Consider the following 222,493-nt stretch of genomic DNA (forward strand, 5'->3'; position numbering starts at 1 on the left):
GTCGTGTCGAGCGCGGCGTCATCAAGGTCGGCGAAGAGATCGAAATCGTCGGTATCGTCGACACCGTGAAGACCACCTGCACCGGCGTGGAAATGTTCCGCAAGCTGCTGGACCAGGGTCAAGCTGGCGACAACGTCGGCCTGCTGCTGCGCGGTACCAAGCGTGAAGACGTCCAGCGTGGCCAAGTGCTGGCCAAGCCGGGCTCGATCAAGCCGCACAACCACTTCACCGGCGAGATCTACGTGCTGTCGAAAGACGAAGGCGGTCGTCACACCCCGTTCTTCAACAACTACCGTCCGCAGTTCTACTTCCGTACCACCGACGTGACTGGCTCGATCGAGCTGCCGGCCGACAAAGAAATGGTGATGCCGGGCGATAACGTGTCGATCACCGTCAAGCTGATCGCTCCGATCGCGATGGAAGAAGGTCTGCGCTTCGCAATCCGCGAAGGCGGCCGTACCGTCGGCGCCGGCGTGGTTGCCAAGATCATCGCCTAATTTCGATGAGTCGATTCGCCGGCGGTGCGTACCGCCGGCACAACGGATGGGGACAGACTTCTCTGGCTGTCCCCATCCGTTTGAGCGGGAACGGTGATATACTCCCGCCTCTTGAGCAGTACCGAAGTACCCGAAGCACCTTTTACACATTGCCGGCGCAAGCCGGAACGTTCTTTTAAAGGAAATAGCATGTCCAATCAGAAAATCCGCATCCGCCTGAAAGCGTTTGACTACAAACTGATCGACCAGTCCGCCCTGGAAATCGTCGACACCGCCAAGCGCACCGGCGCCGTCGTCAAGGGCCCGGTCCCGCTGCCGACCCGCATCCAGCGTTTCGACGTGCTGCGTTCCCCGCACGTGAACAAGACCTCGCGCGACCAGTTCGAAATCCGTACGCACCAGCGTCTGATGGACATCGTGGACCCGACCGACAAGACCGTTGACGCACTGATGAAGCTGGACCTGCCGGCTGGCGTCGACGTCGAAATCAAGCTGCAGTAATTCGGTTTTAGCCTGGCGGACTCCGATCCGCCGGCGAACACGGGGCTGGCACCGCTTTGCGGGCCGGCCCCGTTTCTTTTTGTACCGGCAATGACGTGCGCGCTGCTCCTCTTGATAAGCCGAATCCCGTCCTGATCTCAAGACAAACAGCCGGGTGCGTCTGATCCACTTCGGCGTCGAGCGTGTTCCCGCTCGCCCCGCGCTGCTCGGTAAATATGTGTTGTAACTTTTGAAACATATCGGCGATAATCGCGCTTCAAGGGGAACGCGATGGCGACAATGAAGCAGGTGGCGGAACGGGCCGGAGTTTCGATCTCGACCGTCTCGCACGTGATCAACAATACGCGCACCGTCAGCGATGACGTGCGCCGCCGGGTGCTGGGCATCATCGACGAGATGCGCTACGTGCCCAGCGCCGTCGCCCGCAGCCTCAAGAACGACAAGACCAACACCATCGGCGTGCTGGTGCCGAACAATTCGAATCCTTATTTTGCCGAGCTGATCCGCTGGATCGAGGATGCGGCCTTCGAGTCGGGCTACCATATCATCCTCTGCAATGCCCACGGCGACGCCCATAAGCAGAACGTCTACCTGCGCCTGCTGATGGAAAGGCGCATCGATGGCCTGGTCCTGGTCGCCAGCGGCGCCGACGACGAGCACCACCTGCTGCTGAGCAACGATTCCGTGCCCATCATCCAGATCGAGCGCGCCCTGCCGGGCCTGGATGCGGACCTGGTCCTGACCGGGCAGGAGGAGGGCGCCTACCAGGCCACGCGCCACCTGATCGACCTTGGCCACCGCGCCATCGCCTGCGTGTCCGGACCTGCCGACCTGCCGCGCAGCCGCGAGCGGGTCGGCGGCTTCCTGCGCGCCATGCACGACGCCGGGATCGCCGTGCAGGATGGCGATATCGTCCACGTGGAATTCACCAGCGCCGGCGGCCACGCCGCCTTCGCCGGCCTGCTGGCGCGGCCGCGCCGCCCGACCGCCGTGTTCGTCACCAGCGACCTGATGGCGATCGGCGGCCTGTGCGCCGCCAGCGGCGCCGGCGTGCGCATCCCCGGCGAACTGTCGGTGGTCGGCTATGACGATATCTGCGCGGCCAGCTATGCGGCGCCGCCGCTGACCACGATCGCCCCGCCCAAGCGCGAGATGGCGCGGCAGGCGATCGGCCGGCTGATCGAGCGCATCCGTGGCGTGCACGAGCCGCTGCGCAAGATTGCGCTGGCCAGCTCGCTGGTGGTGCGCGCCTCCACCGCGCGCGTGGCCTGAGCGCTCAGCCGGCCGCCGGCGGCAGCGGCACCGGGCCGCGTTCCACCGGCACCACGCCCGCGCGTTCCTGCGCCGCAAGGTCGCGCGCATCGTGCACGTGCAGGGTCTGGGTCGGGAACGCCAGCTCGATGCCTTGCTCGGCGAAGCGGTCCAGCAGCTGCAGGTAGATCTCCTGCTGGATGTCCATGAAGCGCAGGTAATCCGGCGTCTCGACCCAGTACACGACCTCGAAGTTGTACGACGACGGCCCGATCCCGCTGAAATGCGCGCGGTCGAAGCTGACCGGTTCGCGCGCCTTGACGAGTTCGGTCAGCAGCGGCGGAATCGCACGCAGCTTGTCGGTCGGCGTGTCGTAGGTGACGCTGACGCCGAATACGACCCGGCGCCGGCTCATCCGCGTCATGTTCTGCAGCCGGCTCTTGAGCAGGTCGGCGTTCGAGAACACCAGCTGCTCGCCGCCCAGGCTGCGGATGCGGGTGGTCTTCAGGCCGACGTATTCGATCGTGCCCAGGTATTTGTCGACGATGACGAAGTCGCCGTTCACGAAGGGCTTGTCGAGTACGATGGAGAGCGAGGCGAACAGGTCGCCGAGGATGTTCTGCACCGCCAGCGCCACCGCGATACCGCCGATCCCCAGCGAAGCCACCAGCGTCGTGATGTTCACGCCGAGGTTATCCAGGATCATCAGCAGAATCACGATCCACAGCACCATGCGCGCGATAAAGCCGACCGCCGCGGCCGAGGTCGCGCGCGCCGGATCGGTGGTGGTGTTGCCGTAGTACTCGGCCAGCCAGGCGCGCAGCGCGGTATTGCCCCAGATCGCGGCCTGGATCAGGCCGGTCACGATGGCGAAGCGCGTGGCGAACAGTTTGACCGATACCGGCAGCGCCAGCACCGTGCTGCCCGCGTACAGGCCCATGACCGCGATCGCCAGCGTCCTGGTGCCCTGCAGCGCGGCCACGGCAATGTCGTCGAGCTTGGTGTCGGTGCGCGCCGCGATGATGCCCAGCCGGTGCACCACCACGGTTTTCACCAGATGCAGCGCGAGCGCCACGCCGGCCGCGATGCCCAGCGCGGTCAGCCAGGTCAGTACCGTGTTATTCAGGAAGATCACATCCATGCAGCATTCCTTTCCAGATCGATGAGCAGCATTGTCAAGCCGCCTGTGCGAAGCGAGCACAGTCGTGGAGGGCGCGCTCGACCGCGGCCAGGAAGTCCGCGCCCCAGCGTGTCACGTCGTGCTCGGCGACGATGGCCGCCGGGCGCTCCGTGCGATAGGCGGCCTCGTCCTGCCGCATTGTAATGGCGTGGTACAGCGTGCTCGTCATCGAATGCGTATAACCCATGTCACGATAGCATCATGTCGTCCGCATAAAAGATTTCACGGATGGGTATTGCGCTTTCCTAAAAGACGCCCTTATAATGCGGCTCCCCGGGCGGTTAGTTCAGCTGGTTAGAATACTTGGTCGACATCCAAGGGGTCGCAGGTTCGAATCCTGCACCGCCCACCAGACTTCCAGATCGCAGGATTGCTTTTATGGCAGGCTCCTGTAGAGAAAAGGCGCAGCGGTGTGCCTTTTCTGTGCTGACCGCCAAGGTCAGATTCCTCTCTACTCCATGACCACTGCGTAAATCGCAACGGGCTGCGTCATCTCCGCATTCTCCTGTTGCGCCTACTCGAGGCGCGCGCTATACTAGCCGGCTTCGGTATGGGCTAGTCTTTTTTTGCCCATGCGTTTTTGTAGTTCAATTAGCCCCGCCCAATCGTAGGTGGGAATGGAGAAAAAATGAGCCTGGGCCTCCTCGGTCGCAAGGTTGGCATGATGCGCATCTTCACGGATGATGGGGATTCGATTCCTGTCACCGTGCTGGACGTGTCGAACAACCGTGTTGCGCAAGTAAAAACTCCTGAAACTGACGGTTACTCCGCTGTTCAGGTCGTATTTGGTCAACGTCGCGCCTCGCGCGTGAACAAGGCCAGTGCGGGTCACTACGCCAAAGCTGGCGTCGAAGCCGGTACGCTGCTGAAGGAATTCCGCATCGAAGCCGCACAAGCCGCTGAATTCAAAGCAGGCGACGCAGTCAATGTGTCGCTGTTCGAAGTCGGCCAGAAGATCGACGTGCAAGGCACCTCGATCGGTAAAGGCTACGCCGGTACCATCAAGCGTCACAACTTTGCTTCGGGTCGTCAAACCCACGGTAACTCGCGTTCGCACAACGTTCCTGGCTCCATCGGTATGGCGCAGGATCCGGGCCGCGTGTTCCCTGGTAAGCGCATGACCGGTCACATGGGTGATGTCACTGTCACCACCCAGAACCTGGAAATCGCCCGTATCGACGCCGATCGTCAACTGCTGCTGGTCAAGGGTGCCGTTCCTGGCGCCAAGAACGGCCAAGTGGTTGTCAAGCCGGCCGTCAAGGTCAAAGCAAAGAAAGGAGCGTAAACGATGGAACTGAAGCTCCTGAACGAGCAAGGCCAAGCCGGCTCGAACGTTAACGCTACCGATGAAGTCTTCGGTCGCGATTACAACGAAGCACTGATCCACCAGATCGTGGTCGCCTATGCCGCCAACGCGCGCAGCGGTAACCGCAAGCAGAAGGATCGTGAAGAAGTCAGCCACACCACCAAGAAGCCTTGGCGCCAGAAAGGCACCGGCCGCGCCCGTGCCGGTATGTCGTCGTCGCCGCTGTGGCGTGGTGGTGGTCGCATCTTCCCGAACTCGCCTGACGAGAACTTCTCGCACAAGGTCAACAAGAAGATGTATCGCGCCGGTATGTGCTCGATCCTGTCGCAGCTGGCCCGCGAAGAGCGTCTGAGCGTCGTCGAGAACCTGACCATCGAAGCTCCGAAGACCAAGCTGCTGTCGCAAAAGCTGCAGAGCATGGGCCTGGAATCGGTCCTGGTGATCACCGACACCATCGACGAAAACCTGCTGCTGGCATCGCGCAACCTGCCGAACGTGCTGGTTGTCGAGCCGAAGCATGCTGACCCGATGTCGCTGGTGTTCTACAAGAAAGTCCTGGTCACCAAAGCTGCGCTGGCCAAGATCGAGGAGATGTACGCATGAGCGCCGCAATCAAATTCAGCGAAGAGCGCCTGATGAAGGTGCTGCTGGCTCCGGTCATTTCCGAAAAGGCGACCTTCGTCGCTGAAAAGAACGAACAGATCGTGTTCAAGGTTCTGCCGGATGCGACCAAGCCGGAAATCAAGGCCGCCGTCGAACTGCTGTTCAAGGTGGAAGTCGAGTCGGTCCAGACCGTCAACCGCGAAGGCAAGCAAAAGCGTTCGGGTCGTTTCGTCGGTCGCCGCAACCACACCAAGCGTGCTTTCGTGTGCCTGAAGCCGGGCCAGGAAATCAATTTTGTCGAGGAGGCTAAATAATGGCACTCGTTAAGATGAAGCCAACCTCCCCAGGCCGCCGCGGCATGGTGAAGGTTGTGAACGCCGACCTGTACAAAGGTCGCCCGTTCGCAGCCCTGGTTGAGAAGAAATCGAAGACCGCTGGCCGTAACAACAACGGCCACATCACGACCCGTCACATCGGCGGCGGTCACAAGCAACACTACCGTATCGTTGACTTCAAGCGTAACGACAAGGACGGCATCCCGGCAAAGGTCGAGCGTATCGAATACGACCCGAACCGTACCGCCCACATCGCGCTGCTGTGCTACGCCGACGGCGCCCGTGCCTACATCATCGCTCCGAAGGGCGTTGCTGTCGGTGACACCGTCATGAACGGCGCGGAAGCCCCGATCAAGGCCGGTAACTGCCTGCCGATCCGCAACATCCCGGTTGGTACCGTGATGCACTGCGTCGAAATGCTGCCGGGTAAGGGTGCTCAGATGGCCCGTACCGCCGGCGCCGGCGTCGTGCTGATGGCACGTGAAGGCACCTACGCCCAGGTTCGCCTGCGTTCGGGTGAAGTCCGCCGCGTGCACATCGAGTGCCGTGCCACCGTGGGTGAAGTCGGCAATGCCGAGCACAGCCTGCGCAAGATCGGTAAAGCCGGTGCGATGCGTTGGCGCGGTGTCCGCCCGACCGTCCGCGGTGTCGTCATGAACCCGATCGACCACCCGCACGGTGGTGGTGAAGGTCGTACGGCAGCCGGTCGTCATCCGGTGTCGCCATGGGGCCAGCAGACCAAGGGCAAGAAGACGCGTTCGAACAAGCGCACTTCGTCGATGATCGTCTCGCGCCGCGGCAAGAAATAAGGGATAAAACATGACTCGTTCATTGAAAAAAGGGCCGTTCATCGATGCCCACCTGGTGAAGAAAGTCGAAGCCGCGCAAGCGACCAAAGACAAGAAGCCAGTCAAAACCTGGTCGCGCCGCTCGACGATCACTCCGGACTTCATCGGTCTGACCATCGCCGTCCACAACGGCAAGGTGCACGTGCCGGTGTATGTGTCTGAGAACATGGTGGGTCACAAGCTGGGCGAATTCGCCCTGACCCGTACGTTCAAGGGCCATGCCGCTGACAAGAAGGCGAAGAAATAATGGAAACTAAAGCTATCCTCAAAGGCGTGCGCCTGTCGGAGCAGAAGGGCCGCCTGGTTGCGGACCTGATCCGCGGCAAGAAGGTCGACGCCGCGCTGAACATCCTGCAGTTCAGCCCGAAGAAAGGCGCCACCATCATCAAGAAAGTGCTGGAGTCCGCAATCGCGAACGCCGAGCACAACGATGGTGCCGACATCGACGAACTGAAGGTCGTTCAGATCTACGTCGAAAAGGGTCCGATCCTGAAGCGCTTTACGGCACGTGCCAAAGGCCGCGGTGATCGCATTTCGAAACAATCCTGTCACATCTACGTGACTGTCGGTAACTAAGGAGTCACACGATGGGACAGAAAATCCACCCGACCGGCTTCCGCCTGTCCGTGACCCGTAACTGGGCCTCGCGCTGGTACGCTGGCAACGGCAACTTCGCCGACATGCTGAAGGAAGACCTGGAAGCCCGCGCTTTCCTGAAGAAGAAGCTGAAGAACGCTTCCGTCGGCCGCATCGTCATCGAGCGTCCGGCCAAGAACGCGCGCTTCACGATCTATTCGTCGCGTCCGGGCGTCGTCATCGGCAAGAAGGGCGAAGACATCGAAGTCCTGAAGACTTCGCTGGCGAAGATCATGGGCGTGCCGGTGCACGTCAATATCGAAGAGATCCGCAAGCCGGAAATCGACTCGCAGCTGATCGCCGACTCGATCGCCCAGCAGCTCGAAAAGCGCATCATGTTCCGTCGCGCAATGAAGCGCGCGATGCAGAACGCCATGCGCCTGGGCGCTGTCGGCATCAAAATCATGTCGTCGGGCCGTCTGAACGGCATCGAGATCGCACGTACCGAATGGTACCGCGAAGGTCGTGTGCCTCTGCACACCCTGCGCGCCGATATCGACTACGGCACCAGCGAAGCCTCGACCACCTACGGCATCATCGGTGTCAAGGTCTGGGTCTACAAGGGCGACCGCTCGCCGACGGGCGAAGCTCCGGTGATCGACGTGCCGGCCGACGAGAAGAAGCCGCGCGGTCCGCGTCGTGACGATGGCAAACCGGCTGGCCGTGGCCGCCCGGGCGCCAAGCCAGGTACCGCACCAGCAGGCCGCCGCGCTGCCAAGCCGGCTGCTGAGAAAGCAGGAGAATAAGCATGCTGCAGCCATCCCGCAGAAAGTATCGTAAAGAGCAGAAAGGCCGTAACACCGGCATTTCGCACACCCGCGGCACCGCTGTGTCGTTCGGTGAGTTCGGCCTGAAGGCCGTTGCCCGTGGCCGTATCACGGCCCGCCAGATCGAAGCGGCACGTCGTGCCATGACCCGTCACATCAAGCGTGGCGGTCGTATCTGGATCCGTATCTTCCCGGACAAGCCGATCTCGAACAAGCCGGCTGAAGTCCGTATGGGTAACGGTAAGGGTAACCCGGAGTACTACGTCGCTGAAATCCAGCCGGGCAAGGTCCTGTATGAGATGGACGGCGTCGCAGAAGAACTGGCGCGCGAAGCATTCCGCCTGGCCGCTGCCAAACTGCCGCTGGCAACCACTTTCGTGGTGCGCCAAGTCGGCCAATAACAGGAGTTAAGAATGAAAGCAACGGAACTCCGCGGCAAAGACCAGGCAGCTCTGCAGCAAGAGCTGAATGAGCTGCTGAAGGCACAGTTCGGCCTGCGCATGCAAATCGCAACGCAGCAGCTGACCAATACTGCTCAGCTCAAGAAGGTGCGCCGCGATATCGCCCGCGTCAAAACCGTGATGACCCAGAAGGAAGCCAAATGAACGACACCACTAAAACGGCGCTGAAGCGTACGCTGGTCGGCAAGGTCGTGTCCGACAAAATGGACAAGACGGTAACCGTGCTGGTCGAGCGTCACGTCAAGCACCCGCTGTACGGCAAGATCATCGTGCGCTCGAACAAGTATCACGCGCACGACGAGACCAACCAGGCCAAGACCGGCGACACGGTCGAGATCTCGGAAGGTCGTCCGATCTCGAAGACGAAGGCGTGGACGCTGACCCGTGTTGTGCAGGTAGCACAGGTTCTCTAAGCCTTAAAATTTGTCTTGCGAGGCCCGCTGGTATCTGAGATACTAGCGGGCTTCGTTCATGTGTTGCCGCAGTGTGTCCCCGCGATTGACTGCGGCCTGCAATGAAGTAATTGGAAAGTCCAATCACCCAAACGTACATGTCCCAGCAGGGGCGGTGCGGCGGGACCAAGACTGACCGCAGGCCTACGGATTTCCGTGGGGTTTCTTCGGCTTAAGTTGGGAAAGAAAATATCATGATTCAAACCGAAAGCCGGCTCGAAGTGGCCGACAATACCGGTGCAAAAGAAGTTCTGTGCATCAAGGTATTGGGCGGCTCCAAGCGCCGTTACGCCAGCATTGGCGACGTGATCAAGGTCACCGTGAAGCAAGCTGCTCCGCGCGGCCGCGTCAAGAAAGGTGAAATCTACAACGCCGTGGTTGTGCGTACCGCCAAGGGCGTGCGCCGTCAGGACGGCTCCCTGGTGAAGTTCGACGGCAACGCCGCCGTCCTGCTGAACGCCAAGCTGGAGCCGATCGGCACCCGTATCTTCGGACCGGTGACGCGCGAACTGCGCACCGAAAAGTTCATGAAGATCGTGTCCCTGGCACCTGAAGTTCTGTAAGGGAGTCGTAATGGATAAGATTCGTAAAAACGACGAAGTCATCGTTCTGGCCGGTAAAGACAAGGGCAAGCGCGGTGTCGTTCAGCAGCGTGTAGATGCTGAGCACGTCATCGTTGAGGGCGTGAACGTGGCCAAGAAGGCCGTCAAGCCGAACCCGATGACCGGCGTAACTGGTGGTATCGTCGACAAGACCATGCCGATTCACGTGTCGAATGTCGCGCTGTTCAACGCAGCGACCGGCAAGGCTGATCGCGTAGGCTTCAAAGATGTGGATGGCAAAAAAGTCCGCGTCTTCAAGTCGAACGGCGAAGCAGTGAAAGGGTAATAAGAAATGGCCCGTCTCCAACAACTGTATAAAGACAAAGTCGTCGCCGAGCTGACCGAGAAATTCGGTTACAAGTCGGTGATGGAAGTGCCGCGCCTGACCAAGATCACCCTGAACATGGGTCTGTCGGAAGCTGTCGCCGACAAGAAGATCATCGAGCACGCCACTGGCGACCTGACCAAGATCGCCGGCCAGAAGCCGGTCGTCACCAAGGCTCGCAAGGCAATCGCAGGTTTCAAGATCCGCGAAGGCTACCCGATCGGCACGATGGTGACCCTGCGCGGTAACCGCATGTACGAATTCCTGGACCGTTTCATCACCGTGGCCCTGCCGCGCGTGCGTGACTTCCGCGGTGTCAATGGTAAATCGTTCGATGGCCGTGGTAACTACAACATCGGCGTCAAAGAGCAGATCATCTTCCCGGAAATCGATTACGACAAGATCGATGCGCTGCGTGGCATGAACATCTCGATCACCACGACCGCTAAGACCGACGAAGAAGCCAAAGCGCTGCTCGCGGCCTTCAAATTCCCGTTCAGGAACTAAGAGCATGGCAAAACTTGCACTGATTAACCGCGAAAAGAAGCGTGCAGACCTGGTGGAGAAATTCGCCCCAAAGCGTGCCGCTCTGAAAGCAATCATCAACGACCAGTCGAAGTCGGAAGAAGAGCAATACGAAGCGCGCCTGAAACTGCAGGCCCTGCCGCGTAACTCGGCGCCGAGCCGCCAGCGTAACCGCTGCGCCATCACCGGCCGTCCGCGTGGCACTTTCCGTAAATTCGGTCTGGCCCGTACCAAACTCCGCGAATTCGCCATGAAAGGCGAAATCCCGGGTATGACCAAAGCTAGCTGGTAATAGGAGAATAAGCAATGAGTATGAGCGATCCTATCGCCGATATGCTGACCCGCATCCGCAACGCACAAGGCGTGCAAAAGACCAACGTGTCGATGCCGTCCTCGAAAGTGAAAGTTGCGATCGCCAACGTCCTGAAGGACGAGGGTTACATCGAAGATTTCGCCGTGTCCACCGAAGGTGGCAAGTCGGAACTGAACATCGGTTTGAAGTATTACGTTGGCCGTCCGGTTATCGAGCGCATCGAGCGCGTTTCCCGTCCTGGCCTGCGCATCTACAAGGGCAAGGATGAAATCCCACAGGTCATGAATGGCCTGGGTGTGGCAATCGTCTCGACCCCGAAGGGTGTGATGACTGACCGCAAAGCACGCGCAACCGGTGTCGGTGGCGAAGTGCTGTGCTACGTGGCTTAAGGAGTAGACGATGTCTCGAGTAGCTAAGATGCCGATCGCCGTTCCGGCCGGCACTGACGTCCAGATCTCCGCTTCGGCGATCACGGTCAAGGGCCCGCTGGGCACCCTGACCCAGCCGCTGAACGGTCTGGTCAAAGTAGAAAACAACAACGGCTCGCTGACCTTCGACGTCGTGAACGATTCCCGCGAATCGAACGCCATGTCGGGTACCCTGCGCGCCCTGGTCAACAACATGGTGACCGGCGTGACCAAGGGCTTCGAGCGCAAGCTCACCCTGGTCGGCGTGGGCTACAAGGCAGCTGTGCAGGGCAACGCCCTGAACCTGTCGCTGGGCTTCTCGCACCCGGTTCTGCACGCGATGCCGGAAGGCGTCACCGCAGCAACCCCGACCCCGACCGAAATCCTGATCAAGGGTATCGATCGTCAACAGGTCGGCCAAGTTGCCGCTGAAGTGCGCGCTTACCGCTCGCCTGAGCCTTATAAGGGCAAGGGTGTCCGTTATGCGGACGAAGTGGTTAAGCTTAAAGAAACCAAGAAGAAATAATCGGAGCTGACGATGGACAAGAAAGAATCGCGTCTGCGTCGCGGACGCCAAACCCGCATCAAGATCGCGCAGCTGGGCGTGAACCGCCTGTCGGTGCATCGCACCAACCTGCACATCTATGCGAACCTGATCAGCCCGGATGCGAAAGTCCTGGTTTCGGCTTCGACGCTGGAAGCAGAAGTGCGCGCCGAGCTGGGCGGCAAGTCGGGTGCTGGCGGCAACGCTGCTGCAGCCGCACTGGTCGGCAAGCGCGTCGCAGAAAAAGCACTGCAAGCAGGGATCACCGAAGTCGCATTCGACCGTTCGGGTTTCCGTTACCACGGCCGTGTGAAGGCGCTGGCAGATGCCGCGCGTGAAGCCGGTCTGAAGTTCTAAGGAAGAATCGTCATGGCAAAAATGCAAGCGAAAATGGCAAGCGACAAGCCGGATGATGGCATGCGCGAGAAAATGATCGCGATCAACCGCGTGACCAAAGTGGTCAAGGGTGGTCGTATCATGGGTTTTGCAGCGCTGACCGTTGTCGGTGACGGCGATGGCCGCATCGGCATGGGCAAAGGCAAGTCGAAGGAAGTTCCGGTCGGCGTGCAAAAAGCGATGGAAGAAGCCCGCCGCAACCTGATCAAGGTGCCCCTCAAGAACGGTACCCTGCAGCACACCGTTACCGGCCGCCATGGCGCCTCGCGCGTCCTGATGGCACCGGCCAAGCCGGGTACCGGCGTGATCGCCGGTGGCGCAATGCGCGCTATCTTCGAGGTGATGGGCGTGACCGACGTGGTCGCCAAGTCGACCGGTTCGTCGAACCCGTACAACCTGGTTCGCGCTACCCTCGACGGTCTGGCGAAGATGAGCACTCCGGCTGACATTGCTGCCAAGCGCGGCAAGTCGGTCGAAGAGATCCTGGGTTAAGGGGAATTACCATGGCAAACACCATTAAAGTCAAGCTGGTCAAAGGCCTGATCGGTACCCGTCAGGATCACCGCGCCACCGTGCGCGGTCTGGGTCTGCGTCGTGTCAACTCGGTTTCCGAGCTGCAGGACACCCCGTCGGTCCGCGGCATGATCAACAAGGTCAACTACCTCGTGAAAATTGTCGACTAAGCCGCGGCTTGGTTAACGGAGAAAACAATGCAACTCAATACCATTCAACCTGCTGACGGCGCCAAGCACGCGAAGCGTCGCGTCGGTCGCGGTATCGGCTCGGGCCTGGGCAAGACTGCCGGCCGCGGTCACAAAGGTCAGAAATCGCGTTCGGGCGGCTTCCACAAAGTCGGTTTCGAAGGTGGTCAGATGCCTCTGCAGCGCCGTCTGCCGAAGCGCGGCTTCAAGTCCCTGAACGCTACGTTCAAGGCTGAAGTTCGTCTGTCGGACCTGAACAACCTGGCCGTCGGCGACGTCGACATCCTGGTGCTCAAGCAAGCCGGCGTGCTGTCGGTCGTCGCTCGCGACGTGCGCGTGATCCTGTCGGGTGAAATCACCAAAGCGGTGAACCTGAAAGGCATCAAAGCCACCGCTGGCGCGAAAGCAGCGATCGAAGCAGCTGGCGGTTCGGTCGCCTAAACGCGGCCGCTGCCTGATCGGAGCAAAAATTGGCGACTAATTCACAACTTGGTAAAAGTGCCGCATCCGGTTTCCCCTGGGGCCGGTTGTGGTTCCTGCTTGGGGCATTGGTCGTGTACCGTATCGGAGCTCACATCCCGGTCCCCGGGATTGACCCGGTCGCCATGGCCCAGCTGTTCAAGCAGAATGAAGGCGGCATCCTTGGCATGTTCAACATGTTCTCGGGCGGCGCCTTGTCCCGCTTTGCCGTGTTCGCGCTCGGTATCACGCCTTATATTTCGGCTTCGATCATCATGCAGCTGGTGTCGATCGTCTCGCCGCAGATGGAGGCACTGAAGAAGGAAGGCGAAGCCGGCCGTCGTAAGATCACCCAGTACACCCGTTACTTCACGGTGGTGCTGGCTCTGTTCCAGGCGTTCGGCATCGCGGTCGCGCTGGAAGCTCAGCAAGGCCTCGTGCTCGATCCGGGCATGGCGTTCCGCCTTGTGACTGTCGTGACCCTGCTGACCGGCACCATGTTCCTCATGTGGCTGGGTGAGCAGATCACGGAACGCGGTCTTGGCAACGGTATCTCGATCATCATTTTTGCCGGTATCGCAGCCGGTCTGCCGAGCGCACTGGGTAATCTGTTCACCCTGGTGTCGCAAGGTTCGATCAGCAGCATTTCCGCAATCTTCATCGTGATCCTGGTGGCCCTGGTGACCTACGCGGTCGTGTTCGTAGAACGCGGCCAGCGCAAGATCCTGGTGAATTACGCGAAACGCCAGGTCGGTAACAAGATCTACGGTGGCCAAACCAGCCACCTGCCGCTGAAGCTGAACATGGCTGGTGTGATCCCGCCGATCTTCGCTTCGTCGATCATCCTGTTCCCGGCCACGATCGTTGACTGGTTCACGCGCGGCAAGGACTCCGCCAGCCCCTTCATCGGGTTCCTGAAGGACCTGGCAGCGTCGCTGGGCGCCGGTCAGCCGATCCATGCGTTGCTGTATGCGGTGGCGATCGTGTTCTTCTGCTTCTTCTATACGGCGCTGGTATTCAACAGCAAGGAGACGGCGGACAACTTGAAGAAGAGCGGCGCTTTCGTTCCGGGCATCCGTCCGGGCGAGCAGACTGCGCGCTACATCGACAAGATCCTGATGCGCCTGACCCTCGCCGGTGCGGTCTACATCACCCTGGTGTGCCTGCTTCCGGAGTTCATGACGTCGTACTGGAAAGTTCCAGTGTATTTCGGCGGCACCTCACTACTGATCGTAGTGGTGGTGACCATGGACTTCATGGCACAGGTACAGAACTACGTCATGTCGCAGCAATACGAGTCGCTGCTGCGCAAGGCGAATTTCAAGGGCGGTATCCCGTCGCGTTGAGCGACGGAGGATACCCAGGAGTGGAATAGACCGAATGGCAAAAGACGACGTCATCCAAATGCAGGGGGAGATTCTCGAGAACCTCCCGAACGCGACCTTTCGCGTAAAGCTGGAAAACGGGCACGTGGTGTTGGGACATATCTCGGGCAAGATGCGCATGAACTACATTCGCATTTTACCTGGCGACAAGGTAACGGTAGAATTGACCCCTTACGACTTGTCCCGGGCCCGCATTGTGTTCCGCACCAAGTAAAAACTGATTTCGAATTGATAAGAGAGTGCAAAAATGAAAGTTAACGCTTCAGTCAAGCGGATCTGCCGCAACTGCAAGATCATCAAGCGCAAGGGCGTGGTCCGTGTGATCTGCGTCGAACCGCGTCACAAGCAGCGTCAAGGTTAATACGAGGAATAACGAATGGCACGTATTGCAGGGGTCAACGTCCCCAATCATCAGCACACCGTCATCGGCCTGACGGCGATCTACGGCATTGGCCGTACCCGTTCGCAGCAGATCTGCGCTGCGACCGGCGTTGCTACCAACAAGAAGGTCAAGGACCTGGACGACAACGAACTGGAAAAGCTGCGCGAGCAGGTTGGCAAGTTCGTGGTCGAAGGCGATCTGCGCCGCGAACTGTCCATGAACATCAAGCGTTTGATGGATCTGGGCTGCTACCGCGGCATGCGTCACCGCAAGGGCCTGCCGGTCCGCGGTCAGCGCACCCGTACCAATGCACGTACCCGCAAGGGCCCGCGCAAGGCCGCTCAATCGCTGAAGAAATAATCTAGGAACCGACCATGGCTAAGCAACAAAGCTCTGCGGCTGCAGCTCGCATCCGTAAGAAAGTCAAAAAGAACGTCGCCGAAGGCATCGCACACGTCCACGCATCGTTCAACAACACCATCATCACGATCACCGATCGCCAGGGCAACGCCCTGTCGTGGGCAACTTCCGGCGGTGCTGGCTTCAAGGGTTCGCGTAAATCGACCCCGTTTGCAGCGCAGGTCGCAGCTGAAGCAGCTGGCAAGGTCGCTCAGGAATACGGCGTGAAGAATCTGGAAGTGCGCATCAAGGGCCCGGGCCCTGGCCGTGAATCGGCTGTGCGCGCGCTGAACAACCTGGGCATCAAGATCACCGAGATCCAGGACGTGACGCCGGTGCCGCACAACGGTTGCCGTCCGCCGAAGCGCCGTCGTATCTAATCGATGGGCGGGCTTGCCCGCCTGTTGTAGGTACACGACGTAATCGTCGTAAAAGAATCGCCGGCGCAGTGAACCCAGAAATGGGTTATACTGCCCGGCTATTGTCGCCCTGGATCGTCATAACACCAGGGTTTTGTAAGCCACGTCCGGTCTCATGCAGAATCGGACTAGCGCCTGTTGCGGACTTGTTATCAAGCGAAACCGCATCCGGGGCGTGATCATTCAAATAAAGGAAGTTTAACGTGGCACGTTATATCGGACCAAAAGCAAAACTGTCGCGCCGTGAAGGCACCGACCTGTTCCTGAAGAGCGCACGTCGCTCGCTCGACTCCAAGTGCAAACTGGACGTCAAGCCTGGCCAACACGGCGTCAAGTCGGGCCAGCGTACCTCGGACTACGGCAACCAGCTGCGTGAAAAGCAGAAGGTCAAGCGCATGTACGGCATCCTCGAGCGCCAGTTCCGCCGCTACTTCGCAGAAGCGTCGCGCCGCAAGGGCAACACCGGCGAAACCCTGCTGAAGCTGCTGGAAGCCCGTCTCGACAACGTCGCTTACCGCATGGGCTTCGGCTCGACCCGCGCCGAAGCGCGCCAGCTGGTCAGCCACAAAGCCTTCACCGTGAACGGCCAGGTCGTGAACATCGCTTCCTACCAGGTCAAGACCGGCGACGTCGTCGCTGTCCGCGAAAAGGCCAAGAAGCAGACCCGTATCGTCGAAGCGCTGTCGCTGGCCGAGCAAGTCGGCATGCCGACCTGGGTCTCGGTCGACTCGAAGAAAATGGAAGGCACCTTCCGCGCCTTCCCGGAGCGTAACGAGATCGCTGCCGACGTCAACGAAGCACTGATCGTCGAGCTGTACTCGCGTTAATTGACAAATCGGGCGGCGCGCCGCCCGATTTGTCATCCCCGCGAAGGCGGGGACCCAAGTTCTGCATGCGTTCACGTAACGCAAGCAAACTTGGGTTCCCGCCTCCGCGGGAACGACGGTGCAAGCGTACCTGTCGAAAACACCGAATTCGTAGCACCGCCTGCCTGTCACCACAGGCGGGCGTTTTCACTGATGCCATCAGCCTTATCGGTGTAACGAGCCGAGGGTATTGATAAAGGACCTTTCATGCAAAACAGTCTGTTGAAACCACGTATTATCGATGTCGAGGCGCTCGGCGCCGGTCACGCCAAAGTCGTGATGGAGCCGTTCGAACGTGGTTATGGCCATACGCTGGGCAACGCGCTGCGTCGCGTGCTGCTGTCGTCGATGATCGGCTACGCGCCGACCGAAGTGACGATCGCCGGCGTCGTGCACGAATACTCGTCGCTGGACGGTGTGCAGGAAGACGTGGTCGACCTGCTGCTGAACCTGAAGGGTGTCGTGTTCAAGGTGCACAACCGTGACTCCGTGACGCTGACCCTGAAGAAGGAAGGCGAAGGCCCCGTCCTGGCATCGGACATCGACCTGCCGCATGATGTCGAACTGATTAACCCGGACCACGTGATCGCTCACCTGACCGCCGGTGGCAAGCTGGACATGCAGATCAAGGTCGAGAAGGGCCGCGGCTATGTGCCGGGCAACGTGCGCCGCCTGTCGGAAGACACCAACAAGACCATCGGCCGCATCATCCTGGACGCTTCGTTCTCGCCGGTGCGCCGCGTGTCGTACGCCGTGGAATCGGCCCGTGTCGAGCAGCGTACCGACCTGGACAAGCTGATCATCAACATCGAGACCAACGGCGTCATCACGCCGGAAGAAGCGATCCGCCAGTCGGCACGCGTGCTGGTTGACCAGCTGAACGTGTTCGCCGCCCTGGAAGGCACCGAAGCCGCCGCCGAAGCGCCGTCGCGCGCTCCGCTGGTCGATCCGATCCTGCTGCGTCCGGTGGACGATCTGGAACTGACCGTCCGTTCGGCAAACTGCCTGAAGGCCGAGAACATCTACTACATCGGCGACCTGATCCAGCGTTCGGAAAACGAACTGCTGAAGACCCCGAACCTGGGTCGCAAGTCGCTGAACGAGATCAAGGAAGTCCTGGCTTCCCGCGGTCTGACCCTTGGCATGAAACTCGAGAACTGGCCGCCGGCTGGTCTGGAAAAGTAATTTGCAGTACCCGCCCGCGCAATTCGGCGCGGGCGTTTATTTAACTTCGAACCGGTCCGCGTTCATGCAATCCGCATGAGCGATCGAAGAACTGGAATATAAAACTCGAAAGGATTTACCATGCGTCACCGTCACGGCCTCCGTAAGCTGAACCGTACTTCGTCCCACCGCCTGGCCATGCTGCGCAACATGACTGTTTCGCTGCTGCGTCACGAAGCGATCAAGACCACCGTCCCGAAAGCCAAGGAACTGCGTAAAGTCGTCGAGCCGATCATCACCCTGGGCAAGAAAGACACCCTGGCCAACAAGCGTCTGGCATTCGCCCGCCTGCGCGACCGTGAAATCGTCCAGAAGCTGTTCGCCGACATCGGCCCGCGCTTCGCGAACCGCAACGGCGGCTACACCCGTATCCTGAAGATGGGCTTCCGCGTTGGCGACAACGCACCGATGGCCTACGTCGAGCTGACCGACCGTCCGGAAGTCGGCGTCGACGAAAACGCACCGACCGCCGAGTAATCGTCAGTCCGCGCCATCAAAGAACCAGGCCTCGTGCCTGGTTTTTTTTCGCCGTGCATCGCTTCGGCACCGGGTGTACCATGCTGCTGGCCTAACCGACACCTGCCCATCACGTGCTATCCATGCTTCGACTCCTGCTTTCCCTGATCGCCTGCACCGTCCTGCTGGCGCCCGCGCGCGCGGACGACGGCTTCCTGCCGCCCGAACAGGCCTTCAAGTTCTCCGCCCGCATGCTCGATCCGCACACGGCCGAAGTCAGCTATGCGATCGCCGACGGCTATTACATGTACCGTGAGCGCTTCAAATTCGCCGCCGCCGGCGCGAAGCTTGGCGAGCCGCAGATCCCGCCCGGCAAGATCAAATTCGACGATACTTTCCAGAAGGAGGTCGAGACTTATCACCACGGTGTCGCGATCCGGATCCCGGTGCAGGGAGAGGGGCCGTTCACGCTCACCGCCAGCGGGCAGGGCTGCGCCGACAAAGGCCTGTGCTACCCGCCGCAGGACGCGACCATTCGCCTGGTCGCCGGCAACGGCGGCGGGGCAGGGCAGTCGCAGCCACAGATGATCCTGCCGTCCGGCCAGTCCGGCACCGGCGCGCTCGGTTCGACCGCGGCCGCCGAGGGCGCGTCCTCATTCACGCTGCCGGGCCAGCCGCTGCCGTCCGCCGCCTCCCAGCCTGCCGTGCCCGCCGCGGAATCCGCTGCCAAGCCAGCGCCGGCGTCCCCGCCCGCCGCCGTGTCCGGCCCCGCAAGCGCGGCCGCGCCCTCCGAACTGTCCGGCATCGCCGCCTTGCTGCAGGGCGGCCGCCTGCTCGCCATCGTTCCCGCCTTCATCCTGCTCGGCCTCGGCCTGGCGTTCACGCCCTGCGTGCTGCCGATGGTGCCGATCCTGTCCTCGATCATCGTCGGCGAAGGCCGGCACGCCGGGCGCACGCGCGGCTTCGTGCTGTCGCTGGCGTATTCGCTCGGCATGGCGATCGTCTACACCCTGCTGGGCGTGGCCGCCGGCCTGCTCGGCGAGGGCCTTGCCGCGGCACTGCAGAACCCATGGGTACTGGGCGCGTTCGCGCTGCTGATCGCGGCGATGTCCTTGTCGATGTTCGGCGTGTTCCAGTTGCAGGTGCCGGCCGCGCTCCAGACCCGCCTGGCCGACGCTTCCGGCCGCCAGGCTTCGGGCAAGCTGGCCGGGGTGTTCGCCATGGGCGCGATCTCGGCCCTGATCGTCGGTCCGTGCGTGGCCGCGCCGCTGGCCGGCGCCCTGGTCTACATCAGCCAGACCCGCGACGTGCTGGTCGGCGGCGCCGCCCTGTTCGCGATGGCGCTAGGGATGAGCATCCCGCTGCTGCTGGTGGGCCTGTCGGCCGGTTCGCTGCTGCCGCGCGCCGGCCTGTGGATGGAGTCGGTAAAACGTTTCTTCGGCGTGCTGATGCTGGCGATGGCGCTGTGGATGGTGGCGCCGGTGCTGCCGGGCCTGGTCCAGATGCTGCTGTGGGCGGCGCTGCTGCTCGGCTATGGTTTCTACCTGCTGCGCGCCACCGGCAAGCCGCGCCACTGGGCCGCCATGGCCCTCGGCACCGGCCTGGCGGTGCTGGGCGCAACCCAGCTCGTGGGCGTCGCCAGCGGCGCGCGCGACCCGCTGGCGCCGCTGGCGCGCTTCACCGGCGGCGCGCCCGCCCAGCCGCTGGCCTTCACGCGCATCAAGACCGTCGAGCAGCTCGACGCCGCGCTGGCCGCCACGAACGGCAAGACCGCCATGCTCGACTTTTATGCCGACTGGTGCGTGTCCTGCAAGGAGATGGAAAAGCTGACCTTCGTCGACCCGGCGGTTAAAGCGCGGCTGGCGAATACGGTGCTGCTGCAGGTGGACGTGACCGCCAACGATGCCGCCGACCGCGCCATGCTGAAGCGCTTCGGGCTGTTCGGGCCGCCGGGGATCATCCTGTTCGACCGGGCAGGGAAGGAGATTCCGGATGGGCGGGTGATTGGCTATCAGGACAGCGGGAAGTTCCTGGCTTCGCTGGCCCGTCTGCAGTAAAGAAAAAAAGGGATGCCGCGGCATCCCTTTTCTACATCAGCGGACCGGTCAGCCGCGCGCGGTATCGCCGCGCTGCTGTCCGCCATTCTGCTGTCCGCCATGCTCGCCATGGCGCCCGAAGCGCGATTGCATCTGCGCCGCCTTTTCGTCGAAGACCTTCTTCTGCTCCGGCGTCAGCACCGAATAAAAGGTGTTCAGGGCGGCCAGGCGCTGCTCCATGAACGCCGTGCGCTGCTTCTGCATCTCGATCATCTTCGCGGCGCGCTGCGGAGCGCTCAGGCCGGCCCAGGCGGCGCGGTCGCCGTGTTCGCCGGCCATGCGCTGCGCCGGCTTCATCGAGGCCACGAAGGCGTTCCAGGCGCTTTCCTGGGCCGGCGTGATCTTCAGTTCGTCGTGCAGTCTGGCGACGCGCTGGGCATGCATCTGCTCGCGCTTGGCCATGAACTCGGCGCGCTTGGCCTGGCGCTCTTCCTTGCTCAGCTGCGCCTTCGGGTGGGTGTCGGGAGCCTGGGCTTGCGCCTGGGCGCCGATCATTGCGCCGCCCAGAGACAGCGCGGCCAGTCCGGTGAGGAGGGTTTTGCGTAAAGTGTTCATCTCTTTTTTTCCTAGTCAGGTTGATGTGGCGGCTGCCACAGTGAGACCATCATCGGTGAAAGATGTAAGCCCAGCGTGTCCGCTGTCTCGCCCTTTGTATCAATTTGTTTCCTTGCACTATCCATATACAAGCCGATACAAAGTCGCTGTTCAGGGGCACGCTAAGTCGGGATAATGATGCCATGGATACTCCATCTACCATCTTGATTGTCGACGACGACCGCGACATCCGCTCGCTCCTGGCCGATTACCTGGAAGCGAACGGCTACCGCGCGCTGGCTGCCGCTGACGGCAATGCGATGTGGAAGGCGCTGGACGAGGCGCGCCCGGACCTGATCGTGCTCGACCTGAACCTGCCCGGCGACGACGGCCTGACCCTGTGCCGCAAGCTGCGCGCGAATTCGACCCTCCCGGTGATCATGCTCACCGCCCGCAACGAGCCGCTCGACCGCATCCTCGGCCTCGAGATGGGCGCCGACGACTACCTGCCGAAGCCGTTCGAGCCGCGCGAACTGCTGGCGCGCATCCGCAGCGTGCTGCGCCGCAGCCACGCGATGCCGCCGAACTCCCAGACCGAGAACGTGCAGCAGATGAAGTTCTCGGGCTGGACCCTGGACCTGACGGCGCGCCACCTGGTCAACCCGCAGGGCGTGGTCATCATGCTGTCGGGCGCCGAGTTCCGCCTGCTGCGGGTGTTCCTCGAGCATCCGAACCGCGTGCTGAACCGCGACCAGCTGCTGAACCTGACCCAGGGCCGCGATGCGGATCCCTTCGACCGCTCGATCGACATCCAGATCAGCCGCCTGCGCCAGAAACTGGGCGAGGACGCGCGCATGCCCCAGATTATCAAGACAGTCCGTAACGGCGGCTACGTGCTGGCCGGCCAGGTGAGCGTGGAGCCCGGCGCGTGAAGGCATTCTTCGGCTCGATGACGGGCCGTGTGTTCATCACCTTGCTGCTGGGCGTACTGCTGACCGCCGCGCTGACCCAGCTGGTGGCGGACGCCGAGCGCGCGCGCGTGATCGACGAGTACCGCGACCAGCATTCGCTGGACCGCGCCGAACAGCTGATCATGGCCACCGAGATCGTCCCCGAATCCGCACGCAGCGCCTACCTGGAGGTGGCGAACCGCCCCGGCATGCGCCTCGAGGCGGCGGGACCGGTTTTGCCGTCCCTGGCGCCGGCGCCGACCGAATTCACCCAGCTGCTGGCGGCGCGCATGAACAAGGCCGCCGACAGCCGGCCCTATCGCATGCAGTCGCTGGCCGCGCGTCCCGCGTCGTGCGCGCTGGCGCGCGAGCAGTCGGTGATGTTCGGCCTGTTGCGCATGAAGTGGCGCGGCACCTGCGAAAGCATCCTGGTCGGCCTGCGCGACGGCACCCCGCTGATCCTGTCGGTCCTGCCCCCGCGCTTTGCCACCTCGCCGGAGCACACCGACTACAGCGGCACGATTTCGCTGTTCCTGCTCAGCATTGGCTTCCTTGCCTACCTGGTGGCGCGCATGACCACCCGTCCGCTCAAGCAGCTGGCCCAGGCCGCGAAGGACCTCGGCAACGACATCAATCATCCGCCGCTGGACCTGACCGGCGCCGACGAGATCCGCCAGGCCAGCGCCGCCTTCAATGCGATGCAGGCGCGGATCCGCCAGTACATCTTCCAGCGCACCCAGATGCTGGCCGCGATCACCCACGACCTGCAGACCCCGCTCACGCGGATGCGCCTGCGCCTGGAGAAGGTCGGTGACGAAGAGCTGCAGCAGCGCCTGATCGGCGACCTCTCGGCGATGCAGGCGATGGTGCGCGAAGGGCTGGACCTGGCGCGCAGCATGGACACCACCGAGACCATGCAGATGCTGGACCTCGATTCGCTGCTGGACTCCGTCTGCGCCGATGCCGCCGACGCCAGCCAGCGCGTCACCCTGGCCGGCACCGCCAACCTGGCGCTGCTGGGTCGCCCGATGGACCTGCGCCGCTGCCTGGTCAACCTGATCGACAACGCGGTCAAGTACGGCCAGTCGGCCCGGGTCACGGTCGACCGCATCAACGGCGCGGCGCGGATCCGCATCCGCGACGCCGGCCCCGGCATCCCGAAAGCCGAGCTGGCGCGCGTGTTCGATCCGTTCTACCGCGTCGAGGGCTCGCGCTCGCGCGAATCGGGCGGCACCGGCCTGGGCCTGACGATCGCCCGCAACATCGCCGAACAGCATGGCGGCAGCATTTCTCTGACCAACCACCCGGAGGGCGGGCTCGAAGTCACGCTCATGTTGCCGGAGTATTACCCAGGGAAGTGATCTCACCGGCATGCCGATGTGCGAAAATCGCCGCGGGAGACCTTCAAGTCGCTTACCAGTACGTCATCCTCATCACATTATAAAAACGAAGCCGCCGGCACTGGCGGCATAGGGAGTGGAATGAAAAAGCATCATCTCGGAGCCATCGCCGCCGCCGTCATCGTCCTCGCCGGCGCCAGTGGCTGCAGCCAGGAAAAGGACGGCGCTGGCGCGGGCGCGGGCGGCCCAGGCGGCGCCAAGGGCAAGGGCGGCCAGCCGCCGGCGGTCGTCAATGTGGTGGCGCCGCAACGCCGCGACGTGCCGGTGGTCCAGCAGGCCAACGGCACCGTGACCCCGATCCGCACCGTCGACCTGCACCCGCAGACCACCGCCACCATCCGCCAGGTCCACATCAAGGAAGGCCAGTTCGTGAAGGCCGGCGAGCTGCTGTTCTCGCTCGACGACCGCGCCGACCGCGCCAACCAGGACAAGGCCCAGGCCCAGGTCGAGCGCGACCGCGCCCAGCTGGCCGACCTCGAACGCCAGTACAAGCGCAGCCAGGACCTGTTCGCGCAGAAGTTCATCGCCCAGAGCGCGGTCGACACCCTGCATGCCCAGGTCGACCAGGCCAGGGCGACCCTGCAGTCGGACAATGCGGCGGCGCGCGCCGCCGGCGTGAGCACCAGCTACACCGCGATCCGCGCGCCGATGTCCGGCCGCGTCGGCGGCATCGCCGTCTACCCGGGCAGCCTGGTGCAGCCGGCCACCTCGCTCACCACCATCACCCAGCTCGATCCGATCACGATCGCGTTCACGTTGCCGGAATCGAGCCTGCCGGCCCTGCTGGCGGCGCAAAAGCGCGGCAAGATCGACGTCGAGGCGACCCCGGGCGCCGGCATGGCGCCGGTCACCGGCACCCTGAGCTTCATCGACAACACCGTCGACCCGACCGCCGGCACCATCAAGGTCAAGGCCGAATTCGCCAACCGCGACACCACGCTGTGGCCGGGCCAGTACGTGAACACCAAGGTCACCGTGCAGACCATCAAGGATGCCGTCGTGGTGCCGCAGAGCGCGATCATCACCAACGCCCAGGGCACCTACGTGTACGTGCTGGAGAAAGACCACTCGGCGCGCCAGGTGCCGGTGCAGCGCCTGTACGGGGCCGGCACGGACGCCGCCGTCAGCGGCCTGAGCGGCAACGAGCAGATCATTACCGAGGGCAAGCAGAACGTGCGTCCGGGCGGCAAGGTGCGCCTGGCCTCCGACATGTCCAAAGACGGCGGCGAAGGCAGCCAGAAAGCCGGCGCCGGCAAGAAGGGCGGGACCGCATGAGCATCTCCGAACTATGTATCCGCCGGCCGATCATGGTCGTGCTGCTGTCGGTCAGCCTGATCCTGGTCGGCGTGCTGGCCTACATGCACATCCCGGTCGCGGCGCTGCCCAGCTATAACACCCCGGTCATCAACGTCAACGCCAACCTGTCGGGCGCCAGTCCGGAGATCATGGCGTCGTCGGTCGCGCTGCCGCTCGAGAAGCAGTTCTCGACGATCGCCGGCATCAACCTGATCACCTCCACCAGCACCCAGGGCAATACCTCGCTGACGCTGGAATTCGACAACTCGATCGACGTCAACCGCGCCGCGGTCGACGTCCAGGCCGCGCTGCTGGCGGCCCAGCGCCAGCTGCCGCAGGAGATGACGGACCTGCCGTCCTACCGCAAGGTCAACCCGGCCGACGCGCCGGTGCTGTTCATGACCATGACCTCGCCGTCGATGAACCTGTCGGAGCTGAACGACTACGCCGAGAACCTGGTGTCGCCGGCGATCTCGACCCTGCCGGGCGTGGCCCAGGTATCGGTCAACGGCGGCAAGAAGTTCGCGGTGCGCGTGCGCGCCAAGACCGACCTGATGAACGCGCGTAACCTGACGATGGACGAGCTGGCCGCCTCGCTGCGCACCGCCAACTCGAACGCGGCGCTCGGTGTGCTGGACGGCCCGCAGCAAACCCTCACCATCCAGGGCCCGCCTCAAATGATGAAGGCGGCCGATTTCGCCGACCTGATCGTCGCCGTCCGCGACGGCCAGCCGGTGCGCCTGAAGGATGTCGCCACCGTCGAGGACAGCTACCAGTCGACCAAGGCCTACGGCGCTTACAACGGCGAGCGTGCGATCGTGCTGCTGGTGCAGCGCCAGCCCGACGCCAACACCGTCGACGTGGTCGACCACGTGCGTAAACTCCTGCCGCGCTTCCAGTCGCAGCTGCCGGCGTCCATCAAGATCAACCTGGTCAACGACCGCTCGAAGTCGATCCGCGAGGCGATCCACGACGTGAATTTCACGCTGGGGCTGACCGTCGGCCTGGTGGTACTGGTGATCTTCCTATTCCTGCACCGCGTCTCGGCGACCTTCATCCCGGCCATCACGATGCCGATCTCGCTGCTGGGCGCCCTCAGCCTGCTGTACGCCTTCGGCTACAGTCTCGACAACATCTCGCTGCTCGGCATCACGCTGGCGGTAGGCCTGGTGGTCGACGACGCGATCGTGGTGCTGGAGAACATCGTGCGCCACATCGAGATGGGCAAGAAGCCGCTGCGCGCCTCGCTGGAGGGGTCGCGCGAGATGGGCTTCACCATCATCTCGATCTCGATCTCGCTGGTGGCGGTGTTCATCCCGATCTTCTTCATGCCGGGCGTGATCGGCCTGCTGTTCCACGAATTCGCCGTGATCGTCGGCCTGGCCATCATGGTGTCGGCGGTGGTGTCGCTGACCCTGGTGCCGATGCTGGCCTCGCGCCTGCTGCCGGAGCACAAGCAGGGGCAGGGCCATGGCCACGCCGAAGAAAAGAGCTTCATCGGCCGCCACTTCGAGGCCGGCTTCACCAGGGTGCGCAACGCCTACGAAAAGACGCTCGACCTGGCGCTGCGCTTCCGCTTCGTGGTGCTGCTGATCGCGTTCGGCACCTTCGCGCTGACGGTGCTGCTGTACACGACCATCCCGAAGGGCTTCTTCCCCGAAGAAGACATCGGCCAGCTGCGGGTATCCACCGAAGCCTCGGAAGACATCTCGTCCTCCGCCATGCAGACGCTGCATGCCCAGGTCGCGGCCGCGATCCAGGCCGATCCGGCGGTGCAGGACACGACCGCGTTCTCGGGCGGCGGCAACAATGGCCGCATGTTCGTGGTGCTGAAACCCCGTGACCAGCGCGACAAGATGCCGCAGGTGATGGAGCGCCTGCGCAAGGCCACCCGCAAGATCGCCGGCATCAACGTCTACATGTCGCCGGTGCAGAACCTGCAGCTGGGCGGCCGCCAGAGCAAGAGCCGCTACCAGTACACGCTGCAGAGCGTGTCGGGCGCGGACATCGGCCAGTGGGCCAACGAGTTCCAGGAACGCATGCGCAACAATCCGCTGTTCCGCGACGTCACCAGCGACACCCAGGAAAAAGGCCTGCAGGCGACCCTCGACATCGACCGCGACAAGGCCAACCTGCTGGGCGTGCAGCTGGGCGACGTGCGCACCGCGCTGTATGCCGCCTTCGGCGAGCGCCAGGTGTCGACCATCTACTCGACCGCGGCCAGCTACTACGTGATCCTGGAAACGGCCAACGAGGACCGCCAGTTCGAGGACGCGCTGTCGCGCCTGTCGGTGCGCAGCAAGACCGGCCAGCTGGTGCAGTTGTCCAGCCTGGCGAGCGTCAAGCGCACGGTTGGCCCGATCGCCGTCAACCACCAGGGCCAGCTGCAGGCGATCACGCTGTCGTTCAACCTGGCGCCGGACGCCCCGCTGGGCGACGCCACCGCGGCGATCGAGCAGATGGGCCGCGACATGAAGCTGCCGGCCTCGATCATCACGAAATACGGCGGCGATGCCGCGGTGTTCCAGGACTCGCAGTCGAGCCAGCTGATCCTGATCATCGCGGCGGTGGGCGTGATCTACGTCCTGCTGGGCGTGCTGTACGAGAGCTTCATCCACCCGATCACGATCCTGGCCGGCCTGCCGTCGGCGGCCGTGGGCGCGCTCCTCACGCTGCGCCTGTTCAACATGGACCTGACGATGATCGCCATGATCGGTATCCTGATGCTGATCGGTATCGTGAAGAAGAACGCGATCATGATGATCGACTTCGCCCTGGACGCCCAGCGCAACCAGGGAATGACGCCGGAGCAGGCGATCCGCGAGGCCTGCATCCTGCGCTTCCGCCCGATCCTGATGACGACCCTGGCCGCGCTGATGGGGGCGCTGCCGATCGCCCTCGGCCTGGGCGCCGGCGCCGAACTGCGCCAGCCGCTCGGCCTGGCGGTGTGCGGCGGCCTGATCTTCTCGCAGGTCATCACGCTGTACATTACCCCGGTGATCTACCTCTACCTCGACCGCTACAGCGGCAAGGGACCGATGACGGACGAGCACCTGCAACAGCTGGAGCAGGCGCCTCACCACGAAGCGCCCCAGGTCGTGCTGACCAAGGTGGCGTAATAAATGCGACGGCGTTGGTCACCCAGTGATCAACGCTCTGTCGCGTCAAGGATACATTCTGTAACAACCGTCAATCCGGTCAGCTTGTAAGCTGTTAGCGAAGGTCTAACAAACATGTGCGTCTCACCCAAAACAGGTTAGACTGCGGCCCTCGGACCATTCTTTGCTACTTCCCGGAAAGTTGTACGACTATCTTGCGTGACCATTCCCATATCCCGCTGGAAGACAGCGATGTCTGCGCACATTGCGGCCAGCCGCTGCCTGGCAAGAAAGTGGTCACTTACGGGAAAACCGGGCCGAACCGTACCGGCCTGATCGTCACCGTCGGCCTGCACCTGCTGCTGGTGGCGGTCTGGCTGTTCCAGCCGAAAACCGAGCATCACGCGCCGCCCAAGAGGGGCGAAGCCGTCGTCTGGCTGCCGCCCTTGAAACCCAGCAAACCGACCCCGCAGGCCGCGCAAGCGGCGCCGAAGCAGAGCGCCAAGACCGCGCCCTTGAAGCCGAAATTCACACAGCCTCGTATCGTGGTGCCGCGCCTGCCGGACACGATCACCTTGCCGAACGAAAAGCACGTCGAGGAACCCAAGCCGAAGCCGAAGGAAGAAACCAAGCTGCAGCCGGACGAAACCGACATGGCGGCCTTCATCGAGAAGCGCCGCCAGGCGCGCGGCGCGCGCAGCGAGCAGCCGGCCGAGGAAAGCGACGCCCAGCGCGGCATGCGCAACGCGATGGCGAATATCGCTGCCATCAACGGCCGCGGCGGCCAAGACCCGAACGAGACCGGCGGCGTGTTCAGCGTCACCAACAAGACCTTCAGCCGGGCCGACGTGAAATTCCGCGGCTGGAACCCGAACTTCAAGCGGCGCTGGCTGACGGCAGTCACGGTCGAGCGCGGCAGCGATCCGGACATCGAAACCGCGATCGTCAAGAAGATGATCGAGCTGATCCGCAAGGAAAAGACCGGCGACTTCGAATGGGATTCGCACCGCCTGAACAAGGTGGTGACGCTGTCGGCAAGGCCGCAGGATACGAAGGAACTGATGGACTTCCTGTACAAGGAAATGTTTCCGGATTACAAGCCGCCGAGGTAGGGGCGGCCGATCGGAACTTGGGTTCCCGCCTTCGCGGGAACGACGGCGCTACGTTCGTCATTCCCGCGAAGGCGGGAATCCAAGTTTACATTCAGGCCATCGCCTTCAGCCTGCGCGCCACGTCCAGCGCGAAATAGGTCAGCACGCCGTCGGCGCCAGCGCGCTTGAACGCCATCATGGTCTCGAGGATGATCTTGTCCGGATCCAGCCAGCCGTTCTGGAAAGCGGCCTGCAGCATCGCATACTCTCCGCTGACCTGGTAGGCGAAGGTCGGCACCTTGAACTCGTCCTTCACGCGGCGCACCACGTCGAGGTAGGGCATGCCGGGCTTGACCATCACCATGTCGGCGCCTTCGGCGATGTCCAGCGCCACTTCGCGCAGGGCTTCGTCGCTGTTGGCCGGGTCCATCTGGTAGGTGTTCTTGTCGGCCTTGCCCAGGTTGGCGGCCGAGCCGACCGCGTCGCGGAAGGGGCCGTAGTAGCCCGAGGCGTACTTGGCCGAGTAGGCCATGATGCGGGTATGGATGAATTCCTGTTCTTCCAGCGCCATGCGGATCGCGCCGATGCGGCCGTCCATCATGTCCGACGGGGCGATGATGTCGACCCCGGCCTCGGCCTGGGCCATGGCCTGGCGGGTCAGCATGGCGATCGTCTTTTCGTTGACGATGTAGCCGTTTTCGTCCGGCAAGCCGTCCTGGCCGTGGGTCGTGTACGGGTCGAGGGCGACGTCCGTCATGATCCCCAGCTGAGGGAAGTTGCGCTTGAGTTCCCTTACTGCGCGCGGCACCAGGCCGTCAGGATTGGTCGCTTCCACGCCGTCATAGGTCTTCAGCGAAGCGTCAACCATCGGGAACAGGGCCAGCACCGGAATGCCCAATGCCACGCACTCCTCGGCCACCTTCATCAGGAGGTCGACCGACACGCGCTCGACACCCGGCATCGAGGCCACCTGCTGGCGCTGGTTCTGGCCTTCGAGAATGAATACCGGGTAGATCAGGTCGGAAGCGGTGACGGTGTTCTCGCGCATCAGGGCGCGCGAGAACGGGTCGCGGCGCATGCGGCGCATGCGCACGGCGGGGTACTGGGATGGCGTAATGATCGGCATGTCTTAATCCTTGAAAGGTTCAGAGCGGAGCGTCCTGCGGGGCCTCGTCCTGTTCGTCGTCTTGCAGGCCCAGCAGTTCGATGATCTTGTCGTTCGCTTCGTCGATGCCCACCCGCTTCAGGGCCGAGAACAGCTGCACGGTGAAGGGAAAGCCCTTGCCTTCCTCGTCCACGTAGCTGTCGAGCACCTGGCGCGCCTGGCGCAGCGCATTGGTCGATTCGTTGCGGTTCAGCTTGTCGACCTTGGTCAGGATGCAGTGGATCGGCTTGCCGGTCGGGGCAAACCATTCCAGCATCTGAATGTCGAGCTCGGTGAACGGGCGGCGCGAATCCATGATCAGGACCAGGGCCGCCAGCTGCTCGCGGCGCTGCACGTAGTCGCCCAGCAGCCTCTGCCAGTGCAGCTTGGCGTCGCCCGACACTTCCGCGTAGCCGTAGCCGGGCAGGTCGACCAGCAGGGCCTGGATCTCGTCGACATTGGTCGGGTCCTTGCGGTGCATGGCCACGTGGGCGCCGCCGATCGAGAAGAAGTTGATGTGCTGGGTGCGGCCCGGCGTCTTGGAGGCGAAGGCGAGACCCTTCTGGTTGGTCAGGATGTTGATCGCCGTCGACTTGCCCGCGTTGGAGCGTCCGGCGAAGGCGATTTCCGGCACCTGCGTGCGCGGCAGGTCGCGCAGCTGGTTGACGGTCGTGAAGAAGCGGGCTTGCCAGAGTTTGGACATGGGTGGGTGCGCTTGGTTGGAGCGAAAAAGACAACAAAAGAGGCGGTTCGGAAACAAAGCTATTGTACAATAGGGAGTTACCTGTCGTCGGCGCTGTCGTTGGCGCTCTCCTTCGGCGGGACACGAGCATGGCCGCTGCACTGTACGCAAGAATTATTGTTAATTTTTTCAGGGTGCTTGAATGAATCGTGTGTTTTTCCCGGCCGCCGGCGCGGCAATCGTAAAGTCCTTGCTGCTCGCGACCCTGGCGTTTGCCGGTAGCGCCTCCGCAGCCGATGCGGCCCACGGCGCTGCTGTGAAAGCCGACCCCGCCAAGGGCGGTTCGCTGTACGACACCGGCGACAACGCACGCGGCCTGCCGGCCTGCGCCTCCTGCCATGGCGCTGGCGGCAATTCCACCATCGTCGCCAATCCCAAGCTCGCCGGCCAGGTCGACAGCTATATCCACAAGCAGCTGGTCGACTTCACCACCCCGAACCGCCAGCAGCCCGTGATGACCACCTACGCCAAGATGCTGAACGACGAAGAAAAGTCGAACATCGCGGCCTGGCTGGCGACCCAGCAGCCCAAGCCGGGCGCGGCGCGCAACAAGGACACCATCGAACTGGGTCGCAAGATCTACCGTGGCGGCATCGCCGACCGCGGCGTGGCCGCCTGCGCCAGCTGCCACGGCGCCACCGGTTCGGGCATCCCGGCCCAATACCCGCGCCTGGCAGGCCAGCACCAGGACTATACTTTCAACCAGCTCCAGGCCTTCAAGACCGGCGCGCGCAACAACAGCCCGCAGATGGGCGCCCTGGCCAAGCGCATGTCGGACGAGGAAATGAAAGCCGTTGCCGACTACATCGCCGGCCTGAAGTAAATCCGGGCGCTTGCGCCCGCCAGGAAATCGATGAGCACCACGGGAATTGAGTTGAAAACGCGCCGCCGCGGCCTGGCCGAGGCGGTCGAACTGGTGTCGTCGATGCGCTTCGCGATCGGCCTGCTGGTGATGCTGGCGATCGCCGCCACCATCGGCACGGTCATGAAGCAGAACGAGGCCGCACCGGACTACGTGAACCAGTTCGGACCGTTCTGGTTCGAGATCTTCCGCAAGCTCGGCCTGTACACGGTCTACAGCGCCTGGTGGTTCCTGCTGATCCTGGCCATCCTGATCGTCTCCACCAGCCTGTGCATCGCGCGCAATGCGCCCAAGATGCTGCGCGACATGCGCAGCTGGCGCGAGAGCGTGCGCGAGGAATCGCTGCGCAACTTCCACCACAAGACCGCCTGGACGGCCGAGGGCAGCGCGGTGGCGCTGGCCAGCCGGACCGCCCAGCGCCTGAACGACGCCGGCTACCGCGTCAAGCTGGTCGACAAGCCGGGCGGAGTGCTGGTGGCGGCCAAGAAGGGCGCCGCCAACAAGTTCGGCTACATCTTCGCGCACTCGGCCATCGTGATCATCCTGCTGGGCGGGCTGCTCGATTCGGACTTGCCGATCCGGTTCCAGGAATGGTTCATGGGCAAGACACCGTACACGGGCGCCGGCCTGATCGCGCAGATCCCGTCCCGGCACCGCCTCGGCCTGGGCAATCCCAGCTTCCGCGGCAACACCCTGATTCCGGAAGGGCAGGACAGCGCCAGCGCCATCCTGCCGCAGGCGAACGGCGTGCTGGTCCAGGAGCTGCCGTTCACGATCCACCTGAACAAGTTCATCGTCGACTTCTACTCGACCGGCATGCCCAAGCTGTTCGCCAGCGAAGTGACGATCCGCGACCACGAGACCGGCAAGACTTTCCCGGCCAGCATTAAGGTCAACCAGCCGCTGATCTACCGCGGCGTGGCCGTCTACCAGTCCGGCATCGAGGACGGCGGCAGCAAGCTCAAGCTGACCGGCTACCCGATGGCGGGCGCTTCCGATAAAGCCTTTGCGATCGAGGGCGAAGTCGGCAGCGCGACCGAGCTGAAGCAAGAAAACGTGCCCTATACCGTCGAGTGGTCGGGCTTCCGCGCCTTCAACGTCGAGAACACCACGGCCGGCCAGAAGGAAGGCCAGGACGTGCGCGACGTCAAGCAAGGGCAATCGTTCAACGAGCAGTTCGCCCGCACCCTGTCCGAACATACGGGCTCGGCGGCCAAGACCGCCAACAACAAGGACCTCAAGAATGTCGGCCCGAGCGTGCAATACAAATTGCGCGACCAGACCGGCCAGGCGCGCGAATTCATGAACTACATGCAGCCGGTGACGCTCGAAGGTGCCGAGGTCTACCTGGCCGGCGTGCGGAATAACCCGGGCGATCCGTTCAGCTTCCTGCGCATCCCGTCCGACGACCAGCACAGCGTGCGCGAATGGATGCGCCTGCGCGCCGCGCTGGCCGATCCCTCCCTGCGCGAGGAAGCCGCGCGCCGCTATGCCGCGCGCGCCCTGCCGCAGGCGAAAGGCGACGCCGCGCTGGCGCGCCAGCTGCAGGAATCGGCGGCCAAGACCCTGGCCATCTTCGCCGGCGACGGCGCCAAGGGCAATGGCGGCTATCTCGCGGTCTCGCAATTCCTCGAACGGATTCCGCCCGCCGAGCAGGAAAAGGCGGCCAACGTGTTCATGAAGATGCTCAACGGCGCCATGTGGGAACTGTGGCAGGCTGCCCATGCGCGCGCGGGCCAGCCGCCGGTCGAGCCGAGCGAGGCCCACGGCCGCTTCCTGCAGCTGGCGACAAATGCGCTGTCCGACAGCTTCTTCTACGGCGCGCCCGTGTACCTGTCGCTCGAGGACTTCACGGAAGTCAAAGCCTCGGTACTGCAGGTGACGCGTTCGCCCGGCAAGAAAGTGGTCTACCTGGGCTGCCTGCTGCTGGTGCTGGGCATCTTCTCGATGTTCTACATCCGCGAGCGCCGCATCTGGGTCTGGGTCAGAGAGCAGGGTGGCGATGCGCCGCATTTTGCTCATGCGCTGATGGCGATGAGCACCCAGCGCAAGACGCTCGACTTCGAGCGCGAGTTCGATGATTTGAAGACCAGACTGCCGCAATCGTCGCAAATCGGCGTAAGCTAGGGCCGAAACCGGAGAGAGACCCATGTCGCAAGCAACCCAAGCACCCAGCACGTCGTCGCCGGCCGCGCAGGCGGCCTCGCAGCCGGCTTATACGCAGCCGCCCGGCTTTTTCAAGCGCCTGACGGCAATCGACTGGCTGTACGGCGCCGGCCTGTTGGCGGCCGCGCTGTTCGCGCTGCAGCGCTACGGCAGCTTCATGGACGTCTACGAACAGGCGATCCTGGTGCTGGCCGCGCCCACCTTCGCCTTCCTCGGCTGGCACTGGAAACCGGTGCGCTGGCTGATTCCGCTGATCGCCGTGCTGTCGCTATGGGCGATTTCGCTGTATGGCGGTTCGCTGGAAGCCGCCAACCAAAGATTTTTCCTCAAGTACATGCTGTCGAGCCAGTCCGCGATCCTGTGGATGAGTACCATGTTCGTGTTCTCGACCGTGTTCTACTGGATCGGCCTGCTCGCCCGTTCGCCGTTCGGCACCAGTGTCGGCTCCAAGCTGTGCTGGGCCGCCGTGGTGCTGGGCTTCACCGGCATGATGGTGCGCTGGTACGAGTCCTACCTGATCGGCAGCGACGTCGGCCACATCCCGGTGTCGAACCTGTACGAAGTCTTCATCCTGTTCTCGATGATCACCGCGCTGTTCTACCTGTACTACGAGCAGCGCTACGCTACCCGTCAGCTGGGCGCCTTCGTGCTGCTGGTGATCTCGGCCGCGGTCGGCTTCCTGCTGTGGTACACGGTGGCGCGCAGCGCCGCCGAGATCCAGCCGCTGGTGCCCGCCCTGCAGAGCTGGTGGATGAAGATCCACGTGCCGGCCAACTTCATCGGTTACGGCACCTTCTCGCTGGCGGCCATGGTCGGCAGCGCCTACCTGCTCAAGTCGCACGGCATCCTGGCCGACCGCCTGCCGTCGCTGGAAGTGCTGGACGACGTGATGTACAAGTCGATCTCGGTCGGTTTCGCCTTCTTCACGGTGGCGACCATCCTGGGCGCGCTGTGGGCGGCCGAGGCCTGGGGCGGCTACTGGTCCTGGGACCCGAAGGAAACCTGGGCCCTGATCGTCTGGCTGAACTACGCGGCCTGGCTGCACATGCGCCTGATGTCCGGCCTGCGCGGCCGCACCGCCGCCTGGTGGGCCCTGATCGGTCTCGTGGTAACCACCTTCGCCTTCCTGGGCGTGAACATGTTCCTGTCCGGGCTTCACTCGTACGGCAAGCTCTGACGAGGCTGCGCTTGCGCGGCTGAATCCCGGTAAATAGTGTAAGGTTGACATGTCGGACGCAAGCTGTGCGCCCGGCATGTATTGCGGGAGCCAGCCATGCTGATCAAACGAAACCCGAACGGCATCGACTTGCCGTTCCCCTCCGAAATTACGCCGCGCGAGGTCTACGAAGGCCGGCGCCAGTTCATCGCCCGCATCGCGGCCACCGCCGCGGTCGGCTCCTCGCTATGGGAACTGGCCAACCGCGAAGCGTTCGCGCAGACCACGCCGGCCCCGAGGCTGGCCGCCGCCCGCAATGCCGCCTTCTCGACCACGGAAAAGCAGACCTCCTTCGAGGACGCGACCCACTACAACAACTACTACGAATTCGGCACCGACAAATCCGACCCGGCCCAGAACGCGCACACCCTGCGCACCCGGCCGTGGACGGTGCAGATCGACGGCGAGGTCAAGAAGCCGCTGACCCTCGACATCGACCGACTGACCAAGCTGGCGCCGCTGGAAGAGCGCATCTACCGCCTGCGCTGCGTCGAGGGCTGGTCGATGGTGATCCCCTGGGTCGGCTACTCGCTGGCCAACCTGATCAAGCAGGTCGAGCCGACCGGCAATGCGAAATACGTCGAATTCACGACCCTGGCCGACAAGCGCCAGATGCCGGGCGTCGGCAGCCGCGTGCTGGAATGGCCCTACGTGGAAGGCCTGCGCATGGACGAAGCCATGCACCCGCTGACCCTGCTCACGGTGGGCATGTACGGCCAGGTGCTGCCGAACCAGAATGGCGCGCCGGTGCGCGTCATCGTGCCCTGGAAGTACGGCTTCAAGTCGGCCAAGTCGATCGTCCGCATCCGCTTCGTGCGCGACCAGCCGCGCACCGCCTGGAACACGGTCGCGCCCGAGGAATACGGCTTTTATTCGAACGTGAACCCGAACGTCGACCACCCGCGCTGGTCGCAGGCCAGCGAGCGCCGCATCGGCGAGGGCGGCTTCTTCGCGCCGAAGCGCAAGACCCTGATGTTCAACGGCTACGACCAGGTGGCGTCCCTGTATACTGGGATGGACCTGAAGAAATACTTCTGACGAGGCCAGATGACCAAGAACGCGCCCCTGAGACCAGCCGTCAGCCCATCGCCGAAGCAGCTCGCCGCGCTCAAGAGCGTGGTGTTCGTGCTGGCGCTGCTGCCGTTCGCGCGCATCGTCTGGCTGATCGTCCAGCAGGTGCCGGTCGAGCCGGTCGAGTTCGTCACCCACGGCACCGGCGACTGGGCCTTGTACCTGCTGTGCGCGACCCTCGCCATCACGCCGCTGCGCCGCGTCACCGGCTGGAACTGGCTGGTCCGCCTGCGGCGCATGCTGGGTTTATATACCTTCTTCTACGCCTTGATGCACTTCATGACTTTCCTGTGGGCCGACCACAACTTCGATGTCGCCGCCATGTGGAAGGACGTGCTGAAGCGCCCCTTTATCACGGTCGGCTTCATCGCCTTCGTGCTGCTGCTGCCGCTGGCCGCGACCAGCACGAACGCCATGATCAAGCGTCTCGGCCGGCGCTGGGCCCAGTTGCACCGCCTGATCTACCTAATCGCGCCGCTGGCGATCCTGCATTACTGGTGGATGAAGGCGGGCAAGCACAACTTCGAGCAACCCATCGTCTGGGGCACGGTCGTCGCCGTGCTGCTCGGCCTGCGCGCGTACTGGAGCTGGAGCCGTACGCGCAATCTCACCTCATCCGGATCCGTCCGTCCCTAGCGTGATGAAGGGACCTACCGCCCTCGGCTTGCTGCTGGCACTGGTGCTCGTGCTGGTGCTGGCGGTCTCGCGCTTCCACACCGGCTCGTCGGTCGAACGCTGCCTGGTGCTGGACGGGCGCTGGAACGAGCAGGCCATCGCCTGCGCGCGCCAGGCCTGGCCGGAGGATCGCTCGCGCGGCAGGAATTGAGGACTTGATGGCCTGATCCTTGCATGGGTTCGATTATCCGAACGCGCAAGGGAGCCACTCATGTTTCTGCCAAACGATGTGATTCAGTACGAAGCCCAGGGATGCCTGCTGCGGGTCCTGTATATCGAACGCGAACGCGGCCTTCTCCATATATTCGAACTCGGTAAGCCGCGCAGCCTACCTCGGCCCATTCCGATACATGCTCTTGCCGGCGACGTGGGCAACGGCCGCGCCCGCCTGCTCTTGCAGGACCCCTACGCGGCACCGGTCGCGCCACCTGTTCTTCCCGAGAAGCATCGCGACATGCAGGCCAGGGCCTGGAAGACCGTCAGCAGCCTGCAGTCCCAGTCTCCGGCCTTGTACGATACCCGCAAACGTGCCGCCATGGTGGCGTGCTGCGCCGCGGAACATGGGGTCTCGCGTGCAAGCGTCTTGCGCTGGCTGCGCCGCTTCTGGGAGCGCGGCCAGAGCATGGACGCCCTGCTGCCGGATTATGCGAATTCGGGCGCGCGTGGCAAGACCCGTGCCGCCAACAGCGGCGTCAAGCGTGGCCGGCCGCGCAAGTCGGATAGTTGCCCCGGCACGAATGTCGACGAGGCGACACGCGCCATCTTCCGCGCCGCGGTCGCCCGCTATCGTGCTGCACATCCCGGCGCTGCGCTGGCGCGCCGTGCCGCCTACCGCCAGATGCTCGACGAGTTCTACCGCGGGCACCCATCCTCGGAGACGCCCAGCTTCGGCCAGTTCTGCTACTGGCTGGACAAGGACGACCTTCCGACCGCGATGGCAAGGTCAGCATCGGTAGCGGGATATCCGTTCGTTGCGGTGCAGCATCTGAAACCCGGATGACCAATCCGGTGCAGTCCGGGCTGGCATGGTGCAGTGCGTCAAATCGGTTTTCCTGTTTCCCAGGGCTTTTTGCAAAACAAAGTCTGACTGTGGGAAAACAAAGTGTGTTTCCAAACTAAGGTGCTCCCGCAAACTCCTTTATTCCACGAGGCTACAAATATTAAAAACAAACTTTATTTTGAATTCTTAAATTACTAGAAACTTACATTCGAAAATAAGTCGAACAAAGTTTATTTTAAAAGGAGAAATAGCCGAAAAGCCTCATTTGTCTGGCACGGGTATTGCTGAAACAGAAGCGCAAGCGGAAGTTTTTTGTAACGACCCAATGAGGTGAGAATGAATTGTTCCGGCCCGTCCTTGACCCGACGAGAATTCCTGTTCCGTGCCGCAGCCGTCGGCGGCTCGTCACTCCTGCTCAACACGATGAATGCCTGGGGCATGGGCATTGCGTCGACGGCGCATGCGCCGCCTCCACTATCCGGCAGCGGCAAAGGCAAGAAGGTCGCCATCCTTGGCGCCGGCCTGGCCGGCATGACCGCCGCCTGGGAGCTGTCCAAGCTGGGCTACCAGGTCGAGGTGCTCGAAGCGCGCCTCTTTGCCGGCGGACGCTGCCAGACGGCGCGCAAGGGCTTCAGCCTGCAGGAACTGGGCGGCGAGAGCCAGTCCTGCCGGTTTGACGAAGGCATGTACATCAACCATGGCCCCTGGCGCATTCCGCTCGATCACCAGTCCACGCTGTACTACACCAGGCAGTTCGAGGTGCCGCTCGAGGTCATGGTCAACGACAACGACCATGCCTGGGTCTACATGGAGGACGCGGGAGCGTTCTCGAAAAAACGCCTGCGGCAGGAACAGGTCAAGGCCGACATGCGCGGCCACGTGGCGGAGCTGCTTGCCAAGTCGGTGCAGGGCAGGCAACTCGATGCCCAGCTCACTGCCGACGACCAGGTGCTGCTGCTCGACTACCTGGCGCACGAAGGCGCATTGACCACCAAGGATCTGGTCTACAGGGGCCGCAACGGTGCCGGCTATGCGGTCAATCCGGGCGCCGGGATGAATCCGGGCCGCCTCTCCGATCCGCTTGGCTTCCGTGAGCTGCTGGCCTCGAAGGTCGGGAAGGTCTACAGCGCGGTGCAGGAATTCCCGATGCACGCGACGATGTTCCAGCCGGTCGGGGGCATGGACCGGATCGCGCAGGCTTTCGCCAAGCGCCTCGGCAAAAAGATCCGCTACGGCCAGGAGGTGCAGGCCATCCGCCAGTCGCCGGGCAAGGTCGGCATCAAGGTCAAGGACACGGCGAGCGGTGCACTGTCGACGGTGGAGGCCGATTACGTCCTGTGCACGATTCCGCTATCGGTGCTCCGCTCGATCGACACCGACTTCTCGGACAAATTCAAGGCGGCGATGAAGGGGGTGTCGTATGCGCCGGTCGGCAAGATCGGCCTGCAGATGAAGCGCCGCTTCTGGGAAGAGGACGACCAGATCTACGGCGGCCATGTGCTGACCGACATGAAGGGCATCAATACGATCTCGCTGCCATCCACGGGCTGGCAACAGAAGAAGGGCGTGGTGCTGGGTTATTACCACTATGCGCTGGATGCGATCGAAGTGAGCGCGCTGACACCCGCCGAACGCGCCGAGTTCGCGGTCGCCGCCGGCGAAAAGATATTCCCGGCCTACCGCGACGCCTTCGAGAACGCGTTCTCGGTGGCCTGGCACCGGGTCAAGTACAACCTGGGCGGCTGGGCCGAATGGGACGAAGCCGGCCGCAAGAGCGCCTATCCGGTGCTGCTCGAAGGCGAAGGCCGGGTCCTGCTCGCGGGAGAGCACCTGAGCTACCTGACCGGCTGGCAGGCGGGCGCCATCGAATCGGCCTGGCAGCAAATCGAACAACTGCACAGGAGGGCAAGCGCATGACACTCCGACACTTCCTGATGACGCTTGCCCTGGCCGGGACTGGGCTGGGCTGGGGCGACGGCCAGGCCCAGGCGCAGGCCGGCGCATCCCAGCCGGCGGACGGCAAGACCCTGTTCGCGAAGAATTGCGCCGCCTGTCACCAGGCCACCGGCAAGGGTATTCCGGGCGCCTTTCCGGCGCTGGCCGGCAACGCTTTCGTGCAGGGCACGTCGGCGGACGTCTCGACCGTTCTGCTCAAGGGCCGCGGCGGCATGCCCGATTTTTCCGGAAGCCTGGACGACGCCGAGATCGCCCAGGTGCTGAGCTATGTGCGCAGTAGCTGGGGCAACGGCGCGGCGCCGCTGTCGGCGGACGAGGTCGCGGCGCAGCGCGCCAGCCTTGGCGTGGCGCCTGCGCATCACGGCCGCTTCGGCAACAAACACTGATCATCCACCATCGAGAAAGAGGATCCATGACATCTTCCCATGCAGCCTTGCGCCTCGCCGTGCTGTCTTTCGTGCCGCTGCTCCTGGCCGCCCAGCCGCCGGCCGCCGCGGCACCGGCCGCGGCATCGGCCGCCGCCCATACCATCGTGCGCCACAAGATCCCGGGCTCGGATTTTCCGATCGCCCAGGCAGTCACGCTGCCATCCGGCACCACCATTCACTTCATCAGCGGCCAGGTGCCGCCCGCAATCGACAAGACCGCCGACCCGAATTCACTCGGCGCCTTCGGCGACACCAAGACCCAGACCGTCGGCGTGCTGAACAAGATCCAGGACATCCTCAAGGGCATGGGCCTGAGCATCGGCGACGTCGTCAAGATGCAGGTCTTCCTGGTCGGCGACCCGGCCAGGAACGGCAAAGCCGATGTTGCCGGCTTCATGGAAGGCTATACCCAGTTCTTCGGCGGCACCCAGCCGAACCTGCCGGCGCGCGCCGTCGTGCAGGTGGCCGGTCTGTCGAATCCGGGCTGGCTGGTGGAGATCGAGGTGCTCGCCGCCAAGAAATAAGCCGCCCATCGCAAGGCCATCCAGAAGAACCGTTTGTAGTCCAAAGAAAAGGGAAGAATCATGCACAAGGCTATTCTCCATTCCGGCGTCGCCGCCGGCGTCCTCTCCTGCGGCCTGGGCCTCGCCCATGCGGCCGACGACAAGCCGGTCGCGGACGACAAGCCCGCCGCTGCAGCAGCCTCAACAGCAGCGGCAGCGGCAGCCGAAGCCGGCCCGATCGCCAGCGGTGTCGTGATCGTCACCGGTACCCGGGCGACCGGCCTGAAGGTCGAAAACAGCGCCTCGCCGGTACAGGTGCTCGACTCGACCTCGCTGACGCGCACCGGCCAGTCAGACCTGCTCCAGGCGCTGGCGCAGAACCTGCCTTCGCTCACCGCCCAGGCCTTCGGCGGCGACATGGCCAACATGACCTTGTCCGCGCGCCTGCGCGGGCTGTCGCCCAACAACACACTGGTGCTGGTGAACGGCAAGCGGCGCCACGGCACCTCCAACCTGGCCGTTCTGGGTGGCCCTTACCAGGGCGGCGCCGCAGCCGACCTGAACTACATCCCGGTGGCCGCGATCGACCATATCGAAGTGCTGCAGGATGGCGCCGCCGCGCAGTACGGAACCGACGCCATTGCCGGCGTGGTCAACATCATCCTCAAGTCGAATTACCGGGGCGGCACCGCCAACATCAATGGCGGCGGCTATGGCGATGGCGGCGGCCGTACCGGCGACGGCACCGCCAACATCGGCCTGACGCCCTTCACCGACGCCTTTCTCAGCCTGACCGTGGAAAGCAAATACCACGGCTTTTCGGACCGCGGCGGGATCGATCCGCGCGTCGACGACGCGGCCAACCTGGCCTCGATGCCGCAGCTGAAGAACGCACCCGGCTACCCGAACGTCAACCACATCTCGGGCGACGCCCAGTACCGCCAGCACATCCTGGCCGCCAACTTCGGCGTCGACCTGAACAACGACGTGAGCGCCTACGCCTTCGCCACCTACGGCAAGAAAAAAGCGGCGGCCTTCGAGAACTACCGCATGCCGAACCGGCTGCCGGCCATCTACCCGCTCGGCTTCTCGCCGCAGGAAACCTTCCGCGAAGAAGATTACGCCTTCACGGCCGGCATCAAGGGCAAGGCGTTCGGCAGCTGGCGCTGGGACCTGTCCAGCACCTACGGCAAGGACGTCGCCAAGCTGGGCGTGGCGCACTCCGGCAACGTGTCGCTGTTCGCCGACACCGGCGCTACCCCGCTCGACTTCTATGCGGGCAAGTTCGCCGCCAGCCAGTGGACCAACAACTTCGACCTGAGCCACGAGTTCGACGCCGGCTGGGCTACGCCGCTGACCTTCGCCGTCGGCCTGGAGCACCGTCGCGACGAATACGAGATCGGTGCCGGTGACGCGCCCTCGCGCTACAAGGAAGGTTCGCAATCCTTTCCTGGCTTCTCGCTGACCGATGCCGGCAGTCACAGCCGCAACAACAAGGCGGCCTACGTGAACCTGGCCGGACAGCCGCTAGCCGGATGGACGGTCGACCTTGCCGGTCGCTACGAGCATTTCTCCGACTTCGGCAACGCCAAGGTCGGCAAGCTGACCAGCCGCTACGACGTCTCGCCGGCGCTCGGCCTGCGCGCCACCTACTCGAACGGGTTCCGGGCACCGACCCTGGCCGAGGAATACTATTCGGCCACCAACGTATCGCCACGCAGCGCCTTCGTACAGCTGGCGCCGAACTCCCCGGGCGCCCGCCTGGTCGGCGTCAATGGCCTGCGGCCGGAAGCCTCGACCAACCTGAGCGCCGGTATCGTGCTCAATCCGTCGGCCAACCTGGCGATCACGCTGGACGCTTACCAGATCACGATCCGCGACCGCATCGTCGGCTCGGGCTCGCTGTACGGCTCGGGCGGCGCGGTCAACTCGCCGGCGGTGACGGCGGCGATCCTGGCGAACGGCAATTTGCTGGACCCGACCGTGGTCCAGACCGGCATCAACATCTTCTCGAACGCCGTCAACACCCGCTCGCGCGGCCTGGAATTCGTCACTACGCTCAACAGCAACTACGGCGCAAACGGCAAGGTGGACTGGTCGCTGGCGGCCAACTACAACAAGGTGCAGGTCATCAAGATCAACCAGGCGCCGGCCCAGCTGCAACCGCAGACGCTGCTGGACGCGACCGCGATCTCGGACCTGGAAACCGCGTCGCCGCGGGTACGCGTGAACCTGGGGGCCTTGTGGAAGATCGGGAACTGGACGATCAATGCCCGCGAAGCCTTCTACGGCAAAGCCTCGGAACTGCAATCCTCGGATGGCGCGACCTACTACGAGACCGAGGTCAAGCCGACCGCGATCACGGACCTCGAGCTCAGCTACCAGTTCAACAAGATGTGGACGCTGTCAGTGGGCGCGAACAATCTGTTCAACCAGTATCCGGACCATATCAATGGCAAGCTGCTGGCCGAGCAGCGCGCAAACCTCGACAACAGCGCCGTGACTGTCTACCCGTCGTTCTCGCCGTTCGGCATTAACGGTGGCTATTACTACGCACGCCTGGGCATGAAGTTCTGATAGCGCGCCTTGCACCGGCACCGGCCTTTGCCTGTCGGGCGCCGGTTCAGCGGCCTTTTATATCGATACATCGGAGAAATGCATGACAATGTATGGTTTGCGGAAGATTGCCAACATCCGCCGACTGGTGGCGGCGCTCGAGGACGGCCCCATGGGACCGGTCGCCATTGCGGAACTGCTGGGCATATCCCATACCGGCGCACGCAATTACATAGACCTTCTTGTGGAAGGGGGAGCGGCAATCCCTCATCCCGATCGGCGTACGCACGTGTGCCTGCACCCCGACTGGGGCCTTGTCGAGGACTTCCTCGATTCGCTCGCACCGGAGCTTGCCGAGCAGCGCGTCACCTTACGGCGCAGCCCATCGCGCCATTGCGTCGACCCTGGCAAATCCTATCTGCATGTCGTAGCCGACGATGTCAGGTTTCCGCTGGTCCTGATGCGCTTTCCAGTGAGGCGCGATCCCCTGGTAGCCGCCCTGTTCGGCGCTGGCGGGCGCTGACCATGCGCTGTTGCGCAGCGCCCGAGCCCACTAGCGCACCAGCGAACGCGGCGTCGGCCGCAACAGCAAGGTCTCCGGCGCGCGCTCCATGGCCGCGGCCTGGGCCGCCAGCAGGGCACGCCACCGTTCGTCCGCCGCAAGAGCCCTCTGCTGCCTGACATAGCCGTCCGCGTCGTCGAAGGCGGCAAAGCTGACGAACACATGCTCCTTCTCCCGCACCGGCAGCCGCGCAAAGGTGTTTTTGCTGCTATCCGACACATACTGCGCCAGGAGGCGCGCGCCGCTTCGTTCGAGCAGCGGCGCCAGGTCGCGCCTGAACGCGGCCACGAAGCCGGGCAGCGCATCTTCGCGCAGGTAATAGATGGTGACGGTCACCAGGCGCCCGCCCGCAGCCGCGCCCACTGCCGGCCGGACCAGGCCGTCGAGCACGAAGCCGCTGCCGGCGAAGGCGGGGTGCAGCAGCAGCACGTTGTCGTTGTCCGCCAGCGTAGCATTGGCCTGCTCGCGATAGGCTTGCCATACGGGGCCGTAATAGAAGGCGGTGAGGGCGTCGTGGCGTGTCTGCATGTCCGTGAATCCGCGCACCCAGACGAAGCGGTCCGGGTCGGCCAGGTCGCGGAAGGTGGCGGCGATGCGCATCCCGGTCGCCTCCTGGCTCTCGATAAAACGTTCCTCGAACAGGCTGATGAGTTCGTCGCGTTTGCCGGGAACCATCGTGTACTGGCGCAGTTCGACGATCGGGCAGCAGTCGCGCGCAAGGGCGTCGGCGCCGGGCGGGATGGACAGCGCGCAGGCCAGCGCGGCGCCGGCAAGCAGGCGGCGGCTCATGCCTGCCACCCTTGAACGACGGTGACGATGCCGGTGCCGACCAGCAGCAGGCCGACCGCGCGCGTGGCGAGCCCGCTGGCGCCGAGCGAACTGCCGGCCCGCTGCGCCAGCAGGGCGACGCCGCCGTACACGCCGGCCTGGGTGCCGGCGGTGATCACGCCGAGCGCGGCCGCCTGCGGCCAGAGCGGTCCCTGCGCCGGTTTCAGGAATTGCGGGAAGACCGCCAGCATGAAGACGTAAGCCTTCGGGTTCAGCAGGCAGGTCGCCATCCCTTTCAGGAAGACCGACGATGCCGGCCGCGCGGGAGCATCCGTGCGCACCTTGAGCGTGGTGGCGCCGGCGCGCGCCAGGTTCCAGCCAATCCAGCCGATATAGGCCGCACCCGCCACCAGGAGCAGGTTGAACAGCGCGGGCCAGAGCCGCACGATGGCGGCCACGCCAAGCGCGCCCATCGCGATGTGGCAGACCCCGCCGGCGACGATGCCCGCCACCGCGGCCAGGCCGGCGCCGCGGCCGCCGACCACTGCGTTCGCCAGCACGTAGGCCATGTCGAGACCGGGCAGGGCGATGATGCCGAGCACCAGGACAAAATATAGCCAGAGGGTGGTACTTCCGTTCATGGTCGCCTCCGTGGTCAAAACCTCACGGTAAGCGGGATATAGGTCATAATCGGTCCTATCTCGACTGACAATGTTCGCCATGTACCGCCCGACCACGCGCGTGCTCGCCTTGCTGGAACTGCTGCAGACCCACGGCCGCATGAGCGGGGCCGAGCTGGCGCCGCGCCTCGGCGTGGACCGCCGCACCCTGCGCCGCTACGTCGGCAAGCTGGAGGACATCGGCATTCCGATCATGGCCGAGCGCGGGCGCGCGGGCGGCTATGCCTTGATGCCCGGCTTTAAGCTGCCGCCGATGATGTTCACGGAGGACGAAACATTGGCGCTGTCGCTCGGCCTGCTCGCCGCGCGCGGGCTTGGCTTGGCCGAGGCGGCGCCGGCGGTGGCCAGCGCGCAGGCCAAGCTGGAGCGCATCATGCCGGACCAGCTCAGGCAGCGCGTGCGCGCCGTCGGCGAAACGGTCAAGCTGGAGGCGGGAAGTGCGGCCGCGCCGCCCAAGGACCGTGCCGGCAATCGCGCCTTGGTAGCGCTGACCGGTGCCGCGCAGGCCTGCCGGCGGGTCGTGCTGCATTACCGGAACCAGGGCGGCGACGCGTCGGTGCGCCGCTTCGATCCGTTCGGCGTGGCGTTCCGCCATGGACGCTGGTACACGGTGGGGATGTGCCACCTGCGCAATGAAATCCGCATCTTCCGGCTGGACCGGATCGCCGGCGTGGAAGCGCTGGCCGAAGCGTTCGAGCGTCCGGCCGGTTTCGATGCGATGGGCTACCTGGTGCAGTCGCTGGCGACCTTGCCACGCGCGTTCGCGATCGAGGTGCTGCTGAAGACCGACCTGGCGTCGGCGCGGGCGCACCTGTTCGTCGAAGCCGGGGTGTTCGAGGAAACCGCCGAGGGCGTGGTGATCCACAACCAGTCCGACGAGCTGGAATGGTTCGCGCGCCAGCTGGCCGGCATGCCCTTCGATTTCGAGATCCGCCACCCGCCGGCGCTGCACGCGGCGGTGGAGGAATGCGTCCGGCGCCTGCAGCGCTGCAGCGCAGCGCCCGGCTAGCGCGGCCGGCGTGTAACGTGCATGTAACAGCAGTTGTAAAGGGCGCCCTCTGGCCTAGAATCAAGTAATACGACACATGAGGGCGTCGAGATGGAAAGCTCCACACACGGCGTGGCGAAACGCCTGATCCTTTCGCTGGCGGCGGGCGCCGCCCTGTCGGGCTGCGTGTATGCGCCGCCGTACGCGGCGCCGTATCCGGCCACCCCGTATTCGAGCTACGATACGGTGCCGTACTACTCCCCCTACGCCTACAGCTATCCGACCTATGTCGGGCCGCCGCTGTCGCTCAGCTTCGGCTTCTACGAGCACAGCTACCACGGCGGACGTGGCTGGGGCGGCGGCTGGGGCGACCACCGCGGCTGGGGAGGCCGGCACTGAGGCAGTCCGGCCCGTCCCTGCTGCTTACTTGACGATGGTTTCCAGCGCAAACAGCTCGGCCGGATCCTCGCGGCGGCGGACCAGGTGGACCTTGTCGCCGTCGACCAGCACCTCGGCGGCGCGGCCGCGGGTGTTGTAGTTGGAGGCCATGGTAAAACCGTAGGCGCCGGCCGCCATCATCGCCAGCACGTCGCCCGGCTCCACCGCCAGCTCGCGGTCGCGCGCCAGCCAGTCGCCCGATTCGCAGACCGGGCCGACCAGGTCGTAGGTGACTTTGTCGCCGTCGCGCGGCACCACCGGCTTGACGTCCATCCAGGCCTGGTACAGGGCCGGGCGCGCCATGTCGTTCATGGCGGCGTCGATCACGCAGAAGTTCTTCTCTTCGCCCGGCTTCAGGAATTCGACCGACATCAGGAGCACGCCGGTGTTGCCGACGATCGAGCGGCCCGGTTCGAAGATGACCTTGATCGGCTTGCCCTCGTACTTCTCGGCGCGCCAGGCGTCCACGCGCGCGAACACGCGGCTGACGTAGTCGCCGATCGCCACCGGGGCGTTGTCGCCGGTGCCGTAGTCGATGCCCAGGCCGCCGCCCACATCCAGGTGGTGCAGGTGGATGCCGTCGGCGGCGAGGGTGTCGATCAGCTCGATCAGCTTGTCCAGCGCTTCCAGCAGCGGGGCGTCGTCCAGCAGCTGCGAACCGATGTGGCAGTCGATGCCGACCACTTCCAGGTGCGGCAGCGCGGCGGCGGTGCGGTAGGTGTCCAGCGCATCCGAGAAGGCCACGCCGAACTTGCTGGCCTTCAGGCCGGTGGCGATGTAGGGGTGGGTCTTCGGATCGACGTTCGGGTTCACGCGCAGCGATACGGGTGCGCGCTTGCCCAGGCGGCCGGCGACTTCGTTAATCCGGTGCAGCTCGGGGATCGACTCGACGTTGAAGCACAGGATGCCTTTGCCAAGTGCCAGCTCGATCTCGGCCACGGTCTTGCCCACGCCCGAGAAGATCACCTTGCCGGGGTCGCCGCCGGCCGCGATCACGCGCAGCAGTTCGCCGCCGGAGACGATGTCGAAGCCCGCGCCCTCGCGTGCCAGGATGTCGAGGATGGCCAGGTTCGAATTCGCCTTCATCGCGTAGCAGACCAGGGCGTCGCGGCCCTGGCTGGGCGCCGCATAGCCCCGGAAGTTGGCGAGCAGCTGGGCCTTCGAATAGACGTAGGTCGGGGTGCCGAATTGCTGGGCGATTGCGGGCAAAGGAAGGCTCTCGGCGTGCAGGACGCCGTCTTGGTACGAGAAATGCGACATGGTTACTGTTGGGCGGGCGGAGTGGAGGATTGGGGAGCTTGCGTGTTGTTGGCGTTCGATCCCGCGGCCGGCGTGGTCATGCCCGCGGCGGGTGCGGGCGGGCTGGCCGTGGTTGCCGGCACGACCGGCACGACCGGCACGACCGGCGCGGCCGGCGTCGAGGCGGCGCGGGCCGGCGGCTTGGGCATGTAGAGCGGGCCGGGTTGGCCGCAGGCGGAGAGCAGGGCCAGCGTGGCGGCAGCAAAGGCCGGGAGCGCAAATGGGGACTTCACGATTAGAATCACGGTTTGATTAGCAGACCTTGGAGTGTAGCATGACCGAAACTGAATTTTTGGACCTGGCCGAAGCCACCCTGAACCAGATCGAACAGGCCTTCGACCGCTTGTTCGAGCAGGACGTGGTCGATGTCGAATGCAAGCGCAGCGGCAACGTGCTGGAAATCGAATTTGTCGACAACGGTTCGAAAATCATCGTCAACAGCCAGGCGCCGCTGCAGGAGATGTGGGTGGCGGCGCGCGCCGGCGGCTTCCACTACAAGCGCGTCGGCGACGAGTGGCGCAACACGCGCGACGACAGCGAACTGTTCACCTCGCTGTCGGACTACGCCACCCAGCAGGGCGGGGCGCCGGTCAAGCTGCGCTGAGCACGCCCAGCAAGGCTTGCATGTCGACGGGCTTGACGAAATGGTGGTCGAAGCCCGCCGCGGCGGTCCTGGCGCGGTCCGCCTCCTGCCCGTAGCCCGTGATGGCGACCAGGGTGGCGGACGCCATCGGCGCCAGCAGCCGCAATTGCCGCGCCAGTTCGTTGCCATCCATGTCCGGCAAACCGATGTCGAGCAGGCAGGCGTCGGGCGGTTCCGCGCGCGCCGCTTCCAGTGCCGCGCGCGCGCTCTGCACCACGGCGACCCGGTAGCCCGCGGCCTCGAGGACCATGCCGAGCATCTGGCCGGCGTCGTCGTTGTCGTCGACCACCAGCAGGCGCAGCGCGCGCGCACCCGCCGGCACCGGCGCGTGCTGCGCGGGCGCGGCGTTGTCGCCTGGCGCCGCCACCCGCGGCAGGGTGACCGTGAAGCGGCTGCCTTTGCCGATTCCCTCGCTGTACGCCGCGACCTGGCCGCCGTGCAGCGCCACCAGGTTCTTCACCAGCGCCAGGCCGATGCCGAGGCCGCCCTGGGCGCGGTCGGACGAACGCTCGGCCTGCGCGAACATGTCGAACACGTGCCCGATCATGTCCGGCGCCATGCCGATGCCGTCGTCGCTCACGGTATAGCGCACGCTGTCGGCGTCGGCATGCATCGCCACGACGATGTCGCCGCCCTCGGGCGTGTATTTCGCGGCGTTGTTCAGCACGTTCGCGATGATCTGCACCAGGCGCTTCTGGTCGCCATGCACGAAGGCGGCCTCGTGCGGCATCTGGATGGTCACGCGGTGCCGGCGCGCGTCGACCAGCGGGCGTACCTGCTCGACGGCGCTGGTGACGATCTGGCGCGCGTCCAGCAGGGTCTCGTCGAGCGTCACCAGCCCCCGCGACACCCGCGACAGGTCGAGCAGGTCGTCGATCAGCCCCGTCATGTGCTGCACCTGGCGCGAAATGATCTCGCTGGTCTGGCGGATCTGGTCGCGGTCGAGGGACGGCAGGCGCAGCAGGTCGGAGGCCGCCCGGATCGGCGCCAGCGGATTGCGCAGCTCATGCCCCAGCATGGCCAGGAACTCGTCCTTGCGCTGGTCGACTTCGCGCATCGCATATTGCCGGCGGCGGGCGCGCAAGGCCGATTGCGCCGCGCTGACCAGGGTCACACCCTGTGCCGGCCGCTCCAGCAGCGAGACGTTGCCCAGCTCCAGGTAGCGGTGCTGCAGTCCGGCGGACGAGGCCTCGCGCCGGCTCATGATCAGCACCGGCAGGTCGGACCATCCGTGCTGGTGGTCGATGAAGTGCTTGAGGGCGCGCAGGAATTCCGGCGTGATGGCTTCGTCGCCAACCATCAGCGCACCGGCCCCTTGCCCGAGCTCTTCGACCAGTTCGTCCAGATGGGCGCACACGCGGCAGTCGATGCCGGCGCGTCCGAACAGTTCGGCGATCAGCCTTGCGTCCTTTCCTACCGGCGCATGGATCAGGATACGGTGTTCGAGCTCAGCGTTCGGCATCAGGCCGCCGAGGTCGGGGTAGCCGGGTTCCTGTCAGCCTCCAGGATGGTCGGCACGCCGGTCAGGATGCCCTGGAAATTGCTGAGCACGGGGCCGACGACGAGGCCTTGCCGCGTGATGTCGAAGCGCCGCAGGGTCGTCTCGTGGACGCTGCCGCGCTTCTTGAACACGGAAATCGCCTTCTCGACCGAGCCCTGCGCCTCGAAGTAGCGCAGGATCAGGACGTTGTCCGCCAGGTAGCTGACGTCCATCCCGGTCGACATGGTGCTGCCCACGATGCCCTGCTGGACGCCGACCAGGAAGCTCACCACGCCGCGCTGACCCAGGTAGGTGAGGATTTCGTGCAGGTGCGTCGCCAGGAAGCCGGCTTCGGGCATGGCGTTCATGTAGCCGTTCAGGCTGTCGATGACGACGACCCGCGCGCCCTGGTCCGCCGCGCCGCACACGGCATGGCTGAATTCGCCCGGTGACATCTCCGCCGGATCGATCTGGTGCACGCTCAAGAGTCCGGATTCGTAGGGCGTGCGCAGGTCGATGCCGATGCCTTCGCTGCGGTTCAGCAGCATATTGAAGGACTCCTCGAACAGGAAGATGGCGGCGCGATGGCCGCGGTCCGTCATCGACTTCACGAACTGCACCGCCACGCTGGACTTGCCGGTGCCCGGCGGCCCGGAGACGAGGGTGCTGGAGCCTTCCTCGATGCCGCCGCCCAGCAACATGTCGAGGGCAGGAAGACCGCTGCCGATCTGGGCGCGGCGGCTCAGTTCGCGCGATTCGGCGGCGACGATGCGCGGGTAGACCACCAGGCCGCCGGTGAGGATCGAGTAATCGTGGGGACCGCGGCGGAAGGCGACCCCGCGGTACTTCAGGACCCGCACCAGGCGGCGCTCGGCGCCGTACTCGGAATCGGTATGCTGGAGCGAGATCACGCAGTGGGCGACGCTGCGCACCTGCTGGTCGCCCTGTACCGAGGTCTTGTCGTCGAGCAGCAGGGCGGTGCAGGAGCGCTTCGCGAAATACTGCTTGAGCGCCAGCACGTGGCGCCGGTAGCGCAACGGGCTGCCCGACAGCAGCTGCAGCTCGGACAGCGAATCGAGCACGACCCGGGTCGGATTGAGCTTCTCGACCAGCCCGAGGATCATGTTGTTGGTTTCGCCCAGCTCGACCTCGGACGGATGCAGCACCGTGTACTGCTCGCCCGGATCGAGCAGGCTTTCGTCCGGAATCACCTCCTGCACCGTGACGCCGTCCAGCGACATGCCGTGCGCCTGCGCGACCGCGCGCAGTTCGACTTCGGTCTCGGCCAAGGTGATGTACAGCACGGTTTCGCCGCGCGCCGCGCCCTCGGCCAGGAACTGCAGCGCCAGCGTGGTCTTGCCCGCGCCGGGATCGCCCTCGACCAGGTACAGCCGGTCCTTGGTGAGGCCTCCGCCGAGGACATTGTCGAGGCCGGCAATACCGGTCGAGATGAACGCAGTGCTGGAGGTGTTCTGGATGCTCATGGTGCTTTTTCCGCTCAATTCATCAATTTCGTCAGAATAACTCGTTTCTGACCGCGTCGCGCGTCTTCTGCTGATCCGCGGGAGGCGCCACCCCGACGTCCAGCGACTGCACCCCGGTGCCCGGCGGGCTTTCCACGTAGTAATACTCGTCGCCGTACTGCACCAGGCCGGCCGGCACCTGGCGTTCCGCGACCGGCACGTCCTTCAGCGCCTTCTGCATGAAGCCGATCCAGATCGGCAGCGCCAGGCCGCCGCCGGTTTCCTTGTTGCCCAGGTTGCGCGGCTGGTCGTAGCCCATCCAGGCAATGCCTACCAGGTGCGGCTGGTAGCCGGCGAACCAGGCGTCGATCGAGTCGTTGGTGGTGCCGGTCTTGCCGGCCAGGTCGGGCCGCTTGAGCGCCTGCTGGGCCTTGGCGGCGGTGCCGGAACGCGCCACGTCGCGCAGCATGCTGTCCATCAGCCAGGCGTTGCGCTCGTCGATCACGCGGTTGGCGTCGACGCCGGCGCGCTCCGGGCGCGCTTCCGACAGCACCTTGCCGTCCGCATCCGTCACCTTCGAGATGAGGTAAGGGCTGACCCGGTAGCCGCCGTTCGCGAACACGGAATAGGCGCCGGCCATCTGCAGCGGCGTGGTCGCGCCCGCGCCCAGCGCCAGCGTCAGGTAGGGCGGGTTCTTGTCGGCGTCGAAGCCGAAGCGGGTCGCGTATTCCTGGCCGTAGCGCGCGCCGATCTTGTTCAGGATGCGGATCGAGATCATGTTCTTCGACTTCATCAGGCCGCGCCGCATCGTCATCGGGCCTTCGTACTTGCCGTCGTAGTTCTTCGGCTCCCAGGCCTGGCCGCCGGTCGAGCCGGCGTCGAAGGAGATCGGGGCGTCGTTGATCAGGGTCGCCGGCGAGAAGCCGCGCTCCAGCGAGGCCGAATAGATGAAGGGCTTGAACGAAGAGCCCGGCTGGCGCCAGGCCTGGGTCACGTGGTTGAACTTGCTGCGGTTGAAGTCGAAGCCGCCGATCAGGGCGCGGATCGCGCCGTCGTCCGGGCTCACCGCGACGAAGGCCGATTCCACTTCCGGCAGCTGGGTGATGCTCCAGGTCGAGCCGCCGTCCTGGGTCACGCGGATCACCGCGCCGCGGCGCAGGCGGCGGGTCTCGGCCGCCTTCGCCGACAGCCATTCGCGCGCGAACACCAGGCCGGCGCCGCTCATCCTGATTTCCTCGCCGGAAGCCAGCACCGCCGTCACCTGCGACGGCGAAGCCTGCAGCACGACGGCAGCGACGATGTCGTCCGAATCCGGGTGCTCGGCCAGTTCGGCCTCGATCGCCTCGTCGGCTTCGCCCTTGGCTTGCGGGATCTCGATGTACTTTTCCGGGCCGCGGTAGCTGTGGCGGCGCTCGTAGTCCATCACGCCGCGGCGCAGCGCCAGGTAGGCGGCGTCCTGGTCGGCCTTGGTGATGGTGGTGAACACGTTCAGGCCGCGCGTGTAGGTGTCTTCCTTGAACTGCTCGTAGACCAGCTGGCGCGCCATCTCGGCCACGTACTCGGCGTGCACGCCGAAGGCCGTACTGTCGGTCTTGATCTTCAGTTCCTCGTTCTTCGCAGTTTCATATTGTGCGTCGCTGATGTAGCCGAGCTGGCGCATGCGCAGCAGGATGTACTGCTGGCGCAGGCGCGCGCGCTTCGGGTTCACCACCGGGTTGTAGGCCGACGGCGCCTTCGGCAGGCCGGCCAGCATGGCCGCCTCGGCCACGCTGATGTCCTTCAGGTCCTTGCCGAAGTAGATCTGGGCCGCCGACGAGAAGCCGAACGCGCGCTGGCCCAGGTAGATCTGGTTCATGTAGACCTCGAGGATCTGGTCCTTGCTGAGGTTCTTCTCGATCTTCCAGGCCAGCAGCGCTTCATATGCCTTGCGTTTCAGGGTCTGCTCCGAGGACAGGAAGAAGTTGCGCGCGACCTGCTGGGTGATGGTCGAGGCGCCCTGGCGCGCGCCGCCGGTGGCGTTGTGCAGCGCCGCGCGCAGGATGCCCCAGTAGTCGATGCCGCCGTGCTCGTAGAAGCGGTCGTCCTCGATCGCCAGCACGGCCTTCTTCATCACATCCGGGATGTCCTTGAAGTGCACCAGGGTGCGGCGCTCCTCGCCGAATTCGCCGATCAGGACGTTATCGGCGGTGAAGATCCGCAGCGGCATCTTGGGCCGGTAGTCGGTCAGGGTATCGAGGGCGGGCAGGTTGGGGTAGGCCATCGCCAGCGCGAACACGACCACCAGCACGCCGCACACGGCCAGGCCGAACAGCGTGGCGAGCAGGGTCAGGAGGATGCGTTTCGGACTGTGCTTATTGGGCGATGGCGGAGACGGCGGCGTGGGCGCCCCGTTCGAAGATGCTTTCATACGCATGAATGGTTCGCTGTGTTGATCTGATTCATTATAAAACAGGGCTGCTGTGGAAACACGGGCTGATCAAGTCGATAACAGCTGTGTAAAGCGCGACAATATCGATCTACGACAGAGGGAAACTAAGTGTCGTATTCATGCTTCGGCTCAATATGTTCCTGTGCAGAAATATCTTGTCTGTGGTCATCCTTATTGCTACGATTTAACGCAGTGCCTTGAGCATCTACATAAATAAGGCGCGTTAAACCGCTGGTTTTTCTAAATAAAACATCCCGCCCGGGCGTTCAATAAGTCGTTCTTCCAAGAACGCGCAGCAGCAAAGAGGGAGCAACGCTCGTGATCAGTCTAGGTTCCTTGTTCGGACAGGCCAACCCGCCCTTGATCGGAATCGACATCAGTACGTCCGGCGTGCGCCTGGTGGAGCTGGCCGATGCCGGCAAAGGCGAACTGCGGCTGGAGCGCTATGCGTCCGAGCCGCTGCCGCGCGGCACCGTGGTCGACGGTAACATCGAGAACATCGAAGCGGTGTCGGAAGCGGTGCTGCGCGTCTGGAAAAAGAGCGGCACCAAAATCAGGCACGTCGCGCTCGGCATGCCGCCGGCCGCCGTCATCACCAAGAAAATCATCCTGCCCGCGGGCCTGGCCGAAGACCAGCTCGAAGTGCAGGTGGAGTCCGAGGCCAGCCAGTATATCCCGTTCGCGCTGGACGAGGTGAGCCTGGACTTCGACGTCATCGGCCCGGCGCCCAACTCGGCGGACGACATGGAAGTGATGCTGGCGGCGGCGCGCCGCGAGAAGGTCGAGGACCGGGTCGCGATCCTTGAAGCGGCCGGCCTCACCGCCACCGTGATGGACGTCGAATCGTATGCGGCGCGCACGGCGGCGCACCGGGTGATCGGAGAACCGGGCGCCGCAGCGGGCGGCGCGCAGGATGGCCGGATCATGGCCCTGTTCCAGATCGGCGCCCAGGCCACCCACATCTCGGTGATGCAGAACGGCGAGACCATCTACGAACGCGAGCAGCCCTTCGGCGGCATCCAACTGACCCAGGACATCGTGCGCGCCTACGGCCTGTCGTTCGAGGAGGCGGAAGCGCGCAAGAAGACCGGCGACCTGCCGGACAACTACGGCGCCGACCTGCTCGCGCCCTTCCTGGAAAACGCCGCGCTGGAAGTCACGCGCGCGATCCAGTTCTTCTTCACCTCGACGCCGTACACCCGCATCGACCAGATTTACCTGGCCGGCGGCTGCGCGCTGGTGCCGGGCCTGCTCGACATCATCGCCAGCCGTACCAAGATCGCCAGCAGCGTGATTGCGCCGTTCAAGGGCATGCAGCTGGGACCGTCGGTGCGCGAGCAGCAGTTGCGCCACGAAGCGCCGGCCTACCTGGTCGCCTGCGGCCTGGCACTGCGGAGGTTTGGCTGATGATCCGGATTAACCTGCTTCCCCACCGGGAAGCGAAACGCAAGCAGAAGCGGGCCGCGTTCGCGATGCTGCTGGCCGCCGGCGGCCTGCTCGGCGCGGCCCTGGTGCTGATGGTGGGCGGCTACAACGCCAGCCGCATCGCCATCCAGAACCAGCGCAACCAGGTGCTCAAGAGCGCCAACGCGGAACTCGACGTCAAAATCAAGAAGATCGCCAACCTGAAGGCCGAGATCGAGGGACTGAAGGCACGCCAGCAGGCGGTCGAGGACTTGCAGGGCGACCGCAACCAGCCGGTCTACCTGCTCGACGAACTGGTGCGCCAGACGCCGGAAGGGGTCTACCTGAAGAGCTTCAAGCAGGACGGCCAGAAGGTGTTGCTGTCCGGCGTGGCCCAGTCGCAGGAACGGGTCGCCGAACTGCTGCGCAACCTGTCGGGCAATTCGCCCTGGCTGGAACGGCCGGACCTGACCGAGGTGCGCGCCGCCACGCTGGCCCAGAGCAAGACCGGACGCAAGGTGGTCGAATTCACGCTGAACGTGTTCATCAAGCGCGCGCGTGAAAAAGAAGAGATCGCCAAAGAGAACGCCAGGTCGGGACCGAAAACATGAACATCGATCTGAAACAGGTGGGCGCCGACATCGCGGCCCAGTTCGAAGGCCTGCAGGGCCGCCATCCCGGCCTGTGGCCGCTGGCGCCGCGCCTGCTGTGCGCGGCCGGCGTGATGGCGGCCGTGCTCGGCCTCGGCTACTTTTTCTACTGGAGCGGCCAGTTCGAGGAACAGGACACCCTGGCCGCGCAAGAGCAGACCCTGCGCAACGACTATCGCGTCAAGATGGCGCAGGCGATCAACCTGGACGCCCTGGAAGCCCAGCAGCAGCAAGTCAACCGCTACGTCGAACGGCTCGAGAAGCAGCTGCCGAGCAAGGCCGAAATGGCGGCCCTGCTGTCCGACATCAACCAGGCTGGCCTCGGCCGCGGCCTGCAGTTCGAGCTGTTCAAGCCGGGCCAGGTGGTGGTCAAGGATTACTATGCCGAGCTGCCGATCGACATCAAGGTCACCGGCAGCTACCACGACATCGGCGAATTCGCCGCCGACATGGCGAAGATGCCGCGCATCGTCACCCTGAACAACCTGTCGCTCGCCGCCGGCAAGGATGGCGTGCTGTCGCTCGATGCGGTCGCCAAGACCTTCCGCTACCTCGACCAGGAAGAACTGGACGCGCAGTCGCAGGCCCGGAGGAAAAAGAAGAAGGACAAGAAGGGGGCCCAGGAGTGATCAAGCACATGAGCAAGCAAGCCGGCGCCTTCGTGGCCGCCGCGCTGCTGCTGGCCGGCTGCGGCGACAGCGACGTCAAGGAAGTGCACGACTGGATGGACCAGGTCAAGCAGCAGACCCGCCCGGCGGTCAAGCCGCTGGCCGAGCCGAAGGACTTCCTCCCCTACGCCTACGGCGCCAAGGAAACGGTGGATCCGTTCAGCCCGAACAAGCTGCTGAACCAGCTGGCCAAGGCGGCCGAGACTTCGCAGGATCCGAACAAGCCCGACCTGCAGCGCCCGCGCGAACAGCTGGAGGGCTACCCGCTCGACACCATGAAGATGGTGGGCACGATGCAGAAGGGCAGCGTGACCTACGCGCTGCTGCAGATCGACCGCGCGGTCTACCAGGTCCGCGCCGGCCAGCGCATCGGCCAGAATTTCGGCATCGTCACCCGCGTGGGCGACGACGCCATCAATATCCGTGAAGTGGTGCAGGACGCTGCCGGCGAGTGGGTCGAGCGCATGGCGAAGTTGGAGCTGCAAAGCAAGGAGAACCGGAAATGACCCGTCTTGGAAGCATCGCCCTCGGACTGCTGCTGGCGTTCGGCGCCAGCAGCGCCTTTGCGCAGAACGCGATCGAATCGATCAGCGCCAACCAGCAAGGCAATAACGTCGTCATCAACGTGGCGATGAAGGATGCGCCCACCAGGCTGCCGATCGGCTTTTCGATCACGAATCCGGCCCGCATCGCGCTCGACTTCGGCGCCACCCAGAACGCCACCGGCAAGAACGCCCAGGACATCAACCTGGGCGACGTGCGCGGCGTGAATGTGGTGCAGGCCGGCGAGCGTACCCGCCTGGTGCTGAACCTGAAGCGCACGCTGAACTACGCCGCCGCGATCGACGGCAAGTCGGTGATCGTGACCGTGGAAGGCTCGGGCGGGGCGGCGCAGGCCGTGAACGCCGCCGGACTCCCGGCGCATGCCGCGGCCGCAGCCGCCAGTCCTCAACTCCTGCGCGACCTCGACTTCCGGCGCGGCACCAACGGCGAGGGCCGCATCGTGGTCGACCTGCCGAACAGCCAGGTGCCGGTCGACGTGCGCCAGGTCGGCAACCAGATCCAGGTCGACTTCCTCAGGACCGGCCTGCCGCCCACGCTGCGCCGCCGCCTGGACGTGACCGATTTCGGTACCCCGGTAACCCGCATCACCACCGTGCCTTCGGGCGAGAACGTGCGCATGACGATCGACGCCCACGGCACCTGGGAACAGAGCGTGTACCAGAGCGACACCCAGCTGGTCATCGACGTCAAGCCGGTCAAGGAAGACCCGAACCGCCTGGCCCAGGGCACGCAGGGCTACCGCGGCGAGAAGATCTCGTTCAACTTCCAGAACGTCGAAGTGCGCGCCGCGCTGCAGGCGGTGGCCGACATCTCGGGCCTGAACATCATCGCCAGCGATTCCGTCAGCGGCAGCCTGACCCTGCAGCTGAAGCAGGTGCCGTGGGACCAGGCGCTCGACGTAATCATGCAGGCCAAGGGCCTGGACATGCGCAAGAACGGCAACGTGCTGTGGATCGCGCCGAAAGAGGAAATGCTGACCAAGGAAAAGCTCGAGCTCGAGCAGAAGGCCCAGATTTCCGATCTCGAGCCGCTGCGCTCCGAGAGCTTCCAGCTGAACTACCAGAAGGCCGAGGCGTTCCGCACGGTGTTCGGACTCGACCAGGGTGGCGGCAGCGACAAGAACCGCATGCTGTCCAAGCGCGGCAGCGCCACCATCGACCCGCGCACCAACCAGGTGTTCGTGACCGACATCGCGTCCAAGCTGGAAGACGTGCGCAAGCTGATCCAGAAGGTCGACATCCCGACCAAGCAGGTGCTGGTCGAGGCGCGCCTGGTCGAGGCGAACGACGGCTTCTCGCGCAACCTCGGCGCCAAGCTGGGCTTCGCCGACCTGCGCGCCATCCGCGGCGGCGATGCCGGCTACCAGCTCAACGGCAACCAGCGCGTGGCGATCGGCGGCAACCTGACCGGCGTCGGCCAGACCACCGGCCAGGTCGCGCTGGGCAGCGATTCCTACAACAACACCACGCTGGTCAACCTGCCGGCGGCGCCGGCCAACGGCGTGAACGCACCGACCATCGCGTTCTCGCTGTTCTCGGCGGCCGCCAATCGCTTCCTGAACCTGGAACTGTCGGCGCTGGAAGCGGACGGCAAGGGCAAAATCATCTCCAGCCCGCGCGTGGTCACCGAGGACAACGTGGCGGCCGTGATCGAGCAGGGCGTCGAGCTGCCGTACCAGCAGGCCACCAGCAGCGGCGCGACCTCCGTCACTTTCAAGAAGGCCAACCTGCGCCTGGAAGTCACGCCCCAGGTCACGCCGGACGGCAACGTGGTGCTGGACGTCGACGTGGCCAAGGATTCGAAGGGCGAGAGCACGGCTTCCGGCTTCGCCATCAACACCCAGCACGTGAAGACCAAGGTGATGGTCGAGAACGGCGGCACCGTGGTGCTGGGCGGTATCTACCAGCAGAGCGAGACCACCAACGACTCGAAGGTCCCGCTGTTCGGCGACCTGCCGGTGGTCGGCCACCTGTTCAAGTCCACGGCGCGCTCGACGTCTAAGACCGAGCTGCTGGTGTTCATCACCCCGAAGATCGTGACCGACCGCCTCCAGAACGCGGCGCACTGAACTACCCGACACAATCGACAAGAAGAAGGCAGACATGAGCAATACCACTTTCAAGCGCTGCGGCGCGCCGATGGCTACCGCGCTCCTGACGGCGCTGGTACTGGCCGCGTGCGGCGGCGGCGGCGGTAATCCGGGCGCCGTCGGCGGCAGCGGCAGCACCGGCAGCGGCGGCACCGGAACGGGCACCGGCGGCACCATCGTCGCCGCGGCCCCGACCGTGACCGTGGGCTTTCTCAACGCCAGCGGCGCCAGCACCAACGCGCTCACCAGCGGAACTCCGCTGACGGTCAAGGCGACCGTGCTGGACAAGGACAAGAAGCCGGTGCCGAACGCCATCGTCAGCTTCGCTACCGACAACACGCTGGCGGTATTCTCGCCGTCGACCGGTACTGCCCTGACCGACGTCAACGGTGTCGCCACCGTCAGCATGCGCGTGGCCAGCCTGGCCACCGGCGGTGCCGCCAAGCTTACCGCCACCAGCACCGTGGCCGGCACGACCATGACAGGCGAGTCGAACTACTCGGTCGGCGCCACCACCTTGAACTTCGGCACCTTGAACGCAAAGGAGAGCAGCATTCAGGCCTATGACTCGACGGAGCTGTCGGTTCCTGTCCTGTCCGGCAATGCCGCCTATACCGACCAGCAGGTCAGCGTGCATTTCTCCTCCGCCTGCGTCACGGCGGGCAAGGCCACGATGGCGACGACCGTCCAGACCATTTCCGGTATCGCCAAGACGGTCTACCGCGACAAAGGCTGCGGCAACAATGACGTCATCACCGTATCGTCCGACGGCATTGCCAAGCCGGCTAGCACCATGCTGACGATCGCTCCACCCGGGGCAGCGTCGGTGCAGTTCACGACAGCCACGCCGATCAGCCAGTCGATCGTGATCCAGGGTAATGGCGGCATTGGCCGCACCGAGACCGCAATCCTGAACTTCAAGGTCGTCGATATCTTTGGCAATCCGCTCGCCGGCCAGAAAGTGGAATTCAAGCGCGTTCCGGACAATGCCGATGTCACCGTCAACAAGAGCAGCGATATCACCGATGCCACCGGTAGTGTGGTTACGACGGTAAATTCGGGGTCGACCGCGACCTCGTTCCGCGTGCGGGCTACCCTGCCGAATACGGCTGCCAGGGGTAACCCGGACATCTCGACGGTGTCGGACTCGATCGTCGTCACGACCGGCCTGCCGGTGCAAAACCTGTTCTCGATCGCCACGGACAAGTTCAATATCGAAGGCCTGAACGTCCAGAGTTCGCCAAGCGCCCCCGCCGCCAACATATCGGTCAGCCTGGGCGATGCCTTCACCAATCCGGTGCCCGACGGTACGCCGATCGTGTTCCGGACCAGCCTGGGCATCATCGGCACGTCCGACAAAGGCGGCTGCAATACCACGAACGGCACGTGCTCGGTGCAGCTGCGGGCACAGAATGCGTCCACGTCGACGAGCAGCAATCCGCCCACGCAATGTAGTGCCGTAACGCCGGACAGTAACCGTCCCGGCGTGGCCACCATTTGCGCCAGCACCTCCGACGGCACCAACTTCATCTACGCGAAAACCACGGTATTCTTCAGCGGCGGCCAAGCCGTGAACACCTTCATGAACGGCACCAGGGTATCGTTCGACGCATTGGCGCCGAACGACCTGGGAACGATCAGCGCCAGTGCAACGAAGGTGTTCCAGCTGCAGTTCAACGACGTCAACTTCAACCCGATGCCTGCCGGCAGCTCGGTCGCCATCACGAGTATGTTGAACGGTAACGCGGCAGCGGTGGTACCTGCCACGGTACCGAACATCGCTCCGCACAGCACCTTGAATGTGGACGATCCGAGCGGCGTAACGGTCAGCGGCAACCAGGGTTCGACCCATACGTTCAGCATCTCCAGCTCGAATCCGACCAGTTGCACGACCACGGTGCAGGCTTCGTTCAACGTCACCGTCACCACGCTGGCGCCGTTCAATTCGGTGACGAATATTCCGTTTAAGCTGACATTCACCTGTCCGTAATACAATGCATCGGAAAACCGGTAGCAGATGAACGAATCACGGCGGCCAGGTTATCCTGGCCGTTCGCATTTTGAGCGATCGACAATAGTGCCTCACTGTAAGAACAACAACATCTTCCTGGTCGGCCTGATGGGTGCCGGCAAGACCACGATCGGGCGCCTGCTGGCGCGCCGGCTGGGCATGCACTTTGCCGATTCCGACCATGAGATCGAAGCGCGCACCGGCGCCTCGGTGCCATGGATCTTCGAGATCGAAGGCGAGCCCAGTTTCCGCCGGCGCGAGGCCGACATGATCCGCGAGCTGACGGCCGGCAGCGGCCTGGTGCTGGCCACCGGCGGCGGCGCGGTCCTCGACCCCGAAAGCCGGCGCCTGCTGGCCGAGCGCGGCACCGTGATCTACCTGCGCGCCAGCGTCAACAGCATCCTGGCGCGCACCTCGCACGACAAGAACCGTCCGCTGCTGCAGACGGCCGATCCGCGCAAGAAGCTGGAAGACCTGACCGCGCAGCGCGAGCCCCTGTACCGCGAGATCGCCGACATCGTCATCGATACCGGCCGGCCTAACGTACAATCGATGGTTCAATCAATACTGGATCAACTGGCCGCGATCGATGCGGCGCACCAGCGCACCAAGGCAGGAAAGACAATGAACGAACAGGCATGTATCTCTCTTAACGTCGATCTGGGCGAACGCAGCTACCCGATCCTGATCGGACGCGGCTTGCTGGACGACGGCGTGCTGCTGACCCGGCACCTCGGCGCCGGCGGCGGCAAGATCGCGATCGTCACCAACACCACGGTCGCGCCGCTCTATCTGGAAAAGGTGGCGGCACCGCTGCGCGCGAGCGGGCGCGAGGTCGTCACCATCGTGCTGCCGGACGGCGAGGAGCACAAGAACTGGCAAAGCCTGAACCTCGTGTTCGACGCCCTGCTGGAAAACAAATGCGACCGCAAGACCACCCTGGTGGCGCTGGGCGGCGGCGTGATCGGCGACCTGACCGGCTATGCGGCCGCCAGCTACATGCGCGGCGTGCCCTTCGTGCAGATCCCGACCACCCTGCTGTCCCAGGTCGATTCCTCGGTGGGCGGCAAGACCGGCATCAACCACCCGCTCGGCAAGAACATGATCGGCGCCTTCTACCAGCCGCGCGCCGTGATCGCCGACACCGCGACGCTGGACACCCTGCCGGCCAGAGAGCTGTCGGCCGGCCTGGCCGAAGTGATCAAGCATGGCGCCATCCTCGACTTGCCCTTCTTCGACTGGATCGAGGCCAACATCGGCAAGCTGGTCGCGCGCGACCATGCCGCGCTGGCGCACGCGATCGCGCGCTCCTGCGAGATCAAGGCCGACGTGGTGCGGCGCGACGAGCGCGAAGGCGGCCTGCGCGCGGTGCTGAACTTCGGCCACACCTTCGGCCACGCGATCGAGAACGGCCTGGGCTACGGCGCATGGCTGCACGGCGAAGCGGTCGGCTGCGGCATGGTGATGGCGGCCGACCTGTCGCACCGTCTGGGCCTGCTCGACGCGGAGGGCGCGCTGCGCGTGCGCCGGCTGGTGAAGGCGGCCGGGCTGCCGGTGACGGCGCCGGACCTCGGCGCGGAGCGCTGGATCGAGCTGATGGAAGTCGACAAGAAGAACGAGGGCGGGGCGATCAAGTTCATCCTGCTCAAGCCGCTGGGCAGCCCGAGCATCACCGGCGCGCCGCGCGAACAGCTGCTGGCGACGCTGCAAGCATGCGTCGGCGCGACCCTGGAGACAGCGACGCGATGATCGATTTCGACGCCCACCTGGCACCTTATGCGGCGCACTCGTCGAAGTCCCGTGGGCGTCGCCATCCCGAGGCCGCGGCCGGCTCGCGCAGCGAGTTCCAGCGCGACCGCGACCGCATCATCCACTCCACGGCCTTCCGCCGGCTCGAATATAAAACCCAGGTCTTCCTGAACCACGAGGGCGACCTGTTCCGCACCCGCCTCACGCACTCGATCGAAGTCGCCCAGATCGCGCGCACGCTGGCGCGCAGCCTGCGCCTGAACGAAGACCTGGTAGAAGCCACCGCCCTGGCGCACGACCTCGGCCACACGCCCTTCGGCCACGTCGGCCAGGACGTGCTGAACGAATGCATGAAGGACTACGGCGGCTTCGAGCACAACCTGCAGAGCCTGCGCGTGGTCGACACCCTCGAAGAGCACTACGGCGCCTTCGACGGGCTGAACCTGACGTTCGAGACGCGCGAAGGCATCCTGAAGCACTGCTCGCTGACCAATGCGCGCCAGCTCGGGGAACTCGGCCAGCGCTTCATCGACAAGCACCAGCCCAGCCTGGAAGCCCAGCTGACCAACCTGGCCGACGAGATCGCGTACAACAACCACGACATCGACGACGGCCTGCGCTCCGGCCTGCTGACCATGAAGCAGATGGAGGAGGTCGAACTGTTCGCGCGCCTGCACCGCCAGGTGGTGCGGCAGTATCCGGGCCTGCCGGGCCGGCGCGAGCTGTACGAGACGATCCGCCTGATGATCACGGCGATGACGGCCGACCTGGTCGAGGAATCGTGCAGGCTGCTGAAGGAAGCGGACCCGAAGAGCATCGACGAGGTGCGCACCAGCCCGCCGCTGATCCGCTTCTCGCCGAAGATGCGCGAAGAGACCACGGCGCTGAAGCGCTTCCTGTACGCGAACCTGTACCGCCACTACAAAGTGAACCGCATGCGCGTCAAGGCCAGCCGCATCGTGCGGGAGCTGTTCGACGCCTTCATGACGGATCCGGTGCTGCTGCCCTTCGATTACCAGGTGAGCTCGGACGACACCCTGAAGCAGGCCCGCAAGATCGCGGATTACATTGCGGGGATGACGGACCGGTATGCGATCCGGGAGCACAAGCGCATCTTCTCCCTGGACGAACTTTAATCGTCATCAAACCGGGGTCAGAGCCCGGTTTTTGGAAATATCCCAAGGGAACTTGCCAAAAATCGGGCTCTGACCCCGGTTTGTTTTATCTCAACCGAACAGGCTCGGCTGCCCCAGCTGCCCCAGCAGCTTCTTGATGGGTGCCGGCAGCGCTGCCTCTTCGATCCGGGCCAGGTCCCACCATACATAGCCATCCAGCGACTCGCCGCGCGAAGTCAGCGCGACTCGGTACGGGTGGATGTGCAGCTTGTAGTGCGTGAACACATGCTGCAGCGGCAGCAGAGATCCGGTCTCCTCGACCTCGCCGAAGCGCCCGGCCGCTTCCGCCGCGGCGTCGATGTCCAGCGCTTCCGCCTCATCCAGTGGCACATGGCCGTCGACTTCGGGCAGCGACAGCAGGCCACCCCAGATCCCGGTGGCGGGGCGCTGCTCGAGCAGCACCTGGCCGCGGTCGATCACGACCAGCATCCGCGCGCGCTTTTCCGGTGTCGCCTTTTTCGGCTTGCGCACCGGCAGCTCGGCCGTGCGGCCGGTGGCGTGGGCGACGCAGCGGTCCTGCAGCGGACAGCGGCCGCAGTCCGGTTTCGAACGCGTACACAGCGTGGCGCCCAGGTCCATCAAGCCCTGCGTATAGGATTCGATGCCCTCCTCGCGAGGCAGCAGGGCGTCGGCGCGGCGCCACAGCGCGTCCTCGACCGGCTTGATGCCGGGGTACTCCCCGATGCCGAACACGCGCGCGAACACGCGCTTGACGTTGCCGTCCAGGATCGCGGCGCGCGTCCCGCTCGAAAACGCCGAGATCGCGGCCGCGGTCGAGCGGCCGATGCCCGGCAGGTCGGCCAGCAGTGCCGGATCGGAGGGGAACACGCCGCCATATTCGGCGACCACGCGCCTGGCGCAGGCGTGCAGGTTACGCGCCCGGGTGTAGTAACCGAGGCCGCTCCAGTGCGCCATCACGTCCTCGATCGGTGCTTCGGCCAGTGCCTGCACGGTCGGGAAACGCTCCAGGAAGCGCGCGTAATAGCCCAGCACCGCGGCCACCTGGGTCTGCTGCAGCATGATCTCGGACAGCCAGATACGGTAGGCGTCGCGGGTGTTCTGCCAGGGCAGGGCGTGGCGGCCGTGCCGGCGCTGCCAGTCGATCACGGCGCGCGAGAAGCTGGGATCTTCCAGCCCGCTGAGGTCAAATTCAGTCAATCTCTTCATGCAGTTTCCAATTCTTGCGGCGCCGGGACCGATGCCGCATCCGGTTCCGCATCGAGGATGCGCGTCACCGCGCCGGACAGCGTCGCCAGCCGGGCCTTGACCTGCTCGAGGTCGCGCTGCGCCGCCTCGAAAGCGGCGATCTTCTGTTCCAGGCTTTCGGTGGCGTCGTGGATGCGCTGGATCGACGACTGGCGGTGCCGCAGCTGTTCGCGGTGCTGGCGGATCTGCGCTTCCAGCGGCGCCATGATCACCTTCAGCCAGGCTTCGACATCGGCGTTCGCGGCGCGGAAAGTGTGCTTGATGCGCGCCGCGATCGTGTCGACGAAGCGCTCCAGCAGCGTGCCGCGGCTGGTGATCAAGAGGGTCGTGGTGCCGAACTGCTTCTGCCAGATCGCTTCGATGGCGTCGACATCGCGCCGGTAGCGCGCCAGCGACAGCGGCATCGGCATGGCCAGCGCCAGGCCGTGCTCGGCCGAGAACTTGCGGTACATGGTTTCCATCATCGCGCCGATTTCGCCGATCTTCGCGCTGGAGGTGTCGAGCTTGGCGCGCGCCGCCTCGAAGAACGCGCGCACCGGGGCGCGCATGCCGGTGGCGAAGCGCACGCCTCCCATCGCCGTGCGCACGGCCTCGACCTGTTCCTGCACCACGTCCATGCCGATGCTGCTGTACAGCTCCGTGGAGAGGGTCGCGAACACGGCGCGCGTGCCCTGCAGTTTGAACAGGCTGGCGTCGAATTCCTTCTTCTCCATCTCGACGCGGCGCATCATGTGGGCGATCACGCCCTGGTTCTTGCCGCGCAGGCTTTGCAGCTCCTGCAGCTGCTCGACCAGGTCGCGGATGCGCGCACCCAGCAGCGCCTGCTGGCCGGCCGTGATGGCCTCCATGTCCTCGCGCAGCTGGCGGCGCAGGATGTCCCGGCGTGCCGGGATCAGTTCGTTGAACAGGGCCGCCTCCAGCAGCCCGATGCGGCTCTTCTCGAACAGCGCCATGTCCTGGTTGACGCGCCCGACCAGGGCCTTCTGGGCCGAGACCGGGAACACCCGGCTTTCCTGGACCCCGAGCAGCTGGGCCGCGCCGGCCTGCTGGCGCGCGATCGCGGCGTCGTTCTCGGCCTCGGTGCGCAGCTCGTCCCACAGGGCGTCGATCTTGTTCATGACGACGATGCGGCCCGGGCCGGAGCCGATGTGGGTGCGCCAGACCTCGATGTCGCTCTTCGTCACGCCGGTCTCGGCGGCCAGGATGAACAGCACCGCGTGCGCGTTCGGGATCAGGTTCAGGGTCAGTTCCGGCTCGGTGCCGATCGCGTTCAGGCCCGGGGTGTCGAGGATCACCAGGCCCTGCTTGAGCAGCGGATGCGGGAAGTTGATCAGGGCATGCCGCCATTGCGGGACCTCGACCAGGCCGTCGTCGCCGACCGCGCCCGCCAGGTCCGGATCTTCCGGGTCGTACAGGCCATAGCTGCGCGCCTCGTCGGCGCCGACGCGGCGCGTCAGGCTGACCTGGCGGAAGGTCTCGATCATGCGCTCGGGCGACTCCAGGTCGAGCGGCAGCACGGTCCAGGCGGCAGGGTCTTCGCGGTAGTCGCTGGTGGCCAGGCGCTGGGCGCGGGTGTCGATCGGCAGCAGGCGGATGCACGGCGGCAGCTGCGGATCGTACGCCAGCTCGGTCGGGCACATGGTGGTGCGCCCGGGGCTGGACGGCACGATGCGCTGGCCGTAGTCGGCAAAGAAGATCGCGTTGATCAGCTCGGATTTACCGCGCGAGAACTCGGCCACGAAGGCCACCGACAGGCGGTCGTCGCGCACGCGCGCCAGCGCCCGCGCGAGCCGCTGCTCGGCCGCGCCATCGAGCAGCTCGGCTGCCTGGACCCAGCCGCGGTATTGTTCGAGCGTCCCGGCGACGCTGGCGCGCCAGGCGCCGTATTGTTGGATATCTTGCATGTTGTGCCGCCTCTCTCTTCCTTACCGCTGGCAGGTCGCGCAATAGAACGTGGAACGCTGGCCCTGGGTGATCTGGCGGACCGGCGCGCCACAGTTGCGGCAAGGCACTCCCGCACGATCATAGACGAAATATGTCTGCTGGAAATATCCAGATTGTCCATTCACTGCAATAAAGTCACGCAAGCTACTGCCGCCCTGCACGATGGCGGCGGCAAGGATCTCGCGGATGGCCTCGGCCAGCTTGTCATAGCGGGCGCGGCTGATGCGCGAGGCGGCCGTTTTCGGGTTGATCCCGGCGCGGAACAGGCTTTCGCAGGCGTAGATGTTGCCGACCCCGACCACGATGTCGCCGGCCAGCAGCACCTGTTTGATGGGGGCATTGCGTTTTCTGGTTGCGCGATGCAGCAGGGCGCCCGAGAAGCCGTCCTCGAGCGGTTCGACGCCGAGGCCGCGCAGCAGCACGTGCTGGGCCAGTTCGCCGTCGTCGTTACCATGCCAGAGCACGGCGCCGAAGCGGCGCGGATCGTGCAGGCGCAGCACGCGCCGGCCTTCGGGACCGCGCACGATCAGGTCGAAATGGTCGTGCTTTTTCAGTTCGACGCCTTCCGGCAGTACCCGCAGGTGGCCGGACATGCCGAGGTGGACGATCAGGGTACCGTGCTCGAAATGGATCAGCAGGTACTTGCCGCGCCGGCCGGTCGACAGGATCCGGCGGCCGGCCAGCAGTCCGTTCAAGTCAGGCGGGAACGGCCAACGCAAGCCTTCGCGGCGCAGCACGACCTGTTCGACGACACGGCCTTCCAGGTGCGGAGCGACGCCGCGCCGGGTGACTTCTACTTCCGGGAGTTCAGGCATGTTTCAGAGGAGAACAGTGGAAAAGTATGTAAATTCGTGTTGCAACGGCGCACGCGCTGAAGGCGTTAAGCGTAGAATCGGTCCATCTTGTCAATGCGGGATCGACCTTGAAAAACACTTTCGCCATTGTAACTCTCTCGGCCTTGTTATCTGCATGTGCTGTGGCGCCCAAACAGCAGGCGACCGGCACGACTACCCCGGACCAATCCGACCGGCCGCTCGCCGCCGCCGAGGCCCAGCGTGGGTTGGCTGCACATCGCGCCGCCGGCGAAGCTGCCCAGGCCGACGCGAAGCAGGGGGGCGAGCAAGTGCCGAACGTGAACATGACGCCCCAGATGATGTACCAGCTCATGAATGCCGAGCTGGCCTTCAAGAAGGGCGACTGGCAGGGACCCTATCTCACGCTGATGAGCCTGGCGCAGCAGACCAAGGACCCGCGCCTGGCCAAGCGCGCCGCCGAGATGGCGCTGTCGGCCAAGCAAGCCGACGACGCCCTCGCCGCGGTGAAGCTGTGGCGCCAGTACGCGCCCAACTCCGAGGAGGCCAACCAGTACTATCTGGGGCTGGTGGTCCTGTCCGACAACCTCGGTGAAGCAGAAACTGCGCTGAAACAGCGCCTGGCCGATGCGACCCCGGGCGCGCGCGGCCTGGTGATGTTCCAGATGCAGCAGCTGATGCTGCGCGCCAAGGACAAGGAAGCGGCCATCGCCATGGTCGAGCGCCTGGTCGCGCCCTACGGCAACATGATGGAAACCCATGTGGTGCTGGCCCAGACGGCGCTGGCGCGTGGCGCCAAGGAAGACGCCCTGCGCGAAGCCCGCACCGCGCTGCAGATCAAGCCCGATTCCGAGATCGCCGTCCTGACCCTGGCCCAGGTGACGGAAGGCGACGAGCAGTCCGCCAAAGTGCTGGCCGACTTCCTGGCCGCCCATCCGGACGCGAAGGAAGTGCGCATGGCCTATGCCCGCCTGCTGGTCAACGCCAAGCAGTACGAGGCGGCACGCCGCGAATTCCTGGTGCTCGATAAAACCCAGCCGAACAATCCCGGCACCCTGTACGCGCTCGGCATCCTGTCGATGCAGACCAACGACAACAAGACCGCCGAGGAGTATTTCACGCGCTTCGTCGAGGTCATGGAAAAAGCCCCGGAGGAGGAGCGCGACCCGTCCAAGGCCGTGCTGATCCTGTCCCAGCTGGCCGAGGAGCGTGGCGACATTCCCGCTGCGCTGGGCTGGCTCGACCGCCTCGATACGAACGATCCGAAGCTCCAGTTCGGCTCCGACCTGCGCCGCGCGCAGCTGACCGCCAAGCAGGGCGACCTGGCCGGCGCCCGCAAGCTGCTGGGCACGCTCAAGCCCGAGGATCCGGCCGAGCAGGCCCAGGTCGTGCTGATCGATGCCCAGCTGCTGCGTGACGCCGGCAAGAGCCACGAAGCCTACAAGCTGATGGAGCAGGGCCTGAAACGCTTCCCCGACAACACCGACTTCCTGTACGACTTCGCGCTGATGGCCGAAAAGATGGGCAAGACCGACGTGATGGAAAAGTCGCTGCGCCAGGTGATCGCCAAGGCGCCGGACAACCAGCACGCATATAACGCCCTCGGCTATTCGCTGGCGGAGCGCAACGTGCGCCTGAAGGAAGCCTACCAGCTGATCGAGAAGGCGCAGAAGATGGCGCCGACCGATCCTTTCATCATGGACAGCATGGGTTGGGTGCAATACCGCCTGGGCAAGTTGGACGCCGCCGAAGCGCAGCTGCGCAAGGCCTACCAGCTGCGCAACGACCCGGAGATCGCGATCCACCTGGGCGAGGTGCTGTGGAAGAAGGGCCAGCACGACGACGCCCGCAAGCTGTGGCGCGAAGCGCGGGCCAAGGATCCGAAGAACGATGCGCTGAAGAGTACGCTGACGCGCCTGCGGGCTTCGCTCTGAAAGAACCTTTCAATTCAACAATGTCGCCCCCGCGCAGGCGGGGGCCAAGTTTTTAAACGATGCCACTTCACCGTTCACTCCCGCTCGCTTTTGCCGCGGCCGCAATCCTTTCCCTGGCCGGCTGCGCCACCCCCACCTCCACCGCCAATCTGTCCACCGCTACGCTTGGGGCTTACCGCGATACGATCGACCTTACCGGTCGCCTGTCGGTGGATTACCAGCGCAAGGGCGAACCCGGCAGGGGCGCCGTCACCTACACCTGGGCCCAGCATCCGGGCCGCATCGACGTGTCGCTGTCGGGGCCGGTCTCGACCCTCGCCGAAATCACCGTCACGCCGGATTCGGCCACGCTGAAGCAGGCCAACCGTGCACCGCGCACCGCTAGGGACATCGATACGCTGACCCAGCAGGAACTCGGCTGGTCGTTGCCGATCGGCGGCTTGCGCGACTGGCTGCAGGGCTATGCGACGGACGCCCAGGGCAAGCGTTTTGCGGCCTCGCCCGCCAACAGCGAGGTGTTCACCAACGACGGCTGGCGCCTGCGCTTCGCCGAGTGGCAGGCGGGACCCGGCAACACGGTGATGCCGAAGCGCATCCGCGCAGGGCGCAGTGCCACCGCCACCAGCGATGAGCTCGCGATCAGCATCACGATCGATCCGGTGCGCTGATGGCATTGACATCCCTGCACGGCTGCCCCGCACCGGCCAAGCTCAACCTGTTCCTGCACGTGACCGGCCGCCGCCCGGACGGCTACCACCTGCTGCAATCGGTGTTCCAGCTGATCGACCACGGCGACACCCTGGACTTCGACCTGCGCAGCGACGGGCGCATCGTGCGCGTGAACGAGGTGCCCGGCGTGCCGGAAGAGCAGGACCTGATCGTGCGCGCCCTGCGCGCGCTGCAGGCCGAGGTGTGGCGCCGCCATGGCAAGCCGCCGCCGGGCATCGCTGTGCGCATCGACAAGCGCCTGCCGATGGGCGGCGGCCTGGGTGGCGGCTCGTCCGATGCTGCCACCGCGCTGATGGCCGCCAATGTCCTGTGGCAGGCGGGGCTGGACGATGCCGAGCTGATGGCGATCGGCTTGCCGCTGGGTGCCGACATCCCGTTTTTCCTGTTCGGCGAGACCGCGTTCGCCGAGGGAGTGGGGGAAGCGCTGCAGGCGGTGCCGGGGCCGGACTGCTGGTACGTGGTGATCGAGCCGGGCGTTTCCGTGCCCACCGCGGCAATTTTTACGGCGCCCGATTTGACAAGAGACACGAATACCGTCAGAATAGCGGACTTCCTAGGGCACTTAGCCGAATCGAAAGGTTCGACAGGGTTCGGGAGGAATGATTTGCAGGACGTGGCAGCCCGCCTGTTCCCGCCGGTAGCAGAGGCGGTCGAATGGTTGAGCGGTCATGGAGCGGCCAGGATGACTGGCTCCGGAGCGTGTGTGTTCAGCGCGTTTTCCAGCGAGCAAGAAGCAGAGCGGGTACTGAAGCAGGTGCCGGCGAAGTGGACAGCGTGGAAAGCAAGGTCGCTAACGAAACATCCGATGAAATCGCTCTTGCAAATCAACGAGTTGTAGAATAAAATTTCGCCTGTCGACGCAGCGACAACATAGTCGAAGCGGCGATAAGAAAGAAGCAGTACAAGTTTCCGTGTAGGGGAATCGCCAAGCTGGTTAAGGCACCGGATTTTGATTCCGGCATACCAAGGTTCGAATCCTTGTTCCCCTGCCAAAGTTTTTGCCTGGGCTGTTGATGACAATGCTCCAGCAGGCAATTGAAGTGGAGCCGCCGAGAGCGGCCCATTTTTTTTGTGGTACAAGCGTTAATCTTCTTGCATTAACGACTTTTCAGTTCTTTCAACGCTTACTCTTCTGGGACTCCCCATGGCTTACGAAAACCTGATGGTTTTTACTGGCAATGCCAATCCGGCACTAGCAGAAGGGGTCGCAAAAAGCCTCGGCATTCCTCTCGGTAAGGCCGTGGTCTCGAAGTTCTCCGACGGCGAAGTCATGGTCGAAATCAATGAGAACGTTCGTGGCAAGGACGTCTTCGTTCTGCAATCGACCTGCGCTCCCACCAACGACAGCCTCATGGAAATCATGCTGATGGTCGACGCTCTCAAGCGCGCATCGGCAGGCCGCATCACCGCGGCGATTCCGTACTTCGGCTATGCCCGCCAGGACCGCCGTCCGCGTTCCGCGCGTGTGGCCATCTCGGCCAAGGTAGTCGCCAACATGCTGGAAGAAGCCGGCGTGGAACGTGTGCTGATCATGGATCTGCACGCCGACCAGATCCAGGGCTTCTTCGATATCCCGGTCGACAACATCTACGCATCGCCGCTGCTGCTGGGCGACCTGCAGCGCAAGAACTACGACGACCTGCTGGTCGTGTCGCCGGACGTCGGCGGCGTGGTGCGTGCCCGTGCGCTGGCCAAGCGCCTCGGCTGCGACCTGGCGATCATCGACAAGCGCCGCCCGAAGGCGAACGTGTCGGAAGTCATGAACATCATCGGTGAAGTCGAAGGCCGCAACTGCGTGATCATGGACGACATGGTCGACACCGCAGGCACCCTGACCAAGGCCGCCGAAGTCCTGAAAGAGCGCGGCGCCAAGAAAGTCGTGGCGTACTGCACGCACCCGGTCCTGTCCGGCCCGGCGATCGAGCGCATCTCGAACTCGCCGCTGGACGAGCTGGTCGTCACCGACACCATTCCGCTGAGCGAAGCCGGCCGTGCCTGCGGCAAGATCCGCCAGCTGACCTGCGCGCCGCTGCTGGCCGAAACCTTCAAGCGTATCGTGAAGGGTGACTCGGTCATCTCGCTGTTCGTCGACTAAGACAAAGAACGTGGGCACCCCGTGCCCACGTCCATGCAAGCTGTACAGAATTTCTTGAGTGCGTGTTAATGCGCTCATTTCACGAGTGCCCCTGGTCGCGGGGGCATTCACCATCGGGTAATCGGGCCGGAACTGACCGGCATTCGGACCCATTTATTTTGGAGTTTCACATGAAAGTAGTCGCATTCAAACGCGAACAGCAGGGGACCGGAGCGAGCCGCCGCCTGCGTAACGCTGGCCAGACCCCAGGCATCATCTACGGTGGCGCCGCTGCCCCGCAACTGATCGCCGTCGACGGCAACGCGTTGTTCCACGCGCTCAAGAAAGAAGCTTTCCACGGTTCCGTGCTGGACCTGGACTTCGAAGGCAAGACCCAGCAAGTGCTGCTGCGTGACTTCCAGATGCACGCATACAAGCAACTGGTCCTGCACGTCGATTTCCAGCGCGTCGATGCATCGCAGCCGATCCACACCAAGGTTGCCCTGCACTTCGTCAACGCCGACGTCTCGCCGGCAGTCAAGCTGGGCGGCGCCATCGTGTCGCACGTGCTGAACGAGCTGGAAGTGTCCTGCCTGCCGGGCAAGCTGCCGGAATTCATCACCGTCGACCTGAGCAATCTGGAAGCCGGCGCATCGGTGCACGTGTCCGACCTGAGCCTGCCGGAAGGCGTGACCGTGATCGCTCACGGCCAGGACCAGACCGTCGCCACCTCGTCGATCCCGCGCGGTGCCGCTACGGCCGAAGCTGCAGCCGAATAATCTGCTGCCGAGTAATTTACTCATCGCCACTCTTTCGGGAGTGGCGAAATAAAAAACCCGCTGCGACTTGCGTCCGGCGGGTTTTTTGTTTTGTTCAGCTGCCGCGAATTTCCGCGATAATCGAGCTTTACGCGAACTTGACCGTTTTATGCACATCCGCCTGATCGTCGGCCTCGGCAACCCCGGCCCGGAATATGAACAAACCCGCCACAACGCCGGCTTCTGGCTGGTCGACAACCTCGCCAACACGCTGCCGGGCTGCCACCTGCAGCGCGAATCGCGCTTCAACGCCATGGTCGCGAAGACCTCGATCTCGGGCAAGGACGTCTGGCTGCTGGAGCCGTTGACCTTCATGAACCGCTCCGGCCAGTCGGTGGGCGCGCTGGCGCGCTTCTTCAAGGTTGCGCCGGAAGAGATCCTGGTCGTGCACGACGAGCTCGACCTGCCGCCGGGCGCGGCCAAGCTCAAGCGTGGCGGTTCCTCGGGCGGCCACAACGGCCTGAAGGACATTACCGCGGCCCTGGGCACGCAGGACTACTGGCGCCTGCGCCTCGGCATCGGCCACCCGCGCACCCTCAACCTGCAGCAGGGCGTGGCCGACTTCGTGCTGCACCGCCCGCGCCGCGAAGAGCAGACCCTGATCGAGGAAGCGATCGACAAGTCGCTGCGCATCATTCCGATGGTGTGCGAAGGGAAGATGAACCAGGCGACGACGCAGTTGCACACCGATTGATCAAATCAATCCGCGCGTCAGCGCCTTGAGCGTCGCCGCCGGCCGCGAGCTGGCATCGAGCTTGTGAAAAATATTGTCGACGTGGGTCTGCACGCTGGCCGGGCTGATCTTCAGGGCGCGCGCAGCTTCGCGGCTGGTTTCTCCCAGGCTGATGTGGCGCAGCACCTCGAGCTCGCGCGCCGACAGCAGGGCGTCGCGCAGCTGTTTCGCCTGGCCCGGTTTCGAAGCCATCGCGCGCGCGGCATCGAGCACGGCGGCCACCGCCTGGCGGTCGAACCGTCCGGCGCCGGCCTGCGCCACCAGCAAGGTCCCGGCGGCGGCAATGCCATGCGCCGGGCGCCAGGGCCGCGGAGAGCACATCGCCGTGTAGGCGGCGGCGACCGCCAGCACCCGTTCCTGCATCCCGATCGCATCCCCGCGCGCCTTGCGGAAGTAACCGCTGCCGTCCAGGCGCTCGTACACGAATGACGCCAGCGCCGCATCCTGTGCGATGGCGGGCACCTGGGTGCCGGCACGCACGGTCCAGAACGGCACTTTTCTCACCTGGTCCCAGTCGAGGACGTCCAGCTTGCCAGGGCGCTCCCACACCGCGTTCGGCACCGCCATCCGCCCGATCCCGTGCAGCAGGGCGGCCCGCACCAGCGGCTTTTCCTCGAGCGCGATGAGGCCCGCCGGCACCGCGCTGCGCTGCGCCAGTTCCGCCACCCGGCGCGAGTAGCCGGCAAGCCAGGGCAGCTTCAGTTCGATCACGTCGGCCACGATGGTCAGCGCGACGCGGCGGTCGTGCCCCGCGTAGTCGGCGGCGCAGGAGGGCTCGTCCAGCGCCGCCAGCCAGTCCTGGGCGTGGGGCAGGAGGCGCTGCACCAGGGTCGCCGGGTACTTGACGCCGGCCCGCTCGCCGATCAGCCGCAGCGCGACGTCAAGGCCGCGCGCCGGCGCCAGCACCTCGAGGTCGCCGGCCAGGCGCACGTAGAACACGGCGCGCGGGATGTTCGGCGCGAACAGCGCATCCTGCATGTCGCCGCGGTGATGGCTGCCGAATAGCTGGCGCAGGGCTTCCTCGACGTCGCTGGACAAACCGAGCAGCGCGGCGATGTCGCCCGCGACCTCGCACTGCATCTGGGCCAGCGGCAGCACCTTGGGCAGGGTCAGGTTGGGATTGCCGGACAGGGTGCGCGTCACCATCGCGTGCCGGCCGAGGACGTCGTCGCCCAGCAGGCTGGCAAAGCCGGCCGCCGTCGCCGTGCTGCCCGACCAGCGCAGCAGCCCGACCAAACGGGTGCTGGTGCAGGCGTCCGCGGCATCGCCGTTTTCCTCCGCCAGGCGTGCGGCCAGCCGCGCCGTCCGGATCGAATGGTCCGGCGGCAGGCCCATGCTCAGGTCGCCAACCATGGCCAGCACCTGCACGGCATCTTCCACACTGATCGTTTCGTCAAGTTGCATAGCCATAATGTAACGGCCAACAAGAGAGTCAACAAGGAGCACGATTCAGCGGCGGTCTGGTGCGGGACCCCAAAAGCAAAAGCCCGCCGAAGCGGGCTTGGTCGACGGCCACCGTTTACTCGGCGGCGGCCGGTCGTTTCGGCGAATCAGATCGCGCGGATATTGCTCGCTTTGTCGCCCTTCGGGCTGGTCGCGCGCTCGAACGAGACGCGCTGGTTCTCGGACAGGCTCTTGAAACCTTCCGACTGGATGTCCTGGAAGTGCGCGAACAGGTCGCTGCCGCCTGCGTCAGGAGCGATGAAGCCGAAGCCCTTGGAGTCGTTGAACCATTTGACGGTGCCGGTTTGAGTAGTTGCCATTTCTTGTATTCCTAAAGTGTTTGATGAGGGCGATCATGCCCGGGACGCACATGCGACCAAGAGAGGTGTGACCGAAGGGAATCAAACAGGAATGCCAGGAAGGCGAAACGGGAAAGAGACCGACAATGACGACGACTTGATGTAGTGCCCGACGCAATATACAGAACGCGCACAGGTTCGCCTAATCATTTCGGATTTATTTTGTATAGTAGGCCGCTCTCCAACGCATCCCGCAACATGCGGTTCAGCATGAAACTGACAATCAGACCTTATCTCCCGACCGACTACAAGGCGGTGCTGGCCGCTTTCCATACCAACGTCCCGGAGTATTTTCCGGCCTCCGAAGAGGCTTGGCTGCGCTCCTGCCTGGACGAGCCGGACGGTCCCTTGTTCGTGGTCCTGGAAGGAGAGGACATCGTCGGATTCGGCGGCTACGAAATTTCCGAGTTCTATAACCTGGGCACCCTGGTGTTTGGCCTGGTCCGCGCCGATCGCCACGGCACCGGCATCGGCCGGGCTTTGCTGCATTACCGCCTGCTGCACATGGCGGCGCTGACGCTGCGGCCGCGCTACGTCACCGTCGACACGCACCCGCACACGGCCGGCTTCTTCCTGCGCTGCGGCTTCGAGGAGATCGCGCGCTGGCCCGGCGGCTACCGCTCGGGGCGCGACCGGGTCGACTTGCGCTTCGAACTGAGCGATGACGCGGTGGAGAAGCTGCGCACCGCCTAGTTGTCGACCTGGCGTCCGGCCACCACGATCCGGCTGCGCAGGTCGCGACGGATGCGCTCGAGCGCCGGCCGCATCGCGCGGAAGTCGCCCGGGGTGCAGGTGGCGCGGCCGTGGCGGAAGGTCAGGCGGCGCCTGACCACGACGTCGTTGCCGCGCCGCGCGTAGCTCGCGCGATAGAAGATGCCGCCGTCCATCAGGCTCACCGCGCGCGGCAGCGCGAGGATGCGCACGCCTTTCGGGAAGCGGAATCCGGTCTCGTCCTCGTGGTCGATGGCGGGGCAGACGAAGTCCTGGCGCCGCTCGCTTTCCTGGCCGAGCTTGAACACGGCTTCTCCGAGCCCGCTCCAGAAGTCGTAGGTCGTGGCCACGGCGCTCGGCCCGGGCAGGGCGAGGAAGCCTTCGCTGGTGCCGGAAAAGGACATCCGGACTTCATCGCCATCGCTTGCGCCGGCGGCGTCGGCAGGGCCGGCATCGAACGCGCCGCGGCTCTTGCGGCCCAGGCCCTGCAGCATGCGCTGCGCAAACTGCTCGCGCTCGGCCTGGCGCGAGCCGCGCCACGCGGTCCGGTAGGGCTCGGCCATCGCGCCGGCCGCAAGCTTGCCGAGCCTGAAGCTGCTGCGGCCGTCGCGGCCGATGTCGAACCAGGTCGTGCTGCGCTTGCGTTCGGGCTGCAGGATCGGCGTCATCGCGAAGGTCCCGGTTTTCAGGAGCAGCACCGGCTTGCCGAGGATGCCGGCGGACAGGTAGCCCGCGCCCACCGTTTCGGCGCTCGGGTCGAGGTAGAGATCGAGTGCCGGCACCCAGGTGATCATGTGGTTGAACACGCCCAGCGTCGGCGCGTCCGGCAGGCGGTAGGCGTTGCCGCTGTTGACCAGCGCGCCGGTACTGTCGATGCCGGCGGCGGCCAGCAGCGCTTCCAGCAGCACCGCCTGGTCCTTGCAGTCGCCGTAGCGGTTTGCCAGTACGGCGGCGGCCGGATGCGGGCTCACGCCGCCCGCGCCGACAGTTGTGCCCAAGCTCGCCCCCACGTAGCGGATGTTATGCCTGACCCAGTCCGACAGCGCCAGCGCGCGGGCGCGCGCGTCCGGCAGCCCGGCCGTCAGCCGGTGCGCCAGGACGGAAACCGCCGGCGACGGGGTCGCCTTGCCGGCGGCGGCGGCGCGGAAGGCGCGGGCGAGGGCGGCGTAGTCCGGGAAGGTCGACACCGCCAGCCGCTTGCCGTAGTCGAGGTAGCTGACGGAGCCGGCCTCCAGACGCGCGTTGTCGCCGTTCACGTAGCGCCACTGGTAGCGCCGGCGCCCCGACGGGCTCTCGCCCGGCAGCGGCAGGAAGCCGACCGCGTCCGCATACAGCGGCATCGAGGCCGGCATGTCGTAGATCAGCAGGAAGTTCTTGTTGAGGTAAAAGGGCGGGGACGAGAGGTCTTCGAAATGGCCGGGGAACAGCGCCTTCTTGCGCCGCACCACGTAGCGCACCACCAGCTGGTCGCCCACCGCCGCCTCGGGAAACGCCACGACTTTCACAAGCATGTCCTGGAGCATTGGCGCCGCGCCGGGCGTTTCCTGCCGGTCCTGGACCTGGCCCGGCTGCACCGGCACGCGGCGCCCGTCCGGCTTTTGCGTCCAGGCGTCGAGACTCAGCACCTCGTCCAGCGTGCGCTTGTAGCTGATCGTGTACTGGCCGTGGGTGCGCAGGGCGCGTGGCTGGACGATGGTCTCGGCGTGGTCGACGCTGAACTGGTAGCTGCCGTCGGGCTCGACCACGTAGTGCTGGATGAAGCGGTCGACCACGACCGCCGGATCGGTGCCGGTGTCGCGCGCCAGGGCGCGGCCGCAGGCGAGCATCAGGCTCAGCAGCATCAATAGACAAGCGACCGGACCGGCCGGCAACGGCGTGCGCGCCGGGAGGCGGGCCGGGGAGGGCGGTATGGCAGGCTGTGCTGTGCGGCGGGCGGTCATGCGGCTTCCACGAAATGGGCAACCGGACCATGTTACGAAGGACCACCCTTCGATCCTTGAGCCAGCGCAAGCGCGCTCTTCCTGCGATAATTTCTCCCATGAGCGCACTCACCTTCCACGCCGGGCCGCTGGCCCTGGCCCAGCTCCGCGCGCATGGCTTGCGCGCCCGGGACATCGCCGTCGTGCCCGCCGCCGCGGGCGGCCCCAAGGGACTGATCTTCCGCTCGCTCGACCAGTGGGTGTTCGGCGAGTGGTTGCCCATCGCGCCGCGCGAGCGCATCCTGATCGGCTCCTCGATCGGCGCCTGGCGCATGGCCGCCGCCTGCCAGCGCGACCCGGTGAAAGCCTTCGCCCGCCTCGGCGAGCTGTACAGCGGCCAGCGCTACACCAGCACGAAACCGTCGCCGGAACAGATCGACGAGGTGGTGCAAGGGCTGCTGGGGGAATTCGTGCGCGGCCACGAGGACGACATCGTCAACCACCCGCAGCACCGCCTGCACCTGCTGACCGTGCGCGGCAAGCGGCTGCTGTCGGCGCCGGGGCACCGGTACGCGGAGATGAAGGGCTTCGCCGCGGCGGCCCTGCACAACCTGGCCTCGCGCGAGCGCCTGGCCCAGCTGATGGACCGCGTGGTGATCGGCGACGTCCGCAGCGCCGCCCCCTGGCTGCGCGAAAAATTCGACAGCTTCGACACGCATTTCGCTCCCCTGACGCGCGACAACCTGGGGGCCGGCCTGCTGGCTTCCGGCACGCTGCCGATGCTGATGAAGCCGGTGCGCGACATCGCCGGGGCGCCGCCCGGGCATTACTGGGACGGCGGCATCATCGACTACAACCTGGCGCTGCCCTACGCCCGCATCGCCCGGCAGGACCCGGGCGCGCTCGTGCTGTATCCGCACTTTAGCGAGCACATCGTGCCGGGCTGGCTGGACAAGGCGCTGCCCTGGCGCCGCGCCGCGCGCGGGCCGAACCGGGGCTGGCTGGACAATGTGCTGATCGTCGCCCCGAGTCCTGAATTCCTCGGCAAGCTGCCGCGCGGGAAACTGATCGACCGCAGCGACTTCAAGTACTACGGCCTGAACCACGATGCGCGCATCCTGGCGTGGAAGCAGGCGATGGACGAGGGAGAACGGCTGCGCGACGCGTTCGCGGCCTTTGTGGACAAGCCGGATTTGTCGCGTATCCGTCCGCTTTAATCAGGCATTTGCGGTCTTCGGGGGCCAGCGGGGGTACAATATGCGGTTTCGTAAATTCGACCCTGAAAGCTTCCCATGAGTCTCAAATGCGGCATCGTCGGCCTGCCCAACGTTGGCAAGTCCACCCTGTTCAACGCCCTGACCAAGGCCGGCATCCCGGCTGAAAATTATCCGTTCTGCACCATCGAGCCGAACGTCGGCGTGGTCGAGGTGCCGGATCCGCGCATGCAGGCGCTGGCCGACATCGTCAAGCCGGAACGCATGGTCAACGCCATCGTCGAGTTCGTCGACATCGCGGGCCTGGTGGCCGGCGCCTCGAAAGGCGAGGGCCTGGGTAACCAGTTCCTGTCGCACATCCGCGAAACCGACGCCATCGTCAATGTCGTGCGCTGCTTCGAAGACGACAACGTCATCCACGTGGCCGGCAAGGTCAGCCCCCTGGACGACATCGAAGTGATCCAGACCGAGCTGGCGCTGGCCGACATGAGCGCCGTCGAGAAGGCGATCCATCGCGAGAACAAGAAGGCGCGCTCGGGCGACAAGGATGCGGCCAAACTGGTTGCCGTGTGCGAGCGCCTGATGCCGCACCTGAACGAAGGCAAGCCGGTGCGTACCGCCGGCCTCGATGCCGACGAGATGGCCATGATCAAGACGCTGTGCCTGATCACCGCCAAGCCTGCGATGTTCGTGGCCAACGTGTCCGACACCGGTTTCACCAATAACCCGCTGCTCGACCAGCTGACCGAATACGCGAAAGCGCAGAACGCGCCGATCGTGGCGATTTCCGCCGCCATCGAAGCCGAAATCGCCGACCTCGACGACGCCGACAAAGCCGCTTTCCTGGCCGACATGGGCATGGAAGAGCCGGGCCTGGACCGCCTGATCCGCGCCGCCTACAAGCTGCTCGGCCTGCAGACCTATTTCACCGCCGGCGTCAAGGAAGTGCGCGCCTGGACCATCCATGTCGGCGACACCGCCCCGCAGGCGGCCGGCGTGATCCACACCGACTTCGAACGCGGCTTCATCCGCGCGCAGACCATCTCCTATGACGACTACATTGCCTACAAGGGCGAGGCGGGCGCGAAGGAAGCGGGCAAGATGCGGGCGGAAGGCAAGGAATATGTGGTGAAGGATGGGGATGTGCTGAACTTCCTGTTCAACGTCTGATCCTGCTTTTCCCAAAAAAAGCCCCGGCCTCTTCCTGAAGCCGGGGCTTTTTTCATCATGGCGGCAGTGAACCTTGCTTGCCCGCGCCCGTATTCACGGTGGCAGCTCCCTGCTTGTCCCTGCGAGGAAAACCATCATGACCGCCTTCCAAAAGATTCCGTGGCGTGCGCTGCTGGCCGGCGCCGCGCTTTGCTGGTTCACGGTACCGGCGCAGGCGGTGCCGAGCTTCGCCCGCCAGACGGGCCTCGACTGCATGACCTGCCACGTCAGCTGGCCGGAGCTCACGCCGACCGGGCGGCAGTTCAAGCTGAACGGCTATACCTTCGGCAAGCGCATGGATCTGCCGGTCGCGGGCATGCTCCAGTTGTCACGCACGTCGACACGCAGCGTCGATCCGAGTCTGACCGACAGCTTCCCCAGGGACCGCCAGGCCATCCTGCAGGAAGCGAACCTTTTTTACGCCGGCAAGCTGAGCGACCACAGTGGGATCTTTTCCCAATTTACCTACGATGGCGTCGAGCACCACGGCAGCATCGACAACGTCGACCTGCGCTATGCGAACCACTACAAGTTCGCGAGCGGCGACCTGCTGTACGGGTTCACGCTGCACAACAACCCGATGATGCAGGACGTTTTCAACACCGGGGCGACCTGGGGCTTTCCCTATGCCTCGTCGCCGGTGGCCGTCACGCCGGCCGCGGCGCCGGTGATCGAAGGGCTGGGGCAGCAGGTGGCGGGCTTTGGTGCGTACGGCCTGTGGCGCAACACCGTGTACGGCGAGTTTTCGCTTTACCGCACCAGCAACCATTTGTTCTCGCCGCTGCGGCTCGGCATCGACCGCAGCGAAGCCGCCGCGCTCAAGGGCTACAACCCCTACTGGCGTTTCGCGCTGCAGCATGACTGGGACAGCGGGCGCCAGTCGGCCATGGTCGGCACCTATGGGCTGGTCGTCGACCGCTATCCGGACAACCAGCTGCAGTCCGGCCCGACCGACCGCTTCCGCGACATCGGCATCGATGCCCAGTACCAGTACATCACCGACCGCCACCGGATCAGCGCACAGATGAACTATGTCCGCGAACACCAGGCCTGGAACCCGGGCGCGCAAGCCAATCCCACCGACAAGCTGGATTCCTTCAAGGCCAAGCTGACCTATTACTACGAGAAGAAATATGGCATCAACCTTGGCTACTTCTCGATCCACGGCACCGCCGACAGCGGGCTGTACGACACAGGCGAGGCCGTCACGGGCAGCGCCAGCGGCAGCCCGAACAGCTCGGGCTATATCGTCGAGTTGAATTATCTGCCGCGCCGGAACATACGGCTGATGCTGCAGTACACCGGGTACACCCGGTTCAATGGCGCCGGACATAACTACGACGGTTTCGGACGCAATGCGAAAGACAACAATACCTTGTACTTACTGGCGTGGCTGATGTTTTGAACGGAGGACGATATGAAGCGGAACGACATGGACCGGCATGAACGGGCGCGCCGCCGTCTGCTGAAGCAGGCAGTGTGCTTCCCGGTGGCCGTCATGGTGCTGGGGAGCGGCGGCGCGGCGCGGGCCGGGACGGCATCGAAAGAGGATTTCCACTACCAGGACCATCCGAACGAGGGCAAACGCTGCGCGATGTGCACGGCCTTCAATCCGCCGGCGCAGGGACAGGCGCTCGGCACCTGCAACGTGGTGGCCGGCCCGGTCAGCGCGGACGGATGGTGCATGGCCTTCAACCCGAAATAGGCGGTGCTCGAGGTGTCATGGCGAGCACCACCCCGGCCAGGCTGCCATCCTCGCGCCATCCGCCCATCATGCGGAACCGGACCCGTCACCGGGCTAGGCCATGCCACCCGGAAGGGCGTGATGCTCGGCCTGCGGCATCAGTTCTAGCCGATCCGGTTGTTTATCGCATCAAGCCTGCGCTCGGATCCAGGCCACGATTCCGTTCACGCTGCGTGGCGCAGTTTTCGTCCAACACACTAATGCGGCGGCTGAAGGCGGTCGAAGCGGCGCGACGCCGCCGTTCAGCCCAGGTCAATCCCGCTCGATATCCTGGTTCGCGTCGGTGCGGATGAATCCGGCGTCTTGAATCTGGAACACCGTTGCCGCGATCGGCTTGTGGTCCACTTTGGTCACACGCCAGATGGTATGCCCGTTCTCGGTCTGGATCAGCATCGGCAGGCTGCTCCTCGCACTCCAGCATAAACGGGTAAAGCGCCCGGGTTGAGTCAACTCATACCATGTGCAAGGTTCGACCGGTTTTTCGCTACCGGCCGGCGCGCTGGCCGCGACCAGCCGGTACTCGCCCACCGGATGGCGCAATCCATGCCCGAGGTCGAACCAGTCGGCAAAGCTCCCGATGCGGTACAAGTTGTCGCGGTCGATGTCAGTACGAATCTTTCTTTTCAGGTCGAGCGCGGACAGATGAAAATCCGGTACGCCAGACTTGCGCAGCGCGTAGGTTTCGGCCGCATCGTCGGTGCGGCGCTTGATCCGGCGTTCGCCGTCGCGCCACACCTCGACTTGATGGGTGGCGCCGTGCGACACATAGGTCGCTTCGAAATGGGTGGCATCTGGCTCGCCCTTGGTATGGAATGCCTGCTCGAACGTCAGGTCCTTGGCTTGGGCGGGAAAGAAAACTGCGGCTGCCGCGCAGAGCACGGCAAACCGCAGATTCTGCCGCCCCTGCTTACGGGGATGGGCAAATTTCAAATCAGACTCCAGCTTGTGTCGGCGGCTTACTTGCGTACCGCCTTTGCGTAATCAAAGTAACGATAGGTCTTGCCGTTCACGGTCAGGTCCTTCACCCCCAGCTCGATGCTGTAAGTGCCCGCGGCCAGTGCCGTGTCCTTGGTCGTTCCAGTCGGATCGGTCGGCAGCTCGAACGACAGGCCGGTGGCGGTGCCGCCCGGGGTGACGGTCGATGCGAGCACGGTCGGGGCCGTCGCGTTCGACGGCACGCTCAACGCTTCGTTCAGCACACGGCCATCGGCTTGCGGCATGGACAGCCCGAGCAGGTAGGCGACGGTGGGCGCCACGTCGACGTTGCTTGAAGGCGTGGAGACGATCTTCGCGCCCAGGAACGACGGGCCGCTGGCGATCAGGGTGTTGTGCACGTCCGAGATGCCGAAGCTGCCATGCATGCCGCGCTGGCCGCCGACGCTTTCGAACTCGATGCCAGGCATTCCCTGGACCGACGTGTTGTAGTCCCAGTTGAAAGACACGACCACGTCGGGCTGACCGTTGCCCTGGCGGTTCGCGTTCTCGAGATTCACCTGGGCCAGCGACAGCGTGCCTGGAATCGCACCGTAGCGGCTGTCGACGAAGATCGCACCGTACTCCTCACGTTGCTGCAGGGTCTTGACCAGGTTCCTGATCGTCGCCGGGTCGTGGCTTGGTACATAGAAGTAATCCGATCCGCCGTTTGCCGCGACCACGATGCCGTTGGCCGGCAGGCTGCCCGGTGCCGGAACCTTGAAGCTGGCCACCGGCTTCGGCAACGATGCGCTGATGGCCTGGTACTTGGCGTTCGCCGTCCCACAAAGACTGCCCGTGGCGTCGACCTTGACCGGAACAGTCGGCGTGCCGGATGCGCCGAGGCCATACATGGCGCTCGTCGAGCAGCCCGAGCCATCATAGGCATTGAAACCGCGGTAGGTCAGCAGGTCGGCGGAACGCACATCGCCGGAGAACGAATAACCGTTCGGATCGAGCGCGCCAAGGGTCGCGGCGCTGGTGCCGCTGGTCGCGCCATTCACCGGTGTGCCATTCGGCGGCGTAGCGGACGCCGTGATCGCGCGCAGCGGATACAGGTTCAAGGGGCCCGACACGCTCGAGTGGCCATGGTCGGAAACGATGACGATGTTGGTCGATTTGTCCATGCCGTTGGCGCGCAGGCCCGCCATCAGTTCGCCAAGGCGCGCATCCTGCGAGCGCAGGCCTGCCTTCATGTTGGCGCTGCCCGGGCCATAGCCGTGCTCGACGTTGTCGGGGGTGCGGAACCAGATCAGCGACAGCATCGGCTTCTTCTGCGGCAGGATGTACTGGGTGAACACCGACATCATGTACTTGTTGGCAGCATCCTCCGGCGCGCCTTGGGTCGTGTCGCCCGAGTCGCGCGCCGCGATCGCCAGCTGGCCGTTGGGGTCGTAGGCAGTGGTGTTGAAGGTGATGTAGCCGGCACGCGCGGTCGGGTTGCCGTTGTTGGCGGCGAGGGTGACCGCGTCGGTGCCCGAGTAATCCTTGACGATGTTGGCAGGCAGCGCAATGCCCTGGCTCTGCAGCTCGGCCGCCAGGCTGCGTGGCTTGACCGTGTTTTCGTCGAGGAAGTAGCCGCCCTTGCCGAGATCCTGGATATAGGCGGCCCCCGACTTGCCGATCACGGCCGTGGTCAGGGCGGCGCCTTGGGCGGTAGCGAACAGGCTCTTCACCAGCAGCAGCTGGCCGCCGTAGTAGTTGTTCAGCGTGGTCAGGACCTGGTAGTCCTCGGTAAAGACCGGATCCTGGTAATCCTGGCTGGAACCGCTGGCGGAGTTGCCGGCCGGGATGGTGCTGGCGCTACCCTGCGGCGGCGTCCAGAACGTGTTGCCGTAGAAGCCGCTGGTCTTGGGGAAGGACCCGGTGGCGAACGACGACGCGTTCATCATCGTGAAGGTCGGATAGGTCGAGTGGTTGTCGCTGAAGTTCACGCCGGCCTGGCGCAGCGCGTACAGGTTCGGTGTGTCGGCCGCGTTGACCGAATCCGGCCGCAAGCCATCCCAGACCATGACGATGGTCCGCGTAGGCTGCGGTGCGGCGGGCGTGCCGGAATCGCCGCTGTTCCTGCTGGGAGAGTCGCTGCCGCACGCGGCAAGCAACGCGCTTGCTGCGAAAGGCACGATCAAGGCGTAAGGTAATTTCACTGGCTTATCCCCTGGAAATCGAAAAGATGAGAGAGTCGAACGCAAAAAGTCTGCATCGTTTCATGCGTTACAAACTTGGCGGCGATGATGCCGCCGCGGTGTGACATCGGCATGACAAGCGCGGCCGGGTTTGCGTTTGCCGTATTACCGTCTGTTCATGTAGATCGGATTACCCAGCAGGAGCAGCTTGCCCTGCCCGTCGCGCACCTCGACGCGCAGCCAGTGCGGATTGCCGTCGCTGCGCCATGCGAAACCGCGATGCCAATCCTCGCTCCCGACCCCGGCCTGCGCCAGAAGCGCCGCCGGCGTGCCGTCGACCAACACCTCGATTCGGGCACCCGCCGCATGCGCAACATGCACGTCGAACCGGACCGGCATGCCGGCGGGCGCGGCCAGGGCGTCGCCCATCATCGCGCGCTCCTCGCCGGCCTGCGCGCTCAGCTCCAGCAGCCGGTCCGCGCTGCCGGCGACGTCGACGAACACGTGGCCGGCGCGGATCGCCTCCAGAACGGCCAGCTGCGACAGCGCGCGCGCGTACACGACGGTGGTCGGCGCCCCCGGCGGCCCCTCGGAACGGTCGGCATGGTGGTTGTCGCTGCCGCCGATCGCCGTGATGCGCAGGCCGTGCCGCAGCTGGCTGGTCCAGAACGGGATGCCCGACCATCGCGTGTCGGCGTCGCCGCCGTTGACCGCCTCGATCGCCTGCACCAGGCGCATGTCGGTGGGCTGCTCCCATCCGCAGCCCATGCATTGTTCGCCCGACGGCCGCACCGGATGGTTGATCGAGACCAGTCCGTGCAAGGCGGCGGCGTCGCGCAACAAGGTGTTCGCGTCGCGTCCGGTGCCTGTGCCGATCCGGAAGTCGAGCGGGGCGAGGGTGCCGAACAGGTTGGCGTGGCCGAAGAAGGTCGTCACTTCGCGGCCCGGCATCAGGAGCAGGTCGTCGAAGTACGGCTGTAGTTCGCGGATCGCATTCGCATGCGAGACGGTGTTGTGCTCGGTGATGGCGATGAAGTCGAGCTTGCGCGCACGCGCGGCCACTGCAGTCAGGAACAGGGGGCACGGCGCGCTCCCCTTGCCGCTCGCGGTCGCGCAGCTGCCGTCGCTATGCCCGGTGTGCATGTGCAGGTCGCCGCGGTACCACGCGGCGCCGGTGCGCAGCGGCGCGCGCAGCAGCGCCGGTTCGTCGGCCGCCGCCAGGCCGTGCGAGAAGTAGACCTTCGCCGTGTAGTCGGCGTGCCCGTTGGGACGCATATTGGGAATGCCGAGCAGCAGCGCCCACTGGCCGGCTGCGGGTGGCGTCGGCTGGTAGGAAGGGGTGGCGTCGGTGCTACTGATCGTCAACACGCTTTTGTTGCCGCCGCTCCAGCCGCGCAGTTCACCGCCAGGGCCAAGCAGGCCGAGGTCGATCACGCTGCGCTGCTCGCGCCCGGTGTAATCGAATTCGATCGTGATGCGCTGCACGCCGGCAGGGACCGTGAACGGCACCTTGCGGTAGGTCTGGTGGTCCGCACCGGAAAGGCTGCCGTGCAGCACAAGGTCGGGGGCTGCGGTGTCAGCCGCGATGGCGCTGCCGGCGCACGCCAGCAGCAGGGGGATCAGGAAAAACAAGCGCATGGGGCCTCGAATGAAGTGGCGGACGGCCGCGGCCGGGCCGTCCGCCGCAGGGCTGGGATCAGAAGTCGTACTTGACTGCCACGCGCACGGTGCGGCCAAGGACCGGGCGGGCAAGGAAGGTGTTGGCGCCGGCGTCGGCGTTTTGCAGCTCGCCGGCGCGCGGGTTGCCTTCCGTCAGGCCTTGCGAATTGTTGATATTGTCAACGTACAGGAAGCCCGACAGGCGCGGCGTGAACTGGTAGCGCGAGGAGAAGTTCAGCACGCGGTAGGCCGGCAGGCGCACCGAATTGGCCGAGTCGACAAAGCGCATGCCTTCGTATTCGTACGACAGCTGCAGCCGCAGCGCATCGCCCAGCAGGTTCAGGCCCGGCACCAGCCGGTAGCTGACCTTCGGCACGCGCACCAGCCGGTTGCCGCTAAAGTCGCGCAACACGGGCTGGTTGTTCACCTTGTCGGTATAGCTCAGGTTGCGGTACTGCGGATCCTGCAGCGTCATGTTGAAGCCGAGGTCCCCCCAGCTCGCCGGGCGCAGCGTGCCTTCGAGCTCGAGGCCATAGGTGCGGGTCGAGGCGTAGCCGGTCTGTGGCGCCGCGCTGGCATTGTTCAGGCTGAACATGTAGTTGGTGTAAGCGACGTTATCGTATTTCGAGTAGAACAGGGTCGGGTACAGCTCCACCATGCCACTCTTGTACTTGTACCCCGCTTCGGCCAGGTCCATCGTCTGGATGATCGGCTTGGCGCCCGGGCTGGTGATGTAGGAACTCAGGTTGGGCAGGCGGAACGCCTTGGTCCAGCGGCCGAACACGCCGGCGTTCTTCGCCAGCTGGTAGTTCGCGCCCAGCGTCCAGCCCGCCTTGTCGAAGCTGTAGTCATAGCTGTCGAACACGCCGCTGCCGGTGCGGATTTTCGAGCTCGCAAACGTGCCAAGGTCGACGTAGGTCGGACGTTCCGTCTCGCCTGCGGTGTTCACGCGCTCCCAACGCACGCCGCCGTCCAGGCGCAGCGGGGCCGTCACTTGCCACTCGTCGGCCAGATACAGCGCGTGGGTCTTCGAGGTGCCGTGGGCGTTTTCCCATTCGTAGCCATCGTTGTAGATGCCGTGTTCGGTGACGGTGCCGAGGCGCTTGCCGGTGGCGCCGCTGCCCACCAGATCCAGCAGCGGCGCCTGGCTTTGCGCGCCCAGCAGCACCGACGACGAGTAGCGCTTGAAGCGCTGGTTGAAACGTGCGAAATAGTAGCCGGCGGTGAGGTCGTGGTTCGCCCCGCCAAGTACGAAGCGGCGCGACAGGCGGGTGTCGTTGATCACTTCGTCGAGCGGCATCGTCACGGCACGCAGGCCGCCGACGATCATCAGGCCGTTCTGGTCAACGTAGAACGTACCCGGTTTGTTCGCATACTGCAGCGACAGAGCGGTCGCGCCCGGCACGCGCGGCAGCAGGCCGGCCGACTGCGCGAGGAAGGCCGAGACGCTCTGCAGCTGGTTGGCGAATACGCCGTTGCGCTGGGTATGGGTGCTGGAATAGCGCAGCGATTCGTTGAGCTTCCAGTCATTGCCAAGCTGCTTGTCCAGGTTCAGGCTGAGCTGATCGCGGCGCACATGCGTGCCTTCGGTATTGTCGAAGTGGTAGGTGCCGCCGTCGCCCATCTTCATGTCGACCACGCGGGTGTCGGGTCCCGCGACCGTGCCGTAGTTGCCGTCGAAGCCGGGCAGCGCGCGGATTTCACCATCGCCATAGGTGCGCATCGGGATCGCCAGGAACAAGGCCACCTTGTCGTCGAGGTGCTTGGCATCGATCGTGATGCGGCCATGGTCGACGTCCTTGACCAGCTTGAGACGCACCTGGCCACCGTCGTTGGTGCGGTAGCCCGGGCTGCGTACGCCGTTGTCGACGCGGTAGAAGCCACCGGCGCCGATCCCCCAGCCGTCGGCCAGCGGCGTGGCGTACCAGAAGTCGACCCGGCGTTGGCCGCGGTTGCTCATCGTGTATTTGAGCAGGCCATTCGGCGTGTCGCCGATTTCGCGCGACAGGAAGTTGATCGCGCCGGCCGGCGCATTGGTGTAAAAGACGGCGGACGGTCCGCCGCGCACCACTTCGATGCGGTCGATGGTTTCGTCGAGCCGGAATGCCTGGTCCGCGTTCAGGTAGCCGAGCGAGGGATCATGCTGGACCGGGATGCCGTCTTCGAGCAGCGTGACCGAGCCAAAGCCGTCGACCGGAATGCCGCGTGCACGGATGTTGCCCGACGCTTCGCCGCCGGAAGACTCGACCCAGAAGCCGGGCACCGATTTCATGGCCTCGGTGACCGAGGTCGGGGCTTGCATGCGCAAGCGCTCTTCGTCGATGGTCGTAATCGAATAGCTGGCTTTGACCTTGGTGTGCTTGGCTGCCGTGCCGGTAACAACGACGACGTCGGGGCGCGCGGCATCGGCCGCGGCGGGTGTTTCCTGTGCGTGCAGAGGTGAGGCGGCGATGGCGGCCAGGGCGGCGCCACTGGCGTAGGCGGTGCGGATTGCGCGGGCGATAATGGAAGACTTCACTGTATTCCTTTGTGACGATGATGACCAGCGGATAGCCGGCGGACCGATGGGCGGGTGCCATCGGCTGAGCACAGTAACAATCCAAGATGTAAATATGATGACAAGCGAATTCGTGTGCGGGACCGGTCGCGCAAGTCGAGGAATTGATACGGAACGGAGGGAAGTCGTGCGCAAGGGGAGCTGAAAAAGCCTTAATAGTGGCAACGAATGTTGTTCTATGAGCACGTTATATCGCAAAGACCGATAACAAAATGTCTTGAATAAAGCTTGCACTCAAGCAGTCGCTGGCATACTCTTATTGAAAATATTATCAATAATAAGGGACGGCGCGAATGGGTGATACCGACGATTCGAACGAGAGCATGGAACTGGGAGAGAGTGGCTTACGCAAAGGACTCACCAGTTATGGCGACAGTGGTTTTTCGCTTTTCCTGCGCAAGGCATTCATCAAGGGGGCCGGATATAGCGACAGCGCGCTGGATCGTCCGGTCATCGGCATTGCCAATACCGGCAGCGCCTTCAATCCCTGTCATGGAAACATGCCGCAGCTGGTCGAGGCGGTCAAGCGCGGGGTAATGCTGGCGGGCGGCCTGCCGATGGATTTTCCGACTATCTCGATCCACGAAAGTTTCGCGTCGCCCACCTCGATGTACCTGCGTAACCTGATGTCCATGGATACCGAGGAAATGATCAGGGCCCAGCCGATGGATGCCGTGATCCTGATCGGAGGCTGCGACAAGACAGTGCCGGCCCAGTTGATGGGGGCGGCGTCGGCCGGCATTCCGGCGATCCAGTTGGTCACCGGTGCGATGCTGACCGGATCGCACCGTGGCGAGCGGGTAGGGGCCTGTACCGACTGCCGCCGTTTCTGGGGCAGGTACCGGGCCGAGGAAATCGACGGCGAACAGATCGCCGAGGTCAACAACCAGCTCGTCGCCAGCGTCGGCACGTGTTCGGTGATGGGCACCGCCAGCACGATGGCCTGCGTTGCCGAAGCGCTGGGTATGATGGTGCCCGGCGGCGCCGCGCCGCCCGCCGTCACCGCCGACCGTATCCGGGTTGCCGAGCAGACCGGCGCGACCGCGGTGGCAATGGCCCGCTCCGGCCTGACCCCCGACAAGATCATGACCGCCAAGGCCTTCGACAACGCCGTGCGGGTGCTGCTCGCAATCGGCGGCTCGACCAATGGCATCATTCACCTGACCGCGGTGGCCGGCCGCCTCGGCATCGATCTCTCGCTCGACCGGCTCGACGCGCTGGGGCGTGAGACGCCGGTGCTGATCGACCTGAAGCCGTCGGGCCAGTACTACATGCAAGATTTCCACGATGCCGGCGGCATGCAGGCATTGTTGCGGGAGCTGCGCCCTTTGCTGCACCTCGACGTGCTCACGGTCACCGGGCGCACGCTCGGCGAAGAGCTCGACCGCGCCGGTCCCGGCTTTGCCCAGGCGGTGGTGCGTCCGCTCGCGGACCCGATCTACCCGCAGGGCGGCATCGCGGTCCTGCGCGGTAACCTCGCGCCCGGCGGCGCCATCATCAAGCAGTCGGCAGCCAATCCCGCGCTCATGGAGCATGAGGGGCGCGCCGTCGTGTTCGAGAACATCGACGATCTGGTGCGACGCATCGACGATGAGGCGCTCGACGTGCGTGCCGACGACGTGCTGGTGCTTAAGCAAATCGGCCCGACCGGCGCCAGCATGCCGGAAGCCGGCTATATCCCGATTCCGAAGAAGCTCGCGCGCGCTGGCGTCAAGGACATGGTGCGGGTATCCGACGGGCGCATGAGCGGCACCGCCGCCGGCACCATCGTGCTGCACGTAACGCCGGAAGCGGCGATCGGCGGCCCCCTGGCCTACGTGCGCAACGGGGACCGCATCCGCCTGTCCGTGAAGGCGCGCGAGATCAGCCTGCTGGTGTCCGCCGACGAACTGGCGCAGCGCGCGCGCGAACAGCCTGCGACCCGGCCGAGCGCGGCGCGCGGCTACCGCCGGCTGTTCCTGAATAGCGTGACCCAGGCCGACCGCGGCGTCGACTTTGATTTCCTGCGCGCGGCCCCGGCGCCAGGCACCGCTTCCACCGATCGCCCCGCATCCGCCGATGCGCAATCCTTTCCCGCCGAGCCGACATGACGACCACTGCCTTGTTCCACCTCGCTTTTCCCGTGCGCGATATTGCCGAAGCCCGCCAGTTCTATGGCGGCTTGATCGGATGCCCCGAAGGCCGCAGTGCGGCCCACTGGGTCGACTTCGACTTCTACGGCCACCAGCTCGTTGCCCACCTGGCGCCCGACGAATGCGGCCACAAGGCGACCAGTGCAGTCGACGGCCACGAAGTGCCGGTACGCCATTTCGGCGCAATCATCTCCTTGGCCGAATGGGAAGCCTTGGCCGACCGGCTGCGCAAGGCCAACATCGAATTCGTCATCGAGCCCTACATTCGTTTCCAGGGCGAGCCGGGCGAACAGGCCACCATGTTTTTTCTCGACCCATCAGGAAACGCCCTGGAATTCAAGGCGTTCGCCGATCTCAGCCAGGTATTCGCGAAATAAACCTTCCGCTTGCGCCTGAATCCGCGTGACAAGCACCCCGACCGCGCATGCGGCGGGGCTGCAACACGCGCATACGGCCCGCTTTCGTCGTTAAACATATTTCCGACATTATTATCAATAATTCGTGACTAAGTCGTTTTTTGGGTTTATTCTTGACTAATCAGAACATGTAAAACAGGAGACAGCATGCTCGAAGATGCTTCGATACCGTTGCTCGATGTACATGGAGTGACACTGCAGTACAAGACCCGCGACCACCTCATCACCGCGACCTACCGGGTGAATTTCAAGGTGCTCAAATCCGACCGTTTCGTGCTGCTCGGCTCATCGGGCTGCGGCAAGTCGACGCTGCTCAAGGCAGTTGGCGGCTACCTGGCGCCGACCGAAGGCGAAATCCGCCTGAAAGGCACCCCGGTGCGCGGCCCGGGGCCGGACCGGATGATGGTATTCCAGGAATTCGATCAATTGCTGCCCTGGAAGACGGTCAAGGAAAATGTCATGTTTGCCCTCGAGACCTCGGGCCGGCAGAAGGGCGCCGCAGCACGCGACAAGGCGATGCAGTACATCGAGAAGGTGGGGCTGGCCAAGTTCGCCGACAACTATCCGCATACCTTGTCGGGTGGCATGAAACAGCGTGTTGCGATCGCGCGCGGCATGGCGATGGAGCCGGACATCCTGCTGATGGACGAACCCTTCGCGGCCCTCGACGCGCTCACCCGCCGCAAGATGCAGGACGAGCTGCTCGACCTGTGGGACGACACCAAGTTCACCGTGCTGTTCGTCACCCACTCGATCGAAGAAGCCATCAAGGTCGGCAACCGGATCCTGCTGCTGACGCCGCACCCGGGCCAAGTGCGGGCCGAACTCAGCAGTGTAGAGCGCGACCAGCTCCTGACTGACCAGGCGCGCGTGCTGGAAAGCCGTATCCACAATATGTTGTTCTCCCCGGAAACCGCGGCCGAGGTGTCCCATGCTTGATTCCATGAGGTCGGAGCACACTGTGCGCAGTCATGAAGTGATCCACGAAATCGTATCGGCGTCGGAGTTCGGCGTCATCCAGAAGAAACTCTCACCATGGGAAGCGGTGTACCAGATCGGCGCGCTGCGCAAGGGCGTGATCCTGGTCGTGCTGGCGCTGGTGTGGGAATGCTATGCGCGCTCGGTCGGCAATCCGCTGATGTTCCCGACTTTCTCCTCGACGATGGAGGCGTTCGCCCAAGGCCTGCTGTCGGGTAGCCTGATCGTCAAGACCTGGACTTCAATCAAGGTGCTGCTGACGGGTTACGCGGCCGGTATTGCCCTGGCCGGACTGTTCACCGTCATCGCCATCAACTCGCGGATCGGCACCGACCTGCTCGAAACGCTCACCGCGATGTTCAACCCGCTGCCGTCGATCGCCGTCCTGCCGATGGCGATGGTCTGGTTCGGCCTGGGGACGCAGAGCCTGGTCTTTGTCCTGATCCACTCGGTCTTGTGGGCGGTTGCGCTGAATACGCACACGGGCTTCACCTCGGTGTCGAATACGCTGCGCATGGTCGGCCGCAACTACGGCCTGCGCGGTTTCTCCTATGTGGGCAAGATCCTGATCCCGGCCGCCTTCCCCAGCATCCTGATCGGCCTGAAGGTGGGCTGGGCATTTGCCTGGCGTACCCTCATCGCCGCCGAACTGATCTTTGGCGTCAGCTCCGGCCAGGGCGGGCTCGGCTGGTTCATCTACGAAAACAAGAACCTGATGGATATCCCGAACGTGTTTGCCGGGTTGTTTTCGGTAATTTTCATTGGGCTGATCGTCGAAAATCTGATTTTCCGCACCATCGAAACCCGTACCTTGCGCAAGTGGGGAATGCTGAATTGAACTGAAGTGAACGAAGCGTAAGTCCGCCTCACTCAACCATAAACAGGTGCCGGACAGGCGCCACAGGAGACGAGAATGAATGGATTCACCAAGAAACTGGCCGCCACGCTGTGCACCTTGTCGATCGCCGCCGCGCTGCCGGCCCAGGCAGTCGACCTGCGCATTGCCAAGCAGCCCGGCCTGACGTATCTGCCGACGATCATCATGGAGCAGAAAAAGCTGATCGAAAAACATGCGGCGGCCATGGGCATCAATGACCTGAATGTTTCCTGGCGCATGTTCAACTCGGGTGCCAGCTTCAACGATTCCCTGATCTCGGGAAATATCGACATGGCGGTAGCGGGCACCACCAACCTGATCCTGCTGTGGTCGAAAACCCAGGGCGCAATGAAGGGGTATGCCGGCGTCGGCGCCATTCCGCTGGTGCTGGTAACGCGCAATCCGAACGTCAAGACCGTGGCCGACTTCGGCCCCGACGACCGCATTGCGGTGCCGACCGTCAAGCTGTCGAGCCAGGCGATCGTGCTGCAGATGGAAGCCGAAAAGCTGATGGGCGTCGCCGGTCGGGCCCGCATCAACGCCCAGACGGTGTCGATGGGGCACCCGGACGGCGTGATCGCGATGCAAAACAAGAGCGCACAAATCACCAGCCATTTCACGATGTCTCCCTATGCTGAAATGGAATTGAAGCAGCCTGGCACGCGCAAGATCCTGACCTCCAACGAGGTGCTTGGCGGGCCGATGTCGATCGCGATCGTTTTTGGCTCGGTAAAATTCCACGACCAAAACCCGAAAGTCGTGCAGGCGATGAATGCCGCGCTGGACGAAGCACTCGAGCTGATCGCCAGGGACAAGACCGCCGCCGCCACTGTTTATCTGGCCAATACCAAGGACAAGACGCCCTTGCCCGAGCTGGTGAAAATCCTCGAGGGTCCCGATATGGTCTTTTCGAAAACGCCGTCCAACACCATGAAAATGGCGAATTATTTTGAGCACGCCGGTTACATCCAGCGTGCGCCCAAGGACTGGAAAGAGATGTTCTTTCCGGAGGTTCACAAACTGAATGGTAATTAAATGTCCCGACCCGCGGCCGCCAGGGCGGCCATGCGGGTAACGCCGAGGCATCGCTACCGTATGACTGGAAATTGAATAGCATGAAAAATACTCTCCAACCTGACGCGACCGTCGCGCACGACCTCGATAACGAGTCCCAAGTGCGCATGGCGGTGCAAACGCTCGAGGAAGACATCGCGTTCGGCTACATGCACCCGCGCGAACGGCTGGTCGAGGACGAGTTGCGTGCACGCTTCGGCCTCAAGCGGCACGTCGTGCGTCAGGTACTGGTTGAGCTGGAGCAGATGGGGCTGGTCGAGCGCAAGAAGAACATCGGCGCGCTGGTCAAGTCGTACAGCGCGAAGGAAGTGCTGGACTTGTACGTGGTACGCGACATCCTGGAAACCAGCGGTGCGCGCCAGATCGCACTGCCCGTGCCACCGGAGAAACTGGACGCGCTGGAAGCCATCCAGCAGCAGCATGACGAGGCCGTGCGCGACGGCAACCTGCAGCTGGCGTTTCGCATGAATATCGCTTTCCACAAGGCGCTTTTCGCCTTGTCCGACAATGCCACGCTCACCGAAATGATCGAACTGGCGGCGCAGCGCGCCCACGTCATCCGTTCGCTGTCGATGGTGGTGCCGGAAACGCTCGAAAAAGCCCGCCGCGATCACCACGCGATGATCGCGGCGCTGCGCGCATGCGATCGGGAGCGCCTCGTGGCGCTGTGCAGCGACCACCTGCTGCCATCGCGCGACGCCTATATCGAGAAGCACCGGCGCCTGGCGCACCTGGCCGAACGGGCCGAGGTGACGCGCCTGCCGGTGCGGACAGCGAAAAACTGACCCTTGTACGAAAGCGAGCTCACGATGCATGACCTTCTCCTGATCGGCAAGTTCCCTCAGCTTGCCCAGGACATGATCGACACCGAATTTCGCTGTCACAGCCTGGAGGACGTCAACGGGAACGAGGCATTGCGCACTTCGGTGCGCGGCATTATCACGCGCAGTAACTGCGTGGTGCCGCCCGAAGTCGTCGCCAGCCTGCCCAGCCTGGGCATCATCGCAACCTGCGGCGTCGGCTACGACCTCATTCCACTCGAACTGGCGGCGCGGCGCGGCGTGACCGTGACGAACACGCCCGAGGTGCTGAACGACGCCGTCGCCGAGCTGTGCGTCGGCCTGTTGTTCGCATTGCTGCGCCGCATTCCGCAGGGCGACCGCTTCGTCCGCAGCGGTGCCTGGCGCCAGGGAGCCTTTCCGCTCGCCGTCAGCCTGGCCGGCAAGCGGGTAGGCATCGTCGGGCTTGGGCGCATCGGCAAGGAAGTTGCCAGGCGCCTCGAACCGTTCGGCGTCACGCTAGCGTATTTCGGCCGCGCGGACCAGCATCTCGCATGGCGTTTCGAACCCGACCTGCGGCGCCTGGCGCGCGACAGCGATGTCCTGATCCTGTGTGCGCCGGGCGGCAGGGCGACCGAACACCTGGTCGATGCGGCCGTTCTCGACGCCCTCGGCCCGAACGGTTACCTGGTCAACATCGCGCGTGGCTCGGTCGTCCACGAGGACGAGCTGATCGGGGCGCTGGCGCGTGGCGCCATCGCGGGCGCGGCGCTCGACGTGTTCGACGGCGAGCCGGACATCGATCCGCGCTTCTTCGATCTGGACAACGTCGTGCTGGCCCCGCATGTCGGCAGTGCCACCGTCGAGACGCGCCAGGCCATGACCCGCCTGGCGCTCGACAACCTGCATCGCTTCTTCGACGAGGGCCATGCGCTCACGCCGGTGAAGGCCGCCGTCGCGGCCTAGACCACTTCCATCGCCCATCCAATTGACACGCTCGAGAACAGGGAACCGCCAATGATAGAAACTTCCGAAAAACGCGTCACCGGACCGATCATCCGTCTCCATTCGAACGACAATATCGTGGTGGCACGGGTCGATGTCGGCATCGGCACACCGGTCGACGGCGAGAACATCGTCTCGCGCAGCCAGGTACCGGCCGGCTACAAGATCGCCGCCACCCGCATTCTGAAGGGCGATCCCGTGCGCAAGTACAACGTCGTGATCGGATTCGCCAGCGCGGACATCGAGCCGGGCACCATGGTGCACAACCACAATATGGATTTCCGCGAGTTCGACCGGGATTATGCGCACGCCAGCGAATACCGTGCGGTGGAGCCGGTCGAGGCGTCGCAACGCGCCACCTTCCAGGGCATCGTCCGGGCCGACGGCAGGGTAGCGACCCGTAACTACATTGGTATCCTAGCCACAGTCAATTGTTCCGCCACGGTGGCGCGCAAGATCGCCGACTGGTTCACGCCCGAACGCCTGAGCGCCTGGCCCAACATCGATGGCGTGGTGGCTTTCACCCACTCGATCGGCTGTGGCATGGAAATGACGGGCGAGCCGATGGCTTTGCTCAGGCGCACGATGGCGGGCTACGCGCGCCACCCGAACCTGGCAGGCGTGCTCGTGGTCGGGCTGGGCTGCGAGCGCAACCAGCTGCGCGGCCTGATGGAGGACGAACAACTGCACAGCGGCCCCACGCTGCGCACCTTCGTCATGCAGGAAACCGGCGGCACACGCAAGACGATCGAAGCGGGGGTCGCCGCCATCATGGAGATGCTGCCCGCCGCGAACGAGGTGACGCGCACGCAGGTATCGGCCAGCCACCTGACGGTCGGCCTGCAATGCGGCGGCTCGGACGGCTTCTCGTCGATCACCGCGAACCCGGCCCTGGGAGCCGCGGTCGACCTGCTGGTGCGCCATGGCGGGACCGCGATTCTTTCGGAAACGCCTGAAATCTATGGGGTCGAACATACGCTGACGCGGCGTGCCGCCAGCCGCGAAATCGGCGAGAAACTGGTCGAGCGGGTGCGCTGGTGGAAGGAAGACTATTCGGTCGGGCGCGACGTGCAGATCAACGGCAACGTCAGTCCCGGCAACCAGGTCGGCGGCCTGGCCAACATCTTCGAGAAATCGCTGGGTTCGTCGATGAAGGGCGGCACCGGGCCCTTGATGGAGGTCTACAAATACGCCGAACCCGTCACCGCCAGGGGCCTGGTGTTCATGGACACCCCGGGCTTCGATCCGGTGTCGGCGACCGGCCAGATCGCCGGCGGTGCCAACCTGATTGCGTTCACCACTGGGCGCGGCTCGATGTTCGGCGCCAAGCCCGTGCCGAGTATCAAGCTGGCAACCAACACCCCCATGTTCCGCCGTCTTGAAGAAGACATGGACATCAACTGCGGCGAGATCCTCGACGGTACCTGCACACTGCAGGACATGGGCCAGCGCATCTTCGACCTCATGCTCGAGACGGCTTCAGGCGCACGCTCGAGAAGCGAACTGCTGGGCCTGGGCGACAACGAATTCGTGCCCTGGCAGATCGGCATCATGAGCTGAAGCGCTATTTTTTTGCCCGCGCAAATTATTAATAATATTGTCGAAACGGGGCGGGAGGCCGTCGTCCGTCAACGGAGAAATGCAATGCACCAGCAAGCCAGCGATACCACCAGCGATGCGCGCATCGTGACGGTCGGAGTCCGCACCGTCGGCATTCCGCCCGATCGTCCCGCCGCGTTCCCGGCCCGCCTGCGCGGCGTCTTCTCCCCGGTGATCACGCCGCGTGCCGACGATCCGCGCCAGAGCGCTGCGATGCTGGTCCGGCACTGCCGCTGGCTGCTCGCGCAGGACGTCGGGCTGGCGGTGTTCGGCACCAATTCCGAGGCCAATTCGCAATCGGTGGCCGAACGGATGGACCTGCTCGACGCACTCTCCGATGCCGGCATTCCGGCCGGGCGCATGATGCCCGGCACCGGTTGCTGCGCGCTGGACGACAGCGTGGCCCTGACCCGCCACGCGGTCGCGCACGGGGTGGGCGGCGTGCTGATGCTGCCGCCATTCTTCTACAAGGGCGTTTCGGATGACGGACTGTTCGCCAACTACGCCGAAGTCATCGAACGTGTCGGCGATGCGCGCCTGCGGATCTACCTTTACCACATTCCGCAGGTGTCGCAGGTGCCGATCAGCCTCGCGCTGATCGAGCGATTGCTGCGCGCCTACCCGAACGTGATCGCCGGCGTGAAGGACAGTTCCGGCGACTGGTCCAACACCCGGGCGATGCTGGAGCGTTTTCAGCCGCAGGGCTTCGACGTGTTTGCCGGCAGCGAGACCTTCCTGCTGGCCACGATGCGCGCCGGCGGCGCCGGCTGCATTACGGCGACCGGCAATGTCAATCCGGGCCCGATCACGCACCTGTTCCGGACCTGGCAGCAGCCGGATGCCGACGCCCAGCAGGCCCGGCTTGACGCCCTGCGCGAAGCGTTCATGAAATTCCCGATGATTCCCGCGCTGAAGGCCGCGGTCGCGCATTTTTCCGGCGACGCCCGCTTCGCGGCGGTACGGCCGCCCCTGGTCAGGCTGACCGAGCAGCAAAACATGGACCTGTTGGCAGCCTTGCAGGCCCAAGACTTTTCGATGCCCGGGTTGTGATAGGCAGCGCCGGGTCAACCCAGCAACTTGATATCGATAGGATGCAAATTGAAACCACAACATTCAGTCGTCGTGATCGGCGGAGGCACCATGGGCAGCGACATCGCTGCGATTTTCTATGCGGGCGGCTGGGATGCCCAGGTAGTGGACCCGTCGCCGGAGGTGCGGGCGCGCGTGCCGCAGGCGGTGGCCGCCGCAGCCCGATCGATCGGCGTCCACCGTGAAGGCGGCAGCGTCGGTGCGCTTGCCGAGATCGCGGCGATCGACTGGTCCGACGTCGCGCTGGTGATCGAGTGCGCACCCGAGGAACTGGGCGTCAAGCAGCAGGTCTTCCGCCAGCTCGATACGCTGGCGCCGCCGCACGTTCCGCTCACCAGCAACTCGTCGGGGATTGCCATCAGCAGGATCGGCGAAGGATGTTCGACCCGCCAGCGCATGCTCGGTCTGCACTTCTTCATGCCGGCGCACTGGGTACCGGCGGTCGAGGTGGTGCGCAGCGAGGTCGTGGACGAATCGGTGGCGCAGACGGTCAGCGGCATCATGCGCTCGGTGCGCAAGAAGCCGGTGCAGGTCAAGCGCGATGTGCCCGGATTCCTGGCCAACCGTATCCAGCACGCGATGATGCGCGAGGCGATCGCGCTGGTGGACGAGGGCTTCGCCAGCGCCGAGGATGTCGACCTGGCCGTGCGTTACGGCTTCGGCTTCCGCTACATCGCCGCCGGGCCCTTGCTGCAGAAGGACCTTGCCGGTGTCGATATCCATTGCGCGGCGGCGGCGGGCATCTACCCGTACCTGCATCAGAACACCGAGCCCAGTGCCTTGATGCTCAAGCTCGTCAAGAACGGCGACTTCGGCGTCAAGAGTGCGAACCGGCGCGGATTCTACGAGTGGGACGAGGCCTCGATCGAGCGTGAGCAGGCGCGCTACCAACGCGCGTTGAGAAAGGCCATGCAGATATTGCGTGACGAGGATGATCCGGTGGCGGAAGACGCATGAGCCAGATCGCGCCACTGGAAGAGCCATTGCGCCATCCACTCCGGCGACTGGAGGGAAAAATCGCCCTGGTGACGGGCTGCGGCGTGCGCGGGGCAGGGTGGGGCAACGGCAAGGCGATCGCGGTATTGCTCGCAAGGCAGGGCGCCGTTGTCTTTGGCGTCGATCTGGATCGTGAGGCAGCCGAAGCGACCTGCACCGTGATCGGGGCCGAAGGCGGCCTGGCGCACGCGCACGTTGCCGATGTCACCGACGCGGCGCAAGTGAAGGACATGGTCGAGGCATGCATGGCGCGTTTCGGCCGCATTGACATCCTCATCAACAATGTCGGCCGGTCCGAGCCGGGCGGTCCCGCCGAACTGACGGAGCAGACCTGGGATGAGCAGATGGACGTCAACGTGAAGTCGGCCTTCCTGACATGCAGGTCAATCTTGCCGATCATGGAGCGCCAGGGCGCGGGCGCGGTCGTGAACATCTCATCGGTCGCGGGCTTGCGGTATGTCGGCAAGCCTCAGGTAGCCTATGCCGCCGGCAAGGCCGCGCTGATGCAACTGACCCGTACCACCGCCGTCTTGTATGCCGGGCGCGGAATCCGCCTCAACTGTGTCGTGCCTGGCCTGATGCACACGCCACTGGTCCAGCGTCTGGCGGAAAAATATGCGAACGGCGATGTCGACGCTTTCGTCGAGCGCCGGCATCGGCAGGTTCCGATGGGGCGAATGGGCGACGCGTGGGACGTTGCGCATGCTGTGCTGTTCCTGGCAAGCGATGAGAGCCGTTATGTTACCGCGCAGGAAATCGTGGTCGACGGCGGCCTGACCGCTGCCACCGGCCCTTGACACTTATAAAGGAGAGTACGACATGGCAAGAATCCCCTATGCCGATATCCGCGATCCGGCGATCGCCCCCATCGTGGAGCGCATCGTCGAGGAGCGCGGACACGTCCTGAAGCTGTACGAGATGTTGCTGCACAGTCCACCTATCGCCACGGGCTGGCTGGCCTTCCTGACCGCGGTACGCCAGCAGTGCCTTCTGTCCGGCCGTATCCGCGAACTGGTGATCATGAATGTCGCCGTCCTCAACGGCGCCGAGTACGAATATCGCGCGCACACGCCGTTTGCGTTGAAAGAGGGCTTCAGCCTGGCGCAGCTCCAGGCCTTGCGCGGGGGGCAGACGGACGCCTTCGACCCCGTCGAGCGTGCAGCGCTGGCCTACAGCGAGGCGATGACGCGCAACGTGCGGGTGCCCGAGGCCGTGTTCGGGGCGGTTCGCCGGCACTTCGATGAGCGTGAACTGGTAGAACTGACTGCAACGATCGGTGCGTACAACCTGGTGTCGCGCTTCCTCGAAGCGCTCCAGGTCGACCATGACTAGGGGGCGGTGAGAGCCGCCATGGCGGAGCCCCGTATGCGCGCCAATGGGCATTGCGGCAAAATTATCGTCACCATCGGTTGACGGCTCGGGTGCAGACCGAGGACCGGCAGGTCCGGTGCCGGAGAAGGACGCGACGCCGGTTAGGCGTCCTGCGCCCGGATCCAGGCCACGATCCCCTTCACGCTGCGGAAATCCGCCACCGAGCGGCAGGCGATGCCAGGGTGCCGCTCGCGCAGCATGCGCGTCAGGGCGTTGCCTGGGCCGAGCTCCAGGGCGACGTCGATGCGGGCTTCCGCGATCGCGTCCAGGCAGTCGGTCCAGCGGATCGTGGTGGTCGTCTGCCGGGCCAGCAGCTCGGCCGCCTGGGCAGCATCGTGCACCGCCGATGCGCTCACGCCCGCCAACAAAGGCAGGGACGGGGCGGCGGCGTGGGCCTGCAGCAGGCTGCGCAGCGGATCGGCCGCGGCGGCGAGCAGGCCCGTATGCGAGGCGACCGTGATCGGCAGGGGTTTGTAGCTCGCACCGGCCTGCGGCGCGAGCGCGGCCAGCCGGTCGAGGTTCTCGCGCAGCCCGCCAGCCACCAAGGCCCCCGGCGTGTCGATGGCCGGTTCGCAGCCGGCTTGCGCCACCAGGACGCGGGCAGCCTCGAACGCGATGCCGGACACCGCCGCCATGCCCTGTTCGCCGCTGCGTGCCGCGGCTTCGCTCATGATCGCGGCGCGCCGCGCGGCGAGGGCGACCGCCTCGTCCAGCGGCAGGGCGCCGGCGACGGCATAGGCGCTGACTTCGCCGACGCTGTAGCCGGCCACCAGCGTCGGCCGCGGCAGGCGCTCGGCCAGCATGGTCCAGGCCATCAGGGTGGCGGCGACCACCAGCGGCTGCGCGCAGCGGTTGTCGAACATGGCCGACGGGTGGCCAAGCAGCTCCCGCAACGGGGTGCTCGACACCGGACCGTCCGCGGCACGCAGCCAGGCCTCGACGCGGGCGAGCGCGGAAGGATCGGCGCCGGCCAGGTCGAACATGCCCGCGCCTTGCGCGCCCTGTCCGGGGCAGAGGATGGCCAGGCGGATCGTCATGGCGGTCCCGGCTCCGTGCTCAGGGCGTGGACGAAGCAGGCCGCGGCCAGCAGGTCGGCCGCGCCGCCGGGAGAGAGGCGGTGCGCGACGAAGCGGCGGTGCGCGGCCGCGGCTTGCTGTTCCCAGTCGGGCGCGGCGGTGCCGCCGCGCGCCAGGAAGCGCAAGGATGTGTCGCGCACGATGCGCGCCCCCGCCGCACCGCCGCGATGGTAGACGTTGGTGTCGGACAGTTCGGCCATCAGCGTGAACAGGGTGTCGATGCGGGCGCAGCGCAGGCCACGCTTGGCCGCCAGCGTGCGGCGCAGCGTGGGCAGGGCCAGTTCGAAGATGGCGGGGAAACCCGCCGCCGCCTGTTCGCGCGCACCGGGGGCGGCGTGGCGCTTGCGGACCAGGGCACCGTTCGATGCGGCCGGGCCGCGATGGCCGGCCAGCGCTTCTCCCCAGCAGTCCAGCAGGGTCGCGCGCAGCCGCTCCGGCTGCCGGTCGGGCAGGTCGGACGCACCTGCGCGCCCAGCCGCCGCACACAGCATCCCCAGCGAGAAGATCGCGCCGCGGTGCGTGTTGATGCCGCCGGTAGCGGCCAGCATGCGCCGCTCCGCGTCGATGCCGAGCAGGCGCAACGTCTCGAATTTGCTGCCTTGCGCGCCCGCCAGCGCGATGTCGAGGAAGTAGCGGCGCAGCGAAAACAGGCTGCGCACGAAGGTCGAGGCATCCATGTCGTCGTGGCTGCCGGTGTCGACCAGCGAGACCAGTCCGGGTTTGGGGTAGAGCGCCAGTTCCTGGTAGAGGCTGCGCACCGCATGGCGCGCGACGATGACGCTCGCCGCGGCGGTGTCGACGGCAAGACGGCCGCGAGAGAGCCGGCAGGACTCAGCCATGACGATCCTGGTTCGTGCCGAACTGGCCGAGTAGCGCGTCACGCTGCAGCAGCGCCACCGTGTGGAGGTGCTTGGCCAGCACGCGGGCGGCGCCGCCGTGATTCCGTGCCTGCGCCTGCTCGTCCGTGCCCAGCCACTCTTTCCACGAGACCGCATGCCCTGACGGGAATTCGATTTCGCCGTCCAGCGGCAGGCCTTGCGCATGACGCGCCACCAGCGCCAGGCCGGCGTCGAGCTGGGCGGCGCTGGCGGGACGCAGAAGAAGGTCGATATCGGAGCCGGCGCCGAGATAGCGGTCGCCGGTCAGGGTCTGCATCGCGAGCGAGCCGAACACCCTGCAGTCCACGCCCGCCGAGCGCAGTGCGATGCCCAGGTTGGCCAGGCCCGGCTGCCAGGCGGCCGGCGCCTGGGCTTCGGCCAGCGCCAGTGGGGAATGTACCGTGGCGATGTGGCGGCGTTCGGCGGCAAAGCCGAGCCTTCGCTTGTGGCCGTTGTGCGGGTCGGGCGGTGCCGGGATGCCCAGGCAGACCAGGGCCGGCGGCGTGCCCGGCTCGAGCCGGCGCACCACGGCCGGCAGGTCGCGTGCGCGCCAGTCCAGGGCCAGCTCGCGCGCCGCCCCGCTCAGGCTGCGCAAGGCCCTGTCCCAGCCTTGCGGCGTCAGCCAGACCAGGTCATGCCGCCTGTACATCGGATCCCGTGCGGACTGCGCGCGCCACCGGGAGCGCCAGCTTGCGGCCGCCGCGCGCCAGTCCGAGTTCGGCGCGGCGATCGTCGGATGTCGCCTGGGCCAGGGCCCGCTCCAGGGCGGCCGCCAGGTCGCCGTGCCAGATCTCGGCCACGCCGCCCATGCGCCGGTAGTTTTCGGCGCCGGGGGCGAACACCGGGTTGTCCTGGGCCAGCTGTTCCAGTCTTTCGAGAGCTACCTTGGTGATGCGCGCCATTGCCGGCAGGCCCATCACGCGGATGGTGGCGTCGGGCAGCGCGTAGCAGGCGTCGGCGATCAAGCCGCTGGTGATGAAGCCGCCGGACAGCGCCTGGTCGTACACCAGCCCGACGATGCGGTGGCCGCGCAGCCGCGCCAGTTCGACGCACTTGCCGAGATGGGCCATGTAGCTGTTAATGCCCAGCATTTCGTCACGCCGGCGCAGGCGCTGGCCTTCGGTATCGACCAGGATCACGATCGGCCGGCCCGGGTGCTGCCTGACTGTGTCAAGGATGGCTTTGGCCTGCGCCAGCGCGATCTCGACGCCGATTGGCGTGTGCCCGGTGGTGCCGATCACGGTCACGGCCTGGCCACCCACCAGCGCTTCGCCGTTGAGGAAGTTGTCGCGCTCGACGATGCGGTGGCCCTGCGGGAACAGGGCGTCCGCCACGGTGTGCCAGTTCATGATGCTGCTCCTTCACGGTGGCGCGCGGCCAGTTCGCGGAATGCGTCGATCTCCAGCAGGGGCACCGACTGCGGCTCGGCCACGCCGAGTTCTTCCCAGATCTCCAACGGATCGTCGAGACCGCCGAAGCGTTCGAGGCGGCTGCCGAGCATGCGCTGCTCGGCTTCCAGCGCCTCCAGCGTGAGCCCGGTGCCGCTGCCGCGTGCCGCATCCGCCAGCTGCAGCGCAGCGACGCGGAAGCTCTGGATGTCGTCGGCCACGATGGCCTGGGCGTCGCCGAGCAGGTAGCGATGCTTGCCGCCGGTGACGCGCCACACCAGGGCGCGGTCGCGCGCGTCGAATTCCTCGACGCCGCCGGCGGTCTCGATGACTTCCGGCCCGGACATCGCCAGCCGGCTTTCTTCGGAGATGACGACGCCGTTGGTGCAGCGCGCCACGATGCCCACGCCGCCGAAGCAGCCGTTGGAACCGCCCACCAGCGCGATCACCGGGATACCGGCGGCGCGCGTGTCGAGCACGGCGCGCATCACTTCCGACACCGCGATCAGGCCGGCATTCGCTTCGTGCAGGCGCACGCCGCCGGTTTCCAACAGCAGCAGCACGGCGTCGACTTTCTCGTTCAAACTCGCGTCGACCGCGCGGCGCAGCATGCCGACCAGCTTGGCGCCATGGACTTCGCCGACGGCGCCGCCCATGAACGCGCCTTCCTGGGCGGCGATGAAGACCTTACGGCCGTCGATGCTGCCGCGGCCGACCGCGACGCCGTCGTCGAACGAGACCGGGGCGTCCAGTTGCGGCAGGTGCGGACTCGTGATGCGCATCTGCGGCGGCAGGAATTCGTCGAAGCTGCCGGCGTCCAGCATGCCGGCGATGCGCTGGCGCGCGGTGGCTTCCTGGTAGCTGCTCATGACGCTTCTCCGCTGATTGATCCGCTGATCGAGCCGGTGATCGACTCGGCCGCCTGGTCGAGCCGCAGGCTGACCACCGCCGGGGTCGCGCCCATGTCGTTGATGGCCACGCGCACGTCGGCCAGCTGCCAGCGCTGGTGGAAGTCGCGCACCACCGCTTCCCAGATCGGGCCGAAGCCGTGCGCGGCGGTGCTGATCTCGATCTCGCAGGCGCCGTTCAACGGCTGGCGCTCGATCAGGATCTCCAGGTTGCCGGAACCGACCACGCCGACCAGGCGGACGCCGTCGATGCGGCGCTGGCCGCCTGAAAAATTGAATCGTAGGGTTTCCATGCTTACCAGTTCCTGAACTGTTTAGGCGGTTTGTACAGGCCGTGCGAGGCGCGCACCAGGTCCTTCATGTTCCTGGCCGCGAGCAGGTCGCGCGTGGCGAGCCGCTTGTCGATGCCGAGGTCCTCGGGACGGCGGATGATGCCGCGGTCGCGCAGGTTCTCGACCATCCGCGCGTCGCGCCCCAGGCCGACCGGGGTATAGCCGGCCACGCCACGGATCGCCTGCTCGCGTTCTTCTTCGGTGCGGCACAGCAGCAGGTTGGCGATGCCTTCCTCGGTCAGGATGTGGCTGACGTCGTCGCCGTAGATCATGACCGGCGGGATCGCCATCTTCGCCTGCTCGGCCAGCTGCCAGGCGTCGAGGCGTTCGACGAAGGCCGGCTGCATGTGCTCGCGGAAGGTCTCGACCATCTGCACCACCAGTTTCTGGCCGCGCGGGATCACGTTCTTGCCGCGGCGCGCCTGTTCGCCGGCCTTCAGCCAGGCCGGGCTGGCGTGGCGCCGGCCGCGCGCATCCGCGCCCATGTTGGGCGCGCCGCCGAAGCCGGAGATGCGGCCGAGCGTGGCGGTGGACGAATTGCCCTGCAGGTCGATCTGCAGCGTCGAGCCGATGAACATGTCGCAGGCGTAGTGGCCGGCCATCTGGCAGAAGGCGCGGTTGCTGCGCATGCTGCCGTCGGGACCGGTGAAGAACACGTCGGGGCGGGCGCGCACATAGTCTTCCATGCCGAGCTCGGAGCCGAACGAGTGGACGTTCTCGACGAAGCCGGCTTCGATCGCGGGAATCAGGGCCGGGTGCGGATTCAGCGCCCAGTTGCGGCCGATCTTGCCCTTGAGGCCGAGCGAGGCCGCATAGGTCGGCAGCAGCAGCTCGATGGCGGCGGTATCGAAGCCGATGCCGTGGTTCAGGCGGTCGACCTGGTACTCGGCGTAGATGCCCTTGATCGCCATCATCGCCATCAGCACCTGGATTTCCGAGATCAGCGCCGGATCGCGCGTGAACAGCGGTTCGATGTAGTGCGGGGTCGGGGCAGCCACCGCGAAGTCGACCCAGTCGGCCGGAATGTCGATGCGCGGCAGCACATCGACGATCTCGTTGACCTGGGCGATCACGATGCCGCTCTTGAAGGCGGTGGCTTCGACGATCACCGGCGTGTCTTCGGTGTTCGGACCGGTGTACAGGTTGCCGTGGCGGTCGGCGGCCTGCGCCGCCACCAGCGCCACCTGCGGCGTCAGGTCGATGAAGTAGCGGCCGAACAGCTCCAGGTAGGTGTGGATTGCGCCGATGTTGATCTTCCCGCTCGATACCAGCCTGGCCAGCCGCCCGGCCTGCGGGCCGGAAAACGAGAAGTCCAGCTTTGCCGCGATGCCCTTCTCGAACACGTCCAGGTGCTCGGGCAGGGCCAGCACCGACTGCAGCATGTGCAGGCCGTTGACCCGGCCGGCGTCGAGCGAGGCCAGGGTCCTGGCCAGGAAGTCGGCCTGCTTCTGGTTGTTCCCCTCCAGGCAGACCCGGTCGCCGCACTCGATCACCTGATGCATCAGCTCTTGCGCCAGCTTGGTATCGACGATCTTGCCCTGCAGGCCGCTGCCCAGGCGCTCGCGCGCCCGCGCCAGGCGCTGCTCGCGGTTGGCACGCTGGCGGTCCCAGCTTCTTTCATTCGCACTCATCTAGCGGCCTCCCATGATCATGTCGGGCAGGCCGGTCGCGATCTGCGGGAACACGCACAGCAGGATCACCGCCACGAACATCAACACGACGAAGGGCATCACGCCCCAGATCACGTCGGATAGCGGGATGTCGGGCGCGATGTTCTTGATCACGAAGATGTTCAGGCCCACCGGCGGGTGGATCAGACCCATCTCCATCACGATCGTCATCACCACGCCGAACCAGATCAGGTCGAAGCCGGCTTCGCGCAGCGGCGGCAGGATGATCGGCGCGGTCATCAGGATGATCGACACCGGCGGCAGGAAGAAGCCGAACACGATCACCATCAGCAGGATCACCGCGAGCAGCACCCATTTCGACAGGTGCAGTCCCACCACCCACTGCGCCGCCGACTGGCTGATGTGCAGGTAGCTCATCACGTAGGAGTAGAGCAGGGACATGCCGATGATCATCAGGAGCATGGTCGATTCCTTGATCGTCGAGCTCAGGATCGGGCCGAGCTCCTTCGGCCGCCAGATGCCGTACACGACGGCCATCAACACGATGGCCAGCAGCGCGCCCAGGCCGGCGGTCTCCGACGGCGTCGCATAGCCGCCGTACAGCGCGACCATCACGCCGGTCAGCAGGACCAGGAAGGGCAGCACGCGCGGCAGCATCTCGACCTTCTCCGCCAGCGTGTAGTTGTGCGCATCCAGGTAGGCGGACTTCTCGCCGCCGCGCTGGTAGGCTTCATGGGCCAGGCGGTATTCCTTGCGCGCGCGGTGCACGGCATAGCCGGCGAACAGCAGCACCAGCATCAGGCCCGGGCCGATACCGGCCAGGAACAGGCGGCCCAGCGACTGCTCGGCGGCCACCGCGTACAGGATCATCGTGATCGACGGCGGCAGCAGGATGCCGAGCGTGCCGCCGGCGGCGATGATGCCGGCCGCGAAGCCGGGCGAATAGCCGCGCCGGCGCATTTCGGGGATGCCGGCCGAGCCGATCGCCGAGCAGGTGGCCGGCGAGGAGCCGGCCATGGCGGCGAACAGCGCGCAGGCGAACACGTTGGCGATGCCGAGGCCGCCCGGGACCTTGTTGAGCCAGGCGTGGATGGCCGAGTACAGGTCGCGGCCGGCCGGCGACTTGCCGATTGCCGCGCCCTTCATGATGAACAGCGGGATCGACAGCAGCGTGATCGACGCCATCTCCTCGTACACGTTCTGGGTGATCGTGTCGAGCGAGGAGGCGGGCATGAACAGGTACATGAACACGGTGGCGACCGCGCCCAGCGCGAACGCGATCGGCATACCGGAAAACATGACGACGAGCGTGGCGACGGCGTAGCCGACGCCGAGGGAAAGTGCGCTCATGGAGCTTATTCCTTTTCGGTGAGACGGCCGAACAGCTGGACCAGGATCTGGACCGCCAGCAGCGTCATGCCGAACGCCATCAGCGAGTACGGGATCCACAGCGGTGGTGCCAGCGTCGACGAGGTGGTCTGGCCTTCGACCAGGGCTTCATGGAACAAAGTCCAGGATTTCCAGGAGAAGAAGGCACAGAACAGGAAGGACAGCAGGTCCACCAGGATCAGGCGGACCCGGTTCACCCGGGGCGACAGCAGCCCGGCCAGCGCTTCGATGCCGATGTGGCCGCGGAAGGACTGCACGTAGGCCGCGCAGAAGAAGGTGGCGCCGACCAGCATGAAGACCGCGGCCTCGTCCTGCCAGTCGGTGGCGACCTTGAAGAAGTAGCGCATCACCACCGAATAGCTCAGCACCAGGGCGGTGACGATCATCCCCGCCATGGAGATCACCAGCAGCAGATGGTTGATCCGGTTGAGGAACAACGCCAGCGTGGCCGCCCCGCGGTGCGAGGGCAGCGCAGGCGCTTGCGGCGCCTGGGCCTCGAATCCGTGTGCACTCATCACTTCACCTGTTCGGCGAGCTGCAGCAGCTTGGCGGTGTTGGCGTTCTTGGCCGCGAAGTCCTTCCAGGCGGTACGGCGGGCGATGTCCTGCCATTTCTTGACGGTGGCTTCGGTCAGGTCGACGGTCTTGGCGCCGGCCTTGGCGAATACCTTGGTCACTTCTTCGTCGTCAGCCTTGGCTTCCTTGACGGCGAACGCTTCCATCTCGGCGCCGACCTGCAGGATCACGGCCTGCTGTTCCTTGGTCAGGCGGTCGAAGGCGGCCTTCGACATCATCAGCGGCTCCAGCATGAACCAGTAGGACTTGCCGCGGCCGGTGGTGAGCGCCTTCGACACTTCCTCCAGGCGGAACGAGATCAGCGAAGTCGAGGAGGTCAGGGCGGCATCCATGGCGCCGGTCTGCATGCCGGCATAGATCTCGTTCGAGGGCAGGGTCACGACGGCGGCGCCGGCTTCCTTCAGGATCAGGTCCATCTCGCGCGAACCGCCGCGGATCTTCATGCCCTTCGCGTCTTCGGGCTCGACGATCGGCTTGCCGCGCGAGGCCATGCCGCCGGCCTGCCAGATCCAGCTGACCATCACCACGCCCTTGTCGGCCAGGATCTTGGTGAGCTCCTTGCCGACCGCGGCATTCTTCCAGGCGGCGCTCTGTTCATAGGACGTCACCAGGCCTGGCATCAGGCCGATATTCGTTTCGGGGACTTCGCCGCCGGCATACGACAGCGGCACCAGCGACATGTCGAGCGCGCCCTTGCGCATGGCGGAGAACTGGGCGTTGGTCTTCATCAGCGACGAACCAGGGTAGATCTCGAACTTGACGCCGCCTTTGGTGCGTTTTCCGACCTCGGCCGCGAACATACGGACCAGGCGGTCACGGAAATCGCCCTTGTCGATCGTACCCCCCGGGAACTGGTGCGAAATCTTGATGGTCGTCTGCGCCCATACCGGGGCTGCCGCGGCCATCGCCATGCCGAATGCCAGGACACCCATGACGGTGCGTCGCTTGATTGAAATCATATTTATCTCCTCAGTTCTCTTCACGGGAACGCATGCTGTGCATGCAAATTTTTTGTTTATGTATACAAGATGAACCAGAAAAAATACAATGTCAATCAGGCTAATATGATTTTTAAGCGGAAAGTAGCGCCATGAAAAAGCTCTCTGATCGGCTACGCGAACAGATAGAAGAGAAGATTGCCACTGGCAAGTTACTGCCGGGGCAGCATCTCGATGAGACCGAACTGGCCAATGAATTCGGGGCATCGCGTACCCCGATCCGCGAAGCCCTGATCCAGCTGGCGTCGGCCGGGCTGGTGCAAATCCGCCCGCGCCGCGGCGCGGTGGTATCGACCGTCTCGGCGCATGAGATCGTGGAGATGTTCGAAGTGATGGCCGAGCTGGAGGCCATGTGCGCACGCCTTGCGGCGCGGCGCATGTCGGCCGCCGAGCACGCCAAGCTGCTGGAAGCGCACCAGGCCTGCAGCAGCGCCTACGAGGCGCGCGACCCGGACGAGTACTACTACCGGAACGAAGTGTTCCACGACACGATCTTCGCGGGGAGCCACAACCACTTCCTGGCCGAACAGGCGCGCGCCCTGTCGCGCCGGCTCCGCCCCTACCGGCGCCTGCAGCTCAGGGTGCGCGACCGCATGAGGCACTCGTTCGGCGAGCACGATGCGGTGGTCAAGGCCATCATCGACGGCGACGGCCAGAAGGCGGCCGATCTCATGCGCAGCCATGTGGCCGTGCAGGGGCAGCGCTTTACCGACCTGGTCGCCTCGCTGGAAGCGTTCAACGCGGTGGCGGCCTAGCAGCCGTCGGGATGTCGGCCGCAGCAGGTCTGTTCTGCCAGATACTTGTGAAGTTTTCGTCATTTTCCTGAAATATACGTCAACTATTCTAGCCAGCGATCGCCGCGCCTCCGGTGCGGCCCCACCGACCTGATCCTGGAGTGTTGACGCATGAATCCGAATACCGACCTGTCCCGTCGTCGCCTGCTGCGCCTGCTGGGCGCGAGCCCCATGCTGCCGATCGGCGCCGGTTCCCTGGGCGCCATGCTGGCCGGTTGCGGCGGCGGTGACGACAGCCCGGTGGCCACCACGCCGGTGAACCCGGCCCCGCCCGTGGCTACCCTGTCGAGCGTGTCGTTCGGTTCGATGGGCGCACCGACGCTGAGCGATGCCGCCGCGATGGCCACCACCTCGGTCGGCTCGACCATGACGGTCGCCTTCAGCGACAGCAGCAAGCTCGATTTCAAGCTGTCGTATACACCCTTCTTCATCACCGGCGACCTGGTCCCGAACGGCAACGGCGGCACCATCCTGGCCGGCGGCTACTACGACATCAACAACAAGCCAATCGTCGATGCCACCGTGGCCGGCAAGGAGCGCCAGTTCTTCTCGGATTCGCCGGACGGCACCTCGCTGCTGACGGTCCCGAACGCGAAAGTCGCGGGGGTGAAGGGCAACACCGTGTTCGCCGTGGTCCAGTTCGAATACACCACCTGGGCCCAGGACGGCAAGACCGACATGTACGGCAAGCTGCCGTCGCCGATTGCCGTGCTGACCCTGGACCAGGATCCGGCCAATGGCAAGCTGACCCTGGTGAAGTACCACAACGTCGACACCTCGGGCGCGAACGGCCTGTGGATCACCTGCGGCGCCAGCCTGTCGCCGTGGGGCACCCATCTGTCGAGCGAGGAATACGAGCCGAACGCCTTCACCGCCGCGCTTGATGCCCAGTTCAAGGCCTTCAGCAAGAACCTGTACGGCGACGAGACCAGGGCGAACCCGTACAACTATGGCCACCTGCCGGAAGTTACCGTCAACGCGGACGGCACCGCCAGCATCAAGAAGCACTACTGCCTGGGCCGCATCTCGCACGAGCTGGTGCAGGTGATGGGCGACAAGCGCACCGTGCTGATGGGCGACGACGCCACCAACAGCGGCTACTTCGTGTTCGTGGCCGACAGGGAAAAGGACCTGTCGAGCGGCACCCTGTATGTGGCCAAGGTCGGCGCCGGCTTCTCGCTGGACCCGGCCGCGGCGGCCGCGCCGCTCAGCTGGATCAAGCTGGGTTCGGCCACCAGCGACGAGATCCGCGCGCTGGCCGCTTCGCTCAAGGCGACCGACATCATGGACGTCAAGACCACCGACCCCCAGGATGCCAGCTACACCAAAGTCGCCGCCAACGGCCGTACCGAGTGGCTCAAGCTCAAGCCGGGCATGGAGAAGGCCGCCGCCTTCCTTGAGACCCACCGCTACGCCGCGCTGGTCGGCGCCTCGATGGGCTTCACCAAGATGGAAGGCACGACCGTCAACCTGAAGGACAAGATCGCCTACTCGGCCCTGCAGAACTGCCAGAGCGCGATGGTGGCGGGGAATGCCCTGAACGTGACGGGCAACGGCATTTCGATCCCGAAAGCGGTCAACGCCGGCGCTGTGATGATGCTGAACCTGAAGGGCGGCCAGAAGGACACCGCCGGCAACGCCATCAACAGCGAGTGGATGCCGATGGACACCAAGGCCCTGCTGGTGGGCGAGGACATCCCGGCCGACGCGCTGGGCAATACCGCCAATCCGAACAAGGTGGGCAATCCGGACAACCTGAAGTTCTCGGAAAAGATGCGCACCCTGTTCATCGGCGAAGACAGCAGCCAGCACGTCAACAACTTCCTGTGGGCCTACAACGTCGACACCAGGCAGCTCTCGCGCCTGCTGTCGGTGCCGGCCGGCGGCGAATCGACCGGCCTGCATGCGGTCGACGACATCAATGGCTGGACCTATATCATGAGCAACTTCCAGCACGCCGGCGACTGGGGCGGCATCCATGCGGGCGTGAAGACCACGCTGGATCCGCTGATCCGTGCGAACTACAAGGACAAGTTCGGGGCCGCGGTGGGATATCTGACCGGTGAACTGACCCAGTTCAGGCTGGCGAAGGTGTGAGGTAGATCCGTCGTTCCCGCGGAGGCGGGAACCCAATTTCAGTATGCGAATACGCTGCGTAACTTGGGTCCCCGCCTTCGCGGGACGACGTTTAGAAGCTTAGAACAGGCCTGCGAACTCTCTCGCCGCCGCGTACGGCTCATCTGCCAGATACACACTGCTGATCGCCGCCACCATATCCGCCCCCAGCCCCACCAGCGGCCGCGCATTCTCCGCCGTCATGCCGCCAATCGCCACCACCGGCACCCGCAACGCCGCCTTGGCCCGGGCGACGATGTCGGGCGGCGTGCTGACCTCGTACACTTTTACTTTCGACGGATAAAAGCCGCCGAACGCCACATAGCTGGCGCCCGCGTCCTGCGCCGCCTGCGCCAGTTCGAAGCGGCCGTAGCAGGATGCGCCGACGATCCTGTCCGGCCCGAGCGCCGCGCGCAACGCGGCCACTCCCTCATCGGTGCCGCCGACGTGCACGCCGTCCGCGTCCAGTTGCAGGCACAGCGCCACGTGGTCGTTGATGACCAGTGGCGTATTGCGCCGGCGGCACAGGGCGAGCAGGGCGGCCGCCTGCTCCTGGCGCAGGGCTTCATTGGCGGTCTTGTTGCGGTACTGGACCAGCGCCGCGCCGGCGTCCAGCGCCTGCTGCGTGACGTCCAGCAGCCGGCCGGTATCGGTCCAGTCGGGCGTGACCAGATACAGTCCTTTCATGCTCATGCTCATGCTCATGCTCCTCGATGTTCGATACGGCGCGGGATGCGCTGGCCGGGCGCGACCGCATACGAATCGGCCAGCGCCTGGTTGCAGCAGCGCTGGGCGCGTTCGAGCGCCTGCTCCATCGCATCGCCCAGGGCCAGGCGGGCGGCCAGGCTGGACGCGAGCGTGCAGCCGCTGCCGTGGAATTCGCCGGGCAGGCGCGGCCAGCGCCATTCGCGTACGCCGTCCCGGCTATGCCAGCGGTTGACGACCTCGCCGCCGTCGCCGTGGCCGCCGGTGACCAGCACGTGCGTGCCGGCGCCCGATGCCGGCAAGCCCAGCGCGTCGGCCTCCGGCAGGTTCGGCGTTACCACCGTCGCCAGCGCCAGCAGCGGGGCCAGGGCCGCCACGGCGTCACCACGCGCGAGCGGGTCGCCGTGGCCGCTGGCCAGCACCGGGTCGAGCACCACCGGCAGCGTCGGCCGGCGCTCGCGCAGCAGCAGGACGATGCCGGCGATCGCCCCGGCATTCGCCAGGCTGCCCGGGATGCCCAGCTTGACCGCGTGGATCGGCATGCTGTCCAGCAGCAGCGTCGCCTGGCGCGCGAGCAGGCCGGCATCCACCGGCACCACCTCGTGCACGCGCTCGTTGTCCTGCACCGTCAGCGCCGTCACGATCGGCAGCGCATGCGCGCCCTGGGCCGCGATCGCTTCGATGTCGGCCTGGATGCCGGCCCCGCCCGACGGGTCGAGGCCGGAAAACACCAGCACGCAGGGGCGTACCTTGTTCAGCTTCACTGGGCAGCCCCACCGAGCCGACCCGCCATCGGCGACGAGGGCGAGGCCGCGAAGCGCCGCGGCATCCGTCCCGCCAGATACGCTTCGCGGCCGGCCTCCACGGCAAGGCGCATCGCGCGCGCCATGCGCACGGGCTCGCGGGCGAGCGCGATGGCGCTGTTCATCAGCACGCCGTCGCAGCCGAGTTCCATCGCCACCGCCGCATCCGAGGCCGTGCCGACGCCGGCGTCGACCAGTACCGGCACCTTGGCCTGCTCGATGATCAGCGACAGGTTCCACGGATTCAGGATGCCCATGCCCGAGCCGATCAGGGACGCCAGCGGCATCACGGCCACGCAGCCGATCTCTTCCAGCATCCTGGCCTGGATCGGATCGTCGCTGCAGTAGACCATCACGTCGAAACCGTCGCGCACCAGCTCCTCCGCGGCGCGCAGGGTTTCGGGCATGTTGGGGAACAGGGTTTTCTCGTCGCCCAGCACCTCGAGCTTCACGAGCTTGTGCCCGTCCAGCAGTTCGCGCGCCAGCTGCAGGGTGTAGACGGCGTCCTTCGCGGTGTAGCAACCGGCCGTGTTGGGCAGGATGGTATAGCGCGAGGGCGGCACCACGTCGAGCAGGTTCGGCGCGTTCGGATCCTGGCCGATGTTCACGCGGCGGATCGCCACCGTGATGATCTCGGCGCCGGCCGCTTCCGTCGCCTCGCGGGTCTGCTCCAGGTCGCGGTACTTGCCGCTGCCGACCAGCAGGCGCGAGCGGTATTCCTTGCCGGCGATGACGAGGGGCCGGTCGTTCATCTGATCCATGTGGATCTGATTCATGTTCATGTCGTTCATGTCGTTCACCTCTGTTCCGATTCGTTGAGGAGGGCGGATCAACCGCCGCCGATGGCGCGCACCACGTCGACCCGGTCGCGCGGGGCCAGCACGGTCTCTCGCCAGCGTTCGCGCGGCACCACGCGGCGGTTCACGGCCAGCGCCAGCGCCTGGCCGGTCATGCCCAGCGCTTCGACCAGCGCGTCCAGGGTGGCTGCCTCGGGCTGCGCCGCATCGAATACATACGGCGCGCCGTTCAGTTCGAGTTCGATCTCCAGCATGCCTATTCCTTGTGATAGAGCTCGGCGCCCTTGCGCATGAACTCGACCGCCTTTTCCTGCATGCCGCCGGCCGCGTAGTCGCGCACCTCCTGGGTGATCTTCATCGAGCAGAAGTGCGGGCCGCACATCGAGCAGAAGTGGGCCACCTTGGCCGAGTCCTTCGGCAGCGTCTCGTCGTGGAAAGAGCGTGCCTTGTCCGGATCGAGGCCGAGGTTGAACTGGTCTTCCCAGCGGAATTCGAAGCGCGCTTTGGACAGCGCGTTGTCGCGGATCTGGGCGCCCGGATGGCCCTTGGCCAGGTCGGCCGCGTGCGCCGCGATCTTGTAGGTGATGATGCCGTCCTTGACGTCGTCCTTGTCGGGCAGGCCCAGGTGCTCCTTCGGCGTCACGTAGCACAGCATGGCGGTGCCGTACCAGCCGATGTTGGCGGCGCCGATGCCGGAGGTGATGTGGTCGTAGCCCGGCGCGATGTCGGTGGTCAGCGGGCCCAAGGTGTAGAAGGGCGCCTCGTGGCACTGCTCCAGTTGCAGGTCCATGTTTTCCTTGATCAGGTGCAGCGGCACGTGGCCGGGGCCTTCGATCATGGTCTGCACGTCGTGCTTCCAGGCGATCTGCGTGAGTTCGCCGAGGGTGCGCAGCTCGGCCAGCTGGGCTTCGTCGTTGGCGTCGTAGATCGAGCCCGGGCGCAGGCCGTCGCCGAGGCTGAAGGTGACGTCGTAGGCCTTCATGATTTCGCAAATCTCCTCGAAGTGCGTGTACAGGAAGGACTCCTTGTGATGGGCCAGGCACCACTTGGCCATGATCGAGCCGCCGCGCGAGACGATGCCGGTCAATCGGTTCGCCGTCATCGGCACGAAGGGCAGGCGCACGCCGGCGTGGATGGTGAAGTAGTCGACGCCTTGCTCGGCCTGTTCGATCAGGGTGTCGCGGTAGATCTCCCAGGTGAGGTCTTCGGCCTTGCCGTTCACCTTTTCCAGCGCCTGGTAGAGCGGCACGGTGCCGATCGGGACCGGGCTGTTCCGGATGATCCACTCGCGCGTCTCGTGGATATGCTTGCCGGTCGAGAGGTCCATCACGGTGTCGCCGCCCCAGCGGATCGCCCAGGTCATCTTCTCGACTTCCTCGCCGATCGAGGAGGTGACGGCCGAGTTGCCGATGTTGGCGTTGATCTTCACGAGGAAGTTGCGGCCGATGATCATCGGTTCCGATTCCGGGTGGTTGATGTTGGCCGGCAGGACGGCGCGCCCGCGGGCGATCTCGTCGCGCACGAACTCGGGGGTGATCTCGTGCGGAATGCTGGCGCCGAAGGACTGGCCCGGGTGCTGGCGGCCCAGCAGCGCCGCCATTTTCTTCCCGGTCGGGCCGGCGGCTTCCAGGCTGCGCAGGTATTCCTGGCGCCGCAGGTTCTCGCGGATGGCGACGAACTCCATCTCGGGCGTGACGATACCCTGGCGTGCATAGTGCATCTGCGTGACGTTGCGTCCGCTGGCGGCGCGGCGCGGCTCGCGCTGCAGGTCGAAGCGCAGCTCGGCCAGCTTCGGGTCCTGCAGGCGTTCCTGGCCATAGCGCGATGACGGGCCGGCCAGTTCGACGGTATCGCCGCGCTCGCGGATCCACTGGCTGCGCGGGCAGGGCAGGCCGGAGCGGATGTCGATGCGCACGTCCGGATCGGTATAGGGCCCGGAGGTGTCGTAGACCCAGACTGGCGGGTTCGGCTCGGCACCGAACGAGGCCGGCGTGGGCGACTGGTGGATTTCGCGCATCGGCACCCGGATGTCGGGACGCGAGCCGGCCACGTGGACCTTGCGCGAATTGGGAAGAGGCGTCACGGCCGCGGCATCGACCGTGGCGCTGGCGGACAGGAATTTCGGATCGGCGTTCAAGTGCACTCCTTGTATCACTGTAGATCGGCGATCCAGCGGAGGAGTGCAAAGATTCGTAGGCACGAGGGCATACGCGGACTCTGTAGCTTCCCTTCGCTGGCATTATCCAGATCAGGTTCGGAGGGTATTTCTCACCCACGTCCGATCTGATGTGATCGGAGCAGGACCCCTAGCGTTGTCGTCATCTCATGAAGAGGCGACGGGCAGCAGTGTACGTGGGTTTTGAAGCAATGGCAAACTTGGTGCGATACTATCCGCCCCTGAAGTCGATCACGCTCGCGATGCCTACCCTGTCCCAACTCCTGCTGTACCCGATCAAATCCTGCGCCGGCATTGCCGTCCAGAAAGCCACCCTGCTCGAGTCCGGCCTGGCCGCGCACGGCGTGCACGACCGCGAATGGATGCTGGTGACGGAAGCCGGCCAATTCCTGACCCAGCGCGAGTTCCCGCGCATGGCCCTGATCCGGCCGCGGCCGGAGGACGGCACGCTGCGCGTGTGCGCACCCGGGATGGCCGACCTGCTGCTGCCGCTGTCCTGGCAAGAAGACGCGCCCACGCGCCAGGTGCAGATCTGGGACGACGTGGTCGGCGCGGCCGATTGCGGCGAGCCGGCCGCCGGCTGGTTCACCGAAGCGCTCGGCACGCGCGAGCGGGTGCGTCTGGTGCGCTTCCACCGCGACGTGGTGCGCCCGACCAGCGTCAAGTGGACCGGCGGCGTGCCTTCGCACACGCGCTTCGCCGACGGCTATCCGCTGCTGCTGATCGGCCAGTCCTCGCTCGACGACTTGAACCTGCGCCTGCGCGCGGCCGGGCGCGCGGCGCTGCCGATGGACCGCTTCCGCCCGAACCTGGTGGTCGCGGGCCTGGAAGCCTTCGAGGAGGACTACACGGCTTCCCTCAGCACGGGCGCGGCCGAGATCCGTCCCGTGAAGCCCTGCGCGCGCTGTCCGATCCCCGCCGTCGACCAGGCCAGCGGCGTGCCCGGCCCGGATCCGCTCGACATCCTGCAGACCTACCGCGCCAACCCGAAACTCGACGGCGCGGTCTGCCTGGGCATGAACTGCATCGTGTCGGCCGGGGCCGGCAGCCGGCTGCGCGTGGGCCAGGAACTGGCGGCAGAATTGGCCTTTTGACAACACTCGCGCAGTTTCGATTTGCAATACGGCAGAGTTGGCGTAATGTAAGGGCTAATTGCCGAAAGGAATGTCCATGCACGAGCAGCAGGGCGCCAGTGTGCGCGAACTGATGGCCGAGAACGCCGCACTGCGCAGGCAGCTCGCCAGCCTGATCGACCAGGCCGAAAGCAACCACGCGATCATGATGCGCCACCAGGCCTTCGACCTCGAGATCGTGGGTGCGGGCAGCTTCCAGGAGCTGGTCGCCACCATCTTCCGCCAGCTGCCGATCGTCTCGAACCTCGACATCGTGACCCTGTCGCTGGTCGACACCGGCGCCGACATCTTTACCGTGATGCACAAGCTGGGCGTGGACTTCGAGGTCCTGCCCAACCTGCTGTTCCATGAGTATCCCGGTGAGCTGGGCTTCGACATCGAACCCGGCCGCACGCCCAGGCCCCGCCTGCTGCCCTACCACCCGGTCAGCCATGCGGCGGCGTTCCCACATCCGCCCGCCGGACTGGCCAGCGTCGCGCTGGTGCCGCTGCTGCGCAACCGGCGCCTGATCGGCAGCCTGAACCTGGGCAGCCGCGACTTCAGCCGCTTCACGCCGCTGCTGGGCACCGACTTCGTCGAGCACATGGGGTCGATCATCGCGATCTGCCTCGAGAACGTGATCAGCAACGAGATGCTGAAGTACATCGGCCTGACCGATGCGCTGACCGGGGTCTACAACCGCCGCTACATGGACCGCCGCCTGGCCGAGGAAATCGCCAGGGCGCGCCGCCAGTCCTACCGCATCTCCTGCATGTACATCGACGTCGATCACTTCAAGCAGGTCAACGACAGCTACGGACACCAGGCCGGCGACGACGTGCTGCGCGAAGTCGCGGCGCGCATCAAGGCCGAGTTGCGCATGTCGGACGCGCTGGGCCGCTTCGGCGGCGAGGAGTTCGTGGCGCTGCTGATCGACGCCGACCTGGAGAGCGCCAGCCTGGTCGCGCACCGCATCCGCGCCAGCGTGGCCGACCGGCCCTTCCTGCTGGGCGACGGGCAGGGGCTGCCGGTGACGGTCTCGATCGGGGTCGCGGCCCTGGACGATTTCGAGCGCGAGCATGCGGCCGAGGAGGTGGCCTCGGCGCTGGTCGCGCAGGCCGACCAGGCGCTGTACCAGGCCAAGCAGAACGGCCGGAACCAGGTGGTTGCGGCGTAGGGCGGGACCACGTGCCCACCCTACCTCAATAAACGCCCCTCGGCACGGGTGACCGCCGTTCCCGTCCCGCGCAGCACCACCACGTCGCCGGCGCGCAGCTCGGTGTCCCCTTCCGGCTCGATGCGCTGAGTGCCGCGCCGGACCGCCGTCACCTCGGCGCCGATGTCATCCAGCTCGAGGTCGCCGATGCAGCGCCCGACCGCGCCGGCGTCCTCGTTCAGCATCACCGAGTGCAGGCGCACATAGCTGTGCTCCGGATCCTCGCTGATGTCGCTGGCGCCGTGGAAGAAGCCGCGCAGCGAGGCGTAGCGCTCGTCGCGCGCGGCCTGCACCCGGTGCACCACGCGCCGCAGCGGCACCCCCATCACCACCAGCGCGTGCGAGGCCAGCATCAGGCTCGATTCCAGCGCTTCCGGCACCACCTCGGTGGCGCCGGCCTTTTTCAGGACGTCGAGCTCGGTGTCGTCGTGGGCGCGTACGATCACCGGCAGTGCCGGCGCCAGCTCGTGCACCAGGTGCAGCACCTTGAGCGCCAGGCGGGTGTCGGCGAAGGTGATCACCAGGGCACTGGCGCGGTTGATGCCGGCCGCGATCAGGGCCTCCCTGCGCGAGCAGTCGCCGTAGGAGACGTTGGCGCCGGCCGCGCGCGCTTCCTGGACCCGTTCGGGATCGAGGTCGAGCGCATACCAGGGCAGTTTTTCTTCCGACAGCAGGGTGGCCAGGCTCTGGCCGCTGCGCCCGAAGCCGGCGATGATCACGTGCTTCTGCGCCGCCATCGTGTTTCTGGCGATCTGGGTCAGCTGCAGCGACTGCAGCATCCATTCGTTGGACGCCATCTTCATCACGATCTTGTCGCTGTGGGCGATCGCGAAGGGCGCGGCCAGCATCGACAGCACCATCGAGGCCAGCACCAGCTGGATCAGGAACGGGTCGATCAGCTTCGAGCCGGAGGCCAGGTTCAGCAGCACGAAGCCGAACTCGCCGGCCTGCGCCAGCGCCAGGCCGGTGCGCATCGCCACGCCGTCGGACGAGCCGAAGGCCTTCGCCAGCGCGGCGATCAGGGCGAACTTGAGCAGCACCGGCGCCACCAGCAGGAGCAGCACGATCCACCAGTTCCGCACCACCAGCTCCAGGTTGAGCAGCATACCGATGCTGATGAAGAACAGGCCGAGCAGCACGTCGCGGAAGGGCTTGATGTCCTCTTCCACCTGGTGCTTGTACTGGGTCTCGGAGATCAGCATGCCGGCCACGAAGGCCCCCAGGGCCATCGAGAGGCCGGCGCGCTCGGTGATCCAGGCCGCGCCCAGCGTCACCAGCAGCAGGTTCAGCATGAACAGCTCCTGCGAGCGGCGCTTGGCGACGATGGTGAACCACTTGCGCATCAGCTTCTGACCGAAGAACAACAGCAGCGCCAGCACGCCGGCGGCCTTCACCGCGGCCCAGGCCAGGTTCATCGCCAGCTCCTCGGCCGGCCGCGCCAGCGACGGAATCAGGATCAGCAGCGGCACCACGGCCAGGTCCTGGAACAGCAGGATCCCGATGATGCGCCGTCCGTGCTCGCTCTCGAGTTCGAGGCGTTCGGTGAGCAGCTTGGAGACGATCGCGGTGGAGGACATCGCCAGCGCGCCTCCCAGCGCCAGCGCGGCCTGCCAGCCGATGTTCAGCGGCGCCGGCAGCCGCGGGCTCAAGAGCGCGGCCAGCATCGTGACGAGGATGGTCAGCGTCACCTGGGCCAGGCCGAGCCCGAACACGATGCGCCGCATCGCCCTGAGCTGGGCCAGCGAGAATTCGAGGCCGATCGAGAACATCAGGAACACCACGCCGAATTCGGCCAGCGCGTGGGTAGTGGGGCCGTTGTCCGCCAGGTTCAAGGCATGCGGCCCGATCAGCACGCCGACCGCCAGGTAACCCAGCATCGGGGGCAGGTGGAGCATCCGGAACGCGACCACGCCAAGGACGGCGCTGCCCAGCAGGAGGAGGGTTAGTTCAAGGCCTGATGTCATGCGGGCTGCGGGCTATGTCCTGTAATATGTCTGCTCGGTTACATCTGGCAAGTTTTTTGCTTTCGCAATTCGGCTATACTTCCACCATGAGTGTAACCGATGAAAAAATAATGTTGACAAGTTTTGACGAGACCCAGGCGAAGCGCGCACTGGAGCTGGCACGCGAGACGCTGGACATCGAGGCTGAGGCCATGCGCAAGTTGAGCGCGCGCCTCGGGCAGGACGACAGCCTGCCGCGCGCAGTGGCGCTGATGCTGGCTTGCCGCGGCCGCGTGGTGGTCTCGGGAATCGGAAAATCGGGCCACATCGGCCGCAAGATCGCCGCTACCCTGGCTTCGACCGGCACGCCGGCCCTGTTCCTGCACCCGGCCGAAGCCGCGCACGGCGACCTGGGCATGGTGACCGCGCAGGACGTCCTGGTCGCGATCTCGTATTCCGGCGAAAGCGCCGAGCTGGCGGTCGTCATCCCGGCCGTCAAGCGCATGGGCGTGCCGGTGATCGCCATGACCGGCAAGCCGGGCTCGCGCCTGGCGCAGGTATCCGACGTCCACCTCGACGTCGCGGTCGAGAAGGAGGCCTGCCCGCTGAACCTGGCGCCGACCGCGTCCACCACCGTCACCCTGGCACTGGGCGACGCCCTCGCGGTGGCGCTGCTGGAACTGCGCGGCTTCAAGTCGGAAGATTTCGCCCTGTCGCACCCGGGCGGCGCCCTCGGCCGCCGCCTGCTGACCCATGTGCGCGACGTGATGCGCAGCGGCGACGCCGTGCCGAAGGTCAAGCTGGACGCGCCGCTGAGCAACGCCCTGCTGGAAATCTCGCAGAAGGGCATGGGCATGACCGCCATCGTCGACGACGCCGGCCGCCCGGTCGGCATGTTCACCGACGGCGACCTGCGCCGCCTGATCGAGAAGGTGCAGGACTTCAGCAAGGTGGTGATCGGCGACGTCATGCACGCGAATCCGCGCCGCGTCCATCCGGAGCAGCTGGCGGTCGACGCCGTCGCCGTGATGGAAGAGTTCCGGATCAACCAGATGCTGGTGACCGACGCCGACGACGTGCTGGTCGGCGCCCTGCACATCCACGACCTGACCCGCGCCAAGGTGATCTGATGACTCCGCTGGAACATGTGCAGCGCGCGGCCCGCGTGAAGGTCATGATCTTCGACGTCGACGGCGTCCTCACCGACGGCAGCCTGACCTATAACGCCGACGGCGAGATCACCAAGACCTTCTATGTGCTGGACGGCCTCGGCATCCAGCTGCTGAACCGCACCGGCGTGCAGACCGCGATCATCAGCGCGCGCAATTCGCCGATCGTCGTCAAGCGTGCGGCGGACCTCGGGATCACCCACGTATTCCAGGGCCAGCACGACAAGCGCCTCGCCTTCGCCGAGCTGCTTGCCAAGACCGGCGTGACGGCCGAGCAGTGCGGCTACATCGGCGACGACGTGATCGACCTGCCGCTGTTCACCCGCGTCGGCTTCGCCGTCACGGTGCCGAGCGGCCATCCGGAAGTGCAGTACCGCGCCCACTATGTCACCAAGAACCCGGGCGGACGCGGCGCCGTGCGCGAAGTCTGCGACATGGTGATGCGTGCCCAGGACACCTACGAACAGGCGCTGGCCCCGTATTTTGGATAATCCATCGCAAGCCATGGCGACCACCACCTACGTCAACAAGCGCACCGCGCATCGCTGGCGCCTGCTGGCCTTGATGCTGGCGGGCGTGTTCTTCGCCTTCGGCAGCTTCTGGCTGGTGCAGGTGATGCGCGGCGGCGGCGATGCGCACAACGTCAACGTGGGCAATGATCCCGACTACATCATCGACAACTTCAGCTTCGTGCGTATGTCGGAAACCGGCCAGCCGCGCTACGTGATCTCGGGCAACCGCCTGACCCACCGCCCGGCCGACAACACCTCGGTGATCGACAAGCCGGTCGTGCAGAGCATGAGCACCGACCATCCGCACATGACCATGACGGCGAACACCGCCAACGTCAACCAGGACCAGAACCAGATCGACCTGGTCGGCAACGTCGACATCTCGCGTCCGGGCAGCGCGACCTCGCAGCCGCTGCGCATCCGCACCGAAGCGCTGACCGTGCTGCCGGACGAGGAGATCTCGAAGACCGACAAGCCGATCGAGATGAAGCTCGGCGCCGCCTCGGCAACCGGGGTCGGCATGGTCGCCAACAACGCCACGCAACAGCTGACGCTCGGCGGGCGCGGCCGGATCATCTATCCGCCGCGTGCCGCACGCTGACAGGACAACCTGAAAGGATTCGCATCCAATGAAAAAAATATTCGCTGTCGCCGCGCTCCTGCTGGCAAGCCTCACCGCCACGGCCGAGCGGGCGGATTCCCTCAAGCAGGCCCAGATCGACTTCGACAACGGCCATATCGACGAGGCGACCCAGACCCGTATCCTGACCGGCAATGTCGTGCTGACGCGCGGCACGCTGCTGATTAAGTCGGACAAGGCCGTGATGAAGGAAACCCCCGAAGGCTACATGCTGCTGACGCTGACGGCCGCGCCGGGCAAGACCGCGAGCTTCCGCCAGAAGCGCGACGGCGGCCCCGACCTGTGGACCGAGGGCCAGGCCCAGCGCATCGAATACGACGAGCGCACCGAGGTGGTCAAGCTGTTCTCGAACGCGGTCGTCAAGCAGCTCGAAGGCAAGCGCATGACGAGCGAGGTGAACGGCCCGTTCATCTCCTACGACAACCGTACCGAGCAGGCGAACGTGCACAACGACGCCAGCGGCGCGAGCAAGGCAGGCGGCGGCCGCAGCACCATCATCATCGCGCCGCGCCGTGCCGTGCCGGCTGCGGCACAACCCGCGGGAGCAGCCAAGCAATGACGGATGTCCATGCAGAAGCCGGCGCCATCGCAGACGGCGCCATCGCAGGCGGCAGCACCCTGGTCGTCAAGGGACTGCAGAAAAGCTACGGCAAGCGCCTGGTGGTGCGCGACGTCTCGCTGCAGGTCGCCTGCGGCGAAGTGGTCGGCCTGCTCGGCCCGAACGGCGCCGGCAAGACCACCTCGTTCTACATGATCGTGGGCCTGGTGCCGGCCGATGCCGGTGCCATCGTCATCAACGGCACCGACATCACCAGCCTGCCGATCCACCGGCGCGCCATGCTGGGCCTGTCCTACCTGCCGCAGGAAGCTTCGGTGTTCCGCAAGCTGACGGTGGAAGAGAACATCCGCGCCGTGCTCGAACTGCAGCGCGAGAACGGCAAGCCGTTGAGCCGCGCCCGCATCGACGAGCGCCTCGACGAACTGCTGGCCGAGCTGCAGATCGAGAAGCTGCGCGAGAACCCGGCGCTGTCGCTGTCGGGCGGCGAACGGCGCCGCGTGGAGATCGCGCGCGCGCTGGCGACCGATCCGCGCTTCGTGCTGCTGGACGAGCCGTTCGCCGGTGTCGACCCGATCGCGGTGATCGAGATCCAGCGCATCGTGCGCTTCCTGAAGGAGCGCGGCATCGGCGTCCTGATCACCGACCACAACGTGCGCGAGACGCTCGGCATCTGCGACCGCGCCTACATCATCAACCAGGGCGCGGTGCTCGCATCGGGCCGGCCCGACGATATCATCGCCAACGAATCGGTCCGCCGCGTCTACCTGGGTGAACACTTCCGGATGTAGTCATGAAACAGACGCTGCAACTCAAGACATCACAGCACCTTGCGCTGACACCGCAACTCCAGCAGTCGATCCGCCTGCTGCAGCTGTCCACTCTCGAGCTGCACCAGGAGATCGAACAGGTCCTGGGCGACAACCCGCTGCTCGAGCGCCTCGACGATCCGCTCGACCGTTCCGTGCGCCTGCTGGCGGACGGCGCGATCAACAACGGTTCGTCGACCTCCACCACGCCTGACTCGCCGCCCTCGTCCAGCCAGGGAGAGGAGGGCGGCGGCGGCGGCGGCGAAGCCGAAGGCAGCGACGGCGACAACGGCGACTCCGGCGGCGCCGAGCGCGAGATGGACTGGGGTGAGCCGGGCCGCTCCGGCAGCGGCGGCGAGGAAGAGGACGGCCGCCCGCAGCTGGAAGCCAGCCCCGTCTCGCTGCGCGAACACCTGATGGAGCAGGTGCGCCTGACCTGCATCTCGCCGCGCGACTGCGCGCTGGTCGAGATCGTTGTCGACACCCTCGACGACAACGGCTACCTCGAGGAATCGCTGGACGAACTGCACGCGCGCCTGCCGGCCGAACTGGAAATCGAGTTCGACGAAGTGCGCACCGCCCTGTCGCTGGTGCAGAGCATGGACCCGCCCGGCGTGGGTGCGCGCAGCGCCGCCGAGTGCCTGGCACTGCAGATCCGCCGCATGCCCGGCGTGCCGATGGTGACGCGGCGCATGGCGCTGACCATCGTCGAACGCTACCTGACCTGGTTCGCGCAGCGCGAATTCAACAAGCTGAAGAAGGCCCTCGACTGCGACGACGAGGACCTGCGCGAAGCCCAGGTCGTGATCCGCCGGTGCAATCCGCATCCGGGCGCGGCCTTCGCGTCCGATGTCTCCGACTTCGTGGTGCCGGACGTGATCGTGCGCCGCGCGAAGGATGGCTGGAGCGTGCAGCTGAATCCCGACGTGATGCCGCGCCTGCGCGTGAACAGCCTGTACGCCGCCTTGATGAAGCAGGGGAAATCGGAGTCGCAGCTGGCGGCGCAGCTGCAGGAAGCGAAGTGGCTCATCAAGAACATGCGCCAGCGTTTCGACACCATCCTGCGGGTGGCGCAAGCCATTGTCGAGCGCCAACGGAACTTTTTCTCCCATGGCGCGGTTGCCATGCGGCCCCTTGTTTTACGTGAGATAGCTGATACACTAGGTCTACACGAGAGCACGATTTCTCGGGTGACAACTCAAAAATACATGCTGACGCCGCACGGCATGTTTGAGTTGAAGTACTTTTTCGGGAGTCACGTCGCGACCGAGGCAGGAGGTGAAGCATCCTCGACCGCGATCCGGGCCCTCATCGTACAACTCACAGGAGCAGAAGACCCTAAAAACCCTTTATCCGATAGCAAGATCGCGGAGATGCTAGGGGAACAGGGAATGGTTATCGCACGCCGCACGGTTGCGAAGTACCGTGAGGCGCTGAAGATCCCTCCCGTCAGCCTCCGCAAATCCCTGTAGCTATTTTTAGCAGCAAGCTCTTGCAATAACGCCGTCCGGCGCGCGACCTGCGCATGCCAGGCAGCGCATCTTCAAAGGAGTGTGTATGAATCTCACTATCAGCGGACATCATCTCGATGTAACCCCAGCAATCCGAGAATACGTACAGAACAAGCTCGAACGCATCACCCGCCATTTCGATCAAGTGATCGACTCCCACGTCATCCTCTGCATAGACAATCTCACCGAGAAAGAAAAACGCCAGAAGGCCGAGATCAACTTGCGCGTTGCCGGGAAAATCGTTCACGTTGCGAGTGCCGCACACGACCTGTACGCGGCAATCGACATGCTGATGGACCGACTCGACAGGCAAGTCCAGAAGTACAAGCAGATGCTCCAGGATCACAGTAGTACGCCGCTGAAACGCATGGCCAATGAAGGGGGAGAGGAAGAAGCTGCCGCTGCAGCGTGACGATTCCGCTGGCGCAGCACAGGTAAGGAAGGGCGCATTGGCGCCCTTTTCGTTGTTGGGCGCTAGAATGCCGTTTTCCTTTTCAATCAATAAAAAGAGACATGAGCGAATACGTGCAGACCCGGGTGGCGAACGGCACCGGCGTGATTACCCTGGACCGTCCCAAGGCCCTGAACTCGCTGTCGCTGGAGATGGTGCGCGCACTCACGGAAACCTTGCTGGCCTGGCGCGACGACGCGAACGTCGACGCCGTCGTCATCACGAGCAGCAGCGAGAAAGCCCTGTGCGCGGGCGGCGACATCCGCTTTTTCCACCAGGCCGGCCATGCCACGCCCATGGGCGGCAGTGCCTTGCTGGAAGACTTCTTTACCGAAGAATACGCGCTGAACCACCTGATCCATTTTTATCCGAAGCCCTATATCGCGCTGATGGATGGCGTGGTGATGGGCGGCGGCATGGGCATCGCCCAGGGCGGCCCGGAAACCGGCCTGCGCATCGCGACCGAGCGCACGAAGATGGCGATGCCCGAGGTGAACATCGGCCTGTTCCCGGACGTCGGCGGCAGCCACTTCCTGTCGCACGCGCCGGGCGCGCTCGGCGTGTACTTGGGCCTGACGGGCTTGACCATCGGTGCCGCCGATGCGCTCCATGTCGGCCTGGCCGACGTGTTCGTACCAAGCACCGAACTGGACGCCCTGCACGCGCTGATCGCGAAGACGCCGGGCGCGCAATTGGCGGCCGCGATCCGCGCCTTCGCGGCACCGTTCGCCCCGCAGGCGGGGGCCAGCGAACTGCAGGCCCAGCGCGCGCTGGTCGACCGGCACTTCGGCGCGGCGTCCGTGCAGGCGGTGATGTCGTCGCTGGAGGGCGACGACCATCCCTTCGCGCAGAAAGCCCTGGCGGCGATGCGCCAACGCTCGCCATTGATGATGTGCGTGACGCGCGAGATGCTGGTGCGCGGCGCCACGATGGACGTGGCCGGCTGCCTGCGCATGGAGCGCTCGCTGGTGCGCCGCAACTTCGAGCACGGCGAAGTGCTGGAAGGCGTGCGCGCCCTGGTGATCGACAAGGACAATGCGCCGACATGGAATCCGCCCACGCTCGATGCCGTCACGCCGGAGATGGTGGCGCGCTTCTTCGAGCCGGTGTGGCCGGCGTACGCGCATCCGCTGCGACACCTAGTATAAATACGGTAGTCCCCGCTTTCCGATGACGCAATGCATCATCCCTGCTATCTTTGCGGGTGATGTAATTTGCATAAAGAAATAAAGGAGGCGAAATGACAAATGATCACTTGATCGGTGTCGTAGGCGGCGGCCTGATGGGGGTAGGCATCGCGACGAAGTTCGCCCTGGCCGGCCATGCCACGCTGGTGGTGGAAGCCGACCCCGGCCGTGCTGCCGGCATCCCGGCCGTGGCGGCCGACATCCTGTCCCAGTTGATCGACGCCGGCCTCATCGACGCGCAGGCACGCGATGCCGCGCTCGCGCGCCTGCGCGTGACGAAGGATGCGGGCGAACTGGCCGGCGCGGCCATGGCGATCGAGGCGATTCCCGAAGTCCTCACGGCCAAGCACGCGCTGTATGCGCAGCTGGAAGCCATCATGGCCCCGCACGCCATCATCGCCAGCAATACCAGCGGCTTTCCGCCGGACGCGCTGTCCGAACACATGGCGGCGCCCGGGCGCTTCCTGGTCGCGCATTACTGGAACCCGCCGCACCTGATCCCGCTGGTGGAGGTGGTGCCGGGCAGCGCGACCGCACCCGAGGTGGTCGAGCGCTGCGTCGCGCTGCTGGCCGGTGCCAAAGCCGAGCCGGTCGTGCTGAAGGCCGCCATTCCCGGCTTCATCGGCAACCGCCTGCAATTCGCGGTACTGCGCGAGGCGCTGCACATCGTGCGTTCGGGTGCGGCCACGCCCGAGACCGTGGACGCCGTCATGAAAGCCTGCCTGGGGCGGCGCTACAGCATCATGGGCCCCTTCGAGAGCGCCGACCTGGGCGGCCTGCAGACCCTGATGGGCATCGGCGCCAACCTGATGCCGGAACTCGCCAAGGACGAGGACGTGCTCGAGCTGATGCGCGCCCACGTGGAGAAGGGCGAGCTGGGCGCCAGCACCGGCCAGGGTTTCTACAGCTGGGACGACGCCAGGCTCGAAGACCTGAAGGCGCGCCGCCTGCGCCAGCTCGCCGGCAAATGAATTCGTTGCCGCCTGCGCGGCATGAAGCAAGGAATGTCCCCTGCCCGAAGCTTCGGGCTGTGGGACATGCATCGATACGTCCGGACGGCAGCAACGCGTCCGGACGAGTACAACAATAATGGAGTCTGATTTGTCGTTTCTGATTGTCCTGGCCGCACTGGCCTTCCTGATGGTTGCCGCCTACCGCGGCTATAGCGTCATCCTGTTCGCACCGATCGCCGCGCTCGGCGCGGTCCTGTTCACCGACCCGTCCGCCGTGGCGCCGGTGTTTACCGGCATCTTCATGGAAAAGATGGTCGGCTTCGTCAAGCTCTACTTCCCCGTCTTCATGCTCGGCGCCGTGTTCGGCAAGGTGATCGAGATGTCCGGCTTTTCGAAGTCCATCGTGCAGGCCGCGATCCGCTACATCGGCCGCTCGCGCGCGAACGCCGTGATCGTCGCCGTGTGTGCGCTGCTGACCTATGGCGGCGTGTCGCTGTTCGTGGTGGTGTTCGCGGTGTATCCGTTCGCGGCCGAGCTCTACCGGCAAAGCAATATCCCGAAGCGCCTGATGCCGGGCGCGATCGCGCTGGGCGCCTTCTCGTTCACCATGGATTCGCTGCCGGGCACCCCGCAGATCCAGAACATCATTCCGACCACCTTCTTCAAGACCACCGGCTGGGCCGCGCCGGCGCTCGGCACCATCGGCTCGCTGTTCATCATCGTGGTCGGCCTGTCCTACCTGGAGTGGCGCCGCCGCGCCGCGATGGCCAAGGGTGAAGGCTACGGCAGCTCGCTCGCCAACGAGCCGCAGGAGACGTCCGGCGAAGCGCTGCCGAATCCGCTCATCGCGGTGCTGCCGCTGGTGCTGGTGGGCGTCGCCAATTTCGTGTTCACCAAGATGATCCCGGTCTGGTACGGCGGCGACGCCTACACGGTGCCGTCCGACGTCCTGCCCGGCGTGCACACCCCGGTGACGGCGACGATCAAGACCGTGCTGGCGATCTGGTCGGTCGAAGCCGCGCTGCTGCTCGGCATCCTGCTGGTGGTCGCGACCGCGTTCCGAAGCGTCAGCCGGCGTTTCGCGGCGGGCTCGAAAGAGGCCGTCGGCGGCGCCCTGCTGGCGGCGATGAACACCGCGTCCGAATACGGCTTCGGCGGCGTGATCGCCGCGCTGCCGGGCTTCATCGTCGTGAGCGATGCATTGAAAGGGATTCCGAATCCGCTGGTGAATGCCGCGGTGTCGGTCAGCTCGCTGGCCGGCATCACCGGTTCGGCCTCGGGCGGCATGAGCATTGCGCTGGCCGCCATGTCCGACCTGTTCATCAAGGGCGCGGAAGCGGCCCACATTCCGATGGAAGTGCTGCACCGGGTGGTCGCGATGGCCAGCGGCGGCATGGACACCCTGCCGCACAACGGCGCCGTCATCACCCTGCTGGCGGTGACCGGACTGACCCACCGCGAGTCCTACCGCGAGATCTTCGCCGTCACGGTCATCAAGACCCTGGCGGTGTTCTTCGTGATCGGGGTGTATTACGCGACTGGGTTGGTGTAAGCACCTACGTCGCCCCCGCGCAGGCGGGGGCCCATGCTCATACGTTAGCCGGAACGACGATCATACGTTAGCGGTACCTTGGCAAACGCTTCAGTGCTGCTCGCGATGCCGGACGACCACCCGTTCAGTATCGCCGAAGTAGGCCGCCAGCCGTTCCGCCATGTAGACCGAACGGTGCTGGCCGCCCGTGCAGCCGACCGCCACCGTCAGGTAGCTGCGGTTGTCGGTCTTGAACGAGGGCAGCCATTTCGCCACGAAGGCGCGGATGTCGGCCAGCATCTCGGCGGCCTGGGGCTGGGCGTCGAGGAAGGCGATGACGGGCGCGTCCTTGCCGGTCAGCGGACGCAGCGTCAGGTCGTAGTAGGGGTTCGGCACGGCGCGCACGTCGAACACGAAGTCGGCGTCGAGCGGCACGCCGTGCTTGAAGGCGAACGATTCGAAATACAGGGTCAGCCGCGCGTATTCGACCTCGGCCAGTTCCTTGACCCAGGCGCGCAGCTTGTTCGCCGACAGTTCCGAGGTGTCGATCACGTGGCCCAGCTTCTCGATCGGCCCCAGGCGCTCGCGCTCTTCCAGGATACATTCGATCAATGTGCGGCGCGCAGCCGGGTTTTCGCCCGGACGCAGCTCGTGCGACAGCGGATGGCTGCGGCGGGTTTCGGAAAAGCGCGCCACCAGCGAGTGGGTGCTGGCGGTCAGGTACATCACCTTCACCTCATGGCCCTGCTCGCGCAGCGAACGCACCGTGGCCGGCAGTTCGACCAGCGACTCGGCGCTGCGCGCGTCGACCGCGATGGCGACGCATTTGCTGTCGCCATTGATCGTGTCCACCAGCGAAGGCAGCAGGGGAGGTGGCAGATTGTCGACGCAGTAATAGCCTGCGTCTTCGAGGACATTGAGGGCAACCGATTTACCGGAGCCCGAGATACCGGTGATGAGAACGATGCGCATACGCTGATGATACCGCAACAATGTGTGACTTTGTTGCACCTCTTGGCCGGCGCTCGCGCTTAATCGCCGCTCATCGCCTGGCGTTGACGCTCCATGAACTCCTGCAGCGTGTCGATGCCGCGCAGCTGCAGGATGGTATTGCGTACCGCGGCTTCGAGCAGCACCGCGATGTTGCGGCCGGCCGCGACGGGGATCACGACCTTGCGGATCGGCAGGCCGAGCACGTCCTCGGTCGGGAAGTGGAAGGGTAATCGCTCGACTTCCTCGTCCAGCGCACCGCGCTTGACTAGGTGGACGATCAGCTTCAGCCGCATCTTGCGGCGCACGGCGGTCTCGCCGAAGATCGCCTTGATGTCGAGCAGGCCCAGGCCGCGTACTTCGAGCAGGTTCTGCAGCAGCGGCGGGCAGCGGCCTTCGATCATGTTCGGGGCGATGCGCGAGAACTCTACCGCATCGTCGGCCACCAGGCCGTGCGAGCGCGAGATCAGTTCCAGGCCCAGTTCGCTTTTACCGAGGCCGGAATCGCCGGTGATCAGGACCCCCACGCCCAGCACGTCCATGAACACACCGTGCATGATCACGCGCTGCGCCAGTTTCTTGGATAAATAGACGCGCAGGAAGTCGATCACCTGGGCCGCCGGCAAGGGGGTCGAGAACAGCGGGATGTTCTGCTCGTCGCAAATGGCGAGGATGTCCGGCGGCGTGTCCAGGCCCTGGGCGATGATCAGGGCCGGCGGGCCGCCCGCGATCATCTCGCCGATCATGTGGCTGCGCGAACCGGTTTTCAGGCGCTGGTAGTAATTCAGTTCCTGGTGCCCGAACACCTGGATGCGGCCCGGGTGGATCAGGTTCAGGTGGCCGACCTGGTCGGCGGCCGAGACCGCGTCGCCCGAGATCAGGCGCTCGCCGCCGGGGAAACCTGCGAACCAGCCGAGTTGCAGGCTGTCGCGATTGTCGTCGTACAGCCTTTGGATGGTCAGCGGAGTCTGGAGCATGAAATTTTCGGTAAATTCAACCCAGGGCCTGCAGGCTCGGTTGCCAGTTGATGATGCGCTCGTGGACCGAGCGCGGATCCGGGTCGGTAGCCAGGGCGGTGCGCACCGCTTCGTCCGAGAACAGTTCGGCGATCTCGGACAGGATCTCCAGGTGCTGCTGGGTCACGTGGTCCGGAATCAGCAGGAAGAACAGCAGGCTCACCGGCAGGCCGTCGGGCGATTCGAAGGGAATCGGCTCGGCCAGGCGCACGAAGGCGGCCAGCGGCGACTTCAGGCTCTTGCTGCCCTTGATCCGGCCATGCGGCACGGCCACACCATGGCCGAGACCGGTCGAACCGAGGCGTTCGCGCGCGAACAGGTTATCCGAGACCGTCGAGCGGGCGATGCCGCAGTTGTTCTCGAAAATCAGGCCGGCCTGTTCAAAGGCGCGCTTCTTGCTCGACACTTCCAGATCAAGCTGAACGTTCTCGAGCGAGAGGATTTTGCTTAAATTAGTCATAACACGCTTCGTATTGCGGTGCACCCAGGTGCTTGCGAGCGGGAATTATAGGCTTGTTTTATGGCCGTGTAATTCGATTTCGCGTCTGTACGACTGGGCGTTCGCGATCCTCATGTAGTCGTGCACAATTTCCGCTACGAAATTCCAAATTTCGCGCACGGAAAGGCTTATTTCAGGCCCATCTTTCGTATTTTCTAGCCGAATCTTGCCAAGCTGCCCAGTGTGGGGCATGGCGCGACGCGCTGGTGACGTCGCTTTGATGCCACGATTCTGTCGCTGGAAACGCACACTAGATGGGGGCGATGCGTGGGTTTTCTATACAACCCGCGCATGGCACAGAATCTTACTGGCGGGCAGTGCGCAAGTTGGGCGGTTTGCCGGTGCTGAAATTGGCGCGCCAGGGATTGATGTCGAGCCCGCCACGCCGGGTGTAGCGGGCATACACGGCCAGCTTGTTCGGTTTGCAGTGGCGCAGGATGTCGGTAAAGATGCGCTCGACACATTGCTCATGAAATTCGTTGTGCTCGCGGAAGCCGATCAGGTAGCGCAGCAGGCTTTCCTGGTCGATCTGCGGACCGACGTAATGAATCTGCACGCTGGCCCAGTCCGGCTGGCCCGTCACCAGGCAATTCGACTTCAGCAGGTGCGAGACCAGGGTCTCCTCGACCGCGGCTTCGTCGTGCCTGGCGCTGAGCAGTTCCGGTGCCGGCGCATAGTTGTCGACTTCGACGTCGAGGCGGTCCAGCAGCAGGCCTTCCAGCTCGCCCATCTTCAGTTTGCCGAAGTCTTCCGGCAGGGTCAGCGCCACGTGCACCGGCGCGCCGAAGGCGTTCGACAGGTCTTCGCGCAGCAGGGCCAGCAGGGCATCCGTGTTCGCCAGACGGGTCTGGTTGAAGGAGTTCAGGTACAGCTTGAACGACTTCGACTCGACGATGTTGGGCGAATCGCTCGGCGCGGTAATCGTCGCGATCGCCACCTGCGGCTTGCCGCGCATGTTCAGCCACGACAGTTCGTAGGCGTTCCAGATGTCGACGCCGAAGAAGGGCAGGGTGCCCTTCAGGCCAAGTTCGTCGCGCTTCTGTTGACGCGGGATGGGAAACAGCAGCTCGGGCGCGTACTGGGTCTGGTAGGCCGAGGGCTTACCGAGCGGCGATTGATCAGGGGTATTGGTCATGGTTCAGTCTCGATACGACGGACTTGACGCGGGATCGCCGCGCCGGCAAAGCCGCGTATCGTACACCTTTATCCCAATTGATGCGCCGCTTCCGCGTGGGCATCATGCGCCCACGCGTGACCTTACAGGAACAACTTGTAGACCGGGTTCTGCGTCTCGTCCCAATGCCGGTAACCGAGGCTCGCCAGGAATTGCCGGAACTCATCCATTTCTCCGGCCGGCACCTGCAGTCCGACCAGGATGCGGCCGACGTCGCCACCCTGGTTGCGGTAGTGGAACAGCGAGATATTCCAGTTCGGCGCGATGCTGTCGAGGAAGCGCATCAGCGCGCCCGGGCGTTCCGGGAATTCGAAGCGGTACAGCAACTCGTCGTGCGCCAGCGCGCTCTTGCCGCCGACCAGGTGGCGGATGTGCAGCTTGGCCAGCTCGTCATGCGTGAGGTCGAGGGTGCGGAAGCCGTGTTCCTCGAAGGTGCGCGCCAGCATGCCGGATTCGCTGCGACTGCCAATTTGCACGCCCACGAAGATGTGGGCTTCGCGCTCGTCGCTGATGCGGTAGTTGAATTCGGTGACGTTGCGCGGCCCCACCAGCGCGCAGAAGCGTTTGAAACTGCCGCGCTGCTCGGGGATGGTGACGGCGAACACCGCCTCGCGGTCCTCGCCGACCTCGGCGCGCTCGGCCACGAAGCGCAGGCGGTCGAAGTTCATGTTGGCGCCGCAGGCGATCGCCACCAGGGTCTCGCTCTTCACCGGATTGCGCGACATCTGCGAACGCTCGATATAGGCCTTGGCGCCGGCCACGGCCAGCGCGCCGGCCGGCTCGAGGATGCTGCGGGTGTCCTGGAACACGTCCTGGATTGCGGCGCAGATCGCGTCGGTATCGACGATCACGATCTCGTCGACCACTTCCTTGGCAAGGCGGAAGGTTTCCTCGCCGACCAGGCGCACCGCGGTGCCGTCCGAGAACAGGCCGACGTCGGGCAGGGTGACGCGCTCGCCGGCTTTCAGACTTTTCGCCATCGCATCGGAATCCACGGTTTGCACGCCGATGATCTTGATGTCCGGGCGCACCGCTTTGACATAGGCGCCGACGCCGGAGATGAGCCCGCCGCCGCCGATGGCCACGAAGATCGCGTGGATCGGGCCGGAGTGCTGGCGCAGGATTTCCATGCCAATCGTGCCCTGGCCGGCAATCACGTCCGGATCGTCGAAGGGATGCACGAAGGTCAGCTGCTGCTCGCGCTCGAGCGTCAGGGCGTGGTTGTAGGCATCGGTATAGGAATCACCGTGCAGCACCACCTCGACGTTGGCGCCGCCACGCGCCCTGACCGCGTCGATCTTGACGGGCGGCGTGGTGGTCGGCATCACTACCAGCGCGCGGCAGCCGAGCCGGCTCGCGGACAGGGCCACGCCCTGCGCATGGTTGCCGGCCGAGGCGCAGATCACGCCGCGCTTGAGCTGTTCCGGCCTCAGGTGCGCCATCTTGTTGTAGGCACCGCGCAGCTTGAAGCTGAACACGCTCTGCATGTCCTCGCGCTTGAAATAAATGCGGTTGTCCATGCGCTGGGACAGCGTCGGCGCGTATTCGAGCGGAGTTTCTTGGGCCACGTCGTAGACGCGCGCGGTCAGGATTTTCTTGAGGTAGTCGGTAGTCATGGCGGATGCGATATTCTGCTGAACTGGATTCCGGGGCGACGCTGGACTTTCCTGCCTGGTGGTAACCGACGAGGGGTGCAGTGTGGCGGGCGCTGCGGGGTGGAGCGAAGCCTACCGTGTCGTGATGCTGGGTTTTTCCTCATTATAATGGACCTGTCACCTACACTACGTCTACCCCCATTCTTCGATGATCGAGTCCGCCGTCCTCTGGCTGCTGAAAGTCCTCGCCGCGCCAACCGTCGGACTCACCTCCGTCTTCCTGATCGCCTTCGTCTCGGCGACCCTGCTGCCGCTGGGCTCGGAACCGGCCGTGTTCGCCGTCGTGAAAGCCAACCCGGCCATGTTCTGGCCGACGATCCTGGTCGCGACCCTGGGCAACACCCTGGGCGGCGTGGTTGACTACTGGATCGGCTACCGTGCCAAGGTCGCCTTCGCCAAGGAGCGCAAGTCGCGCTGGTTCCATTGGCTGGCTCGCTACGGCTCGAAGACCATGCTGCTGTCGTGGGTGCCGGGCATCGGCGATCCGCTGTGCACGCTGGCCGGCTGGCTGCACCTGCCGTTCTGGTCGAGCGTGATGTACATGGCGATCGGCAAGTTCGGGCGCTACATCTTCATGACCGTGACCCTGCTGTATGTGCCGGACGGGTGGTGGAAGTGGATCGGCAACACCACCAGCCACTGGTTCGGCTGAGCTAGCTCGCCGTCAGCCGGCCCAGGCGGCCTCGACCGCGCATACACCCTGGTCCCGCGCCGCCTGCACCCGTTCCTTCGCTTCGACCACCGAGCGGCGCTGCGCATCCAGGACGGCGCGCAAGCGGTCGATTTCTTCCAGCCGCGTTTCCAGTTTGCCGAGCAGCGCGTCCTTGAGCGCATCGCCCTGCAGCGCCATCACCGTGCGGATCGCGTCCAGCGAAAATCCGAGACGCTGCCCAAGCTGGATCAGGTCGAGGCGTTCCAGCGTGCCGTTCTGGTAGACGCGGTAGCTGTTCGCGCCGCGCTGGGCTTTCGGCAGCAAGCCCTCGCGTTCGTAGTAGCGGATGGTCGATGCCGGAATGCCGCTGCGCTCCGCCAGTTCACCGATTTTCATATAAGGCTTGACCTTGAAGTTGACTTCAAGCTTAGGATACATCATCGATCCCCAACCCATGTAGGAAGCCCCATGCTGTTCACTCCCTTGACCCTGCCGAATGGCGCGACCGTCCCGAACCGCCTGGCCAAAGCCGCCATGGAGGAAACCCTGGCCGACGCCGGCCAGTTGCCGGGACCGGCCATCCACCGCCTGTACCAGCGCTGGGCCGAGGGCGGCACCGGGCTGCTCATCACCGGCAACGTGATGGTCGACCGGCGCGCGCTCACCGGCCCGGGCACCATCGCGCTCGAAGCGGATACGCCGCTCGCGCCGTTCGCGGCATGGGCACAAGCGGCGCGCGCACGCGGCGCCCAGGCCTGGATGCAGGTCAGCCACCCGGGCCGCCAGGTCATGGCCAACATGGGTGGGCTGGCGTGGGCGCCGTCGGCGGTGGCGCTGGATATGGGCAAGCACAGCAAGCTGTTCGCGCAGCCGGTCGCGATGGTGGAGGCCGACATCGCGGACGTCGTCGAGCGCTTTGCCGCCACCGCCCATGCGGCAGAGCAGGCGGGATTCACCGGCGTCCAGATCCACGCGGCGCATGGCTACCTGATTTCGCAGTTCCTGTCGCCGCTGACGAACCGGCGCACGGATGCCTGGGGCGGCAGCCTGGCCAAGCGCGCACGCCTGCTGCTGGAGGTCGTGAGGACAGTGCGCGCGCGCGTGGCGCCGGGCTTTTGCGTCGCGGTCAAGCTGAACTCGGCCGATTTCCAGCGCGGCGGCTTTTCCGAAGACGATGCACGCCAGGTGCTGGCGATGCTGAACGGCGAGCGGGTCGATCTGGTCGAGTTGTCCGGCGGGAGTTACGAGAGCCCCGCCATGCAGGGCCGCACCGCCGACGGCCGCACGCTCGCGCGCGAAGCCTATTTCCTGGAATTCGCCAGGGACCTGACCAAGGTCGCGGCGATGCCCCTGATGACGACCGGCGGCATTACGCGCCGCGCGATTGCCGAACAGGTGCTGGCAGGCGGCGTCGCCATCGTCGGCATGGCGACGGCGCTGGCCGCCGTGCCCGAGTTGCCGCGCGAGTGGCAGCTTGGGCGCGAACCGGCGGCCGCCATGCCGCCCGTGGATTGGAAGGACAAGGCGCTCACCAGCCTGGCACGCATGGCGCTGGTGCGGCGCCGGCTGCATGCGCTGGCCGGTGGCAGCGGGGCGCTGTCCGCGTATAGCCCTTTGGTCACGCTGGTGCTTGACCAATTGCGCAGCGTCCGCCTGACCCGGCGCTACCGAGCGTGGAACAAGGCCGCGCCCACCCTGCGTGGATAAGATGTCTCTCTAGGACTCATGTCGATTTTTTGCTGTAAAAATGCGGTTTTTACCAATGGAAATTTGCAGGTGGGCGGAATTGGCCGCTGTTTCTGCCCTTTGCGTCGTGTAAAAATCGCTCCTTTTCCAGCATGGTGCATCGCAATAAGCTAGAATGACTGTCCACTACGCGTCAGTTCGTCAGCCGATTCCATGAACGCACCAACCAATATCCACGCCCTTCTCGAAGAGAACGCGCCCGCCCGCCTGCGCGAAATTCCTTATAACTACACCTCGTTTTCCGATCGCGAAATCGTGATCCGGCTGCTGGGTGAATCCTCGTGGCGGCTGCTGGACCAACTGCGCGGGGCACGCCAGACCGGGCGCTCGGCGCGCATGCTGTACGAGGTGCTGGGCGACATCTGGGTGGTGCGCCGTAATCCGTATCTGCAGGACGACATGCTGGACAACCCAAAGCGGCGCGCCAAGCTGATCGAGGCCCTGCATCACCGCCTGGCCGAAGTCGACAAGCGCCGCCTGGCCGTCGATGCCGGCGACGGCGCCGATCCGGCCACCGCCGCGGCGCGCAGCAACGCGGTCGAGCAGCTGCTGGCCGCGGCCCGCAAGGCGGTCGACGACTTCGGCAACGAGTTCCGCGAGATGTACGACCTGCGCAAGCGCGCGAAAACCGTGCTGGGCCGCTACACGGACAAGCGCAACATCCGCTTCGACGGCATGCACCGCACCTCGCACGTGACCGACGCCACCGACTGGCGCGTCGAATACCCGTTCCTGGTACTGCTGCCGGACAGCGAGGACGAGATGGCCGGCCTGGTCAAGGGCTGCATCGAACTGGGACTGACGATTATCCCGCGCGGCGGCGGCACCGGCTATACCGGCGGCGCGATTCCGCTGACCCCGATGTCGGCCGTCATCAACACCGAAAAGCTGATCCAGCTGGGGCAGGTCGAGCTGAGCCGCCTGCCGGGCGTGGACCGCGAGTACGCGACCATTTTCACGGGCGCCGGCGTGGTCACCCAGCAAGTCTCGCAAGCGGCCGAGAAGGCCGGCTTCGTGTTCGCGGTCGACCCGACCTCGGCCCACGCCTCCTGCATCGGCGGGAACATCGCGATGAACGCGGGCGGCAAGAAGGCCGTGCTGTGGGGGACCGCGCTCGACAACCTGGCGTCCTGGCGCATGGTCGATCCGAACGGCGACTGGCTCGACGTCACCCGCGTCGACCATAACCTCGGCAAGATCCACGATGCCCCGGTCGCGACGTTCAAACTGGAGTGGACCCATCCGTCGGAGAAGGGCGCACCCAAGGGCGCGCCGTTCCGCACCGAGACCTTGGCCATCGAAGGCCGCCGCTTCCGCAAGGAAGGCCTGGGCAAGGACGTGACCGACAAGTTCCTGGCCGGCCTGCCGGGCATCCAGAAAGAAGGCACGGACGGCCTGATCACCTCGGGCCGCTGGATCCTGCACAAGATGCCGAAGTTCACGCGCACCGTGGCGCTCGAATTCTTCGGCCAGGCGCGCGACGCGATCCCGTCGATCGTCGAGATCAAGGATTACCTGGACAGCCTGCCCAAGAGCGGCAAGCCGGAATTCGAGAGCCTGCGCCTGGCGGGCCTGGAGCACCTGGACGAGCGCTACCTGCGCGCGGTCGGTTATGCCACCAAATCCAAGCGCGGTACGCTGCCCAAGATGGCCCTGTTCGGCGACATCGTCGGCGACGACGAGAACGCGGTCGCGCAAGCCGCCTCGGAAGTGGTGCGCCTGGCGAACACCCGCGTGGGCGAAGGCTTTGTTGCCGTCAGCCCCGAAGCGCGCAAGAAGTTCTGGCTGGACCGCGCCCGCACCGCGGCCATCGCCCGCCACACCAACGCCTTCAAGATCAACGAGGACGTCGTGATTCCCCTGAACCGCATGGGCGAGTACACCGACGGCATCGAACGCATCAACATCGAACTCTCGATCAAGAACAAGCTGAAGCTGGTCGAGGAACTGCATGCCTTGTTCACCTCCGGGCAACTCGAAGTGACCAAGGCCGACGACGCCACCGGCGAGGGCGTGTCGAAAGAGGAGATCCTGGGCGACCGTCCGCAGCAGGCCGGCGAGCTGCTGAAGAATGTCGCGGCGCGCTGGGGCTGGCTGCTGACGAATCTCGACCAGCCGCTGGCGGACGTGCGGACCAAGCTGGCCGAGTTCGGCCTGGACGGTTTCTACGAGACCTTCGAACGGCGCATCTCGAACCAGCCGCAGGCGACCCTGTTCGACGTGGTGCAGGACCACACGGTGCGCGTCTCGTGGAAGAACGACATCCGCGCGCCGCTGCGCCAGATCTTCAACGGCGCGGCCTACAAGCCGATCCTCGACGAAGCCACGGCCATCCACCAGCGCGTGCTGCGCTCGCGCGTGTTCGTCGCGCTGCACATGCACGCGGGCGACGGCAACGTCCACACCAACCTGCCGGTGAATTCGGACGACTACGCGATGCTGCAGGATGCGCACAAGGCGGTCGAGCGCATCATGAAGCTGGCGCGTTCGCTGGACGGCGTGATCTCGGGCGAGCACGGCATCGGCATCACCAAGCTCGAATTCCTGACCGACGAAGAGATCCGCGAGTTCCGCGACTATAAATTGCGCGTCGATCCGGAAGGGCGTTTCAACAAGGGCAAGCTGTTGAATACGACGGCCGTGGCGGCCGACCTGCGCAACGCCTACACGCCGTCGTTCGGGCTGATGGGCCACGAGTCGCTGATCATGCAACAGAGCGACATCGGCGAGATCGCCAACAGCATCAAGGACTGCCTGCGCTGCGGCAAGTGCAAGCCGGTCTGCACGACCCACGTGCCGCAGTCGAACCTGCTGTACTCGCCGCGCGACAAGATCCTCGCGACCTCGGCGCTGATCGAGGCCTTCCTGTACGAGGAACAGACCCGGCGCGGCGTCTCCATCAGGCACTGGGAAGAATTCGAGGACGTGTCCGACCACTGCACCGTGTGCCACAAGTGCGTGACGCCGTGCCCGGTCAACATCGACTTCGGCGACGTCTCGATGAACATGCGTAACCTGCTGCGCAAGATGGACAAGCGAAGCTTCAAGCCGGCCAACCGTGCCGCCATGTTCTTCCTGAACGCGACCGACCCGACCACCATCAACGCCACCCGCAAGGCGATGGTCGACTTCGGCTACAAGGCGCAGCGCCTGGGCGCCAGCATGCTGAAGGCCGTCGCCAAGGAGCAGACCAAGGCACCGCCGCCGACCACCGGCAAGGCCCCGATCCGCGAGCAGGTGATCCACTTCGTGAACAAGAAGATGCCGGGCAACCTGCCGAAGAAGACCGCGCGGGCGCTCCTCGACATCGAGGACGACAAGGTCATCCCGATCATCCGCAACCCGAAGGCGACCAACGCCGACACCGAGGCCGTGTTCTACTTCCCGGGCTGCGGCTCCGAGCGCCTGTTCTCGCAGGTGGGCCTGGCGACCCAGGCGATGCTGTGGGAAGTCGGGGTGCAAACCGTGCTGCCGCCGGGCTACCTGTGCTGCGGCTACCCCCAGCGCGGCGCCGGCCAGTACGACAAGGCCGACAAGATGATGACGGATAACCGCGTGCTGTTCCACCGCATGGCCAACACGCTGAACTACCTCGACATCAAGACGGTCCTGGTCTCCTGCGGCACCTGCTACGACCAGCTCGCGACCTACGAGTTCGAGAAGATCTTCCCCGGCTGCCGCATCATGGACATCCACGAGTACCTGCTGGAGAAGGGCGTGAAGCTGGAAGGCGTGACCGGTACGCGCTACATGTACCACGACCCCTGCCACACGCCGATGAAGCTGCAGGATTCGATGAAGACCGTGAACGCGCTGGTGCAGACCGCCGACAAGGTCAAAATCGAGAAGAACGATCGCTGCTGCGGCGAATCGGGCACCTTCGCCGTGTCCCGTCCCGATATCGCGACCCAGGTGCGCTTCCGCAAGGAGCAGGAGATGGAGAAGGGCGCCGATAAACTGCGTGCCGACGGCTTCAGCGGCGACGTCAAGATCCTGACCAGCTGCCCGTCCTGCCTGCAGGGCCTGTCGCGCTACAACGACGATTCGGGCACGACCGCCGACTACATCGTGGTCGAGATCGCGCGCCATCTGCTGGGCGAGAACTGGCTGCCGAATTACGTGGCGAATGCGAACAACGGTGGTATCGAGCGGGTGCTGGTGTGACGAGGCTTGCAGGGTGCGAACTGTGCGAACTGGCGGCTGCTTCCAGGGTGGTCGCCAACGACAAGTTCTCGGTGATCCTGGCTGACGAGGCCAATTACCCCGGCTTCGCGCGCGTGATCTGGAACGAACACGTGCGCGAGCTGAGCGACCTGGCGGACGCCGACCGCCTGCTGCTGAACGACGCCGTGTGGAAGCTGGAACAGGCGGTGCGCGAGGTGATGCAGCCGCTGAAGGTGAACGTCGCCAGCCTCGGCAACGTGGTGCCGCACTTGCACTGGCACGTCATCCCGCGCTACGCCGACGACGCGCATTTCCCGGCGCCGGTATGGGCCCAGGCAGTGCGGTCGACGGACGAGGCGGTGCTGGCGCAGCGGCGGGCGCTCTTGCCCCAGTTGGCGAAGACGATCGAGCAAAAATTCGCAAAGCAGTAAAATGAGCCTGTCCCGTCGTTCCCGCGAAGGCGGGAACCCAAGTTGCACGCGTAGCGACTGCGCATGCAGAACTTGGATCCCCGCCTGCGCGGGGACGACGGGTTGACACTTGTAGAAACCATGCCCACGCCAACCAACCTCACCATCCGCCAGCAATCCAAACTGCTGGAAATCGCCTTCGACGACGGCGCCGCCTTTTCTATCCCCTTCGAACTGATGCGCGTGTACTCGCCCTCGGCCGAAGTGAAGGGCCATGGCCCCGGCCAGGAAGTGCTGCAGGTCGGCAAGCGCGACGTCGGCATCGAAGGTGTCGAGCCGGTCGGCAACTATGCGGTGAAGCCGCTGTTTACCGATGGCCACAACACCGGCATCTATACCTGGGACTATTTGTACAAGCTGGGCCGGGAACACGACGCGCTGTGGCAGGACTACCTGGAGCGCCTGCACGCGGCCGGCTTCGCGGGTGACGGCGGACGCGAGCCGGGCACCGTGCTGCCGGGCGCCCCGGCCCCGGCTGCCAGCGGTTGCGGCCACCGCCACTAAGCATCTGCCTAAGCGCTGACGAGCCTTTCGCCGAGGGCACGCAGCAGGCTTGCGCCATCGCCGCTCCAGGCGCTCCCATGCATGCACGCCAGGGTGCCGGGCAATTCGCTTGCCAAGTGTTCGATCAATTGTTCGGTATTGGTCGAGTGCGAAAAATAATCCATCGGTTTCCGAAACGCCTCGCTGTTCTCCAGGATGTCATCGCTGGTCAGGGCGGCCGCACCGACGCCGCCCTGGGTGAAAAGGTCGCCACAAAATAGGGTCCGGGTTCGGGTATCCATCAGGAAGCCCGTTTCCCAGCCGTGAGGCAAATGCGGCGCATCGAGCCACTTGACCGAGCGCGTCCCCAATCTGAGCTCGGCGCCGTCGGCCATTGCATGGGCTGGTCTATCGGCAAAATCATTCACCGACACCATTGCCGCAACCCGGCTGCACAAGGGGACAGCCTGGGGTGCAAGGCCCAGCCATTCATTCAGGGAGCCGCATTCATCCGCTTCGAAATGGGACAAGGCAATGAAGCGCAGATCGCTGACCGGCATGATGCTTTCCACGGCTTCCCGAACCAGCAGGAACATCTTTCTTGGTCCGGTGTGAAAAAGAAGCGGTTGATCGTCCACGATCAGATATTGGTTGAACGAGAAGCCGCCCGGTACGAGGTTGACCGGCGTATTGATACGATAGACGCCGTCAGCGATCTCATGGACATTGGTGCCGGCGGAACCATTGGTGATGGCCATATCAAGCTCCCGGATAAGTCACTCCTGACAATGTAGATGGGATCGGGGCCAAGGTAAACGAAAAAAGCGCCGGCAAACTGCACGGCGCTCTTCTGGAGCCGGTCGAGCCGGCTATCGGCAATTATGCTTGCGGCTGGATGTTCGACGCTTGCTTGCCCTTCGGTCCGGTGGTGATATCGAAGCTGACGCGCTGGTTCTCCGCCAAGGATTTGAAGCCGGCCGTGTTGATCGCCGAGAAGTGCGCGAACAGATCATCGCCGCCGTCATCCGGTTTGATGAAGCCGAAACCCTTGGAATCGTTGAACCATTTCACAGTGCCAGTCGCCATGTCGTATCTCTCTCTAAAGGAATTTTGTCTAAAACTTTGCCGTGTCCGCCGGTCTTCGCCAAGTCGGACTCAACAAAGCTGAACCACTATAAGCAAAATTTCAAGAAAGTGCTGCACGATTGAGTCTGAATTTTGTGTAGTGTTGTTATTTTCACGACAACGCTGAAACAGACGGTTCCGTCAGCCCGGCGCTATGACGGATGGGTGGCGCCTGCGCCCAGGGTGGGCCTTGTATAATGCAAGAAGATCAAACTGGCAAACGATATGACCAACACCACCCATTTCGGCTACAAGACTGTCTCCGAGGACGACAAGGTCCACGAGGTCGCCAAGGTTTTCCACTCGGTCGCCTCGAAGTACGACGTGATGAACGACCTGATGTCCGGCGGCCTGCACCGCATCTGGAAGACGTTCACGATCGCGCAGGCGGGCGTGCGTCCCGGCTTCAAGGTGCTCGACATCGCCGGCGGCACCGGGGACCTGGCCAAGGCCTTCGCCAAGCAGGCGGGGCCGAGCGGCGAGGTCTGGCTTACCGACATCAACGAGTCGATGCTGCGCGTCGGCCGGGACCGTCTATTGAATAAAGGTCTAGTCACCCCCACCTTGCTGTGTGACGCGGAAAAGCTGCCGTTCCCGGACAACTACTTCGACCGCGTCAGCGTGGCCTTTGGCCTGCGCAACATGACGCACAAGGACCAGGCGCTGGCGGAAATGCGCCGCGTGCTGAAGCCGGGCGGCAAGTTGCTGGTGCTGGAGTTCTCGAAAGTGGCCGCGCCGCTGCAGAAGCCGTACGACGTTTATTCGTTCTCGGTGCTGCCGTGGCTGGGCCAGCGCATCGCGGGCGATGCCGAGAGCTACCGCTACCTGGCCGAATCGATCCGCATGCATCCGGACCAGGAGACGCTGAAATCGATGATGGAAGGCGTGGGCCTGGAACGCGTGCAGTACTACAACCTGACGGCTGGCGTGGCGGCACTGCACACCGGCATCAAACTTTGAGGGTAGCGACGATGAAGAAATTCTTGGCCAGCACGATGATCGCGGTAACGGCACTGTCCTTCGTTGCCGATGCGTTTGCCCGTCCGGTGGGCGGTGGCCGTTCCTTCGGCCGCCAGTCGCAGTCGGTAAGCCGGATGCGCGCTCCCGCCCCGGCACCCGCACCGGCGCCTTACCAGCAGCCGGGCTACCAGCGTCCGGCGCCGGCCCCGATGGCCCCCGCGCCGATCCCGGCGAAGCGCCCGAGCATGTGGAAGGGCGTACTGGGCGGTGCCCTGCTGGGCCTCGGCCTGGGCGCGCTGTTCTCGCACCTGGGCATCGGCGGCGCCATGGCCAGCGCGCTGTCCTCGATCCTGATGATCCTGCTGCTGGTGTTCGCCGTGATGTTCATCGTGCGCATGTTCCGCCGCAAGGACACCCCGGCCAATCCGCAGTTTTCCGGCTTTAACCAGGACCCGGTGCCGGCCACCGGCACGGCCGGCGCGACCCCGGAAATCGGCTCCGGCCTGAACCAGGGCTACCAGCCGAACGCCTATTCGGGCGGCTACAACCAGCCGACCTCGAACGTCTCGCTGAACAAGCAGAGCGCGCACCAGCAATGGGGCGTGCCGGCCGGCTTCGATACCGATGCCTTCCTGCGCCATGCGAAAGCATCCTTCATCCGCATGCAGGCCGCCTGGGACCGCGGCGACCTGGCCGACCTGCGCGAGTTCACCGCGCCCGAGGTGTTCGCCGAGCTGCAGCTGCAGATCCAGGAGCGCGGCGGCAACCAGGACTACACCGAGGTCGTCTCGATCGACGCCCAGCTGCTGGGCATCGAAACCACCGAGCGCGACTACCTGGCAAGCGTGCAGTTCAACGGCATGATCCGCAATGCCCCGGGCGCACAAGCCGAACCCTATGTCGAGGTGTGGAACCTGGCGAAACCGCTGGCGGGCAACGGTGGATGGGTGCTGGCGGGGATCCAGCAAATCACTTGATGGAAGCCCGATAAACCTACTGCGCGTTGCCCTGTCGGCCTGCGATGCTCGCTGTACTACTCGTACAGCTGCGCTTCTCGGCCAACATGGCCGCCGCTCGCTACGGTTTCTCAGGCTTCCGAGATCATTTTTGCAATATTTTTGCGCTAACGATCCGTGCCGCCGGGTTTGTGCCCCGGCGAACTGGTAAGATCGAAACCGCCCAACACAGGGCGGTTTTTTTTTGAACGAAGCCTCCATGTCATCGACTTCTTCTTTCCTGTCGCCGCAGCGCGGCTTGACGGCCTCGGCCGTGGCGACCATCAATCACCTGCTGGCCCAGGAAGCCTGGGCGCGCGATACCCTGATGCGCCGTGCCGGCAAGGTCGCCTGCATTGATATGGGCCACGTGCGCCTGTGCATGCGCGTGGCCCGCGACGGCATGCTCGAGGCGGCCGGCGACGAGGACCTGCCGGACGTGACCATCCACGTCAAGGCGGGCGACCTGCCGCTGATCCTGCAGAACCGCGACCGCGCGTTTTCCTATGTGCGCATCGACGGCGATGCCGAGTTCGCCAACACGATCTCCCAGCTCTCGAAAGGGCTGCGCTGGGATGCCGAGCACGACCTCGAACGCCTGTTCGGGCCGATCGCCGCCACCCGCCTGGTGGGCGGCGCGCGCGCGGCCGTGTCGCATGCCAGCTCCGCGTCCCGCCGCTTGGCCGAGAACGTCGCCGAATTCCTGCTGGAAGAGAGAAGGGTATTGATTCGCCCGAGCAGCGTCGATGCCTTCGCGGACGAAGTGAACCGCCTGCGCGACGACGTCGAGCGCAGCGCCAAGCGCATCGCCAGGCTCGAACAGAAACTGGAACAGAGGACGCAGCGCAGCGTCGTGCCTGTTCCGACGAAACCGGACCCAACAACGGATAGCTGATGATTCTGAAATTCCTGCGCCTGCTGAAAATCTTCACGGTTGCCACGCGTTACGGCCTCGACGAGATCGCCATGTCCGGGCTGGACGTGCCGCGCACGGCCCGCTTCATCAACACCATGTTCTTCTGGCGCCGCATCACCTCGCCGCGCGCGATCCGCCTGCGCCTGGCGCTGGAAGAGCTGGGCCCGATCTTCGTGAAGTTCGGCCAGGTGCTGTCGACCCGGCCGGACCTGATGCCGCCTGACATCGTGGCCGAGCTGTCGCTGCTGCAGGATCGCGTGCCGCCTTTCGATTCCGACCTGGCCATCGCCCAGATCACGAGCAGCCTCGGGGCACCGCCGGACCAGCTGTTCGCCACCTTCGAGCGCACCCCGGTGGCGTCGGCCTCGATCGCCCAGGTCCACTTCGCCACCCTGAAGAACGGCAAGGAAGTGGCGGTCAAGGTGCTGCGCCCCGGCATGAAGACCACCATCGACGAGGACCTCGCGCTGATGCAGATGGCGGCCGGCCTGATCGAACGGGTGTGGCCGGACAGCCGCCGCCTGAAGCCGCGTGAAGTGGTCGCCGAGTTCGACAAATACCTGCACGACGAGCTCGACCTGATGCGCGAAGCCGCCCAGGCCAGCCAGCTGCGCCGCAACTTCGCCAACTCGACCCTGCTGATGGTCCCGGAAATGTACTGGGATTACTGCTCCAGCAGCGTGATCGTGATGGAGCGCATGAACGGCATCCCGATCTCGCAGACCGACCGCCTGGTCGCCGCCGGCGTCGACCTGAAGAAGCTGTCGCGGGATGGGGTCGAGATCTTCTTCACCCAGGTGTTCCGCGACGGTTTCTTCCATGCGGACATGCACCCTGGGAATATCCTGGTGTCGGTGGAAGAGGCGACGTTCGGGCGCTACATCGCGCTCGACTTCGGCATCGTCGGCACCCTGAACGACTTCGACAAGGATTACCTGTCGCAGAACTTCCTGGCCTTCTTCCGCCGCGACTACAAGCGCGTGGCCGAGGCCCACATCGAGTCCGGCTGGGCGCCGCGCAATACCCGCGTCGACGAGCTGGAAGCCGCCGTGCGCGCCACCTGCGAACCGATCTTCGACCGTCCGCTGAAGGACATCTCGTTCGGCCAGGTGCTGCTGCGCCTGTTCCAGACCTCGCGCCGCTTCAACGTCGAGGTCCAGCCGCAGCTGGTGCTGCTGCAGAAGACCATGCTCAACATCGAGGGCCTGGGACGCCAGCTCGATCCGGACCTCGACCTGTGGAAGACGGCAAAGCCCTACCTGGAGCGCTGGATGGCCGACCAGGTCGGCTGGCGCGGCTTTGTCGAGCGCCTGCGCGACGAGGCGCCGCGCTTCGCCCAGATCTTCCCGCAGATCCCGCGCCTGGCGCACCAGGTGCTGCACAAGCGCGCGCACAGCGACCTCGACATGGGCGACCTGATGTACAAACTGGTGGAGAACCAGCGCCGCACCAACCGCCTGCTGGCCGTGCTCGCCTGCGTCACGAGCGTCGCGATCGTCGGCCTGGCGGCCGTGCATTTCATCCATCCCTAGACACATGCCAGACTTTTCCAGCCGCGACCCGCTCGCGCCCGCGTTCTGGGACGAGCGCTTCGACAAGCAGTTCACGCCCTGGGACCGGGGCGGGGCGCCGGCCGAGCTGCGCGATTTCGTCGCGCAGGCGCCGCGGCCGCTCACGGCGCTGGCGCCGGGATGCGGCTCGGCCTGGGAACTGGCGCTGATGCTCGACGCCGGCTGGGACGCCACCGCGATCGATTTCTCGGCGTCGGCCGTGGCGCGCGCAAAAACGCTGGCCGGAAAGTGGGCCGATCGCATCGTGCAGGCCGATTTTTTCGAGTACACCCCGCCGCGTCCATTGGACCTGGTCTACGAACAAGCCTTCCTGTGCGCGCTGCCGCGTGCGCGCTGGCCCGAGGTGGCACGGCGCTGGGAACAGTTGTTGCGCAGCGGCGGGCTGCTGGCGGGTTACTTCTACTTTGACAATGCGCCGAAAGGGCCGCCATTCGGCATTGCGCGCGAACGGCTGGACGAGCTGCTGACGCCGGGCTTCGACTGCATCGTGGACGAAGCGGTGAGCGATTCGATCCCGGTCTTCGCGGGCAAGGAGCGCTGGATGGTGTGGCGGCGTAAATAAAGCGCCAAAAGAAAAGGGCCCGCAGGGGCCCAATTTGAAGTCGTTCTTTTATGGCTTGGTGGCGATAGCTCGAGGCTCTCGCGCAAACTTCTGTTTCTTAGCAACTAAGGAGTGCTATTTAAACAGGTATGTTGATGTTCGGCAAACGCAATGCATCTATTATGCGGAATAAAAACAACAGTGTTGTCGAATAGCAGCAAGTTGCATGGTCATCCATCCTGCCCGACAGCTGCTTCAAGGGGCAACTCCTTCCGCAAAAGCTTTATAATTCAGGGTTTTGATGATTTTTGCGGAGTATTCAGATGCCGATTTACGCCTACCGCTGCGACGAATGCGGGTTTGCCAAAGATGTACTGCAAAAGATTTCCGATCCGGTTCTGACCGTCTGCCCGTCGTGCGGCAAGTCATCGTTCAAGAAGCAAGTTACCGCCGCCGGTTTCCAGCTCAAGGGTACCGGCTGGTACGTGACCGACTTCCGCGGTGGCAGCGCACCGGCGACCGGCACGGCGCCCTCGGCCGACAGTGGCGGCAGCGCAGGTGGGAATAGTACCGCCAGCGCAGCGCCAACGCCAACGCCAACGCCGGCCGCAACGCCGAGCGACAGCAGTACCTGACCCTATCGGACACCGATGCGTAAATATTTCATTACCGGCGCGCTGGTCCTGGTGCCCCTGGCGATTACCGCCTGGGTGCTCAACTTCGTGATCGGCACGCTGGACCAGTCGCTCATGCTGGTGCCGAGCGACTGGCAGCCGCGCACCTACATCCCCGGCCTGGGTGCGATCATCACGCTGGCGATCGTGTTCCTGACCGGCGTGCTGACCAACAACCTGGTCGGTAAATGGTTCGTGCGCATGTGGGAGCGTTTGCTGAACCGCATCCCGGTCGTCAATTCGATCTACGGCAGCGTCAAGCAGGTGTCCGATACCCTGTTCTCGTCCTCGGGCAACGCGTTCCGCAAGGCCGTGCTGGTTCCTTATCCGCACGAGAATTCCTGGACCATCGCCTTCCTGACCGGGGTGCCGGGCGGCGACGTGAAGAACCATCTGGTGGGCGACTATGTGAGCGTGTACGTGCCGACCACCCCGAATCCGACGTCCGGCTTCTTCCTGATGATGGAACGCAGCCGGGTGGTCGAACTGGACATGACGGTCGACGCGGCCCTGAAATACATCGTGTCGATGGGCGTCGTCGCCCCCGCCACCACGGATGAAGCCGCGGCAGCCGCGGCCGCCGTCAAGGAAGCCGTCACGGCGGAATAACAGAAGATAGCAAGAATCGAAGGCCTGGCAGCAGGCACCGAATAACCAACCTGGATCGAAAAACTATGTCCTCCATGCGTACCAACTACTGCGGCCTCGTGACCGAAGAGCTGCTGGGCCAAACCGTCAGCCTGTGCGGCTGGGTGCACCGCCGCCGCGACCACGGCGGAGTGATCTTCATCGACCTGCGCGACCGTGAAGGCCTGGTGCAGGTCGTCTGCCACCCCGACAATGCGGAAGTCTTCAAGGCCGCCGAGCACGTGCGCAACGAGTACTGCCTGCGCGTTACCGGCACCGTCGTGAACCGCCTGGAGGGCACCGCCAACGCCAACCTGAAGTCGGGCAAGATCGAGATCAACACCACCAGCCTGGAAGTGCTGAACGCCTCGGTCCCGGTACCGTTCCAGCTGGACGACGACAACCTGTCGGAAACCACCCGCCTGACGCACCGCGTGCTCGACCTGCGCCGCGACCAGATGCAGCACAACCTGCGCCTGCGCTATAAAGTGTCGATGGAAGTGCGCAAGTACCTGGACCAGCTGGGCTTCATCGACATCGAGACCCCGATGCTGGGCAAGTCGACCCCGGAAGGCGCGCGCGACTACCTGGTGCCGTCGCGCGTCAACCCGGGCACTTTTTTCGCGCTGCCGCAGTCGCCCCAGCTGTTCAAGCAGCTGCTGATGGTCGCCAACTTCGACCGCTACTACCAGATCACCAAGTGCTTCCGCGACGAAGACCTGCGCGCCGACCGCCAGCCGGAATTCACCCAGATCGACTGCGAGACCTCGTTCCTGACCGAGCAGGAAATCCGTGACCTGTTCGAAGACATGATGCGTGTCGTCTTCAAGAACGCCGCCGGCATCGACCTGCCGAACCCGTTCCCGGTGATGGACTTCGCCACCGCGATGGGCTCCTACGGTTCGGACAAGCCGGACATGCGCGTCAAGCTGCAGTTCACCGAGCTGACCGAACTGATGAAGACCGTCGAATTCAAGGTCTTCAACAGCGCCGCCAACATGGCCGGCGGCCGCGTGGTCGGCATGCGGGTGCCGCAAGGCGGTTCGATGCCGCGCTCGGAAATCGACGCCTACACCCAATTCGTCGCCATCTACGGCGCCAAGGGCCTGGCTTACATCAAGGTCAACGAGAAGGCCAAGGGCCGTGACGGCCTGCAGTCGCCGATCGTGAAGAACCTGTCGGACGAGGTGCTGGCGCAGGTGCTGGCGCTGACCGGCGCCGAAGACGGCGACCTGATCTTCTTCGGTGCGGACAAGGCCAAGGTCGTCAACGACGCCATCGGCGCGCTGCGCGTGAAGATCGGTCACTCGGAATTCGGCAAGAAGGCCGGCCTGTTCGACGACGTCTGGTCGCCGCTGTGGGTGATCGACTTCCCGATGTTCGAGTACGACGACGAAGCCGACCGTTGGACCGCGACCCACCACCCGTTCACCGCACCGAAGGACGGCCACGAGGACATGCTGGAAACGAATCCGGGCGCCTGCGTCGCCAAGGCCTACGACATGGTCCTGAACGGCTGGGAACTGGGCGGCGGTTCGATCCGTATCCACCGCGAGGAAGTGCAGAGCAAGGTGTTCCGCGCACTGAAGATCGACGCCGAGGAAGCCCAGCTGAAGTTCGGTTTCCTGCTGGACGCCCTGCAGTACGGCGCGCCGCCGCACGGCGGCCTGGCCTTCGGCCTGGATCGCCTGATCACGCTGATGACCGGCTCGACCTCGATCCGCGACGTGATCGCCTTCCCGAAGACCCAGCGCGCGCAAGACCTGCTGACCAACGCGCCGTCGGAAGTCGACGAGAAGCAGTTGAAAGAGCTGCACATCCGTCTGCGTAACGAGCAGCCGAAGGTCGCGTAAGACCACCAGCTTTGAACCGTCGTCCCCGCGCAGGCGGGGACCCAAGTTTGTACGCGTTTCGTTAGCGCATGCAGAGCTTGGGTCCCCGCCTTCGCGGGGACGACGTCATTTGACGCTACAATTGGTCCATGCCCCACAAAATCCCCGAATCCGTCCTCGTCGTCATCCACACCGCCGACCTGGAAGTGCTGCTGATCGAGCGCGCCGACCGTCCCGGCTTCTGGCAATCGGTCACCGGTTCGCTCGACCGCGTCGACGAACCCCTGCCGGACACCGCCGCCCGCGAGCTGTTCGAGGAAACCGGCATCGTCGCCGACGGCGAGACCATCCGCCTGCACGACTGGCACCTCTCGAACGTCTACGAAATCTACCAGACCTGGCGCCACCGCTACGCGCCCGGCGTCACCCACAACACCGAGCACGTGTTCTCGGTCTGCGTGCCGCGTGATATTCCGATCACCCTGGCCCCGCGCGAGCACCTGCAATATGCGTGGCTGCCGCTGCTCGAAGCGGCCGACCGCTGCTTCTCCAGTTCGAACGCGGAAGCGATCCTGCAGCTGCCGCGGCATATCGCCAATACGACTTTGTAATATTTTCCTTGGTTCGATGTAACGATTTCGCTGCGGATACGATCCGGGCGTGGTAACGTGGCGTCCTGTAAAAATGTCGGAAGCAGCGGGGGGATGCCGCGCGATATCGAATGAATAAACCTGTCGACCGTGATAGCGGTGTGTTACCCGAAGAAACCTTTTTGACCGGCAGCAGCGAGACGGCCGCACTGATCCGCGCGCGCGACTGGTCGGATACCCCGCTGGGGCCGATCGAATCGTGGCCGCAGAGCCTGCGCACTACTGTCGGACTGTGCCTGGCGTCCAATTTCCCCATCAATATCATCTGGGGTCCGGACAATGTCCAGATCTACAATGACGGCTACCGGATCATCTGCGGCGACAAGCATCCGGCTTCCCTCGGCATGGACTTCACCGAGTGCTGGGCGTCGGCCTGGCCGGAAATCGGTCTGCCTTTCGAACAGGCGCGAGCAGGGAAGACCTCCTTCCTCGAGAACCAGCGCATTACGCTGTTCCGGAACGGCTATCTGGAAGAGACCTTCTTCACCTTTTCGTTCAGCCCCATCCGCGACGAAAGCGGGAACATCGGCGGCCTGTTCCATCCCGTCACCGAGACCACCGCGACCATGCTCAGCGAGCGGCGCACGCGCGTGCTGCGCGACCTGACTTCCCAGCTCGGCACCGCCGCCAGCCGCGCCGAGCTGTACCGCCTCCTGATGCAGACCCTGGCGGGGTTCGACCTCGACCTGCCGTTCGTGCTGCTGTACGAACGGGAAGGCGACGGCGGCTACCGCCTCGCCGGTACGGCCGGCGTGGCGGGCGGCACCGCCATCAGTCCCGAGATGCTGGCGCCGCAGGATACGGCGGCCTGGCCGATGCCGGCATTGATGACGGCCGACGCGGCACTGCGGGTGGATGGCCTGCGGGCCCGCATCGGGAGCAATGCCTGCGGTCCTTACGAAGAGCCACCCGAGACCGCGTTCGCACTGCCGATCGTCCAGCCGGGCAGCGCCGCCCCCAGCCTGCTGCTGATGGCCGGCGCCAGCGCACGATTGCCGGTGGACGATGCCTATACGGGCTTCTACGACCTGCTGCGCGGCGCGCTCGGTGCGGCGCTGGCACGGGTCGACGCCGCCGAGGCCGAGCGCAAGCGCGCCGAAATGCTGGCGGCCATCGACCACGCCAAGACGGTGTTCTTCTCCAACGTGAGCCACGAGTTCCGGACCCCGCTGACCTTGATGCTGGCTCCGCTGGAAGAGGCGCTGGAGGCGGCAGACCTGGCGCCGCCGCAGCGCGCCCAGCTCGACATCGCGCACCGCAACGCGCAGCGCCTGCTGCGCCTGGTGAATTCGCTGCTGGACTTTTCCCGCATCGAGGCCGGGCGCATCAACGCGCACTTCGCGGCCGCCGACCTGGCGTCGTTGACGGTCGAACTGGCCAGCAATTTCCGCTCCGCCTGCGAGCGCGCCGGGCTGGCGTTCACGGTCGATTGCCCGGCGCTGCCCGGCGAGGTGTTCGCCGACACGGCGATGTGGGAAAAGATCGTGCTGAACCTGCTGTCGAACGCGTTCAAGTTCACGCTCGCGGGCGGGATCACCGTGACGCTGCGCGAGGCCGGCGGCATGGCCGAATTGCGGGTAGCGGACACCGGCGTCGGCATCCCGCCGGGCGATCTCGAGCGCGTATTCGAGCGCTTCCACCGGATCGAAGGCCAGGCCGGGCGTTCGGTCGAAGGCAGCGGCATCGGCCTGTCGCTGGTGCGCGAACTGGTCCAGCTGCATGGCGGCACCATCGCGGCCGCCAGCGAGCCGGGGCGCGGCACCACGTTCACGGTGCGCCTGCCGTTCGGCGCCGCGCACCTGCCGGCGCAGCAGGCGGCGGCGCCGTCCGGCCTGCGGAGCGCGGCGCAAGCCCATGTCGACGAAGCCCTGGGCTGGCTGCCGGACGAGGCGCAGCCACAGGCGCCGGCGCAGCCGCAAAACCCGGTGCGGCGCGGCCGCGTGGTGCTGGCCGACGACAACGCCGACATGCGCGCTTACATCCGCCGCATCCTGGAAGAGGGCGGATACGAGGTCGAGGCGCTGGGCAACGGCAGGCAGGCGCTGGAAGCGGTGCGCGCCGCCGCCGCCGGCGTCTTGCCGGACCTGGTGCTGTCGGACGTGATGATGCCGGAGCTGGACGGCTTCGCGCTCCTGGCGGCCTTGCGCGCCGACCCGGCCACCCGCAACGTGGTGGTCATGCTGCTGTCGGCCCGCGCCGGCGAAGAGGCGCGGCTCGAAGGCCTGGGCGCGGGCGCCGACGACTACCTGGTCAAGCCCTTCGGCGCGCGCGAGCTGCGCGCACGCGTGGACGGCGCCGTCAACCTGGGCCGCCAGCGGCACGAAGCGGCGCTGCGGGAGCTGGTGCGCAGCCAGGCGCATGCCGCCGCCCTGTTCGAGCAGACCCGGGTCGGCATGGCCGAGGCGACGCTGGACGGTATCCTGGTCAACGTCAACCGGCGTTACTGCGACATGATCGGCCTGCCGCGCGAGCGGATCATCGGCCAGCGCGTGGACGCCTTCCTGCATCCGGACGATGCGCCCGACAACCGCGCACTGTTCGACGCCCTGGTGCGCCGCGGCACGCCCTACGAGATCGAGAACCGTTTCCTGCGCGCGGACGGCCAGCCGCTGTGGGTCGGCAAAACCGTCACCCTGGTGCACAGCGCACCGGGCGATCCGCCGACCGTGCTGGCCGTGTACATGGACGTCAGCGAACGCAAGGAGGCCGAAGCCGCCCTGCACGAGACGGCGCGGCGCAAGGATGACTTCCTCGCCATGCTGGCCCATGAGCTGCGCAATCCGCTGGCGCCGATCCGCACCGCCGCCGAGATGATGGGCCTGGCCACGCTGGACGCCACGCGCATCCGCCGCACCAGCGAGATCATCGGCCGCCAGGTGCGCCACATGACCGAGCTGATCGACGACCTGCTGGACGTCTCGCGGGTCACCCGCGGACTCGTCGAGATCGACAAGACGCCCCAGGACCTGCCCACGATCGTCGCCAACGCGGTCGAACAGGTCAGCCCTCTGCTCGCGTCCCAGCGGCAAGAGTTCGTGATGAACATCGACCCCGCCGGCGGCCGCGTGCTGGGCGACGAGAAGCGCCTGGTGCAGATCCTGACCAACCTGCTCAACAACGCCGCCAAATACACGCCGCCGGGCGGCACGATCCGCCTGCGTACCGAGGTCGAGTCCGACTGCGTGCATGTGATCGTGCAAGACACGGGCATCGGTATCGCACCCGAGCTGCGCTCGCACATCTTCGACCTGTTCGCCCAGGCCGAGCGTACCCCGGACCGCTCGCAGGGCGGCCTCGGCCTGGGTCTGGCCCTGGTGCGGAGCCTGGTCGAACTGCACGGCGGGCGCGTCGCCTGTCATAGCGGAGGGATGGGCAAGGGCAGTACCTTCGTGTTCCAGCTGCCGCGCATCGCCGACGAAGAGGCCGCGCCCGCCGCCGCGTCCGTCGCTGCCGCAGTGCAGGCGAGCGCGGGACAACGCGACATCCTGGTGGTCGACGACAATGCCGACGCCGGCTACATGCTGAAAATCCTGCTGGAACAACGGGGACACCGGGTCCGGGTCGAGCACGACGCCTACGACGCCCTGGACAGCATCGCGCGCCAGGCACCGGATATCGCCCTGATCGACATCGGGCTGCCGGGCATGGACGGCAATGCCCTGGCACGCCGCCTGCGCTCCCTGCCGGGCGGCGCCGCGCTCACGCTGGTGGCCGTCACCGGCTACGGCCAGGAACTCGACCGCCAGCGGACGCTGGAAGCGGGCTTCGACCGCCATCTGGTCAAGCCGGTCGATACCGCCGACCTGGCTGCCGTGCTCGATATCGTGCGGCCCGCAAACAACGGCTGAGCCGATTCGCAATATTGCAGTTAAGACATCACTTCTGCTTAAATTTTAATGTGTAAAAGAAATAACCCTCGGCCAGATGTTGGGTGTGCGTCACAATTGGATACATATCGAGACAAATGGATCGAGCGTTATTCCGACGCTTCTGTCGGCAACCGCCTACAAGTTCGCTGTAGTTACAGAACTTAATTTGGAACGGATAAGATAACACAATAGATTAGTTCGTTTGACATGGGGAAACGATTTGATTAAGGTCAACAAATCGCTGACAAGCGAATTATCATTTTGCAACGTCCAACTAGGTAATGGAGAAATTATGAACGAACGCAAGCAAGAGCAGAAAGTAAAAGATGTCAGCATCGATAATGACTATCTGTGCATTGAATTGCTGAACGGCCTGCTCCTGACCGGCCCGCTGCGCACCAACCCGATCCACCGTGAACACGGCGAGCCGGAAGCCCATGCGCCGGCACACCACTTCCTGCCGGCCATGAGCATTTGACCTCCATTGGCGCCAGTCCCGGCAAGGACCGGGATGGCGCCCCACGACGGCATCCGCCGTTCGATCCGCAGTCCCATCTTAATGCGCCGCACGATTGGCGCGCTTAACGGAAGAACACGGAATGATGGGGTTAAAATGTTCCCATGAAAATACGTGTTGCGACCTACAACATCCACAAAGGCGTCTCGTCCTTCCGCAGCACGCCACGCGTGTTGGCGCTGAAAAAAGCGATCGGCATGTTCGATGCGGACGTCGTGTTCCTGCAGGAAGTGCAGGGGCGGCACGACCGCTACCAGGCGCGCTACGGCGAAAAAATGCGCAGCCCGCACCACCACCACTGGCCCGAAAAGGCCCAGCATGAGTTCTTTGCCGGCGAATCCCTGCATGCCGCCTATGGCATGAATGCACTCTACGACCATGGCCACCACGGTAATGCGCTGCTGTCCTGCTATCCGATCGCGAACCAGCACAACCACGACGTGTCTGACCATGCTTACGAGCAACGCGGGATCCTGCACTGCGTGCTGGAAACCCCGGTCGGCCGGGTGCATTGCTATGTAGTCCACCTCGGCCTGTTCGAGGGCAGCCGCCGGCGCCAGACCGATGCCCTGATCAGCGCGGTGAACGATTCGGCGCCGAACGGCGAGCCGGTCATCATCGCGGGCGACTTCAACGACTGGCGCAATACCCTGAGCGACTGCCTGCGCCTGAAGCTCGGGGTGGTCGAGGTGTTCGACGAGCTGGAGCGGGCTTCGTCGCGGATCGGCGAGCTGGTGCGCAACGTGGCCGGGCGCGAGCGGCGTCTGGTGCCGGCACGGACTTTTCCGGCCGCCTTGCCCTGGTTCCGTCTCGACCGGATCTATGTACGGGGCTTCAAGGTCGAACAGGCGGAAGTCCTGCACGGGCCGCAATGGGCGCGCCTGTCGGACCATGCTCCCATCGTTGCCAATCTGCAGTTGAGCTAGTCAGGCCATGCGTTCGGTAACCTACGTCGCCGACAACGACGTCCAGCTACTGGAAAGCGGCACGTATTTCAAGGAACTGCTGGCCGCGATCGATTCGGCGCAGCACGAAATCCTTTACGAGACCTATATCTATGCCGAGGACGAGACCGCGCGCGCCGTCACCGAGGCCCTGAAGCGTGCCGCGCGCCGCGAGGTCAAGGTGCGCGTGCTGGTCGACTGGTTCGGCACCGGCAACCGCGCCGCCTGCCGGCTGGGCGAGGAGTTGGTCGCGGCCTGCGTCCATTACCGCATGTTCAATCCGTGGTTCAAGCGCGGCGCGGCGCGCAGCCACCGCAAGATCGCCGTGATCGACGGCGAAACCGCTTTCGTCGGCGGCATCAACACCAACGACAATTCGCTGTGCGACTACGCGCCCTACAGGCCGCTGCCGGCGCCGCGCTGGGATTTCGCGGTGCGCGTGCGCGGCCCGCTGGTAGAGACGATCCACCGCGAAGCGCAGGCGCAGTGGACCCGCGTCGGCCACCTGAACCTGGCACACCGCATGCACCTGTTCCGCGAATCGCGCAAGCAGCCCGCCGGGTTCGGCGAGCATCCGATGCGCGCCGGTTTCGTGGTGCGCGACAACCTGCGCAACCGCCGTACCATCCAGCGCGCCTACCTGCAGGCGATCGGCCGGGCCCGCAAGCGCGTGCTGATGGCCACGCCGTACTTCGCGCCGGGACGCAAGTTCCGCCAGGCGCTGGCGCAGGCGGCGCGGCGCGGAGTCGACGTCTGCCTCCTGATCGGCGTGGGAGAATTCCGCATGCAGGACGCGGTCGCGAGTTCCTTCTACCCGCAACTGCTGGCGGCGGGCGTGCGCATCGTCGAGTACCGCAAGACCCAGCTGCACGCCAAGGTGGCGGTGGTCGACCATGACTGGGCCACGGTCGGTTCCAGCAATTGCGACGGCCTGTCGCTGTTCGTGAACCAGGAAGCCAATGTGGTAGTACGCGACGCGGCGTTCGCGTCCAGCATGGCAAAACAGATCGAGCGCGGCATCGCCGACGGCGTGCCGGTCGGACTCGATGATTTGAGGCAACTCGGTTGGGTGCGCCGCACCGGCCACGAAGTGGCTTATCTTCTGTATAAACTGACGATGCGGATCTTTACGATCGGCTATGCATGAAAAGCGATGATGGAAAACGATAACGTACGAATCGACAAATGGCTGTGGGCGGCGCGCTTCTTCAAGACGCGCTCGCTGGCGGCCGAGGCGGTCGACCGCGGCAGGATCAAGATCAATGCCGAGAACATCAAGCCGGCGCGCTCGGTCAAGATCAACGACAAGATTCTCATCGACAACGGTTCGAGCCGCTGGGAAGTCGTGGTGCTGGGCTTGTCCGACAAGCGCGGCCCGGCGCCGGTGGCCCAGGCCCTCTATCGCGAAACGGAGCTCAGCATCCAGAAACGCGCGAACGACCAGGAAGCGCGCCGCCTTTCCCCCGAACCCGGCAGCACGATCAAGGGCCGCCCCACCAAACGCGACCGCCGTGCCATCACCCGCGCCGGTGGCGCGTAGGATGGGCACGCGCGTGCCCATCCTACTAGAACACCAACTCTAAACTTCCCGTTTGACATTTCAAGGCTGGTAGATAATAGTACGAGCGTTCGGATTTTTTCTCGATCCATTGGGAGCATCGTATCAACACTTCAGCCAAATCCATGGTCATGCGCAAGGGCGAGATGACGCGCGCAGCGATTCTCGACGTTGCGCTCGAACTCGCTAGCCGCGATGGCCTCGAGGGCCTCACGATCGGCCTGCTGGCCGACCGCATGAGCATGAGCAAATCGGGCGTCTTCGCTCACTTCGGTTCGCGCGAAGACCTGCAGATCGAGGTGCTGAAGCTCTACCACCGCCGCTTCGAGCAGGAAGTATTCGCCCCCAGCGTCAAGGAAGCGCGCGGCCTGCCGCGCCTGGAAGCGATGTTCAACCGCTGGCTCAAGCGCGTTTCGGTCGAGATCGCCTCGGGTTGCATCTATATCAGCGGCGCCGTCGAATACGACGACCGTCCGGGCCCGATCCGCGACGAGCTGGTCGGCATGGTGCGGATCTGGCAGGGCGCCCTGGTGCGCTGCGCCCGGCAGGCCGTCGAGTGCGGCGACCTGAAGACCGACACCGACCCGCAGCAGCTGGTGTACGAAATGTACGGCCTGGTGCTGGCGGTGCACCACGACGCGCGCTTCCTGCGCATGCCCGGCGCCGTCGATCGCGCGCATCGCGGTTTCGCGCGCCTGGTCGAGAACTACCGCAATCCCGCTAAATAATAATCACCACACAATCTTTACCTTCGTCAGGAGAACAACATGGGTCAGTACGTCGCGCCAATTCGGGATATGCAGTTCGTTCTGCATGAGTTCCTGAACGTCACCGAGGAGTTCAAGAACCTGCCGGCGTACCAGGAAATCGACGCCGACATCATCAACCAGGTGCTTGAGGAAGGTGCGAAGTTCACGCAGGAAGTGCTGTTCCCGCTGAACCACTCCGGCGACCGCGAAGGCTGCCACTACGACGCCGCGACCAAGACCGTCACCACGCCGAAGGGCTTCAAGGAAGCCTACAAGCAGTATGTGGAAGGCGGCTGGGCCGCGCTGGCCTGCGATCCGGAATACGGCGGCCAGGGCCTGCCGGTCTCGCTGAACAACTCCTTCTACGAGATGCTGAACTCGGCCAACCAGGCCTGGACCATGTACCCGGGCCTGTCGCACGGCGCCTACGAGTGCCTGAAGGAGCACGGCACCGAAGAGCAGAAGAAGTTCTACCTGCCGAAGCTGGTCTCGGGCGAATGGACCGGCACCATGTGCCTGACCGAAGCCCACTGCGGCACCGACCTGGGCCTGCTGCGCTCGAAGGCCGAGCCGCAAGCCGACGGCACCTATAAAATCACCGGCTCGAAGATCTTCATCTCGGCCGGCGAACATGACGTCTCCGAAAACATCGTCCACCTGGTGCTGGCGCGCCTGCCGGACGCGCCGGAAGGCTCGAAGGGCATCTCCCTGTTCCTGGTGCCGAAGTTCCTGCCGAACCCGGACGGTTCGATCGGCGAGCGCAACCCGATCTTCTGCGGCGCCATCGAAGAAAAGATGGGCATCCACGGCAACGCCACCTGCCAGATGAACCTGGACGGCGCGGTCGGCACCCTGATCGGCCAGCCGCACAAGGGCCTGAACGCGATGTTCGTGTTCATGAACGCTGCCCGCCTGGGCGTCGGCATGCAGTCGCTGGGCCTGACCGAAGTCGCCTACCAGAATGCGCTGGTGTATGCGAAGGACCGCATCCAGATGCGCAGCCTGTCGGGCCCGAAGGCACCGGACAAGCCGGCCGATCCGATCATCGTGCACCCGGACGTGCGGCGCATGTTATTGACTGCCAAGGCCTATGCCGAAGGCGCGCGCGCGCTGACCTCGTACGTGGCGCTGCAGATCGACCGCGAACTGAACCACCCGGACGAGGAAGTGCGCAAGGAAGCCGCCGGCGAAGTCGCGCTGCTGACCCCGGTCGTCAAGGCCTTCATCACCGACAACGGCTGGATCGCGACCTCGGAAGCGATGCAGGTGTACGGCGGCCACGGCTACATCAGCGAGTGGGGCATGGAGCAGTACGTGCGCGACGCCCGCATCAACATGATCTACGAAGGCACCAACACCATCCAGTCGCTGGACCTGCTGGGCCGTAAGATCCTGATGGACAACGGCGCCAAGCTGCGCGCCTTCGGCGAGAAGATCAAGGCTTTCGTGGAAGACAACGGCCTGGACGAGCAACTGTCCGAGTTCGTGAGCCCGCTGGGCGAACTGGGCGAGAAGGTCGGCAAGCTGACCATGGAAATCGGCATGAAAGCCTTCCAGAACCAGGACGAAGTCGGCGCCGCCGCCGTGCCTTACCTGCGCGTGGTCGGCCACCTGGTATTCAGCTACTTCTTCGCGCAGATGGCGAAGATCGCGCTGGCCAAGCAGGACTCCGGCGACAAGTTCTACGAAGCCAAGCTGGCCACGGCCCGCTTCTACTTCGCGCGCCTGTACCCGGAAACCGCCATGCTGATCCGCCAGGCACGTTCGGGCGCGTCGAACCTGACGGCGCTGGATGCAGACCTGTTCTAAGTAAGACCATCACGTACCACCAAGTACACCCGCTTACCCGTCGTCCCCGCCTGCGCGGGGACGACGACTAAACCAAGGATTACGAGAGATGACCAATTTCATCGTCAAGAAAGTCGCTGTGCTGGGCGCCGGCGTGATGGGCGCGCAGATTGCCGCGCACTGCGTCAACGCCAAGGTCCCGGTCGTGCTGTTCGACCTCCCGGCAAAGCCGGAGCATGCCTCCGGCGGGAATAAAAACGGCATCGTCCTGAAGGCCATCGAGAACCTGAAAAAGCTGTCGCCGGCCCCGCTGGGCAACAAGGAAGACGCCAGCCTGATCGAAGTCGCCAACTACGAGGACAACCTCGACGTGCTGGCCGGCTGCGACCTGATCATCGAAGCCATCGCCGAGCGCATGGACTGGAAGCACGACCTGTATAAAAAGGTCGCGCCGCACATCGGTCCGAACGCCATCTTCGCCTCCAACACCTCGGGCCTCTCCATCAACAAGCTGGCCGAAGGCTTCGATGACGAACTGAAGGCGCGCTTCTGCGGCGTGCACTTCTTCAACCCGCCGCGCTACATGCACCTGGTCGAACTGATCCCGACCACCAGCACCCGTCCAGAGATCCTGGACCAGCTGGAAACCTTCCTGACCTCGACCCTGGGCAAGGGCGTGGTGCGTGCCAAGGACACTCCGAACTTCATCGCCAACCGCGTCGGCATCTTCGGCATGCTGGCCACCATCCACGAAGCCGAGAAGTTCGGCCTGTCGGTGGACGTGGTCGACGACCTCACCGGCGCAAAATTGGGCCGCGCCAAGTCGGGCACCTTCCGCACCGCGGACGTGGTCGGCCTGGACACCATGGGCCACGTGATCAAGACCATGCAGGACACCCTGCAGGACGACCCGTTCTTCGGCGTCTACAAGACCCCCGAGGTGCTGACGAAGCTGATCGAGAAGGGCGCGCTGGGCCAGAAGAGCGGCGCCGGCTTCTACAAGAAGGTCGGCAAGGAGATCCAGCGCCTGGACTTCGCCACCGGCGACTACGTGCCGGGCGGCGCGAAGGCCGCCGACATCGTCGGCCGCATCCTGAAAGAGAAGGACCCGGTCAAGAAATTCAAGGCCATGCGCGAATCGAGCAACCCGCAGGCGCAGTTCCTGTGGGCGATCTACCGCGACGCCTTCCACTACATCGCCTACCACCTCGACAGCATCGCCGACAACGCGCGCGACGTCGATTTCGCGATGCGCTGGGGCTTCGGCTGGAGCGTCGGTCCGTTCGAGACCTGGCAGGCCGCCGGCTGGACCCAGATCGCCCAGTGGGTGAAGGAAGACATCGAAGCCGGCAAGGCGCTGTCGAATGCTCCGCTGCCTGCCTGGGTGTTCGAGGCCCCGGTGGCCGAGAAGGGCGTGCACACGCCGGAAGGCTCGTACTCGGTCTCGAAGAACGCCTACGTGCCACTGTCCGACCTGCCGGTGTACAAGCGCCAGCAGTTCCGCGCGCCGGTCGTGGGCAGCACCACGCTCGATCCGAAGACCTTCGGCACCACCGTGTTCGAGGACGACTCGGTGCGCCTGTGGCACTCGGATGACGAAGTGCTGGTGATCTCGTTGAAAACGAAAATGCACGTGATCGGCGACGGCGTCATCAAGGGCATCAAGCGCGGCCTGGAAGAAGCTTCGAGGAGCTACAAGGGCCTGGTGATCTGGAATACCGACGCGGCCGAAGGCGGCGCCTTCTCGGCCGGCGCCGACCTGCAATCGGCCCTGCCGGCCTTCATGACCGGCGGCGCGAAGGCGATGGAGCCGATCGTGCGCGAGCTGCAGGACACCTTCATGGCCATGAAATACTCGAACATCCCGGTGGTGGCTGCGGTAAGCGGCCTGGCCCTGGGCGGCGGCTGCGAGATGGCGCTGCACGCCTCGAAGCGCGTGGCCTCGATCGAGTCCTACATCGGCCTGGTCGAAGTCGGCGTCGGCCTGGTGCCGGCCGGCGGCGGGCTGAAGGAAGCCGCAGTACGTGCCGCCAACGAAGCCAAGGGCAACGACATCCTGCAATTCCTGAAGACCGGCTTCACCAACGCGGCGACCGCGCAGGTCTCGAAGTCGGCGCTCGAAGCGAAGGCCATGGGCTACCTGAAGGAAGACGACGTCATCGTGTTCAACCCCTACGAACTGCTGCATGTGGCGAAGGTCACCGCGCGCGCGATGTTCGACGCCGGCTACCGCGCGCAGGCAGCCCGTCCGGTAGCAGTCACCGGCCGCTACGGCTGGGCGACTATCCGCGGCCAGCTGGTGAATATGCGCGACGGCGGCTTCATCTCGGCCTATGACTACCACCTGGGCGACACCATCGCCGAGATCGTCACCGGCGGCGACATCGACCAGGGCAGCTTCGTCTCCGAGCAGTGGCTGCTGGACATGGAGCGCAAGGCTTTCATCGCGCTGCTGAACAATCCGAAGACCCAGGAACGCATCATGGGCATGATGCAAACTGGTAAGCCGGTACGTAACTAAGCCGAGTCGCGGACAACAAGGACTACTGACATGAGCAAACAACTTCAAGACGCATACATCGTCGCAGCGACCCGCACTCCGATCGGCAAGGCGCCGCGCGGCTTCTTCAACAAGACCCGTCCGGACGACCTCCTGATCGCGGCGATCCAGGGCGCCATGGCCGCCGTGCCGAACCTGGACCCGAACCTGATCGTCGACGCGATCGTCGGCTGCTCCTTCCCGGAAGCCGAGCAGGGCTTCAACGTGGCGCGCCAGGCCGTGGTCATGGCCGGCCTGCCGAAGACCGTCGGCGGCGTCACCGTCAACCGCTACTGCGCCTCGGGCATCACCGCCCTGGCGATGGCGGCCGACCGCATCCGCGTCGGTGAAGCCGACGTCATGATCGCCGGCGGCGTCGAGTCGATGTCGATGGTGCCGATGATGGGCCACCACCCGTCGATCAATATGCGCGTGTTCGACGACGAGAACGTCGGCCTGGCCTACGGCATGGGCCTGACCGCCGAGAAGGTCGCCGCACAGTGGAAAATTTCGCGTGAAGACCAGGACGCCTTCGGCCTGGAATCGCACCGCCGCGCCATCGCCGCCCAGCAGGCCGGTTACTTCAAGGACGAGATCACCCCGGTCGAGATCGTGACCCGCACGCCGAACCTGGCGACCGGCGAGATCGACGTCAAGCGTCGTACCGTCGACCTGGACGAAGGCCCGCGTGCCGACGCCAGCATGGAAGGCATGGCCAAGCTCAAGCCCGTGTTCGCCGCCAAGGGCAGCGTGACCGCCGCGACCTCGTCGCAGATGTCGGACGGCGCCGGCGCGCTGATCGTCGTCAGCGAGAAGATCCTGAAGGAGCACAACCTGACTCCGCTGGCCAAGTTCTCCTCGTTCGCCGTGCGCGGCGTGCCGCCGGAGATCATGGGCATCGGCCCGAAGGTCGCGATTCCCGCCGCCCTGGCCGCCGCCGGCATCACCCAGGACCAGCTGGACTGGATCGAGCTGAACGAAGCCTTCGCCGCACAGGCGCTGGCCGTGATCCGCGACCTCGGTCTGGATACGTCGAAGGTCAACCCGATGGGCGGCGCGATCGCCCTCGGCCACCCGCTGGGCGCGACCGGCGCGATCCGCGCCGCCACCGTGGTGCACGCCCTGCGCCGCAACCAGCTGAAGTACGGCATGGTGACCATGTGCGTCGGCGCCGGCATGGGCGCCGCGGGTATCATCGAGCGCGTGTAAGTTTCAGGTAGCACGCTAAGAAAAGGCGCTGTGGGATAACCCTCAGCGCCTTTTTTCTAAGGAACAACAAAGGAGACCTCCCGAATGGACATCCAGACCACCACCGCCAACGGCGTATTGACCATCGAATTCAACCGCCCCGAGCGCAAGAACGCCATCACCGGCGCGATGTACACGGCCATGGCCGAAGCCCTGCGCAAGGCCGACAGCGACCCCGCCATCCGCGTCATCCTCATCACCGGAAAGCCCGAGATCTTCACCGCCGGTAACGACCTCGATGACTTCCTCAACAACGTCGGCGAAGGCAAGATGACGGAAGAGCGCCCGGTATTCCAGTTCATGCACGCACTGGAAGGCTGCACCAAGCCCGTGGTCGCTGCGGTCAGCGGCGCGGCGGTCGGCATCGGCACCACGATGCTGATGCACTGCGACCTGGTCTACGCGGCCGACACCGCGAAATTCTCGATGCCCTTCAGCCAGCTGGGCCTGTGCCCGGAATTCGCATCGTCCCTGCTGGTCGCGCAGGCCGCCGGCTACACCCGCGCGGCCGAGAAGCTGATGCTGGGCGAAGCCTTCCCGGCCCAGGAAGCCTTCGAAATGGGCATCGTGGCGAAGCTGCTGCCGGCGTCCGAACTGCTGGCCTTCGCGCAAGGCCAGGCTGCCAAGCTGGTCAAGCTGCCGGCGGCCTCGGTCCGCACCACCAAGGCGCTGATGAAGCGCTCGCGCGCGGCGCTGGTGAAGGAGACCATCGCGGTGGAGAACGAGCGCTTCAGCGCGATGCTGGTCGGCGGCGAGGCGAAGGAGGCCTTTACCGCCTTCTTCGAGAAGCGCAAGCCCGACTTCAGCAGCTTCGATTAAGACCCGGGGCGGCTTCCAGGCCTCAGCGGGGGCAGCGCAAGCGCAGCGTTTCGCCTTCGCGCGCGAAAGCCCGCACCGGTTCGCTGTCGCCGCAACGATAGATAATGCGCAGGCGCTTCTGTTCCCCGGGCGCCGGATCGCCGCACAGCTGGTTATGCGCAACGACGCCGCCGCCGCTGCGCTCGATTTCGTCGCGCACTCCCCGGCGTGCATCGCACATCGAACCGCGCGCGCCGTACTCGGCTTCCTCGATGTGCAGACGGCCCCAGCCTGAATTCCCGCCCCGGCCCTCGCCGGCGGCGCGCAGGCCCGCTGCGTACCCCTCGTCGTAACCACGGCGATACTCGGCGCTCTGGGCAAATGCGGAAGTGGACGCGGCGGTCAAGGCCAGCACCGTGACGATACGGATGATGTTTCGGTGTGCAACTTTCATGTTTTCCTCCCGATTCAGTGATGGAACATGCTAGCGCGCCGCCCCGCACGGTTCTGTGCGCGTCCATACAATATGTGCCCCGAGGCCGGAAAAACCTGTCGGTTGCCAGCCGCGCCATCCCGCTGCACAATGCCCGGCATGAACCTGCACCGCCTCGACCTCGTCTCCCTTTCCCTGTTCATGCACGTGGTGCGCTCCGGCAGCATCAGCAAGGGCGCGCTGCTGGCCCACCTGGCGGTCGGGGCGGCGAGTAAACGCATCTCCGACCTGGAGGCGGCGGTCGGCGCCGAGCTGCTGGAGCGGCACTCGCGCGGCATCACGCCCACCGCCGCCGGCGACGCGCTGGCCCACCATGCCCAGCGCATCCTCGGCGACGTCAACCTGCTGGCGGCCGAGCTGCGCGACCACGCCCGTGGCATCGTCGGCGTCGCGCGGCTGTGGGCGAATACCTCGGCCATCACCCAGTTCCTGCCGGCCGACATCGCCGCCTTTGCGCGCGCCACGCCGGCGATCCGCATCGAGCTGGCGGAGCTGAACAGCGGCGAGATCGTGATGGGCGTGCTGGAGGGCAGGGCCGACATCGGCATTTTCGCCGACCGCACCCCGGCGCTCGGCCTGCAGCTCATGCCCTACCGCGAAGACCGGCTGGTGCTGGTAGTGCCGGCCGGGCACGCGCTGGCGCGGCGCCGCAGCCTGCGCTTCGAGGAGGCCGTCGAGTTCGACTTCGTCAGCCTGTCGCACGGTACCTCGCTGGCGCAGCGCCTGCAGCTTGAGACCGAGGCCATGGGCCAGCGCCTCAAGCTGCGGATCCAGGTGCGCAGCTTCGACGCCATGTGCCAGATGGTGGCCGCCGGGCTGGGCGTGGCGGTGCTGCCGGCCGATGCCGTGCGGGCCCTGGTGCGCTCGCTGAACCTGCGTCAGATCCCGCTCCAGGACGCGTGGGCGCGCCGCCAGCTCTTGATTGGCGTGCGCGACCTGGAGGCCCTGCCGCGCCACGCGCGCCTGCTGGTCGAGCACTTGTCCGTATCCTCCGGGCGCTAAAAGGGCACCAGCTTTCGTCAACCGCGAAAGCCGGGTTCCCATCTTGGTCATTCCGCAATCCAGGCCATGGGTGCCAGAATCGAATCACAACACCAACAGCGCGTCCATGGCGCGACGGGTCATTCGACGACCCTCTCTGGAGACAACATGAGCAAAACCCTGTCCGCCCCCGCAGGCGCGGCTACCGCAGCCGTTCCCGGCGAAGCGCAGATCGTGGCAAAAGTAGCGTGGCGCATCATGCCGTTGATCATGGTCTGCTATCTGTTCGCCTTCTTCGACCGCATCAACATCAGCTTCGCCAAGTTCGCGCTGCAGAACAGCCTGTCGCTGTCGGACACCGCCTACGGCCTCGGCGCCGGCCTGTTCTCGGTCGGCTACGTGCTGTTCGAAGTGCCCAGCAATATGATGCTGTACAAGGTCGGCGCGCGCCGCTGGATCGCCCGCATCATGGTCTCCTGGGGCATCGCCACCGCCCTGATGGCGCTGGTGCAGAACGAATGGCAGTTCTATACGCTGCGCTTCCTCATCGGCGCGATGGAAGCCGGCTTCGCGCCCGGCGTGCTGTACTTCCTCACGCTGTGGTTCCCGAGCGCCTACCGCGGCCGCATCACCTCGATGCTGTTCCTGGCCTCGGCCTTCTCCGGCCTGGTCGGGGCGCCGGCGGCCGGCCTGGTGCTGGGCCATATGGACGGCGCGCTGGGCATCGCCGGCTGGCACTGGCTGTTCCTGGTGGGCGGCTTGCCCTGCATCGGCCTGGGCGCGGTCGTGTTCTTGTCGCTGAAGGACCGGATCGAGGACGCCACCTGGCTGGCGCCGCAGGAGCGCACCCTGCTGGCCTCACGCATCGCCGAGCAGAACCGCCAGATCGGCAGCCATTCGCTGCTGGGCGCGCTCAAGACGCCCGGCTTCCTGACCCTGGGCCTGGTCTACTTCCTGATCCAGGTGAGTTCCTATGGCCTGAACTTCTGGGCGCCGCACATGATCCGCAGCGCCGGCACCACCAATCCGACCACCATCGGCCTGCTCACCGCGGTACCCTATCTGTGCGGCGCGATCGCGATGGTGGCGGTGGGCCGCCTGTCGGATGCCAGCGGCGAGCGCAGGAAATTCGTGATCGGCCTGGTGGTGCTGGGCGCCGTCGGCTTCTGCTGCGCCGGCCTGTTCGACCACCAGCCGGCCCTGCTGATCGCGGCACTGGGCGTGATGGGGGCCGGCGTGGTTGCGTCGATCCCGGCATTCTGGGCGCTGCCGCCCAAGCTGGTGACCGGCGCCGGCGCGGCGGGAGGCATCGCGCTGATCAACACGCTGGGCCAGTTGGGCGGCATCGTCAGCCCGGTGATGGTCGGACGCATCAAGGACGTCACCGGCAGCACGACGCCGGCGCTGTACGCGATCGCGCTTCTCAGCCTGGTGTGCGCGGCGATCCTGGCGTTCGGCATGCCGCAGCAGCTGCGCCAGCGCGAACATATTGAAAAATGACGAGGACACCATGACGGCTTCACAGATGATTTCCGATCAGGCGCTGAAAGGCGTGCGCGTGATCGAGATGGGACAATTGATCGCCGGGCCGTTCGCCGCCAAGACGCTGGGCGAATTCGGCGCCGACGTGATCAAGATCGAGGCGCCCGGAGCGGGCGACCCGCTGCGCAACTGGCGCATGATGAAGGATGGCACCTCGGTCTGGTGGCAGGTCCAGTCGCGCAACAAGCGCTCGATCGCGCTCGATTTGAGAAGCGCCGAAGGCCAGGAGATCGCGCGCAAGCTGATCGCGGAAGCCGATGTGCTGGTCGAGAATTTCAGGCCCGGCACCCTGGAGAGCTGGGGCATGGGCTGGGAAGCGCTGTCGGCGCTGAACCCTGGCCTGGTCATGCTGCGCATTTCCGGCTACGGCCAGACCGGCCCCTACCGCGATCTGCCGGGCTTCGGCGCGATTGGCGAGGCGATGGGCGGACTGCGCCACCTGACCGGCGAACCCGGGCGGGTGCCGGTGCGCTGCGGAATCTCGATCGGCGACACCCTGGCGGCGCTGCACGGCACCATCGGCGTCCTGACCGCGCTCTACCACCGCAAGGTCAACGGCGGACGCGGCCAGGTGATCGACGTGGCCCTGCACGAAGCCGTGTTCAACGTGATGGAGAGCCTGATCCCCGAGTACAGCGCGTTCGGCGCCGTGCGCGAGGCCGCGGGCAGCGCGCTGCCGGGGATCGCCCCGTCCAACGCCTACCGCTGCAAGGACGGCTACGTGCTCGTCGCCGGCAACGGCGACAGCATCTTCAAGCGCCTGATGGCGGCAATCGGCCGCCCGGACCTGGCCGAGGCGCCGGATCTCGCCAACAACGCCGGCCGCGTCGCCCGGGTCGCCGAGATCGATGCCGCGATCGGGGTCTGGACCGCCACCCGCAGCGTGGCCGAGGTGCTGGCGGTACTGGGCGAGGCCAAGGTCCCGGCCGGCAAGGTCTACACCGCCAGGGACATCGCCGAGGACCCGCACTACCGGGCGCGCGACATGATCCTGACCCAGCAGACGCGCGACGGCTACGAGGTCGAGGTGCCGGGCATCGTGCCGAAGCTGATGGGCACCCCGGGCGCGGTACGCTCGCCGGCGCCGGGCCTGGGCGAGGACACCGATGCGGTGCTGCGCGAGATCGGCCTCACCGACGAGCAGATCGCGGCGCTGCGCGCGCACAAGGTGGTCGCATGAGCGCCTGGAACGGCGCCGGCCGCCGCATCCACATCCAGGAAGTCGGCCTGCGCGACGGGCTGCAGGCCGAGCCGCGCTTCGTGCCGACTGCCGACAAGATCGCCCTGGCCGATGCGCTGTCGCGCGCCGGCCTGGCCAAGATCGAAGCCAGTTCCTTCGTGTCGCCGAAAGCGGTGCCGGTGCTGGCCGATGCCGTCGACCTCTTCACCGGGATGGCACGCCAGCCGGGCGTCGTCTACAGCGCCCTCGTGCCCAATTTGCGCGGCGCCGAGCGTGCGATCGCCGCCGGGGTCGACGAAATGAACCTGGTCATGTCGGCCAGCGAAAGCCATAACCTGTTCAACCTGCGCATGACGCGTGCCCAATCCTTCGCGGGATTGATGGAAGTGGCGGCGCTGGCGCACCGTCATGGCGTGCGGGTCAACGTCTCGTTGTCCTGCAGCTTCGGCTGCCCGATGGAAGGGGAGGTGGCGCAGCAGGAGGTGCTGGAGTGGTGCGCGCGCTACGTCGACGAATTGAACGTGCACGGTATTACCTTGTGCGATACCACCGGGATGGCCTATCCCAGCCAGGTCCACGCGCTCACGCAAGCGGTGCGGGCGCGCTGGCCGGACCTGGAATTGACCCTGCACTTCCACAACACGCGCGGCATGGGCCTGGCCAACCTGCTGGCCGCGATCGATGCCGGCGCCGACCGCTTCGATGCCTCGCTGGGCGGCATCGGCGGCTGCCCATACGCGCCCGGCGCCACCGGCAACGTCTGCACCGAGGAAGTCGTGCACGCGCTCGAGTTGATGGGCTACGACACCGGCGTCGACCTGGCGCAGCTGTTGACGGCGGCCCATGCGCTCGAAGACCTGCTCGGCCACAAGGTGCCGAGCCAGATCGTCCAGGCCGGACGGCGGCTGGATCTGCATCCGCTGCCGGCCGGCCAGGCTTGCTGACCCTTACAGGCTTACATCCACCCGCGCATACCACGAGCGCCCGTTGATGCCGAACGGGCAGGTCTCCCAGCAATAGGTGAAGCCGAGCTGCGGGAAGGGCGCGGCCTTGACCGGATCCCACTTGGTCGGGAAGGTGTTGAACAGGTTGTTCGAGCCGACCGTCAGGCTGGTCCCCTTGCTGAAGTTGTAGCGCAGGGTGGCGTCGACGATCCACTTCGCGGCCCAGGTCTGCACGAAGGGGGCGGTGAAGCCCTGGCCCTGCACCTCGCCGTAGTAATTGGCGCGCAGGTTGCCGTTCCAGGCTCCTTGGGTGTAGTCGGCGGACAGCACGTGGTGCTGGCGCGGCTGGCCGCGTTCGATCAGGGTCACCTGGGAGTCGTCGAACAACTGGGTGCCGCTCAGGACCGGCGAATCCGAATGGCGGCCCACTACCCTGGTGCGGTTGAAGTCCAGCTGGCCGGACAGCACCAGCGTGGCACCCGGCAGGCGCGTGGTGTGCTCGGCCACGATGTCGAGGCCGCGGGTCTGGGTGTCGATGGCGTTGGTGAAGAACTGCGCCTGGCCGACCTTCAGCGGATCGAGGATGGCCTTGATCGGGCAGGCGGCTGCGCTCGCGCAGGCGCCCGATTCCGGCGCGATGTTCGACGAGAACACGATGCGGTTGTCGATGTCGATGCCCCACAGGTCGGCGGTCAGCGAGAAGTTCGAGGCCGGGCGCAGCACGATGCCGACGCTGGCGTTCTTCGAGGTTTCTTCCTTCAGGTTCGGAATGCCGAAGGCCTTGGTGACGGCGCTGCCCTCGCGCGCGGTCAGGGTCTCGGTCAGCACGCCGGCCGCGTTCAGGTTGGTCGAGACGGAACTGTAGAACTTCTGCTGCACGCTGGGCGCGCGGAAGCCCGTCGAGACGGTGCCGCGCAGTCCCACCATCTTCGACGGATCGTAGCGCAGGCTCAGCTTGCCGGTGGTGGTGCTGCCGAAGTCCGAGTATTTTTCCCAGCGCACGGCCGCGCCCAGCAGCAGCTCGCTGGTCAGCTTGTGTTCGAGGTCGGCGTACAGCGCGATGTTGTGGCGGCTGTCGTCCACCGCGGTGCCGGGCGTGTAGCCGGGGAAGCCCTGGGTGCCGGAGGCCGCCGCAGCGCCGGTCTGGTCGCGGATCACGATGGCCGGGTTGTTGCTGCGGCCGTACTGGTAGGAGACCGGATCGCCGGCGTCGATCGCATAGCCGTCGCGGCGGTATTCGAAGCCGGTGGCGAACGACACGTCGCGGCCGAACACGGCGAGCGGACCGCGCAGGTCGGCGTTGACCGTGGTCTGGCGGAATTTGAGCGCACCGGTGTCGGCTTCGAGCGGCGACTCGGCGTAGATGCCGCCGCCCGGCTTCGGCTCGTACCAGTAGCTGACGTTGATGGTCTGCTTTTCGTGGAAATCGAGTTCGCTGCGGCCATGGTTGACCGAGAGGTCGAGTTTCCACTGGTCGGCCAGGTCGCGGCGGTAGCCCAGCGCCAGCGAGGCATCCTTGACGGTGGTGCGGATGTTCGGCAGGAAGCCGTTCGGGTAGACGGCGGGGACGTTGCGGCCGTCGCCGGCGGAGCGGAAGAAGCCGGCCGAGTCGCCGGTGCGGTGCGAGACGCCGCCGAAGGTATAGAACTCGCCGCCTTCGCCGGCCGGCAGTGCCGAGTTCCACCAGAAGTACTTGTCCTTGGCCAGGCTGTCACCGATGCGCTGGGTCACGCGCGGCGGATCGACCCGCAGGCTGTCCACGCCGGCGCGATTGGTTTCGCCGCGGTGGCGGCCCTCGACGGTCAGGTTGACGTAGCCGCCGTCGCCGATCGCCCAACCCTTGTTGGCGCTGCCGGAATACAGCTGGCCGCCGCCTTCGCTGGTGCCGCCGACGGTGCCCGACAGCTGGGTTTCATTCGTTTGCTGCTTGAGCACGATGTTGATCACGCCGGCGATCGCGTCCGAGCCGTATTGCGCGGCGGCGCCGTCGCGCAGCACTTCGATGCGCTGGATGGCCGACATCGGGATCGCATTGATATCGGTACCGGCCGAGCCGCGGCCGATGGTCTGCTGCACGTTGACCAATGCCTGCTGATGACGGCGCTTGCCGTTGACCAGCACCAGCAGCTGGTCCGGTCCGAGCGAACGCAGGGTCGCCGGGCGGATGATGTCGGTGCCGTCGCTGATGAAGGTCGACGAGAAGTTGAAGGACGGATCGAGGGTCTGCAGCAGCTTGCCGAGTTCCAGCGGCCCCGCCATCTGCATGTCCTTGGCGCTGATCAGGCCGACCGGCGCGGAGGCGTCGAGGGCCGTGCGCGCCGCGCCGCGCGAGCCGAGCACAATCACCGAGGGCGCGGTCGCGTCGACGGCAGGCGGGGTGGGGGCGGGATCGGCCGTCTGCTGCGACCAGGCCGGCGCGAAGGCAAGCAGGAGGGAAGAAGCGAGGAGGGTGCGGGTAAAGCCGGGCAAGACCGTGTGTTTTGTCATCCTGATTCTCTCGTCGATATGTTCGGGGGCGGGGCCGCCGTGGCGCACGCCCAACCGGACGAGTCTAGCGAGCTCAGGCTGGTATGGACAATTGTCACTTTTGCGAGTGTTGCAGATATGTATGCTCCAGGCAATATTGCTTGTATAGTCAGATAAAATTCGGCTATTCTAGAGGGGCTGCCTACGCCATCCCGAGGTGTTCCGGAAATGGCGCGCACGCCAAATGTGACATTTCGAGAGAATGTCAGCAGCTCCCCACCTCCATTCTGCCGCGCGTTACCGGCGCCTCGTTGCCGAATATCGGCATGTCGAGATAGGGCCGCTCGGTGGCCGCCACCGCCAGCACATAGGCCTGGCGCACGCGCCGGTGGCGCAACACGATCTTCGCCACGTAGGCCGGGGCCAGCACGCGCTGCGGCTTGCGCTTGCCGAGGTCCAGGTAGCCGAACTGCATGCTGGCCGATTCGAACGCATCGGCCGGCATGTCGCGCTGGCCGAGCAGGGCCGACAGCTGCGCCAGGACCCGGCGCGCCCCCGCCTGCGGCTCGATGACGGCCGCGCGCTCCAGCACTTCGCCATTCGCGGGGCGCGTCAGGATCGCCAGCGTGTCGAGCTGGCCGTCGCCCGCCACCTGCACCGCGGCGGAGGCGGCGCCCAGCACCGGAATGGTGCCGATGAACTGGCGGTAGGCGCCGATCGCGCGGAACAGCGTGGTCTCCGACTGCTTGCCGGCGCGGTCGGTGCCGCGCACGAACGGCTTTGATGCCGGCGCCAGGCCCGACACGTAGCGCAGCGCGCCCGATGCGTGGTAGAGCACCGCGCGGGCGCCGCCAGCCAGGTGGATGACGGTGTGGTCGTCGCTCTGTTTCCAGCTGCCGGCATCGATGTTCGGGCAGCCGTCCTGCTCGCGCAGCAGGCCGACGAAGCGGCGGCTGCGGGCCTGCAGCTGTTCACGCGAGAGCTGCTGGAGCAGCAGCACGTCGGCCTGCGCCGGAGGCGGGTTCGGGCCCGACCCCGGCCCCGCGCCAAGCGACGAAAACAAGGTTTGCTCGTTCATGGTTCAGCCCTCCGTCCAGTACCACAGCAGGCAGGCCTGCTGGGCAGGTGCCAGGTCGGGATCCACGATGCCATGGCCCCACAGGTGGTCGCGGTCGATATAGCTGCGTTCCCAGCGGATGCTCCCGTTGTTCCAGGTAGCCGCGTCGCCGACGCAGACCGTGACCGGGTGGTTGTCGACCCACCAGTCCGAAACGCCGTCGTGCCAGGCGCGCGAGACCGTGTCGCCGTGGATCAGGTTGTCGCCCACGTCTTCGCCGCATTCGTCGGTGGTGATGCCGTCCCACATGAGGTCCCAGGCGCCGCAGAAGATGTGCATGCGCGCGAAGATGTTCCACAGGCCGCTGATGGTGGGGAGGGCGGCCGTGTCGCAGGAATAGGCCATCACCCACTCGTTGTTCCAGTCCTCGCCCAGCTGCCAGCGCGACGAGTTGGCGTACCACTCGGTGGCCGGGGTGTCGTACAGCAGCACCGCATGGCCGGCGTCGTCGTGGTTGCCGTGGGTCTCGATCCAGAACAGGTCGACGTCGTCGGCCCAATGGCGGTCGTCGCCGCCCTGGTCGCTGTCGCGCAGGTCGGTCTCGAACACATTGGTATTCGCCCAGTAGAACGCGCGGGTGTGGCCGGCCGAACGCAGCTTCGCGTCCAGGCCGTTACTTCGATTGAAGGTATAGGTGAGATCGCCCGCCGTGTCCACGTTCGCCGCGCGCGCGTGGTTGAAGTAGCGGATCGCCTCGACACCGAAACGTGCCATGGTCTTCTCCTTTGAATGAATGCACCTGCGTACAGTAGCCTTATGCCTGGTGGATGAGTCTGCTCTGCATCAGCGCCACGCCACGCCACGCACCGTTATATATTCGTGTATATTGCGTTCTCGTTTTCAGGATGGGAGAGGTCGTGCGGATTTCTGTAACGCAAAAGCTCGTCGCCGCCATCGTGCTCACGCTGGCGGCAAGCCTGGCGCAGGCCGGCGATGTGCACGTGTCCGCCGCGGCCAGCCTGACCAATGCCTTCAAGGATATTGCTGAGAGTTATGAAGCCCAGCATGCGGGCACCAAGGTCCTGCTGAACTTCGGCGCTTCCGGCGCCCTGTTGCAGCAGATGGCCCTGGGCGCGCCGGTCGACGTGTTCGCGTCCGCCGACATCGAGACGATGGACCTGGCCGCGAAGCGTGGCCTGGTCGCGAACGGCGAGCGCCGCAACTTCGCGCGCAACAGCCTGGTCGTGATCGTGCCGCGCGACAGCAAGACCGCCCCGGGCCGCCTGCAGGACCTCGGCCGGCCATCCGTGCAGAAGATCGCCATCGGCAACCCGGCCAGCGTTCCCGTCGGCCGCTACAGCCGGCACGCTTTGGCGTCGGCGAGGCTGTGGCCCGGTATCTCCGCCAAGGCCATCAACACCCAGAACGTGCGCCAGTCGCTCGACTACGTGGCGCGCGGCGAGGTCGATGCCGGCTTCGTCTACGGCACCGATGCCGCCGTCATGAAGGACAAGGTCCGGGTGGCGTTCGAGGTGCCGCTCGATATCGCCATCGCTTATCCGATCGCGCCCACGGCCGCCAGCGCCGATCCGCGTGAAGCCCGGCGCTTCATCGCGTTCGTGCTGTCCCCGGCGGGGCAGGCGGTGCTGGCGAAATACGGCTTTCTGAAGCCATGAGCGTGGAGGCCTGGTCGGCGCTGGCGCTTTCCCTGAAGGTCGCGGGCTGCGCCACCCTGATCAACCTGGTGTTCGGCGTCGGCGTCGGCTTCCTGCTGGCGCGTCGGCGCTTTCCGGGCCGTGAACTGCTGGATACCCTGCTGACCCTGCCGATGGTGATGCCGCCGACCGTGCTCGGCTACTATCTGCTGGTGCTGATCGGCCGCCATGGCTGGCTCGGCGCCTGGCTGCAGGAGCGCTTCGGCATCAACCTGATCTTCACCTGGCAGGGCGCCGTGATCGCCGCCGCCGTCGTCATCTTCCCCCTGGTGTTCAAGCCGGCCCGCGCCGCCTTCGAGGGCGTCGACGGCCAGCTGGAGCAGGCCGCGCGCGTGCTCGGCATCTCCGAGGCCGCGCTGTTTTTCCGCGTCACGCTGCCGCTGGCCTGGCGCGGCATCCTGGCCGGCGTCCTGCTGGGATTCGCCCGCGCGCTGGGCGAGTTCGGCGCGACCCTGATGGTGGCCGGCAGCATCCCCGGCCGCACCCAGACCCTGTCGATCGCCGTCTACGAGGCGGTCCAGGCCGGGCAGGACGACACCGCCAACCTGCTGGTGCTGCTGACCTCCGCCGTCTGCATCGCGGTACTGCTGGCCGCCGGCCGCCTGGCGCCTGGCCGCCTGGCCGGCCGCTAGGGGAAGGCGATGCTGCTCGATCTCGACATCCTCAAGCTGCTGCGTTCCGGCAGGCAGGCCTTCGAGCTCGACGTGCGCCTGAGCACGGACAGCCAGCGCATCGTCATCATCGGACCGTCCGGCTCCGGCAAGAGCCTGACCCTGAAGGCGATCGCCGGCCTGCTGCGCCCCGACGCCGGCCACATCCGGCTCGACCGTCAGGTCCTGTTCGACGCGGCCCGCGGCATCGACCTGCCGCCGCAACAACGCGCGCTGGCCTATGTGTTCCAGGACTATGCCCTGTTCCCGCACCTGACCGTGCGCCAGAACATCGCCTTTCCGCTGGTGGGCGGCTGGCTCAACCCGCGCCGCCATCACCACCACGAACGGGTCGACTACTGGTGCGACGCGTTCCAGCTCGGCCACGTGGCCGACCAGTATCCGGACGAACTGTCGGGCGGGCAGAAGCAGCGCACGGCGCTGGCGCGGGCCCTGGTGACCCAGCCGCGCGCGCTGCTGCTGGACGAACCGTTCGCCGCGCTCGACCGCGACTTGCGGGCCCGCATGCGCACCGAACTCAAGGAGTTGCAGCATCGCCTGCAGGTGCCGATGGTGATGATCACCCACGATCCGGAAGATGCCGAGGTGTTCGGCGACCACGTGCTGGACCTGCGCGACGGCCGGCTCGAACCCGGCGCCGGACCAGGAAGCTTTCGCAAAGGATGAACATGGACCGCATGGAAGAGAAAACGGCGATCGGCCTCGATGGCGAGATCTGGATGACGGTGGGCGGGGAACACCTCGGCGGCCCCGGACGGATCACGCTGCTGGCGAAGATCGGCGAATGCGGCTCGATCACCCAGGCGGCGAAGGCCATCCGGATGAGTTACAAGGCGGCCTGGGACGCCATCGATGCCATGAACAACCTGGCGGGCGAGCCGCTGGTGGAGCGCCTGGCGGGCGGCAAGGGCGGCGGCGGCACCCGCCTGACCGCGCGCGGCGCGCAGCTGGTGGCGAACTTCCGGCTGATCGAACGCGCGCACCGCAACTTCGTCCAACGCCTGGGAGAGCAGGCGGCCGGCATCGCCGACGATTATTTATTGATTAGGAAGATGAGCATGAGAACCAGTGCACGCAACCAGTTTTCCGGAAAAGTCACCCGTCTCACGCGCGGCGCCGTGAACGACGAGATCGAGCTGGCGGTCACGGGCGGCCACGCCATCGTCGCCATCGTCACGCACGAGAGCGTCGACAGCCTCGGGCTGCGGGTCGGGTCAGAAGCCTTCGCCCTGGCCAAGTCCTCGTCCATCATCCTGGTGGCGGATGACGACGGCGCGCGCTATTCCGCGCGCAACCGCCTGCGCGGCACCATCGCCCGGGTCGAACCCGGCGCCGTCAACACCGAGGTCGTGATCGACCTGCCGGGCGGCGGTTCGGTCGCCGCCATCGTCACCCTGGAAAGCAGTCATGCGATGGGACTGGCGGTGGGTGGAACGGTGACGGCGATGTTCAAGGCATCGAGCGTGATCGTCGGCGTGCCCGCCTGAGCGGTGTGCCCGCTCCTTGCCGAACGCGCTACAGTAACGGTGTTCGAAGGAGAAATCATGGAATGCGAAATCAAGCTGGCCCTCGATAGCGCCAGCGCCGGCCAGGTCAGGAAAATCCCGTTTTTGCGGCCGCCGGACGGCGCCAAACCGGAGGAGCGCGAACACGTCGACCGTTATTTCGACACCGCCGACTTCAGCTTGTGGCAGCACGGCTACGCGCTGCGCGTGCGCAGCGAAGGCATGCGCCACGTGCAGACCCTGAAGGGCGGCGGCACCGTGGTCGCCGGCCTGCACCGGCGCGTCGAGCTGGAAGCCGAGGTGGCATCGAGCGAACCGGACCGTGAACTGTTCGCGCGCCAGTTGCGCGAAGTCCTGCCGGCGCTGGCGAAACAGCTCGGACGGCATGAGACGCCGCTGGAACCGGTGTTCGTCAACAAGGCCAAGCGCAGCGCCTGGATGGTGGAGCTGGACGGCGGCGCGCAGGTCGAATGCGCCCTCGATACTGGAGAGTTGCAGCGCGGCGACCGCACGGTCCCGGTGCGCGAGCTGGAAATCGAGATGAAGAACGGCGATCCCGCGCGCCTGTACGAGCTGGCGCGCCGGGTGCACGAGGCGCTGCCGGTGCGGATCGAAAATATCAGCAAGGCCGAGCGCGGCTATGCGCTGGCCGGCGCCGTCGCGCCGCGCGCCGTGAAGGCAAGCGCGGTGGCGCTCAAGCGCAAGGCCAGCATGGGCGAAGCCCTGGCCGGGATCCTGCGCAACTGCCTGGAGCAGATGCAGGCCAACGAGCAGGGCGTGCTGTCCGGCGAGGTCGAGAGCCTGCACCAGATGCGGGTCGGGCTGCGCCGCCTGCGCGCGGCGATGGCGATGGTGAGGGGCATGGTGCAGCTGCCGCCGCCGCTGGCGGCCGACGTCGAATGGCTGGCCGGAGAGCTGGGCGACGCCCGCAACTGGGACGTCTTCATCGAGTCGCTGCTGCCGGGGCTGCCGCTGCCGGAAGAGCACAAGCCGGCGCTGGCGCGGGTCGCGGTGGCGGCGCGCGAAGAGGCGGAACGGCACCGCGCGCGCGTGCGCGGGGCGGTCGGCAGCCCGCGCTACACGGGCCTGATGCTGGGCCTGGGCGCCTGGATCGCCGGCCAGGGTTGGAAGCAGGCCGATTCGATCCCCGAGGGCGCGCCGGCGGATGCGCTGAAACAGAAGGTGGCCAAGGCCGCGCCGCGCCTGGTGCAGCATGCCGCCGCGCGCGTGCGCAAGCGCGCCCGCGGCTTCGACCTGAAGCAGCCCGCATGCCTGCACAAGGTACGCATCGCCGCCAAGAAGGAACGCTATGCGCGCGAATTCTTCGAGGCCTTGAGTCACGGTAAAAAGGAAGCGCGCCGCCACGACCTGCTGACCGGCATGCAGGACGAACTGGGCCTGCTGAACGACAGCGTGGTCGCGCGCGAACTGGTCGCCCAGCTGCGCGAGCGCGTGCCGCAGGAGCTTGCGCTGCTCGGCTTCATCGAGGGCGTGCTGGCGGCGCGCGCTCTTGATGCCTTGCCGCGCGCGGGCAAGCAGGTGCGCCGCAAGCTGCGTGCGCGGGCAGCGTTCTAGCCCACTACTAAAATTGGTGCCGGTATATTTCCCGACCGCCGGCGCCGGTAGGGCGGCCAGGCCGCCGGCTCTTTTCCCTAGGAGCGAGAGATAGTGTGGCGCCCGAATGTGACAGGCGTTTGACGCGATCGCGGTTCCGTCATTCATGCGTTGCGAATTGACGCTGGTGGCCTATGCGGCGACCATCGCAAGAGTCCTCTGCGAAAGGGTCGTCACATGAAACGCCTGCTGGCCGGTTTGCTGTCCCTGTCGTGCATCCACACCGTGGCCGCCGAAGCGCCGGGCGAGCACTTCGCGCGCGTCGGCGGCAACGAGCTGGCCTGGGAATGCCGGGGCGAGGGCGGCAAGACGGTCGTGCTGATCGCCGGCATGGGGCTCGACGCGCATGTCACCTACAAGAATACCTTCCGCAATTTTTCGGTGCCGGGCTACCAGGTCTGCCTGTACGACCGTGCCGGCGTCGGCAAGAGCACGCCGCAAAGCAAGGCCCGGCCCTTGCGCGCGCTGGCCGATGAGCTCGATGGCCTGGTCCGCGAGCGCGGCTGGGGCGACGTGGTGCTGGTGGCCCATTCCTTCGGCGGCCTGATCGCCCGCGCCTATGCGCAAGCCCATCCGGAAGCGGTGAAGGGCGTGGTGTTCGTCGACTGCGTGCACGAGTCCTGGTATCCGGCCCTGCAGCGGGCCATGTCGCCGGACGGCTGGCGCACCATGGACATGATCATCGCCTGGGAACGGGACCGCAACTCGCACGAGGATTTTCCGGAAGCCGTGCAGGCCCTGAACGCCAAGCCGGGCAAGCTGAACGTGCCGGTCACGGTGCTCAGCCGCGGCCTGCCCTATACCAACATCCGGCAGGCGAAGATGAGTTACGACGACGTCGATGCCTTCAACACGACCTGGGATGCGGCCCAGTTCGAGCTGGCGAAAATCTCCGCCGACATGCGCCATGTGCGGATGCGCTATACGGCCCACATGTTCGACGAGCAGGACCCCTGGCTGGTGCTGGACGAGATCGGCCTGCTGCTGAAACGCGTCGAGGCGCATGCACGTCAATAAGCGCGACGACATCGTGCTTGTTGTCGTTTGAATCTTTTCCGCCTGGCAAAAAACGCAGATAATCAGCGTTTCGCGGTCCCGTCCGCCGCGCCCGTCCAGGAGAACCCCGTGCAAGAACAGCATCCCGACCACGCGCCGCCGGAAGCCGGCCAGCCCGCCAATCCTTCGCGCCGCAAGATCTTCCAGGCCGCCGCCGCGGTCGGCCTGTCGACGGCACTGCCGGCTGCCAGCGAAGCCGCCCCGGCCGCACACAAGGCCGCCAGGGCCGGCAAGGCCGGCGCAGGCTCGCTCGACGCCAAGCTCAAGGAACACGTCAAGAACGTGGTCGTGATCTATCTCGAGAACCGCAGCTTCAACAACCTGTTCCCCGATTTTCCGGGGCTGGCCCAGCCGCTCGCGAGCGTGCCGGCGGCCGCCGCCGCGCAGAAGGACCGCGACGGCTCGGTGCTGCCGGAACTGCCGAAGTTCTGGGGCGGTATGGTGCCGGCACGCCAGAACCTGGGCGGCAAGGATTACATCATCAAGGAAGACGACATCCAGCACCTGCCGAACGCGCCGTTCAAGCTGAGCGATGCGGAAGGCAAGCCGCTGCCGGAAGGGCTCGTCACGCGCGACCTGGTGCACAACTTCTACCATAACCAGATGCAGATCAACGGCGGCAGGAACGACGGCTTCGTCGCCTGGGGCGACAGCGGCGGCCTGGTGATGGGCCATTACGGCGAAACGGCGAAGAACCTGGGCCTGGTCCAGATCGCGCGCGCGTTCACGCTGTGCGACAACTTCTTCATGGCGGCCTTCGGCGGTTCCTACCTGAACCACCAGTTCCTGATCAGCGGCCGCACGCCGGAATTCTTCAACGCTGGCGATACCCCGGCGAAGAAGAAGATCGCGGTGCTCGAAGACGGTCCGCAGGGCGTACGCCTGGCGCTGGCGCCGGACTCGCCGAAGTCCGCGCTGGAAGGCAAGCCGAAGTTCGTCAACAGCGGCGCCATCACGCCGGACGGCTATGCGGTCAACACCATGGCGCCGCCTTACCAGCCGAGCTGGGTGCGCCCGGCGCCGGGCGGCGATGCCGGCATGGCCGACCCGCAGGACCCGTCCGTGCTGCCGCCGCAAAGCTATCAAACGATCGGCGACCTGCTGTCCGAGCGGAAAGTAGGCTGGGCCTGGTACGGCGGCGCCTGGCAGGCGGCGCTGGACGGCCGCGGCGAAGGCGCGCGCCCGAACTTCCAGCATCATCACCAGCCGTTCAACTACTTCAGGCAGTTCGCGCCGGGCACGCAGGCGCGTGAAGAACACCTCCGCGACGGCGGCCTGGGCGACAGCCCGATCTCGAACAAGTTCATCGCCGACGCGGTGGCCGGCCGCCTGCCGGCAGTCAGCTTCTACAAGCCGCAGGGAAACCTGAACCTGCACGCCGGCTATTCGGACATCGAGTCGGGCGACGCCCACGTCGCCAACGTGATCGAGCACCTCAAGAAATCGCCGCAGTGGCACAACATGGTGGTCGTGATCACCTTCGACGAGAACGGCGGCTGGTGGGACCACGTGGCGCCGCCCGAGGGCGACCGCTGGGGGCCGGGCTCGCGCATTCCCGCGATCGTGGTCTCGCCGTTCGCGAAGAAGGGCGCGGTCGACCACAACTTCTACGACACGACGTCCATCCTGCGCTTCATCACCCGCCTGCACGACCTGCCGCTGCTGGAAGGCCTGGCTGCCCGCAACGCCGCCTTTGCCGCGCGCGGCGCGCGTCCGCCGGGCGACCTGACGGCCACGCTCAGTTTCCGCTGAGCGGCCTCGCACGCCTGGAAAGCGGTCCTGCGGGGCCGCTTTTTTTATGGAAAATTTCCTATTGGCTAACGCGCGCTGTACAGGAAAGCGCGGCGATACACTGGTGCGACCGTTGTCATTTGAACACGGAATTTACCGCGAACTTTCACATAAAGATCAGGAGATTGACATGCAGAAGAATAAAACCTTGAAAGGGCTGCTGGCCGTGTCGGCAGTGGCAGCAATGTTCAGCGCCGTCGGCGTGCAGGCCCAGACGACGACCGGCTCCAGCCCGTCGCAGACCGGCACCAGCAGCACCAACCCGAACATGGCCGGCAAGACGACCAAGGAAGGGACGATGGACAACACCAACAGCACCGGCATGGAAAACCGGACCAACCAGATGAACAAGAAGGGCAGCAGCGGCATGCACTCGTCGGGCACGAGCGCCACGGGCGGCAGCGCAGCGGGCCAGAGCGCAGCGGGCACCGCGGCCGGTACGGCGGCGTCTGGCGCCAAGCTGAGCAGCGGCGACCAGAAGATCCTGAAGGACATCGCGATGGCCGACATGGCGGAAGTCGAAGGCGGCAAGCTGGCCCAGAGCAAGGGCCAGAGCAGCGAAGTGAAAGCCTTCGGCCAGCAGATGATCGACGACCATAGCGCCAACCTGAAGGAAGTGCAGACCCTGGCCCAGGCCCGCGGCGTGACCCTGCCGGCCGAACCGGATGCCAAGCACAAGGCCATGGCCGCCAAGCTCGAGAAGATGAGCGGCACCGATTTCGATAAGGCTTACATGAAGCAGGCCGGCGTGCAGGACCACAAGACCGTCCACGCCAAGCTGATGGCCGACCAGAAAAAGGCCAAGGATCCGGAAGTGAAGGCACTGGTCGACAAGACCGAGCCGGTGGTGGCACAGCACCTGAAGTCGGCGCAGCAGATGCCGGCGCCGAAGTCGGGGACGACTGCGGGCAAGTAAGCGGATTCGTCAGCGTTAAGCGTCGCCCCCGCGCACACTTGGATCCCCGCCTGCGCGGGGACGACGTCTACACACAGCTCTTCTGCATCAACAACTCCCTCAACTGCTCCACATCGACCGGCTTGGTCAAGTGATGATCGCAGCCCGCCTCGAGCGAGCGCTGGCGGTCCTGGTCCTGGCCCCAGCCGGTGGTGGCGATCAGCGTCAGACCGGCGCCGCCGGGCAGGGCGCGCAGGCGGCGTGCCAGTTCGTAGCCGTTCAGGTCGGGCAGGCCGATGTCGAGCAATACCGCGTCGGGCCCGAATGCCGGCGCGATCGCGAGCGCCGACTGGGCCGTGTGTGCCATCCGGGTGTCGCAGCCGTAGATCCCGAGCGCCAGCGCCAGCGCTTCGGCGGCATCGGGGTTGTCGTCGACCACCAGCACCCGCATCCCTTCCGCGGCCCCTTCCGCTCCGGGCCGTGAAGCCTGCCCCGCGGGCGCATCGCATCCGCGCGCTGCCTCCACCAGCAGCGGCAGGCGCACCGTGAATTCGCTGCCCAGGCCCGGCCCCGCGCTGGCGGCATGGATGCTGCCGCCGTGCAGTTCGACGATGCCGCGCACCAGCGCCAGGCCGATCCCGAGGCCGCCCCTGGCCCGGTCCAGGGCCGGTTCCAGCTGCGAGAACATGTTGAAGACGCTCTCCAGGGCGGCGGCTGGAATGCCGATCCCGGAATCGCGCACGCGCAGCTCGGCAAAGCCGGCCGCGGCGGCCAGGCGCAGCTCGATGGTGCCGCCGTCCGGCGTGTACTTGATGGCGTTGGTCAGCAGGTTGACGACCACCTGCGACAGCCGGGTGGCGTCGCCGTCGACCAGCAGCGGCGCCGCCGTGATGTCCAGGCGCAGCGTATGGTGGGCGGCGCACATGGCCGCGGCCAGGTCCTGGGCCGCGCCCTGTGCGAGCGGCCCCAGCTCGACCGGAGCGCGGCGCAGCTGCATCCGGCCCTGGGTGATGCGCGAGACTTCCATCAGGTCGTCGACCAGGCGGGTCAGGTGGCCCAGCTGGCGGTCGAAGGCTTGCAGCAGGCGCTCGTCGCTGCCCTGGCGTCCGCCCAGGCGCAGGATGTCGAGCGCGTTGCGCATCGGCGCCAGCGGGTTGCGCAGTTCGTGCGACAGGGTCGCCAGGAATTCGTCCTTGCGGCGGTCCGCCGCCGACAGCTGGGCGTTCAGGAACCGCAGCCGGGCCTCCGCGCGCTGGTGCGCTTCCAGCGCCGCCTCGGCCGTGCGGCGCGCCTCCAGCAGTTCGCGTTCGTAGGCCTGGCGGTCGACCGACTGGAACAGGGCCCAGTGGTCGACCACCCGGTCGTCCTGGCAGGCGCGCACGATGTTGACCAGCACCGGCAGGCATTCCGCGCGCCGGTTGCACAGGTCGATCCGGACCTCCGTCACCGCACCCTGGTCCTGCAGCAATGGCAGGCAGTGGGTGGTGTGGAACAGGCGTGCGCCCATCGGCAGCAGGTCGGGCATGCGCAGCTTGCCCACCAGTTCCGCTTCCTCGTAGCCGAGCCAGGCGCGCACGGTGGCGTTGGCGCGCAGGATCAGGCCCTCCGCATCGGTCAGCAGCAGGCCGCAGGCGGCCTGTTCGAACAGGGCGTCGGCGCCGGGCAGGTTGGCGTCCACGTCGGTCAGCGCAGGGCTTGCGCGAGGAAGGCGTCGATGGCGCGCGAGGATTCGGTAGGCGCGCTCAGGTGCGGGCAATGGCCGACGTTGTGGATCGTGCGCAGCGTGCTGGCCGGCAGGTGGCGCTCCAGCCAGGCGCCGACCTCGCGCGGCGCGATCAGGTCGTCGCTGCACTGCAGGATCAGGGCCGGCGCCGGCGAGCGCGGGACGTCGGCGCGGTGGTCCGACAGGAAGGTCACGCGCGCAAAATGGCGGGCGATGCCAGGATCGTTGCGGCAGAAGCGGTCGGTGAGTTCTTCACGCAGCAGCGGCTGGTTCGGCGCGCCCATGATCATCGGCGCCACGCTGCGCGACCAGCCGAAGTAGTCCGTCTCCATGGTGTCGAGCAGTCCGTCGATGTCTTCGCGGTTGAAGCCGCCGACGTAGCCGACCTCTTCATCGTTGATGTAGCAGGGCGAGGGGCCGACCATGACCTGGGCCTTGAAGCGCTGCGGTTGCGCGATCGCGGCCAGCATGCCGATGGTGGCGCCGACCGAGTGCCCGACGACGACGACCGGTCCGGGCGAGACGACATCGAGGATCTCGAGCAGGTCGGCGGCGTGGCCGTGCAGGGTGCCGTATTTGATGCGGTCGTAGGCCGCCAGGTCCGACTGGCCGCAGCCGGTCAGGTCGTAGGTGACGACGCGGAAGCGCTCCTCATAGGCCGGGGCCAGGGCGCGCCACATGGTCTGGTCGCAGCCGAAACCGTGGATGAACACCATCGTGGCAGCGCCCTTGCCGTTGACATGGACGTGATTGCGAGTTTGTAGAGACATGACTTCCTCCCCTTGCCGTGGCGGCAGAAAGGAACTCTGTTAAATGGAAATTGCGATCGTGTAATAAAAAAGCATTCCCATTGTGCGCCGCAATTTGAGGCCATGTCCAGTAAAAGATTGCAATCACCGAGGCCCGGGTTGGGGCCCGAGGCGGGCATGTAAACACGCCGTCATGCCGCTTGCATCGGCGATGCGCGTGCGCTCGGCCTCGCTGCGGTTCTGGCTTGTCTTCCACTTGCCTTGCAGGCGTTCGATGGCGATCTCGATGCCGACCGTGGCCCGTACCAGCTTGTCGACGTAGTCGCGCGGCGCGGCGTCGACGCTCCAGCCGTGGCCATGCGCCTCCTCCTGCCTGCGCGTCATCCGGCGCATGTGGGCCAGCAGCCATCCGGCGTCGTCGACCGTGCGCAGGCGCCCGTGCGCGTGCACCACCGCGTAGTTCCAGGTCGGCACCGCGCGCCCTTCGACGGCCTGCAGGTCGTAGAGTTCGGGCGAGACGTAGGCGGACGGGCCCTGGAACAGCGCCAGCACCGCTGCGCCGTCCTGCTGCCACAGCGGATTGGCGCGCGCCACGTGGGCACGCAGGATGCCGTACGGCGCCTCGGCGGATGCCGGCACCAGTTCGAAGGGGAGGTGGTTGGCGGCCAGCCCGTCGCCGTCCAGGCGCACCAGGGCGCCCAGCGGATGACGTTCGACCAGGCCGTGCAGGACCTCGATGCGCTCCTCGGAAAAATGCGCGGGGACGTACATCAGCCTTCCTCCTCGACCGTGACTTCGCCACGCAAGGAGCTGGCGATGTAGCAGCGCGCGTGGGCTTCGTGGTGCAGGGCGGTCAGCACCGCGGCATCCGGCCGGCCGCCGGCGAACGCGATGCGCGGGCGCAGCACGATCCGCACGATCGCCGGCCGGCCGTGGTCATCAAGGTCGAGGAAGCCGCTGGCATGGTCGCGGTAGCTGTCGACCACCAGGCCGCGCGCCGCCGCCAGCGACAGGAAGAACAGCATGTGGCAGCTGCTCGCGGCCGCGACCAGGGCTTCCTCCGGATCGACGGCAGCCGGATCGGACATCGGCAGCGGCACCGACAATGGCGAGGACGAGGCCGGCACCGACAGGCCGCCGTCGAACTGCCAGGTATGCGCGCGGCTGTAGCGTTGGTCGCCGAAGGGCTGGGTGCCGCGTTCCCAGGCCAGGCTGGCGTCGAATGTTTTCATGGCCCCATCATAGGCTCGGAAGTGGCTTGCCGAAACAGCCAATAAGGACGAAGATGGGCGTACCAATTTTCGCCAGCCCATGCACGTCCACGAGATCCTCGCCGCCGTCCCGCTCGACCGTAGCGCCGCCACGCCGCTGTTCCGCCAGCTGTACCTGCGGATGAAGGAAGCCATCCTGGCGGGCGACATCGGCGCGTGCGCGCGGCTGCCGGCCACGCGCGAGCTGGGCCGGCTATTGAAAGTCTCGCGCCAGACCGTGCTGGCGGCCTACGAGCAGCTGATGGCCGAGGGCTACCTGGAGGGCACGGTGGGGAAGGGCAGCTTCGTCAGCGCCTCGCTGCCGGCCGCGGTAAGCAGGGTAGTGCGGGAGGAGTCCGCCGCGCCGCTGGTGCGCCCGCTGTCCGCGCGCGGCGAAGCGCTGGCGGGGACGATGGCACGCGTGCGCCACCACGACGGCCCGCTGCGCACCTTCCGCATCAGCATGCCGGGCCTGGACCTGTTCCCGTTCGAGGTCTGGCGCAAGCTCGAAGCGCGCCACTGGCGCCGCCGCGAAGTCCCGCTCGGCTACGGCGGCGCGGCCGGCCATGCGCCGCTGCGCGAACTGCTGTGTGCCTACCTGAAGGCGTCGCGCGGGGTGCGTTGCGTGCCGGAGCAGATCGTCGTCACCGCCGGCGCGCAGCAGGCCCTGTACCTGCTGGCCCAGCTGCTGCTGGCGCCGGGCGAGGGCGTGTGGCTGGAGTCGCCGGGCTACCAGGGCGCGCTGGCGCCGTTCGCGGTGGCGGGCGCGCGGATCTGTACGGGCTGCGTGATCTACGTCGGCACCCTGTCGAAGGTACTGTTTCCGGGCCTGCGCCTGGGCTATATCGTGGCGCCGCCGGGCCTGGCCGAGCCGCTGGCGCGCGCCAAGGCCGTGGTCGACCGCCACAGCCCGATCGTGCCGCAGGCGGTGCTGGCCGACTTCATCCAGGAAGGCCACTTCGCGCGCCACATCCGGCGCACCCGCGACGCCTACGGCGAACGGCGGGTCGCGCTGCTGGAGGCGCTGCGGCAGCGCCTGGATGGGGTGCTTGCCTGCGGCCCGTCCGACGCCGGCCTGGATGTGTGCGTGGGAGTCACAAATGGACTCGGCGAGCTTGATGCCGCCGCGCGCGCCGCCGCGGCCGGGGTCGACGTGCGCACGCTGTCGTACTACACGAACCCCGGCGCCGGCCCCGATTGCGCGATGCCGCCCGGCCTGCTGCTGGGCTTTTCGGCCTTCACGCCGGAGCAGATCCGCGCCGGCGTGGCGCGCCTGGCGCAGGCACTCATCCGCTGATGATGTTGCGCCGCAGGCGGCGCTGCAGCAGCAGGGCGGCGGCCGCCGTACAGCTCAGCCACAGGCCGTCCGGCTCGGGCAGGTCGAGCGGCTTGGCCGGGATCTCGCCGCTGGGGAGACCGGTGCGCAGGTCCGGCGCCGGCGGCTTGCCGGTATCGCCGCCGGGCTTGCTGCCCGGGCCTTGGCTGGCAGGGGTGCCAGGCTTGCCGGGGCCGCCGGTGGCGTTCGGCGCCGTGTCGCCGTTGCCGCCGTTGCCGGCGTCCTTGGCCGGCGCGCCCTCGGTGCTGCCGGTGCCGCCAATGCCGCCGGTGCTGCCAGTGCCATCCGTGCCATCCGTGCCATCCGTGCCGCCAGGGCCATCAGTGCCACCGCCGCCGGCAACCGTTGCGCCGGGCGTGCCCGTCGCGCCGACCTTGGTCCCGCCGCTGCCCGTCGTGCGCGTGCCCAGCTGGTAAGGCGAGCCTGCCAGGCTGGCGAGCAGCGCCTGCCTGCGCTCGGCGTCGAACAGGCTGTCGAGGCGTGACTGGCCGGGGCCGGCCTGCGGCTGGGCGGCGGCCAGCAGTCCAGCCCCGTTGGGGAAGGACGGCAGCGCAAACTGCCGGCCCTCGTCCTGTTCGCCGAGGGCGAAGGCGACCTTGCGCAGTGCGCCCTCGCCGCCGTTGCGGGCTTGCTCGAGCGGAGTGTCGAGTTCGCGCTCGTCCGGGCCGGTGGCCTCGACCGGGAGCTGGGGCGTGTCGGAAATGCGGTTGCCGCAGCGCGCGCGGATGTCGTTCCGGCCGTCGGACAGCACGGACTCGCCTTCGGCCAGCGTCACCGTGTGCGCGGTCCAGTACACCCGCTCGCCCTTGCGGTACGACACGTACACGGCGCGCGCCGCGGCGACGCTGCGCAGGCTGGCCTTGTCGACCGCGAACCCGGCGTAATGCGCGGCCACCACCTTGTCGGCCATGACGGCGCGGGCCAGCTCCATGCGGTCGGTCACGCCGCCGGGCACGATCGAATACGGATAGACGCGCCGCGCCGCCGCGGGAGCATCCTGCGCGCCGACGCGCGATCGCTCCGGCGCGGCCGGCATTGGCGTGGCCCGCGTGGCGGCCTGCGCGGCATCCCGGTCCGGGCGCAGCGCTTGCGGTTGCAGCAGGAACGCCGCGCAGGCCGCGCCGACGAGCATGATCGTCACGGCCACGCGCTGTTGCAGGCGCGCCCGTTCCACGCTGCGCCGGAGGTAGGCCTTGCGGATTTCCATGCCCAAAAGACGCCTAGTAGGAGAGGTCCTACAGCCTAAAGCTTTGCAGTTGGCAAATCTACATTTTTGTTGGAATTATGTCTTTCAATGTAGACATTAGGAGACACCGGGGCCGAGGTTTATACTGTGGCCATGAACGCCACCCGCTGCACCTGGGCCAATATGGCCAATCCGCGCTACGTCGCCTACCACGACCATGAGTGGGGCGTGCCCTGCCATGACGAGACCACGCTGTTCGAGATGCTGAACCTCGAAGGGGCGCAGGCCGGCTTGTCGTGGGAGACGATCCTGAACAAGCGCGACAACTACCGCGCCGCGTTCGACGGCTGGGACGCGGAAAAGATCGCGCATTACGGCGACGCCAAGCTAGCCGAGCTGCTGGCCAATCCGGGCATCGTGCGCAACCGCCTGAAGCTCGCGGCCGCCGTCGGCAACGCCAGGGCCTACCTGGCGATGCGCGCGGAAGGGCTGACGCTGGACCGCTACCTGTGGGCTTTCGTCGACCGCCGGCCGATCGTCAACGACTGGCCGGATGGCGCGCGCCCGGCGCGCACCGAGCTGTCCGACCGCATCTCGAAAGACCTCGGCAAGCGGGGTTTCAAGTTCGTCGGCTCGACCATCGTGTATGCCTACATGCAGGGCATCGGCATGGTGGATGACCACGACCGTGGCTGCCTGTGCCGCCGGCGCACGCAAGCGCGGGACGCATACGGGACCTGATCATGGACTACCGGGACGCATGGCACAGCCAGGCGCACTTTACGGTGTTCGACGCCGGCTACGGTGAAGGCGGCGCGTGCAATGTGCTGGCCGACGTCTGGCGCACCGATCCGCACCGCTCGCCGCACCTGCACCTGATCGCCCGCTGCACGCATCCGGAGCCCAACTGCCTGCTGCCGGGCTTCCACCGCATTCCTCAGGCCGAACCCGGCGTGACGCTGGACCTGATCAACGCCCCGCTCGAGGAGGCCCTCGGCCAGCTGACGGCGCGGGTCGACCTGTTCCGCTTGCACGGCCTGGAAGACGCCGGCACCGGCTTCGCGCGCGCGCTGGCGCGCGTGGCCGCGCCCAAGGCATGGCTGCAGGGCCAGGGCTTGAGCCCGGAGCAGGTGGCGGCGCTGGAAGCCCAGGGTTTCGTGTTCGAACCGTGTACCGAACCGGGCAAGCAAAAGGCGCGCTTCGCCAGCCGCAAGCCGCAAAAGCCGCCGCCGCCGGTGCCGGAGCGCCGCGCCATCGTGCTCGGCGCCGGCATCGCCGGTTCCGCCGCCTGCGAGCGCCTGTGTGCGCGCGGCTGGGACGTGACCCTGGTCGAGCGCCACGAGCGTCCTGCCATGGAAGCGTCCGGCAACCGGGCCGGCATTTTCATGCCGCTGGTCTCGCGCGACGACAACATCCCGACCCGCCTGACCCGCGCCGCCTACCTGTACGCGCTGCGCCACTGGGAGCGCCTGGGCGGCATCGGCCCCGGCCGCAGCATCGAAGGTGAGGCTTGCGGCGTGCTGCAGCTGGCGCGCGACCCCGGCCACGCCGAGGTGCAGCGCGCGATCGCGGCGAGCGGCGCGCTGCCCGCCGACTTTGCCGAATGGCTCGAACGGCCGCAGGCCGAAGCCCTGCTGGGCCTGCCCGCGCCGGACGGCGGCTGGCTGTTCCGCCAGGGCGGCTGGGCCCGGCCCGGCAGCGTGTGCGAGGCGATGCTGGCGGCCTGCGGCGGACGCCTGCAGCAGCGCTTCGGCACCGGCAGCGTGCGCATCGGCTACGAGGATGGGCACTGGGAACTCAGCGACCAGCACGGCGCCGTGGTGGCGCGCGCGCCCACCCTGATCCTGGCCAACGGCGCCGGCGCCCTGCAGGTCCCGCACGCCGCGCCGCTGCCGCTCACCGCGCTGCGCGGCCAGGTCAGCCACCTGCCGGCGGAGATGCTGCCGGCGCTGCCGGTGGTGCTGTGCCGCGAAGCCTACCTGACCCCGCCGTCGCACGGCGTGGCCAGCGCCGGCGCCACCTACGACCTCGACGACAATCCCGAGCTGTCGCCCGCCAGCCACGAGGAAAACCTGCAGCGCCTGCGCGGCCTGCTGTCCGATCCGCAGGCAGCGCAGGGGGCGCCGCTGGAGGGACGCGTCGGCTTCCGCTGCATCGCCCCCGACCGCCTGCCGCTGGTCGGCCGCCTGCCGGATTTCGATGCGGCCGGGAATACCGAGCGCCTGCGCGACGTGCCGCGCCATCCCGGCCTGTACGCGCTGCTGGGCTATGCCTCGCGCGGGCTGATCTGGGCCGGCTGGGCCGCCGAACTGCTCGCCGCCCAGCTGGAGGGCGAGCCGCTGCCGCTGGAAGCGTCGCTGGTCGACGCGCTCGACCCGGCCCGCTTCGTGTTGCGCGCACGCCGCAGCAGCCGCGGTCCGCAGCTACCCGATATTTAATTTCCTATGAGCAATTTCACTGACTGAAGTACAATTGGCGTCCGGCAACATTTCACTATTGAAAGGTTGAGATGGACGAGCTCCTGGCAGACCTGCAGCACCCCGCGCCGCCTCCCCACGACCTGTTCCTGTTTCTCGCATCGACCGCGCACGACATGAAGAACTCGATCAGCGTCCTGTCCGGCACGCTGGAGCACCTGCTGGTCGCGCATTCCTCTCTTCCATCCCCGCAAACGGAACCGGCCTATGCGCAGATGGCGCACATGCTGTACCAGACCAAGCGCCTGAACGACAACCTGATGCAGCTGCTGGCCCTGTACAAGCAGGTCGGCAAGCCCGAGTATCCTTTCGACCTCCAGCCGCACGAGCTGGGCCAGCTGGTCGACCAGGTGGTGGCGATCGAGCGCGTGCTGCTCAAGTCGCGCGGCATCAGGCTGGAGCTGGACTACGATCCGCACCTGATCTGGCCCTTCGACGAAGACCTGGTCGTCGGCGTGCTCTCGCATGCGATCAACAACGCCATCCACTACACCTGCGACACCGTACGCCTGGCGATCCGCGAGCGCCAGGGCTGGCTCGAACTGCGCATCGAGGACAACGGCCCCGGCTATCCGCCGGCGCTGCTGAAGGCGGGCGCGATCGCCACGCGCGAGGTGGCGGGCGGGATCAACTTCCTGACCAACAGCGTCGGCCTGGGCCTGTATTTTTCCAGCGAAGTCGCAAAGATGCACCGCCACCGCGGCCGCAGCGGCAGCCTGCGCCTGGAGAACGGCGGCGCATACGGCGGCGGCTGCTTCATCCTGCAGCTTCCATGAATGTGGCCGCGGCCGACCAGGTCGACTGGGCCGGCAAGAATTACCTGGTGATCGACGATTTCGTCGGCGTGCGCCAGCTGCTGCGCGAAAGCCTGCGCAGCCTGGGCGCGAAGAACATCGACCAGGCATCAAGCGGCGGCGAGGCGATGGGCCTGCTCTCGCGCATCCGCTACGACGTCGTGCTGTGCGACTACAACCTGGGCGAGGGCAAGAACGGCCAGCAGGTGCTGGAAGAGGCGCGGGTGCGCAACCTGATCAATCCGAGCACCGTGTGGCTGATGGTATCGGCCGAGAAGAGCGTGGAATCGGTGATGGGCGCCGCCGAGCACCAGCCGGACGCCTACCTGATCAAGCCGATCACCGAAGGCGTGCTGCTGACGCGCCTGAACCGCGTATGGCACAAGAAGCAGGTGTTCCGCATGATCGACCAGGCCTGCGCAGAGAAGGATTACCTGCGCGCGGCCAGGCTGTGCGACGCCCGGATCGACAACGACAAGGTGCATGAGCTCGACCTGCTGCGCATGAAGGCCCGGCTGATGGAGAGAAGCGGCCAGCCGGCCAGGGCGCGCGAGGTCTACGAGCAGGTGCTGGAACAGCGCGAATACCAGTGGGCGCGCGCCGGCCTGGCCAAGATCCGCATGGCCAACGGCGAATTCGAACAGGCGCGCCAGATCTTCCAGGGCGTGATCGCGGAAAACCGCTACTACATCGACGCCTACGACCAGCTGGCCGCCGCCTACCAGAACATGGGCAAGCTCGAGGAAGCCTGCGCGATCCTGGAACGCGCCGCGAAACTGTCGCCGAATTCGGTGCCGCGCCAGCGCAGCCTGGGGAATCTCGCGCTCAGGCTGGGAAACGTGCAGATCGCCGAGAAGGCCTTCCGCAAGTGCATTGCGATCGGCGAGTACTCGATCATGAAGACGCCGGACGCCTATCTCGGGCTGGCGCGCGTGTGCGGCCAGAAGAACGATCCGAAGGAAGCGCTGCAGCAGCTGGCGGCGGCCCAGCGCGAGTTCGGCCACGCGCACCCGGACCTGCCGCTGCGCGCCAAGATCACCGAGGGCCTGGTCTATCACGAGAGCGGCGACTACCGGCGCGCGCGCAAGGCCGGCGACGAGCTGGAAGCGATGCTGAAGCTGACGCCCGAGCGCCCGGACACCGCCACCTGCCTGGAGCTGGCGACCCTGCTGTTCGCGGTGGGGGTGAAGGAAGCGCCGGTCGAACTGCTGTGCTACGTGATCCGCAACAACCACGACAACCCGCTGCTGCTGGACGAGGTGCAGGCGATCTTCGACAAGGCGCGTTTGAAAGACGAGGGCCAAGACCTGATCCGCTCCTCGAAGAAGGAAGCGGCGGACCTGATGAACCAGGGCGTGCTGCTGTGGAAGACCGGCAAGCTGACCGAGGCGCTGGAGTGGATGCGCAATGCGAGAAAGGCGGTGCCGAACAACCAGCGCATCCTGTTCAACACGGCCCAGATCATGGTGTCGCACATGCAGCAGCACGGCCACGACGAGTGTTTACACGCCGAGGCCTGTGAGGTGCTGCACCACGTCGATCGCCTGCTGCCGGGCCAGCAGCGCTTTGCGCAGCTGATCGAACAGCTGGCGCAGCTGCGGCCGGCGGCGTAGGGTGGGCACAACGTGCCCACCCCACATTACGCCTTGTCCGCCTTCGGCTTGCCGCCGCGCGCCCGGCCATTGCCGTTCGGCGCGGCGCCCGGCTCCGGCGCCGTGTGCGGTGCCTGCGCATCGCCCTGCGGCTCCGTCTTGGCCGCCCCATCGGCCGGCGCCATCGCCGTCGCTACTGCCTGCGTGAACTGTTGCTGAAGCATATTCCACCAAGCCAGCGCGGCCGGCATCGCCGCCGCCGCGGCACCGGCCGCGGGGTCTTGCCCCGGCGCGGCACCCGGCTGGGCCGTGCCACCGCCGCCGCCGGCAGCCGCGCCCGCCGCCGGCTGGCCGAAGAAGGGGCCGAAGGGCATGCCGGCTATTTTTTCGGTGCTCACGCCGGACTGGCGCATCGCCTCGGCCATCGAGGCGCCCATCGATTTCAGGGTGGCCAGGGTGGCGCGCTGGACTTCCATGGTCTGGATCGTCCCGCGCAGCATGGTGACGTTCATGTTCAGCCAGGATTCGACGGCTTTCAGATCGGCGATCCGCTTGTCGAGGTCTTCGGCCGAGAGCGGGGGGGCGCTCATGCCGGACATGTTCGTGCCGGGAAGGTTCATCGAACCCCACAGGTTCTTGACGAAGTCCAGCGTATCCGTCATCCCGGGTATGTTGGTGGCAGGTGGTTTCAGCATGGTTGGAGTCTCCGTTTGTGGTCCCGCTTAGCGTAACAGATTAGCCATGCCGCTCATAGACGTTACACTAGGCGGATGAGCCTCGCTATCGCTTCGAACCGCCGCCGCCGGAAAATCGTGCTGGGAACGGCCACGGTCCTGCTGCACCTGCTGGTGCTGGACTGGTTCAGCAGCCAGCTCGGACGGCCGCGCGGCGAGGTGGGGCAGCGCGAGGCGCCGCCGATGGCGGCCGAGCTGATCGACATGCCATACACCCCGCCGCCGCAGGCGCAGCCGGTGCCGCCACAGCCGGCGCTCGCGCCGCCGCCGCTGCCGCAGTTGCCGCTCGAACCGGTGGAGGTGGCGCAGGCCGACACCGACACGGCCCCGGCCACCGCCACCGCCCCCGCCGACGGTGCGCAGGCCGGCGCGCCCGATGCGGCGCCCGCCGCCGTGCCCGATGCTGCGCCGGCTGCCGGTGCCGCCGGGCAGGGGGGCGCCGCCCTCGCCGCCGCCGACGTACAATCGTCCCGGGCCGGCGCGCCGGCGCAGCCGGCCGCGGAACCTGCGGCCAGGCCCGCGCCCGAAGCGCGCCGCTACAAGGTCGACCTGCCGCCCCCGGCCGACATCACGCTCGACGTCGCGCGCACGGATCCGAACGGCACGCGCTGGAGCGGCGATGCCCTGCTGTCGTGGACGCTCACGCCGACCTCGTACAAGATCCGCGTCGAGGCCGGCATCACGGTCGTGTTTGCCCACGTGAACCTGGTGGCGCTGACCAGCGAGGGCACGGTCGGCGAGGAAGGCTTCATGCCGAGCCTGATGACGGAAAAGCGGCGCGGCCGGTCGATGACGGCCACCCACTTCAACCGCAAGGACGGCAGGCTCAGCTTTTCGGCGTCGGAAGCGAATTACCCGCTGGTGTGGGGCGCCCAGGACAAGGCCAGCGTGCCGCTGCAGTTGACGGCGATCGCGCGCGGCGATCCGCAGCAATTGTCGGGAAATATCGACATCCTTGTCGGCGAAGACCGCGACGCCAGCGTTTTCAGCTTCAAGGTGCTCGGCCAGGAACAGCTCGACACGCGCATGGGCAAGATCGCCACCTGGCACCTGGCGCGTCCTCCCAAGCCGGGTTCGTACAACTCGCGCCTGGACCTGTGGCTGGCGCCCGACTACGGCTGGGTGCCCGTGCAGATCCGTAACCTTGAAGCGAGCGGGGCGGTGACGACCCAGACCGTGAACAATATCGTGATGAAGAATTCAGGAAGCTGACATGAACAAGATCTGGAAACTGGCCGGCCTCGCGGGCCTGGGCACACTGCTGGCGGCGACGATGGCGCTGCGCGATGCGGGCGCGGCGGACGATCATCCGGCGCAGCTGCGCCCCTTCAAGCTGCCGCCCTCGGCCGACCTGGCGTACTCGATCAGTGCGCGCCAGCGCGGCTTCACCCTGAACGGCGAAGCCAGCCTGGTCTGGCGCCAGGGCGACGGCAAGTACACGATCAACACCGATTCGCGCGTCGCCATGCTGGGCAAGCTGACCGAAAACCGCAGCCAGGGCACGATCGACAGCTTCGGCCTCGCGCCGGTGGAGTACTACGACAAGCGCTTCCGCAAGGACCCGGTCACGGCGACCTTCGACCGCGAGGCCAAGAGCATCAGCTTCAGCGACGGCAAGCAGACCTACCCGATCAAGGGCGGCGAGCAGGACCGGGTGTCGATCTCGTGGCAGCTGATCGGGGTGGCACGCGCGGCCAAGGACAAGTTCAAGCCGGGCTCGACGTGGGACTTTTTCGTGGTCGGCCCGCACGACGCCGACCCGTGGACCTTCCGCGTGATCGGTCGCGAAAAGGTGCAGGCCGGCGCCGCCATCGGCACGGTCGACACCATCCACGTGCTGCGCGAACCGCCGCCGGGTTCGAAGGACCAGACCCTCGACATCTGGCTGGCGCCGTCGCTGGAGTGGTATCCGGTCAAGCTGCGCTTCGTCGACAACGAGCGGGATTATGTCGAGCAGACGCTGGAAAAGATCACGCGCCGTTAATCGTCATTCCCGCGAAGGCGGGAATCCAGGTTCTGCTTGAGCTAACGGAACGCCTGCAAACTTGGATTCCCGCCTGCGCGGGAACGACGAGCTGGCGACTCAGTCCTGCACCCCCGGATCGTCCGGCGAATCATTCTCCCAGTGCAAGATCATCTCCTTCGGCGCATTTCCCAGCCTGACCGTGCGCTTGAAGGTCTTGCCCTCGGCCGCCGCGCTGATCCGGTAAGTGCCCGGCGGCAGCTTGGCGTAGAACAGGGGGCCGGTGTTGGCCACGCTTAGCACGCTGGCGCCCCTGGCATCTGCAATGTCGAGCTGGACGTCGGAGCGGTAGGCGCCGGTCTGCTTGGTGGCGAAGGTCAGCTGCAGGTTGTAATCGGCGCGCAGGGCACGCATTGCGTTCTGCTCGTCCATTCCGACGCCGCCGCTGATGTAGGTGACGCCGTTCTGCTCTTTCGGCTGGCCCAGCGCGGCGTGGGCGGCCGGGGCCAGGCCGGCGGCCAGGGCCAGCGCCAGGGCCAAGGGCAGGACCGCGTTCGCAAGTGGCTTTTGCATGGCACTCCTCCTTCAATAAATATCATCATAGTCATTATCTTGCGGCCGGGGGAGGGCCGGCGCGCGGCTGAGTTCGTCATTTGCGGACCCGGAAAAATTGCACTGTTGGCAAGTCAAGCCCTACCCGTCATCCGTTGCATATTGGCGAGTCCTTATTAGTTGCCTGGTCTTAACTACCCGACTTAACTGATATACTGACGCCCCCCGCGCCGCTCTGGCCGCTGCGCGCCATAAGCAATTGGCAACTGGTAAGTCTTACGATGATCGACAACCTGGCAGGCGCCGCCGCCGCCGACCTCCATTCGATAGCACCGGACGACATCGATCCCTTGCAGGCCCACTTCCAGGAGGGAGTGGCCCCGGACGAGATCGAGCAGGTCTATCACCTCAAGCGCGCCCAGCCGATGCTGCAGGCGTTCACGGCGCTGTTTCACGGCGGCCAGGACGGCGTGATCGTGCGCCTGCTGGTGCTGCGCGAGCTGGCGGGCGATACCGATGATTCGGCCTTCTCGCGCGCCGACATCAACCAGAAGTTCGCCTACCTGATCCCGGAAAGCCTGGAGACGGTGCTGGGCCGCCTGCGTTCGCACGGCCTGCTGGCCTGGGATAACCCGGCGGCCGTGTACCGCATCACGCCGCTGGCGCGCAACGTGCTGGCCGCGCTCGATACCCTGCTGGCGCTCGGCCGCCCCGAGGAAGACGAGGCCGAGATGGGCTTCCTGCTGTCGCAGGTGGCCGGGGCCCAGGCGGTGGGCGGCGTGACCGTCGACCAGCTCAAGCACCTGCTGGGCCGCCTGCTCGAACTGCACGAGGAATTCCGCGACGCCATCGCCTCGGGTTCCGAATTCCGCCTGCGCGCCTCGCAGGCCAAGTGGCACATGGCCTGCGACTGGGTCGAGAAGGGCTCGGCGATCCTGCGCGCGATCACGTCGAGCGAGCAGGCCGACGCGGCCACCCACAAGGCGGCGCAGGCGATCGGGCGCGCCCAGTCCTCGCTGCTGAACATGCAGGGCATGTTCTCGCGCGCCCTGAACCAGATCGAGCGCCAGCGCGTGCACCTGGGCCAGTCCGGCCTGTCGACCACCGACATCAAGCGCTGGCTGCTGGCGCACGAAGACCTGGCCAGCCTGGCCGAGGGCGCGATCGAGCGTCCGGTGCTGCCGCTGTTCGTCACGCCGGCCGAGATGATCGACGTTGCCGAGACCGAACTGCTGGCCGAGCGCGCCGTGAACGTCGCCCCGGGCGGCCTGCCGAGCGGCGAGGATGCGCCGACGACCATCAACGACAACCCGGCGATGCAGGCGGAGCTGGACGACTGGATCAAGCGCCTGGCCGATTTTGCCAACCTGGACAACTTCCCGGTGATGGCCGAAGGTGCGCCCAGGAGCGTGGCGATCCAGGACTCGCTGCTGCCGGCCAGCTTCGCGGTGGCGTCCTACCGCGCCTCGCTGCTGCCGCTGCTGGGCGATCCGGCCGAGGCCAGCCTGCAGGGCCCGACGGCCGAACTGGCGCGCCTGCCGGTGCGCTTCAGCTCCGAGGACGAGATGGTGCCGCTGGACGACCCGCACGTGGCGGCGATGTCGCGCGCAACCCTTTCAGTGAATTTAGATTTGGACAGCAAAGATGAATGATGATGCACAGATCCTGATTGCGCGGCTGCTCACGCACCAGACCCTGCGCCGCGACGACAAGATGGTCAAGCGCGCGCTGTCCGACGACACCTTCCGCGCCGAGATCGACAAGCGCCTGCTGGAATCCGGCCTGAAGCTGATCGACAACGTGTACGCCGACCACGTCACGCTGGCGCTGCACCGCAACGTCGAACCGAAGATCTTCGGCGCCAGGGACATCTGGCAGAACAACAACTTCGGCCTGACCCGCGACGGCGTGGCCCTGCTGGTGGTGCTGTGGGCGCAGATCATCCTGCCCAAGCGCCAGCGCCAGGAAACCCACCAGGCGATCGACGTCGACCAGTCGGACATGTTCGACAAGGACAACCCGATCCCGCGCGCCGAGGACACCTCGATCGGCATCTCCTACACCGCGCTGCTGGCCGACTTCGGCGACAAGCTGGGCAAGAAGACCCGCATGGACATGAACCTGGGCCTGCTCTCGAAGCTCGGCTTCATCGAACGCCGCGGCGACGTGGTCCTGGAAGGCCCGCTGCTCGACCTGCTGATGGACACCGACCTGCTGAAGGAGCGCATCATCAACGGCGCCCTGGCCGAGGTGTTCAAGCGCGCCCCGCTGGCGGCGGTGCGCCGCGTGGTCAGCGAAGCGGCCAACGAAGCTGCCAACGACGCCGAGCCGGTAGCGGCCGAACCCCAGGAGTAAAGCGCATGTTCCACATTAAATCTCTCGAGCTGGTCCACTGGGACTACTGGCAGCGGATCAAGAACATTCCACTCGACGCCAAGATCATCACCATCGCCGGCCAGAACGGTTCCGGAAAGACCACGCTGCTCGACGCGCTGCGCACTCTGTTCGGCCTGGATTGCTCGATGGGCCGCACCTATAAACACTATGCGCGCCACTCGGGCCAGCAAAGTGCCTGGATCCGCGCCGTGGTCGACAACAAGCCGTCCGGGCGCCAGCTGTCGAACCGCCCGTTCCGCCACAGCGGCTTCTTCAGCGACGACGAAGTCACGCTGTTCTGCCAGGTGCAGAAGAACGGCGGCGACTGGAAGCGCCAGTACCTGATGCGGCCGGGGAATATCGATATCGAGGAAGTCACCGAAGCCACCGACTGGCTGGGCGTGGAAAACTACCGGAAACGCCTGGCCTCGGCCGGCCTGTCGCCGGCGATGTCGAAGGTGCTGGCGCTGGAGCAGGGCGAGACCGACAAGCTGTGCGAATACTCGCCGCGCCAGTTGCTGGACCTGGTGTTCCAGGTGTTCGGCGACAAGGAAGTGCTGGACGCCTACGACGAAGCCAAGCGCCACCAGCGCGACACCGAATCGGAACTGAAGCGCTTCGAGGCCGAGCTGGAAACCTCACGCATCAACCTCGAGGGCCTGCGCCTGCGCGTGGCCAACTACCACCAGTGGGAAGACCTGAACAAGGAACGCCAGGCCCTGCTGGAAGAGGCGCTGCCCAGCCTCGAATACCACGAGGCGCGCGAGAAGGCGGCGCAAACCAGCCGCGCGCTGCGCGAGGCGAAGAAGCCGCTGGTGCAGGCCGACAGCCAGCTGGCCGAGAAGCGCCACGCGCTGGCGGCCCAGCAGCGCGCGCTGACCGAAGCCCAGCAGCAGGAAGTCCAGCTGGAGCAGGAAGCGAACACGCTGGCCGGCCGCCTGACGGAAGTCAACCGCAAGCTCAAGCCCCTCGAAAGCCTGCTGGAGCAGAAGGAACGCCTGCAGAAGCTGGCCGCGGATGCCGGCGCCGACATCGCCGAAGTGTCCGCCCAGCTCGAGGCGAAAGAGGCGCAGCTCGCCAAGAAGAAGACCGAGCGCGACAACCTGGGGGCAAGGATCGCGGAGGCGATGTCGACCATCTCGGCCCTGCAGGGCAAGAGCACGATGCCGGAGCCGGAAGCCCAGCGCCAGATGCGCCGCGCCCTGCGCGATGCGAACATCCCGCATGCGATGCTGTCCGATATCGTCGAAGTGACCGACCCGAAATGGCAGGGCGCGGTCGAGGGCGTGCTGGGCGGCTATGCCTCGGTGGTGCTGCTGGAAAGCGCCAAGGACGCGCCGGCGGCCTATAAACTGGCCGAACAGGAACGCTACCGCCACTTCATCGTGCCGGACTGCGTCAGCGCGCCGGTGGTCAAGGACGACACCCTGCTGTCCGTGGTGCGTTTCAGCTCGAAGGCGCCGTCCTGGCTGATCGACCAGCTCGAGCGCATCGAGCGCGTGGAGTCGGTCGACGCCGGCTTCAAGAGCGATGCCGACGAGTGGATCACGCCGGACGCGTATCACCGCGAACGCCGCGGCGGGCGCTCGCTGTTCGTCGAGCCTTCGCGCTACCGCTTCGGCGCGGCAGGCAAGACCCAGCGCCTGGAAGCGATCCAGAAGTCGCTGCCGGCGCTGGAAGCCCAGGAAGATACGCTGACGCTCGCCATCAGCAAGCTCGCGACCGAGGTGTCGTCCCTGCGCGTGCGCATCGCCGGCGTCGACGCGGTCAAGGAACTGAGCGCGCGCCAGGCCGAATTCGAGGAAGCGACGCGTTCGATCGAGCCGCTCAAGGCCGAGCGCCTGGAAGTCGGCGCGCGCCTGGGCGAGCTGCAGGTGCTGACCAAGAACGCGACCGTCACCCGCACCCGCGCCGACACCGTCTGGCAGAACGCGCGCATGGCGCTGTCCGAAGCCGAAGCCGGCATGCGCCTGAACCACCGCCGCCAGATCGACCAGCGCAGCGAGCATGCGCGTGCGCTGCTGGAGCTGCGCCGCAACTGGCGCCACGTGCCGAAGGCCTGGAAGAGCCTGGCCCGCCGCGCCGCGCTGGTGGCCGCGCACCAGAACGCGCACCAGGTCAAGCTGCGCGTGGGCTCGCTCGACCAGACGCTGGCGCGCAGCGACTGGGAACACGACCCGACCGTGATCGACCAGTACCAGCGCCTGAACGACCAGCTGTCGAACCGCCAGAACGAGACCGAGGAGCGGCGTTACCAGAACAACCGCGCGATCGAGGCCACCGACAACGCGCGCGGCGCCTACATCGAGCGCCTGCGCTACACCATCAAGACCTACTCGAAGAACATCCGCGAGCTGGGCGAACTGGCCAACATCGAAGTCACGGTCGACCCGGTGCGCCTGGAGAACGACGACCTGCAGCTGGCCCAGGCCGGCCTGCACGTGCGCTTCAAGTTCGACGGCAAGGGCCAGATCGGCATGAACGACGGCGAAGCGTCCGGCGGCCAGCAGGTGATGAAGTCGCTGGTTCTCCTCATCGGCCTGCTCAAGTCGGAAGAAGGCTCGGGCGGCTTCGTGTTCATCGACGAACCCTTCGCCCACCTGGACATCCGCAACATCCAGCTGGTCGGCGAATTCCTGAAGAACACCGACGCCCAGTACCTGATGACGACCCCGCTGACCCACAACACGGACGTCTACGACCCGTCGGACCTGACCCTCATCACCAGCAAGAAGAAGAAGGACGTGCAGTGGGCGCAGCCGATCTTCGTGCTGCAGCGCAGGCAGGACCCGGAAGCGGCCAAGGCGGCGTAAGGACCGCGCGCCGAGACGGCGACGGCCGGCAGTCCCAGGGACGCCGGCCGTTTTTCATTGGCGGTGCCGCTGCAGCGTGACGCAGGCCGCTTCGCCGATCGCCTGCCAGTGCTCACGCCGCAGCGCCGCCCGCTTGCGGTGCTTGGCCGACACTTCGGACAAGGGCTTGAGGTAGAAGGGCAGGGCAATCCGCCAGAGCGGCCCCTCCATCGGTACGCCGCCCAGGATTTCCCAGAAGCCGTCGTAGGCGTTCGCGAAATGCCTGGCCTCGGCGGGGGTGTAGGCGCTCTGCCAGACCGATTTGACGGCCACGGCTTCAGCGATGCCGAGCGCCTGCGCAATGCCTTGCAGGGCGGAGAAGCAGAAGAAGCTCGGGGAGTTGTGGGGAAAGGCCCGTTCGAAGGCGGCAAAGGCATCCAGGACGTCGGCGCGGTGGCCCTGGTTGCGCGCGATGAAGGGGACGATGGGCGTGCCGACCCCGGCGAAGGCGCCTTCGACCCAGCTGAAGGACAGCCGGTGCAGGCAGGCGCCATTGGCGCCGCTGATGGCGTGCAGCGCGACCGTCAGGTCGCCTTCCGCGCACAGGCGCGACGCCATCTCGAGCCGGATCTCGAAACGCCAGCCGCCGGCTTCATGCTCATGGCGCCAGAGCGGCAGGCCGCCGTCGCGGTAGACCGCCTGCTTGTAGACGGCATCGAAGGCGCTTTCCTCGAAGCGGTAATGCGCCAGCACGCAGCGCACCCGTGCGCGCAGCGGCATGCCTTGCGCGAGGTAGTAACGGTGACTCAGGTGGTGGTAGACGTCGTCGTGCGCCAGCGCGACGTAGCGGCGGTGGATGTCCAGCGCCAGCAATTGCCGATGGGCGCGTTGGAACATCAGCACCCGCGTGCTGCGCGCGATGCAGGCCAGCCAGGACGGCAGCGGATAGTGGCGGCGTGCCATCCAGTGCCTGGCCAGGAGAGTGAGAACCATCAAGCGCTCCTGATAATTTTAGTCGTATGTACGATGGAATTATCATAGAGGGTTTCGATGGATTGATGAGCACGATTTAGACAAGCGCCTTCAGCAGGTAATCGGTGTCGCGGCGCAGGATCGACTCGTTGAAGCCGAGCAGCACCTTTCCCTCATTCAGCTTGCCGAGCCGGACGTTGGCCTTCTGCAGGCGCTGCTCCAGTCCCGCCAGGCGCTCCGGGCCGATCTCCAGCATGGCCAGGTTGCTGCCGTTGTCGACGCGCCGCACCTTGAAGCCCGGCGTGCGTTCCAGCGCCGCCAGCAGGCGTTCGCCGGCCGCGCGCACGCGCGCATGGCGCTCCTCGACGCCGTCCAGCGCGTCCAGCGCCGGCAGCGCGGCCTGCCAGCCGTGGTAGATCGTGCCGCCGAAGATGTGGCGCAGTTCGCGCGCCTTCGCCATCAGGGGCCTGGGGCCGGACAGCACGCCGCCGAATGGCGCGCCCAGGTATTTGTAGAGCGAGACGTAGACCGTGTCGAAGTGCCCGCAATACGCCTTCACGCCGAAGCCCGGCATGCCGCTCATGAGCAGCAGGCGGGCGCCGTCCAGGTGCGTCGGGATTTTTTTCTCACGCGCCAGCTTTGCAATGCCGGCCACCAGCGCCGGCGTCAATGCCGCGCCCTGGGCCCGGCGCACCGGGCTTTCCAGCGCGATCGCGCCAACCCTGATCGGATACGGCCCGATTTCGGCGCGCTCGATCGCGGCGCCGACTTCCTCCAGCGTGGGCGCCGCCTTGCCGGGCGCCAGCGGCACCAGGTTGATGCCGCTGAGGGTGGTGACGGCGTTCGATTCGTCACGGTAGACGTGGCTTTCCTGCTGTACCAGCGCGTGCCGGTTCTCTCCGCACAGCAGGCGCAGGGCAATGTGGTTGGCCAGGGTCCCGGTCGGCATGAACACCGTGTCCTCCTTGCCGAGCAGGGCGGAGAATGCCGTTTCCAGTTCCGTCACCGCACCCCCGAGCAGGTAGCCGTCGCCCGGCTTCGCATGCTTGTCCAGCAGCGCCTGCAGGCGCGCGGGCTCGCCGGCCAGGCTGCGCGGCAGGGTGTCGCCGGCCAGCAGTACCAGGGTGTCGGTGTCCGCGGCCGGGGCCGCGGTGGACGAGGGAGGCGCGGCGCCGTATTGCGCCCGCGCGCCGCCGGCCGCCAGGCCCAGTGAAGCGATCGGTACGGCTCCGAGGAAACTGCGGCGGTCCAGCGTCATGGGTTCTCCTTGTCTGTGGCCTTACAGCTTCCCGACGTTCTTGCGCAGGCGCTGGCGCCAGCGCATCAGGCTGGCCGAGAAGGTGGCGAAATAAGCGCCCGACAGGCCGACGCAGAACATCGTCGCCGGGCTGTCGGAAAAGCGCGGGTTCGGCTGGCTGCTGCCCTGGTTCATGTAGATCTCGATGCCCAGGTAGATCACGCGCGCCACCAGCAGCATCGCCACCAGGATGCCCATGCGCGTGGGCGGGGTGAAGAAATAGCCTTCGCTGGTGTCTTCGAAGCGGGTGCGGCGCAGGCCATAGGCGCCGAGGCCGATACCGGCGAGCGCGCCGGCCGCCAGCGCCGCCAGTGAGAATGGCCGGTCGCCCAGCTCGGTGACGGGGACCAGCACCATCGCGCCGAACACCAGCAGGCCGGTGTAGTGGCGCGACATGATCGAGCGCTGGCGCACCATCTGGGTTTTCAAACGCTGGTAGATGCGCCAGATCAGTACGGGGACGAGGGCGATGAGGGCGAGGGTGGTAAGGCTCATTGGGTGATGGCGGCGGCGGGGGCGGTGCGCTTGCGCCAGGCAAGCAGGCCGGCCGCGAAAGTCATGTAGTAACCGGCGAGGATGCCGAAGATGAACAGGGTCAGTGGGCTGGTGACGAACTCGTGGTGCGCGAACGACCCCAGTGCATAGTATTCGTAGGCGCGGTAGCCCATGCGGCCCAGGAACAGCAGGGCGACCAGCATGCCGATCGGTGCGTTGGGCGTGAAATAGTATTCATCGCCGACCTGCTCGAACTTGGTGCGGCCGGTGGCGATGCGCGCCAGCACCAGGCCCAGCGGCAGCCCGGCGCCGAGGCCGGCCAGCGCGATCGGCGCAGTCTGCAGGCTCAGCGCCGCCAGCACCAGGACCAGCAGCGGGAAAAAGACCAGGGTCGTGCGGTGGCGCCACACCTTCGAGCGCTGGCGGGTCGTCAGGCGCTTGATGCGGCTGTACACGCGCCACAGCACCAGCGGGACGAGGACGGCGGCAACGACGGGAGTGGGCAGCATGGCGATTTCCTTGGTGTCGAATCCGCCATTGTAATCCAGCCGGGCGTCGGCAAACTAAGCTGCGTGTTAATGTTTTGGCTTCGCAAGCAGGAGAAACGACCATGATTCCAGCCCCGATCCATGCCCACCGCGCCCCCGATCCGGCGCCCATCGAAGAGCCGCCCAAGGAGCCCTTCGACACGCCCGATCCGCACCAGCCGCCGATCCGCACGCCGATGAACGACGAGCCGGATACCGATCCGAATCCCAGCGTGGCGCGCACCCTGCACTGATTTTCCCGTACAACTTCTTCCTCCTACCCGCCGCGAATTGACGGCGGCCGGATACCGGCCTAGCATTTCGATGAATGTCTAATTAGATGTTTCTCAAACTAGGAGAATGCCATGACGATGACGATGGGACCCCGTGTCCTGACACTGTTGGCGATGCTGACGCTGATGCTGGGCGCGGCGGCGCAGGCGGCGGACGCTCCCGCCGGCGAGCGGCCGATTGCGCTGGAGACGCCGGGCGGCGCCGTCCACGGCACCCTGCGCCTGCCTGCCGGCGCGGAAAAGATGCCGGTGGTCCTGATCGTCGCCGGCTCGGGACCCACCGACCGCGACGGCAACAGCGCCATGATCCCGGGCCGCAACGACAGCCTCAAATTGCTGGCCGAGGCCCTGGCCCAGGCCGGTTTCGCATCGGTCCGCTACGACAAACGCGGCATCGCCGCAAGCCGGGCCGCCGCGCCGGAGGAAGCGCAGCTGCGTTTCGACACCTATGTCGAGGACGCCGCGGCCTGGATCGCGACACTGAAGGCCGACCCGCGCTTCACCTCGGTGGCGGTGATCGGCCACAGCGAAGGTGCGTTGATCGGCATGCTGGCCGCGCAGCGGGCCGGCGCCGCCGCCTACGTGTCGCTGGCCGGGGCGGCCGAAGGGCCGGCCGCCGTGCTGCGCAAGCAGTTTGCCGGCAAGCTGCCGCCGCCGCTCGCGGCCGACAACGAGCGCATCCTGGGCGCACTGGAGCAGGGGCGGACGGTGGCCGAAGTCCCGCCGGCGCTGGCGGCCTTGTACCGGCCCAGCATGCAGCCCTACCTGATTTCGTGGATGAAGTATGTGCCCACCGAGCAGATCGCCAGGCTGCGCATGCCGGTGCTGATCGTGCAGGGCAGCACCGACATCCAGGTCGATGCCGCCCAGGCGCGGGCGCTGAAGGCGGCCCGTCCGGATGCGGCGCTGGTGCTGATTCCCGACATGAACCACGTGCTGAAGGAGGTGCCGCTCGATTCCCAGCACCCGTTGGCGTCGTATGGCGATCCGTCGCTGCCGCTGCATCCGCAGCTGGCGGGCAGCGTGACCGCTTTCCTGCGCACGGCCTTCGCGGGCGGCAAGGCGCAAACGCGCTAGGCGGCCGGTCTGTTCACGAGGGCCAGCAGCAGCTGCTCCATGTTCACCGGTTTCACGAGCCGGGTGTCGAAGCCGCTGCGCAGCGCGCGATCGCCGTCGACTTCCTGTCCCCACCCGGTCACCGCCACCAGGGTCGCATCCTTGCCCCAGGCCTGCTGCCGGACCCACTGGGCGATCTCGTGACCGGTCGCCCCGGGCATGCCGATGTCGAGGACCAGTACCTGCGGGCGGATGCGGGACGCCAGCTCGATGGCGGCCAGGCCGTCGTAGGCCGTGTGGACGGTGTAGCCTTGCAGGGCCAGGAAGTCGGCCAGCAGGTCGGCCGCGTCGGTATTGTCGTCGGCCAGCAGCACATCGACGGGCGTACCCGCGCCGCCGGCTGCGCCCGGCATCGCATCGGCCACGGCGGCCTGCTGCTCCTGCTCCTGCTCCTGCTCCTGGGCGAGCGGCAGCGTCACACGCAGGCGCGTTCCCTGGCCCAGGCCCGCGCTGTACGCGGCAACCGTGCCGCCGTGGAGCTCGACCAGGGACTTGACCACCGCCAGTCCGATCCCGAGTCCCGGCGTTCCCCCATGCGTCTTGGTCTGCGCCTGCGAGAACATGTCGAACACGTCTTCCAGCCGGTGCGCCTCGATCCCGATGCCGTTGTCGCTGACCTCGACGACCGCCAGGCCGCCTTCCTGCGCGATCCGGACCCCGATCCGTCCCCCGGCGGGCGTGAACTTCGCCGCATTGTTCAGCAGGTTGCTCAGCACCTGGGTCAGGCGGACTTCGTCGCCCTCGACGATCACCGGCCCGGCAGGCAGCGACAGCCCGAGCTGCTGGCCCTTTTCCTGCAGCGCCGGGCGCGCACTGTCGCAGCCCATCTCGACCACCTGACTCAGGTCGAGGCGCTCGCGCTCGAGCTCCACGCGGTCATGGGTAATGCGGCTCAGGTCCAGCAGTTCTTTCAGCAGCTTGGCCATGTGGCTGATCTGGCGGTCGATGACGTCGGTCGCGCGCGCCACGGTCGCCATGTTCCCGCCGGCCTGGCGCAGCAGGGCGACCGAATAACCGGCCGCGGCCAGCGGGTTCCTCAACTCGTGCGCGAGGATCGACAGGAAGTTGTTTTTCTGGCGGTCCGCCTTCTCGAGTTCTTCGCGCTGGCGCTCGAGGTTCTGCTGGATGCGCACGTCCGCGCTGATGTCGCGGGCGGTGCCGATGATCGTCACCGGGGCGCCCGCGGCATCGTGCAGGACCTTGCCGCTCGACTCGATCCAACGCGTGACCCCGTCGGCGCCGACGGCCCGGAACCGGACCTGGTAGAACCGCTTGCCGCCCAGCGCGGCGTTCCATTCGGCCAGCACGGCCGCATGGTCGTCCGGGTGCATATCGTCCAGCCAGGCCTGCAGGTTCGCATGGGTGAAGCCGGCGGGCCGCCCGAACATCGGGCCCATGGCGTCCGAATACGACGCCGCATTCGTGTCGAGGGCGACCTGCCAGGTTGCCATGTGCGCCGACTGCAGCGCGATTTCCAGCCTCGCCTTGGCCAGCGACTCGCGCGCCAGGGCCTGCTCGACCTGGCTGCGCTGCTCCAGACGCTCGAGGCAGGAACGCACCGCATAGCCGATGCGCGGATAGTGCTTGGCGGTCTTGGTGATGTAGTCGTCCAGGCCTTCCTTCATGGCCTCGACCGCCACCTCCTCGTTGCCGCTGGCGGTGAACATGATGACTGGGCGCTCCGGGAAGCGCCGCTTCAGTTCGCGCAGCACGCTGATGCCGTCGGTAAAGCGCAGGCGGTAATCGGTGATCGTGACGTCGAACAGGCTGTTGTCGATCGCCTCTGCCATGGCTTCGGCGGTGCCGGCCTGCATGATCCCGATGTCGCCGAAATGGCGGCGCAGCTCGCGGGCGACCAGGGCGCGATCGTCCGGACTGTCGTCGATCAGGAGGACGGTGAAGCTCATACTTTTTCCTGGATGATGCTACATGGCAGGCACAGCCGGAAGGAGGTTCCCGCCGCTGTGGGTTCGACCCGTACGTTGCCGCCCAGGCGCTCCATGGCCTTGCGCACGATGGCCAGGCCGATCCCGGTGCCCGGATACTCTTCCTCGCCATGCAGCCGTTCGAATACGCCGAAGATCCGGTCGTGCTGTTCGGGCGGGATGCCGATGCCGTTGTCGCTGACCCACACATGCGCGACCTTGCCATCTTCGCGGGCGTGGATCCTGAGCGTGGGCGTGACGCCGGGGGGGACGAACTTGATCGCATTGCCGATCAGGTTTTCGAACACCTGCACCAGCAGCGCTTCGTTGCCGAGCACCATGGGCAAGGGAGGGACGAGCTCGACCTGGGCCCGGCTGCGGGAGAGCTGGTTTTCCATGTCGGACAGCGCCAGCCGGACCACCCGGCCGAGGTCGACCGGCTGCAGCCTGAGCTCGGCGCGTGACAGCTGGCTGTAGTTCAGCAGGTCGGTGATCAGGCGGTCCATGCGCCGTGCGGAATCGCCGATCCGCGCCAGGAAACCGCGGCCCTGCCTGCTCAGGCGCGGGGCTTCGTCTTCCAGCAGGGCATCGGCATAAGCTTCGACGTTCCGCAACGGGGCACGCAGGTCGTGCGCGACGGTGCGGGCAAAGGCGCGCAATTCGGTGTTCGCTTCGGCCAGGCGCTCCGTGCGTTCCTGGATGCGGTGCTCGAGCAGCGCATTGGCTTCGCTCAGATGCCGCTGCGATTGTTTCAGTTCGGTGACTTCGAGGGCACCGATCACGGCCCCGGCCGGCTTGCCGTTCACCATCATCGGATGGCAGCTCAGGATCCAGTCGCGCACCACGTCGGGCTGCAGGGAGGTACTGCCCGACACTTCGATGCGCGCGCGTTCCTTCATGCTGGCGATGACTTCCCGCAGCATCGCGGGCAGGTCGATATGGTTGGGTGCACAGGTCCGGATGCGCAGCACCGATTCCAGCGGCTGGCCGGCGGCCTGCGCGTCGTCCAGCCCGACGAGCCGCTCCGCCACCGGATTCATGAACTGGACCCTGCCGTGCAGGTCGGTGGCGATGACAGCGTCGCCGATGCTGCGCAGCGTGGCCCTCAGTCTTGCCTGCTCGGTACGCATCAGGACGGCATCCTGGCGTGCCATGGCACGCACGAACAGCAGCAGCGCGATCGAGAGCACGGCGACCGCGCCGGTGGCCACGATGGTCCGGGTAAGGTCGCGGTTGACCGAGACGGTACGCAGGGCCAGCAAGCGTTCCTCTTCGGCGCGCAGGGTCGCGGCCTGGGCCTGGATGGCGCGGCGCAGGGTGCGCATGCGTGCATGGTCTTCCTGCGGCCGCCGCCGCAGGCCCGCCGTCAGCGCCTGGCTGAAGCTGTCGAGCAGGCTCCGGTAGCGCACCAGCGCCCGTTGCTGGACCGGATTGTCGCTGGTCAGCTCGCGCAGCGTCTGCCATTCGCGGGGAATCTCGGCCAGCCTGGCGGCGAGGTCGGCACGGTCTTGCGGGTCGTCGTCGATGAGCAGGGTTTTTTGCAGTGCATCCGCCTCGTTCACCAGGCTGATCGTCCCTTGCAGCCGCACCAGCACTTCCTGGGTATGGAGCACCCAGCGCCTGGATTCGATCGTGCGGCCGAGGCTGTCGGCGAGCGTGGCGGTGGCGGCGACCAGGATCACGATGCTGATCGCCGTCGCATAGTTAACGAAGCGGGTTGTCCTTTGTATGAGCATCGACCTGTAAAGCCTGTCTTGTCATTCGCCCTGCATAAAAATTCATTGTAGCAAATGCGTTGAAGACAGGCGCGCTCCAGGTTTTCCTCAGTCGAAGGCCCATGAGTACAGCACATCCAGCGCCGTGTTGGTGCCGGTCTGGAGCGCAAGGGTAATGCGCGGCGTGAGCTTGTAGCGCAGCCGCACCACGCTGGTGGCGGTGGCGGCGCCCTGCTCGAAGCTCAGGTAGAGGCGCGAGGAGATGCGCTTGCCGACCGTCACCACGGTGTTGGCCAGCCCCGGTTGCTGGCCAGCGCCCTGGCGCACGCCGAATTCGTCGACGCCGAGGGCGTTCGCCAGCTTGCTCTGGATGCCGCCGGTGCCGCCCTTGCCACCCAGCAGGGCGCCGGCGGCCGCGCTCAGGACGTCGGCCTCGTTGCCGGTCGTGCTTTCCATGCCGTGGCCCAGCACCAGCCAGGACAGCTTGTCGCTGTCCGACACGTTCGGCGTCGACACCAGCTTGGCCGTCGGCGACAGCGCGGTGCCGCGCACCTGCACCCCGGCTTCGACGTTGGTCTCGCTGAGCTGTTCGCCTTCCGGACGCTTGCGCACGGCGAGGATGTCGATCGACGGGTTGTCGTACGGGCCGCTGAAGGTGACCACCCCGCGTTCGATCGCCAGGCGCTGGCCGTAGGCCGCATAGGTGCCGCTCACGGTCTGCACGCTGCCGTTGATGCGCGGCGGGCCGTCGCCGACCTTGCGCACGTGGACGCTGCCGGCCAGGTAGGCGTCGGCGCCCATGCCGCGCAGGTGGAAGTCGTCGCCGAGGTCGGCCGTCAGGTCGATCGTCAGCGGCACCGCGGCTTCCTTCTTCGCCGGCGCGTTCTTCGGATTGCCGCGGCCGAGCACGACCACGTCGTCGGACAGGGTAGGACGGTCCTGCGGCGCGAACTCGACCAGTGCGCGGTCGGCCTTGAAATTGCCCTCGACGCTGAAGCGGCGCGGGTCGCGCACGACGCTGGCCTGGCCGCTCACGATCACGGTGCGGTCCGGGCGCGACAGCACTTCGAGCTTGTCGGCCACCAGCTTGAGGTTCATGGCCGCCTCGCCGCCGGCAAAGCGCACGTTGCCGTCGATCAGCGCGCGGCCGCTGTTGCCCTCGAAGGCGAAGCGCTGCAGCTGCAGGGTGTCGCCCGACAGTAGCGCGCGCAGCTGGCCGTTGCGCAGGCGGACGCCCTGATCCGGCCAGCGCACCGCGAGCCGGTCGCCGTTCACGGTGCCGTTCAGGGTCGGCGCGCCGACCGTGCCGGTGCCGGTGACGGCCAGGTTCAGGGAACCGTCCACTTCCAGTCCGGGCTGGCCGATCAGCGGCGAGACCCAGGCCAGCGAGCCGAGGTTCGCCGTTGCGCTCAGGTGCAGCGGGCTGTCGTTGTCGAGGCGGCCGCGGATCATCTGCGCGGTGGCGTCGACCTTGGCGGCGCCAATCTTGCTGCCGTCGACCGCCAGCTGGGCCCGCAGCGCGCCGCCATTCACGTCGGCGCGCAGGTCGAGCTGGCGCAGGCCGAGCACGACCGGGGCGATGTCGCCGGCGATCAGGTCGCCCTTCTCGCGGAACACGTGCACATTGCCGTCCAGGGCCGGGGCCGCGCCGGCGGTGGCGGGCGCGCGCATGTCGAGCGCCCAGTCGGCGCCGAGCGTCATGTCGCCGCGCAGGTTCTGGCGGATCGCGTCGGAAGCCTGCGCCAGGTAGCTGACCGGCACCCCGGTGGCGCTGCCGCGGCTGGTCCAGCGCGGGCCATTCTTGGCCAGCGACGCGATCGTGACCGAGCCGGAAGGCAGGCGGATCGTGGCGTTGCTGAAGGCGATCTGCTCCGGGCTTGCCAGCCCTTTCACGCCCGCGCCGGGCGCGCCGGCGATGCGCAGCGGGGCCGGCGCCGCCAGCGTGAGGGCATAGCGGCCGCGGTTCTGCAGGGCGTTCAGGGTGCCGCTCCAGGCATTGTTCGCATAGCCGCCGCTGACGGCGACGCTGGCGTCGAAGCTGTCGCTGCGCGCCGCGGCCGTGATGCTGTGGGCGCCGCGCGTGCCGCTCGATTGCAGGCGCGCCGTCGCGATATGCGTCTCGCCGCTGGCGTAGTCGGCGATCTGGACGTCGAGCGCCAGCGGATCGGCGGCGCCGCGTCCGGAACCGAGGTTCGCGGTGGCGCGCAGCGATTTCAGGTTCTGGGTGCCCATCAGCCTCAGGTTCTGGCCGTCCAGCGTGGCCGTCAGCGAGGGCATGTCGATCGTGCCCGAGACGGTGCCGGAGCCGCGCAGCACGCCGCCGAAGTCGGGGCCGAGCGCGGCCAGCTGGGGCGCGTCGACGCGCCATTGGAGCGTGTCGTGCCCGCTGCCGAAGGCACCGCGCGCGGCCACCACGTTGGCGCCCAGGTGCAGGTCGATGTCGGCGTTCGAGACGTGGCGCTTGTCGGCGGTGAGCTTCGCATAGCCCCACAGCGGCGAATTCGACAGCGTCGACTGCGCCAGCGTGAGGTTGAGCGATCCGCCCAGGTTGGCGCCGCTGCGTCCGCTGGCGTCGAAGGTGCCGTTGATGCTGCCGGCAAAAGGCGAGCCGAAGGCGGCCGGGTTCAGCTTCTGCATCGAACCGGTGGCCTTGAGCTCGACCACTTTCGCATCCTTGCTGCCAGCCAGCCAGGCTTCGCCGCTGGCATGCAGCGCGCCGTTGTCGACCTTGCGCTGCTTCGCCACCCAGCCCAGGTTGCGGGCGTCGAGCTCGAAGCTGGTGCGCGGCGCATCCATGCTGCCGCTGACGACGCCGTTCGCTACCAGCGCGCCATACAAATTGCTGCGAACGGCAGACAGCTCGCGGCCGTCCACGCGCCAGGCCAGCTGTTCGCCCGGCCTGCCGAAGGCGCCGCGCAGGTCGACCGTGTTCTGGCCCAGCGCCAGGGTGGCGTTCACGTCGTGCACATGGGCGCCGTGCGCGGAGTCGCCGTCGGCATCGAGCTTGCCGCGGCCCGACAGCGGCTGGTCGAACAGGCGGCTCGGGCGCAGCGCGAAGTCGGCCGCGACCTGCCATTGCGGGGAGAGGCTGCCTGCCGCATTGATCTCGGCATTGATGTCGGCCTTCGTGAAATCGCCGAAGGCGGCCGGATCGAGGCGGCTGGCCACCGCGTTGACCTTGAACGGCTTCTTGTCGAGCAGGTTCGCGCTGCCCGTCAGGCGTACGCTGCCCTGGCCGGCCGAGACGCGCGCCTCGCGCACGCTGAGGACGTTGTTCTGCAGCGCGGCCTCGGCCACCAGGCGCATGCCGGCGTCGACCAGGTTCACGTTCAGGGTCTGCGTGTCCTGGGTATTCGCGATCCGCAGGTCGCCGGCGATCGCGGTCTTCTTCATGCTGCCGTGGAGCTGCTTGAGGTCGAGGCGGTCGGTGTGCAGCGCGAACTGCGCGGTGCCGATGCCTTTTTCTTCCGGACCGCGTTCGACGCTGCCGCTGCCCGTGAAGCGGCCGGCGCCACCCAGGTCAAGCAGCACGTCGCCGATCTTCATGGACGACAGGTTGCCGCCCAGTTGGCCGCGCATCGCCCGCAGCGGCAGGCGCTGCTGGTCGATGGTGCCCTGCGGGCCGTCGTTGGTGAGATCCACCGAACCGCTGATGTTGCGGTTCGGGTCGAGCCGTGCCGCCACCGCCAGGTTCAGGTCGGCCGTCGGCAGCGAGGGTCCGAAGAAGCCCGGATCGATGTTCTTCGCGTTCAGGGTGAAGGCTTGCAGCGGGATGTCGGCGAAGGGCGACAGCACCAGATTCGCCGTGCCCTGGGCGCGCGCGGCCTGGCCGCTGGCGTCGATGACCGTCTTCTGCAGGTCGCCGCCGGCGTGCAGCTTCAGTTGCGGGAGGATGGCGCCCGGCTGCGTCTGGGATTGCGCGCCGGGCGCCTGGCTCAGGCTCGCATCGGCGTTCAGCTTGTAGGGGAGCGTGTTGGCGATGGTGCCGCTGGCCGCCACCTGGCCCCAGGGCGTGTTCGCCTTCGCGTAATCGAGCTTCCAGCGTTCCTGGTCGCCGTGCAGGCTGGCGCGGACGTCGTCGATGGGCGTCTCCGCGCCCTTGCTGACGAAGACGAGCTTCGCCAGGCGCGCGTCTTCCACCGCGATCTTGAAGGGCGGCGCCAGGCGGGTCGGCATCGTGCTCGGTTCCGTGCTTTGCTTGAGCGTCTCCATGCGCAGCGACCTCGCGTACAGCTTGTCGATCTCGACGCCGCGCGACAGGTATTGCCAGGGCTTCCAGTCGATGTCGATGTCGTCGCCCGTCATCAGCTGTGTCTCGGTGCGGAACACGACGTGGCCGATGTGCATGTGGCCGTACAGCGAGCCGGACACCCCCTCGAGGGTGAGCTTGCCGCCGCTGGCCTTGGCGACGCGCTGCGCGATCATCTGCAGCGTGGTCTCGCGGCCCAGGTACCAGACCACGCCGCCGAGGACGACGGCGGTGACGGCCACCCCGATCGCGACCCGGCGCGGCCAGCGGCGCGGCTTGTTTTTTTCGGGCGTGTCGGGGGTGTGTGCGTCGGCGCTCATCAGAAAGTGAATCCCAGGGAGAAGTGCAGGCGGACCTTGTGCACCGCCTTGCCATACGCAAGGTCGACGGCGACCGGGCCGACCGGGCTGCGCCAGCGCGCGCCCACGCCGTAGCCGACCTTGGGTTTGAGGTCGCTGAAGTTGTCGGCGGCGTTGCCGGCGTCGACGAATACGGCCGCGCCCCAGGGCGGCTTGAACCAGTAATCGTACTCCGTGCTGGCGGTGATCAGGTAGCGGCCGCCCGTGATGGCGCTGCCCACGGGGATGCCCAGCTGCTGGTAGCCGTAGCCGCGCACCGACTGGTCGCCGCCGGCACGGAACAGGAAGGTCGACGGCACCTTGTCCTTGTCCTTCGAGCCGACCGCGCCGAATTCACCGCGCAGGATCAGGGTGCCGGACGGGCCCAGCGGCTTGTAGGCGAGACCGCGCAGGTAGAGGCGCACGAAGGGCTCGTCGGTCAGGATCGGCAGCGGCGCCGCTCCCAGCTGCAGGTTGGCGATATAGCCGCGGGTCGGCAGCACCAGGCTGTCCAGCGCGCGCCTGGTGATCGAGAAGGTCAGCGGCAGCGCCTTCGTGCGCCTGGTCGGCAGGTCGTCGATGGTGAGCTGCTCGGTCAGCGCTTCCAGCCTCAGGCTGCGTTCCAGCGTCGGCGAGCCCCAGGCGCGGGTGGCATGGATGCTGGTGGTGCGGGTGATCTGGCCGCGCACGTCCTCGCGGTCGTAGCCGGCACCGACGCTGTTGCTGTAGCCGCTGGTCGTGGTCGGCCAGTAGAAATCGGCGCGCGCCTGCTGCCGCAGCTGCTCGTACAGCACATTGCTCTTCATGCGCTTGCCGAACACGTTCAGGTCGTCGTAGTTGGCCTGGGCGCGGGCGCCGGTGTTGGTCGAATAACCGAGGCCGACGGACACGTTCTTGCGCTTGTTCTCCGTCACACGCACCAGCACCGGCATGGTGACCGGGCCGGACGATGCTTCGGGCTGGGCGCCCTGGCCCTGGTTCAGCTCATTGACCTGCGTACGCAAGGCCGAGCTCATGTCGACGCTCACTTCCACGCTGCTGAAGTAGCCGGTGTCCTGCAGGCGGCCCTGCAGGGCCTGCAGCGCGGCTTCGCTGTACTGGTCGCCGGGGTGGATCTGGTTCAGGTTCTCGATGATCTCGGGCCGGTAGCGGCTCAGGCCCTCGATCCGGAGCGCGCCGAAATGCACGTCCGGTCCGCTGTCGATCACGACCTTGAGCAGGGCGCGGTGGGTGTCCGGATCGACGGTGGCGCTGGAGTCGATCAGCTGGGCACGCGGAAAGCGCGACTGCGCGATCTGGCGCACCATGCCGCGCTTGGCCGATTCCCAGTCGGCGGTGCGAAAGCGCGCACCCACCGGCAGGGTCCAGCGGTTGCGCAGGGCGGCGGCGTCCACCGGGGCGCTGCCCTTGTCGAAGGGGACGAAGCCGCGCAATTCGATGTCGACGTCGCCGACCGTCACCGGCACGCCGGGGTCGACGATCACGCGCGCGACCGGCGTGCCGCCTGAGGTATCCAGTCCGCTGGAAATCTTGGGTGAGTAGTAGCCTTCGGTGGCGACCAGGGTTTTCGCTTCCTCGGGGGCGTTGCGCACCAGGCGCTGCAGCTGTTCGAGGTCGACGCGCGGGTTGCCGCGCCAGCGCTCCAGGTCGAGATTCTTTTCGAGCAATTCGCGCAGGTTGCGTGGCGCCTCGATCCGCACCTCGTAGCGGACCGCGCGCTGCTCGGGGGCTTCCACCGGAATCGGCGCGGCGGGTGCGCGCTCCTGCTCCTGCAACTGCTTTTGCGTCTGGCCCGTCGTCGTGGTTGGCGCCGGGACCTGGTCTTGCGGCTGTGCCGGGGTGTGTGCCTGTGCTGCAGCGCCCACGGAGGCGCACAGCGCGTTCACGGTCAGCACGATTTGTGCCAAAATTCGTGGTCGCGCCGGCGCAAGTGGCTCCATCTTGTGGGGTCGTGCGGGCAATTGTCTCTCCATTCTATGCTCTGCCGGCCACATCTTAACGGATTGTCAAAAGTGGCGGCGGACGCTTTAATTCAGGAATATCAACATGTATCCAGCTGATTCCGCGCTCGTCCTGTTCAGCGGCGGCCAAGACTCCACCACCTGTTTGGCCTGGGCCCTGCAACGCTATGCACGCGTCGAAACGATCGGCTTCGACTACGGCCAGCGCCACGCGATCGAGCTGGAAGTGCGCCCGACGGTGCTGGCCAAGATGCGTGCCCTGTCGCCCGAATGGGACCGCGGCCTTGGCGAGGACCACATGATCGACCTGTCGCTGATCGCGAAGATCTCGGACACGGCGCTGACCAGCAATGTCGAGATCCGGATGCAGGAGAACGGCTTGCCGAACACCTTCGTGCCGGGCCGTAACCTGCTGTTCATGACGGTGGCGGCGACGGTCGCCTACCGCCGCGGCCTGAACGTGCTGGTGGGCGGCATGTGCGAGACCGATTTCTCCGGCTACCCGGACTGCCGCGACGACACCATGAAGGCCCTGCAGGTCGCCCTCAACCTGGGCATGGCCACGCGCCTGAAGGTCGAGACCCCGCTGATGTGGATCGACAAGAAGCAGACCTGGGAACTGGCCGAGCAGTGCGGCGGCCAGGCCCTGGTCGACCTGATCCGCTTCGACACCCACACCTGCTACCTGGGCGAGCGCGGCGCCG

At 65.8% G+C, this 222,493-nt stretch carries 212 protein-coding genes, 2 tRNA genes and 1 riboswitch; of the genes, 149 read left to right on the top strand and 65 right to left on the bottom strand.

The window, feature by feature from the left end:
* From ACI48D_RS10310 to ACI48D_RS10320, 3 genes are all read left to right on the top strand, one after another.
* On the top strand, positions 1 to 497 hold a 497-nt coding region (locus ACI48D_RS10310), incomplete at its 5' end, for an EF-Tu/IF-2/RF-3 family GTPase (protein WP_435571136.1).
* 189 nt (positions 498 to 686) lie between these two features.
* Entirely contained in the window at positions 687 to 998 is a 312-nt protein-coding gene (gene rpsJ / locus ACI48D_RS10315; RefSeq protein ID WP_047826129.1) for a 30S ribosomal protein S10, read from the top strand.
* Positions 999 to 1,268: 270 nt separating this feature from the next.
* Entirely contained in the window at positions 1,269 to 2,270 is a 1,002-nt protein-coding gene (locus ACI48D_RS10320) for a LacI family DNA-binding transcriptional regulator (RefSeq protein WP_435571137.1), read from the top strand.
* A gap of 4 nt (positions 2,271 to 2,274) precedes the next feature.
* Here ACI48D_RS10320 and ACI48D_RS10325 read toward each other — a convergent pair whose 3' ends face one another.
* Positions 2,275 to 3,390 (bottom strand): mechanosensitive ion channel family protein, encoded by a 1,116-nt coding sequence (locus ACI48D_RS10325; RefSeq protein ID WP_435571138.1) that lies wholly within the window; start codon positions 3,388 to 3,390, stop codon positions 2,275 to 2,277.
* A gap of 34 nt (positions 3,391 to 3,424) precedes the next feature.
* Positions 3,425 to 3,616, bottom strand: coding sequence for a hypothetical protein (locus ACI48D_RS10330; RefSeq protein ID WP_435571139.1), 192 nt, complete (start codon positions 3,614 to 3,616; stop codon positions 3,425 to 3,427).
* Positions 3,617 to 3,704: 88 nt separating this feature from the next.
* Here ACI48D_RS10330 and ACI48D_RS10335 point away from each other — a divergent pair.
* The 30 genes from ACI48D_RS10335 (at position 3,705) to dsbD (ending at position 20,297) form a co-directional block, all read left to right on the top strand.
* Positions 3,705 to 3,781 (top strand) — tRNA-Val (locus ACI48D_RS10335).
* Between the two features lie 276 nt (positions 3,782 to 4,057).
* Complete coding sequence (rplC, locus tag ACI48D_RS10340; RefSeq protein WP_379771846.1) at positions 4,058 to 4,714, top strand: 50S ribosomal protein L3; 657 nt, start codon at positions 4,058 to 4,060, stop codon at positions 4,712 to 4,714.
* Positions 4,715 to 4,717: 3 nt separating this feature from the next.
* On the top strand, positions 4,718 to 5,338 hold the full coding sequence (rplD, locus tag ACI48D_RS10345; protein WP_435571140.1) for a 50S ribosomal protein L4: 621 nt from the start codon (positions 4,718 to 4,720) through the stop codon (positions 5,336 to 5,338).
* A complete protein-coding gene (rplW, locus tag ACI48D_RS10350) occupies positions 5,335 to 5,652 on the top strand; it encodes a 50S ribosomal protein L23 (RefSeq protein WP_435571141.1) in 318 nt (105 codons plus the stop codon). The genes rplD and rplW overlap by 4 nt, the downstream gene beginning before the upstream one ends.
* Positions 5,652 to 6,482: a 50S ribosomal protein L2 gene (gene rplB / locus ACI48D_RS10355; RefSeq protein ID WP_435571142.1), complete on the top strand. Its 831-nt coding sequence runs from the start codon at positions 5,652 to 5,654 to the stop codon at positions 6,480 to 6,482. The genes rplW and rplB overlap by 1 nt, the downstream gene beginning before the upstream one ends.
* A 10-nt stretch (positions 6,483 to 6,492) precedes the next feature.
* Positions 6,493 to 6,768, top strand: a complete 276-nt coding sequence (rpsS, locus tag ACI48D_RS10360) for a 30S ribosomal protein S19 (protein WP_078034747.1) — start codon at positions 6,493 to 6,495, stop codon at positions 6,766 to 6,768.
* A complete protein-coding gene (rplV, locus tag ACI48D_RS10365) occupies positions 6,765 to 7,097 on the top strand; it encodes a 50S ribosomal protein L22 (protein ID WP_171085678.1) in 333 nt (110 codons plus the stop codon). Before rpsS ends, rplV begins: the two co-directional genes overlap by 4 nt.
* An 11-nt stretch (positions 7,098 to 7,108) precedes the next feature.
* Positions 7,109 to 7,903 (top strand): 30S ribosomal protein S3, encoded by a 795-nt coding sequence (gene rpsC, locus ACI48D_RS10370; RefSeq protein WP_435571143.1) that lies wholly within the window; start codon positions 7,109 to 7,111, stop codon positions 7,901 to 7,903.
* A gap of 2 nt (positions 7,904 to 7,905) precedes the next feature.
* Entirely contained in the window at positions 7,906 to 8,325 is a 420-nt protein-coding gene (gene rplP, locus ACI48D_RS10375; protein ID WP_005663456.1) for a 50S ribosomal protein L16, read from the top strand.
* A 12-nt stretch (positions 8,326 to 8,337) separates the two neighbouring features.
* Positions 8,338 to 8,529 carry a 50S ribosomal protein L29 gene (rpmC, locus tag ACI48D_RS10380; RefSeq protein ID WP_056449176.1) on the top strand — a complete coding sequence of 64 codons (192 nt, stop codon included), beginning with the start codon at positions 8,338 to 8,340 and terminating at the stop codon, positions 8,527 to 8,529.
* Positions 8,526 to 8,798: a 30S ribosomal protein S17 gene (gene rpsQ / locus ACI48D_RS10385; RefSeq protein ID WP_435571144.1), complete on the top strand. Its 273-nt coding sequence runs from the start codon at positions 8,526 to 8,528 to the stop codon at positions 8,796 to 8,798. Before rpmC ends, rpsQ begins: the two co-directional genes overlap by 4 nt.
* Before the next feature lie 233 nt (positions 8,799 to 9,031).
* Positions 9,032 to 9,400: a 50S ribosomal protein L14 gene (gene rplN / locus ACI48D_RS10390; RefSeq protein WP_036172202.1), complete on the top strand. Its 369-nt coding sequence runs from the start codon at positions 9,032 to 9,034 to the stop codon at positions 9,398 to 9,400.
* Positions 9,401 to 9,410: 10 nt separating this feature from the next.
* Entirely contained in the window at positions 9,411 to 9,725 is a 315-nt protein-coding gene (gene rplX / locus ACI48D_RS10395) for a 50S ribosomal protein L24 (protein ID WP_435571145.1), read from the top strand.
* Positions 9,726 to 9,731: 6 nt separating this feature from the next.
* Entirely contained in the window at positions 9,732 to 10,271 is a 540-nt protein-coding gene (gene rplE, locus ACI48D_RS10400; protein ID WP_435571146.1) for a 50S ribosomal protein L5, read from the top strand.
* 4 nt (positions 10,272 to 10,275) lie between these two features.
* Positions 10,276 to 10,581 carry a 30S ribosomal protein S14 gene (gene rpsN / locus ACI48D_RS10405; protein ID WP_435571147.1) on the top strand — a complete coding sequence of 102 codons (306 nt, stop codon included), beginning with the start codon at positions 10,276 to 10,278 and terminating at the stop codon, positions 10,579 to 10,581.
* Between the two features lie 14 nt (positions 10,582 to 10,595).
* Complete coding sequence (gene rpsH, locus ACI48D_RS10410) at positions 10,596 to 10,991, top strand: 30S ribosomal protein S8 (RefSeq protein ID WP_230023611.1); 396 nt, start codon at positions 10,596 to 10,598, stop codon at positions 10,989 to 10,991.
* Positions 10,992 to 11,001: 10 nt separating this feature from the next.
* Entirely contained in the window at positions 11,002 to 11,535 is a 534-nt protein-coding gene (rplF, locus tag ACI48D_RS10415; protein WP_435571148.1) for a 50S ribosomal protein L6, read from the top strand.
* 12 nt (positions 11,536 to 11,547) lie between these two features.
* Positions 11,548 to 11,910 (top strand): 50S ribosomal protein L18, encoded by a 363-nt coding sequence (gene rplR / locus ACI48D_RS10420; protein ID WP_435571149.1) that lies wholly within the window; start codon positions 11,548 to 11,550, stop codon positions 11,908 to 11,910.
* Positions 11,911 to 11,922: 12 nt separating this feature from the next.
* Positions 11,923 to 12,441, top strand: coding sequence for a 30S ribosomal protein S5 (rpsE, locus tag ACI48D_RS10425; protein WP_047826112.1), 519 nt, complete (start codon positions 11,923 to 11,925; stop codon positions 12,439 to 12,441).
* 11 nt (positions 12,442 to 12,452) lie between these two features.
* On the top strand, positions 12,453 to 12,632 hold the full coding sequence (gene rpmD / locus ACI48D_RS10430) for a 50S ribosomal protein L30 (protein WP_230023643.1): 180 nt from the start codon (positions 12,453 to 12,455) through the stop codon (positions 12,630 to 12,632).
* Positions 12,633 to 12,659: 27 nt separating this feature from the next.
* Entirely contained in the window at positions 12,660 to 13,091 is a 432-nt protein-coding gene (rplO, locus tag ACI48D_RS10435; protein ID WP_047826111.1) for a 50S ribosomal protein L15, read from the top strand.
* Between the two features lie 29 nt (positions 13,092 to 13,120).
* Entirely contained in the window at positions 13,121 to 14,455 is a 1,335-nt protein-coding gene (gene secY, locus ACI48D_RS10440) for a preprotein translocase subunit SecY (RefSeq protein ID WP_435571150.1), read from the top strand.
* 34 nt (positions 14,456 to 14,489) lie between these two features.
* Positions 14,490 to 14,708 carry a translation initiation factor IF-1 gene (infA, locus tag ACI48D_RS10445; RefSeq protein WP_005663428.1) on the top strand — a complete coding sequence of 73 codons (219 nt, stop codon included), beginning with the start codon at positions 14,490 to 14,492 and terminating at the stop codon, positions 14,706 to 14,708.
* Positions 14,709 to 14,741: 33 nt separating this feature from the next.
* Positions 14,742 to 14,855: a 50S ribosomal protein L36 gene (gene rpmJ, locus ACI48D_RS10450; protein ID WP_005663407.1), complete on the top strand. Its 114-nt coding sequence runs from the start codon at positions 14,742 to 14,744 to the stop codon at positions 14,853 to 14,855.
* Positions 14,856 to 14,870: 15 nt separating this feature from the next.
* Positions 14,871 to 15,236, top strand: a complete 366-nt coding sequence (gene rpsM / locus ACI48D_RS10455; RefSeq protein ID WP_047826109.1) for a 30S ribosomal protein S13 — start codon at positions 14,871 to 14,873, stop codon at positions 15,234 to 15,236.
* A 14-nt stretch (positions 15,237 to 15,250) separates the two neighbouring features.
* Entirely contained in the window at positions 15,251 to 15,655 is a 405-nt protein-coding gene (rpsK, locus tag ACI48D_RS10460) for a 30S ribosomal protein S11 (protein WP_036172227.1), read from the top strand.
* A gap of 242 nt (positions 15,656 to 15,897) precedes the next feature.
* On the top strand, positions 15,898 to 16,521 hold the full coding sequence (gene rpsD, locus ACI48D_RS10465) for a 30S ribosomal protein S4 (protein WP_435571151.1): 624 nt from the start codon (positions 15,898 to 15,900) through the stop codon (positions 16,519 to 16,521).
* Between the two features lie 246 nt (positions 16,522 to 16,767).
* Entirely contained in the window at positions 16,768 to 17,745 is a 978-nt protein-coding gene (locus tag ACI48D_RS10470; RefSeq protein WP_435571152.1) for a DNA-directed RNA polymerase subunit alpha, read from the top strand.
* 120 nt (positions 17,746 to 17,865) lie between these two features.
* On the top strand, positions 17,866 to 18,261 hold the full coding sequence (gene rplQ / locus ACI48D_RS10475; RefSeq protein WP_047826107.1) for a 50S ribosomal protein L17: 396 nt from the start codon (positions 17,866 to 17,868) through the stop codon (positions 18,259 to 18,261).
* 122 nt (positions 18,262 to 18,383) lie between these two features.
* Entirely contained in the window at positions 18,384 to 20,297 is a 1,914-nt protein-coding gene (gene dsbD, locus ACI48D_RS10480) for a protein-disulfide reductase DsbD (protein ID WP_435571153.1), read from the top strand.
* 48 nt (positions 20,298 to 20,345) lie between these two features.
* Here the strand turns inward: dsbD and ACI48D_RS10485 are convergent, their stop codons facing one another.
* Positions 20,346 to 20,891 carry a Spy/CpxP family protein refolding chaperone gene (locus tag ACI48D_RS10485; protein WP_435571154.1) on the bottom strand — a complete coding sequence of 182 codons (546 nt, stop codon included), beginning with the start codon at positions 20,889 to 20,891 and terminating at the stop codon, positions 20,346 to 20,348.
* 182 nt (positions 20,892 to 21,073) lie between these two features.
* Here ACI48D_RS10485 and ACI48D_RS10490 point away from each other — a divergent pair, with 182 nt between their 5' ends.
* The 5 genes from ACI48D_RS10490 (at position 21,074) to ACI48D_RS10510 (ending at position 28,726) form a co-directional block, all read left to right on the top strand.
* Complete coding sequence (locus ACI48D_RS10490) at positions 21,074 to 21,802, top strand: response regulator (RefSeq protein ID WP_435571155.1); 729 nt, start codon at positions 21,074 to 21,076, stop codon at positions 21,800 to 21,802.
* Positions 21,799 to 23,181 (top strand): ATP-binding protein, encoded by a 1,383-nt coding sequence (locus ACI48D_RS10495; RefSeq protein ID WP_435571156.1) that lies wholly within the window; start codon positions 21,799 to 21,801, stop codon positions 23,179 to 23,181. The genes ACI48D_RS10490 and ACI48D_RS10495 overlap by 4 nt, the downstream gene beginning before the upstream one ends.
* A gap of 120 nt (positions 23,182 to 23,301) precedes the next feature.
* Complete coding sequence (locus ACI48D_RS10500) at positions 23,302 to 24,495, top strand: efflux RND transporter periplasmic adaptor subunit (protein ID WP_435571157.1); 1,194 nt, start codon at positions 23,302 to 23,304, stop codon at positions 24,493 to 24,495.
* A complete protein-coding gene (locus tag ACI48D_RS10505; protein ID WP_435571158.1) occupies positions 24,492 to 27,635 on the top strand; it encodes an efflux RND transporter permease subunit in 3,144 nt (1,047 codons plus the stop codon). The genes ACI48D_RS10500 and ACI48D_RS10505 overlap by 4 nt, the downstream gene beginning before the upstream one ends.
* A 194-nt stretch (positions 27,636 to 27,829) precedes the next feature.
* Complete coding sequence (locus ACI48D_RS10510; RefSeq protein ID WP_435571159.1) at positions 27,830 to 28,726, top strand: hypothetical protein; 897 nt, start codon at positions 27,830 to 27,832, stop codon at positions 28,724 to 28,726.
* Between the two features lie 91 nt (positions 28,727 to 28,817).
* Here ACI48D_RS10510 and hemB read toward each other — a convergent pair whose 3' ends face one another.
* Both hemB and yihA read right to left on the bottom strand, forming a co-directional pair.
* Positions 28,818 to 29,831 carry a porphobilinogen synthase gene (gene hemB / locus ACI48D_RS10515; RefSeq protein ID WP_435571160.1) on the bottom strand — a complete coding sequence of 338 codons (1,014 nt, stop codon included), beginning with the start codon at positions 29,829 to 29,831 and terminating at the stop codon, positions 28,818 to 28,820.
* A gap of 19 nt (positions 29,832 to 29,850) precedes the next feature.
* Positions 29,851 to 30,552, bottom strand: a complete 702-nt coding sequence (gene yihA / locus ACI48D_RS10520) for a ribosome biogenesis GTP-binding protein YihA/YsxC (RefSeq protein WP_435571161.1) — start codon at positions 30,550 to 30,552, stop codon at positions 29,851 to 29,853.
* A gap of 181 nt (positions 30,553 to 30,733) precedes the next feature.
* Between yihA and ACI48D_RS10525 the strand changes: the two genes are divergently transcribed.
* The 12 genes from ACI48D_RS10525 to ACI48D_RS10580 all read left to right on the top strand — a co-directional run bounded on the left by ACI48D_RS10525 (position 30,734) and on the right by ACI48D_RS10580 (position 43,547).
* Positions 30,734 to 31,414 carry a c-type cytochrome gene (locus tag ACI48D_RS10525; RefSeq protein ID WP_435571162.1) on the top strand — a complete coding sequence of 227 codons (681 nt, stop codon included), beginning with the start codon at positions 30,734 to 30,736 and terminating at the stop codon, positions 31,412 to 31,414.
* Between the two features lie 30 nt (positions 31,415 to 31,444).
* On the top strand, positions 31,445 to 33,580 hold the full coding sequence (locus ACI48D_RS10530; RefSeq protein WP_435571163.1) for a cytochrome c biogenesis protein ResB: 2,136 nt from the start codon (positions 31,445 to 31,447) through the stop codon (positions 33,578 to 33,580).
* Positions 33,581 to 33,602: 22 nt separating this feature from the next.
* Positions 33,603 to 34,796, top strand: coding sequence for a c-type cytochrome biogenesis protein CcsB (gene ccsB, locus ACI48D_RS10535; RefSeq protein WP_435571164.1), 1,194 nt, complete (start codon positions 33,603 to 33,605; stop codon positions 34,794 to 34,796).
* Positions 34,797 to 34,892: 96 nt separating this feature from the next.
* A complete protein-coding gene (msrP, locus tag ACI48D_RS10540; RefSeq protein WP_435571165.1) occupies positions 34,893 to 35,873 on the top strand; it encodes a protein-methionine-sulfoxide reductase catalytic subunit MsrP in 981 nt (326 codons plus the stop codon).
* A 9-nt stretch (positions 35,874 to 35,882) separates the two neighbouring features.
* Complete coding sequence (locus ACI48D_RS10545; RefSeq protein ID WP_435571166.1) at positions 35,883 to 36,542, top strand: sulfite oxidase heme-binding subunit YedZ; 660 nt, start codon at positions 35,883 to 35,885, stop codon at positions 36,540 to 36,542.
* 4 nt (positions 36,543 to 36,546) lie between these two features.
* Positions 36,547 to 36,732 (top strand): hypothetical protein, encoded by a 186-nt coding sequence (locus ACI48D_RS10550; protein ID WP_435571167.1) that lies wholly within the window; start codon positions 36,547 to 36,549, stop codon positions 36,730 to 36,732.
* Positions 36,733 to 36,792: 60 nt separating this feature from the next.
* Positions 36,793 to 37,581 (top strand): hypothetical protein, encoded by a 789-nt coding sequence (locus ACI48D_RS10555; protein ID WP_435571168.1) that lies wholly within the window; start codon positions 36,793 to 36,795, stop codon positions 37,579 to 37,581.
* Between the two features lie 357 nt (positions 37,582 to 37,938).
* Positions 37,939 to 39,498 (top strand): flavin monoamine oxidase family protein, encoded by a 1,560-nt coding sequence (locus tag ACI48D_RS10560; RefSeq protein ID WP_435571169.1) that lies wholly within the window; start codon positions 37,939 to 37,941, stop codon positions 39,496 to 39,498.
* Complete coding sequence (locus ACI48D_RS10565; RefSeq protein WP_435571170.1) at positions 39,495 to 39,923, top strand: c-type cytochrome; 429 nt, start codon at positions 39,495 to 39,497, stop codon at positions 39,921 to 39,923. Before ACI48D_RS10560 ends, ACI48D_RS10565 begins: the two co-directional genes overlap by 4 nt.
* Positions 39,924 to 39,949: 26 nt before the next feature.
* Positions 39,950 to 40,489, top strand: coding sequence for a RidA family protein (locus ACI48D_RS10570; protein ID WP_435571171.1), 540 nt, complete (start codon positions 39,950 to 39,952; stop codon positions 40,487 to 40,489).
* A 60-nt stretch (positions 40,490 to 40,549) separates the two neighbouring features.
* Positions 40,550 to 43,045, top strand: a complete 2,496-nt coding sequence (locus tag ACI48D_RS10575) for a TonB-dependent receptor plug domain-containing protein (protein ID WP_435571172.1) — start codon at positions 40,550 to 40,552, stop codon at positions 43,043 to 43,045.
* An 82-nt stretch (positions 43,046 to 43,127) separates the two neighbouring features.
* Complete coding sequence (locus ACI48D_RS10580) at positions 43,128 to 43,547, top strand: hypothetical protein (protein WP_435571173.1); 420 nt, start codon at positions 43,128 to 43,130, stop codon at positions 43,545 to 43,547.
* Between the two features lie 30 nt (positions 43,548 to 43,577).
* Here the strand turns inward: ACI48D_RS10580 and ACI48D_RS10585 are convergent, their stop codons facing one another.
* On the bottom strand, positions 43,578 to 44,375 hold the full coding sequence (locus tag ACI48D_RS10585) for an NIPSNAP family protein (protein ID WP_435571174.1): 798 nt from the start codon (positions 44,373 to 44,375) through the stop codon (positions 43,578 to 43,580).
* Positions 44,372 to 44,995: a LysE family translocator gene (locus ACI48D_RS10590; RefSeq protein ID WP_435571175.1), complete on the bottom strand. Its 624-nt coding sequence runs from the start codon at positions 44,993 to 44,995 to the stop codon at positions 44,372 to 44,374. The genes ACI48D_RS10585 and ACI48D_RS10590 overlap by 4 nt, the downstream gene beginning before the upstream one ends.
* A 70-nt stretch (positions 44,996 to 45,065) precedes the next feature.
* Here ACI48D_RS10590 and ACI48D_RS10595 point away from each other — a divergent pair, with 70 nt between their 5' ends.
* Together ACI48D_RS10595 and ACI48D_RS10600 are read left to right on the top strand one after the other, a co-directional pair.
* A complete protein-coding gene (locus ACI48D_RS10595; RefSeq protein WP_435571176.1) occupies positions 45,066 to 46,043 on the top strand; it encodes a helix-turn-helix transcriptional regulator in 978 nt (325 codons plus the stop codon).
* A gap of 90 nt (positions 46,044 to 46,133) precedes the next feature.
* Positions 46,134 to 46,421 carry a hypothetical protein gene (locus tag ACI48D_RS10600; protein ID WP_435571177.1) on the top strand — a complete coding sequence of 96 codons (288 nt, stop codon included), beginning with the start codon at positions 46,134 to 46,136 and terminating at the stop codon, positions 46,419 to 46,421.
* 24 nt (positions 46,422 to 46,445) lie between these two features.
* Here the strand turns inward: ACI48D_RS10600 and lysA are convergent, their stop codons facing one another.
* Together lysA and lptM are read right to left on the bottom strand one after the other, a co-directional pair.
* Entirely contained in the window at positions 46,446 to 47,720 is a 1,275-nt protein-coding gene (gene lysA / locus ACI48D_RS10605) for a diaminopimelate decarboxylase (RefSeq protein WP_435571178.1), read from the bottom strand.
* Positions 47,721 to 47,722: 2 nt separating this feature from the next.
* A complete protein-coding gene (gene lptM / locus ACI48D_RS10610; RefSeq protein WP_435571179.1) occupies positions 47,723 to 47,992 on the bottom strand; it encodes an LPS translocon maturation chaperone LptM in 270 nt (89 codons plus the stop codon).
* Between the two features lie 41 nt (positions 47,993 to 48,033).
* Between lptM and cyaY the strand changes: the two genes are divergently transcribed.
* On the top strand, positions 48,034 to 48,363 hold the full coding sequence (cyaY, locus tag ACI48D_RS10615; RefSeq protein ID WP_435571180.1) for an iron donor protein CyaY: 330 nt from the start codon (positions 48,034 to 48,036) through the stop codon (positions 48,361 to 48,363).
* Here the strand turns inward: cyaY and ACI48D_RS10620 are convergent.
* From ACI48D_RS10620 to ACI48D_RS10630, 3 genes are read right to left on the bottom strand one after another with little or no spacing between them, the layout of a single operon-like run.
* Positions 48,350 to 49,864, bottom strand: coding sequence for a hybrid sensor histidine kinase/response regulator (locus tag ACI48D_RS10620; RefSeq protein ID WP_435571181.1), 1,515 nt, complete (start codon positions 49,862 to 49,864; stop codon positions 48,350 to 48,352). The two genes, cyaY and ACI48D_RS10620, sit on opposite strands and share 14 nt — an antisense overlap.
* Positions 49,864 to 51,366, bottom strand: a complete 1,503-nt coding sequence (locus ACI48D_RS10625; protein ID WP_435571182.1) for an ATPase domain-containing protein — start codon at positions 51,364 to 51,366, stop codon at positions 49,864 to 49,866. The genes ACI48D_RS10620 and ACI48D_RS10625 overlap by 1 nt, the downstream gene beginning before the upstream one ends.
* A 31-nt stretch (positions 51,367 to 51,397) precedes the next feature.
* On the bottom strand, positions 51,398 to 53,752 hold the full coding sequence (locus tag ACI48D_RS10630) for a penicillin-binding protein 1A (protein WP_435571324.1): 2,355 nt from the start codon (positions 53,750 to 53,752) through the stop codon (positions 51,398 to 51,400).
* A 339-nt stretch (positions 53,753 to 54,091) separates the two neighbouring features.
* On the opposite strand from ACI48D_RS10630, the gene ACI48D_RS10635 reads away from it, so the two are divergent.
* The 8 genes from ACI48D_RS10635 (at position 54,092) to ACI48D_RS10670 (ending at position 64,044) form a co-directional block, all read left to right on the top strand.
* The gene (locus tag ACI48D_RS10635; protein WP_435571183.1) at positions 54,092 to 55,180 is read left to right on the top strand and encodes a pilus assembly protein PilM; all 1,089 of its coding nucleotides are present in this window, start codon (positions 54,092 to 54,094) and stop codon (positions 55,178 to 55,180) included.
* On the top strand, positions 55,180 to 55,788 hold the full coding sequence (locus ACI48D_RS10640) for a PilN domain-containing protein (RefSeq protein ID WP_435571184.1): 609 nt from the start codon (positions 55,180 to 55,182) through the stop codon (positions 55,786 to 55,788). The genes ACI48D_RS10635 and ACI48D_RS10640 overlap by 1 nt, the downstream gene beginning before the upstream one ends.
* Positions 55,785 to 56,456, top strand: a complete 672-nt coding sequence (locus ACI48D_RS10645; protein WP_435571185.1) for a type 4a pilus biogenesis protein PilO — start codon at positions 55,785 to 55,787, stop codon at positions 56,454 to 56,456. The genes ACI48D_RS10640 and ACI48D_RS10645 overlap by 4 nt, the downstream gene beginning before the upstream one ends.
* 8 nt (positions 56,457 to 56,464) lie before the next feature.
* Positions 56,465 to 57,001 carry a pilus assembly protein PilP gene (locus tag ACI48D_RS10650; RefSeq protein ID WP_435571186.1) on the top strand — a complete coding sequence of 179 codons (537 nt, stop codon included), beginning with the start codon at positions 56,465 to 56,467 and terminating at the stop codon, positions 56,999 to 57,001.
* A complete protein-coding gene (pilQ, locus tag ACI48D_RS10655) occupies positions 56,998 to 59,127 on the top strand; it encodes a type IV pilus secretin PilQ (protein WP_435571187.1) in 2,130 nt (709 codons plus the stop codon). Before ACI48D_RS10650 ends, pilQ begins: the two co-directional genes overlap by 4 nt.
* A gap of 34 nt (positions 59,128 to 59,161) precedes the next feature.
* Positions 59,162 to 61,138, top strand: coding sequence for a hypothetical protein (locus tag ACI48D_RS10660; RefSeq protein WP_435571188.1), 1,977 nt, complete (start codon positions 59,162 to 59,164; stop codon positions 61,136 to 61,138).
* An 87-nt stretch (positions 61,139 to 61,225) separates the two neighbouring features.
* On the top strand, positions 61,226 to 62,908 hold the full coding sequence (gene aroKB, locus ACI48D_RS10665) for a bifunctional shikimate kinase/3-dehydroquinate synthase AroKB (RefSeq protein WP_435571189.1): 1,683 nt from the start codon (positions 61,226 to 61,228) through the stop codon (positions 62,906 to 62,908).
* Positions 62,872 to 64,044 (top strand): deoxyguanosinetriphosphate triphosphohydrolase, encoded by a 1,173-nt coding sequence (locus ACI48D_RS10670; protein ID WP_435571190.1) that lies wholly within the window; start codon positions 62,872 to 62,874, stop codon positions 64,042 to 64,044. The genes aroKB and ACI48D_RS10670 overlap by 37 nt, the downstream gene beginning before the upstream one ends.
* Before the next feature lie 90 nt (positions 64,045 to 64,134).
* On the opposite strand, the gene mutY is transcribed toward ACI48D_RS10670, so the two are convergent.
* The 3 genes from mutY to mutM are packed head-to-tail and all read right to left on the bottom strand — an operon-like array spanning position 64,135 to position 68,048.
* The gene (gene mutY, locus ACI48D_RS10675; RefSeq protein WP_435571191.1) at positions 64,135 to 65,250 is read right to left on the bottom strand and encodes an A/G-specific adenine glycosylase; all 1,116 of its coding nucleotides are present in this window, start codon (positions 65,248 to 65,250) and stop codon (positions 64,135 to 64,137) included.
* Positions 65,247 to 67,193, bottom strand: a complete 1,947-nt coding sequence (locus ACI48D_RS10680) for a dynamin family protein (protein WP_435571192.1) — start codon at positions 67,191 to 67,193, stop codon at positions 65,247 to 65,249. Before ACI48D_RS10680 ends, mutY begins: the two co-directional genes overlap by 4 nt.
* Before the next feature lie 21 nt (positions 67,194 to 67,214).
* Positions 67,215 to 68,048 carry a bifunctional DNA-formamidopyrimidine glycosylase/DNA-(apurinic or apyrimidinic site) lyase gene (mutM, locus tag ACI48D_RS10685; RefSeq protein ID WP_435571193.1) on the bottom strand — a complete coding sequence of 278 codons (834 nt, stop codon included), beginning with the start codon at positions 68,046 to 68,048 and terminating at the stop codon, positions 67,215 to 67,217.
* A gap of 161 nt (positions 68,049 to 68,209) precedes the next feature.
* Here mutM and ACI48D_RS10690 point away from each other — a divergent pair, with 161 nt between their 5' ends.
* The 7 genes from ACI48D_RS10690 to pth all read left to right on the top strand — a co-directional run bounded on the left by ACI48D_RS10690 (position 68,210) and on the right by pth (position 74,294).
* The gene (locus tag ACI48D_RS10690; RefSeq protein WP_435571194.1) at positions 68,210 to 69,979 is read left to right on the top strand and encodes a tetratricopeptide repeat protein; all 1,770 of its coding nucleotides are present in this window, start codon (positions 68,210 to 68,212) and stop codon (positions 69,977 to 69,979) included.
* 59 nt (positions 69,980 to 70,038) lie between these two features.
* Positions 70,039 to 70,647 (top strand): lipoprotein insertase outer membrane protein LolB, encoded by a 609-nt coding sequence (locus ACI48D_RS10695; RefSeq protein ID WP_435571195.1) that lies wholly within the window; start codon positions 70,039 to 70,041, stop codon positions 70,645 to 70,647.
* Positions 70,647 to 71,546, top strand: a complete 900-nt coding sequence (ispE, locus tag ACI48D_RS10700) for a 4-(cytidine 5'-diphospho)-2-C-methyl-D-erythritol kinase (RefSeq protein ID WP_435571196.1) — start codon at positions 70,647 to 70,649, stop codon at positions 71,544 to 71,546. The genes ACI48D_RS10695 and ispE overlap by 1 nt, the downstream gene beginning before the upstream one ends.
* Positions 71,547 to 71,623: 77 nt before the next feature.
* Positions 71,624 to 71,700: transfer RNA gene (locus ACI48D_RS10705), tRNA-Gln, on the top strand.
* 152 nt (positions 71,701 to 71,852) lie between these two features.
* Entirely contained in the window at positions 71,853 to 72,803 is a 951-nt protein-coding gene (locus ACI48D_RS10710) for a ribose-phosphate pyrophosphokinase (RefSeq protein ID WP_435571197.1), read from the top strand.
* Positions 72,804 to 72,973: 170 nt separating this feature from the next.
* Positions 72,974 to 73,561, top strand: coding sequence for a 50S ribosomal protein L25/general stress protein Ctc (locus ACI48D_RS10715; RefSeq protein ID WP_435571198.1), 588 nt, complete (start codon positions 72,974 to 72,976; stop codon positions 73,559 to 73,561).
* Between the two features lie 148 nt (positions 73,562 to 73,709).
* The gene (pth, locus tag ACI48D_RS10720) at positions 73,710 to 74,294 is read left to right on the top strand and encodes an aminoacyl-tRNA hydrolase (protein WP_435571199.1); all 585 of its coding nucleotides are present in this window, start codon (positions 73,710 to 73,712) and stop codon (positions 74,292 to 74,294) included.
* Here the strand turns inward: pth and ACI48D_RS10725 are convergent, their stop codons facing one another.
* Positions 74,295 to 75,737: an HD domain-containing phosphohydrolase gene (locus tag ACI48D_RS10725; protein ID WP_435571200.1), complete on the bottom strand. Its 1,443-nt coding sequence runs from the start codon at positions 75,735 to 75,737 to the stop codon at positions 74,295 to 74,297.
* 146 nt (positions 75,738 to 75,883) lie between these two features.
* Positions 75,884 to 76,096 carry a cold-shock protein gene (locus ACI48D_RS10730; protein ID WP_435571201.1) on the bottom strand — a complete coding sequence of 71 codons (213 nt, stop codon included), beginning with the start codon at positions 76,094 to 76,096 and terminating at the stop codon, positions 75,884 to 75,886.
* A gap of 249 nt (positions 76,097 to 76,345) precedes the next feature.
* Between ACI48D_RS10730 and ACI48D_RS10735 the strand changes: the two genes are divergently transcribed.
* Positions 76,346 to 76,828: a GNAT family N-acetyltransferase gene (locus ACI48D_RS10735; protein WP_435571202.1), complete on the top strand. Its 483-nt coding sequence runs from the start codon at positions 76,346 to 76,348 to the stop codon at positions 76,826 to 76,828.
* Here ACI48D_RS10735 and ACI48D_RS10740 read toward each other — a convergent pair.
* The gene (locus ACI48D_RS10740) at positions 76,825 to 78,786 is read right to left on the bottom strand and encodes a DUF3857 domain-containing transglutaminase family protein (RefSeq protein ID WP_435571203.1); all 1,962 of its coding nucleotides are present in this window, start codon (positions 78,784 to 78,786) and stop codon (positions 76,825 to 76,827) included. The two genes, ACI48D_RS10735 and ACI48D_RS10740, sit on opposite strands and share 4 nt — an antisense overlap.
* A 98-nt stretch (positions 78,787 to 78,884) precedes the next feature.
* Between ACI48D_RS10740 and ACI48D_RS10745 the strand changes: the two genes are divergently transcribed.
* From ACI48D_RS10745 to ACI48D_RS10760, 4 genes are all read left to right on the top strand, one after another.
* A complete protein-coding gene (locus ACI48D_RS10745; protein WP_435571204.1) occupies positions 78,885 to 79,982 on the top strand; it encodes a patatin-like phospholipase family protein in 1,098 nt (365 codons plus the stop codon).
* Between the two features lie 75 nt (positions 79,983 to 80,057).
* Entirely contained in the window at positions 80,058 to 81,149 is a 1,092-nt protein-coding gene (gene ychF / locus ACI48D_RS10750) for a redox-regulated ATPase YchF (RefSeq protein ID WP_435571205.1), read from the top strand.
* Positions 81,150 to 81,285: 136 nt separating this feature from the next.
* The gene (locus ACI48D_RS10755; RefSeq protein ID WP_435571206.1) at positions 81,286 to 82,593 is read left to right on the top strand and encodes a cytochrome C; all 1,308 of its coding nucleotides are present in this window, start codon (positions 81,286 to 81,288) and stop codon (positions 82,591 to 82,593) included.
* A gap of 12 nt (positions 82,594 to 82,605) precedes the next feature.
* Complete coding sequence (locus tag ACI48D_RS10760; RefSeq protein ID WP_435571207.1) at positions 82,606 to 82,893, top strand: high-potential iron-sulfur protein; 288 nt, start codon at positions 82,606 to 82,608, stop codon at positions 82,891 to 82,893.
* Positions 82,894 to 83,184: 291 nt separating this feature from the next.
* Here the strand turns inward: ACI48D_RS10760 and ACI48D_RS10765 are convergent, their stop codons facing one another.
* Together ACI48D_RS10765 and ACI48D_RS10770 are read right to left on the bottom strand one after the other, a co-directional pair.
* Entirely contained in the window at positions 83,185 to 83,862 is a 678-nt protein-coding gene (locus ACI48D_RS10765; RefSeq protein ID WP_435571208.1) for a hypothetical protein, read from the bottom strand.
* A 26-nt stretch (positions 83,863 to 83,888) separates the two neighbouring features.
* Positions 83,889 to 85,916 (bottom strand): alkaline phosphatase family protein, encoded by a 2,028-nt coding sequence (locus ACI48D_RS10770; RefSeq protein ID WP_435571209.1) that lies wholly within the window; start codon positions 85,914 to 85,916, stop codon positions 83,889 to 83,891.
* On the opposite strand from ACI48D_RS10770, the gene ACI48D_RS10775 reads away from it, so the two are divergent.
* Positions 85,915 to 86,040: a hypothetical protein gene (locus tag ACI48D_RS10775; protein ID WP_435571210.1), complete on the top strand. Its 126-nt coding sequence runs from the start codon at positions 85,915 to 85,917 to the stop codon at positions 86,038 to 86,040. The two genes, ACI48D_RS10770 and ACI48D_RS10775, sit on opposite strands and share 2 nt — an antisense overlap.
* 155 nt (positions 86,041 to 86,195) lie before the next feature.
* Here ACI48D_RS10775 and ACI48D_RS10780 read toward each other — a convergent pair whose 3' ends face one another.
* Both ACI48D_RS10780 and ACI48D_RS10785 read right to left on the bottom strand, forming a co-directional pair.
* Positions 86,196 to 87,668, bottom strand: a complete 1,473-nt coding sequence (locus ACI48D_RS10780) for a CehA/McbA family metallohydrolase (protein WP_435571211.1) — start codon at positions 87,666 to 87,668, stop codon at positions 86,196 to 86,198.
* Positions 87,669 to 87,726: 58 nt separating this feature from the next.
* Positions 87,727 to 90,207, bottom strand: a complete 2,481-nt coding sequence (locus ACI48D_RS10785) for a TonB-dependent receptor (RefSeq protein WP_435571212.1) — start codon at positions 90,205 to 90,207, stop codon at positions 87,727 to 87,729.
* Positions 90,208 to 90,539: 332 nt separating this feature from the next.
* Between ACI48D_RS10785 and ACI48D_RS10790 the strand changes: the two genes are divergently transcribed.
* The 12 genes from ACI48D_RS10790 (at position 90,540) to ACI48D_RS10845 (ending at position 102,523) form a co-directional block, all read left to right on the top strand.
* The gene (locus tag ACI48D_RS10790) at positions 90,540 to 92,336 is read left to right on the top strand and encodes an IlvD/Edd family dehydratase (protein ID WP_435571213.1); all 1,797 of its coding nucleotides are present in this window, start codon (positions 90,540 to 90,542) and stop codon (positions 92,334 to 92,336) included.
* A complete protein-coding gene (locus ACI48D_RS10795) occupies positions 92,333 to 92,755 on the top strand; it encodes a VOC family protein (RefSeq protein ID WP_435571214.1) in 423 nt (140 codons plus the stop codon). Before ACI48D_RS10790 ends, ACI48D_RS10795 begins: the two co-directional genes overlap by 4 nt.
* A 186-nt stretch (positions 92,756 to 92,941) precedes the next feature.
* Positions 92,942 to 93,733 (top strand): ABC transporter ATP-binding protein, encoded by a 792-nt coding sequence (locus tag ACI48D_RS10800; RefSeq protein ID WP_435571215.1) that lies wholly within the window; start codon positions 92,942 to 92,944, stop codon positions 93,731 to 93,733.
* A 4-nt stretch (positions 93,734 to 93,737) separates the two neighbouring features.
* Complete coding sequence (locus ACI48D_RS10805) at positions 93,738 to 94,610, top strand: ABC transporter permease (protein ID WP_435571325.1); 873 nt, start codon at positions 93,738 to 93,740, stop codon at positions 94,608 to 94,610.
* Positions 94,611 to 94,727: 117 nt separating this feature from the next.
* A complete protein-coding gene (locus ACI48D_RS10810; RefSeq protein WP_435571216.1) occupies positions 94,728 to 95,684 on the top strand; it encodes an ABC transporter substrate-binding protein in 957 nt (318 codons plus the stop codon).
* An 80-nt stretch (positions 95,685 to 95,764) separates the two neighbouring features.
* On the top strand, positions 95,765 to 96,508 hold the full coding sequence (locus tag ACI48D_RS10815) for a GntR family transcriptional regulator (RefSeq protein ID WP_435571217.1): 744 nt from the start codon (positions 95,765 to 95,767) through the stop codon (positions 96,506 to 96,508).
* A 24-nt stretch (positions 96,509 to 96,532) separates the two neighbouring features.
* On the top strand, positions 96,533 to 97,468 hold the full coding sequence (locus ACI48D_RS10820; protein WP_435571218.1) for a 2-hydroxyacid dehydrogenase: 936 nt from the start codon (positions 96,533 to 96,535) through the stop codon (positions 97,466 to 97,468).
* A 51-nt stretch (positions 97,469 to 97,519) separates the two neighbouring features.
* Positions 97,520 to 99,067, top strand: a complete 1,548-nt coding sequence (locus ACI48D_RS10825) for a UxaA family hydrolase (RefSeq protein WP_435571219.1) — start codon at positions 97,520 to 97,522, stop codon at positions 99,065 to 99,067.
* Positions 99,068 to 99,151: 84 nt separating this feature from the next.
* Entirely contained in the window at positions 99,152 to 100,156 is a 1,005-nt protein-coding gene (locus ACI48D_RS10830; RefSeq protein WP_435571220.1) for a dihydrodipicolinate synthase family protein, read from the top strand.
* A gap of 48 nt (positions 100,157 to 100,204) precedes the next feature.
* The gene (locus tag ACI48D_RS10835; protein WP_435571221.1) at positions 100,205 to 101,152 is read left to right on the top strand and encodes a 3-hydroxyacyl-CoA dehydrogenase NAD-binding domain-containing protein; all 948 of its coding nucleotides are present in this window, start codon (positions 100,205 to 100,207) and stop codon (positions 101,150 to 101,152) included.
* Positions 101,149 to 101,988, top strand: coding sequence for an SDR family NAD(P)-dependent oxidoreductase (locus tag ACI48D_RS10840; protein WP_435571222.1), 840 nt, complete (start codon positions 101,149 to 101,151; stop codon positions 101,986 to 101,988). Before ACI48D_RS10835 ends, ACI48D_RS10840 begins: the two co-directional genes overlap by 4 nt.
* 22 nt (positions 101,989 to 102,010) lie before the next feature.
* Positions 102,011 to 102,523 carry a carboxymuconolactone decarboxylase family protein gene (locus tag ACI48D_RS10845; protein WP_435571223.1) on the top strand — a complete coding sequence of 171 codons (513 nt, stop codon included), beginning with the start codon at positions 102,011 to 102,013 and terminating at the stop codon, positions 102,521 to 102,523.
* A gap of 140 nt (positions 102,524 to 102,663) precedes the next feature.
* Here ACI48D_RS10845 and ACI48D_RS10850 read toward each other — a convergent pair whose 3' ends face one another.
* From ACI48D_RS10850 to ACI48D_RS10895, 10 genes are read right to left on the bottom strand one after another with little or no spacing between them, the layout of a single operon-like run.
* Complete coding sequence (locus ACI48D_RS10850) at positions 102,664 to 103,599, bottom strand: ACP S-malonyltransferase (protein ID WP_435571224.1); 936 nt, start codon at positions 103,597 to 103,599, stop codon at positions 102,664 to 102,666.
* Entirely contained in the window at positions 103,596 to 104,477 is an 882-nt protein-coding gene (gene mdcB / locus ACI48D_RS10855) for a triphosphoribosyl-dephospho-CoA synthase MdcB (RefSeq protein ID WP_435571225.1), read from the bottom strand. Before mdcB ends, ACI48D_RS10850 begins: the two co-directional genes overlap by 4 nt.
* Positions 104,470 to 105,165, bottom strand: coding sequence for a malonate decarboxylase holo-[acyl-carrier-protein] synthase (gene mdcG, locus ACI48D_RS10860; protein WP_435571226.1), 696 nt, complete (start codon positions 105,163 to 105,165; stop codon positions 104,470 to 104,472). The genes mdcB and mdcG overlap by 8 nt, the downstream gene beginning before the upstream one ends.
* Positions 105,149 to 105,865, bottom strand: a complete 717-nt coding sequence (gene mdcE / locus ACI48D_RS10865; protein ID WP_435571227.1) for a biotin-independent malonate decarboxylase subunit gamma — start codon at positions 105,863 to 105,865, stop codon at positions 105,149 to 105,151. Before mdcE ends, mdcG begins: the two co-directional genes overlap by 17 nt.
* Complete coding sequence (locus ACI48D_RS10870; RefSeq protein ID WP_435571228.1) at positions 105,862 to 106,773, bottom strand: biotin-independent malonate decarboxylase subunit beta; 912 nt, start codon at positions 106,771 to 106,773, stop codon at positions 105,862 to 105,864. The genes mdcE and ACI48D_RS10870 overlap by 4 nt, the downstream gene beginning before the upstream one ends.
* Entirely contained in the window at positions 106,770 to 107,105 is a 336-nt protein-coding gene (mdcC, locus tag ACI48D_RS10875; RefSeq protein ID WP_435571229.1) for a malonate decarboxylase acyl carrier protein, read from the bottom strand. The genes ACI48D_RS10870 and mdcC overlap by 4 nt, the downstream gene beginning before the upstream one ends.
* A gap of 2 nt (positions 107,106 to 107,107) precedes the next feature.
* A complete protein-coding gene (gene mdcA, locus ACI48D_RS10880) occupies positions 107,108 to 108,775 on the bottom strand; it encodes a malonate decarboxylase subunit alpha (RefSeq protein WP_435571230.1) in 1,668 nt (555 codons plus the stop codon).
* Positions 108,776 to 110,125: a TRAP transporter large permease gene (locus ACI48D_RS10885; RefSeq protein WP_435571231.1), complete on the bottom strand. Its 1,350-nt coding sequence runs from the start codon at positions 110,123 to 110,125 to the stop codon at positions 108,776 to 108,778. It abuts the gene before it with no gap.
* Positions 110,126 to 110,130: 5 nt separating this feature from the next.
* On the bottom strand, positions 110,131 to 110,679 hold the full coding sequence (locus tag ACI48D_RS10890; protein ID WP_435571232.1) for a TRAP transporter small permease: 549 nt from the start codon (positions 110,677 to 110,679) through the stop codon (positions 110,131 to 110,133).
* On the bottom strand, positions 110,679 to 111,698 hold the full coding sequence (locus ACI48D_RS10895) for a TRAP transporter substrate-binding protein (RefSeq protein ID WP_435571233.1): 1,020 nt from the start codon (positions 111,696 to 111,698) through the stop codon (positions 110,679 to 110,681). The genes ACI48D_RS10890 and ACI48D_RS10895 overlap by 1 nt, the downstream gene beginning before the upstream one ends.
* A 131-nt stretch (positions 111,699 to 111,829) precedes the next feature.
* Between ACI48D_RS10895 and ACI48D_RS10900 the strand changes: the two genes are divergently transcribed.
* Positions 111,830 to 112,492, top strand: a complete 663-nt coding sequence (locus tag ACI48D_RS10900) for a GntR family transcriptional regulator (protein ID WP_435571234.1) — start codon at positions 111,830 to 111,832, stop codon at positions 112,490 to 112,492.
* A gap of 150 nt (positions 112,493 to 112,642) precedes the next feature.
* The gene (locus ACI48D_RS10905) at positions 112,643 to 114,628 is read left to right on the top strand and encodes a PhoX family protein (RefSeq protein ID WP_435571235.1); all 1,986 of its coding nucleotides are present in this window, start codon (positions 112,643 to 112,645) and stop codon (positions 114,626 to 114,628) included.
* 99 nt (positions 114,629 to 114,727) lie between these two features.
* Here the strand turns inward: ACI48D_RS10905 and thiE are convergent, their stop codons facing one another.
* The 5 genes from thiE to thiC are packed head-to-tail and all read right to left on the bottom strand — an operon-like array spanning position 114,728 to position 119,088.
* Positions 114,728 to 115,333 carry a thiamine phosphate synthase gene (gene thiE / locus ACI48D_RS10910; protein WP_435571326.1) on the bottom strand — a complete coding sequence of 202 codons (606 nt, stop codon included), beginning with the start codon at positions 115,331 to 115,333 and terminating at the stop codon, positions 114,728 to 114,730.
* A gap of 14 nt (positions 115,334 to 115,347) precedes the next feature.
* On the bottom strand, positions 115,348 to 116,115 hold the full coding sequence (gene thiD, locus ACI48D_RS10915) for a bifunctional hydroxymethylpyrimidine kinase/phosphomethylpyrimidine kinase (RefSeq protein ID WP_435571236.1): 768 nt from the start codon (positions 116,113 to 116,115) through the stop codon (positions 115,348 to 115,350).
* Positions 116,112 to 116,936: a thiazole synthase gene (locus ACI48D_RS10920; protein WP_435571327.1), complete on the bottom strand. Its 825-nt coding sequence runs from the start codon at positions 116,934 to 116,936 to the stop codon at positions 116,112 to 116,114. Before ACI48D_RS10920 ends, thiD begins: the two co-directional genes overlap by 4 nt.
* Positions 116,937 to 116,983: 47 nt before the next feature.
* On the bottom strand, positions 116,984 to 117,205 hold the full coding sequence (gene thiS / locus ACI48D_RS10925) for a sulfur carrier protein ThiS (RefSeq protein WP_435571237.1): 222 nt from the start codon (positions 117,203 to 117,205) through the stop codon (positions 116,984 to 116,986).
* 2 nt (positions 117,206 to 117,207) lie between these two features.
* Positions 117,208 to 119,088 (bottom strand): phosphomethylpyrimidine synthase ThiC, encoded by a 1,881-nt coding sequence (gene thiC / locus ACI48D_RS10930; RefSeq protein ID WP_435571238.1) that lies wholly within the window; start codon positions 119,086 to 119,088, stop codon positions 117,208 to 117,210.
* Positions 119,089 to 119,159: 71 nt separating this feature from the next.
* Positions 119,160 to 119,269, bottom strand: a riboswitch (TPP riboswitch).
* A gap of 100 nt (positions 119,270 to 119,369) precedes the next feature.
* Here thiC and ACI48D_RS10935 point away from each other — a divergent pair.
* Positions 119,370 to 120,221: an MOSC domain-containing protein gene (locus ACI48D_RS10935; protein ID WP_435571328.1), complete on the top strand. Its 852-nt coding sequence runs from the start codon at positions 119,370 to 119,372 to the stop codon at positions 120,219 to 120,221.
* Positions 120,222 to 120,297: 76 nt separating this feature from the next.
* Positions 120,298 to 121,416: a diguanylate cyclase gene (locus ACI48D_RS10940; RefSeq protein WP_435571239.1), complete on the top strand. Its 1,119-nt coding sequence runs from the start codon at positions 120,298 to 120,300 to the stop codon at positions 121,414 to 121,416.
* 20 nt (positions 121,417 to 121,436) lie between these two features.
* On the opposite strand, the gene ACI48D_RS10945 is transcribed toward ACI48D_RS10940, so the two are convergent.
* A complete protein-coding gene (locus ACI48D_RS10945; protein WP_435571240.1) occupies positions 121,437 to 123,419 on the bottom strand; it encodes a monovalent cation:proton antiporter-2 (CPA2) family protein in 1,983 nt (660 codons plus the stop codon).
* A 110-nt stretch (positions 123,420 to 123,529) separates the two neighbouring features.
* Between ACI48D_RS10945 and ACI48D_RS10950 the strand changes: the two genes are divergently transcribed.
* The 10 genes from ACI48D_RS10950 (at position 123,530) to ACI48D_RS10995 (ending at position 132,738) form a co-directional block, all read left to right on the top strand.
* On the top strand, positions 123,530 to 124,528 hold the full coding sequence (locus ACI48D_RS10950; protein ID WP_435571241.1) for a KpsF/GutQ family sugar-phosphate isomerase: 999 nt from the start codon (positions 123,530 to 123,532) through the stop codon (positions 124,526 to 124,528).
* Positions 124,528 to 125,058, top strand: a complete 531-nt coding sequence (locus tag ACI48D_RS10955) for a KdsC family phosphatase (RefSeq protein WP_435571242.1) — start codon at positions 124,528 to 124,530, stop codon at positions 125,056 to 125,058. The genes ACI48D_RS10950 and ACI48D_RS10955 overlap by 1 nt, the downstream gene beginning before the upstream one ends.
* Positions 125,059 to 125,071: 13 nt before the next feature.
* Positions 125,072 to 125,680 carry an LPS export ABC transporter periplasmic protein LptC gene (gene lptC, locus ACI48D_RS10960; RefSeq protein WP_435571243.1) on the top strand — a complete coding sequence of 203 codons (609 nt, stop codon included), beginning with the start codon at positions 125,072 to 125,074 and terminating at the stop codon, positions 125,678 to 125,680.
* Between the two features lie 28 nt (positions 125,681 to 125,708).
* Positions 125,709 to 126,278, top strand: a complete 570-nt coding sequence (gene lptA, locus ACI48D_RS10965) for a lipopolysaccharide transport periplasmic protein LptA (RefSeq protein WP_435571244.1) — start codon at positions 125,709 to 125,711, stop codon at positions 126,276 to 126,278.
* Positions 126,275 to 127,066 carry an LPS export ABC transporter ATP-binding protein gene (gene lptB, locus ACI48D_RS10970; protein WP_435571245.1) on the top strand — a complete coding sequence of 264 codons (792 nt, stop codon included), beginning with the start codon at positions 126,275 to 126,277 and terminating at the stop codon, positions 127,064 to 127,066. Before lptA ends, lptB begins: the two co-directional genes overlap by 4 nt.
* Positions 127,067 to 127,068: 2 nt before the next feature.
* Positions 127,069 to 128,556 (top strand): RNA polymerase factor sigma-54, encoded by a 1,488-nt coding sequence (locus ACI48D_RS10975; RefSeq protein ID WP_435571246.1) that lies wholly within the window; start codon positions 127,069 to 127,071, stop codon positions 128,554 to 128,556.
* Positions 128,557 to 128,641: 85 nt separating this feature from the next.
* Positions 128,642 to 129,007, top strand: coding sequence for a ribosome hibernation-promoting factor, HPF/YfiA family (hpf, locus tag ACI48D_RS10980; RefSeq protein ID WP_435571247.1), 366 nt, complete (start codon positions 128,642 to 128,644; stop codon positions 129,005 to 129,007).
* A 101-nt stretch (positions 129,008 to 129,108) separates the two neighbouring features.
* On the top strand, positions 129,109 to 130,194 hold the full coding sequence (locus tag ACI48D_RS10985; RefSeq protein ID WP_435571248.1) for an enoyl-CoA hydratase/isomerase family protein: 1,086 nt from the start codon (positions 129,109 to 129,111) through the stop codon (positions 130,192 to 130,194).
* A 92-nt stretch (positions 130,195 to 130,286) separates the two neighbouring features.
* On the top strand, positions 130,287 to 131,204 hold the full coding sequence (locus tag ACI48D_RS10990; protein WP_435571249.1) for a 3-hydroxyacyl-CoA dehydrogenase family protein: 918 nt from the start codon (positions 130,287 to 130,289) through the stop codon (positions 131,202 to 131,204).
* 130 nt (positions 131,205 to 131,334) lie between these two features.
* The gene (locus ACI48D_RS10995; RefSeq protein ID WP_435571250.1) at positions 131,335 to 132,738 is read left to right on the top strand and encodes a GntP family permease; all 1,404 of its coding nucleotides are present in this window, start codon (positions 131,335 to 131,337) and stop codon (positions 132,736 to 132,738) included.
* A gap of 90 nt (positions 132,739 to 132,828) precedes the next feature.
* On the opposite strand, the gene rapZ is transcribed toward ACI48D_RS10995, so the two are convergent.
* The 5 genes from rapZ to ilvA form a co-directional block, all read right to left on the bottom strand.
* A complete protein-coding gene (gene rapZ / locus ACI48D_RS11000) occupies positions 132,829 to 133,689 on the bottom strand; it encodes an RNase adapter RapZ (RefSeq protein WP_435571251.1) in 861 nt (286 codons plus the stop codon).
* Between the two features lie 59 nt (positions 133,690 to 133,748).
* The gene (gene hprK, locus ACI48D_RS11005; protein ID WP_230024320.1) at positions 133,749 to 134,684 is read right to left on the bottom strand and encodes an HPr(Ser) kinase/phosphatase; all 936 of its coding nucleotides are present in this window, start codon (positions 134,682 to 134,684) and stop codon (positions 133,749 to 133,751) included.
* A 16-nt stretch (positions 134,685 to 134,700) separates the two neighbouring features.
* Positions 134,701 to 135,183: a PTS sugar transporter subunit IIA gene (locus ACI48D_RS11010; RefSeq protein ID WP_435571252.1), complete on the bottom strand. Its 483-nt coding sequence runs from the start codon at positions 135,181 to 135,183 to the stop codon at positions 134,701 to 134,703.
* 343 nt (positions 135,184 to 135,526) lie between these two features.
* The gene (gene queF, locus ACI48D_RS11015) at positions 135,527 to 136,357 is read right to left on the bottom strand and encodes an NADPH-dependent 7-cyano-7-deazaguanine reductase QueF (protein ID WP_435571253.1); all 831 of its coding nucleotides are present in this window, start codon (positions 136,355 to 136,357) and stop codon (positions 135,527 to 135,529) included.
* A gap of 122 nt (positions 136,358 to 136,479) precedes the next feature.
* Positions 136,480 to 138,012: a threonine ammonia-lyase, biosynthetic gene (ilvA, locus tag ACI48D_RS11020; protein WP_435571254.1), complete on the bottom strand. Its 1,533-nt coding sequence runs from the start codon at positions 138,010 to 138,012 to the stop codon at positions 136,480 to 136,482.
* A gap of 187 nt (positions 138,013 to 138,199) precedes the next feature.
* Between ilvA and ACI48D_RS11025 the strand changes: the two genes are divergently transcribed.
* Positions 138,200 to 138,703: a YqaA family protein gene (locus tag ACI48D_RS11025; protein WP_435571255.1), complete on the top strand. Its 504-nt coding sequence runs from the start codon at positions 138,200 to 138,202 to the stop codon at positions 138,701 to 138,703.
* Positions 138,704 to 138,715: 12 nt separating this feature from the next.
* Here the strand turns inward: ACI48D_RS11025 and ACI48D_RS11030 are convergent, their stop codons facing one another.
* Positions 138,716 to 139,099, bottom strand: coding sequence for a MerR family transcriptional regulator (locus ACI48D_RS11030; RefSeq protein WP_435571256.1), 384 nt, complete (start codon positions 139,097 to 139,099; stop codon positions 138,716 to 138,718).
* A gap of 72 nt (positions 139,100 to 139,171) precedes the next feature.
* Here ACI48D_RS11030 and ACI48D_RS11035 point away from each other — a divergent pair, with 72 nt between their 5' ends.
* The 4 genes from ACI48D_RS11035 (at position 139,172) to ACI48D_RS11050 (ending at position 145,587) form a co-directional block, all read left to right on the top strand.
* A complete protein-coding gene (locus tag ACI48D_RS11035; RefSeq protein ID WP_435571257.1) occupies positions 139,172 to 140,410 on the top strand; it encodes an NADH:flavin oxidoreductase/NADH oxidase family protein in 1,239 nt (412 codons plus the stop codon).
* Positions 140,411 to 140,602: 192 nt separating this feature from the next.
* Entirely contained in the window at positions 140,603 to 144,613 is a 4,011-nt protein-coding gene (locus ACI48D_RS11040; protein WP_435571258.1) for a DUF3683 domain-containing protein, read from the top strand.
* On the top strand, positions 144,610 to 145,044 hold the full coding sequence (locus ACI48D_RS11045) for an HIT family protein (RefSeq protein ID WP_435571259.1): 435 nt from the start codon (positions 144,610 to 144,612) through the stop codon (positions 145,042 to 145,044). The genes ACI48D_RS11040 and ACI48D_RS11045 overlap by 4 nt, the downstream gene beginning before the upstream one ends.
* Positions 145,045 to 145,164: 120 nt before the next feature.
* Positions 145,165 to 145,587, top strand: a complete 423-nt coding sequence (locus ACI48D_RS11050) for a gamma-butyrobetaine hydroxylase-like domain-containing protein (RefSeq protein ID WP_435571260.1) — start codon at positions 145,165 to 145,167, stop codon at positions 145,585 to 145,587.
* Between the two features lie 8 nt (positions 145,588 to 145,595).
* Here ACI48D_RS11050 and ACI48D_RS11055 read toward each other — a convergent pair whose 3' ends face one another.
* The gene (locus ACI48D_RS11055; protein ID WP_435571261.1) at positions 145,596 to 146,324 is read right to left on the bottom strand and encodes an MBL fold metallo-hydrolase; all 729 of its coding nucleotides are present in this window, start codon (positions 146,322 to 146,324) and stop codon (positions 145,596 to 145,598) included.
* Positions 146,325 to 146,445: 121 nt separating this feature from the next.
* A complete protein-coding gene (locus tag ACI48D_RS11060; RefSeq protein ID WP_435571262.1) occupies positions 146,446 to 146,652 on the bottom strand; it encodes a cold-shock protein in 207 nt (68 codons plus the stop codon).
* A 264-nt stretch (positions 146,653 to 146,916) separates the two neighbouring features.
* Between ACI48D_RS11060 and ubiE the strand changes: the two genes are divergently transcribed.
* The 19 genes from ubiE (at position 146,917) to ACI48D_RS11155 (ending at position 169,488) form a co-directional block, all read left to right on the top strand.
* Positions 146,917 to 147,651 (top strand): bifunctional demethylmenaquinone methyltransferase/2-methoxy-6-polyprenyl-1,4-benzoquinol methylase UbiE, encoded by a 735-nt coding sequence (gene ubiE / locus ACI48D_RS11065; protein ID WP_435571263.1) that lies wholly within the window; start codon positions 146,917 to 146,919, stop codon positions 147,649 to 147,651.
* A gap of 11 nt (positions 147,652 to 147,662) precedes the next feature.
* Positions 147,663 to 148,628 (top strand): Tim44 domain-containing protein, encoded by a 966-nt coding sequence (locus ACI48D_RS11070; protein ID WP_435571264.1) that lies wholly within the window; start codon positions 147,663 to 147,665, stop codon positions 148,626 to 148,628.
* Positions 148,629 to 148,866: 238 nt separating this feature from the next.
* A complete protein-coding gene (locus ACI48D_RS11075; protein ID WP_435571265.1) occupies positions 148,867 to 149,541 on the top strand; it encodes a ubiquinone biosynthesis accessory factor UbiJ in 675 nt (224 codons plus the stop codon).
* Positions 149,541 to 151,094 carry a ubiquinone biosynthesis regulatory protein kinase UbiB gene (ubiB, locus tag ACI48D_RS11080; RefSeq protein ID WP_435571266.1) on the top strand — a complete coding sequence of 518 codons (1,554 nt, stop codon included), beginning with the start codon at positions 149,541 to 149,543 and terminating at the stop codon, positions 151,092 to 151,094. Before ACI48D_RS11075 ends, ubiB begins: the two co-directional genes overlap by 1 nt.
* Positions 151,095 to 151,098: 4 nt before the next feature.
* Positions 151,099 to 151,695, top strand: coding sequence for a methyltransferase domain-containing protein (locus tag ACI48D_RS11085; protein WP_435571267.1), 597 nt, complete (start codon positions 151,099 to 151,101; stop codon positions 151,693 to 151,695).
* A 302-nt stretch (positions 151,696 to 151,997) separates the two neighbouring features.
* On the top strand, positions 151,998 to 152,309 hold the full coding sequence (locus ACI48D_RS11090) for an FmdB family zinc ribbon protein (RefSeq protein ID WP_435571268.1): 312 nt from the start codon (positions 151,998 to 152,000) through the stop codon (positions 152,307 to 152,309).
* A 15-nt stretch (positions 152,310 to 152,324) separates the two neighbouring features.
* Positions 152,325 to 152,957: a DUF502 domain-containing protein gene (locus tag ACI48D_RS11095; protein WP_435571269.1), complete on the top strand. Its 633-nt coding sequence runs from the start codon at positions 152,325 to 152,327 to the stop codon at positions 152,955 to 152,957.
* A gap of 65 nt (positions 152,958 to 153,022) precedes the next feature.
* Positions 153,023 to 154,828, top strand: a complete 1,806-nt coding sequence (gene aspS / locus ACI48D_RS11100; RefSeq protein ID WP_435571270.1) for an aspartate--tRNA ligase — start codon at positions 153,023 to 153,025, stop codon at positions 154,826 to 154,828.
* 128 nt (positions 154,829 to 154,956) lie between these two features.
* Entirely contained in the window at positions 154,957 to 155,418 is a 462-nt protein-coding gene (gene nudB / locus ACI48D_RS11105; protein ID WP_435571271.1) for a dihydroneopterin triphosphate diphosphatase, read from the top strand.
* 110 nt (positions 155,419 to 155,528) lie between these two features.
* A complete protein-coding gene (locus ACI48D_RS11110) occupies positions 155,529 to 159,305 on the top strand; it encodes an ATP-binding protein (protein WP_435571272.1) in 3,777 nt (1,258 codons plus the stop codon).
* Between the two features lie 313 nt (positions 159,306 to 159,618).
* Positions 159,619 to 159,804 (top strand): hypothetical protein, encoded by a 186-nt coding sequence (locus tag ACI48D_RS11115; RefSeq protein ID WP_435571273.1) that lies wholly within the window; start codon positions 159,619 to 159,621, stop codon positions 159,802 to 159,804.
* A 143-nt stretch (positions 159,805 to 159,947) separates the two neighbouring features.
* The gene (locus tag ACI48D_RS11120; RefSeq protein WP_435571274.1) at positions 159,948 to 160,769 is read left to right on the top strand and encodes an endonuclease/exonuclease/phosphatase family protein; all 822 of its coding nucleotides are present in this window, start codon (positions 159,948 to 159,950) and stop codon (positions 160,767 to 160,769) included.
* 7 nt (positions 160,770 to 160,776) lie between these two features.
* Positions 160,777 to 161,934, top strand: a complete 1,158-nt coding sequence (gene clsB, locus ACI48D_RS11125; RefSeq protein ID WP_435571275.1) for a cardiolipin synthase ClsB — start codon at positions 160,777 to 160,779, stop codon at positions 161,932 to 161,934.
* A 9-nt stretch (positions 161,935 to 161,943) separates the two neighbouring features.
* Entirely contained in the window at positions 161,944 to 162,327 is a 384-nt protein-coding gene (locus tag ACI48D_RS11130; RefSeq protein ID WP_435571329.1) for an RNA-binding S4 domain-containing protein, read from the top strand.
* A 149-nt stretch (positions 162,328 to 162,476) separates the two neighbouring features.
* A complete protein-coding gene (locus tag ACI48D_RS11135; protein WP_435571330.1) occupies positions 162,477 to 163,073 on the top strand; it encodes a TetR/AcrR family transcriptional regulator in 597 nt (198 codons plus the stop codon).
* 39 nt (positions 163,074 to 163,112) lie between these two features.
* Positions 163,113 to 164,903, top strand: a complete 1,791-nt coding sequence (locus ACI48D_RS11140) for an acyl-CoA dehydrogenase C-terminal domain-containing protein (RefSeq protein ID WP_435571276.1) — start codon at positions 163,113 to 163,115, stop codon at positions 164,901 to 164,903.
* A gap of 88 nt (positions 164,904 to 164,991) precedes the next feature.
* Positions 164,992 to 167,403, top strand: a complete 2,412-nt coding sequence (locus tag ACI48D_RS11145; protein WP_435571277.1) for a 3-hydroxyacyl-CoA dehydrogenase/enoyl-CoA hydratase family protein — start codon at positions 164,992 to 164,994, stop codon at positions 167,401 to 167,403.
* A gap of 30 nt (positions 167,404 to 167,433) precedes the next feature.
* Positions 167,434 to 168,630 (top strand): acetyl-CoA C-acyltransferase, encoded by a 1,197-nt coding sequence (locus tag ACI48D_RS11150; protein ID WP_435571278.1) that lies wholly within the window; start codon positions 167,434 to 167,436, stop codon positions 168,628 to 168,630.
* An 84-nt stretch (positions 168,631 to 168,714) separates the two neighbouring features.
* Positions 168,715 to 169,488, top strand: coding sequence for an enoyl-CoA hydratase (locus ACI48D_RS11155; RefSeq protein ID WP_435571279.1), 774 nt, complete (start codon positions 168,715 to 168,717; stop codon positions 169,486 to 169,488).
* 22 nt (positions 169,489 to 169,510) lie between these two features.
* Here the strand turns inward: ACI48D_RS11155 and ACI48D_RS11160 are convergent, their stop codons facing one another.
* Complete coding sequence (locus tag ACI48D_RS11160; RefSeq protein WP_435571280.1) at positions 169,511 to 169,921, bottom strand: hypothetical protein; 411 nt, start codon at positions 169,919 to 169,921, stop codon at positions 169,511 to 169,513.
* A gap of 138 nt (positions 169,922 to 170,059) precedes the next feature.
* On the opposite strand from ACI48D_RS11160, the gene ACI48D_RS11165 reads away from it, so the two are divergent.
* From ACI48D_RS11165 to ACI48D_RS11180, 4 genes are all read left to right on the top strand, one after another.
* Positions 170,060 to 170,962: a LysR substrate-binding domain-containing protein gene (locus ACI48D_RS11165; protein WP_435571281.1), complete on the top strand. Its 903-nt coding sequence runs from the start codon at positions 170,060 to 170,062 to the stop codon at positions 170,960 to 170,962.
* Between the two features lie 147 nt (positions 170,963 to 171,109).
* On the top strand, positions 171,110 to 172,441 hold the full coding sequence (locus ACI48D_RS11170; protein WP_435571282.1) for an MFS transporter: 1,332 nt from the start codon (positions 171,110 to 171,112) through the stop codon (positions 172,439 to 172,441).
* 10 nt (positions 172,442 to 172,451) lie between these two features.
* Positions 172,452 to 173,663: a CaiB/BaiF CoA transferase family protein gene (locus tag ACI48D_RS11175; protein ID WP_435571283.1), complete on the top strand. Its 1,212-nt coding sequence runs from the start codon at positions 172,452 to 172,454 to the stop codon at positions 173,661 to 173,663.
* Positions 173,660 to 174,607 (top strand): hydroxymethylglutaryl-CoA lyase, encoded by a 948-nt coding sequence (locus tag ACI48D_RS11180; RefSeq protein WP_435571284.1) that lies wholly within the window; start codon positions 173,660 to 173,662, stop codon positions 174,605 to 174,607. Before ACI48D_RS11175 ends, ACI48D_RS11180 begins: the two co-directional genes overlap by 4 nt.
* Positions 174,608 to 174,610: 3 nt before the next feature.
* Here the strand turns inward: ACI48D_RS11180 and ACI48D_RS11185 are convergent, their stop codons facing one another.
* The 3 genes from ACI48D_RS11185 to ACI48D_RS11195 all read right to left on the bottom strand — a co-directional run bounded on the left by ACI48D_RS11185 (position 174,611) and on the right by ACI48D_RS11195 (position 178,904).
* On the bottom strand, positions 174,611 to 177,094 hold the full coding sequence (locus ACI48D_RS11185) for a TonB-dependent receptor plug domain-containing protein (RefSeq protein ID WP_435571285.1): 2,484 nt from the start codon (positions 177,092 to 177,094) through the stop codon (positions 174,611 to 174,613).
* 244 nt (positions 177,095 to 177,338) lie between these two features.
* Positions 177,339 to 178,151: a hypothetical protein gene (locus ACI48D_RS11190; protein WP_435571286.1), complete on the bottom strand. Its 813-nt coding sequence runs from the start codon at positions 178,149 to 178,151 to the stop codon at positions 177,339 to 177,341.
* 3 nt (positions 178,152 to 178,154) lie between these two features.
* Positions 178,155 to 178,904 (bottom strand): DUF6345 domain-containing protein, encoded by a 750-nt coding sequence (locus tag ACI48D_RS11195; RefSeq protein ID WP_435571287.1) that lies wholly within the window; start codon positions 178,902 to 178,904, stop codon positions 178,155 to 178,157.
* 131 nt (positions 178,905 to 179,035) lie between these two features.
* Here ACI48D_RS11195 and modA point away from each other — a divergent pair, with 131 nt between their 5' ends.
* The 8 genes from modA (at position 179,036) to ACI48D_RS11235 (ending at position 187,398) form a co-directional block, all read left to right on the top strand.
* The gene (gene modA, locus ACI48D_RS11200; protein ID WP_435571288.1) at positions 179,036 to 179,806 is read left to right on the top strand and encodes a molybdate ABC transporter substrate-binding protein; all 771 of its coding nucleotides are present in this window, start codon (positions 179,036 to 179,038) and stop codon (positions 179,804 to 179,806) included.
* Positions 179,803 to 180,477, top strand: a complete 675-nt coding sequence (gene modB, locus ACI48D_RS11205; RefSeq protein ID WP_435571289.1) for a molybdate ABC transporter permease subunit — start codon at positions 179,803 to 179,805, stop codon at positions 180,475 to 180,477. The genes modA and modB overlap by 4 nt, the downstream gene beginning before the upstream one ends.
* 9 nt (positions 180,478 to 180,486) lie before the next feature.
* Complete coding sequence (locus ACI48D_RS11210; protein ID WP_435571290.1) at positions 180,487 to 181,182, top strand: ABC transporter ATP-binding protein; 696 nt, start codon at positions 180,487 to 180,489, stop codon at positions 181,180 to 181,182.
* Between the two features lie 2 nt (positions 181,183 to 181,184).
* Positions 181,185 to 182,003: a TOBE domain-containing protein gene (locus ACI48D_RS11215; RefSeq protein ID WP_435571291.1), complete on the top strand. Its 819-nt coding sequence runs from the start codon at positions 181,185 to 181,187 to the stop codon at positions 182,001 to 182,003.
* Positions 182,004 to 182,060: 57 nt separating this feature from the next.
* Entirely contained in the window at positions 182,061 to 183,596 is a 1,536-nt protein-coding gene (locus tag ACI48D_RS11220; protein ID WP_435571292.1) for a CHAD domain-containing protein, read from the top strand.
* Between the two features lie 216 nt (positions 183,597 to 183,812).
* The gene (locus tag ACI48D_RS11225) at positions 183,813 to 184,652 is read left to right on the top strand and encodes an alpha/beta fold hydrolase (RefSeq protein WP_435571293.1); all 840 of its coding nucleotides are present in this window, start codon (positions 183,813 to 183,815) and stop codon (positions 184,650 to 184,652) included.
* 108 nt (positions 184,653 to 184,760) lie between these two features.
* The gene (locus tag ACI48D_RS11230; RefSeq protein WP_435571294.1) at positions 184,761 to 186,443 is read left to right on the top strand and encodes an acid phosphatase; all 1,683 of its coding nucleotides are present in this window, start codon (positions 184,761 to 184,763) and stop codon (positions 186,441 to 186,443) included.
* A 169-nt stretch (positions 186,444 to 186,612) separates the two neighbouring features.
* Complete coding sequence (locus tag ACI48D_RS11235) at positions 186,613 to 187,398, top strand: DUF4142 domain-containing protein (RefSeq protein ID WP_435571295.1); 786 nt, start codon at positions 186,613 to 186,615, stop codon at positions 187,396 to 187,398.
* 67 nt (positions 187,399 to 187,465) lie between these two features.
* Here the strand turns inward: ACI48D_RS11235 and ACI48D_RS11240 are convergent, their stop codons facing one another.
* From ACI48D_RS11240 to ACI48D_RS11255, 4 genes are all read right to left on the bottom strand, one after another.
* Positions 187,466 to 189,055, bottom strand: coding sequence for an ATP-binding protein (locus ACI48D_RS11240; RefSeq protein WP_435571296.1), 1,590 nt, complete (start codon positions 189,053 to 189,055; stop codon positions 187,466 to 187,468).
* A 5-nt stretch (positions 189,056 to 189,060) separates the two neighbouring features.
* The gene (locus ACI48D_RS11245) at positions 189,061 to 189,870 is read right to left on the bottom strand and encodes an alpha/beta fold hydrolase (RefSeq protein WP_435571297.1); all 810 of its coding nucleotides are present in this window, start codon (positions 189,868 to 189,870) and stop codon (positions 189,061 to 189,063) included.
* Positions 189,871 to 189,993: 123 nt separating this feature from the next.
* Entirely contained in the window at positions 189,994 to 190,620 is a 627-nt protein-coding gene (locus ACI48D_RS11250) for an FMN-binding negative transcriptional regulator (RefSeq protein ID WP_435571298.1), read from the bottom strand.
* The gene (locus ACI48D_RS11255; RefSeq protein WP_435571299.1) at positions 190,620 to 191,081 is read right to left on the bottom strand and encodes an OsmC family protein; all 462 of its coding nucleotides are present in this window, start codon (positions 191,079 to 191,081) and stop codon (positions 190,620 to 190,622) included. The genes ACI48D_RS11250 and ACI48D_RS11255 overlap by 1 nt, the downstream gene beginning before the upstream one ends.
* Before the next feature lie 79 nt (positions 191,082 to 191,160).
* On the opposite strand from ACI48D_RS11255, the gene ACI48D_RS11260 reads away from it, so the two are divergent.
* The gene (locus ACI48D_RS11260; RefSeq protein ID WP_435571300.1) at positions 191,161 to 192,396 is read left to right on the top strand and encodes a PLP-dependent aminotransferase family protein; all 1,236 of its coding nucleotides are present in this window, start codon (positions 191,161 to 191,163) and stop codon (positions 192,394 to 192,396) included.
* On the opposite strand, the gene ACI48D_RS11265 is transcribed toward ACI48D_RS11260, so the two are convergent.
* Complete coding sequence (locus ACI48D_RS11265; protein WP_435571301.1) at positions 192,386 to 193,642, bottom strand: hypothetical protein; 1,257 nt, start codon at positions 193,640 to 193,642, stop codon at positions 192,386 to 192,388. The genes ACI48D_RS11260 and ACI48D_RS11265 overlap by 11 nt on opposite strands.
* Before the next feature lie 132 nt (positions 193,643 to 193,774).
* Between ACI48D_RS11265 and ACI48D_RS11270 the strand changes: the two genes are divergently transcribed.
* From ACI48D_RS11270 to ACI48D_RS11285, 4 genes are all read left to right on the top strand, one after another.
* Positions 193,775 to 194,362, top strand: coding sequence for a DNA-3-methyladenine glycosylase I (locus tag ACI48D_RS11270; RefSeq protein ID WP_435571302.1), 588 nt, complete (start codon positions 193,775 to 193,777; stop codon positions 194,360 to 194,362).
* A gap of 2 nt (positions 194,363 to 194,364) precedes the next feature.
* Complete coding sequence (gene mnmC / locus ACI48D_RS11275; RefSeq protein WP_435571303.1) at positions 194,365 to 196,059, top strand: FAD-dependent 5-carboxymethylaminomethyl-2-thiouridine(34) oxidoreductase MnmC; 1,695 nt, start codon at positions 194,365 to 194,367, stop codon at positions 196,057 to 196,059.
* A gap of 71 nt (positions 196,060 to 196,130) precedes the next feature.
* On the top strand, positions 196,131 to 196,874 hold the full coding sequence (locus ACI48D_RS11280) for a sensor histidine kinase (protein WP_435571304.1): 744 nt from the start codon (positions 196,131 to 196,133) through the stop codon (positions 196,872 to 196,874).
* Positions 196,871 to 198,505, top strand: a complete 1,635-nt coding sequence (locus tag ACI48D_RS11285) for a tetratricopeptide repeat protein (RefSeq protein WP_435571305.1) — start codon at positions 196,871 to 196,873, stop codon at positions 198,503 to 198,505. The genes ACI48D_RS11280 and ACI48D_RS11285 overlap by 4 nt, the downstream gene beginning before the upstream one ends.
* Before the next feature lie 26 nt (positions 198,506 to 198,531).
* Here the strand turns inward: ACI48D_RS11285 and ACI48D_RS11290 are convergent, their stop codons facing one another.
* Positions 198,532 to 199,179, bottom strand: coding sequence for a PhaM family polyhydroxyalkanoate granule multifunctional regulatory protein (locus tag ACI48D_RS11290; protein ID WP_435571306.1), 648 nt, complete (start codon positions 199,177 to 199,179; stop codon positions 198,532 to 198,534).
* Between the two features lie 75 nt (positions 199,180 to 199,254).
* Between ACI48D_RS11290 and ACI48D_RS11295 the strand changes: the two genes are divergently transcribed.
* Together ACI48D_RS11295 and ACI48D_RS11300 are read left to right on the top strand one after the other, a co-directional pair.
* Complete coding sequence (locus ACI48D_RS11295) at positions 199,255 to 200,430, top strand: DUF3108 domain-containing protein (protein ID WP_435571307.1); 1,176 nt, start codon at positions 199,255 to 199,257, stop codon at positions 200,428 to 200,430.
* A 1-nt stretch (position 200,431) separates the two neighbouring features.
* A complete protein-coding gene (locus ACI48D_RS11300; RefSeq protein WP_435571308.1) occupies positions 200,432 to 201,202 on the top strand; it encodes a DUF3108 domain-containing protein in 771 nt (256 codons plus the stop codon).
* Between the two features lie 99 nt (positions 201,203 to 201,301).
* Here ACI48D_RS11300 and ACI48D_RS11305 read toward each other — a convergent pair whose 3' ends face one another.
* Positions 201,302 to 201,754, bottom strand: a complete 453-nt coding sequence (locus ACI48D_RS11305; protein ID WP_435571309.1) for a hypothetical protein — start codon at positions 201,752 to 201,754, stop codon at positions 201,302 to 201,304.
* 260 nt (positions 201,755 to 202,014) lie between these two features.
* On the opposite strand from ACI48D_RS11305, the gene ACI48D_RS11310 reads away from it, so the two are divergent.
* The 3 genes from ACI48D_RS11310 to ACI48D_RS11320 are packed head-to-tail and all read left to right on the top strand — an operon-like array spanning position 202,015 to position 206,922.
* Positions 202,015 to 203,385, top strand: coding sequence for a hypothetical protein (locus ACI48D_RS11310; RefSeq protein ID WP_435571310.1), 1,371 nt, complete (start codon positions 202,015 to 202,017; stop codon positions 203,383 to 203,385).
* The gene (locus tag ACI48D_RS11315; protein WP_435571311.1) at positions 203,378 to 204,088 is read left to right on the top strand and encodes a hypothetical protein; all 711 of its coding nucleotides are present in this window, start codon (positions 203,378 to 203,380) and stop codon (positions 204,086 to 204,088) included. The genes ACI48D_RS11310 and ACI48D_RS11315 overlap by 8 nt, the downstream gene beginning before the upstream one ends.
* Positions 204,089 to 204,093: 5 nt before the next feature.
* A complete protein-coding gene (locus tag ACI48D_RS11320; protein WP_435571312.1) occupies positions 204,094 to 206,922 on the top strand; it encodes an ATP-binding protein in 2,829 nt (942 codons plus the stop codon).
* A 54-nt stretch (positions 206,923 to 206,976) separates the two neighbouring features.
* Here ACI48D_RS11320 and ACI48D_RS11325 read toward each other — a convergent pair whose 3' ends face one another.
* The 4 genes from ACI48D_RS11325 to ACI48D_RS11340 form a co-directional block, all read right to left on the bottom strand.
* The gene (locus ACI48D_RS11325; protein ID WP_435571313.1) at positions 206,977 to 207,894 is read right to left on the bottom strand and encodes a DUF535 family protein; all 918 of its coding nucleotides are present in this window, start codon (positions 207,892 to 207,894) and stop codon (positions 206,977 to 206,979) included.
* Positions 207,895 to 207,970: 76 nt separating this feature from the next.
* Complete coding sequence (locus ACI48D_RS11330; protein WP_435571314.1) at positions 207,971 to 209,131, bottom strand: threonine aldolase family protein; 1,161 nt, start codon at positions 209,129 to 209,131, stop codon at positions 207,971 to 207,973.
* 21 nt (positions 209,132 to 209,152) lie between these two features.
* Positions 209,153 to 209,665 (bottom strand): hypothetical protein, encoded by a 513-nt coding sequence (locus ACI48D_RS11335; protein ID WP_435571315.1) that lies wholly within the window; start codon positions 209,663 to 209,665, stop codon positions 209,153 to 209,155.
* Positions 209,662 to 210,174: a hypothetical protein gene (locus tag ACI48D_RS11340; RefSeq protein WP_435571316.1), complete on the bottom strand. Its 513-nt coding sequence runs from the start codon at positions 210,172 to 210,174 to the stop codon at positions 209,662 to 209,664. The genes ACI48D_RS11335 and ACI48D_RS11340 overlap by 4 nt, the downstream gene beginning before the upstream one ends.
* Before the next feature lie 101 nt (positions 210,175 to 210,275).
* Between ACI48D_RS11340 and ACI48D_RS11345 the strand changes: the two genes are divergently transcribed.
* Both ACI48D_RS11345 and ACI48D_RS11350 read left to right on the top strand, forming a co-directional pair.
* Entirely contained in the window at positions 210,276 to 210,446 is a 171-nt protein-coding gene (locus ACI48D_RS11345) for a hypothetical protein (protein ID WP_435571317.1), read from the top strand.
* Between the two features lie 111 nt (positions 210,447 to 210,557).
* Positions 210,558 to 211,562, top strand: a complete 1,005-nt coding sequence (locus ACI48D_RS11350) for an alpha/beta hydrolase (RefSeq protein ID WP_435571318.1) — start codon at positions 210,558 to 210,560, stop codon at positions 211,560 to 211,562.
* On the opposite strand, the gene ACI48D_RS11355 is transcribed toward ACI48D_RS11350, so the two are convergent.
* The 4 genes from ACI48D_RS11355 to ACI48D_RS11370 form a co-directional block, all read right to left on the bottom strand.
* Entirely contained in the window at positions 211,559 to 213,508 is a 1,950-nt protein-coding gene (locus tag ACI48D_RS11355; protein WP_435571319.1) for a response regulator, read from the bottom strand. The two genes, ACI48D_RS11350 and ACI48D_RS11355, sit on opposite strands and share 4 nt — an antisense overlap.
* Entirely contained in the window at positions 213,505 to 215,262 is a 1,758-nt protein-coding gene (locus ACI48D_RS11360) for a sensor histidine kinase (protein WP_435571320.1), read from the bottom strand. The genes ACI48D_RS11355 and ACI48D_RS11360 overlap by 4 nt, the downstream gene beginning before the upstream one ends.
* Before the next feature lie 87 nt (positions 215,263 to 215,349).
* Positions 215,350 to 219,810: a translocation/assembly module TamB domain-containing protein gene (locus ACI48D_RS11365; protein WP_435571321.1), complete on the bottom strand. Its 4,461-nt coding sequence runs from the start codon at positions 219,808 to 219,810 to the stop codon at positions 215,350 to 215,352.
* Complete coding sequence (locus ACI48D_RS11370; protein ID WP_435571322.1) at positions 219,810 to 221,723, bottom strand: autotransporter assembly complex protein TamA; 1,914 nt, start codon at positions 221,721 to 221,723, stop codon at positions 219,810 to 219,812. Before ACI48D_RS11370 ends, ACI48D_RS11365 begins: the two co-directional genes overlap by 1 nt.
* Before the next feature lie 151 nt (positions 221,724 to 221,874).
* Here ACI48D_RS11370 and queC point away from each other — a divergent pair.
* Positions 221,875 to 222,493 (top strand): 7-cyano-7-deazaguanine synthase QueC (queC, locus tag ACI48D_RS11375; protein WP_435571323.1); only part of this gene is annotated, 619 nt, incomplete at its 3' end.

Origin of the sequence: Massilia sp. LXY-6 (genome assembly GCF_051233485.1) — a bacterium.
In the GTDB taxonomy this organism is placed as follows: domain Bacteria; phylum Pseudomonadota; class Gammaproteobacteria; order Burkholderiales; family Burkholderiaceae_D; genus Telluria.

Coding starts and splice junctions, on each gene's coding strand:
- rpsJ (WP_047826129.1), top strand. CDS start 687: ATGTCCAATCAGAAAATCCGCATCCGCCTGAAAGCGTTTGACTACAAA.
- ACI48D_RS10320 (WP_435571137.1), top strand. CDS start 1,269: ATGGCGACAATGAAGCAGGTGGCGGAACGGGCCGGAGTTTCGATCTCG.
- ACI48D_RS10325 (WP_435571138.1), bottom strand. CDS start 3,390: ATGGATGTGATCTTCCTGAATAACACGGTACTGACCTGGCTGACCGCG.
- ACI48D_RS10330 (WP_435571139.1), bottom strand. CDS start 3,616: ATGGGTTATACGCATTCGATGACGAGCACGCTGTACCACGCCATTACA.
- rplC (WP_379771846.1), top strand. CDS start 4,058: ATGAGCCTGGGCCTCCTCGGTCGCAAGGTTGGCATGATGCGCATCTTC.
- rplD (WP_435571140.1), top strand. CDS start 4,718: ATGGAACTGAAGCTCCTGAACGAGCAAGGCCAAGCCGGCTCGAACGTT.
- rplW (WP_435571141.1), top strand. CDS start 5,335: ATGAGCGCCGCAATCAAATTCAGCGAAGAGCGCCTGATGAAGGTGCTG.
- rplB (WP_435571142.1), top strand. CDS start 5,652: ATGGCACTCGTTAAGATGAAGCCAACCTCCCCAGGCCGCCGCGGCATG.
- rpsS (WP_078034747.1), top strand. CDS start 6,493: ATGACTCGTTCATTGAAAAAAGGGCCGTTCATCGATGCCCACCTGGTG.
- rpsC (WP_435571143.1), top strand. CDS start 7,109: ATGGGACAGAAAATCCACCCGACCGGCTTCCGCCTGTCCGTGACCCGT.
- rplP (WP_005663456.1), top strand. CDS start 7,906: ATGCTGCAGCCATCCCGCAGAAAGTATCGTAAAGAGCAGAAAGGCCGT.
- rpmC (WP_056449176.1), top strand. CDS start 8,338: ATGAAAGCAACGGAACTCCGCGGCAAAGACCAGGCAGCTCTGCAGCAA.
- rpsQ (WP_435571144.1), top strand. CDS start 8,526: ATGAACGACACCACTAAAACGGCGCTGAAGCGTACGCTGGTCGGCAAG.
- rplN (WP_036172202.1), top strand. CDS start 9,032: ATGATTCAAACCGAAAGCCGGCTCGAAGTGGCCGACAATACCGGTGCA.
- rplX (WP_435571145.1), top strand. CDS start 9,411: ATGGATAAGATTCGTAAAAACGACGAAGTCATCGTTCTGGCCGGTAAA.
- rplE (WP_435571146.1), top strand. CDS start 9,732: ATGGCCCGTCTCCAACAACTGTATAAAGACAAAGTCGTCGCCGAGCTG.
- rpsN (WP_435571147.1), top strand. CDS start 10,276: ATGGCAAAACTTGCACTGATTAACCGCGAAAAGAAGCGTGCAGACCTG.
- rpsH (WP_230023611.1), top strand. CDS start 10,596: ATGAGTATGAGCGATCCTATCGCCGATATGCTGACCCGCATCCGCAAC.
- rplF (WP_435571148.1), top strand. CDS start 11,002: ATGTCTCGAGTAGCTAAGATGCCGATCGCCGTTCCGGCCGGCACTGAC.
- rplR (WP_435571149.1), top strand. CDS start 11,548: ATGGACAAGAAAGAATCGCGTCTGCGTCGCGGACGCCAAACCCGCATC.
- rpsE (WP_047826112.1), top strand. CDS start 11,923: ATGGCAAAAATGCAAGCGAAAATGGCAAGCGACAAGCCGGATGATGGC.
- rpmD (WP_230023643.1), top strand. CDS start 12,453: ATGGCAAACACCATTAAAGTCAAGCTGGTCAAAGGCCTGATCGGTACC.
- rplO (WP_047826111.1), top strand. CDS start 12,660: ATGCAACTCAATACCATTCAACCTGCTGACGGCGCCAAGCACGCGAAG.
- infA (WP_005663428.1), top strand. CDS start 14,490: ATGGCAAAAGACGACGTCATCCAAATGCAGGGGGAGATTCTCGAGAAC.
- rpmJ (WP_005663407.1), top strand. CDS start 14,742: ATGAAAGTTAACGCTTCAGTCAAGCGGATCTGCCGCAACTGCAAGATC.
- rpsM (WP_047826109.1), top strand. CDS start 14,871: ATGGCACGTATTGCAGGGGTCAACGTCCCCAATCATCAGCACACCGTC.
- rpsK (WP_036172227.1), top strand. CDS start 15,251: ATGGCTAAGCAACAAAGCTCTGCGGCTGCAGCTCGCATCCGTAAGAAA.
- ACI48D_RS10470 (WP_435571152.1), top strand. CDS start 16,768: ATGCAAAACAGTCTGTTGAAACCACGTATTATCGATGTCGAGGCGCTC.
- rplQ (WP_047826107.1), top strand. CDS start 17,866: ATGCGTCACCGTCACGGCCTCCGTAAGCTGAACCGTACTTCGTCCCAC.
- dsbD (WP_435571153.1), top strand. CDS start 18,384: ATGCTTCGACTCCTGCTTTCCCTGATCGCCTGCACCGTCCTGCTGGCG.
- ACI48D_RS10485 (WP_435571154.1), bottom strand. CDS start 20,891: ATGAACACTTTACGCAAAACCCTCCTCACCGGACTGGCCGCGCTGTCT.
- ACI48D_RS10490 (WP_435571155.1), top strand. CDS start 21,074: ATGGATACTCCATCTACCATCTTGATTGTCGACGACGACCGCGACATC.
- ACI48D_RS10500 (WP_435571157.1), top strand. CDS start 23,302: ATGAAAAAGCATCATCTCGGAGCCATCGCCGCCGCCGTCATCGTCCTC.
- ACI48D_RS10505 (WP_435571158.1), top strand. CDS start 24,492: ATGAGCATCTCCGAACTATGTATCCGCCGGCCGATCATGGTCGTGCTG.
- hemB (WP_435571160.1), bottom strand. CDS start 29,831: ATGCCGATCATTACGCCATCCCAGTACCCCGCCGTGCGCATGCGCCGC.
- yihA (WP_435571161.1), bottom strand. CDS start 30,552: ATGTCCAAACTCTGGCAAGCCCGCTTCTTCACGACCGTCAACCAGCTG.
- ACI48D_RS10525 (WP_435571162.1), top strand. CDS start 30,734: ATGAATCGTGTGTTTTTCCCGGCCGCCGGCGCGGCAATCGTAAAGTCC.
- ACI48D_RS10530 (WP_435571163.1), top strand. CDS start 31,445: ATGAGCACCACGGGAATTGAGTTGAAAACGCGCCGCCGCGGCCTGGCC.
- ccsB (WP_435571164.1), top strand. CDS start 33,603: ATGTCGCAAGCAACCCAAGCACCCAGCACGTCGTCGCCGGCCGCGCAG.
- msrP (WP_435571165.1), top strand. CDS start 34,893: ATGCTGATCAAACGAAACCCGAACGGCATCGACTTGCCGTTCCCCTCC.
- ACI48D_RS10545 (WP_435571166.1), top strand. CDS start 35,883: ATGACCAAGAACGCGCCCCTGAGACCAGCCGTCAGCCCATCGCCGAAG.
- ACI48D_RS10550 (WP_435571167.1), top strand. CDS start 36,547: ATGAAGGGACCTACCGCCCTCGGCTTGCTGCTGGCACTGGTGCTCGTG.
- ACI48D_RS10555 (WP_435571168.1), top strand. CDS start 36,793: ATGTTTCTGCCAAACGATGTGATTCAGTACGAAGCCCAGGGATGCCTG.
- ACI48D_RS10565 (WP_435571170.1), top strand. CDS start 39,495: ATGACACTCCGACACTTCCTGATGACGCTTGCCCTGGCCGGGACTGGG.
- ACI48D_RS10570 (WP_435571171.1), top strand. CDS start 39,950: ATGACATCTTCCCATGCAGCCTTGCGCCTCGCCGTGCTGTCTTTCGTG.
- ACI48D_RS10575 (WP_435571172.1), top strand. CDS start 40,550: ATGCACAAGGCTATTCTCCATTCCGGCGTCGCCGCCGGCGTCCTCTCC.
- ACI48D_RS10580 (WP_435571173.1), top strand. CDS start 43,128: ATGACAATGTATGGTTTGCGGAAGATTGCCAACATCCGCCGACTGGTG.
- ACI48D_RS10585 (WP_435571174.1), bottom strand. CDS start 44,375: ATGAGCCGCCGCCTGCTTGCCGGCGCCGCGCTGGCCTGCGCGCTGTCC.
- ACI48D_RS10590 (WP_435571175.1), bottom strand. CDS start 44,995: ATGAACGGAAGTACCACCCTCTGGCTATATTTTGTCCTGGTGCTCGGC.
- ACI48D_RS10595 (WP_435571176.1), top strand. CDS start 45,066: ATGTTCGCCATGTACCGCCCGACCACGCGCGTGCTCGCCTTGCTGGAA.
- ACI48D_RS10600 (WP_435571177.1), top strand. CDS start 46,134: ATGGAAAGCTCCACACACGGCGTGGCGAAACGCCTGATCCTTTCGCTG.
- lysA (WP_435571178.1), bottom strand. CDS start 47,720: ATGTCGCATTTCTCGTACCAAGACGGCGTCCTGCACGCCGAGAGCCTT.
- cyaY (WP_435571180.1), top strand. CDS start 48,034: ATGACCGAAACTGAATTTTTGGACCTGGCCGAAGCCACCCTGAACCAG.
- ACI48D_RS10620 (WP_435571181.1), bottom strand. CDS start 49,864: ATGCCGAACGCTGAGCTCGAACACCGTATCCTGATCCATGCGCCGGTA.
- ACI48D_RS10625 (WP_435571182.1), bottom strand. CDS start 51,366: ATGAGCATCCAGAACACCTCCAGCACTGCGTTCATCTCGACCGGTATT.
- ACI48D_RS10630 (WP_435571324.1), bottom strand. CDS start 53,752: ATGAAAGCATCTTCGAACGGGGCGCCCACGCCGCCGTCTCCGCCATCG.
- ACI48D_RS10640 (WP_435571184.1), top strand. CDS start 55,180: ATGATCCGGATTAACCTGCTTCCCCACCGGGAAGCGAAACGCAAGCAG.
- ACI48D_RS10645 (WP_435571185.1), top strand. CDS start 55,785: ATGAACATCGATCTGAAACAGGTGGGCGCCGACATCGCGGCCCAGTTC.
- ACI48D_RS10650 (WP_435571186.1), top strand. CDS start 56,465: ATGAGCAAGCAAGCCGGCGCCTTCGTGGCCGCCGCGCTGCTGCTGGCC.
- pilQ (WP_435571187.1), top strand. CDS start 56,998: ATGACCCGTCTTGGAAGCATCGCCCTCGGACTGCTGCTGGCGTTCGGC.
- ACI48D_RS10660 (WP_435571188.1), top strand. CDS start 59,162: ATGAGCAATACCACTTTCAAGCGCTGCGGCGCGCCGATGGCTACCGCG.
- ACI48D_RS10670 (WP_435571190.1), top strand. CDS start 62,872: ATGCGTCGGCGCGACCCTGGAGACAGCGACGCGATGATCGATTTCGAC.
- mutY (WP_435571191.1), bottom strand. CDS start 65,250: ATGAAGAGATTGACTGAATTTGACCTCAGCGGGCTGGAAGATCCCAGC.
- ACI48D_RS10680 (WP_435571192.1), bottom strand. CDS start 67,193: ATGCAAGATATCCAACAATACGGCGCCTGGCGCGCCAGCGTCGCCGGG.
- mutM (WP_435571193.1), bottom strand. CDS start 68,048: ATGCCTGAACTCCCGGAAGTAGAAGTCACCCGGCGCGGCGTCGCTCCG.
- ACI48D_RS10695 (WP_435571195.1), top strand. CDS start 70,039: ATGCCACTTCACCGTTCACTCCCGCTCGCTTTTGCCGCGGCCGCAATC.
- ispE (WP_435571196.1), top strand. CDS start 70,647: ATGGCATTGACATCCCTGCACGGCTGCCCCGCACCGGCCAAGCTCAAC.
- ACI48D_RS10710 (WP_435571197.1), top strand. CDS start 71,853: ATGGCTTACGAAAACCTGATGGTTTTTACTGGCAATGCCAATCCGGCA.
- ACI48D_RS10715 (WP_435571198.1), top strand. CDS start 72,974: ATGAAAGTAGTCGCATTCAAACGCGAACAGCAGGGGACCGGAGCGAGC.
- pth (WP_435571199.1), top strand. CDS start 73,710: ATGCACATCCGCCTGATCGTCGGCCTCGGCAACCCCGGCCCGGAATAT.
- ACI48D_RS10725 (WP_435571200.1), bottom strand. CDS start 75,737: ATGCAACTTGACGAAACGATCAGTGTGGAAGATGCCGTGCAGGTGCTG.
- ACI48D_RS10730 (WP_435571201.1), bottom strand. CDS start 76,096: ATGGCAACTACTCAAACCGGCACCGTCAAATGGTTCAACGACTCCAAG.
- ACI48D_RS10735 (WP_435571202.1), top strand. CDS start 76,346: ATGAAACTGACAATCAGACCTTATCTCCCGACCGACTACAAGGCGGTG.
- ACI48D_RS10740 (WP_435571203.1), bottom strand. CDS start 78,786: ATGACCGCCCGCCGCACAGCACAGCCTGCCATACCGCCCTCCCCGGCC.
- ACI48D_RS10745 (WP_435571204.1), top strand. CDS start 78,885: ATGAGCGCACTCACCTTCCACGCCGGGCCGCTGGCCCTGGCCCAGCTC.
- ychF (WP_435571205.1), top strand. CDS start 80,058: ATGAGTCTCAAATGCGGCATCGTCGGCCTGCCCAACGTTGGCAAGTCC.
- ACI48D_RS10755 (WP_435571206.1), top strand. CDS start 81,286: ATGACCGCCTTCCAAAAGATTCCGTGGCGTGCGCTGCTGGCCGGCGCC.
- ACI48D_RS10760 (WP_435571207.1), top strand. CDS start 82,606: ATGAAGCGGAACGACATGGACCGGCATGAACGGGCGCGCCGCCGTCTG.
- ACI48D_RS10775 (WP_435571210.1), top strand. CDS start 85,915: ATGACGATGGTCCGCGTAGGCTGCGGTGCGGCGGGCGTGCCGGAATCG.
- ACI48D_RS10770 (WP_435571209.1), bottom strand. CDS start 85,916: ATGGTCTGGGATGGCTTGCGGCCGGATTCGGTCAACGCGGCCGACACA.
- ACI48D_RS10780 (WP_435571211.1), bottom strand. CDS start 87,668: ATGCGCTTGTTTTTCCTGATCCCCCTGCTGCTGGCGTGCGCCGGCAGC.
- ACI48D_RS10790 (WP_435571213.1), top strand. CDS start 90,540: ATGGGTGATACCGACGATTCGAACGAGAGCATGGAACTGGGAGAGAGT.
- ACI48D_RS10795 (WP_435571214.1), top strand. CDS start 92,333: ATGACGACCACTGCCTTGTTCCACCTCGCTTTTCCCGTGCGCGATATT.
- ACI48D_RS10800 (WP_435571215.1), top strand. CDS start 92,942: ATGCTCGAAGATGCTTCGATACCGTTGCTCGATGTACATGGAGTGACA.
- ACI48D_RS10805 (WP_435571325.1), top strand. CDS start 93,738: ATGAGGTCGGAGCACACTGTGCGCAGTCATGAAGTGATCCACGAAATC.
- ACI48D_RS10815 (WP_435571217.1), top strand. CDS start 95,765: ATGAAAAATACTCTCCAACCTGACGCGACCGTCGCGCACGACCTCGAT.
- ACI48D_RS10820 (WP_435571218.1), top strand. CDS start 96,533: ATGCATGACCTTCTCCTGATCGGCAAGTTCCCTCAGCTTGCCCAGGAC.
- ACI48D_RS10825 (WP_435571219.1), top strand. CDS start 97,520: ATGATAGAAACTTCCGAAAAACGCGTCACCGGACCGATCATCCGTCTC.
- ACI48D_RS10830 (WP_435571220.1), top strand. CDS start 99,152: ATGCACCAGCAAGCCAGCGATACCACCAGCGATGCGCGCATCGTGACG.
- ACI48D_RS10840 (WP_435571222.1), top strand. CDS start 101,149: ATGAGCCAGATCGCGCCACTGGAAGAGCCATTGCGCCATCCACTCCGG.
- ACI48D_RS10845 (WP_435571223.1), top strand. CDS start 102,011: ATGGCAAGAATCCCCTATGCCGATATCCGCGATCCGGCGATCGCCCCC.
- ACI48D_RS10850 (WP_435571224.1), bottom strand. CDS start 103,599: ATGACGATCCGCCTGGCCATCCTCTGCCCCGGACAGGGCGCGCAAGGC.
- mdcB (WP_435571225.1), bottom strand. CDS start 104,477: ATGGCTGAGTCCTGCCGGCTCTCTCGCGGCCGTCTTGCCGTCGACACC.
- mdcG (WP_435571226.1), bottom strand. CDS start 105,165: ATGTACAGGCGGCATGACCTGGTCTGGCTGACGCCGCAAGGCTGGGAC.
- mdcE (WP_435571227.1), bottom strand. CDS start 105,865: ATGAACTGGCACACCGTGGCGGACGCCCTGTTCCCGCAGGGCCACCGC.
- ACI48D_RS10870 (WP_435571228.1), bottom strand. CDS start 106,773: ATGAGCAGCTACCAGGAAGCCACCGCGCGCCAGCGCATCGCCGGCATG.
- mdcC (WP_435571229.1), bottom strand. CDS start 107,105: ATGGAAACCCTACGATTCAATTTTTCAGGCGGCCAGCGCCGCATCGAC.
- mdcA (WP_435571230.1), bottom strand. CDS start 108,775: ATGAGTGCGAATGAAAGAAGCTGGGACCGCCAGCGTGCCAACCGCGAG.
- ACI48D_RS10885 (WP_435571231.1), bottom strand. CDS start 110,125: ATGAGCGCACTTTCCCTCGGCGTCGGCTACGCCGTCGCCACGCTCGTC.
- ACI48D_RS10890 (WP_435571232.1), bottom strand. CDS start 110,679: ATGAGTGCACACGGATTCGAGGCCCAGGCGCCGCAAGCGCCTGCGCTG.
- ACI48D_RS10895 (WP_435571233.1), bottom strand. CDS start 111,698: ATGATTTCAATCAAGCGACGCACCGTCATGGGTGTCCTGGCATTCGGC.
- ACI48D_RS10900 (WP_435571234.1), top strand. CDS start 111,830: ATGAAAAAGCTCTCTGATCGGCTACGCGAACAGATAGAAGAGAAGATT.
- ACI48D_RS10905 (WP_435571235.1), top strand. CDS start 112,643: ATGAATCCGAATACCGACCTGTCCCGTCGTCGCCTGCTGCGCCTGCTG.
- thiE (WP_435571326.1), bottom strand. CDS start 115,333: ATGAAAGGACTGTATCTGGTCACGCCCGACTGGACCGATACCGGCCGG.
- ACI48D_RS10920 (WP_435571327.1), bottom strand. CDS start 116,936: ATGAACATGAATCAGATCCACATGGATCAGATGAACGACCGGCCCCTC.
- thiS (WP_435571237.1), bottom strand. CDS start 117,205: ATGCTGGAGATCGAACTCGAACTGAACGGCGCGCCGTATGTATTCGAT.
- ACI48D_RS10935 (WP_435571328.1), top strand. CDS start 119,370: ATGCCTACCCTGTCCCAACTCCTGCTGTACCCGATCAAATCCTGCGCC.
- ACI48D_RS10940 (WP_435571239.1), top strand. CDS start 120,298: ATGCACGAGCAGCAGGGCGCCAGTGTGCGCGAACTGATGGCCGAGAAC.
- ACI48D_RS10945 (WP_435571240.1), bottom strand. CDS start 123,419: ATGACATCAGGCCTTGAACTAACCCTCCTCCTGCTGGGCAGCGCCGTC.
- ACI48D_RS10950 (WP_435571241.1), top strand. CDS start 123,530: ATGTTGACAAGTTTTGACGAGACCCAGGCGAAGCGCGCACTGGAGCTG.
- ACI48D_RS10955 (WP_435571242.1), top strand. CDS start 124,528: ATGACTCCGCTGGAACATGTGCAGCGCGCGGCCCGCGTGAAGGTCATG.
- lptC (WP_435571243.1), top strand. CDS start 125,072: ATGGCGACCACCACCTACGTCAACAAGCGCACCGCGCATCGCTGGCGC.
- lptA (WP_435571244.1), top strand. CDS start 125,709: ATGAAAAAAATATTCGCTGTCGCCGCGCTCCTGCTGGCAAGCCTCACC.
- lptB (WP_435571245.1), top strand. CDS start 126,275: ATGACGGATGTCCATGCAGAAGCCGGCGCCATCGCAGACGGCGCCATC.
- ACI48D_RS10975 (WP_435571246.1), top strand. CDS start 127,069: ATGAAACAGACGCTGCAACTCAAGACATCACAGCACCTTGCGCTGACA.
- hpf (WP_435571247.1), top strand. CDS start 128,642: ATGAATCTCACTATCAGCGGACATCATCTCGATGTAACCCCAGCAATC.
- ACI48D_RS10985 (WP_435571248.1), top strand. CDS start 129,109: ATGAGCGAATACGTGCAGACCCGGGTGGCGAACGGCACCGGCGTGATT.
- ACI48D_RS10990 (WP_435571249.1), top strand. CDS start 130,287: ATGACAAATGATCACTTGATCGGTGTCGTAGGCGGCGGCCTGATGGGG.
- rapZ (WP_435571251.1), bottom strand. CDS start 133,689: ATGCGCATCGTTCTCATCACCGGTATCTCGGGCTCCGGTAAATCGGTT.
- hprK (WP_230024320.1), bottom strand. CDS start 134,684: ATGCTCCAGACTCCGCTGACCATCCAAAGGCTGTACGACGACAATCGC.
- ACI48D_RS11010 (WP_435571252.1), bottom strand. CDS start 135,183: ATGACTAATTTAAGCAAAATCCTCTCGCTCGAGAACGTTCAGCTTGAT.
- queF (WP_435571253.1), bottom strand. CDS start 136,357: ATGACCAATACCCCTGATCAATCGCCGCTCGGTAAGCCCTCGGCCTAC.
- ilvA (WP_435571254.1), bottom strand. CDS start 138,012: ATGACTACCGACTACCTCAAGAAAATCCTGACCGCGCGCGTCTACGAC.
- ACI48D_RS11025 (WP_435571255.1), top strand. CDS start 138,200: ATGATCGAGTCCGCCGTCCTCTGGCTGCTGAAAGTCCTCGCCGCGCCA.
- ACI48D_RS11030 (WP_435571256.1), bottom strand. CDS start 139,099: ATGAAAATCGGTGAACTGGCGGAGCGCAGCGGCATTCCGGCATCGACC.
- ACI48D_RS11035 (WP_435571257.1), top strand. CDS start 139,172: ATGCTGTTCACTCCCTTGACCCTGCCGAATGGCGCGACCGTCCCGAAC.
- ACI48D_RS11040 (WP_435571258.1), top strand. CDS start 140,603: ATGAACGCACCAACCAATATCCACGCCCTTCTCGAAGAGAACGCGCCC.
- ACI48D_RS11050 (WP_435571260.1), top strand. CDS start 145,165: ATGCCCACGCCAACCAACCTCACCATCCGCCAGCAATCCAAACTGCTG.
- ACI48D_RS11055 (WP_435571261.1), bottom strand. CDS start 146,324: ATGGCCATCACCAATGGTTCCGCCGGCACCAATGTCCATGAGATCGCT.
- ACI48D_RS11060 (WP_435571262.1), bottom strand. CDS start 146,652: ATGGCGACTGGCACTGTGAAATGGTTCAACGATTCCAAGGGTTTCGGC.
- ubiE (WP_435571263.1), top strand. CDS start 146,917: ATGACCAACACCACCCATTTCGGCTACAAGACTGTCTCCGAGGACGAC.
- ACI48D_RS11070 (WP_435571264.1), top strand. CDS start 147,663: ATGAAGAAATTCTTGGCCAGCACGATGATCGCGGTAACGGCACTGTCC.
- ACI48D_RS11075 (WP_435571265.1), top strand. CDS start 148,867: ATGTCATCGACTTCTTCTTTCCTGTCGCCGCAGCGCGGCTTGACGGCC.
- ubiB (WP_435571266.1), top strand. CDS start 149,541: ATGATTCTGAAATTCCTGCGCCTGCTGAAAATCTTCACGGTTGCCACG.
- ACI48D_RS11085 (WP_435571267.1), top strand. CDS start 151,099: ATGCCAGACTTTTCCAGCCGCGACCCGCTCGCGCCCGCGTTCTGGGAC.
- ACI48D_RS11090 (WP_435571268.1), top strand. CDS start 151,998: ATGCCGATTTACGCCTACCGCTGCGACGAATGCGGGTTTGCCAAAGAT.
- ACI48D_RS11095 (WP_435571269.1), top strand. CDS start 152,325: ATGCGTAAATATTTCATTACCGGCGCGCTGGTCCTGGTGCCCCTGGCG.
- aspS (WP_435571270.1), top strand. CDS start 153,023: ATGTCCTCCATGCGTACCAACTACTGCGGCCTCGTGACCGAAGAGCTG.
- nudB (WP_435571271.1), top strand. CDS start 154,957: ATGCCCCACAAAATCCCCGAATCCGTCCTCGTCGTCATCCACACCGCC.
- ACI48D_RS11110 (WP_435571272.1), top strand. CDS start 155,529: ATGAATAAACCTGTCGACCGTGATAGCGGTGTGTTACCCGAAGAAACC.
- ACI48D_RS11115 (WP_435571273.1), top strand. CDS start 159,619: ATGAACGAACGCAAGCAAGAGCAGAAAGTAAAAGATGTCAGCATCGAT.
- ACI48D_RS11120 (WP_435571274.1), top strand. CDS start 159,948: ATGAAAATACGTGTTGCGACCTACAACATCCACAAAGGCGTCTCGTCC.
- clsB (WP_435571275.1), top strand. CDS start 160,777: ATGCGTTCGGTAACCTACGTCGCCGACAACGACGTCCAGCTACTGGAA.
- ACI48D_RS11130 (WP_435571329.1), top strand. CDS start 161,944: ATGGAAAACGATAACGTACGAATCGACAAATGGCTGTGGGCGGCGCGC.
- ACI48D_RS11135 (WP_435571330.1), top strand. CDS start 162,477: ATGCGCAAGGGCGAGATGACGCGCGCAGCGATTCTCGACGTTGCGCTC.
- ACI48D_RS11140 (WP_435571276.1), top strand. CDS start 163,113: ATGGGTCAGTACGTCGCGCCAATTCGGGATATGCAGTTCGTTCTGCAT.
- ACI48D_RS11145 (WP_435571277.1), top strand. CDS start 164,992: ATGACCAATTTCATCGTCAAGAAAGTCGCTGTGCTGGGCGCCGGCGTG.
- ACI48D_RS11150 (WP_435571278.1), top strand. CDS start 167,434: ATGAGCAAACAACTTCAAGACGCATACATCGTCGCAGCGACCCGCACT.
- ACI48D_RS11155 (WP_435571279.1), top strand. CDS start 168,715: ATGGACATCCAGACCACCACCGCCAACGGCGTATTGACCATCGAATTC.
- ACI48D_RS11160 (WP_435571280.1), bottom strand. CDS start 169,921: ATGAAAGTTGCACACCGAAACATCATCCGTATCGTCACGGTGCTGGCC.
- ACI48D_RS11165 (WP_435571281.1), top strand. CDS start 170,060: ATGAACCTGCACCGCCTCGACCTCGTCTCCCTTTCCCTGTTCATGCAC.
- ACI48D_RS11170 (WP_435571282.1), top strand. CDS start 171,110: ATGAGCAAAACCCTGTCCGCCCCCGCAGGCGCGGCTACCGCAGCCGTT.
- ACI48D_RS11175 (WP_435571283.1), top strand. CDS start 172,452: ATGACGGCTTCACAGATGATTTCCGATCAGGCGCTGAAAGGCGTGCGC.
- ACI48D_RS11180 (WP_435571284.1), top strand. CDS start 173,660: ATGAGCGCCTGGAACGGCGCCGGCCGCCGCATCCACATCCAGGAAGTC.
- ACI48D_RS11185 (WP_435571285.1), bottom strand. CDS start 177,094: ATGACAAAACACACGGTCTTGCCCGGCTTTACCCGCACCCTCCTCGCT.
- ACI48D_RS11190 (WP_435571286.1), bottom strand. CDS start 178,151: ATGAACGAGCAAACCTTGTTTTCGTCGCTTGGCGCGGGGCCGGGGTCG.
- ACI48D_RS11195 (WP_435571287.1), bottom strand. CDS start 178,904: ATGGCACGTTTCGGTGTCGAGGCGATCCGCTACTTCAACCACGCGCGC.
- modA (WP_435571288.1), top strand. CDS start 179,036: ATGGGAGAGGTCGTGCGGATTTCTGTAACGCAAAAGCTCGTCGCCGCC.
- modB (WP_435571289.1), top strand. CDS start 179,803: ATGAGCGTGGAGGCCTGGTCGGCGCTGGCGCTTTCCCTGAAGGTCGCG.
- ACI48D_RS11210 (WP_435571290.1), top strand. CDS start 180,487: ATGCTGCTCGATCTCGACATCCTCAAGCTGCTGCGTTCCGGCAGGCAG.
- ACI48D_RS11215 (WP_435571291.1), top strand. CDS start 181,185: ATGGACCGCATGGAAGAGAAAACGGCGATCGGCCTCGATGGCGAGATC.
- ACI48D_RS11220 (WP_435571292.1), top strand. CDS start 182,061: ATGGAATGCGAAATCAAGCTGGCCCTCGATAGCGCCAGCGCCGGCCAG.
- ACI48D_RS11225 (WP_435571293.1), top strand. CDS start 183,813: ATGAAACGCCTGCTGGCCGGTTTGCTGTCCCTGTCGTGCATCCACACC.
- ACI48D_RS11235 (WP_435571295.1), top strand. CDS start 186,613: ATGCAGAAGAATAAAACCTTGAAAGGGCTGCTGGCCGTGTCGGCAGTG.
- ACI48D_RS11245 (WP_435571297.1), bottom strand. CDS start 189,870: ATGTCTCTACAAACTCGCAATCACGTCCATGTCAACGGCAAGGGCGCT.
- ACI48D_RS11250 (WP_435571298.1), bottom strand. CDS start 190,620: ATGTACGTCCCCGCGCATTTTTCCGAGGAGCGCATCGAGGTCCTGCAC.
- ACI48D_RS11255 (WP_435571299.1), bottom strand. CDS start 191,081: ATGAAAACATTCGACGCCAGCCTGGCCTGGGAACGCGGCACCCAGCCC.
- ACI48D_RS11260 (WP_435571300.1), top strand. CDS start 191,161: ATGCACGTCCACGAGATCCTCGCCGCCGTCCCGCTCGACCGTAGCGCC.
- ACI48D_RS11265 (WP_435571301.1), bottom strand. CDS start 193,642: ATGGAAATCCGCAAGGCCTACCTCCGGCGCAGCGTGGAACGGGCGCGC.
- ACI48D_RS11270 (WP_435571302.1), top strand. CDS start 193,775: ATGAACGCCACCCGCTGCACCTGGGCCAATATGGCCAATCCGCGCTAC.
- mnmC (WP_435571303.1), top strand. CDS start 194,365: ATGGACTACCGGGACGCATGGCACAGCCAGGCGCACTTTACGGTGTTC.
- ACI48D_RS11280 (WP_435571304.1), top strand. CDS start 196,131: ATGGACGAGCTCCTGGCAGACCTGCAGCACCCCGCGCCGCCTCCCCAC.
- ACI48D_RS11285 (WP_435571305.1), top strand. CDS start 196,871: ATGAATGTGGCCGCGGCCGACCAGGTCGACTGGGCCGGCAAGAATTAC.
- ACI48D_RS11290 (WP_435571306.1), bottom strand. CDS start 199,179: ATGCTGAAACCACCTGCCACCAACATACCCGGGATGACGGATACGCTG.
- ACI48D_RS11295 (WP_435571307.1), top strand. CDS start 199,255: ATGAGCCTCGCTATCGCTTCGAACCGCCGCCGCCGGAAAATCGTGCTG.
- ACI48D_RS11300 (WP_435571308.1), top strand. CDS start 200,432: ATGAACAAGATCTGGAAACTGGCCGGCCTCGCGGGCCTGGGCACACTG.
- ACI48D_RS11305 (WP_435571309.1), bottom strand. CDS start 201,754: ATGCAAAAGCCACTTGCGAACGCGGTCCTGCCCTTGGCCCTGGCGCTG.
- ACI48D_RS11310 (WP_435571310.1), top strand. CDS start 202,015: ATGATCGACAACCTGGCAGGCGCCGCCGCCGCCGACCTCCATTCGATA.
- ACI48D_RS11315 (WP_435571311.1), top strand. CDS start 203,378: ATGAATGATGATGCACAGATCCTGATTGCGCGGCTGCTCACGCACCAG.
- ACI48D_RS11320 (WP_435571312.1), top strand. CDS start 204,094: ATGTTCCACATTAAATCTCTCGAGCTGGTCCACTGGGACTACTGGCAG.
- ACI48D_RS11325 (WP_435571313.1), bottom strand. CDS start 207,894: ATGGTTCTCACTCTCCTGGCCAGGCACTGGATGGCACGCCGCCACTAT.
- ACI48D_RS11330 (WP_435571314.1), bottom strand. CDS start 209,131: ATGACGCTGGACCGCCGCAGTTTCCTCGGAGCCGTACCGATCGCTTCA.
- ACI48D_RS11335 (WP_435571315.1), bottom strand. CDS start 209,665: ATGAGCCTTACCACCCTCGCCCTCATCGCCCTCGTCCCCGTACTGATC.
- ACI48D_RS11340 (WP_435571316.1), bottom strand. CDS start 210,174: ATGCTGCCCACTCCCGTCGTTGCCGCCGTCCTCGTCCCGCTGGTGCTG.
- ACI48D_RS11345 (WP_435571317.1), top strand. CDS start 210,276: ATGATTCCAGCCCCGATCCATGCCCACCGCGCCCCCGATCCGGCGCCC.
- ACI48D_RS11350 (WP_435571318.1), top strand. CDS start 210,558: ATGACGATGACGATGGGACCCCGTGTCCTGACACTGTTGGCGATGCTG.
- ACI48D_RS11355 (WP_435571319.1), bottom strand. CDS start 213,508: ATGAGCTTCACCGTCCTCCTGATCGACGACAGTCCGGACGATCGCGCC.
- ACI48D_RS11360 (WP_435571320.1), bottom strand. CDS start 215,262: ATGCTCATACAAAGGACAACCCGCTTCGTTAACTATGCGACGGCGATC.
- ACI48D_RS11365 (WP_435571321.1), bottom strand. CDS start 219,810: ATGAGCGCCGACGCACACACCCCCGACACGCCCGAAAAAAACAAGCCG.